The 230,686-nt window shown below is 50.8% G+C and carries 200 protein-coding genes, 13 tRNA genes, 6 rRNA genes, 19 pseudogenes, 4 riboswitches and 1 other annotated feature (3 of these 243 running past the window's edge); of the genes and pseudogenes, 200 read left to right on the plus strand and 38 right to left on the minus strand.

Annotation, left to right across the window (positions count from 1 at the left end; translation table 11 throughout):
* Positions 1-173 carry the end of a diacylglycerol/lipid kinase family protein gene (locus D5E69_RS01470; protein WP_159129116.1) on the plus strand. It extends 697 nt beyond the left edge of the window, so only the last 173 of its 870 coding nucleotides appear in the window; its start codon lies off the left edge, out of view; it ends in the stop codon at positions 171-173.
* 49 nt (positions 174-222) lie between these two features.
* Here the strand turns inward: D5E69_RS01470 and D5E69_RS01475 are convergent, their stop codons facing one another.
* The 4 genes from D5E69_RS01475 to D5E69_RS01490 form a co-directional block, all read right to left on the minus strand.
* Positions 223-807, minus strand: coding sequence for a YqaA family protein (locus tag D5E69_RS01475; RefSeq protein ID WP_048007253.1), 585 nt, complete (start codon positions 805-807; stop codon positions 223-225).
* A gap of 228 nt (positions 808-1,035) precedes the next feature.
* Positions 1,036-2,724, minus strand: coding sequence for an arginine--tRNA ligase (gene argS / locus D5E69_RS01480; protein ID WP_048007252.1), 1,689 nt, complete (start codon positions 2,722-2,724; stop codon positions 1,036-1,038).
* Positions 2,725-3,016: 292 nt separating this feature from the next.
* Entirely contained in the window at positions 3,017-4,189 is a 1,173-nt protein-coding gene (locus D5E69_RS01485; RefSeq protein ID WP_048007251.1) for an FtsW/RodA/SpoVE family cell cycle protein, read from the minus strand.
* A gap of 197 nt (positions 4,190-4,386) precedes the next feature.
* Positions 4,387-5,742, minus strand: a complete 1,356-nt coding sequence (locus tag D5E69_RS01490; RefSeq protein WP_048007250.1) for a hemolysin family protein — start codon at positions 5,740-5,742, stop codon at positions 4,387-4,389.
* A gap of 360 nt (positions 5,743-6,102) precedes the next feature.
* Between D5E69_RS01490 and D5E69_RS01495 the strand changes: the two genes are divergently transcribed.
* Entirely contained in the window at positions 6,103-6,876 is a 774-nt protein-coding gene (locus D5E69_RS01495; protein ID WP_048007249.1) for a hypothetical protein, read from the plus strand.
* Positions 6,877-6,890: 14 nt separating this feature from the next.
* Positions 6,891-7,607 carry a DNA/RNA nuclease SfsA gene (gene sfsA, locus D5E69_RS01500; protein ID WP_053072093.1) on the plus strand — a complete coding sequence of 239 codons (717 nt, stop codon included), beginning with the start codon at positions 6,891-6,893 and terminating at the stop codon, positions 7,605-7,607.
* Positions 7,608-7,643: 36 nt separating this feature from the next.
* On the opposite strand, the gene D5E69_RS01505 is transcribed toward sfsA, so the two are convergent.
* Complete coding sequence (locus tag D5E69_RS01505) at positions 7,644-8,096, minus strand: BsuPI-related putative proteinase inhibitor (RefSeq protein ID WP_048007247.1); 453 nt, start codon at positions 8,094-8,096, stop codon at positions 7,644-7,646.
* A 149-nt stretch (positions 8,097-8,245) separates the two neighbouring features.
* Between D5E69_RS01505 and D5E69_RS01510 the strand changes: the two genes are divergently transcribed.
* The 7 genes from D5E69_RS01510 to D5E69_RS01540 all read left to right on the plus strand — a co-directional run bounded on the left by D5E69_RS01510 (position 8,246) and on the right by D5E69_RS01540 (position 14,734).
* Positions 8,246-9,448 (plus strand): ABC transporter substrate-binding protein, encoded by a 1,203-nt coding sequence (locus D5E69_RS01510; protein ID WP_048007246.1) that lies wholly within the window; start codon positions 8,246-8,248, stop codon positions 9,446-9,448.
* Positions 9,426-10,217, plus strand: a complete 792-nt coding sequence (locus D5E69_RS01515; protein WP_159129117.1) for an ABC transporter permease — start codon at positions 9,426-9,428, stop codon at positions 10,215-10,217. Before D5E69_RS01510 ends, D5E69_RS01515 begins: the two co-directional genes overlap by 23 nt.
* Before the next feature lie 67 nt (positions 10,218-10,284).
* Positions 10,285-11,097 (plus strand): ABC transporter permease, encoded by an 813-nt coding sequence (locus D5E69_RS01520; RefSeq protein ID WP_159129118.1) that lies wholly within the window; start codon positions 10,285-10,287, stop codon positions 11,095-11,097.
* The gene (locus D5E69_RS01525) at positions 11,088-12,029 is read left to right on the plus strand and encodes an ABC transporter ATP-binding protein (RefSeq protein WP_053072095.1); all 942 of its coding nucleotides are present in this window, start codon (positions 11,088-11,090) and stop codon (positions 12,027-12,029) included. The genes D5E69_RS01520 and D5E69_RS01525 overlap by 10 nt, the downstream gene beginning before the upstream one ends.
* A gap of 20 nt (positions 12,030-12,049) precedes the next feature.
* Positions 12,050-12,703 carry a TVP38/TMEM64 family protein gene (locus tag D5E69_RS01530; RefSeq protein WP_159129119.1) on the plus strand — a complete coding sequence of 218 codons (654 nt, stop codon included), beginning with the start codon at positions 12,050-12,052 and terminating at the stop codon, positions 12,701-12,703.
* A gap of 11 nt (positions 12,704-12,714) precedes the next feature.
* On the plus strand, positions 12,715-13,296 hold the full coding sequence (locus D5E69_RS01535) for a CDP-alcohol phosphatidyltransferase family protein (RefSeq protein ID WP_048007243.1): 582 nt from the start codon (positions 12,715-12,717) through the stop codon (positions 13,294-13,296).
* A gap of 13 nt (positions 13,297-13,309) precedes the next feature.
* Positions 13,310-14,734 (plus strand): dihydrolipoyl dehydrogenase family protein, encoded by a 1,425-nt coding sequence (locus D5E69_RS01540; protein ID WP_159129120.1) that lies wholly within the window; start codon positions 13,310-13,312, stop codon positions 14,732-14,734.
* Positions 14,735-14,987: 253 nt separating this feature from the next.
* On the opposite strand, the gene D5E69_RS01545 is transcribed toward D5E69_RS01540, so the two are convergent.
* From D5E69_RS01545 to D5E69_RS01555, 3 genes are all read right to left on the minus strand, one after another.
* A complete protein-coding gene (locus tag D5E69_RS01545; protein ID WP_159129121.1) occupies positions 14,988-15,890 on the minus strand; it encodes an NAD(P)/FAD-dependent oxidoreductase in 903 nt (300 codons plus the stop codon).
* On the minus strand, positions 15,887-16,453 hold the full coding sequence (locus tag D5E69_RS01550; RefSeq protein WP_048007336.1) for a GNAT family N-acetyltransferase: 567 nt from the start codon (positions 16,451-16,453) through the stop codon (positions 15,887-15,889). Before D5E69_RS01550 ends, D5E69_RS01545 begins: the two co-directional genes overlap by 4 nt.
* Before the next feature lie 75 nt (positions 16,454-16,528).
* Complete coding sequence (locus D5E69_RS01555; protein WP_048007240.1) at positions 16,529-17,698, minus strand: dicarboxylate/amino acid:cation symporter; 1,170 nt, start codon at positions 17,696-17,698, stop codon at positions 16,529-16,531.
* Between the two features lie 275 nt (positions 17,699-17,973).
* On the opposite strand from D5E69_RS01555, the gene D5E69_RS01560 reads away from it, so the two are divergent.
* The 7 genes from D5E69_RS01560 (at position 17,974) to D5E69_RS01590 (ending at position 26,382) form a co-directional block, all read left to right on the plus strand.
* Positions 17,974-19,038, plus strand: coding sequence for a D-alanine--D-alanine ligase (locus D5E69_RS01560; protein ID WP_048007239.1), 1,065 nt, complete (start codon positions 17,974-17,976; stop codon positions 19,036-19,038).
* An 89-nt stretch (positions 19,039-19,127) separates the two neighbouring features.
* Entirely contained in the window at positions 19,128-20,501 is a 1,374-nt protein-coding gene (locus D5E69_RS01565; protein WP_048015222.1) for a UDP-N-acetylmuramoyl-tripeptide--D-alanyl-D-alanine ligase, read from the plus strand.
* 46 nt (positions 20,502-20,547) lie between these two features.
* Positions 20,548-21,237, plus strand: a complete 690-nt coding sequence (locus D5E69_RS01570; protein ID WP_048007335.1) for an alpha/beta hydrolase — start codon at positions 20,548-20,550, stop codon at positions 21,235-21,237.
* 259 nt (positions 21,238-21,496) lie between these two features.
* On the plus strand, positions 21,497-23,011 hold the full coding sequence (gene cshA, locus D5E69_RS01575) for a degradosome RNA helicase CshA (protein WP_048007237.1): 1,515 nt from the start codon (positions 21,497-21,499) through the stop codon (positions 23,009-23,011).
* A 412-nt stretch (positions 23,012-23,423) separates the two neighbouring features.
* Positions 23,424-24,386 carry a UV DNA damage repair endonuclease UvsE gene (uvsE, locus tag D5E69_RS01580; RefSeq protein ID WP_159129122.1) on the plus strand — a complete coding sequence of 321 codons (963 nt, stop codon included), beginning with the start codon at positions 23,424-23,426 and terminating at the stop codon, positions 24,384-24,386.
* 72 nt (positions 24,387-24,458) lie between these two features.
* Complete coding sequence (locus tag D5E69_RS01585; RefSeq protein WP_159129123.1) at positions 24,459-24,938, plus strand: PH domain-containing protein; 480 nt, start codon at positions 24,459-24,461, stop codon at positions 24,936-24,938.
* Positions 24,928-26,382 (plus strand): PH domain-containing protein, encoded by a 1,455-nt coding sequence (locus tag D5E69_RS01590; protein WP_159129124.1) that lies wholly within the window; start codon positions 24,928-24,930, stop codon positions 26,380-26,382. The genes D5E69_RS01585 and D5E69_RS01590 overlap by 11 nt, the downstream gene beginning before the upstream one ends.
* 27 nt (positions 26,383-26,409) lie before the next feature.
* On the opposite strand, the gene D5E69_RS01595 is transcribed toward D5E69_RS01590, so the two are convergent.
* Entirely contained in the window at positions 26,410-26,994 is a 585-nt protein-coding gene (locus D5E69_RS01595; protein WP_048007234.1) for a rhomboid family intramembrane serine protease, read from the minus strand.
* 118 nt (positions 26,995-27,112) lie between these two features.
* Between D5E69_RS01595 and acpS the strand changes: the two genes are divergently transcribed.
* The 14 genes and pseudogenes from acpS (at position 27,113) to D5E69_RS01665 (ending at position 38,236) form a co-directional block, all read left to right on the plus strand.
* Entirely contained in the window at positions 27,113-27,463 is a 351-nt protein-coding gene (gene acpS, locus D5E69_RS01600; RefSeq protein WP_048007233.1) for a holo-ACP synthase, read from the plus strand.
* Positions 27,464-27,659: 196 nt separating this feature from the next.
* A pseudogene (locus tag D5E69_RS01605) lies at positions 27,660-28,672 on the plus strand (LolA family protein).
* A 192-nt stretch (positions 28,673-28,864) separates the two neighbouring features.
* Positions 28,865-29,936 (plus strand): annotated as a pseudogene (gene alr, locus D5E69_RS24005) (alanine racemase).
* 169 nt (positions 29,937-30,105) lie between these two features.
* Positions 30,106-30,386 (plus strand): annotated as a pseudogene (locus tag D5E69_RS01615) (CopG family ribbon-helix-helix protein).
* 4 nt (positions 30,387-30,390) lie between these two features.
* On the plus strand, positions 30,391-30,741 hold the full coding sequence (locus D5E69_RS01620) for a type II toxin-antitoxin system PemK/MazF family toxin (RefSeq protein ID WP_048007230.1): 351 nt from the start codon (positions 30,391-30,393) through the stop codon (positions 30,739-30,741).
* Between the two features lie 394 nt (positions 30,742-31,135).
* Positions 31,136-31,964 (plus strand): annotated as a pseudogene (locus tag D5E69_RS01625) (RsbT co-antagonist protein RsbRA).
* A pseudogene (locus tag D5E69_RS01630) lies at positions 31,961-32,315 on the plus strand (STAS domain-containing protein). Before D5E69_RS01625 ends, D5E69_RS01630 begins: the two co-directional pseudogenes overlap by 4 nt.
* Positions 32,316-32,317: 2 nt before the next feature.
* Positions 32,318-32,718: pseudogene (locus D5E69_RS01635) on the plus strand (anti-sigma regulatory factor).
* A 9-nt stretch (positions 32,719-32,727) separates the two neighbouring features.
* Positions 32,728-33,737: pseudogene (locus D5E69_RS01640) on the plus strand (SpoIIE family protein phosphatase).
* A 74-nt stretch (positions 33,738-33,811) separates the two neighbouring features.
* Positions 33,812-34,143, plus strand: a pseudogene (locus D5E69_RS01645) (anti-sigma factor antagonist).
* Positions 34,140-34,610 (plus strand): annotated as a pseudogene (gene rsbW / locus D5E69_RS01650) (anti-sigma B factor RsbW). The pseudogenes D5E69_RS01645 and rsbW overlap by 4 nt, the downstream one beginning before the upstream one ends.
* The gene (gene sigB, locus D5E69_RS01655; RefSeq protein ID WP_048007223.1) at positions 34,588-35,385 is read left to right on the plus strand and encodes an RNA polymerase sigma factor SigB; all 798 of its coding nucleotides are present in this window, start codon (positions 34,588-34,590) and stop codon (positions 35,383-35,385) included. The pseudogene rsbW and the gene sigB overlap by 23 nt, the downstream one beginning before the upstream one ends.
* Positions 35,385-35,981, plus strand: coding sequence for a PP2C family serine/threonine-protein phosphatase (locus D5E69_RS01660; RefSeq protein WP_048007222.1), 597 nt, complete (start codon positions 35,385-35,387; stop codon positions 35,979-35,981). Before sigB ends, D5E69_RS01660 begins: the two co-directional genes overlap by 1 nt.
* A gap of 86 nt (positions 35,982-36,067) precedes the next feature.
* Complete coding sequence (locus D5E69_RS01665) at positions 36,068-38,236, plus strand: Tex family protein (protein WP_148796095.1); 2,169 nt, start codon at positions 36,068-36,070, stop codon at positions 38,234-38,236.
* A 31-nt stretch (positions 38,237-38,267) separates the two neighbouring features.
* Here D5E69_RS01665 and cmpA read toward each other — a convergent pair whose 3' ends face one another.
* Complete coding sequence (cmpA, locus tag D5E69_RS01670) at positions 38,268-38,387, minus strand: cortex morphogenetic protein CmpA (protein WP_148796093.1); 120 nt, start codon at positions 38,385-38,387, stop codon at positions 38,268-38,270.
* Positions 38,388-38,500: 113 nt separating this feature from the next.
* Between cmpA and D5E69_RS01675 the strand changes: the two genes are divergently transcribed.
* The 21 genes from D5E69_RS01675 (at position 38,501) to tsaD (ending at position 48,528) form a co-directional block, all read left to right on the plus strand.
* Complete coding sequence (locus D5E69_RS01675) at positions 38,501-38,971, plus strand: SprT family protein (protein WP_063191084.1); 471 nt, start codon at positions 38,501-38,503, stop codon at positions 38,969-38,971.
* Between the two features lie 67 nt (positions 38,972-39,038).
* Positions 39,039-39,113, plus strand: a tRNA-Asn gene (locus tag D5E69_RS01680).
* Positions 39,114-39,117: 4 nt separating this feature from the next.
* A tRNA-Ser gene (locus D5E69_RS01685) sits at positions 39,118-39,208 on the plus strand.
* Positions 39,209-39,217: 9 nt separating this feature from the next.
* Positions 39,218-39,289, plus strand: a tRNA-Glu gene (locus D5E69_RS01690).
* 182 nt (positions 39,290-39,471) lie between these two features.
* Positions 39,472-39,548: transfer RNA gene (locus tag D5E69_RS01695), tRNA-Asp, on the plus strand.
* Positions 39,549-39,623: 75 nt separating this feature from the next.
* Positions 39,624-39,698 (plus strand) — tRNA-Gln (locus tag D5E69_RS01700).
* Between the two features lie 5 nt (positions 39,699-39,703).
* A tRNA-Lys gene (locus D5E69_RS01705) sits at positions 39,704-39,779 on the plus strand.
* A gap of 36 nt (positions 39,780-39,815) precedes the next feature.
* A tRNA-Leu gene (locus D5E69_RS01710) sits at positions 39,816-39,897 on the plus strand.
* A gap of 73 nt (positions 39,898-39,970) precedes the next feature.
* Positions 39,971-40,057 (plus strand) — tRNA-Leu (locus D5E69_RS01715).
* A 16-nt stretch (positions 40,058-40,073) separates the two neighbouring features.
* Positions 40,074-40,150, plus strand: a tRNA-Arg gene (locus tag D5E69_RS01720).
* A 35-nt stretch (positions 40,151-40,185) separates the two neighbouring features.
* Positions 40,186-40,262: transfer RNA gene (locus tag D5E69_RS01725), tRNA-Pro, on the plus strand.
* A 12-nt stretch (positions 40,263-40,274) separates the two neighbouring features.
* Positions 40,275-40,348: transfer RNA gene (locus D5E69_RS01730), tRNA-Gly, on the plus strand.
* Positions 40,349-40,435: 87 nt separating this feature from the next.
* Positions 40,436-41,986 (plus strand): 16S ribosomal RNA (locus tag D5E69_RS01735).
* A gap of 191 nt (positions 41,987-42,177) precedes the next feature.
* Positions 42,178-45,111, plus strand: a 23S ribosomal RNA gene (locus tag D5E69_RS01740).
* 109 nt (positions 45,112-45,220) lie between these two features.
* Positions 45,221-45,337 (plus strand): 5S ribosomal RNA (rrf, locus tag D5E69_RS01745).
* Together the 16S, 23S and 5S rRNA genes with 13 tRNA genes alongside form the textbook arrangement of a ribosomal RNA operon.
* Before the next feature lie 53 nt (positions 45,338-45,390).
* Positions 45,391-45,464, plus strand: a tRNA-Met gene (locus D5E69_RS01750).
* A 129-nt stretch (positions 45,465-45,593) separates the two neighbouring features.
* A tRNA-Asp gene (locus tag D5E69_RS01755) sits at positions 45,594-45,670 on the plus strand.
* Between the two features lie 241 nt (positions 45,671-45,911).
* Entirely contained in the window at positions 45,912-46,367 is a 456-nt protein-coding gene (gene tsaE / locus D5E69_RS01760) for a tRNA (adenosine(37)-N6)-threonylcarbamoyltransferase complex ATPase subunit type 1 TsaE (protein WP_048015732.1), read from the plus strand.
* Entirely contained in the window at positions 46,364-47,065 is a 702-nt protein-coding gene (gene tsaB, locus D5E69_RS01765; RefSeq protein WP_048007694.1) for a tRNA (adenosine(37)-N6)-threonylcarbamoyltransferase complex dimerization subunit type 1 TsaB, read from the plus strand. Before tsaE ends, tsaB begins: the two co-directional genes overlap by 4 nt.
* A 27-nt stretch (positions 47,066-47,092) precedes the next feature.
* The gene (gene rimI, locus D5E69_RS01770) at positions 47,093-47,515 is read left to right on the plus strand and encodes a ribosomal protein S18-alanine N-acetyltransferase (protein WP_231579155.1); all 423 of its coding nucleotides are present in this window, start codon (positions 47,093-47,095) and stop codon (positions 47,513-47,515) included.
* A complete protein-coding gene (gene tsaD, locus D5E69_RS01775; protein WP_048007692.1) occupies positions 47,512-48,528 on the plus strand; it encodes a tRNA (adenosine(37)-N6)-threonylcarbamoyltransferase complex transferase subunit TsaD in 1,017 nt (338 codons plus the stop codon). The genes rimI and tsaD overlap by 4 nt, the downstream gene beginning before the upstream one ends.
* Before the next feature lie 364 nt (positions 48,529-48,892).
* On the opposite strand, the gene D5E69_RS01780 is transcribed toward tsaD, so the two are convergent.
* Complete coding sequence (locus D5E69_RS01780; protein WP_159129125.1) at positions 48,893-50,824, minus strand: ABC-F family ATP-binding cassette domain-containing protein; 1,932 nt, start codon at positions 50,822-50,824, stop codon at positions 48,893-48,895.
* 208 nt (positions 50,825-51,032) lie between these two features.
* On the opposite strand from D5E69_RS01780, the gene D5E69_RS01785 reads away from it, so the two are divergent.
* Genes D5E69_RS01785 through tatC form a run of 3 tightly spaced genes read left to right on the plus strand, consistent with a single transcriptional unit; the run spans position 51,033 to position 52,733 of the window.
* Positions 51,033-51,710 (plus strand): redox-sensing transcriptional repressor Rex, encoded by a 678-nt coding sequence (locus D5E69_RS01785; protein WP_048007690.1) that lies wholly within the window; start codon positions 51,033-51,035, stop codon positions 51,708-51,710.
* A gap of 54 nt (positions 51,711-51,764) precedes the next feature.
* Positions 51,765-51,935, plus strand: a complete 171-nt coding sequence (locus tag D5E69_RS01790) for a twin-arginine translocase TatA/TatE family subunit (protein WP_200843174.1) — start codon at positions 51,765-51,767, stop codon at positions 51,933-51,935.
* A 15-nt stretch (positions 51,936-51,950) separates the two neighbouring features.
* On the plus strand, positions 51,951-52,733 hold the full coding sequence (gene tatC, locus D5E69_RS01795; protein WP_048007688.1) for a twin-arginine translocase subunit TatC: 783 nt from the start codon (positions 51,951-51,953) through the stop codon (positions 52,731-52,733).
* Between the two features lie 75 nt (positions 52,734-52,808).
* Here the strand turns inward: tatC and D5E69_RS01800 are convergent, their stop codons facing one another.
* Together D5E69_RS01800 and D5E69_RS01805 are read right to left on the minus strand one after the other, a co-directional pair.
* Complete coding sequence (locus tag D5E69_RS01800; RefSeq protein ID WP_048007687.1) at positions 52,809-53,015, minus strand: YdiK family protein; 207 nt, start codon at positions 53,013-53,015, stop codon at positions 52,809-52,811.
* Positions 53,015-53,758: a CPBP family intramembrane glutamic endopeptidase gene (locus tag D5E69_RS01805; protein WP_048007686.1), complete on the minus strand. Its 744-nt coding sequence runs from the start codon at positions 53,756-53,758 to the stop codon at positions 53,015-53,017. Before D5E69_RS01805 ends, D5E69_RS01800 begins: the two co-directional genes overlap by 1 nt.
* 285 nt (positions 53,759-54,043) lie before the next feature.
* On the opposite strand from D5E69_RS01805, the gene groES reads away from it, so the two are divergent.
* The 19 genes from groES to D5E69_RS01900 all read left to right on the plus strand — a co-directional run bounded on the left by groES (position 54,044) and on the right by D5E69_RS01900 (position 70,668).
* Positions 54,044-54,331, plus strand: coding sequence for a co-chaperone GroES (gene groES, locus D5E69_RS01810; RefSeq protein ID WP_048007685.1), 288 nt, complete (start codon positions 54,044-54,046; stop codon positions 54,329-54,331).
* A 61-nt stretch (positions 54,332-54,392) separates the two neighbouring features.
* Complete coding sequence (gene groL, locus D5E69_RS01815) at positions 54,393-56,027, plus strand: chaperonin GroEL (RefSeq protein ID WP_048013535.1); 1,635 nt, start codon at positions 54,393-54,395, stop codon at positions 56,025-56,027.
* A gap of 433 nt (positions 56,028-56,460) precedes the next feature.
* Positions 56,461-57,420 carry an ROK family glucokinase gene (locus tag D5E69_RS01820; RefSeq protein WP_048013534.1) on the plus strand — a complete coding sequence of 320 codons (960 nt, stop codon included), beginning with the start codon at positions 56,461-56,463 and terminating at the stop codon, positions 57,418-57,420.
* Positions 57,421-57,699: 279 nt separating this feature from the next.
* The gene (locus tag D5E69_RS01825; protein ID WP_063191351.1) at positions 57,700-59,190 is read left to right on the plus strand and encodes a BglG family transcription antiterminator; all 1,491 of its coding nucleotides are present in this window, start codon (positions 57,700-57,702) and stop codon (positions 59,188-59,190) included.
* A complete protein-coding gene (locus D5E69_RS01830; RefSeq protein WP_063191350.1) occupies positions 59,180-59,626 on the plus strand; it encodes a PTS sugar transporter subunit IIA in 447 nt (148 codons plus the stop codon). The genes D5E69_RS01825 and D5E69_RS01830 overlap by 11 nt, the downstream gene beginning before the upstream one ends.
* Positions 59,623-59,958, plus strand: coding sequence for a PTS fructose transporter subunit IIB (locus D5E69_RS01835; protein WP_063191349.1), 336 nt, complete (start codon positions 59,623-59,625; stop codon positions 59,956-59,958). The genes D5E69_RS01830 and D5E69_RS01835 overlap by 4 nt, the downstream gene beginning before the upstream one ends.
* The gene (locus D5E69_RS01840; protein WP_231593228.1) at positions 59,955-60,410 is read left to right on the plus strand and encodes a fructose PTS transporter subunit IIA; all 456 of its coding nucleotides are present in this window, start codon (positions 59,955-59,957) and stop codon (positions 60,408-60,410) included. Before D5E69_RS01835 ends, D5E69_RS01840 begins: the two co-directional genes overlap by 4 nt.
* Before the next feature lie 98 nt (positions 60,411-60,508).
* Positions 60,509-61,600, plus strand: coding sequence for a PTS fructose transporter subunit IIC (locus D5E69_RS01845; protein ID WP_048013532.1), 1,092 nt, complete (start codon positions 60,509-60,511; stop codon positions 61,598-61,600).
* A 26-nt stretch (positions 61,601-61,626) separates the two neighbouring features.
* Positions 61,627-62,316: a D-allulose 6-phosphate 3-epimerase gene (gene alsE / locus D5E69_RS01850; RefSeq protein ID WP_048007676.1), complete on the plus strand. Its 690-nt coding sequence runs from the start codon at positions 61,627-61,629 to the stop codon at positions 62,314-62,316.
* Between the two features lie 67 nt (positions 62,317-62,383).
* Complete coding sequence (tkt, locus tag D5E69_RS01855) at positions 62,384-64,387, plus strand: transketolase (protein WP_159129127.1); 2,004 nt, start codon at positions 62,384-62,386, stop codon at positions 64,385-64,387.
* A gap of 150 nt (positions 64,388-64,537) precedes the next feature.
* Positions 64,538-64,870, plus strand: a complete 333-nt coding sequence (locus D5E69_RS01860) for a hypothetical protein (protein ID WP_048013530.1) — start codon at positions 64,538-64,540, stop codon at positions 64,868-64,870.
* Between the two features lie 87 nt (positions 64,871-64,957).
* A complete protein-coding gene (locus tag D5E69_RS01865; RefSeq protein WP_159129128.1) occupies positions 64,958-65,200 on the plus strand; it encodes a hypothetical protein in 243 nt (80 codons plus the stop codon).
* Positions 65,201-65,217: 17 nt separating this feature from the next.
* Positions 65,218-65,817, plus strand: a complete 600-nt coding sequence (locus tag D5E69_RS01870) for an ABC transporter permease subunit (RefSeq protein WP_159129129.1) — start codon at positions 65,218-65,220, stop codon at positions 65,815-65,817.
* On the plus strand, positions 65,814-66,740 hold the full coding sequence (locus D5E69_RS01875; protein ID WP_053073048.1) for an ABC transporter permease: 927 nt from the start codon (positions 65,814-65,816) through the stop codon (positions 66,738-66,740). Before D5E69_RS01870 ends, D5E69_RS01875 begins: the two co-directional genes overlap by 4 nt.
* A 31-nt stretch (positions 66,741-66,771) precedes the next feature.
* The gene (gene rpiA, locus D5E69_RS01880; RefSeq protein WP_200843175.1) at positions 66,772-67,443 is read left to right on the plus strand and encodes a ribose 5-phosphate isomerase A; all 672 of its coding nucleotides are present in this window, start codon (positions 66,772-66,774) and stop codon (positions 67,441-67,443) included.
* Between the two features lie 135 nt (positions 67,444-67,578).
* Positions 67,579-68,019, plus strand: a complete 441-nt coding sequence (locus D5E69_RS01885; protein ID WP_048007667.1) for a cell wall hydrolase — start codon at positions 67,579-67,581, stop codon at positions 68,017-68,019.
* Between the two features lie 156 nt (positions 68,020-68,175).
* Positions 68,176-69,048 (plus strand): YitT family protein, encoded by an 873-nt coding sequence (locus D5E69_RS01890; RefSeq protein ID WP_048007666.1) that lies wholly within the window; start codon positions 68,176-68,178, stop codon positions 69,046-69,048.
* 106 nt (positions 69,049-69,154) lie between these two features.
* Complete coding sequence (locus D5E69_RS01895) at positions 69,155-70,126, plus strand: Gfo/Idh/MocA family protein (protein ID WP_048007665.1); 972 nt, start codon at positions 69,155-69,157, stop codon at positions 70,124-70,126.
* On the plus strand, positions 70,123-70,668 hold the full coding sequence (locus D5E69_RS01900) for a GNAT family N-acetyltransferase (protein WP_231578942.1): 546 nt from the start codon (positions 70,123-70,125) through the stop codon (positions 70,666-70,668). Before D5E69_RS01895 ends, D5E69_RS01900 begins: the two co-directional genes overlap by 4 nt.
* Before the next feature lie 118 nt (positions 70,669-70,786).
* Here the strand turns inward: D5E69_RS01900 and D5E69_RS01905 are convergent, their stop codons facing one another.
* Entirely contained in the window at positions 70,787-71,761 is a 975-nt protein-coding gene (locus D5E69_RS01905; protein WP_048007698.1) for a Gfo/Idh/MocA family protein, read from the minus strand.
* Between the two features lie 158 nt (positions 71,762-71,919).
* On the opposite strand from D5E69_RS01905, the gene D5E69_RS01910 reads away from it, so the two are divergent.
* From D5E69_RS01910 to nadE, 9 genes and pseudogenes are all read left to right on the plus strand, one after another.
* The gene (locus D5E69_RS01910; RefSeq protein WP_048013542.1) at positions 71,920-72,681 is read left to right on the plus strand and encodes a methyltransferase domain-containing protein; all 762 of its coding nucleotides are present in this window, start codon (positions 71,920-71,922) and stop codon (positions 72,679-72,681) included.
* Positions 72,682-72,847: 166 nt separating this feature from the next.
* The gene (locus D5E69_RS01915; protein ID WP_048007664.1) at positions 72,848-75,187 is read left to right on the plus strand and encodes a bifunctional diguanylate cyclase/phosphodiesterase; all 2,340 of its coding nucleotides are present in this window, start codon (positions 72,848-72,850) and stop codon (positions 75,185-75,187) included.
* 74 nt (positions 75,188-75,261) lie between these two features.
* Positions 75,262-75,576, plus strand: a pseudogene (locus tag D5E69_RS24010) (PAS domain-containing protein); the annotation flags it as partial.
* 117 nt (positions 75,577-75,693) lie between these two features.
* The gene (locus tag D5E69_RS24015; protein WP_392398068.1) at positions 75,694-76,110 is read left to right on the plus strand and encodes a methyl-accepting chemotaxis protein; all 417 of its coding nucleotides are present in this window, start codon (positions 75,694-75,696) and stop codon (positions 76,108-76,110) included.
* 125 nt (positions 76,111-76,235) lie between these two features.
* The gene (locus D5E69_RS01925) at positions 76,236-76,385 is read left to right on the plus strand and encodes a hypothetical protein (RefSeq protein WP_159129132.1); all 150 of its coding nucleotides are present in this window, start codon (positions 76,236-76,238) and stop codon (positions 76,383-76,385) included.
* A gap of 54 nt (positions 76,386-76,439) precedes the next feature.
* Complete coding sequence (locus D5E69_RS01930) at positions 76,440-77,633, plus strand: alanyl-tRNA editing protein (RefSeq protein WP_159129133.1); 1,194 nt, start codon at positions 76,440-76,442, stop codon at positions 77,631-77,633.
* A gap of 398 nt (positions 77,634-78,031) precedes the next feature.
* A complete protein-coding gene (locus D5E69_RS01935; RefSeq protein ID WP_213085572.1) occupies positions 78,032-78,796 on the plus strand; it encodes a Yip1 family protein in 765 nt (254 codons plus the stop codon).
* 276 nt (positions 78,797-79,072) lie between these two features.
* Positions 79,073-80,545 carry a nicotinate phosphoribosyltransferase gene (locus D5E69_RS01940; protein ID WP_048013523.1) on the plus strand — a complete coding sequence of 491 codons (1,473 nt, stop codon included), beginning with the start codon at positions 79,073-79,075 and terminating at the stop codon, positions 80,543-80,545.
* 71 nt (positions 80,546-80,616) lie between these two features.
* Positions 80,617-81,444 carry an NAD(+) synthase gene (gene nadE / locus D5E69_RS01945; protein WP_048016156.1) on the plus strand — a complete coding sequence of 276 codons (828 nt, stop codon included), beginning with the start codon at positions 80,617-80,619 and terminating at the stop codon, positions 81,442-81,444.
* A gap of 37 nt (positions 81,445-81,481) precedes the next feature.
* Here the strand turns inward: nadE and D5E69_RS01950 are convergent, their stop codons facing one another.
* Complete coding sequence (locus D5E69_RS01950) at positions 81,482-82,444, minus strand: quinone oxidoreductase family protein (RefSeq protein WP_159129135.1); 963 nt, start codon at positions 82,442-82,444, stop codon at positions 81,482-81,484.
* A gap of 343 nt (positions 82,445-82,787) precedes the next feature.
* On the opposite strand from D5E69_RS01950, the gene D5E69_RS01955 reads away from it, so the two are divergent.
* The 25 genes and pseudogenes from D5E69_RS01955 (at position 82,788) to purD (ending at position 114,017) form a co-directional block, all read left to right on the plus strand.
* Positions 82,788-83,744 carry an AAA family ATPase gene (locus D5E69_RS01955; protein WP_048013520.1) on the plus strand — a complete coding sequence of 319 codons (957 nt, stop codon included), beginning with the start codon at positions 82,788-82,790 and terminating at the stop codon, positions 83,742-83,744.
* A gap of 6 nt (positions 83,745-83,750) precedes the next feature.
* On the plus strand, positions 83,751-84,956 hold the full coding sequence (locus tag D5E69_RS01960) for a DUF58 domain-containing protein (protein ID WP_249931546.1): 1,206 nt from the start codon (positions 83,751-83,753) through the stop codon (positions 84,954-84,956).
* Positions 84,953-85,279 (plus strand): hypothetical protein, encoded by a 327-nt coding sequence (locus D5E69_RS01965; protein WP_159129137.1) that lies wholly within the window; start codon positions 84,953-84,955, stop codon positions 85,277-85,279. The genes D5E69_RS01960 and D5E69_RS01965 overlap by 4 nt, the downstream gene beginning before the upstream one ends.
* On the plus strand, positions 85,267-87,153 hold the full coding sequence (locus D5E69_RS01970) for a DUF4129 domain-containing transglutaminase family protein (RefSeq protein WP_213085573.1): 1,887 nt from the start codon (positions 85,267-85,269) through the stop codon (positions 87,151-87,153). Before D5E69_RS01965 ends, D5E69_RS01970 begins: the two co-directional genes overlap by 13 nt.
* Positions 87,154-87,192: 39 nt before the next feature.
* A riboswitch (purine riboswitch) is annotated at positions 87,193-87,294 on the plus strand.
* Between the two features lie 143 nt (positions 87,295-87,437).
* The gene (gene guaA / locus D5E69_RS01975) at positions 87,438-88,991 is read left to right on the plus strand and encodes a glutamine-hydrolyzing GMP synthase (protein WP_048013518.1); all 1,554 of its coding nucleotides are present in this window, start codon (positions 87,438-87,440) and stop codon (positions 88,989-88,991) included.
* A gap of 134 nt (positions 88,992-89,125) precedes the next feature.
* A riboswitch (purine riboswitch) is annotated at positions 89,126-89,227 on the plus strand.
* 106 nt (positions 89,228-89,333) lie between these two features.
* On the plus strand, positions 89,334-90,668 hold the full coding sequence (locus D5E69_RS01980; RefSeq protein ID WP_048013517.1) for an NCS2 family permease: 1,335 nt from the start codon (positions 89,334-89,336) through the stop codon (positions 90,666-90,668).
* A 181-nt stretch (positions 90,669-90,849) separates the two neighbouring features.
* On the plus strand, positions 90,850-91,692 hold the full coding sequence (glcT, locus tag D5E69_RS01985) for a glucose PTS transporter transcription antiterminator GlcT (RefSeq protein ID WP_048007652.1): 843 nt from the start codon (positions 90,850-90,852) through the stop codon (positions 91,690-91,692).
* A gap of 174 nt (positions 91,693-91,866) precedes the next feature.
* A pseudogene (gene ptsG / locus D5E69_RS01990) lies at positions 91,867-93,938 on the plus strand (glucose-specific PTS transporter subunit IIBC).
* 359 nt (positions 93,939-94,297) lie between these two features.
* Positions 94,298-95,848, plus strand: a 16S ribosomal RNA gene (locus tag D5E69_RS01995).
* Positions 95,849-96,039: 191 nt separating this feature from the next.
* Positions 96,040-98,973 (plus strand): 23S ribosomal RNA (locus tag D5E69_RS02000).
* 109 nt (positions 98,974-99,082) lie between these two features.
* Positions 99,083-99,199: ribosomal RNA gene (rrf, locus tag D5E69_RS02005) — 5S ribosomal RNA — on the plus strand.
* Between the two features lie 923 nt (positions 99,200-100,122).
* On the plus strand, positions 100,123-100,674 hold the full coding sequence (locus tag D5E69_RS02010; protein WP_048007502.1) for a DUF2179 domain-containing protein: 552 nt from the start codon (positions 100,123-100,125) through the stop codon (positions 100,672-100,674).
* Positions 100,671-100,859, plus strand: coding sequence for an NETI motif-containing protein (locus D5E69_RS02015; protein WP_048014864.1), 189 nt, complete (start codon positions 100,671-100,673; stop codon positions 100,857-100,859). The genes D5E69_RS02010 and D5E69_RS02015 overlap by 4 nt, the downstream gene beginning before the upstream one ends.
* Before the next feature lie 87 nt (positions 100,860-100,946).
* Positions 100,947-101,048, plus strand: a riboswitch (purine riboswitch).
* Between the two features lie 127 nt (positions 101,049-101,175).
* Positions 101,176-101,655, plus strand: a complete 480-nt coding sequence (gene purE, locus D5E69_RS02020; protein WP_063190571.1) for a 5-(carboxyamino)imidazole ribonucleotide mutase — start codon at positions 101,176-101,178, stop codon at positions 101,653-101,655.
* Entirely contained in the window at positions 101,642-102,802 is a 1,161-nt protein-coding gene (gene purK / locus D5E69_RS02025) for a 5-(carboxyamino)imidazole ribonucleotide synthase (RefSeq protein WP_197089432.1), read from the plus strand. Before purE ends, purK begins: the two co-directional genes overlap by 14 nt.
* A complete protein-coding gene (gene purB / locus D5E69_RS02030) occupies positions 102,799-104,097 on the plus strand; it encodes an adenylosuccinate lyase (RefSeq protein WP_048007505.1) in 1,299 nt (432 codons plus the stop codon). Before purK ends, purB begins: the two co-directional genes overlap by 4 nt.
* Positions 104,098-104,202: 105 nt before the next feature.
* Positions 104,203-104,922: a phosphoribosylaminoimidazolesuccinocarboxamide synthase gene (gene purC, locus D5E69_RS02035; protein ID WP_048014866.1), complete on the plus strand. Its 720-nt coding sequence runs from the start codon at positions 104,203-104,205 to the stop codon at positions 104,920-104,922.
* Positions 104,915-105,169: a phosphoribosylformylglycinamidine synthase subunit PurS gene (gene purS, locus D5E69_RS02040; RefSeq protein WP_048007507.1), complete on the plus strand. Its 255-nt coding sequence runs from the start codon at positions 104,915-104,917 to the stop codon at positions 105,167-105,169. The genes purC and purS overlap by 8 nt, the downstream gene beginning before the upstream one ends.
* Positions 105,166-105,852, plus strand: a complete 687-nt coding sequence (gene purQ, locus D5E69_RS02045) for a phosphoribosylformylglycinamidine synthase subunit PurQ (RefSeq protein WP_048007508.1) — start codon at positions 105,166-105,168, stop codon at positions 105,850-105,852. Before purS ends, purQ begins: the two co-directional genes overlap by 4 nt.
* Complete coding sequence (gene purL, locus D5E69_RS02050) at positions 105,836-108,070, plus strand: phosphoribosylformylglycinamidine synthase subunit PurL (protein ID WP_048012137.1); 2,235 nt, start codon at positions 105,836-105,838, stop codon at positions 108,068-108,070. The genes purQ and purL overlap by 17 nt, the downstream gene beginning before the upstream one ends.
* Positions 108,046-109,467, plus strand: a complete 1,422-nt coding sequence (gene purF / locus D5E69_RS02055; protein ID WP_048007551.1) for an amidophosphoribosyltransferase — start codon at positions 108,046-108,048, stop codon at positions 109,465-109,467. Before purL ends, purF begins: the two co-directional genes overlap by 25 nt.
* A gap of 11 nt (positions 109,468-109,478) precedes the next feature.
* Complete coding sequence (purM, locus tag D5E69_RS02060) at positions 109,479-110,528, plus strand: phosphoribosylformylglycinamidine cyclo-ligase (RefSeq protein WP_063190569.1); 1,050 nt, start codon at positions 109,479-109,481, stop codon at positions 110,526-110,528.
* Positions 110,525-111,112, plus strand: coding sequence for a phosphoribosylglycinamide formyltransferase (gene purN, locus D5E69_RS02065; RefSeq protein WP_063190568.1), 588 nt, complete (start codon positions 110,525-110,527; stop codon positions 111,110-111,112). The genes purM and purN overlap by 4 nt, the downstream gene beginning before the upstream one ends.
* A 52-nt stretch (positions 111,113-111,164) precedes the next feature.
* Complete coding sequence (gene purH / locus D5E69_RS02070; protein ID WP_048007512.1) at positions 111,165-112,700, plus strand: bifunctional phosphoribosylaminoimidazolecarboxamide formyltransferase/IMP cyclohydrolase; 1,536 nt, start codon at positions 111,165-111,167, stop codon at positions 112,698-112,700.
* A gap of 57 nt (positions 112,701-112,757) precedes the next feature.
* The gene (gene purD / locus D5E69_RS02075) at positions 112,758-114,017 is read left to right on the plus strand and encodes a phosphoribosylamine--glycine ligase (RefSeq protein ID WP_048012141.1); all 1,260 of its coding nucleotides are present in this window, start codon (positions 112,758-112,760) and stop codon (positions 114,015-114,017) included.
* On the opposite strand, the gene D5E69_RS23950 is transcribed toward purD, so the two are convergent.
* Together D5E69_RS23950 and D5E69_RS02080 are read right to left on the minus strand one after the other, a co-directional pair.
* Positions 113,995-114,105 carry an EYxxD motif small membrane protein gene (locus D5E69_RS23950; RefSeq protein ID WP_323856363.1) on the minus strand — a complete coding sequence of 37 codons (111 nt, stop codon included), beginning with the start codon at positions 114,103-114,105 and terminating at the stop codon, positions 113,995-113,997. The two genes, purD and D5E69_RS23950, sit on opposite strands and share 23 nt — an antisense overlap.
* Before the next feature lie 64 nt (positions 114,106-114,169).
* A complete protein-coding gene (locus D5E69_RS02080) occupies positions 114,170-114,595 on the minus strand; it encodes a YgaP family membrane protein (RefSeq protein ID WP_082139425.1) in 426 nt (141 codons plus the stop codon).
* A gap of 68 nt (positions 114,596-114,663) precedes the next feature.
* Here D5E69_RS02080 and D5E69_RS02085 point away from each other — a divergent pair, with 68 nt between their 5' ends.
* From D5E69_RS02085 to D5E69_RS02165, 17 genes and pseudogenes are all read left to right on the plus strand, one after another.
* Positions 114,664-116,454 (plus strand): adenine deaminase C-terminal domain-containing protein, encoded by a 1,791-nt coding sequence (locus D5E69_RS02085; protein WP_048007514.1) that lies wholly within the window; start codon positions 114,664-114,666, stop codon positions 116,452-116,454.
* 43 nt (positions 116,455-116,497) lie between these two features.
* Positions 116,498-117,508: a DUF3048 domain-containing protein gene (locus tag D5E69_RS02090; protein ID WP_048014870.1), complete on the plus strand. Its 1,011-nt coding sequence runs from the start codon at positions 116,498-116,500 to the stop codon at positions 117,506-117,508.
* A gap of 65 nt (positions 117,509-117,573) precedes the next feature.
* Positions 117,574-117,888, plus strand: coding sequence for a YerC/YecD family TrpR-related protein (locus tag D5E69_RS02095; protein WP_048007516.1), 315 nt, complete (start codon positions 117,574-117,576; stop codon positions 117,886-117,888).
* A 130-nt stretch (positions 117,889-118,018) separates the two neighbouring features.
* The gene (pcrB, locus tag D5E69_RS02100; RefSeq protein ID WP_048007517.1) at positions 118,019-118,705 is read left to right on the plus strand and encodes a heptaprenylglyceryl phosphate synthase; all 687 of its coding nucleotides are present in this window, start codon (positions 118,019-118,021) and stop codon (positions 118,703-118,705) included.
* Positions 118,706-118,778: 73 nt separating this feature from the next.
* Positions 118,779-120,992, plus strand: coding sequence for a DNA helicase PcrA (gene pcrA / locus D5E69_RS02105; protein ID WP_048014871.1), 2,214 nt, complete (start codon positions 118,779-118,781; stop codon positions 120,990-120,992).
* A 35-nt stretch (positions 120,993-121,027) separates the two neighbouring features.
* Positions 121,028-123,032: pseudogene (gene ligA, locus D5E69_RS02110) on the plus strand (NAD-dependent DNA ligase LigA).
* Between the two features lie 15 nt (positions 123,033-123,047).
* The gene (locus tag D5E69_RS02115) at positions 123,048-124,202 is read left to right on the plus strand and encodes a CamS family sex pheromone protein (RefSeq protein WP_048012146.1); all 1,155 of its coding nucleotides are present in this window, start codon (positions 123,048-123,050) and stop codon (positions 124,200-124,202) included.
* A gap of 167 nt (positions 124,203-124,369) precedes the next feature.
* Positions 124,370-125,947 carry a malate synthase A gene (gene aceB / locus D5E69_RS02120; RefSeq protein ID WP_048014872.1) on the plus strand — a complete coding sequence of 526 codons (1,578 nt, stop codon included), beginning with the start codon at positions 124,370-124,372 and terminating at the stop codon, positions 125,945-125,947.
* Between the two features lie 41 nt (positions 125,948-125,988).
* Positions 125,989-127,293, plus strand: coding sequence for an isocitrate lyase (gene aceA, locus D5E69_RS02125; protein WP_231578690.1), 1,305 nt, complete (start codon positions 125,989-125,991; stop codon positions 127,291-127,293).
* A 256-nt stretch (positions 127,294-127,549) separates the two neighbouring features.
* A complete protein-coding gene (argC, locus tag D5E69_RS02130; protein ID WP_048007522.1) occupies positions 127,550-128,584 on the plus strand; it encodes an N-acetyl-gamma-glutamyl-phosphate reductase in 1,035 nt (344 codons plus the stop codon).
* Positions 128,585-128,598: 14 nt separating this feature from the next.
* Positions 128,599-129,828: a bifunctional ornithine acetyltransferase/N-acetylglutamate synthase gene (gene argJ / locus D5E69_RS02135; RefSeq protein ID WP_048007523.1), complete on the plus strand. Its 1,230-nt coding sequence runs from the start codon at positions 128,599-128,601 to the stop codon at positions 129,826-129,828.
* Entirely contained in the window at positions 129,809-130,600 is a 792-nt protein-coding gene (argB, locus tag D5E69_RS02140; protein ID WP_048014875.1) for an acetylglutamate kinase, read from the plus strand. Before argJ ends, argB begins: the two co-directional genes overlap by 20 nt.
* Positions 130,597-131,745 carry an acetylornithine transaminase gene (argD, locus tag D5E69_RS02145; protein ID WP_048012150.1) on the plus strand — a complete coding sequence of 383 codons (1,149 nt, stop codon included), beginning with the start codon at positions 130,597-130,599 and terminating at the stop codon, positions 131,743-131,745. The genes argB and argD overlap by 4 nt, the downstream gene beginning before the upstream one ends.
* 135 nt (positions 131,746-131,880) lie before the next feature.
* A complete protein-coding gene (locus D5E69_RS02150; RefSeq protein WP_048007526.1) occupies positions 131,881-132,945 on the plus strand; it encodes a carbamoyl phosphate synthase small subunit in 1,065 nt (354 codons plus the stop codon).
* The gene (gene carB / locus D5E69_RS02155) at positions 132,938-136,009 is read left to right on the plus strand and encodes a carbamoyl-phosphate synthase (glutamine-hydrolyzing) large subunit (RefSeq protein WP_048014877.1); all 3,072 of its coding nucleotides are present in this window, start codon (positions 132,938-132,940) and stop codon (positions 136,007-136,009) included. The genes D5E69_RS02150 and carB overlap by 8 nt, the downstream gene beginning before the upstream one ends.
* The gene (gene argF / locus D5E69_RS02160; protein ID WP_048012153.1) at positions 136,006-136,953 is read left to right on the plus strand and encodes an ornithine carbamoyltransferase; all 948 of its coding nucleotides are present in this window, start codon (positions 136,006-136,008) and stop codon (positions 136,951-136,953) included. Before carB ends, argF begins: the two co-directional genes overlap by 4 nt.
* Before the next feature lie 223 nt (positions 136,954-137,176).
* Positions 137,177-137,617 (plus strand): YueI family protein, encoded by a 441-nt coding sequence (locus D5E69_RS02165; protein WP_231578691.1) that lies wholly within the window; start codon positions 137,177-137,179, stop codon positions 137,615-137,617.
* Here the strand turns inward: D5E69_RS02165 and D5E69_RS02170 are convergent.
* Positions 137,598-138,671 (minus strand): AbrB family transcriptional regulator, encoded by a 1,074-nt coding sequence (locus D5E69_RS02170; RefSeq protein ID WP_048007530.1) that lies wholly within the window; start codon positions 138,669-138,671, stop codon positions 137,598-137,600. The genes D5E69_RS02165 and D5E69_RS02170 overlap by 20 nt on opposite strands.
* Before the next feature lie 32 nt (positions 138,672-138,703).
* Complete coding sequence (locus D5E69_RS02175) at positions 138,704-139,060, minus strand: cupin domain-containing protein (protein WP_048007531.1); 357 nt, start codon at positions 139,058-139,060, stop codon at positions 138,704-138,706.
* A gap of 215 nt (positions 139,061-139,275) precedes the next feature.
* Between D5E69_RS02175 and gatC the strand changes: the two genes are divergently transcribed.
* From gatC to gatB, 3 genes are read left to right on the plus strand one after another with little or no spacing between them, the layout of a single operon-like run.
* Positions 139,276-139,566: an Asp-tRNA(Asn)/Glu-tRNA(Gln) amidotransferase subunit GatC gene (gatC, locus tag D5E69_RS02180; RefSeq protein ID WP_048007532.1), complete on the plus strand. Its 291-nt coding sequence runs from the start codon at positions 139,276-139,278 to the stop codon at positions 139,564-139,566.
* Between the two features lie 12 nt (positions 139,567-139,578).
* Positions 139,579-141,039, plus strand: a complete 1,461-nt coding sequence (gatA, locus tag D5E69_RS02185) for an Asp-tRNA(Asn)/Glu-tRNA(Gln) amidotransferase subunit GatA (RefSeq protein WP_048014878.1) — start codon at positions 139,579-139,581, stop codon at positions 141,037-141,039.
* A gap of 14 nt (positions 141,040-141,053) precedes the next feature.
* Positions 141,054-142,484: an Asp-tRNA(Asn)/Glu-tRNA(Gln) amidotransferase subunit GatB gene (gene gatB, locus D5E69_RS02190; RefSeq protein ID WP_048007534.1), complete on the plus strand. Its 1,431-nt coding sequence runs from the start codon at positions 141,054-141,056 to the stop codon at positions 142,482-142,484.
* Positions 142,485-143,538: 1,054 nt separating this feature from the next.
* Here the strand turns inward: gatB and D5E69_RS02195 are convergent.
* Entirely contained in the window at positions 143,539-143,694 is a 156-nt protein-coding gene (locus tag D5E69_RS02195) for a hypothetical protein (protein ID WP_156183310.1), read from the minus strand.
* 131 nt (positions 143,695-143,825) lie between these two features.
* On the opposite strand from D5E69_RS02195, the gene D5E69_RS02200 reads away from it, so the two are divergent.
* The 6 genes from D5E69_RS02200 to D5E69_RS02220 all read left to right on the plus strand — a co-directional run bounded on the left by D5E69_RS02200 (position 143,826) and on the right by D5E69_RS02220 (position 147,902).
* Positions 143,826-144,224 (plus strand): DUF4257 domain-containing protein, encoded by a 399-nt coding sequence (locus tag D5E69_RS02200; RefSeq protein ID WP_160140957.1) that lies wholly within the window; start codon positions 143,826-143,828, stop codon positions 144,222-144,224.
* Positions 144,196-144,354, plus strand: a complete 159-nt coding sequence (locus D5E69_RS23460; RefSeq protein WP_156450566.1) for a hypothetical protein — start codon at positions 144,196-144,198, stop codon at positions 144,352-144,354. The genes D5E69_RS02200 and D5E69_RS23460 overlap by 29 nt, the downstream gene beginning before the upstream one ends.
* Before the next feature lie 420 nt (positions 144,355-144,774).
* Complete coding sequence (locus D5E69_RS02205; RefSeq protein WP_048007536.1) at positions 144,775-145,341, plus strand: thioredoxin family protein; 567 nt, start codon at positions 144,775-144,777, stop codon at positions 145,339-145,341.
* 185 nt (positions 145,342-145,526) lie between these two features.
* Positions 145,527-145,880, plus strand: coding sequence for a helix-turn-helix domain-containing protein (locus tag D5E69_RS02210; protein ID WP_262370594.1), 354 nt, complete (start codon positions 145,527-145,529; stop codon positions 145,878-145,880).
* A 142-nt stretch (positions 145,881-146,022) separates the two neighbouring features.
* Complete coding sequence (locus D5E69_RS02215; protein WP_048012155.1) at positions 146,023-146,820, plus strand: arylamine N-acetyltransferase; 798 nt, start codon at positions 146,023-146,025, stop codon at positions 146,818-146,820.
* 167 nt (positions 146,821-146,987) lie between these two features.
* Positions 146,988-147,902: a diacylglycerol kinase gene (locus D5E69_RS02220; protein ID WP_048007539.1), complete on the plus strand. Its 915-nt coding sequence runs from the start codon at positions 146,988-146,990 to the stop codon at positions 147,900-147,902.
* A gap of 83 nt (positions 147,903-147,985) precedes the next feature.
* Here D5E69_RS02220 and D5E69_RS02225 read toward each other — a convergent pair whose 3' ends face one another.
* Positions 147,986-148,333 (minus strand): hypothetical protein, encoded by a 348-nt coding sequence (locus tag D5E69_RS02225; protein WP_048012156.1) that lies wholly within the window; start codon positions 148,331-148,333, stop codon positions 147,986-147,988.
* 247 nt (positions 148,334-148,580) lie between these two features.
* On the opposite strand from D5E69_RS02225, the gene D5E69_RS02230 reads away from it, so the two are divergent.
* From D5E69_RS02230 to D5E69_RS02250, 5 genes are all read left to right on the plus strand, one after another.
* Positions 148,581-148,886 carry an antibiotic biosynthesis monooxygenase family protein gene (locus tag D5E69_RS02230; protein ID WP_048012157.1) on the plus strand — a complete coding sequence of 102 codons (306 nt, stop codon included), beginning with the start codon at positions 148,581-148,583 and terminating at the stop codon, positions 148,884-148,886.
* Positions 148,886-149,242 carry a hypothetical protein gene (locus D5E69_RS02235; protein ID WP_048007542.1) on the plus strand — a complete coding sequence of 119 codons (357 nt, stop codon included), beginning with the start codon at positions 148,886-148,888 and terminating at the stop codon, positions 149,240-149,242. Before D5E69_RS02230 ends, D5E69_RS02235 begins: the two co-directional genes overlap by 1 nt.
* Before the next feature lie 62 nt (positions 149,243-149,304).
* Positions 149,305-150,702 (plus strand): 23S rRNA (uracil(1939)-C(5))-methyltransferase RlmD, encoded by a 1,398-nt coding sequence (gene rlmD / locus D5E69_RS02240; RefSeq protein ID WP_048007543.1) that lies wholly within the window; start codon positions 149,305-149,307, stop codon positions 150,700-150,702.
* The gene (locus D5E69_RS02245; RefSeq protein ID WP_048007544.1) at positions 150,686-150,916 is read left to right on the plus strand and encodes an excisionase family DNA-binding protein; all 231 of its coding nucleotides are present in this window, start codon (positions 150,686-150,688) and stop codon (positions 150,914-150,916) included. Before rlmD ends, D5E69_RS02245 begins: the two co-directional genes overlap by 17 nt.
* Before the next feature lie 26 nt (positions 150,917-150,942).
* The gene (locus tag D5E69_RS02250; protein WP_048007545.1) at positions 150,943-151,140 is read left to right on the plus strand and encodes a YwbE family protein; all 198 of its coding nucleotides are present in this window, start codon (positions 150,943-150,945) and stop codon (positions 151,138-151,140) included.
* Positions 151,141-151,180: 40 nt separating this feature from the next.
* Here the strand turns inward: D5E69_RS02250 and D5E69_RS02255 are convergent, their stop codons facing one another.
* Both D5E69_RS02255 and pxpB read right to left on the minus strand, forming a co-directional pair.
* Positions 151,181-152,161: a 5-oxoprolinase subunit C family protein gene (locus tag D5E69_RS02255; RefSeq protein WP_159129139.1), complete on the minus strand. Its 981-nt coding sequence runs from the start codon at positions 152,159-152,161 to the stop codon at positions 151,181-151,183.
* A complete protein-coding gene (gene pxpB, locus D5E69_RS02260; protein ID WP_159129140.1) occupies positions 152,158-152,859 on the minus strand; it encodes a 5-oxoprolinase subunit PxpB in 702 nt (233 codons plus the stop codon). The genes D5E69_RS02255 and pxpB overlap by 4 nt, the downstream gene beginning before the upstream one ends.
* A gap of 298 nt (positions 152,860-153,157) precedes the next feature.
* Between pxpB and D5E69_RS02265 the strand changes: the two genes are divergently transcribed.
* The 3 genes and pseudogenes from D5E69_RS02265 to D5E69_RS02275 all read left to right on the plus strand — a co-directional run bounded on the left by D5E69_RS02265 (position 153,158) and on the right by D5E69_RS02275 (position 158,928).
* Positions 153,158-154,348, plus strand: coding sequence for an MFS transporter (locus D5E69_RS02265; RefSeq protein ID WP_048012162.1), 1,191 nt, complete (start codon positions 153,158-153,160; stop codon positions 154,346-154,348).
* A gap of 238 nt (positions 154,349-154,586) precedes the next feature.
* Positions 154,587-157,325 (plus strand): GTP-binding protein, encoded by a 2,739-nt coding sequence (locus D5E69_RS02270; RefSeq protein WP_159129141.1) that lies wholly within the window; start codon positions 154,587-154,589, stop codon positions 157,323-157,325.
* A gap of 230 nt (positions 157,326-157,555) precedes the next feature.
* Positions 157,556-158,928 (plus strand): annotated as a pseudogene (locus tag D5E69_RS02275) (IS3 family transposase).
* 147 nt (positions 158,929-159,075) lie between these two features.
* Here D5E69_RS02275 and D5E69_RS02280 read toward each other — a convergent pair.
* Positions 159,076-159,918 carry an STAS domain-containing protein gene (locus D5E69_RS02280; protein ID WP_048005777.1) on the minus strand — a complete coding sequence of 281 codons (843 nt, stop codon included), beginning with the start codon at positions 159,916-159,918 and terminating at the stop codon, positions 159,076-159,078.
* 138 nt (positions 159,919-160,056) lie between these two features.
* Between D5E69_RS02280 and D5E69_RS02285 the strand changes: the two genes are divergently transcribed.
* The 9 genes from D5E69_RS02285 (at position 160,057) to D5E69_RS02320 (ending at position 166,794) form a co-directional block, all read left to right on the plus strand.
* The gene (locus D5E69_RS02285) at positions 160,057-160,842 is read left to right on the plus strand and encodes an ABC transporter ATP-binding protein (protein WP_148797200.1); all 786 of its coding nucleotides are present in this window, start codon (positions 160,057-160,059) and stop codon (positions 160,840-160,842) included.
* Positions 160,843-160,844: 2 nt separating this feature from the next.
* Positions 160,845-162,476, plus strand: a complete 1,632-nt coding sequence (locus D5E69_RS02290; protein WP_048012165.1) for a hypothetical protein — start codon at positions 160,845-160,847, stop codon at positions 162,474-162,476.
* 192 nt (positions 162,477-162,668) lie between these two features.
* On the plus strand, positions 162,669-163,427 hold the full coding sequence (locus tag D5E69_RS02295) for a ZIP family metal transporter (protein WP_048005783.1): 759 nt from the start codon (positions 162,669-162,671) through the stop codon (positions 163,425-163,427).
* Positions 163,428-163,597: 170 nt separating this feature from the next.
* The gene (locus D5E69_RS02300) at positions 163,598-163,927 is read left to right on the plus strand and encodes a hypothetical protein (protein WP_048012166.1); all 330 of its coding nucleotides are present in this window, start codon (positions 163,598-163,600) and stop codon (positions 163,925-163,927) included.
* A 54-nt stretch (positions 163,928-163,981) separates the two neighbouring features.
* Positions 163,982-164,086: riboswitch (TPP riboswitch) on the plus strand.
* Positions 164,087-164,147: 61 nt separating this feature from the next.
* On the plus strand, positions 164,148-164,489 hold the full coding sequence (gene thiT, locus D5E69_RS24020; protein WP_430757489.1) for an energy-coupled thiamine transporter ThiT: 342 nt from the start codon (positions 164,148-164,150) through the stop codon (positions 164,487-164,489).
* A gap of 5 nt (positions 164,490-164,494) precedes the next feature.
* Positions 164,495-164,740, plus strand: coding sequence for an energy-coupled thiamine transporter ThiT (locus tag D5E69_RS24025; RefSeq protein WP_430757490.1), 246 nt, complete (start codon positions 164,495-164,497; stop codon positions 164,738-164,740).
* 109 nt (positions 164,741-164,849) lie between these two features.
* Positions 164,850-165,503, plus strand: coding sequence for a DedA family protein (locus D5E69_RS02310; protein WP_159129142.1), 654 nt, complete (start codon positions 164,850-164,852; stop codon positions 165,501-165,503).
* Positions 165,504-165,556: 53 nt separating this feature from the next.
* The gene (locus D5E69_RS02315) at positions 165,557-166,318 is read left to right on the plus strand and encodes a threonine/serine exporter family protein (RefSeq protein WP_048005771.1); all 762 of its coding nucleotides are present in this window, start codon (positions 165,557-165,559) and stop codon (positions 166,316-166,318) included.
* Between the two features lie 20 nt (positions 166,319-166,338).
* Positions 166,339-166,794: a threonine/serine exporter family protein gene (locus D5E69_RS02320; RefSeq protein WP_048005770.1), complete on the plus strand. Its 456-nt coding sequence runs from the start codon at positions 166,339-166,341 to the stop codon at positions 166,792-166,794.
* Between the two features lie 49 nt (positions 166,795-166,843).
* On the opposite strand, the gene D5E69_RS02325 is transcribed toward D5E69_RS02320, so the two are convergent.
* Entirely contained in the window at positions 166,844-167,206 is a 363-nt protein-coding gene (locus tag D5E69_RS02325; RefSeq protein WP_048005769.1) for a DUF2500 domain-containing protein, read from the minus strand.
* 228 nt (positions 167,207-167,434) lie between these two features.
* On the opposite strand from D5E69_RS02325, the pseudogene D5E69_RS02330 reads away from it, so the two are divergent.
* Positions 167,435-169,161: pseudogene (locus D5E69_RS02330) on the plus strand (ABC transporter ATP-binding protein).
* Positions 169,145-170,920: an ABC transporter ATP-binding protein gene (locus D5E69_RS02335; RefSeq protein ID WP_048012170.1), complete on the plus strand. Its 1,776-nt coding sequence runs from the start codon at positions 169,145-169,147 to the stop codon at positions 170,918-170,920. Before D5E69_RS02330 ends, D5E69_RS02335 begins: the two are co-directional and overlap by 17 nt.
* 386 nt (positions 170,921-171,306) lie before the next feature.
* On the opposite strand, the gene D5E69_RS02340 is transcribed toward D5E69_RS02335, so the two are convergent.
* Positions 171,307-171,729 carry a pyridoxamine 5'-phosphate oxidase family protein gene (locus tag D5E69_RS02340; protein WP_048012171.1) on the minus strand — a complete coding sequence of 141 codons (423 nt, stop codon included), beginning with the start codon at positions 171,727-171,729 and terminating at the stop codon, positions 171,307-171,309.
* A 125-nt stretch (positions 171,730-171,854) separates the two neighbouring features.
* Between D5E69_RS02340 and D5E69_RS02345 the strand changes: the two genes are divergently transcribed.
* Positions 171,855-172,508, plus strand: coding sequence for a uracil-DNA glycosylase (locus D5E69_RS02345; protein WP_048005765.1), 654 nt, complete (start codon positions 171,855-171,857; stop codon positions 172,506-172,508).
* Here D5E69_RS02345 and D5E69_RS02350 read toward each other — a convergent pair.
* Positions 172,505-172,753 (minus strand): alpha/beta-type small acid-soluble spore protein, encoded by a 249-nt coding sequence (locus D5E69_RS02350; protein ID WP_048014892.1) that lies wholly within the window; start codon positions 172,751-172,753, stop codon positions 172,505-172,507. The genes D5E69_RS02345 and D5E69_RS02350 overlap by 4 nt on opposite strands.
* 181 nt (positions 172,754-172,934) lie before the next feature.
* Here D5E69_RS02350 and D5E69_RS02355 point away from each other — a divergent pair.
* Both D5E69_RS02355 and D5E69_RS02360 read left to right on the plus strand, forming a co-directional pair.
* Positions 172,935-174,394, plus strand: a pseudogene (locus tag D5E69_RS02355) (alanine/glycine:cation symporter family protein).
* 140 nt (positions 174,395-174,534) lie between these two features.
* A pseudogene (locus tag D5E69_RS02360) lies at positions 174,535-175,703 on the plus strand (acyl-CoA dehydrogenase family protein).
* Positions 175,704-175,737: 34 nt separating this feature from the next.
* Here the strand turns inward: D5E69_RS02360 and D5E69_RS02365 are convergent.
* Both D5E69_RS02365 and D5E69_RS02370 read right to left on the minus strand, forming a co-directional pair.
* Entirely contained in the window at positions 175,738-176,799 is a 1,062-nt protein-coding gene (locus D5E69_RS02365; RefSeq protein WP_048005761.1) for an aromatic acid exporter family protein, read from the minus strand.
* A gap of 140 nt (positions 176,800-176,939) precedes the next feature.
* Complete coding sequence (locus D5E69_RS02370; RefSeq protein ID WP_048005760.1) at positions 176,940-177,266, minus strand: cyclic-phosphate processing receiver domain-containing protein; 327 nt, start codon at positions 177,264-177,266, stop codon at positions 176,940-176,942.
* 241 nt (positions 177,267-177,507) lie between these two features.
* Here D5E69_RS02370 and D5E69_RS02375 point away from each other — a divergent pair, with 241 nt between their 5' ends.
* Positions 177,508-178,797: an ATP-binding protein gene (locus tag D5E69_RS02375; RefSeq protein ID WP_048012175.1), complete on the plus strand. Its 1,290-nt coding sequence runs from the start codon at positions 177,508-177,510 to the stop codon at positions 178,795-178,797.
* A gap of 26 nt (positions 178,798-178,823) precedes the next feature.
* Here the strand turns inward: D5E69_RS02375 and D5E69_RS02380 are convergent, their stop codons facing one another.
* Positions 178,824-179,456, minus strand: coding sequence for a YczE/YyaS/YitT family protein (locus D5E69_RS02380; RefSeq protein ID WP_331457947.1), 633 nt, complete (start codon positions 179,454-179,456; stop codon positions 178,824-178,826).
* Between D5E69_RS02380 and D5E69_RS02385 the strand changes: the two genes are divergently transcribed.
* Entirely contained in the window at positions 179,439-181,754 is a 2,316-nt protein-coding gene (locus D5E69_RS02385; RefSeq protein ID WP_249931547.1) for a helicase C-terminal domain-containing protein, read from the plus strand. The genes D5E69_RS02380 and D5E69_RS02385 overlap by 18 nt on opposite strands.
* A 49-nt stretch (positions 181,755-181,803) precedes the next feature.
* Here D5E69_RS02385 and D5E69_RS02390 read toward each other — a convergent pair whose 3' ends face one another.
* Complete coding sequence (locus D5E69_RS02390) at positions 181,804-182,241, minus strand: ferritin-like domain-containing protein (protein ID WP_048005757.1); 438 nt, start codon at positions 182,239-182,241, stop codon at positions 181,804-181,806.
* 989 nt (positions 182,242-183,230) lie between these two features.
* Here D5E69_RS02390 and D5E69_RS02395 point away from each other — a divergent pair.
* Together D5E69_RS02395 and D5E69_RS23780 are read left to right on the plus strand one after the other, a co-directional pair.
* Positions 183,231-183,476, plus strand: a complete 246-nt coding sequence (locus D5E69_RS02395) for a YkuS family protein (RefSeq protein WP_048005756.1) — start codon at positions 183,231-183,233, stop codon at positions 183,474-183,476.
* A gap of 102 nt (positions 183,477-183,578) precedes the next feature.
* Positions 183,579-184,679 carry a kinase gene (locus D5E69_RS23780; RefSeq protein WP_159129143.1) on the plus strand — a complete coding sequence of 367 codons (1,101 nt, stop codon included), beginning with the start codon at positions 183,579-183,581 and terminating at the stop codon, positions 184,677-184,679.
* A 36-nt stretch (positions 184,680-184,715) separates the two neighbouring features.
* On the opposite strand, the gene D5E69_RS02405 is transcribed toward D5E69_RS23780, so the two are convergent.
* Positions 184,716-185,678, minus strand: a complete 963-nt coding sequence (locus D5E69_RS02405) for a S8 family peptidase (RefSeq protein WP_048005755.1) — start codon at positions 185,676-185,678, stop codon at positions 184,716-184,718.
* Between the two features lie 268 nt (positions 185,679-185,946).
* On the opposite strand from D5E69_RS02405, the gene D5E69_RS02410 reads away from it, so the two are divergent.
* Positions 185,947-186,441, plus strand: a complete 495-nt coding sequence (locus D5E69_RS02410; RefSeq protein WP_048005754.1) for a superoxide dismutase family protein — start codon at positions 185,947-185,949, stop codon at positions 186,439-186,441.
* A 47-nt stretch (positions 186,442-186,488) separates the two neighbouring features.
* Here D5E69_RS02410 and D5E69_RS02415 read toward each other — a convergent pair whose 3' ends face one another.
* Positions 186,489-187,832 carry a sodium-dependent transporter gene (locus tag D5E69_RS02415; RefSeq protein WP_159129144.1) on the minus strand — a complete coding sequence of 448 codons (1,344 nt, stop codon included), beginning with the start codon at positions 187,830-187,832 and terminating at the stop codon, positions 186,489-186,491.
* A 64-nt stretch (positions 187,833-187,896) separates the two neighbouring features.
* Positions 187,897-188,103: a binding site (T-box leader), on the minus strand.
* 142 nt (positions 188,104-188,245) lie between these two features.
* On the opposite strand from D5E69_RS02415, the gene D5E69_RS02420 reads away from it, so the two are divergent.
* From D5E69_RS02420 to rbsB, 8 genes are all read left to right on the plus strand, one after another.
* On the plus strand, positions 188,246-189,355 hold the full coding sequence (locus tag D5E69_RS02420) for an NAD(P)/FAD-dependent oxidoreductase (RefSeq protein WP_048005752.1): 1,110 nt from the start codon (positions 188,246-188,248) through the stop codon (positions 189,353-189,355).
* Between the two features lie 81 nt (positions 189,356-189,436).
* Entirely contained in the window at positions 189,437-190,993 is a 1,557-nt protein-coding gene (locus D5E69_RS02425) for an ABC-F family ATP-binding cassette domain-containing protein (protein ID WP_048005751.1), read from the plus strand.
* Positions 190,994-191,139: 146 nt separating this feature from the next.
* On the plus strand, positions 191,140-192,117 hold the full coding sequence (locus D5E69_RS02430; RefSeq protein WP_159129145.1) for a LacI family DNA-binding transcriptional regulator: 978 nt from the start codon (positions 191,140-191,142) through the stop codon (positions 192,115-192,117).
* Between the two features lie 5 nt (positions 192,118-192,122).
* A complete protein-coding gene (gene rbsK, locus D5E69_RS02435) occupies positions 192,123-193,013 on the plus strand; it encodes a ribokinase (RefSeq protein ID WP_048012383.1) in 891 nt (296 codons plus the stop codon).
* The gene (gene rbsD / locus D5E69_RS02440) at positions 193,010-193,396 is read left to right on the plus strand and encodes a D-ribose pyranase (protein WP_048005749.1); all 387 of its coding nucleotides are present in this window, start codon (positions 193,010-193,012) and stop codon (positions 193,394-193,396) included. Before rbsK ends, rbsD begins: the two co-directional genes overlap by 4 nt.
* 14 nt (positions 193,397-193,410) lie before the next feature.
* Positions 193,411-194,901 carry a sugar ABC transporter ATP-binding protein gene (locus tag D5E69_RS02445; RefSeq protein ID WP_048012179.1) on the plus strand — a complete coding sequence of 497 codons (1,491 nt, stop codon included), beginning with the start codon at positions 193,411-193,413 and terminating at the stop codon, positions 194,899-194,901.
* Complete coding sequence (gene rbsC, locus D5E69_RS02450) at positions 194,894-195,850, plus strand: ribose ABC transporter permease RbsC (RefSeq protein ID WP_048005747.1); 957 nt, start codon at positions 194,894-194,896, stop codon at positions 195,848-195,850. Before D5E69_RS02445 ends, rbsC begins: the two co-directional genes overlap by 8 nt.
* A 10-nt stretch (positions 195,851-195,860) precedes the next feature.
* Positions 195,861-196,784: a ribose ABC transporter substrate-binding protein RbsB gene (gene rbsB / locus D5E69_RS02455; protein ID WP_159129146.1), complete on the plus strand. Its 924-nt coding sequence runs from the start codon at positions 195,861-195,863 to the stop codon at positions 196,782-196,784.
* Positions 196,785-196,838: 54 nt separating this feature from the next.
* Here rbsB and D5E69_RS02460 read toward each other — a convergent pair whose 3' ends face one another.
* Entirely contained in the window at positions 196,839-197,375 is a 537-nt protein-coding gene (locus tag D5E69_RS02460) for an MEDS domain-containing protein (protein WP_048005745.1), read from the minus strand.
* A gap of 1,212 nt (positions 197,376-198,587) precedes the next feature.
* Positions 198,588-199,430 carry a YitT family protein gene (locus tag D5E69_RS02465; RefSeq protein ID WP_048005744.1) on the minus strand — a complete coding sequence of 281 codons (843 nt, stop codon included), beginning with the start codon at positions 199,428-199,430 and terminating at the stop codon, positions 198,588-198,590.
* Positions 199,431-199,653: 223 nt separating this feature from the next.
* On the opposite strand from D5E69_RS02465, the gene D5E69_RS02470 reads away from it, so the two are divergent.
* The 13 genes and pseudogenes from D5E69_RS02470 (at position 199,654) to D5E69_RS02530 (ending at position 211,433) form a co-directional block, all read left to right on the plus strand.
* Positions 199,654-200,142 carry a MarR family winged helix-turn-helix transcriptional regulator gene (locus D5E69_RS02470; protein WP_159129147.1) on the plus strand — a complete coding sequence of 163 codons (489 nt, stop codon included), beginning with the start codon at positions 199,654-199,656 and terminating at the stop codon, positions 200,140-200,142.
* Positions 200,108-201,712 carry an MDR family MFS transporter gene (locus tag D5E69_RS02475; protein ID WP_048005742.1) on the plus strand — a complete coding sequence of 535 codons (1,605 nt, stop codon included), beginning with the start codon at positions 200,108-200,110 and terminating at the stop codon, positions 201,710-201,712. The genes D5E69_RS02470 and D5E69_RS02475 overlap by 35 nt, the downstream gene beginning before the upstream one ends.
* Positions 201,713-201,898: 186 nt before the next feature.
* A pseudogene (locus D5E69_RS02480) lies at positions 201,899-203,226 on the plus strand (phenylacetate--CoA ligase family protein).
* Positions 203,227-203,262: 36 nt separating this feature from the next.
* Positions 203,263-204,201 (plus strand): 1,2-phenylacetyl-CoA epoxidase subunit PaaA, encoded by a 939-nt coding sequence (gene paaA, locus D5E69_RS02485; RefSeq protein ID WP_048005740.1) that lies wholly within the window; start codon positions 203,263-203,265, stop codon positions 204,199-204,201.
* Positions 204,202-204,217: 16 nt separating this feature from the next.
* Positions 204,218-204,571 (plus strand): 1,2-phenylacetyl-CoA epoxidase subunit PaaB, encoded by a 354-nt coding sequence (paaB, locus tag D5E69_RS02490; RefSeq protein ID WP_048005739.1) that lies wholly within the window; start codon positions 204,218-204,220, stop codon positions 204,569-204,571.
* Entirely contained in the window at positions 204,568-205,386 is an 819-nt protein-coding gene (gene paaC / locus D5E69_RS02495) for a 1,2-phenylacetyl-CoA epoxidase subunit PaaC (RefSeq protein WP_048005738.1), read from the plus strand. Before paaB ends, paaC begins: the two co-directional genes overlap by 4 nt.
* A gap of 12 nt (positions 205,387-205,398) precedes the next feature.
* A complete protein-coding gene (gene paaD, locus D5E69_RS02500; RefSeq protein ID WP_048005737.1) occupies positions 205,399-205,878 on the plus strand; it encodes a 1,2-phenylacetyl-CoA epoxidase subunit PaaD in 480 nt (159 codons plus the stop codon).
* Between the two features lie 21 nt (positions 205,879-205,899).
* Positions 205,900-206,214 carry an EthD family reductase gene (locus tag D5E69_RS02505; protein ID WP_048005736.1) on the plus strand — a complete coding sequence of 105 codons (315 nt, stop codon included), beginning with the start codon at positions 205,900-205,902 and terminating at the stop codon, positions 206,212-206,214.
* Positions 206,201-206,980 carry an enoyl-CoA hydratase/isomerase family protein gene (locus tag D5E69_RS02510; RefSeq protein ID WP_048005735.1) on the plus strand — a complete coding sequence of 260 codons (780 nt, stop codon included), beginning with the start codon at positions 206,201-206,203 and terminating at the stop codon, positions 206,978-206,980. Before D5E69_RS02505 ends, D5E69_RS02510 begins: the two co-directional genes overlap by 14 nt.
* A 3-nt stretch (positions 206,981-206,983) precedes the next feature.
* A complete protein-coding gene (locus D5E69_RS02515) occupies positions 206,984-207,757 on the plus strand; it encodes an enoyl-CoA hydratase-related protein (protein WP_048014899.1) in 774 nt (257 codons plus the stop codon).
* A gap of 19 nt (positions 207,758-207,776) precedes the next feature.
* On the plus strand, positions 207,777-209,294 hold the full coding sequence (locus D5E69_RS02520) for an aldehyde dehydrogenase family protein (RefSeq protein ID WP_048005733.1): 1,518 nt from the start codon (positions 207,777-207,779) through the stop codon (positions 209,292-209,294).
* Positions 209,295-209,355: 61 nt separating this feature from the next.
* Positions 209,356-210,231, plus strand: coding sequence for a 3-hydroxyacyl-CoA dehydrogenase (locus D5E69_RS02525; RefSeq protein WP_200843183.1), 876 nt, complete (start codon positions 209,356-209,358; stop codon positions 210,229-210,231).
* Complete coding sequence (locus D5E69_RS02530) at positions 210,228-211,433, plus strand: acetyl-CoA C-acyltransferase (RefSeq protein WP_159129149.1); 1,206 nt, start codon at positions 210,228-210,230, stop codon at positions 211,431-211,433. The genes D5E69_RS02525 and D5E69_RS02530 overlap by 4 nt, the downstream gene beginning before the upstream one ends.
* A 23-nt stretch (positions 211,434-211,456) precedes the next feature.
* On the opposite strand, the gene D5E69_RS02535 is transcribed toward D5E69_RS02530, so the two are convergent.
* On the minus strand, positions 211,457-212,134 hold the full coding sequence (locus D5E69_RS02535) for a hypothetical protein (protein ID WP_048005731.1): 678 nt from the start codon (positions 212,132-212,134) through the stop codon (positions 211,457-211,459).
* A 172-nt stretch (positions 212,135-212,306) separates the two neighbouring features.
* Here D5E69_RS02535 and paaX point away from each other — a divergent pair, with 172 nt between their 5' ends.
* The gene (gene paaX, locus D5E69_RS02540; RefSeq protein WP_048005730.1) at positions 212,307-213,182 is read left to right on the plus strand and encodes a phenylacetic acid degradation operon negative regulatory protein PaaX; all 876 of its coding nucleotides are present in this window, start codon (positions 212,307-212,309) and stop codon (positions 213,180-213,182) included.
* Here paaX and D5E69_RS02545 read toward each other — a convergent pair.
* Together D5E69_RS02545 and D5E69_RS02550 are read right to left on the minus strand one after the other, a co-directional pair.
* On the minus strand, positions 213,179-213,853 hold the full coding sequence (locus D5E69_RS02545) for a DUF1129 family protein (protein ID WP_159129150.1): 675 nt from the start codon (positions 213,851-213,853) through the stop codon (positions 213,179-213,181). The genes paaX and D5E69_RS02545 overlap by 4 nt on opposite strands.
* A gap of 5 nt (positions 213,854-213,858) precedes the next feature.
* A complete protein-coding gene (locus D5E69_RS02550) occupies positions 213,859-214,182 on the minus strand; it encodes a PadR family transcriptional regulator (RefSeq protein ID WP_048005728.1) in 324 nt (107 codons plus the stop codon).
* A 152-nt stretch (positions 214,183-214,334) separates the two neighbouring features.
* Here D5E69_RS02550 and D5E69_RS02555 point away from each other — a divergent pair, with 152 nt between their 5' ends.
* The gene (locus D5E69_RS02555; protein ID WP_048005727.1) at positions 214,335-215,291 is read left to right on the plus strand and encodes an NAD(P)H-dependent flavin oxidoreductase; all 957 of its coding nucleotides are present in this window, start codon (positions 214,335-214,337) and stop codon (positions 215,289-215,291) included.
* 300 nt (positions 215,292-215,591) lie between these two features.
* Complete coding sequence (locus D5E69_RS02560; protein WP_148797297.1) at positions 215,592-216,545, plus strand: ABC transporter substrate-binding protein; 954 nt, start codon at positions 215,592-215,594, stop codon at positions 216,543-216,545.
* A gap of 18 nt (positions 216,546-216,563) precedes the next feature.
* On the plus strand, positions 216,564-217,583 hold the full coding sequence (locus D5E69_RS02565; RefSeq protein ID WP_048005725.1) for an ABC transporter permease: 1,020 nt from the start codon (positions 216,564-216,566) through the stop codon (positions 217,581-217,583).
* Positions 217,567-218,361, plus strand: a complete 795-nt coding sequence (locus tag D5E69_RS02570) for an ABC transporter ATP-binding protein (RefSeq protein WP_048005724.1) — start codon at positions 217,567-217,569, stop codon at positions 218,359-218,361. Before D5E69_RS02565 ends, D5E69_RS02570 begins: the two co-directional genes overlap by 17 nt.
* 145 nt (positions 218,362-218,506) lie before the next feature.
* On the plus strand, positions 218,507-219,289 hold the full coding sequence (locus tag D5E69_RS02575; protein ID WP_048012188.1) for an SDR family oxidoreductase: 783 nt from the start codon (positions 218,507-218,509) through the stop codon (positions 219,287-219,289).
* Positions 219,290-219,977: 688 nt separating this feature from the next.
* Positions 219,978-220,373, plus strand: a complete 396-nt coding sequence (locus D5E69_RS02580) for a thioesterase family protein (protein ID WP_048005722.1) — start codon at positions 219,978-219,980, stop codon at positions 220,371-220,373.
* Between the two features lie 78 nt (positions 220,374-220,451).
* The gene (locus D5E69_RS02585; protein WP_148797295.1) at positions 220,452-221,558 is read left to right on the plus strand and encodes a Glu/Leu/Phe/Val dehydrogenase dimerization domain-containing protein; all 1,107 of its coding nucleotides are present in this window, start codon (positions 220,452-220,454) and stop codon (positions 221,556-221,558) included.
* A gap of 391 nt (positions 221,559-221,949) precedes the next feature.
* The gene (gene pdhA / locus D5E69_RS02590; protein ID WP_159129151.1) at positions 221,950-223,014 is read left to right on the plus strand and encodes a pyruvate dehydrogenase (acetyl-transferring) E1 component subunit alpha; all 1,065 of its coding nucleotides are present in this window, start codon (positions 221,950-221,952) and stop codon (positions 223,012-223,014) included.
* Positions 223,011-224,005, plus strand: a pseudogene (locus tag D5E69_RS02595) (alpha-ketoacid dehydrogenase subunit beta). The gene pdhA and the pseudogene D5E69_RS02595 overlap by 4 nt, the downstream one beginning before the upstream one ends.
* A gap of 13 nt (positions 224,006-224,018) precedes the next feature.
* Complete coding sequence (locus D5E69_RS02600) at positions 224,019-225,143, plus strand: dihydrolipoamide acetyltransferase family protein (protein ID WP_048005719.1); 1,125 nt, start codon at positions 224,019-224,021, stop codon at positions 225,141-225,143.
* Between the two features lie 15 nt (positions 225,144-225,158).
* Complete coding sequence (locus tag D5E69_RS02605) at positions 225,159-226,562, plus strand: FAD-dependent oxidoreductase (RefSeq protein ID WP_213085574.1); 1,404 nt, start codon at positions 225,159-225,161, stop codon at positions 226,560-226,562.
* Between the two features lie 111 nt (positions 226,563-226,673).
* A complete protein-coding gene (hppD, locus tag D5E69_RS02610; protein ID WP_048005717.1) occupies positions 226,674-227,786 on the plus strand; it encodes a 4-hydroxyphenylpyruvate dioxygenase in 1,113 nt (370 codons plus the stop codon).
* Between the two features lie 240 nt (positions 227,787-228,026).
* Positions 228,027-229,145, plus strand: a complete 1,119-nt coding sequence (gene hisC, locus D5E69_RS02615) for a histidinol-phosphate transaminase (RefSeq protein WP_048005716.1) — start codon at positions 228,027-228,029, stop codon at positions 229,143-229,145.
* Positions 229,129-229,590 (plus strand): flavin reductase family protein, encoded by a 462-nt coding sequence (locus D5E69_RS02620; RefSeq protein WP_347566729.1) that lies wholly within the window; start codon positions 229,129-229,131, stop codon positions 229,588-229,590. Before hisC ends, D5E69_RS02620 begins: the two co-directional genes overlap by 17 nt.
* On the plus strand, positions 229,587-229,739 hold the full coding sequence (locus D5E69_RS23955; protein ID WP_347566730.1) for a hypothetical protein: 153 nt from the start codon (positions 229,587-229,589) through the stop codon (positions 229,737-229,739). Before D5E69_RS02620 ends, D5E69_RS23955 begins: the two co-directional genes overlap by 4 nt.
* A 7-nt stretch (positions 229,740-229,746) precedes the next feature.
* Positions 229,747-230,686 (plus strand): annotated as a pseudogene (locus D5E69_RS02625) (fumarylacetoacetate hydrolase family protein); it runs 37 nt beyond the window's last position.
* On the plus strand, positions 230,662-230,686 hold the start of the coding sequence (locus D5E69_RS02630) for a homogentisate 1,2-dioxygenase (protein WP_048012198.1). 1,121 nt of this gene lie beyond the right edge of the window; the window shows 25 of its 1,146 coding nt (coding positions 1-25); the start codon lies at positions 230,662-230,664; its stop codon lies off the right edge, out of view. Before D5E69_RS02625 ends, D5E69_RS02630 begins: the two are co-directional and overlap by 62 nt.

A 230,686-nucleotide genomic window follows, 5' to 3' on the forward strand; every position in this document is an offset into this window, starting at 1 on the left:
GCGATGTGAGCCACACGTTCGAAGATATCCGGCATATCCGTACATCGAGTTTGGAGGTCGAGCTCTCCGATGAAGAGAAGTTCGATATGGACGGGGAATTGTATGACGGTAAGCGTCAGACGATGAAGGTGCTTCAAGGTCATATGGATTTTATCGTAGGCGTTGAAAGATAAAAGGAAAGAGGCCGTACCCTGGGGTGCCCAGGATACGGCCTCTTTATTTTCATTGTACGGACGTTCTTCTTTTTTTGATCAAGACGTATCCGACATACAGGATGACGAGAACGGCCCCTACAACGAAACTGAGCATGGCGAAGTTTTGTTCAATAAATGGCTTTGCCTTCTCACCGAGTGTTATGATGATGATCGCTTCGAGGAAGAAACGGAATCCGCGACCGATGATGGACCAGATGACCAACACGCGGATCCGGATGCCGGAAACTCCTGCGAAGATGGTGAAAATCTTATAAGGAACGGGAGTGAGTCCTGCAATAAGGATGGCCATCGGGCCGAATTTATTGAAGTAGTCCTCCACTTTTTGTATGCGTTCTTCTTTGAATAAATAGACCAGTACCGGTCGACCGAGCTTCTTTCCGATCCACCATCCGAAAAGGGCTCCGATAACGGAAGCGACTGTCGTATAAAGGGCATATAACAATGCGCTATCCGGGTTGGCAATCGACATGGGGATAAGAAGGACATCAGGGGGAATCGGGAAGAAGGATGAGTCTGCGAAAGACACCAGGATCAATCCCCATACACCATAATCCATTAACCACGTTTCAAACATATGTATCCATTCAGACATATTCAATGAGTCTCCTTGTTCAATAAGTGTCGGCTCACGCACTGGCAAGCAGCAATGCAGGTCGACCGAATATTCTTTCAATCGACACAGTGTACATGCCCTGCAGGATAGGACTTCTGAAAGTATACCATGATTACAGGGAAGAGTCATCGGACCCTTCGTTACAGTTTCGTGAAATCAATCGATTCCTGTCGCTATTTCCCGAGAAATATCCGACAGGAATCGATATTACATTTCTGATGGTGCTGATATGCCCAAGATGCGCAGTCCTTCCGTCAGGACGATGGATACCGCAGCTACGAGGCTCACGCGTGATGCCTGATCTCCATCGCCGGAAAGAATCTTTGATTTCCCATAGTAGCGGTTGAAGTGCTGAGCCGTTTCAATCAAGTATTTCGCCAGGATCGACGGGGAATAGTGAGTCCAGGCACGGGCGATCACGTCTGGGAACAACCGCAGCTGCTTGATGACTTCCCAGCTTTCTTCATCAGCAAGGCCTGTGAACTCTCCAGCCTTCACATCGGATTTTCTCAGGATTGAGTGGGCCCTTGCGTTGGTATATTGGATATACGGTCCGGTCTCGCCTTCGAATGTGAGCATATGCTGGAGCGAAAATTCTATGTCATTCATTCGGTCATTCTTCAGGTCATGGAAGATGACGGCCCCGACACCGACTGCATTGGCCACCCGTTTTGCATCCGGCAGATGGGGGTTCTTGCTTTCAATGTTTTGTTGGGACAGGGCGATTGCCTCTTTCAGTACTTCCTCGAGGAGGATGACCCGGCCTTTCCTCGTGGACATTTTCTTCCCATCCTTCAGGTAGAGGCCGAAGGGGATATGTTTCATATGGTCGGCCCATTCGTAGCCCATCTGTGCCAGTACGTTTTTCACCTGCTTAAAGTGGACGGTCTGTTCCTGCCCCACGATATAGAGGGCCTCATCGAATCCATACTCCCGCTGGCGGTATAGGGCGGCAGCGAGATCACGGGTGGCATATAAGGTAGCGCCATCCGACTTTTTAATCAGGCAGGGTGGAAGGCTTGTGTCATCGGTCATCCAGACCACCTGGGCACCATCGGATTCAGTCAGTAATCCTTTTTCGGACAGGAGTTCGACCACTTCATCCATCTTGTCGTTGAAGAAGGCTTCCCCGTTATACGAATCGAACTCCACTCCAAGAAGGGTATAGATCTCCTTGAACGCATCCAGTGATTCATCCTTGAACCATCTCCAAAGAGAAACCATTTCCGTATCGCCGTCTTCAAGGAGTTTGAAAGCTTTCCTGCCTTCCTCGTCCAAGGAAGGATCGTTTTCTGCTTCTTCATGGAATCGCTTATAGAGGGTGAAGAGCTCCGCAATAGGGTTCTGTTTCACTTTTTCCTCGCTTCCCCATTTTTTGTACGCAACCATCAGCTTACCGAACTGGGTGCCCCAATCCCCGACATAGTTAATTTTGACCGTATCAAATCCGCATTTTTCACCGATGCCGGCAATGGCGTTTCCGATAACTGTGGAACGGAGATGCCCCATGGAGAAAGGCTTGGCGATATTGGGGGAAGAAAGATCCAGGACGACGGTGCGATCATTCCCGAACGACTGGGTTCCGTATTCCTGCTGTTGATCAAGGATGGTGGAGACAATCTGCTTGCCGGCTTTGACCGGGTCGAATTTGACATTCACATAAGGACCTGCTGCTTCGACCGAAGCGAAATAAGGGGATCCGATCTTTCCAGCAAACTCAGCAGCTATTGCCTGCGGCGCCTTCTTCAGTTCCTTGGCAAGGCCAAAGCAGGGGAAGGCTGCGTCGCCCATATGAGAGAACTTTGGCGTCTCGATCAAGGTATAAAGCTCTTCTTTGTTCCAATGCGGTACAACCTGTTCATGCAGTGCGTCTGCGAAAATCATCTTTAAATCCATCTTCATCCACCTCCAGATAAAATAAAAAAACCCGCCTCTATAGAACATAGAGACGAGTTTGAACTCGCGGTACCACTCTGATTCCCTCCAACAAGGGCTCTCATTGCATAACGGGGGGATTCCCCGGCCGTAAAACGGCATCTCAAAAGTGCGGTTCATCCCGTGCTTCCCACCAGGCTCCCACCATCCCCGGCTCGCTTTGTTCCACAATGGGATTACTCTCTTCATCATCGACGGTTTGTCATATAATTAACTATATTTTACACATTTTGATGGAGAATGCAACTCCTGATCAGGAATTATCCGATGAAAACATATACGATCGGTGATGGAACTTCATGCTGAATATGAGGCCGAGTGCAAGCATATTCCCCATGAGCGAGCTTCCTCCATACGAGATCAACGGAAGCGGGATCCCGGTGATCGGAAGGAGCTGGATCGTCATTCCGATATTCTGGAATACGTGGAAGGTGATCATGCTGATGACACCTGCACACACATACGCATTATATGGCTCTTTCGTATCAAGGGCGGTCTTGGTCAAGTGGTAGATCAGGATGAAGAAGAGACTGATCACGACGCTTGCCCCGACAAAGCCGAAACGCTCGGCGATCCCGCTGAAGATGAAGTCGGTGTGGGCTTCCGGGATATAGACTTCACTGCCGTTGAATCCCTTCCCGTAAATCTGACCCGATCCGACCGCGTTCAGGGATTTGATCAAGTGGAATCCTTCTTCCCTTGTGTAGTTATACGGATCGAGCCACGAATAGATCCGTCCGAATTGGTACTTGTCCACACCGAGATATTTTTCAAGGAAATCCGGTGCATAGAGAACAAGGGAGAAGATGGTCCCGCCGATGACGGCAATGCTGCCGTAGATCGGCACGATGATCTTCCACGTTATTCCCGAAACGAGGATGATCCCGGTGACGATGGCAATGAACACGAGAGCGGTCCCGAGGTCATCGGTGATGATGAGGGCCAGTGGCCCAAGGGCCGTCAATCCAATTTTCGCAAGAAGCATGAAGTCGGACTGTACGGTCTTTACCTGGTTTTGCTCATGGTGGTTCGTGATCACCCGTGCAAGGGCGAGGATCAGGAAGGTTTTGACGAACTCTGAAGGCTGGATCAGGATCGATTCCGAGATTTTATACCAGCTGTGTGCACCGTTCCGGTAAGGGACGATGCTTTCAGGCATGACCCTGAGACCGAGAAGGAGCACGATCCCGATTCCATATGCGTACCAGGCGAGTCGCTTGTACTGGTCCGAGTCGAAGAAAAGGGCTCCTGTAATGATCACGCCCCCCACCACATACCAGAAAGCCTGGCGGATGACGAAGTTCTGGGTATACTGTCCTGAAGTTTGGGCGCTGCTTATACTGATGGCACTGACAATAAAAAATAACATGAGGATGAAAAGCAATCCCCAATCGATTCGATCAGCGAGACGCTGGCGGTTTTCCATAATCATTTCACCTGTACTTCTAAAGATTTCACATATCTTAGTCTAATAGAAAGAGAGGAAAATTTCTACTCTCTATCTACGGCTTTCCGTTTGCGATGGATGGGAGAAGGGGGAGGCTGTAAGCGATTGGTAAAGAAAAAGCCGTCAGTGGAAGGGTTCCACGGATCGGCTTTTACGTTTCTATACCATTTATTACATTATTGTGAAAGAGCTTTGTCTGTCTGCACGAGTGGTGCAGGCTCCCCGGTCGTTTCCGTGATCGAGTGGAGCTTCGTCACTTCGACGGATTTGATCTGGTGGTCTTCCATCGTCTGGATGTAGAACTCAAAGTCGGCGTACGAGATGCTGTCTCCTTGTTGTGCGTCGTAATTATGCGTCAGGATCCAGCCGCCGAGGGTATCGACATCATCTTCGGTCACGTCGATGCCGAGGATATCCTTCAGTTCGCTGACAAGGACCTTTCCATCGAGGATGAAATGGTTGTCCTTGATTTTCCGAATCTGTGGTGTCTCATCCATATCGAATTCATCCCGGATCTCCCCGACGATCTCTTCGACGATGTCCTCGATGGTGACAAGTCCGGATGTCCCGCCGTATTCATCGAGAAGGATGGCAACGTAGGTCTGTTCCTTCTGCATCCTGAGGAGCAGGACGTGGATCGGAATCGTCTCGAGGACTTGTATGATCGGTCTTACGTACGATCCGAGCGGTCTGAGCTCCGTATCCTTGTGGAGGAGGTCGGTGAAGACTTCCTTCACATTGATGAATCCGGTGATATGGTCCTTATCGCCGTCAGTGATGGGATAACGGGTGAACTTCTCCTCCTGCACAAGCTCGAGGAGTGTATCGATGGGATCATCAGCGGATAAGGTCACGATTTCGGTGCGCGGGACCATGATTTCTTTCGCTGAGCGTTCGTTGAATTCGAAGATGTTGTTCACATATTTGAATTCGGACTGATTGATTTCTCCGCTTTTATAGCTTTCCGATACAATCAGGCGAAGTTCTTCTTCCGAGTGGGCCCCGTCATGCTCGGATGCGGCCTTCAGGCCGAACATCCTCGTCACGACCCGGGCAGAGCCGTTCAATACCCAGATGAAAGGGTACAAAATCCTGTAGAAGGTGATAAGTGGACGGGCGAATAACAAGGCCAGTGATTCCGCTTTTTGAATGGCAACGGTCTTCGGGGCCAGCTCTCCGACGACGACGTGCAGGAACGTCATGAGAGTGAAGGCGATCCCGACGGATATTCCGTGGGAAAGGGCCTCGGACGCAGCTATTTTCGATAGTAAAGGTTCCAAAATACCAGCGATGGCAGGTTCTCCGATCCAACCGAGCCCCAGAGCGGTCACGGTTATACCGAGCTGGCATGCGGAGAGGTACTCATCCAGATTTGTAATGATTTTCTTAGCAGCTATGGCATTTCGATTACCTTCCTCGACCAGTTGCTCGATTTGTGATTTTCTTACCTTCACGATCGCAAACTCCGAAGCTACGAAAAAAGCTGTTAAACCGATCAAAATCGCGACAAGCACCAAACTGTATATGTCCAAATAATTTTCCTTATCCCGTCAGACGGGTAAGGAGTCACCTCCTGTTGGTTATCAGTGATAACCGGATAAGTTTAAGTTAAAATCATTATAAGAATAACTACTTTCAGCGTCAAATTCTAAATAGGAAGAGATTTAATAATAAACTATGTCAAAAGCTAACCAATATGATGGTTATTTTCCGATTTTCGCACGTTCGCTTTCCTTCCGATGTAGCCTTTCCTATTATATTACTATATTCGACAATTCTATACTGCTTTTGTCATCATTTTGAAATGAAATAGAAAAGAGCAAGAGGGGAAAAAATTTGATAAAATAGGAAGTATTAATCATGCATCGTGTCACCACTTGGAGGGAACGTTTTTGAAGGCTAATAATGTAGTGAAAGATATCATCTATGTCCATCAAAATGCGGATCAGCAATTCGTTGTGTCTTATGGGATCCATTTCAATGAATTTGTCATGAACGCTCATCATCCGTTACAGAACCTGCTCCTGATCAAGCATCAGTATGAGCATGGAGGGTTCAACATACATACCCATATGGAATATGTGGAGCAGGGTGATATGAAGAAGCTCATGAATGATCATGTACAGACGTACGGTGATTTCTGCTGGATCGATTTCGAGGAGGAAGTCGGGGTCGATGAGCTGAACGGCCAGGAGATCGCGGAGCTGCTCTATATGGGACATATCAAGCAACCTCTCAATCTTCCTTTCTACTCCAAGCTGAACAACCGCTTTGCGTACCTTACTCACGATGACGGCTGGTTCAATAAAGTATTTTACAGGGATTTCGAAGACTTTTACCATCTTCTTGGGGAAACGATCACGTCGAAGTTGAAAACCTCCAAAGCCGGGAAGGGTCTCTTCGGCATGAAGAAGGAAAAAGACTTTCCCGCCATCGGGAAGGATGTCATCCGTTCACTCCGTGACAAGCTCAAAGAAGGAGTCGTCATCTCCCTTGAAAAGGCCATCCTCGCCAGGGGCAAGATCGAGATCCCGTTCTGGGTGATGGGGGACTATTTCGATATGGATGAGATGGGGGAAGACTACAAGCAGATCAGAAAGGCGCCGGCCAACGGCCTTCTTTCCTTCGACCGGAAAACGAAGAGCTGGAGCGCGCTCCTGAAATGAGGGAGGAGCCGGGCATGACGTCACTGAAGATCGGGGAAGGGCTCGTTGAAGCCACTTTCCGTTCCCGACCGAACCGGTTCATCCTCCACTGCGAGCTGCCAGGGGGCTCGGTGGAAAAGGTTCATCTGCCTGACCCGGGAAGACTGACGGGGATCCTTGTCCCAGGGCGCAGCATTTGGCTCCTGCCGGCAAAGGATCCTGCGCGGAAGACGAAATGGTCGGCCGTCATGGTCCGCGATCCCGACAGCGGTGCCTATATCTCCCTGAATACACAGCTTCCCAACACATTGATCCGGGAGGCCTTCATGAACGGTGCCCTGGATGAATTCTCTGATTGGGCATTCGAACGGGCTGAATACCGCATCGGTCATTCCCGCTATGACTTCCTTCTTCGACACAAGAAGGAGGACGCTTCCCTTTTGGTCGAGGTGAAAAGCGTCACCATGGCAGATGGACGTGCAGGTAGATTCCCCGATGCGGTGACGGCCAGGGGGGCGAGACACGTAGAAGGGCTCGCGGCTCTGCAGGGAGAGTACGAGACCGCCGTTTTGTTCGTCGCCCAGCGGGGGGACATCGATTCGATCACCTCGGCGCCTGAGATCGATCCGTATTTCGCCAAGGTCATGGAGGAAGCGGCACAGAAAGGCGTCCGTTTTTATGGACGCGTATGTGAAGTGACTCCGACCCATTTGACACTGGGAAGGAAGATTCCAGTGGATACCACGATATAAAAAGGATTCCCCGCCACCGGCGGAGAATCCTTTTTTCTATGGAAGCTCGATTTCTTCCGTTACTTTATACTCGTCCGCCCCTTTGGCTGTCAGCCAGGCGCTCAGTGTGTACGTGCCTGCTGGAAGATCCGGAAGCTTGATTTCCTGTGCGAGTGCATCACCGGGAGCGATGGTTTTTTCCCGGATGGCCTGGGTGTACATCTTGTTCTCGGAATCCTTGTAAACGACCTTGCCGTCGGCGTCCTTCAGTTCGAAATCAATCGTCTGCCCCGAGGTGAAGGTGAAGGTCATTTCTTTGTCGGTCTCGTTTTTGACACTGTATTCATACGTCGAATCTTTCTTCGTTATGGCGGCTTTCATTGCCCCGTCCTCCATTCCATTGTGTTCAACATGATTTCCGTTCTCTTGATCTCCATCTTTCACTTCGTCCGTACCGCAGCCTGCCAGGACCACCCCTGTCAGTATGAATGGGATGAGTTTCTTCATCATTTGACACCTCTCTCAGGTAGAAGTGGCGTTTACGCCCGCATGGTCACCTCCCCGCCCTGAAATACGCAGGGAAAGGTTTCCGAAACCAGATTATAGGGGATTGATTTACATACATAATAACACGCAATTCCGGTAAAGGGAGGAACAAGATGAAAAGATATGCATTTGTGATTATGGTCTCATTGATCCTGGCGTCGTGCGGGACCAAAACAGGTGAAACAAAGCTCCCCGACGATTGGAATGAAATCGTCAGTCAGGCGGAAGGCTCCAAGGTCAACCTCTTTATGTGGGGAGGGGATGAGGCCGTCAATCACTACATCGATGACGTGGTGGCTCCCGGATTGAAGAAGGAATACGGCATCTCATTGAAACGTGTCCCGATGGACACCCCGGAAATCCTGCAGAAGCTTCAAACGGAAAAACGGGCGGGAAAAAAGGACGGGTCCATGGACATCGTGTGGATGAACGGGGAGAACTTCAAGAATGCGAAGGAAAATGATCTTCTGTCCGGACCGATCACGGACCGTCTTCCGAATTTGACTTCATACTATAACGAAAAGGATTTCGAAAATGACTTCGGAACGCCTACGGAAGGATATGAGGCACCGTGGGGGAAGGTTCAGTTCGTCTTCTTCTACAATTCTGACAAGATAGACAGCCCGCCGCGGACGGTGGACGAGCTGAAATCGTTCGTGAAGGAGCACCCAGGGAAATTCACCTACCCTGATCCGACGGACTTCACGGGGAATGCCTTCATCCGTCATCTCCTCAACGCGAACTCGGACCAACCCATCGAAAAGGCCGGGGAAGATATAGAAGAAGCAGGAGGGAAGGTCTGGGATGACCTGAATGAAATGAAAGGTGATCTGTGGAGGGATGGGAAGACATACCCGAAGGAGCTGACGGATCTCGATCGTCTATTCGGCCAGGAGGAGGTATGGATATCCATGGGATACAACGAAGCAAGGGCGGAATCACTTGTGAAGAAGGGAATCTATCCTGAAGGGACCAAACCGTTCCTCCTTGAAGATGCGGGCTCGATCGGGAATACACATTTCCTTTCAGTGCCGTTCAATTCCCCGAATCAGGCGGGAGCCCTCGTCGCCATCGACTATATGCTTTCCCCCGAAATGCAGCTGGAAAAGATGCAGCCGGACGGGTGGGGTGACAGCACCCCGATCTCCATGGATAAGCTTGAAGACGGGATGAGGAAGAAGTTCGAAGAGCTCGACAGGGGCGATACGGTTCCCGATCCTGCTCTATTGGAGGAGGCCTATATAGGGGAGATGGACGCCTCCTATGTGGAATGGGTAAAGGAGCACTGGGTTCGTGAAGTGGCGGAAACGGACTGAGGGGCTGTTCCTTGTGCCAAGCATCCTTTTCCTGATGATCTTCGGACTGGGCATGCTCATGGCATTCATGGAGAGCCTCATGGATGACGGGACGGCGACGATGGGCTATTATATGGAATTATTCAGGAAGGAACGCTTCATGCGTTCCGTCCTATACAGCGTCTGGATCACGGCCGTGTCCACGGTCCTTTCCCTCGTCATCGGCCTCCTCTTCGTCCGGGTGTTCAAGGAAAAGCTGAAGGGCGGAACAGGGCGCCTCCTTGTATGGATCCCCATGCTGTTCCCCCATTTCGTATGGGCCTATCTTGTGTTCCTGCTTTTGAATCAAAGCGGATTCCTGTCCAACCTCTTGGGTGTCAGTGGTCTGATGGCCGAACGGACGGATTTTCCCGTCCTCGTGCAGGATCCGGGCGGGATCGGGATCATTGTCACATATGTTTGGAAAGAGGTGCCGTTCGTCATCTTGATGCTTCTGCCGGTCTATGCCTCTCTTTCTAAAGGGTACAGGGAAGCGGCTACCCTTCTTGGTGCCAACCCCGTTCGCATGTTCACCACGGCAGAGTGGCCCTTCATCAAGCCGGCCCTTATCGAGACGGGTGCCATCCTGTTTGCGTTTATCTTCACAGCGTTCGAGGTCCCTCAGCTCCTTGGGGTCACGTCGCCACAAATGATCGCTGTCCTTACATACGAATGGTTCTACAGCGGAGCGTGGACGGATCGTCCCTTTGCATTCGCCGCCCTGCTCCTGGCGGGGGCGCTGTCGGGATGAGCATGTGGCTCCTGACCCACTCCATGAATAAAGAGAGGCTCAGGATCGCCAGTGGAGGGAGGGGCGGATGAAACAAATCGGATTCTATTCGGCCACCCTCCTGTTCTTCTTGTTTCCCGTCTGCTTTTTCATCTATAAAAGTTTCTTCGGGATCTGGAGATGGGGAGAGGCATTCCCTGTAGATCCCGACGCGAGGGCGTGGAAGGTAATCGCTGGGGAAGGAGAGCTCCTTTCGGCCGTGGTGGTGTCCGTCGGGATCGCCGTAATGGTACTCATACTGAACCTCTTGATCGGGTTGACCGCAGGGAAAGCGTTCGCCCTCCATCGGTTCAGGGGGAAGGTCATCCTGGAAAGCATGCTGATGATGCCTCTGTTCCTTCCGGCATTAGTCGTCGCCGCCGGTCTCCAGCTCGTCTTCATCCGTCTTGGACTTGCCGATACGTGGCTTGGTGTCGCCGTTGTGCATTTGATCCCCACGGTCCCTTATAGCATCAAACTCTTCAAATCCGCCTATGAGGGGATCGGGACGGAATTGATCGAGCAGTCCATGCTCCTCGGGGGAGGCGCTATGGACAGGTTCCGACATATCGAACTGCCCCAGCTCATCCCTGCCATGAACAGTGTCCTGTTCCTGACCGTCGTGATCAGCCTTGGCCAATACGTGCTTACGGCCATCATCGGCGGGGGCAGCGTCGTCACGCTGGCCATGATCTATTACCCGTTCACCCGCACGGCGGATGAGTCGGTCATGTCGGCCTTCTCCCTTATGTTCATGATGATCCCCTTGATCACATACCTCATCTCGGTGATGGTGTTGAAGCTCTTCATCCCTTACCGTCCGTCAAAGAAAAGGAGGGGGAATGAAACCCCATGGAACTGAAGGAATTGCACAAGAAGTATAAAAAGCGATCGATCCTTTCGGGGGTCTCACTCCGTATGGAAGAGGGAGAAATCGTCTCCCTTGTCGGTTTATCAGGGTCGGGGAAATCCACTCTCCTCCGCATCATATCCGGGCTGGAGTCACCCGATGCCGGTTCGATCCATCTGGCGGGAAAAGACGTCACATCCATGAAACCGAAAGACCGGCCAGTCGGTATGGTCTTCCAAAAACCACTCCTATTCCCGCATATGACGGTTCTTGAAAATGTCCTGTATGGGCTCAAAATGAAAGGATACAGGAAGAGCGAGGCGAAGAAGGAAGCGGATGGATTCATCGAAATGGCGGGCCTTTCAGAGGTGCTGGATCATTATCCGTCCGAGCTGTCGGGAGGTCAGATGCAGCGCGTATCACTTATCCGATCCCTGATCCTCCGCCCGAAGCTCCTCCTGCTGGACGAACCGTTCGCCAGTCTGGATCATACCCGGAGGATGGAAATCCGTGCGTGGGTCAAAGACGTGATCAAGGAAGTGGGCACCACGGCGCTATTCGTGACACATGACCGGGATGAAGCGAGCGAAATGGGCGACCGGATCGCCGTCCTTGAATCGGGGCGCATCTCCCAGATCGGAACGCCGGAGCATGTTTATCACCATCCTGCCACTCCGTTCATCGCCGGTCTCATGAGTGACGGTATCCACCTCGGGAATGAGCGGTTCGTCCACCGGGAACACTTATCGACAGAGAGACACCATCCGGATGATTTACAATGGGTGGGATTGATACGGGAGAAAAAGTATAGGATGGGACATCATATGTATTCCATCCATATTGAAGAGCTTCAGCAGTCGGTCGTCCTGGAGGTGGCTGACGGTGATCAGGGTGGGCCGGTCACGATCACGGCTTCAGAAAAAAACATTCAAACGTTTGATTGAGAGGGAAGGGAGGGAAAAGGATGAAGAAGAAGGAATGGTTGAAGATCGCCCTTGTGCTCGCAGTCATCCTGTTTTTGATCTGGTTCAGCCGTCATGTGTTCAGTGTGAACCCGATCGCCATCAGGGATTGGATCACCTCCTTCGGGATCTGGGCACCCCTGGTGTTCATTGTGGCCTATACCATAAGGCCTCTCATCCTCTTCCCGGCATCGATCCTGTCGTTCGGGGCCGGTCTTGCATTCGGTCCCCTGGAAGGTTTCGTGTACATCGTGGCCGGTGCAATCGGAGGGGCGACCGTAGCGTTCTTTGCCGCCACCCTGCTCGGGGACCGGATCCTGAAGAATCCCTCTGAACGCATGAGGAGGATTCGCGGGCGGATGGAGGAGAACGGATTCATCTACATCCTTGTGATGCGCCTCGTCCCGTTCCTGAACTTCGATTTGGTCAGTTATCTGGCCGGCATGGCGAAGGTGAGGTATGGTCCGTTCATCCTGGCGACGGCCATCGGGATCCTGCCGGGCACATTCGGATATGTCTATCTGGGTTCGAGTCTTGTCCAGGACGATAAAAGTCATATTTACATAGCCATCTTCGTGTTTGTCCTTGTGGCGGCGGTACCTTTCCTTTTCAGGAAGAAGCTCAAGAACTGGCTCGGGTTATCTAAAAGGCGGTAGGAGGAAGGAACATGCTGGATACACATGCGAGAAAATGGGTGCAGCCGGGCATCGAGACGACCGCCCGTTCATTTTTGAAGGCCGGGTTCACTCCAAATGGGGTGACGGTAGCGGCGTTCATCATCGGAGGAGGGACGGGAATCGTTTATTATACCGGATTCCCCATCCTGGCTGTCCTGCTTCTGTGGGTATCGGGATTTTTGGATGCAGTCGACGGCTCCATGGCAAGGCTCACAAAGCCTTCACCGTTCGGGACCGTCATGGATGTCACATTCGATCGCATCGTCGAGATTTCCGTGATCCTTGGCGTTGCCGCGGTACATCCCGAAGCCGTCTGGCCACTCCTCCTTCTCAGTGTTTCGATCATCATTTCGATGACGATCTTCCTGACCGTCGGTGCCGTCTCTGAGAAAGAAGGAGGGAAATCGTTTTATTACCAGGCGGGTCTGGCTGAAAGGACAGAAGGTTTCATCCTCTTCAGCCTGATGATGCTGTTCCCGTCGATTGTCGTTTGGACGACCCTTCTATTTGTTGCAGTGGAATTGTACACGGGCTTTCAGCGGTTTGCAGAAGCAAAGCGACTACTTTCATAATGGAGTGATAGAGATGGAGAAGTATGATGTGATGGTGATCGGTGGAGGATCAGCGGGATTGACGGTCGCGTCGGGCGCGGCGTCACTTGGTGCGCGTGTCGCCCTCATCGAACAGAGCGGGCGCCTCGGAGGTGACTGCCTCCACTTCGGATGCGTCCCGTCCAAGGCGTTCATCCAGGCGGCTAAGGAAGTCTCCATAGCACGGAAGGCCGCTTCGTTCGGATTTGACGTGAGCGGAGCAGTCGATATGTCGGCGGTGAAGAAACGTGTCGAAGAAGCAGTGGCGAGCATCCAACAGCATGATGATCCTGAGCGGTTCACAGAGCTGGGGGTGGACATCTATTTCGGGCGTGCAGAATTCGTCACCCCGAACGCCCTCCTGATAGAAGGGGAGGATTACGTCTACGGAAAAAGCATTGTCATCGCTACGGGATCGAGTCCTCTCATCCCGGACATCCCCGGCTTGGAAGATGTGAGCTATCACACGAATGAATCGGTGTTGGATCTTGAGCAACTTCCGGAAAAAGCCATCTTCATAGGGGGAGGACCGATCAGCCTCGAGATCGCCCAGGCTTTCAGCCGTCTCGGTTCTGACGTGACGGTGGTCGAAAAGGCCTCATCCATCCTTTCCAAAGAAGATCGGGATATTCAGGAAGTTGCCATTGAAGTCCTACAGGAAGATGTGAGGATCGTGACGGACGCCGACATCCAGAAGGTGACCAAAGACGGGAACGGACTTTCACTCCACTGTACGGTTGACGGGAAGGATCTCCACATCAACGGCGACATGCTCTTCGTCGGGACGGGGAGGAAGCCCAATTCTGAAGCCCTCAATGTGGACAAAGCAGGTGTGGAGACGGATCAGAAGGGCTTCATTCCTGCCGGTGACGATCTGAGGACGAATGTGTCCCACATCTTCTCCATCGGTGATGCGAACGGTCGCTATTTCTTCACGCATGCGGCAGGGATGGAAGGGAAGCAGGTGGTGCAGAATGCCGTCTTCGGCCTGAAGGGGAAGGTAAACTACGATCAGCTACCTTGGGTGACGTACACTTCACCCGAGATCTTCCATGCGGGAATGACGGAGGAAGAAGCAAAGGAATCGGGTATCAAATACAAGGTGTACCAAACGACCCTTGATGAAGTCGACCGTTTCGTGGCAGATCATCAAACCCGCGGCCTCGTGAAGATTCTTACGGATTGGAAAGGGAAGATCCTCGGGGCGCATGCCGTCGGGGAAGGAGCGGGGGATTGGATGCAGCCAGTCCTATACGCCATGGCGAAGAACAATGGTATCGGCTCCCTTTCGAATATGACCTATCCATATCCGAATCATGCAGCAGCCGTACAGCAGACAGCGGATCTATTCTGGCGGGAGAAACTTTTTGACGGACCGGTTCCGGCCGTGACGAAGAAGCTGATCGAGTATAAAAGATAAAGCCATTAAAAAAACAGGACGACCAGGCATGGAAAGTAGACCCTTTCCCTGGGCGTCCTGTTTTATTTTTCATGGAAGGTGTATTTCTCCATGAATGACCGGTCCAATCTCTCCTTGAGTTTCCTTGTCCATCTGCCCTGGACCGCGAATGATCCGTAAAGGAGGAACCCGTGTCCATTACCCGTCGACAGGATCGACAGATATCGGCTTCGCGGTTGAAAGGCATGGAGTTTCCTGCCTGTTAGAAACCGGTTCAGATTATCCCACAGGACGGGTCCCTGGCGGACAGCCGTGACCCGTTTTTGGGGAGTTCGGGGAAATTTTCCAGTGTTCCGCAGTCGCCGACAGCGAAGAGATCCGGAAATGAGATGGACTGAAGATGGGCGTTCGTCAGCATGAATCCCTTCTCATCCGTAGGGATCAGACTGCTGACAAACAGGCCTTGTGCCGCCGCTCCGCCGAGGAACATCACTTCGTCAAAGGGGATGTGACGGCCCCGGTCGGTCACGATGGTCCCTTCCTGAAGCTGTTCGGCTTTTCCTCTCACGGTGGAAATACCCCGGCGAGCGAGAAGCGATGCCATACTCCTGGATGCAAGGACTCCGGTCCCGTGGAGCAATGGGGATGAATGAACGACTGTGATGGAATCACCGGGATCCCCGTTTTTTTCTTTCCAGGCGCGTAAGGAGAGCGCGAGTTCGCATGCCGCCGCTCCGCCTCCGATGAAGACCGTGTTCCTGCTGCGGTACAGTCTTTCGACCTGGGAAGGGAAGTGGTGATTCGGTTTGATTTTAAGATTGACTCCCGATAGACCGGGAATGTCCGGATCCTCATTCCGGGAGCCGATATCAAAGGAAGCTGCGTCATAGGAATACAGATCCCCCGTATCTGTCAGCAGCTGCTTTTGGATGGGATCGACGGAGAGTACGGAAGCTTCGACGAAATCGCATTGTGCTTTCCGGCACAGGACCTCAAGGTCGACCCGGATTTCCTCCTCGCTATATATGCCTTCTACGAATCCCGAAAACATCCCGCTGTAATACTGGTGGCGCGAAGGAGAGATGAGGATCCATCGGTCGGCCGTTTTTTCCTTGGACCGTTCCAGGAGGCAATGGAGGTGACTGTGACCGCCTCCTGCTAGAATGACGGTCTTCATTTCCGATCCTCCCATTCTTCCCTGGTGATGCCCATTCGGATCGAGTCGTAATACACGCCTTCATGATAGCGGCATTTCCTCATCCTGCCCTCGAGGATCATGCCGATTTTCTCGGCGGTACGCATCATGCGTTCATTACCCGACCAGGTGGTGATGCCCACCCTGCCGATGTCTTTGGTGGCAAAAAGGTGCTCCACCCACTGGGCGAGTGCGTCCGTACCATACCCGCCGTTCCAGTAGCGCGGATCGTAAATGCCGATTCCGGCCTCCAGCCACCTTGTCGGTTCATATTCCCAGTAAAAGCTCACTGTCCCGATGATGACCCCGTCACATTCAATGATGCGCTGATGCTCGAGGAATCGGTCCGGATCTGCAACATAGGAAGCTTCGTACTCGTCCAATGACATGTTGACATGAGGGAAATAGGGAGCGTCCCATTTTTTCCACTCGGGGGAGGGGTCGCGGTATAACAGGTTCCATAAGGCGGGTAGATCTTCTTTTTCAATCGGGCGAAGCTGTGTTTTCACATCGTTTCCTCCAGTCTCTTTCTTGATGACTTCCATTATACCGAAGTTCCGGAAGATGGGGTGAAGATAAAAAACAGGATGGCCCGGCTTGGCCATCCTGTGTCTTCCAATCTATGAAACGGGTTGTTTTTTACCTGTAAGACGATCTGCGATGGACGCAATCGCCCCGTCGCCTGTAACGTTACAAGCTGTACCGAAGCTGTCCTGTGCCAGGTAGAGGGCGATCATCAGGGATGTCATGGTCGGGCTGAAGCCGAGCATGGTCTCGAGCAGTCCGAGGGAAGCCATGACGGCTCCGCCGGGCACTCCGGGTGCAGCGATCATCGTAATCCCGAGCATGAGGATGAACGGGAAGATCTGTGTGAACTCCAGTGCTTGTCCCTGGATGAACATCACGGCCATGGAACAACTCACAAGGGTGATGGTGCTCCCTGAGAGATGGATCGTGGCAAGGAGAGGGATCGAGAAGTCCGCGATTCCTCCCCGCGTACCGTTCAGCTTCGTCCTCTCAAGCGTCACAGGGATGGTGGAGGCAGAAGACTGGGTGCCGAGGGCCGTGAAATAGGCGGGCATCATCGTCTTGATCATGGAAAACGGATTCTTTTTCCGGAGGGTTCCGGCTGCTGTGTACTGTACCAGAAGAAAGAATAAATGCAGGATGATGATCATGATGAAGACTTTGGCAAAAACAGAGATAATCGATGTCACCTGACCGCCCTGGGTCATATTGGCAAAGATCCCGAGGATATGGATCGGGAGGAGCGGGATGATGATTTTTTCGATGAGCTTCTCGATAATGTTCTTGAACTCTTCCAAGCCTTTTTGAAGCACATCCCCTTTGATGGCCGCCATTCCGACTCCAAGTGTGAAGGCGATAAGGAGAGCGGTCATCACGCCCATGACAGGCGGCATTTCCACGGTGAAGAATCCTTTGAGCAGCGCTTCTTCGGGGTTTTCAAACGATTTGGAGCTTTGATTGACAAGCAGGGATGGGTACAGGGATTTCGCCGCAATGAACGCCACCAGGCCAGCCAGGATGGTAGAACCGTATGCGAGGGCCGTTGTCAGGCCAAGGAGTTTGCCCGCCCCTTTCCCCATGGAACCGATTCCCGGTGCGATGAATCCGATGATGATGAGCGGGATGGCAAATCCAAGAAAGTTCCCGAATAGTTCATTGAATGTAACGAAAATCTTGATGAACCAATGAGGGGCGAACATCCCGACAATGATTCCTAGTACGATCCCCAGAATGATACGTGGTAACAATCCAAGTCTTTTCATCTTCCTGTCCTCCTTGAGTGTACAAATGTTTATGTTAGATGGATTATACAATGACGGGATCGATTGTTTAATAGGTTTTATAATAGGCGGAATGTTAAGTGTATTCTGATAACGTCGCGAATGTTTAGTCGCAGGACTAGTTTGACATGGCATACATATAACAAAGGAGCGCAGGCGGAAGATAAATTGCATTTTCCATATGAATCATTCTTTCTCTTTCCTTTGAACATGATAAAATAGAAATATCTATTGTTATATTGGAGGTCACTCAAAAAATGAAAACCAAGCTTTGTTTATTATACGGCGGAAAATCCGCGGAACATCAGGTCTCACTGCAAACGGCCAAGGCAGTCATCGGTGCCCTGGATTTAAATAAATTCGATATTCACCCGATCTTCATCTCGACAGACGGCGCGTGGATCAAAGGATCACAGCTTGAAGGACCGGTCGATGATGTGAAAGAACTTCAATTCTCCGAAGGGGAAGCCATTGCCCCGAACGCCCTCACGACGTCGGTCGAAGGATCGGACGGATACGATATGATCTTCCCTCTCCTTCACGGACCGAACGGTGAAGACGGGACCGTACAAGGGATGCTTGAATTATTGAATCTTCCGTATGTAGGGAACGGCGTGCTTGCGTCTTCCGCAGGTATGGATAAAGTCATCATGAAGAATCTGTTTGCCCAGGCCGGTATCCCGCAGGTAGGCTACACCTGGTTCATCAGAAGCTCATGGGAAAGCGACCGCGAGGCAGCCTACAAACAAGTGGAGGAAGAAATCGGCTATCCATGCTTCGTAAAACCGGCCAACCTCGGTTCTTCCGTAGGGATCAGCAAATGTACGTCACGTGATGAACTTGAAGCGGCTTTCGAAGAAGCCTTCCAATTTGATCGTAAAATCATCATTGAAGAAGGAGTCGTTGCCAGAGAGATTGAACTAGGCGTACTGGGGAACGATCATCCTGAGTGCTCGGTAGCGGGAGAGATCGTCCCTAAGAAGGATTTCTACGACTACAAAGCGAAATATGAGGATGGCGATACCGCACTCATCATCCCTGCAGAGGTCGACGAGGAGCTTTATGCACGACTCAAGGACATTGCGATCCGGTCATTCAAGGCGCTTGATTGTTCAGGGCTTGTCCGTGCCGACTTCTTCGTGACGAAGGACGGAAGGATCTTCATGAACGAAGTGAACACCATGCCTGGATTCACCCCGTTCAGTATGTTCCCGCTTCTTTGGAAACATACGGGCATCGACTACCCGTCACTCATCGCGAAGCTGGTTGAACTCGGGGCGGAGCGACACAAAGAAAAGCAATCAATCAAGTATACGATGTAGTCACCATGGGACCGGCAGCGGACGAAATGAAAGTTCGGGCGGTCCCATCTCTGTTGCACATGGATGAACGAGTAAAGGAGTATAGGATCATGTTCGAAAAAACGATTAACGATATACGCACGATGCTCGATGTGAAGAATGATCTATCTTCATTCAGCGACATCGTGGTAAAAGGTGTATCCATCAACACACGTACGATGGAAAAAGGGAATCTATTCATCCCGTTCAAAGGGGAGAACGTGGACGGTCACCGATTCGTCCGTTCTGCCATAGAAGAAGGTGCGTCGGCTGCACTATGGGATGTAAGCGTCCCGAATCCGCCGGAAGATCTTCCGGTTCTAGTGGTGGACGATCCTCTTGAGGCGCTTCAGTCCCTTGCCAATCAATACCGTCACGAACTGGATCTTAAAGTCGTGGGGATCACAGGAAGCAACGGGAAGACAACCACGAAGGATATCGTCGCGAATATCCTGGCGCAGAAGTACAAGGTCCATAAAACCCAGGGGAACTATAATAATCACATCGGTTTGCCGCTTACCCTCCTGGCTCTGCCTCAGGATGCGGAAGTTGCCGTGCTGGAAATGGGGATGAGCGGATTCGGAGAAATTGAACTCCTATCCGATATCGCACAGCCGGATGCAGCGGTCATCACCAACATCGGTGAGTCCCACCTGCAGGATCTCGGTTCCCGGGAAGGCATCGCCAAAGCGAAGCTTGAGATCATCCACGGTCTGAAGGAAGACGGCCTGTTCATTTATTACGGGAATGAGCCCCTCCTGAACGAACAAGTGAAAGAACTCGGATTGAAAAGAGTGGAAACGTTCGGGAAGACGGCTGATAACACCATTTCCCCGACGAAAACGGAGATGAACAATACGGGCAGTTATTTCGAAACTTCCATGGCGGAAGGGGAAACCTTCCACTTGCCGGTGCTCGGGCAGCATAACATCCATAATGCGCTCGCAGGCATCCTGATCGGGAAGGAATTCGGTCTAACAATAGAGGAGATGAAACAAGGCTTAAAGTCCCTTGAGCTGACGAAGATGAGAATGGAAATGATTGAAGGTAAAAAAGGAGAGCGCATCATCAATGATGCGTACAATGCCAGTCCCACTTCTGTAAAAGCGGCAATCCAGCTGATTTCCGAGCTGGAAGGTTTTGATACTAAGATCCTGGTACTCGGGGACATGCTCGAGCTTGGGGAGCATGAAAAGGAATACCATGAGGAAATCGGTCAGTTGATCGACCCTGAACGCATCCGTCACGTGTTTACTTTTGGTCAATTGGGTGAATATATGGCTAAAGGGGCAAAAGTGAATTTCCCCGAAGAGCGCGTACACGCATTCCTTGATAAAGAGGCCCTGCTGGAAGAATTGAATGCACTCATCACCGGCAAGGAACTGATTCTCTTCAAAGCATCGAGGGGAATGAAGCTTGAAGAGATCATTGACGGGCTGAAGTAAGCAAGGAGCTTGTCCGTGCGCCACACTAATGGGAAAAGGTGAGAGCATGATCGGATGTTTAGTGCTCCACGGGTTCACAGGGGGACCATACGAAGTGGAACCCCTTGCTGAATACCTGAGGAAGCAGACGGATTGGAAGATTGTCGTCCCGACCCTGCCTGGTCACGGAGAAACACTATCCCTAAGGGGAATCAAGCATGTGCAATGGATCGAACATGCGGAAGATTGTCTCAAATCACTGCTTGAGACATGCGACAAAGTCTATGTCGCTGGCTTTTCCATGGGTGGTCTCATTGCATCCTATCTTGCAGTCCATTATAATGTTAGTAAGCTTGTGCTGTTGAGCGCTGCCGCCAGATATATCCATATCAAGCAGCTCTTCAGAGACATCGGGGGTTTGATCAGAGAGGGATGGCAAGGAAATCTCCTCGAGAACGAACTGTATAATCGATATAAGGTAAAAATGACCAATACCCCGCTTCTATCCACCTATGAATTCAGGAAGGTCGTCACCATTGCCCGACCGCTGCTGAAAAAAGTCACCATCCCCACATTCATTGCCCAGGGGGAAGTGGATGGAATCGTCCCTCCCGCCAGTGCAGCTTACATCTATGAAACCATTTCGTCCCGACAAAAAAATATTTATTATGCCTCAAGATCCAAACATCTCATCTGTCATAGCGAAGATAAGGCTGAACTTTTTGATCATATTTACCATTTTCTCGAAGATGAATAGAGTGACTATTTGACATGTCATTGAAATTCATTTCTAGAAGTGGTAACATTACTACAACATAGTTCTATTTGTTGGACGTGCCAGCTCTTCGATTTTGAAGAGTGTATTTTTTTGTACACAACATAAACTAAACATCTCATATAGACGGTTTTAGATTAGATACCGAAGTCGGCATGTAAGATTTGGATCCGATTTAAACATATAATCAGCTCCATCGATTAGTTATAAAAGATGTATACCAAAAGGAGAATGAATAGCATTGACAAAGTTTGCAGATTTAAACTTAAGCGCAGCTACGTTGAAATCCATTAAACGTATGGGCTTTGAAGAAGCAACTCCCATCCAGGCCAGCACGATCCCGGTAAGTCTTGAAGGAAAAGACATCATCGGTCAAGCACAAACAGGTACAGGTAAGACGACGGCATTCGGTATTCCGATGATCGAGAAGATCGATGTAAAGAACCCGGCAGTCCAAGGTCTTATCATCGCCCCGACACGTGAACTTGCGATCCAGGTTTCAGAAGAACTATACCGCATCAGTGCAGATAAGCGCGCACGCGTCCTTTCTGTATACGGCGGTCAGGATATCCAGCGCCAGATCCGTGCGATGAAAAAGAACCCGCACATCATCGTTGGAACGCCAGGACGTCTTCTTGACCACATCAAGCGTAAAACATTGAACCTTACAAATGTTCATACCCTTGTATTGGATGAAGCGGACGAAATGCTCAACATGGGCTTCATCGATGACATCGAGAGCATCCTTGAAACCGTTCCTCCGACTCGTCAAACCCTTCTATTCTCAGCAACCATGCCGGATCCGATCCGTCGCATCGCTGAGCGTTTCATGACTGAACCTGAAGTCATCAAAGTGAAATCGAAAGAAGTGACTGTATCCAACATCGAGCAGTTCTTCACAAAAGTGACCGAGAAAGAGAAATTCGACGTTCTTTCACGCTTGATCGACGTTCAGTCTCCTGAACTTGCCATCGTATTCGGACGTACGAAACGCCGTGTAGATGAGCTTTCCCGTGCATTGAGCATTCGTGGTTACCTTGCAGAAGGAATCCATGGTGACCTTTCACAGGCTCGCCGTATGACGGTCCTTAAAAAGTTCAAAGAAGGACGCATCGACGTTCTTGTTGCTACTGACGTAGCGGCTCGTGGACTTGATATCTCTGGTGTAACGCATGTATACAACTTCGATATCCCACAAGATCCTGAAAGCTACGTTCACCGTATCGGACGTACGGGCCGTGCAGGTAAGAAAGGGATGTCCATCACATTCGTCACTCCACGTGAAATGGGCTACCTTAAAGTAGTAGAACAAACAACCAAGAAGAAAATGACGGCTCTTAAGCCACCTAGTCATAACGAAGCTCTTGAAGGTCAGCAGCGCCTGGCTCTTGAAAAGCTTACAGAAGCAACGAAAGAATCTGATCTTAAAGATTACTATGCGTTGGCTGAAGAATTCCTTGCGAATCATGAATCCATCGAAGCGGTGGCAGCGGCCATCCGCGTTCTGACAAAAGAACCGGATACCACTCCAGTCGAAATCACCGAAGAACGCCCACTTCCATCAAGAGGCGGCGGTCGCGGTAATTCCCGAGGCGGCGGATACAAAGGTGGTTCACGCTCTGGTAAAGGCGGAAGCGGCGGAAGCCGTTCAGGCGGTTACAACCGTGGCGGCGGTTCATCCCGCGGCGGAGATCGCAACCGTTCAGGCGGAAGCAGACCACAATCTTCTTCTAAGCGTAAATCATATAATTCTTAATGAATGGAGAACACGACGGCAGAGATGCCGTCGTGTTTTTTTTGTTGAGTAGATTCCGGGGAGCGGGAAGTTGAAAGTAAAGTGTTCAAAGTTGAAGGTGAATCGTGAAAGTTGAAAGTAATCGGTCCGAGTTGAAAGTGAGATTTGGAAAGTTGAAAGTAAAACGTTCAGAGTTGAAAGTAAATCGCGAAAAGTTGAAAGTAAAATGTTCAAAGTTGAAAATTAATCGCGAAAAGTAGAAAGTGAAAGATTCAAATTTGAAACTAAATCCCAAAAGTCGAACGTAAACACTTAGAACTCATAAACCATCCACCATCGAAAAACGACTGATCCTGCAATAAACCAATGCAATCCCGTCCATACTACACCTAACATCACCCAGGCCCTGTGCCTGCCAAAGGAGTATCCCTACATGACCATCATCCGATTCGGCTACGTAGCCATGAGCATGAATCTGCAGCACGCTTCCCCTTCTCAGACCATGACCCACAAACAGTTTTCCGGCTTAAAGGATGAAGAGGCGGCGATCAGGAAGCTGGAGCGGATTGCTGTGTCCAATATCGAGAATTGCCTGCGGCTCCTGAAGCATAATGCCCTTCATGACATTCATTTTTTCCGTTTCAGTTCGAAGCTCATTCCTCTTGCCAATCACCCCGATCTTGCGGGATGGGACTTTTTGACGCCGCTCCTGCCTGCTCTGGACGGGATCCGATCTTATCTGCAGGAGCATCCCATGAGGGTCGATTTCCATCCTGATCATTTTGTCCTCCTGAATTCAACCGATCCGCAGGTGATGAAGAATTCATTGAAGACCCTGCGTCTTCATGAGGGGCTTCTGAACGGGATGGGCATCGATCCCTTGCACCGCTGCGTCCTCCATGTCGGCGGTGCTCATGGCGATAAGGAGAAAGCGATGGAGCAGTTCATCCACAACTGGGGACTGACACCGGAGAGCATCCAAAGGATGATCATGCTGGAGAATGACGATACCGTATTCTCGGCATTCGATGTCCTTTACCTTTGTGAAAAACTCGGGATCCCCCTTGTATTCGACCTTCACCACCATATGGCGAATGGGGAACGCGACTGGACGCTTGATTGGGATCGTGTCGTCGCTACGTGGAAGAGATCTCCGCTTCCCCTGAAGATGCACATCTCCAGTCCGCGGTCCGTTGATGATTTCAAAGCTCACGCAGATTACATCGATCCTCATGATTTCCTCGGATTTCTTCACCAAGTGAAGGGAAGTGTAGATCGCATAGATTGCATGATCGAGGCGAAGCAGAAAGATAATGCCCTGTTCCAGCTGATGGACGCCCTGGTGCAAGAAGAAGGGATCCGCCGAGTGGACGGGTCTACGATCGAAATCGTTTAAATGAAACCATCCCCTACTCAAATGCGTATCTATACTGTAAGATTTAGACATAGAAGGAAATGGGGGATGGATATGAAGGAAGGACCACGCAACAGGGTTTCACCGAAGGCTCTCAATGTATGGCGGATCTATGGTGGGATCGAGACCTTGATCGCACTCGTCGTCGCAGGTGGGATCATTACATTAACCGTTCTATTCGACTGGCCGGCTTGGATTTCCATCGTGGCGGGAATCGCTGGCGTCATTCTTGCATACATACAGATCAAAGTTGTTCCTGATGTCAGGTGGAAGCGCTGGCGCTATGAAGTAAGGGAGCAGGAAATCGAGCTTCAACGAGGCATTTTTATTGTCAAAAGGACGCTTGTCCCGATGGTACGGGTCCAGCATGTGGATACGGTGCAGGGGCCGATCTTGAAGAAATACGGCCTATCGACAATCACGATCTCCACAGCTGCAACGGTTCATGAGATCCCTGCCCTCGACACAGAGGAAGCGGACGGACTGAGGGATTCCATATCCCAACTGGCAAGGGTGGCGGAAGATGATGTCTGAGTATAAGCGGCTGCACCCCATCTCGGCCATCGTCAACTTCATGAAACAAGTGAAGGAAATGATCATCCCGATCGTCGTCCTCTTGTTCGTGAACGGTTCGGGAAGCGGCGGGGGTTTCTGGAGATACATGCCCGTCATTTCCATGGTAACGGTCCTCGTCCTTGTCCTTGGTGCCGGGATCATCAAGTGGATGCGGTTCACCTATCGCCTGGAAGACGGGGAACTGCGGATCGAACACGGTTTATTTGTGAAAAAGAAGCGGTATATCCCCTATGACCGGATCCAGAGCCTGAACTTCTCGGAAGGGATCCTTCACCGCCCGTTCGGACTAGTGAAGGTAAAGGTGGAGACCGCCGGTTCTTCATCTGATAAAAAATCGGAGGCGGAACTGACGGCGATCCTCAAGGAAGAAGCTATTCAGATCGAGAAGACGATCTTTAAAGAAAAAGAACGCCTATCCGAATCCCCGGAAGCCGTCGTCGAAGAGAAGCCTGACCGTCAGGAGGAAATCTTCAAGATGTCCGGGAAGGATCTGCTGATGCTCGGTTTGACGTCTGGCGGAGTCTGGGTCATCTTGTCGGGTGTCGGAGCTTTCCTTTCACAGTTTGATGACTTCATTCCGTTTGAAGAGATTTACGAAGGAGCTTCAGGCTACATCAGGGGAGGGGTCCTCATCATCGGGATCCTGGCATTCGTCGGCCTGTTCATTGCCTGGCTGCTTTCACTCGTGTGGACCTTCGTTGTGTACGGGGACTTCCGGATCCGGATCACCGATGAAAACATCATCATCAATCGGGGGCTGTTGGAAAAGAAGCAAGTGACGGTACCGTTCAAGCGTGTGCAGGGAATCCGTATCATCGAGAACCCCGTGCGTCAGCTCCTTGGTTACTGTTCCGTCCAGATTGAAAATGCCGGGGGCTCCGCCCTTGAAAAGGACAGCTCGAGTATCAAGCTGTTTCCTATCGTAAGGAAAAGGGAAGTGGAGAACCTTCTTGCCGAGATTTTCCCGGATTACTCCGTAGAGACCGAATTCAATCGGCTTCCTGTCCGTTCAATCAGGAAATATATGATCCGTGCGGCCGCGGTCGGTGTCATCCCGACGGTCGTGGTATCGATCTTCCTCTGGCCCTATGGGATGTGGGGGCTGATCCTTGTGGCGCTCCTTGCGTTCCTTGGATACCGGCAGCACCGGTCCGGCGGATGGAAGCTCAGCGAAGGCCAGTTGTCCTTGCAATATCGGACCTTTTCAAAAAGCACGGTCTTTTTGAAAAAGAACCGTATCCAGTCGCTTGACCGGCAGGAAACGTGGTTTCAATCACGCATGGACTTAAGTACATTGCGGACGACCGTGAAGTCGGGTGATGCCGGGTACAAGAGCACGCTGAGAGATCTTGAGGAAAAGGATATGAAGCAGATCGAAATGTGGTATTCCTATGAAGAATAAAAAAAGTGACCTGCTGAGGTCACTTTTCTACTTTCTCCCGGCAATGAAGCCGATGAGGAACCCGGCGATGAGGCCGAATAGGTGAGCGGTGATGTTGATCCCGGACTGGGTGAAGGTCATGATCAACCCGATGATGACGATCGGCAGGATCACCTGTTTGCTCTCGCGGGTGATGAAGGGGTTCTTCGTCGCGATCATGGCCAGATAATAGCCGAATAATCCAAATATCGCCCCGGAAGCACCCACATGGCTGTATGTGAGGGGCTGACTGACGTAGGTGATGATGTTGGCAAAGATGCCGCTCACAAGATACAGGGCCATGAATTTCCATTTTCCAAGATGCTCTTCAAGTGCCGGACCGAAGAGGACGAGTGAAAATGAATTGAACAAGACGTGGGAGAATCCCATATGGACGAATATCGGCGTGATCAGGCGCCACCATTCGCCGTCCCGTATGAGCAAGTTGATGCCTGCGAGTTGTTCGTACACCCACATTTGAGGGAAAATGGGGAGGGAACTGATCAAATACAGGATCAGGTGGATGGATACAATAACAGAAATGACCGGATATTTCTTCAGGAACTGAGAGAAGCTTTCCGTCCTAACAAACATGGATCGTCCTCCTCCAAAAGGATGGTAGTACTGATATTGTCGCTTATGTGAGCCTGCTAGACAAGGTGTTTCCTTATACGGATATGCCGGACAGGACTTGAGTAGAAGGAGAATGATAATGATCAAAGGAATCGGATTGGATATTGTCGAGCTGAAACGTATCAAGGACATGATAGACCGTCAGCCCAGATTCCCCGGGCGCATTTTAACAGAAAGGGAAAGGGATTCATTCGATTCCCTCTCAGATAGAAGGAAGGTGGAATTCCTTTCCGGGCGCTTTGCGGCAAAGGAGGCATTTGCCAAGGCCGTGGGCACGGGTATCGGAAAGGAACTGTCTTTCCAGGATATCGAGATCGAGAAGGATGAAAGGGGGAAACCCCATATCGTAAAGCCTGCTGGACTGAGGGTCCACCTCTCCATCACCCACAGCCGGGACTTTGCGGCGGCACAGGTCGTATTGGAAGATTGATGCTTGTCAGTTCTTTTGCATATTCCCCATGGTTGTCTCATATATTCAGTAGTGCAATAGGAGAGACAAGACCGGTGAGGTGAAAATCGCGGTTCATCCGTAGAACGCGAGGGGGATTCTGCATGAGTCGTCCATTTCCACCCTCCGGTCCACCCCTCTCTGATACGTATATCCTGAGACAAAAGGGGCTGTAGAAATGAACAAGAAACTGGTGGTGCTCGTGCTGGCCGTACTGACCGTATTGATGCTGGCCGCATGTGGGGAAAAGTCCAAAGAGGATGTAACCAAGGATCTCAAGTCGAAAGTGGAAGACCTGAAAGGCTATAAGGCAGATGCCAAGATGACCCTTCAAGTCGGGGAAGATCCACAGACGTATGAAGTGGAAGTTTGGCATAATGATCCGAACTATTACAGGGTATCCCTGAAGAATGAGGCCAAAGACCAAAGCCAGATGATCCTGCGGAATGAAGAGGGTGTCTTCGTCCTGACGCCTGCATTGAACAAGAGCTTCCGCTTCCAGAGCGACTGGCCGTCCAACAGCAGTCAGGCCTATCTATATGAATCACTTGTGAAGGACGTCCTGGAAGACAAAAATGCTACATTCAAAGAGACGAAAAATCATTACGTCTTCAATACAAAGACACGCTATCAGAACAATCAAATGCTTCCTACACAGGAAATCACCTTCAATAAAAAAGATCTTACCCCGGTATCGGTGAACGTCATGGATTCCGATAAGAACTCCTTGGTGAAGGTCGAGTTCTCCAAGATGGATGTGAAGGCTGCGTTTGACAAAAAAGACTTCGACATGAAAAAGAACATGACGGGGCACAGCTTGAGATTCCGGTGAGCGGGAATGTGGAAGAGAAAGAATTCTCCGTCCTCTACCCTATAGATGGAATCAGTGGTGCAGAGCTTGTGGATGAGGAAGAAGTCGCAACGAAAGACGGCAAGCGGGTCGTCCTGACATACGATGGCGAAAAATCCTTTACCATCATCCAGGAACAAACCACGTCGGTTCCGACCATGACGGTTTCGACATCCCTTCAGGGAGAAGTAGTGGACCTCGGCTTCACGGTAGGGGCCATGACGGATCAGTCCATCACCTGGACCCATGACGGAGTGGATTATATGCTTGCATCGAAGAGCCTCTCGCAGGATGAGATGGTGACCATCGCCCGGTCCGTGCAAGGTTCAATGGTGAAATAAAGAACACTGAGGCAGCCTGAGGGCTGTCTTTCTTCATGTGCGGACTGCCTGAAAGAAAAGAATGAATCTCGATGGAAGGAATGGTATTCTTGTAAGGAATGAAATCGTTTAGGAAGTGAATGGACATTGGATACACTTTTCTTCAGAGATACATGGGCCGAAATCAACCTGGACCATGTAAGTGAAAACGTCATGAACTTTAAAAAACATATACCGGACAACGTGAAAATGCTTGCCGTCGTGAAGGCGAACGCTTACGGGCACGGGTACGAACAGATTGCAAGGGCCGCACTCGAGGCGGGGGCGGACGGACTTGCCGTCGCTTTCCTTGACGAAGCGCTACTCCTTCGAAAAGCGGGCATCAATACCCCGATACTCGTCCTTGGTGCTTCAAGACCGGAGGATGCCGGAACGGCAGCTGAACAGGGGGTCTCCCTCACTGTCTATACGAAGGAATGGCTTGAAGAGGCAACCCGTCACGTGGGGCAACGCCTGAACCTCCATGTGAAATGCGATACGGGCATGGGGAGGATCGGCGTGAGGAACGCACAAGAGCTGCTCGAAATCACAGATGCCATCAACGCCCATGAACATTTTCATTTCGAAGGGGTGTTCACCCACTTCGCGACGGCCGATGAGCTGGATGATACGTATGCCGACACCCAGCTTGAAACCTTCAATTCGATGATCAGTCAGCTTCCACAGCTGCCCGAGTACGTACACTCTTCCAACAGTGCAGCTACACTCCGGCGGAAGGACGCCCTTTTCAACACCGTCAGGATCGGGATCAGCCTCTACGGCCTGACACCTTCACGGGAGATGCAGCCTCATCTTCCTTTTGAGCTGAAGGAAGTCCTGTCCCTCCGGACGAAACTCATCCATGTGAAAGAAATGGATGAAGGGAAAAAGTCAGCTACGGCGCCACCTATGAAACAGGGAACAGGGAGTGGATCGGCACCATTCCCATCGGATACGCCGACGGATGGATCAGGAAGTTCAGGGGCAGAGGTCCTGATAAGCGGACGTCGCGCGCCCATCGTGGGCAGGATTTGCATGGACCAGTGCATGGTCAGGCTCCCGGTCCGGTGGAGACGGGGAACCCGTCACGCTCATCGGCCGCCAAGGGATGAGCATATTCCCGCAGATGAATCGCAGATAAGCTGGACACCATTAACTACGAGGTGACCTGCATGATCGCCGCTCGTGTCCCGAGGGTCTACACGAGAGCGGCGCCGTTGTCGAAGTATCCAATCACCTTCTGTAAGCAGGACGGAAAAGACCGCCTATTTCAAGAAATCGCATGAATAATCCATGTAACATATGGTGGATAATAGAAGAGATTAATAAATTGACTTTTCATTCCCATTGTTTGATGGTATGATTAACATGTTATAAAATGAAACGGTATGTAGTGATTGGTGGAGGTGTAGTTTGTGTCTGAATCCAGCGCAACAACGGAAATTTTGATTCGTCTTCCGCAACAGCTCGTCACAGAACTGGACGGCTTTGCAGATCAGGAAAATGTGAATCGCAATGAGTTTATTTATCGTGCTACTAAAATGTATTTAAGAGAGCGTAAGAAACGACATCTGCGTGAATCCATGAGACGAGGCTATATGGAAATGGCTAAGATCAATCTCGCCATCGCTTCGGAAGCAATCCAGGCAGAATATGAGCAGAACATACAGTCGAACGCTTAGTAAGCGGAGGTTAATCCTTTGATTGTAAAGCGTGGTGACGTATATTTTGCAGACCTTTCTCCTGTTGTTGGGTCGGAACAAGGAGGCGTCCGGCCGGTCCTTGTCATTCAAAACGATATAGGGAACAGGTTCAGTCCCACTGTTATTGTCGCTGCTATCACTGCTCAGATCCAAAAAGCGAAGTTGCCTACCCATGTCGAAATCGATTCCAAACGGTACGGCTTTGAACGTGATTCCGTAATCTTGCTCGAACAGATCAGGACCATCGATAAACAGCGTCTTACCGATAAGATCACACACCTGGACGACGAAATGATGGAGAAAGTCGATGACGCCCTCCAGATCAGTGTGGGTCTCATACAATTTTAATCAGAAACGCCATGCAAATAAATATTGGGAATACAACAGCAAGCACCTGCTGATCAGTCAAATGATCGGCAGGCTTTTTTTATGCTCCTGTGATCCTTTCGGCTGAACATCGGTAAGGGTGGCATAATCCGCACTGATTCATGAAAATCGTGTAATCATTTGTCGATGTGTGGTAAATGCACCCAATCGTATGACAAAGTTTTGTAAACCATTTATAATGGGAAAGTATATGGGGAGGAATTCCCGGTGGAGTTAGTACATGCTTGTTTATTTTTGTCTTTTTTTGATAGTATTAATTCAAATGCGATAGCCATGTAAACTTTATTAGAGTTCAATGACATTGGTCATGGAGAACGTCGTCATAAATTTCACATGATAGAATGGAGAGAACGGGATGTTTAGTGAAGTCACGGAATACATTGAAACGAATAAGGCCGAGTTGACAAGTGTCTGGATGGAAAAAATGAAGGAAGAAGCGGATGATAAATTCCTTCAAGTCATCTCGGATCAGGTGTTCACAAAGACAAGCCATGAATTTGTCGAAATGATTGCTTCACGCCTGCGGGATTCCAAAGAGTTCAACAATAGACTGGAAGAGTTTGCCGAGAAAGTGGTAAGACTCGGTTGGCCGTTGACGTTTGTGACTTCTGCCCTTAATGTGTTCGGCAAAGTGGTTTATCAAGGCATGGAGAGTGCCGGGTTTATTACGGAAGAAAATTATCAGCAGCAGATCGATAAATTCGATCGCTGGCTTTCCCCGATGACGAATAAAGTCATCCAGGCATACACGGAATCATGGAGAAGACGGTTTCCCTTCAAAAGATCGCCCTTCAAGAGCTGTCTGCCCGTTGATCCCGGTATTCGAAAAGATTTCTGTCATGCCGCTGGTAGGGACGATCGATACGGAGCGCGCGAGACAGATCATGGAGAACCTTTTGCATGGTGTCGTGAAGCATAGGGCAGAAGTCGTCTTGATCGACATAACCGGTGTACCCGTCGTCGATACGATGGTCGCCCATCATATCATACAGGCAGCTGACGCGGTCCGCCTCGTTGGTGCAAAGTGTATGCTTGTCGGGATCAGACCGGAAATTGCTCAAACGATTGTGAATCTAGGGATCGACCTTACCCAATTCATGACAAACAGCACACTGCGTAAAGGAATTGAAAAGGCTTTGGAAATGACCAGCCGAAAAATTGTTTCTGCGGAGGGATTGGAATGAGAATACCTATACTGAAGCTCGAAGACTGCTATTGATCTCGATCCAGTGGGAACTTGATGACCAAACGGCCTTCAATTTCAAGAGGATCTTCTACACAAGATCCACGAAACGAGTGCACGGGGCGTTGTCATCGATATCACGTCAATCGATTTCATCGATTCATTCATCGCCAAGGTTCTTGGTGATGTCATCAACATGTCCAGATTGATGGGGGCCAAAGTTGTCATAACTGGAATTCAGCCAGCGGTCGCCATAACACTGATCGAATTGGGGATCCGTCTGGACGATGTCCTCACAGCTTTAGACCTTGAAAAAGGCCTGGAGAAATTAAAATTGGAACTGGGGGACTAGGTATGGATAGCCAATCCTGCGTGAAGATCACGAATGAATGGGACATCGTTGCTGCCCGCCAGTTAGGGAGAAATGTAGCGAAAGAGCTCGGATTTGGCACCGTTGACCAAGCTCGTATTACTACGGCGATCAGTGAGTTGGCCCGTAATATATACTTATATGCAGGTACCGGACAGATCTGTATCGAGAAACTGCTTGATGCGGGAAAAAGGGTGTCAGGATCATTGCCCTTGATGAAGGACCGGGCATAACAGATATCAGAAAAGTAATGGAAGATGGATATTCTACATCAGGTGGATTAGGAGCCGGTTTGCCAGGGGTTAAACGGCTGATGGACGAATTCAATGTCGACTCGGTCCCGGGAGAGGGAACCGATATCAGGGCAACCAAGTGGCTCCGCTAGGGGAGTTAGATGAAGTTCAGAGAATTGATGGATACAAAATACAAAGAGATCCTCGAGCACTATTTGAACGAGCAGGATGAAAAGGCTCTTTACCTTGGCAAAAGTTCAGCCGGAAATCGATTGAACACAACGTGTCTCCGGAAGAAATCATTTCCCTTCATAAGAGTGTCATCCTAGAAATGGAACCGGACCTTCCTCATCACGTTTTGCACTCTTTCGATATATTACTTGAAGTGATGATCGGCTACGGGTTCGCCTACAGGGAACATCAGAGCCTGCGTACGAAGCAACAGGAATTGAATAATGAGATCGACGTAGCCGCCAATATGCAGCAGACCCTCCTCGGTACCCGCATACCTGAAGTGGACGGGCTCGAGGTCGGTGCGGTGAGCGTACCTGCCAAGAAGATGAACGGTGATTATTATCACTTCGTGGAAGATGAAAATGAAAATGTGAGCGTCGCGATCGCCGATGTCATCGGAAAGGGGGTCCCAGCGGCCCTGTGCATGTCCATGATCAAGTATGCCATGGACAGCCTTCCTGAATATCGACATAAGCCGAGCCTCGTCCTTGAGAGCCTCAATCGCGTCGTCGAACAGAATGTGGATGCAAGCATGTTCATCACGATGTTCTATGGTGTATATGACTCCAAAAGCCATGTCTTCTCCTATTCATCAGCCGGTCATGAACCCGGGTTCTATTACAACGCGATCAACGGCGAATTCGAGGATCTGGACGCCAAGGGCCTTCTCCTCGGGGTGGATAAGAAAGCGAAGTATCGCGAATACGAAAGAGGAGTCGAAGAGGGTGATATGATCATCCTTCTGTCTGACGGTGTGACAGAATGCCGCTCGGAGGAAGGGTTCATCGAGCGGGAAGACCTGGTGGAACTCATCAGGAAGTACAACCACCTGCCTCCTCAGGAAATCGTCAACAGCGTCTATAAGGAGCTTGAGAAGCTGCAGCACTTTGAACTTAGGGATGACTTCACACTGATCATCATTAAAAGAAATCAATAATGTGGTTTATCCTGTAAATAATAGGGGTAAACGATTAAGAGTATTTTAATACATGCCTAAAAGGTGGTCTTTTCATGAACTTATCAATAGATATGAAAGAAATGGATAACGATATAAACGTAAAAGTTTCAGGTGAAATTGATGCATATACAGCTCCAAAGTTAAAAGAAAGCCTTCAGCCAGCTGCTGAAAAAGAAAACAGCCAGCTAACCGTCGATCTTTCCGACGTTTCCTATATGGACAGTACCGGCCTTGGGGTATTCGTTGGCCTATTTAAAACCGTAAAGGCAGGCGGGGAGAACTGCACCTTGTCGGTCTATCGGATAGACTGCAACGCCTGTTCGATATCACTGGCCTGGGAGATATCATGAATATTGATTCCAAAGTAAAAGGTGGAGTGGAATGATGCAGGAATATGATTACATCGAGATGAAGATTCCCGCGAAGCCGGAATATGTGGGGGTCATCCGTCTTACCCTGTCCGGGATTGCCAGCAGGATGGGCTTTGATTACGATGCCCTTGAAGACTTGAAGATCGCCACCAGTGAGGCTATCACCAATGCGGTTCAGCATGCCTACAAGGATGACGATGGAGAAGTCGTTGTCGGATTTGGTCTATACGAGGACCGCCTTGAAGTCATGGTCGCCGATCACGGAGAAAGCTTTAACTTCACCGAGATCAAAAAGGAAGTCGGCCCTTAGCATGCGGATCACTCCGTGGAATTCCTCAGAGAAGGTGGGTTGGGACTTTATCTTATAGAGAGCCTTATGGATGAAGTAAAGGTGCATCATCAAGAGGGAGTGACGGTCTTTATGACGAAATTCCTATCAGGGGAGCAGGTGGAGAGGGATGAAAAAACTATCTCAACCTAACCACCAGGCCAATAAAGATAAAGTGATGCAGTGGATCAAAGATTATCAGGAAAACAAGGATGAAGACGCTCAAAGCCAATTGATCCTTCATTACCAGAATCTTGTCGAGTCCATTGCTCGGAAATATTCCAAAGGACGATCATTTCACGAAGATATCATACAGGTCGGTATGATCGGACTCTTGGGCGCCATCAGGCGTTATGATGAGTCTTTTGGTCGTTCATTCGAAGCGTTTGCCATCCCGACCATCATCGGGGAAATCAAACGATTCCTTCGTGATAAGACATGGAGCGTTCACGTTCCGAGACGGATCAAAGAGCTTGGACCCAAAATCAAAACAACAGTCGAAGAGCTGACCAATACGCTGGAACGCTCTCCTCAGGTTCACGAAATCGCCGATTACCTTGAAGTGACCGAAGAGGAAGTGTTGGAAGCGATGGAGATGGGTCGCAGCTATCAGGCCCTCTCTGTGGATCATTCCATCGAAGCGGACTCCGAAGGAAGCACGGTTACGATCCTCGACATCGTGGGGAACCCCGACGAAGGATATGAGAAAGTCAATCAGCGTCTTGTGCTTGAAAAGGTCCTCCACGTACTTTCCGAACGCGAAAAGGCCATTATCCAATTCACGTACCTGGATAATCTTAGTCAAAAAGAAGCGGGCGAGCAATTGGGGATCTCGCAAATGCACGTATCCCGACTTCAACGAAGGGCCATCAAAAAACTCCGCGACGCCATACAGGAAGAGATGCAAGACGGGGAGCATGACTATTGATGCCATACCTTCAACAAAATGATGTAGAAGTCTATGCGGGTCAGGTTTCTAAAAACGGCAATCGTTTTTGTGGAGATAGCTATTTTTACACCTCGACGGATGATTATTTCATCTGTGTTCTGGCTGATGGTTTGGGCAGCGGAGTCTATGCCTTTGAATCTTCACATGCCGTCGTGGAAATCGTGGAAGAGAACCACCACGAAGATGTGGACACCTTGATGGACATGTGCAATGAAGCGCTCCAAAAAAAACGGGGGGCAGCTGTTGCCATTGTAAAGGTGTACTACCACTCAAAAGAGTTTGTGTACAGCTGTGTGGGGAATATACGTTTTTATATGTATGCACCTGAAGGGAAGATGACCTATCCACTGCCGGTCACGGGATACCTTTCAGGGAGACCGCAGAAATACAAAACTCAACGCTTTTCCTACCATTCGAATTCAAGATTCCTCATCCATTCGGATGGACTGAATATCCCAGGAGTCAAAAGTTTAATGCAAAAGTATCCGACCCTCCATGGAACGCTGAACGAGATTGAAGCGAAGGTGGACCAGAAGGCGGATGATACAACCTATATTATTGGAAGCTTACTCTGATTGGGGTAAGCTTTTTCATTGCGAAGAATTCCCGCTGAGTATGTGATAAACTTAAAGTGAAATTGTGAATAACTGGAGGTTATACCGTGACGTCTACGTTAACGAATGAAGCTATTTTGATCAATAAAATTGGCAAAGACTTATCCATCTCCACTAAGAACGTAAAAAATGTGATCGATCTATTAGAAGGTGGGAATACGGTTCCCTTCATAGCGAGGTACAGGAAAGAACAAACCGGAGCACTCGATGAAGTGCAGATCCGCGATATCATGACCAACTGGGAGTATCTACAGAACCTGAAGAATCGAAAAGAAGAAGTGCTGCGTCTAATAGAGGAACAGGGCAAACTGACCCCGGAACTATCAGCAGCCATTTCTTCGGCAGAGAAGTTGCAGCAGGTAGAGGACTTATATCGCCCATATAAACAGAAGAGAAGGACAAAAGCGACGGTAGCGAAAGAAAAGGGGCTCGAACCGCTCGCTGACTTCCTCCTCTCCTTTCCGCTGAATGCTGATATCAATAGAGAAGCCGCAAAGTACGTGTCGGATGAACAGGGAGTAGGAAGCACCGAGGAAGCTTTATCCGGCGCGAAGGACATCATCGCAGAATTTATATCGGATGACGCTGCGCATCGTGAGTACATACGGACTCAGATTTTCCGGAAGGGCCTCATTGAGTCCAAAGTGAAAAAAGAGGAAGAAGACGAGAAGAATGTGTACGAAATGTATTATGCCTACCAGGAGCCGATTCACAAGGTCGTTCCCCATCGTGTTCTTGCCATGAATAGGGGAGAGAAGGAGGGGATCCTGAGAGTAGGGGTACAGGCCGATGCAGAGTCGATCCTCCGCTATTTGAATAAGCAGGTGATCAAGGATACACGCTCGCAGGCGGCGTCCATCGTCCAGGAAGCGATCGAAGATGGATACAAGCGACTGATCCTGCCGTCTGTTGAAAGGGAGATCCGCGGGGAGCTGACCGACAAAGCGGAAGATCAGGCTATCCATATCTTCTCGGAGAATCTGAGGAAGTTATTATTGCAGCCACCGATGAAGGGAAGGACCGTCCTCGGCGTCGATCCGGCATTCAGGACGGGATGCAAGCTTGCCATCATCGATGAAACTGGAAAAGTCCTCTCGATCGATGTGATCTACCCCCATCCGCCACGCTCGCAGAAGGCAAAAGCGGAAGAACAGGTGAAGGCGATCCTTTCGCGCTATCCGATCGAGGTCATCGCCATCGGGAACGGAACCGCTTCAAGGGAGACCGAACAATTCATCGTGGACGTATTGAAGGAAGTGGGGGGAGACATCTCCTATCTGATCGTCAATGAAGCAGGGGCAAGTGTGTACTCCGCCTCAGACATTGCGCGCGAAGAATTCCCTGACTTCCAAGTAGAGGAGAGGAGTGCCGTATCCATCGCAAGGAGACTCCAGGATCCACTGGCGGAACTGGTAAAGATCGACCCTAAGTCTGTAGGGGTGGGACAGTACCAGCATGATGTATCCCAGAAGAAACTGAACGACTCCCTTACATTCGTAGTGGAGACGGCGGTCAACCAAGTCGGGGTGAATGTCAATACTGCTTCGTCCTCCCTCCTTCAATATGTAGCCGGGCTTTCGAAGACGGTGGCAACGAATATCGTCAAGAAGAGAGAAGAGGAAGGGAAGTTCTCCTCAAGGGCACAGCTCAAGAAGATCCCGAGGCTTGGAGCGAAAACCTACGAGCAGTGCATCGGGTTCCTCCGTATCATGGATGGAAAAGAGATGCTTGACCGCACGCCGATCCACCCCGAAAACTATAGTGAGGTGAAGCGTCTTCTCTCCATGACGGGGTATAAGGAAGAACATATCGGTACAGAGGAGCTGAAGCAGGCCCTGCATGCACTTGATGTCCATCAAACGTCGGAAGAGCTCGGTATAGGGAAGCTGACCCTGAAGGATATCATCGATGCGTTGATCCGTCCCGGGCGTGATCCACGTGATCAATTCCCTAAGCCGCTGCTGAAGAAAGATGTGCTGAAGCTTGAGGATCTCAGTCAGGGAATGGAGCTGCAGGGTACGGTACGAAACGTCGTCGACTTTGGGGCTTTTGTGGATATAGGGGTGAAACAGGATGGACTCGTCCATATCTCCAAGCTCAAAAACGGCTATGTCAAACATCCGCTGGACGTGGTATCCGTCGGTGATGTAGTCACGGTTTGGGTCGAAGGGGTGGACGTCCGAAAAGGCCGCGTTTCACTTACGATGGTTCAGTAATAGATGAAAGAGGAGCTGAAGGTCCATTCCTTCAGCTCTTTTTTTCATTACGCTTGCGGTAAAAATTCCAGCATTGGTTCAACAGTTTGATCTGATAGCGGTCTTTCTCCAGATAGGCCCTTCTCATTTGATTGACCAGCCAGCTCGGCACAGGCGCACCTCCCTTAGGAATTTACCCGATGAGTGTGATACTTAATGTATGCTATAATGGATTGTCCCGTTCGTTAAGAAGGGGAAATCCAGGGGAAGAGGGGGCTGGACACCGTGACAAATGAGGAGCTGCAGCAGCTGGTATCAACCTTATCCAAACGTTTGTTTAAACGGCCGTTCCGTCATCAGGCCTACTTCAACCCGCGCCTGCGTACGACAGGCGGCCGCTATATGCTGAAGTCCCATCATATCGATGTGAATCCGAAGTATCTCCAGCAGTTCGGGATGGATGAACTGATCGGCATCATCAAGCATGAGCTTTGTCACTACCATCTTCATCTTGAAGGAAAGGGATATAAGCATGGGGACAGGGATTTCAAAGAACTGCTTGCAGAGGTAGGGGGCCCGCGTCATTGTTCATCTCTGCCTACCCAAAAGAAAAGAGGGAGGCGGCTGACATACAGGTGTACGGATTGCTCCATGGAGTTCATCAGAAAGAGACGGGTGGACACCGATCGCTTCGTGTGCGGACGGTGTAAAGGAAAGCTGATCCTTGAAAAAGTAGAAGAGTTTCAGGGTTCCTAAAAAAAGGCCGGAAAGTTATTGACAACCAACGGTGCAGTCATTATAATCATAAGAGTCGATAAGACGTTCCGCAGTAGCTCAGTGGTAGAGCTATCGGCTGTTAACCGATCGGTCGCAAGTTCGAATCTTGCCTGCGGAGCCAATATGGGGAAGTACTCAAGTGGCTGAAGAGGCGCCCCTGCTAAGGGTGTAGGTCGGGCAACCGGCGCGAGGGTTCAAATCCCTCCTTCTCCGCCATATTATTGTGGCCCGTTGGTCAAGCGGTTAAGACACCGCCCTTTCACGGCGGTAACACGGGTTCGAATCCCGTACGGGTCATTTTCTCTTTTGAGAGAAAAGATACATATGTTCAGTTATTTCGTGGAAGTTGACTTCTGGTTGCGGAAGCGGATCTGGATGGTAGTGATTGATAGCTATTTTGCTATCGCGAAGCAATGATGTTCTTTGTTTTCGCTAACGCGAAACATTAATGATAGCTATTTTGCTATCGCAAAAGCTTTGGTCCGGTAGTTCAGTTGGTTAGAATGCCTGCCTGTCACGCAGGAGGTCGCGGGTTCGAGTCCCGTCCGGACCGCCATTTATCTTCCGAAAAAAGTTGTTGACTTCGAAAGATAGACGTGGTATGATAAATTCCTCGTCAAAAAATGATTATTGGGCTATAGCCAAGCGGTAAGGCATCGCACTTTGACTGCGACATGCGTTGGTTCGAATCCAGCTAGCCCAGCCATTTACGAGCCATTAGCTCAGTTGGTAGAGCATCTGACTTTTAATCAGAGGGTCGAAGGTTCGAATCCTTCATGGCTCACCATTTGATTTCTTGTCTTGGACAAGAGGTCCATCATATGCGGGTGTGGCGGAATTGGCAGACGCACCAGACTTAGGATCTGGCGCCGCAAGGCGTGGGGGTTCAAGTCCCTTCACCCGCACTTTTATCCCTTGAAAAAAGTTGTTGACAAGCGAAATTATCGTGATATAATAGTTAATGTCGCTTCAATAAATGCGGTCGTGGCGGAATGGCAGACGCGCTAGGTTGAGGGCCTAGTGGGTGAATAACCCGTGGAGGTTCAAGTCCTCTCGGCCGCACCAAAAACTTTCAATATTAGCGCCCGTAGCTCAATTGGATAGAGCGTTTGACTACGGATCAAAAGGTTAGGGGTTCGACTCCTCTCGGGCGCGCCATATTTGCTTCTACTGGCTTATACATAATTTTCTTACGGGAAGTAGCTCAGCTTGGTAGAGCACTTGGTTTGGGACCAAGGGGTCGCAGGTTCGAATCCTGTCTTCCCGACCATCACAATTTCATGCGGGTGTAGTTTAATGGTAAAACCTCAGCCTTCCAAGCTGATGTCGTGGGTTCGATTCCCATCACCCGCTCCACTATTTATTTGAACCTTGAAAACTGAACAAAACAAGACAAACACGTCAACGTTAATTCTAGATTTATTTAAAGAGCTATTCAAACTTTTTATGGAGAGTTTGATCCTGGCTCAGGACGAACGCTGGCGGCGTGCCTAATACATGCAAGTCGAGCGGATCGATGGGAGCTTGCTCCCTGAGATCAGCGGCGGACGGGTGAGTAACACGTGGGTAACCTGCCTGTAAGACTGGGATAACTCCGGGAAACCGGGGCTAATACCGGATAACACCTACCCCCGCATGGGGGAAGGTTGAAAGGTGGCTTCGGCTATCACTTACAGATGGACCCGCGGCGCATTAGCTAGTTGGTGAGGTAACGGCTCACCAAGGCGACGATGCGTAGCCGACCTGAGAGGGTGATCGGCCACACTGGGACTGAGACACGGCCCAGACTCCTACGGGAGGCAGCAGTAGGGAATCTTCCGCAATGGACGAAAGTCTGACGGAGCAACGCCGCGTGAGTGAAGAAGGTTTTCGGATCGTAAAACTCTGTTGTTAGGGAAGAACAAGTGCCGTTCAAATAGGGCGGCACCTTGACGGTACCTAACCAGAAAGCCACGGCTAACTACGTGCCAGCAGCCGCGGTAATACGTAGGTGGCAAGCGTTGTCCGGAATTATTGGGCGTAAAGCGCGCGCAGGTGGTTTCTTAAGTCTGATGTGAAAGCCCACGGCTCAACCGTGGAGGGTCATTGGAAACTGGGGAACTTGAGTGCAGAAGAGGAAAGTGGAATTCCAAGTGTAGCGGTGAAATGCGTAGATATTTGGAGGAACACCAGTGGCGAAGGCGACTTTCTGGTCTGTAACTGACACTGAGGCGCGAAAGCGTGGGGAGCAAACAGGATTAGATACCCTGGTAGTCCACGCCGTAAACGATGAGTGCTAAGTGTTAGAGGGTTTCCGCCCTTTAGTGCTGCAGCTAACGCATTAAGCACTCCGCCTGGGGAGTACGGTCGCAAGACTGAAACTCAAAGGAATTGACGGGGGCCCGCACAAGCGGTGGAGCATGTGGTTTAATTCGAAGCAACGCGAAGAACCTTACCAGGTCTTGACATCCTCTGACAACTCTAGAGATAGGGCTTTCCCCTTCGGGGGACAGAGTGACAGGTGGTGCATGGTTGTCGTCAGCTCGTGTCGTGAGATGTTGGGTTAAGTCCCGCAACGAGCGCAACCCTTGATCTTAGTTGCCAGCATTCAGTTGGGCACTCTAAGATGACTGCCGGTGACAAACCGGAGGAAGGTGGGGATGACGTCAAATCATCATGCCCCTTATGACCTGGGCTACACACGTGCTACAATGGACGGTACAAAGGGCTGCAAGACCGCGAGGTTTAGCCAATCCCATAAAACCGTTCTCAGTTCGGATTGTAGGCTGCAACTCGCCTACATGAAGCTGGAATCGCTAGTAATCGCGGATCAGCATGCCGCGGTGAATACGTTCCCGGGCCTTGTACACACCGCCCGTCACACCACGAGAGTTTGTAACACCCGAAGTCGGTGAGGTAACCTTTTGGAGCCAGCCGCCTAAGGTGGGACAGATGATTGGGGTGAAGTCGTAACAAGGTAGCCGTATCGGAAGGTGCGGCTGGATCACCTCCTTTCTAAGGAAGATTTACTAAAACGTTTGACGACGTCGAAGTTTTGTTCAGTTTTGATGGTTTAAGTTTTTTACGAAGCGCAAGCGGAGTAAAATAAACATCCATCTTCTAAATTGTTCTTTGAAAACTAGATAAAGTTTTATTGATAGTCAAGAAATTACCGAGTATCGCCATTTTAGGTTTTTAACCAATTCGGTTAAGTTAATAAGGGCGCACGGTGGATGCCTTGGCACTAGGAGCCGATGAAGGACGGGACTAACACCGATATGCTTCGGGGAGCTGTAAGTGAGCTGATCCGAAGATTTCCGAATGGGGGAACCCACTGTTCGTAATGGAACAGTATCCTTGCTTGAATACATAGAGCTTGGAAGGCAGACCCAGGGAACTGAAACATCTAAGTACCTGGAGGAAGAGAAAGCAAATGCGATTCCCTGAGTAGCGGCGAGCGAAACGGGATTAGCCCAAACCAAGAGGCTTGCCTCTTGGGGTTGTAGGACACTCTATACGGAGTTACAAAGGAACGGGGTAGACGAAGAAGTCTGGAAAGGCTCGTCAAAGAAGGTAACAACCCTGTAGTCGAAACTTCGTTCCCTCTTGAGTGGATCCTGAGTACGGCGGGACACGTGAAATCCCGTCGGAAGCTGGGAGGACCATCTCCCAAGGCTAAATACTCCCTAGTGACCGATAGTGAACCAGTACCGTGAGGGAAAGGTGAAAAGCACCCCGGAAGGGGAGTGAAATAGAACCTGAAACCGTGTGCCTACAAGTAGTCAGAGCCCGTTAACGGGTGATGGCGTGCCTTTTGTAGAATGAACCGGCGAGTTACGATCCCATGCAAGGTTAAGTCGAGAAGACGGAGCCGCAGCGAAAGCGAGTCTGAATAGGGCGAATGAGTATGTGGTCGTAGACCCGAAACCAGGTGATCTACCCATGTCCAGGATGAAGTCCAGGTAACACTGGATGGAGGTCCGAACCCACGCACGTTGAAAAGTGCGGGGATGAGGTGTGGGTAGCGGAGAAATTCCAATCGAACCTGGAGATAGCTGGTTCTCTCCGAAATAGCTTTAGGGCTAGCCTCATGTTGTAAGAGTCTTGGAGGTAGAGCACTGTTTGGACTAGGGGCCCTCATCGGGTTACCGAATTCAGACAAACTCCGAATGCCAAAGACTTATCCATGGGAGTCAGACTGCGAGTGATAAGATCCGTAGTCGAAAGGGAAACAGCCCAGACCACCAGCTAAGGTCCCAAAGTATACGTTAAGTGGAAAAGGATGTGGAGTTGCTTAGACAACCAGGATGTTGGCTTAGAAGCAGCCACCATTTAAAGAGTGCGTAATAGCTCACTGGTCGAGTGACTCTGCGCCGAAAATGTACCGGGGCTAAACGTATCACCGAAGCTGTGGATTGACACCGTTTGGTGTCAGTGGTAGGAGAGCGTTCTAAGGACTGCGAAGCTAGACCGTAAGGACTGGTGGAGTGCTTAGAAGTGAGAATGCCGGTATGAGTAGCGAAAGATGGGTGAGAATCCCATCCACCGAATGCCTAAGGTTTCCTGAGGAAGGCTCGTCCGCTCAGGGTTAGTCGGGACCTAAGTCGAGGCCGATAGGCGTAGACGATGGACAACAGGTTGATATTCCTGTACCACCTTTCTTCCATTTGAGCAATGGGGGGACGCAGGAGGATAGGGTAAGCGCACTGCTGGATATGTGCGTCTAAGCAGTTAGGCTGATGATGAGGCAAATCCCATCATCGTGAAGGCTGAGCTGTGATAGCGAGCGAATTATAGTAGCGAAGTTCCTGATTCCACACTGCCAAGAAAAGCCTCTAGCGAGGAAGATGGTGCCCGTACCGCAAACCGACACAGGTAGGCGAGGAGAGAATCCTAAGGTGAGCGAGAGAACTCTCGTTAAGGAACTCGGCAAAATGACCCCGTAACTTCGGGAGAAGGGGTGCTCTGGTAGGGTGCAAGCCCGAGAGAGCCGCAGTGAATAGGCCCAGGCGACTGTTTAGCAAAAACACAGGTCTCTGCGAAGCCGTAAGGCGAAGTATAGGGGCTGACGCCTGCCCGGTGCTGGAAGGTTAAGAGGAGTGCTTAGCGCAAGCGAAGGTGCGAATCGAAGCCCCAGTAAACGGCGGCCGTAACTATAACGGTCCTAAGGTAGCGAAATTCCTTGTCGGGTAAGTTCCGACCCGCACGAAAGGCGTAACGATCTGGGCACTGTCTCAACGAGAGACTCGGTGAAATTATAGTACCTGTGAAGATGCAGGTTACCCGCGACAGGACGGAAAGACCCCGTGGAGCTTTACTGTAGCCTGATATTGAATTTTGGCACAGCTTGTACAGGATAGGTAGGAGCCTTGGAAGCCGGAGCGCTAGCTTCGGTGGAGGCGTCGGTGGGATACTACCCTGGCTGTGTTGACATTCTAACCCGCGCCCCTTATCGGGGTGGGAGACAGTGTCAGGTGGGCAGTTTGACTGGGGCGGTCGCCTCCTAAAGAGTAACGGAGGCGCCCAAAGGTTCCCTCAGAATGGTTGGAAATCATTCGCAGAGTGTAAAGGCACAAGGGAGCTTGACTGCGAGACCTACAAGTCGAGCAGGGACGAAAGTCGGGCTTAGTGATCCGGTGGTTCCGCATGGAAGGGCCATCGCTCAACGGATAAAAGCTACCCCGGGGATAACAGGCTTATCTCCCCCAAGAGTCCACATCGACGGGGAGGTTTGGCACCTCGATGTCGGCTCATCGCATCCTGGGGCTGTAGTCGGTCCCAAGGGTTGGGCTGTTCGCCCATTAAAGCGGTACGCGAGCTGGGTTCAGAACGTCGTGAGACAGTTCGGTCCCTATCCGTCGTGGGCGCAGGAAATTTGAGAGGAGCTGTCCTTAGTACGAGAGGACCGGGATGGACGCACCGCTGGTGTACCAGTTGTCTTGCCAAAGGCATCGCTGGGTAGCTATGTGCGGAAGGGATAAGTGCTGAAAGCATCTAAGCATGAAGCCCCCCTCGAGATGAGATTTCCCATCACTTTATGTGAGTAAGATCCCTGAAAGATGATCAGGTAGATAGGTCAGAGGTGGAAGTGTGGCGACACATGGAGCTGACTGATACTAATCGATCGAGGACTTAACCAAACGTAATGCAGGCGCGTTGCGCCTGCCAGACTGGCCGATACGCCGGTAATGATTGACTATCAACCCTTTATCTAGTTTTGAAAGAACAATTCTTTCAATGGAATACCTGTCTGGTGACATTGGCGAAGAGGTCACACCCGTTCCCATGCCGAACACGGAAGTTAAGCTCTTCAGCGCCGATGGTAGTTGGGGGATCTCCCCCTGTGAGAGTAGGACGTCGCCAGGCAGTTATTTTTATGCATAACCTTTAAGTAGACTGCATATACTTATTATTATCGTCGCGGGGTGGAGCAGTTCGGTAGCTCGTCGGGCTCATAACCCGAAGGTCGCAGGTTCAAATCCTGTCCCCGCAATACCATTTTGATTCGTGAGGATCGGGATGTAGTGACACTGATAGCTAGTTTGCTATCGCAGTAAATAGATTTTTATTTTCGCTAACGCGAAATATTAATGATAGCTATTTTGCTATCGCAAAAAGCTTTGGTCCGGTAGTTCAGTTGGTTAGAATGCCTGCCTGTCACGCAGGAGGTCGCGGGTTCGAGTCCCGTCCGGACCGCCATTTTGTTTTTTAAAACGAATGCAGATTCGTTTTTTTATTTTGAATCCTTCTAAGTAGACCGCAGTTGCATAGCTGCGGTTTTTGTATTTTATCGGGACAACCAGGTAGAAATATGAGGGAACTCAGCGCGTTGGCTTTACTCGATGCGCCCAAAAAGGGTACACTACATATAGAAGATATCCCTTAGGTATTGTAGATCCTAAGGTTTTTTTATACTTATACAGATGGTAAGGAGATCATTATGAGTGAGTTTGAATATATCAGCAGCAGTCCTGATGAAACGGGCGCTTTTGCCAAGAGGCTTGCGGGTCTGTTGGCTCCCGGGGATGTCCTGACCCTTGAGGGGGACCTTGGAGCCGGGAAGACGACGTTTACAAAGGGTTTGGCCCTTGGTCTTGGGATCAAGCGGACGGTCAACAGCCCTACTTTCACGATCATCAAGGAATACAAGGGGGATCTGCCCCTTTATCATATGGATGTGTATCGATTGGATGATTCGTTTGAGGATCTTGGATTTGACGAGTATTTTGAAGGTGAAGGGGTCACGGTCGTAGAATGGGCTCATCTGATAGAAGATCAGCTTCCGGGAGAGCGGTTGGCCATAGGCATTTATCGTACCGGCGATACGGAAAGAAGAATTGTGCTGGAGCCGGTGGGAGATCGGTACCGCAAGCTTTGTGAGGAGATAATGGCATGAAGATATTAGCGATAGATACATCAAACTTCCCGTTGGGGGTCGCACTGATCGATGAGAATAAGGTGATCGGTGAATACATGACCAATGTGAAGCGGAATCATTCCCTGAAGGCGATGCCTGCCGTGGAACAGCTGTTGAAGGACTGTGATACGGACGTCAGGGAATTGACGAAGATCGTCGTGGCGAATGGACCCGGGTCTTATACGGGTGTCAGGATCGGTGTCACGCTTGCAAAGACGCTTGCCTGGTCTCTTGATATTCCCCTTGTACCGGTATCGAGTCTGGCCGTACTGGCTTCATCAGGACGGTACTTCAATGGTTATCTTTCCCCGATCTTTGATGCGAGGCGTGGACAGGTTTATACGGGTCTGTACCGTTTCCGGGATGGGAAGCTGGAGAATGTCCTCGAGGACCGGAATGTGATGCTGACGGATTGGGTGGATGAACTCCGGAACTATGAGGGAGAGATCCTGTTCGTCGGGAATGATACGGGTATCCATGAAGAAGCGATAAAAGGAGCCCTTGGGGAAAAGGCGGTGTTAGCACCGTTTGTGAGCCATAACCCGAGACCGTCTGAGCTCGCCTATATCGGAATGGGTATGGAAGAATCGACGGCCCATGAGGTGCTGCCGAACTATATCCGTATGGCGGAAGCCGAAGTGAAATGGCTCGAAGCCCAGAAATCTAACGAAGAATAGGACTTGTGCATAATGGAGATACGATTTATGACAGTCGATGACGTGGATGCCGTCATGGAAATCGAAGAACAATCCTTTACTGTTCCGTGGAGCCGGGAAGCGTTCATAAGTGAAATGGAAGAGAACCATCTGTCCATGTACATCGTCATTGAAGACGAGGGACAGATTGCGGGCTACTGTGGCGTGTGGATCGTCGTGGATGAAGCACATATCACGAATGTGGCCGTTCTTCCATCCCACCGTGGGAAGGGATACGGGGAGCTTCTGATGCGCAAGATCATGGAGATGGCCATTGAATCGGGTGCCAGGGTCATGACGCTCGAGGCCCGGGTGAGCAATGTGCCGGCCCAGAGTCTGTATAGGAAGCTCGGATTCCAAGATGGCGGGATCCGGAAACGATATTATTCTGATAATCAAGAGGATGCTTTAGTTATGTGGGTGAATTTATGATAAAAGATACGTTCGTATTAGGAATTGAAACCAGCTGTGATGAAACGGCTGTGTCCATCGTGAAAAACGGGACGGAGATCGTCAGCAATGTCGTCTCATCACAGATCGAAAGCCATAAGCGCTTTGGCGGTGTCGTACCGGAGATTGCGTCACGGCATCATGTGGAGCAGGTGACGTTTGTCCTCCAGGAAGCGCTCGATCAAGCGGAGATGACGATGGAGGAGATCGACTGCATCGCTGTGACGGAAGGACCGGGTCTGGTAGGCGCACTCCTGATCGGGGTCAATGCAGCCAAGGCACTTGCATTCGCTCATAACAAACCGTTGGTCGGTGTCCATCATATTGCCGGGCATATCTATGCCAACCGGTTAATCCATGAAATGACGTTCCCCCTCCTGTCCTTGGTTGTATCGGGAGGACATACGGAGCTTGTTCTCATGAAGGGTCACGGGGAATTTGAAGTGATCGGGGAGACGCGTGATGACGCAGCCGGGGAGGCTTATGATAAAGTTGCCCGTACGCTGAGCCTTCCGTATCCAGGGGGTCCCCATATAGACCGACTGGCCCATGAAGGGGAGCCGGTCATCGACCTTCCAAGGGCGTGGCTCGAGGAAGGATCCTATGACTTCAGCTTCAGCGGCTTGAAGTCGGCCGTGATCAATACTCTCCATAATGCGAAGCAGAAGGGGAAAGAGATCAAGCCGGAGGATCTTGCAGCAAGCTTCCAGGCAAGCGTCATCGATGTACTTGTGACGAAGGCGAAAAGGGCTGTGGAAGAATACGGTGTCGAACAGCTCCTTCTGGCAGGTGGAGTTGCGGCCAATAAAGGACTGAGACATGCTTTGGAGACAACGTTTGAAAGCCATGCATGTGAGCTCATCGTCCCGCCCCTATCCTTGTGTACGGATAATGCGGCCATGATTGCCGCTGCAGGAACCATCCTGTTTGAACAAGGGAAGCGTGGCGGACTGGATATGAATGCAAATCCCGGATTGGATCTGGAACAGTTTTAATAAGATTACACCTCGAATGGAATCGTCCGTTCGAGGTTTTTTTATTGGGAACGTACGTTTTATCAACAGTCTGTGGATAATTTGGGGATAAGTAGTGCGTAAGATGTGAATGGCTTGTGAAGAACAGATGGGGATATGTAGAATTTGGAATGTGGATAATGTGTATAAGTTGAGCGGTAATTGTGGATAGTGTGGAAAAGGTTTGTGGATATAGAATTGACGAGGTTGGAAATGTGGATAATCTTGTGGATGAATAGTGGAGTGTTTTTTCTGAAAGAAGCTCTTCCTTTCCTTTACCCGTTTAGACCATCCCACTAACCAAAGAAGCGGTTCAAGGTCTTTTCAACCTTGAACCGCTTCAGTCTTACTCTTCCACTAATTCTTCCAGCTCCGTCCATTCTTCCAGAAGGGCATCCAGTTCCTCTTTAGCCAGGGTCAGTTCGTCATTCAGAGTCTGAACACGTTCGTGATCTTGGAAGATATCCGGATCGCACAGGAGGGTTTCTTTTTCTTCAATGGAACCTTCGAGTACGGTCATCTTCTCTTCAATCTCTTCGATGCGCCGTCTTCGTTGACGCTCAAGCTTTTTGGCTTCTTTATCGATCTTGTGCGACTGCTTCTGCTGTGTACCTTTTACCGGTTCTGCCTTGGTCCGTTCCAGGGCGGCGAGCTCTTCCTGCTCCTGTAGCTTATGAAGGTAGTAGTCATAATCCCCGAGGTATTCGGTGGATCCGCCTGTGGACAGCTCGATCACCTTGGTGGCGATCCGGTTGATGAAGTAGCGGTCATGGGATACGAACAGGATCGTGCCCGGATAGTCGATCAGGGCGTTTTCGAGGACCTCTTTGCTGTCCAGGTCGAGATGGTTCGTCGGCTCATCGAGGATGAGGACATTCCCTTTTTCCATCATCATCTTGGAGAGGGCGAGGCGGGCCTTTTCCCCTCCGCTCAGGGTGTTGACGGGCTTCAGGACGTCTTCACCCGTGAAGAGGAAGTTCCCGAGGACGGTCCTGATCTCTTTTTCGTTCCTCATCGGGTATTCATCCCATAGTTCATTGAGGACCGTCTTGTTGGAAGAAAGGTCCGCTTGCTGCTGATCATAGTAGGAGATGAATACATTGGATCCGAATTTGAAGTCCCCACTCAATGCCTGCAGTTTGTTGACCAGGGTCTTGAGGAGCGTGGACTTCCCGATCCCATTCGGTCCGACAAGGGCGATGCTGTCACCTTTCTTGATGGAGAAGTCGATATGGGAGGCGATGGCTTCCCCGTCCCCGTACCCGATGGTGAGGTCATTGACGTGAAGGACATCATTCCCGCTCGGGCGATCGATCTGGAAGGCGAAGGAAGCGGATTTTTCGTCACCCTGCGGCCTGTCCATGAGATCCATGCGCTCAAGTTTTTTCCGCCTGCTCTGGGCCATCTTTGTGGTGGAGGCACGGGCGATGTTGCGCTGGATGAAGTCTTCGAGCTTTGCGACCTCCTGCTGCTGGCGCTCATAGAGCTTAAGGTCCTTCTCGTAATCCAGCGCCTTCTGCTCGAGGTACTTGCTATAGTTCCCCACGAACTTCTTGCTCCGGTTGCGGGAAATCTCATACACCTGGTTCACGACGCTATCCAGGAAGTAGCGGTCATGGGATACGATGAGCACGGCACCCGGATAGCCTTGAAGATATCCTTCTAGCCAGGAAAGCGTCTCGATGTCCAGATGGTTCGTCGGCTCATCGAGGATCAGGATATCGGGCTTGGTCAGGAGGAGCTTCGCAAGGGCGAGACGGGTCTTCTGTCCACCGGAAAGGGTGGAGATTTTCGTCCCATGGTCGAAGGAAGCGAAATTCAAGCCGTGGAGGACGGAACGGATATCGGCTTCATACTGATAGCCACCGGACTCCTTGAAGGTGACTTGAAGCTCGTCATACTCCTTCAATACCCGCTGATAGCGGTCTTCATCTTCATAGACGGACGGATCCGCCATCTCTGCTTCCAATCTTCTAAGCTGCTTTTCCTGTTGGAGGAGGTGTTCGAATACCGTCAGCATCTCGTCCCAGATGGAAAGCTCCGACTCGAGACCGGTATTCTGGGCCAGGTAGCCGATGCTCACACCCTTGGGCTTTGTGATTTCTCCGGAGTCATGGGATAGCTGTCCGGCAATGATCTTCAGGAGGGTCGATTTGCCGGCACCGTTCCGTCCGACGAGGGCGACCCGGTCCTTGGTTTGGATCTCCAATTTGATATTGGTCAATATATTATCTGCACCAAAATTTTTGGTCAGCTGATTCACTTGCAGTAGAATCATGTCGGTTCACCTCTGTTTCATTAGTGCTAGTGTACCGTATTTCCCAGGTGGACGGCAATAAAAGGGGAGGAACTATGACTATTAATCTGGATACAAATAGGATAGAATAGAGTGTATGATGGAAAATAGATAAAAGATATACCTTCTTTTTGGAAGCGCTGACAGACCAAAAGGAAGAGGGTTTATAAGATGTGGGGGAATACAAGAGATGAATCAGGAAACAACGAAAATTCCACAGGCAACGGCCAAGCGCCTTCCGCTATACTACCGTTTCATCAAGAATCTGTATGCTTCAGGGAAGCAGCGGGTATCGTCGAAGGAGTTAAGCGAAGCCGTGAAAGTGGATTCCGCGACCATCCGGAGGGATTTCTCCTATTTTGGGGCGTTAGGGAAGAAGGGCTATGGGTATAATGTGAATTATCTCTTATCCTTTTTCAGGGAAACGCTTGACCAGGATGAACTGACGAAGGTCGTATTGATCGGCGTGGGGAATCTCGGAACGGCTTTTCTTCATTACAATTTCATAAAGAATAACAATACAAAGATCGAAATGGCCTTCGAGGTGGATGAAGCGAAGGTGGGGACGGAAATCAGCGATGTGCCCGTCCACCATATGGATGAGCTTGAGGAGAAGCTGAAGGGGATGGATATCGAAGTCGCGATCCTGACCGTGCCGGCCTCATCTGCTCAAAATATCACAGATCGCCTTGTGTCTTCGAAGATCAAGGGGATCCTGAACTTCACACCGGCACGCCTGACGGTTCCTGATCATATCAGGGTCCATCATATCGATCTGGCAGTGGAACTTCAGTCACTCGTCTATTTCCTCAAGCATTACTCAGGGGAAGACACGGAAATGTCACAAGATGGAATCGTAACGGAATAGAAAATTCTGACCATTTGCGTTATGATAGAAGAATATAAGGGGAGGTGTCTCATTATGGTAGGTCCTGGAAGTATGATGCTGATTGCAGTGGTCGCCCTTTTGATTTTCGGCCCGAAAAAATTACCGGAGCTTGGGAAAGCAGCCGGCAATACACTACGTGAATTCAAAAACGCAACCAAAGGCTTAGCGGATGATGAAGACGATAAGAACAAAAGTGCCAAGTAAAGTAGGATGAACGCCATGAGTCAAACCCAAAAGGATATGACAGTCTTTGAGCATATAGGAGAATTGCAGAAACGACTCATGTTTGTAGTCGTTTTCTTCTTGTTAGCCGTTGTGGCAAGCTTCTTCCTTGCCGAACCGCTCATCAAGTATCTGCAGCATGCGGACGAAGCGAAAGAAATGACGATGAATGCCTTCCGTGTGACGGATCCCCTGAAGATCTACATGGAGATGATCATGTTCATCGCGGTCATCATGACGTCACCAGTCATCCTTTATCAGGTGTGGTCCTTTGTGTCGCCCGGTCTTTATGACAAGGAGCGGAAGGTGACCCTGAGCTACATACCGGTATCGGTCCTCCTGTTCCTCGGTGGACTGGCATTCTCATACTTCATCCTGTTCCCGTATGTTGTATCGTTCATGATGAGGCTATCAGGCGATCTCGATATCCAGCAGGTGATCGGGATCAATGAGTACTTCCAATTCCTCTTCCAGATTACGATCCCATTCGGCCTGCTATTCCAGCTGCCCGTGGTGATGCTGTTTCTGACGAGGCTCGGGATCATCACGCCGATGATGATGGCGAAGGCGAGGAAAGCGGCTTACTTCGTGCTGTTGGTGATTGCCGCCTTCATCACGCCTCCGGACATCGTCTCCCATATGATGGTGACCCTCCCGCTGTTGATCCTCTATGAGATCAGCATAGGGATCTCACGAATCGGATATAGGAAGTACCTACAGGCGGAACAGCAGATGGAAATTGAACGCGTGGAAGAAGAACTCAATCAACACAAAGGCTGATTCAGCCAAAAAAACCGGATCCACCGATCTTCATGGAACGAAGTCGGATGGATCCGGTTTTTGTTTTAACTAAGCTTACTTCTTCTGGTTCAGCTGCTGCTTGATCCTGAAGTGGAGAAGGACCATGCGTATGCCGGAACCGAAGTCCAGGGTGGCAAGGAAGATCAGCATATAGGTGAAAAATCCCCAGCCTGTGTCCCGGACCGTGTGGATGGCAAAATAGGTGAACAGCACCCCAAGAAGAATGTAAATCACGCCGGAGAACAGGGGTGATCGTCTCATTATAGGAAACCTCCAATAAATCCTTGTATTTTTTCAGCTTCATTCATGATCTTTTCAATTTCATCCCGGTAGACGGTCTGCATGATGACCACCATCGTATTCATGGCCACGTGGGCGCAGATCGGTACGAGGATCCGTTTCGTTCTTACATATAGGAAGGCGAACGTAAAGCCCATGGCAGAGTACAGGATCACATGCACCGGCTCGAAGTGGGCAAGGGCGAAGATCACGGAACTGATCAATGCGGCGAAGAAAAAGTTCATTCGCTGATAGAGTGCCCCAAAAATGATCTTCCTGAACACGATTTCTTCCAGGATCGGCCCGATGATGGCGACGACGATCATGGCAAGGGGAACATTGTCCACGATGCCCATGATGTTCTGGGTGTTTTCAGAACCGGCCTGGATGCCGAGAAGGGTCTCGATCTGGATGGCGATGGCTTGTGCGAAGAACGCCATGAAGATCCCGACAACGGCCCAGACGACGGAAATCCCGGCGCCTGCAGGGGCAGAGCGTTCGAGCTTGAGTTTCGATGGTGCGCTTTTTCGCAGGATGAGCAGGACGATGATCAGGGTCGCGGCGAAGCTGAAGATCAGCCAGGAACCGACGGCCACCTGCTGCATGTATTCTTTAGTCTGTCCAAACACTTCTGTGCCGGCCTTATAAAACAGGAGCGGTCCAACCGCACCGGCGAGCTGCATGACAACATAGGCGATCAAAATGTATCCATAATGTTTATTCAACGTTTTATCTCCTTTTAAGCAAGCCTTAGGCCTGACAGGACAGACCCTTGTACAATTCTACTAATAAATGCGGAACTGTTCAAATCTCACGGTCATGGGAATATTGCTGGGAATCGCCACATAGGATAGTGAGGTGTGAAAAAAGGGGGAAAATGACGAAAAAATTTTTAAGCAGGACTCTTGCAAAATGAAAACGAATTATTTAATATAATAACTGTGTTAGCACTCATGATAAGCGAGTGCTAATAAAACCTAATCTACATATTTTCAAGGAGGTTGTTTCACTTGTTAAAACCACTAGGTGATCGCGTCGTAATCGAGCTAGTCGAAACAGAAGAAAAGACAGCAAGCGGTATCGTACTCCCGGATTCTGCTAAGGAAAAACCGCAAGAAGGTAAGATTGTCGCTGTAGGTACAGGTCGCGTTCTTGACAACGGTGAGCGCGTCGCTCTTGAAGTGTCTGTAGGCGATCGAATCATCTTCAGTAAATACTCTGGTACAGAAGTGAAATACCAAGGCACAGAATATCTCATCCTTCGTGACAACGATATCCTTGCCATCGTAGGCGAATAATTAATCGAACCAACACATATACGCACCAACCATGAACTGATATTAAAGGAGGACGTTTGAAATGGCTAAAGAAATTAAATTCAGCGAAGAAGCACGCCGTTCCATGCTTCGCGGGGTAGACCAATTAGCAAACGCAGTAAAAGTAACACTTGGACCAAAAGGTCGCAATGTTGTGCTTGAGAAGAAATTCGGTTCTCCACTCATCACCAATGATGGTGTAACCATTGCGAAAGAAATCGAGCTTGAAGATGCATTCGAAAACATGGGTGCGAAGCTTGTAGCGGAAGTCGCAAGCAAAACAAACGAAATCGCCGGTGACGGTACAACGACTGCAACGGTCCTAGCGCAAGCGATGATTCGTGAAGGGCTAAAAAACGTAACAGCAGGAGCAAACCCTGTCGGCGTACGTAAAGGAATTGAGAAGGCTGTCCAAGCGGCTGTCGAAGAGCTGAAAGCCATCTCTAAACCAATCGAAGGCAAAGATTCCATCGCACAGGTTGCAGCGATTTCTGCAGCGGACGAAGAAGTCGGCCAATTGATTGCTGAAGCCATGGAGCGCGTAGGTAACGACGGTGTCATCACGATCGAAGAATCCAAAGGATTCACAACTGAGCTTGACGTTGTGGAAGGTATGCAGTTCGACCGTGGATATGCATCTCCATACATGGTGACAGACTCAGACAAAATGGAAGCGGTCCTTGATAATCCGTACATCCTGATCACGGACAAAAAGATCGGCAACATCCAGGAAGTCCTTCCTGTCCTTGAGCAAGTCGTACAACAAGGCAAACCACTATTGATGGTAGCGGAAGATGTTGAAGGCGAAGCCCTTGCAACACTTGTTGTGAACAAACTTCGCGGTACATTCAATGCAGTGGCTGTCAAAGCACCTGGATTCGGTGACCGTCGTAAAGCCATGCTTGAAGACCTTGCTGTATTAACTGGTGGAGAAGTGATCACGGAAGACCTTGGTCTTGACCTGAAATCTGCCAACATCACACAGCTCGGACGTGCAGCGAAAGTCGTTGTCACAAAAGAAAACACAACGGTTGTCGAAGGTTCTGGAGATCCAGAAAAAATCGCAGCCCGCGTAAACCAAATCCGTGCTCAATTAGAAGAATCTACTTCTGAATTCGATAAAGAAAAACTACAAGAACGCCTAGCGAAGCTTGCTGGTGGAGTAGCCGTCGTGAAAGTCGGAGCTGCTACTGAAACCGAGCTTAAAGAGCGCAAACTACGCATCGAAGACGCATTGAACTCTACACGTGCGGCAGTCGAAGAAGGAATCGTATCCGGTGGTGGTACGGCTCTAGTGAACGTCTACAACAAAGTCGCTTCCATCGAAGCAGACAGCGATGTAGCCACTGGAATCAACATCGTCCTTCGCGCGCTTGAAGAACCAATCCGTCAAATCGCACACAACGCCGGCCTTGAAGGCTCCATCATCGTGGAACGCCTCAAGAAAGAAGAAGTGGGCGTAGGCTTCAACGCCGCATCAGGCGAATGGGTCAACATGATCGAACAAGGAATCGTCGACCCAACCAAAGTAACACGTTCTGCCCTCCAAAACGCAGCATCTGTAGCAGCTATGTTCTTGACTACAGAAGCCGTAGTGGCCGACATCCCAGAAGAAGGCGGCGGAATGCCGGATATGTCTGGAATGGGCGGTATGGGTGGAATGGGCGGCATGATGTAATCTGCCCCCTCAAACCACTGATTTGTCATGGGGAACCGCTCTGCTTAGATAACGGTCCTCATATTTCAAGAAGCCTCCCGCAAGTTGCATAAACTTGTGGGAGGCTTCTTTATCTTAAATAGATCATTAATTAACATACCGCTTCTCTTTTATAAGTATCTTCAGAGTTGAGTTAAAAAAAGGTAGATAAGAATCGAATAAGAATTTCAAAAAAAAAGTCCATCCCACAACCAAATGTTTCAAATAGTTGATACCGAACCCCAAACAAAATATACTTAACTAAGAGCTATCTTGTCTCATAATATGAAAGCATTTTCATAAACGAGCATACGCGTTTATACTACTAAAAAGAACGGAATTGTCTTCAAGGATCCCCGTCATTCGACGAGATTGAATCCATTCGTTCAAATGTTCACAAAAGGAAGGGAAAAAGATGAAAAAACTATTGGGAATCGATTTAGGTGGAACCACCGTTAAATTTGCTATTATGACTGAAGATGGTGAGATTCAACAGAAGTGGAGCATCGGGACGGATATCCGGAACGATGGGAAGCAGATTGTGCCACAGATCATTGAGTCGATTAATCACCATTTGGAATTATACGGGTTGAGCGCTGATACATTCTTGGGGATCGGCATGGGCTCTCCTGGGACGGTTGATCGGGAAAATGGGACGGTCATCGGAGCGTATAATTTGAATTGGAGCACCCTGATACCGGTTAGACAAATGATCGAAGCGGGTACAGGAATCCCTCTTTATATCGACAATGATGCGAACGTTGCTGCATTGGGTGAAGGTTGGAAAGGTGCCGGTGAAAACGGCAAGGATGTTGTGTTCGTGACCCTCGGTACTGGTGTAGGCGGTGGCATCATTGCAGAAGAGAACCTTCTTCACGGAAACGTGGGGGCTGCAGGTGAGATCGGTCATATGATCGTCGAGCCTGAAGGGTACCTTTGTACGTGTGGGAATCATGGCTGCCTGGAAACCGTGGCAAGTGCGACAGGTGTCGTCCGTCTGGCCAGGGATCTTTCCGAGGAATACGCTGGTGATTCCGAACTGAAAGGATTGATTGATGACGGGCAGGAATTGACGGCCAAGACCATTTTTGATCAGGCAAAAGCCGGCGATCCCCTCGCAGTCATCGTAGCGGATAAATTCTTCTTCTATCTTGGCCTTGCATGTGCGAACATCGGGAATCTCCTCAACCCTGAGACCATTGTCATCGGCGGCGGAGTTTCGGCAGCGGGAGACATGCTCTTGGAAGGGGTAGAGAAATACTTCCAGCAGTTCGCCTTCCCGTCCATCCGGACAAGCACGAAGTTGAAACTGGCTCAGCTTGGAAATGACGCAGGTGTGATTGGTGCAGGTTCATTGGTGACTCGGCAAAAATAACATCATCCGTACAAGCTGAAGTCCGGTAAGATCGGACGAAGAAGCATAAAACATGGAACCTCTTCGCTCGTTGAGCGAAGAGGTTTTTTCTATACGTTCCTTTATCCAGGGCAGTTGGCAATGGGGGAGTCTCCCCGCTCGCTCACGGGTGGGGAGTCTTTTTACGACTGAATTCATAAATTGAAAGTTCTTATCTAAAAAAGTGACCGTTGCAACGGTCATTTTTCAGAGAATCAATGAACGTTGTATGCGTTACCATAAAAACAAGGAGGTAAGGAGATGAGTTCAAAAGTCAGTTATGAACAAGATCTATTACGCTATCTTTCAAAAAAGCAGGAGTATGTAACATCGAAGGATCTCCTTGAAGTACTGAATGTTTCACAGAAGACCGTTTATCGGTTGATTAATAAAATCAATGCGGAATGCGATGGGGAACCACTGATCGTGTCTGAGCGGGGAAGGGGCTACCGGCTGGATTACGAGAAGTTCATCGCGTATCAGAAGCACCTGGCGAACCCGAAGCAAGGACAGCTCACTCCGCAAGAGAGACGAAAACGGATCATGGGAGAGTTATTATTATCGTCGCCCACCCCGATCAATGTGTATCACTTGTTCAGTCATTACTATGTAGGCGAATCGGTTACATTCCATGATGAGCAGATGATGAGCGAAGAGCTGAAGAAGTATCATCTGGTCCTGGAGCGGAAGAGGCGGACATTGGCGATCCTGGGAGAAGAGGTCAATATCCGGAAGGCCCTTAAAGACACCATTGAGATCTTCAACACCATCGACCTGGATGATCTGAAGAGGAACCAGGAGCTTCAATTCAATCAGTATGACGTGTTATTCATATTGGATCAGCTGAGGAAGATTGAAGAGGACCTGGAGATCACGATCCCTTATCCCTATAACGTGAACATTTTCTCTCACTTGTATATCTTACTGAGCCGCTCACGCAAGGTTTCAACCCGGATGTTCTCCGGAACCATTTCAAAAGAAGAAATGGATACGATGATGAACGATTTATTGTATCCGGTTGCAAAAAAGACGATCGAGCACATCGAGAAGTACTTGCATACGCCTTTGCCGGACAGTGAAATCTACTTCCTCTATCAGTATCTGGTGTCATCCCGCATGCAGGGCTCGCTATCCATCACATCCACGTTTTCACCAGAGGTAATGGACGTGACGAATGCCTATATTGATCATATGAGCTGCATAGTGGGCATCGAGTTTGATCACAAGGCCATGTTCATCGATCTTGCCAATCATATCAAGCCCATGCTGAATCGCCTGGCGCATAAAATCCGGGTGCAGAACAATCTATTGAGTCAGATCGAGAGCACGTATGAAGATGTCTTCACCGGAGTGAAAAAAGTGTCCTGCATGGTGAGTGAAACGTTTAAGCTGCCGGTCATCAACGACGATGAGATCGGGTTCATCACCCTGTATTTTGCCAAGGCCCTTGAAACCGGTCAGCATCATCGACCGCTGAAAACCTTGATCATGTGCACGACGGGGATCGGGACATCCGAGCTGTTGAAGGCGAAGGTGGCGAAGAAGTTCCCTGAACTCGAGATCGTGGATGTGATCGCATCACGCAATATCCGGATGATTCAGGAGAACTATGCCGATGCCGATCTGATCTTGAGTACGGTTCAGATCACCGAAGAAGTGCCGATCCCGTCCTTACTGGTCAGCGCCATGTTTACAGCCGATGATCAGAAGCGACTGCAGGCGAAGATCGAGGTGATCCAGCGTGGCCACTAACTCACTCTATCAGGTTCATTTCCGTTCTGCGTTGGCATCACGAGAATCAGTCTACTCCTTTTGTGCCGATCACGCATCAAACGATTCGTCCACCCGGCATCATCTGCTCCAGGCATTCCATGACCGGGAGAAGGTGGGCAGTACCCAGATTGCAGAGCACGTCGTCATGCCCCATATCGAGAGCGACCAACTGGACCAGAGTCAGATTATTGTCATCCGTCCGGCTGAACAGATCCGATGGGAAGCGGGAATTGAAAAAATCCAGTTAGTGATCGTGCTTTTATTGAAACGAAATGAAAGCGCTGCGATAAAAAGAGAGCTCATCGGTTTCACACGCACTTTGGCAGATGAAGACCATATCAACGAACTTCTTGAGACGGAAGAAGAAGCAGCATTCATTAATAAAATCATACCGAATAGGGAGGAATCACAATGAAAATCGTAGGAGTAGCAGCATGCACAGTCGGAATTGCACACACATATATCGCACAGGAAAAGCTGGAGAACGCAGGGAAGAAAGCCGGTCATGAGATCCAAATCGAAACGCAGGGGACCATCGGGATCGAAAATGCCCTGACTCAAAATCAGGTCGATGAAGCGGACATCGTCATCTTGGCATCCGATGTAAAAATTGCCGGACGCGAGCGTTTTGAAGGGAAACGCATCATCCAGGTGACGACGGAAATCGCCGTGAAGTCACCGAATAAACTCATCCAAAAAGCGGCAGAGGTAGTCAGCCAACAGAAACAAACAGGGGGGCGAACATGATGGAAGTAAAAGACATTGTCGATTTGAATACGATTCACACAAACATCAGAGCCACGAATAAGGAAGAGGCCATTCAAGAACTGGCGGAAACGTTGCTGGCTAACGGATACATCACCGATATGGAAGATTTCCTAAAGGATATCTATGCAAGGGAAGCGATGGGGCAGACAGGCATCGGGAATTATATCGCAATCCCTCATGGGAAGAGTGACTCGGTCAAGAAGATCGGGGTGGCAATCGGAATCACCCAAGATGAAATTGAGTGGGAGACCCTCGATGGGAAAGGCGTCAAAGGAATCATTCTCTTCGCTGTCGGCAATGACAACGACGGGGCACAAAATCACCTGAAACTGTTATCGCTGTTTGCGAGGAAACTCGGGAATGACGAGGTCATTGAAAAGATGCTGCAGTCTGAAAATGCCGAGGACGTAAAAGAGGCGCTGTGCGGCTAGAGAGGCGATACATCTGAAGTTTTACTGATAGGTTGGCTGTTTTTTAGTTGCTGAGATTGAATGTCAAAATCGACGATTTGATCGTAGGAGGAAGAAAGATGAGTAAACTAAAACAATTAAATCTGAAGGGTCACCTGTTGACGGCGATTTCCTATCTGATTCCGATCGTGTGTGGAGCGGGCTTCCTGATTGCGATCGGTATGGGATTCGGGGGCACGGCACAGGGGTCCCTCGTACAAGGTGAATTCTCTATCTGGGACGCGCTTGCGACCATGGGTGGCGCAGGACTTGGCCTCCTTCCCGTCGTCATTGCCACGGGGATCTCGTATTCGATTGCCGGTAAGCCGGGGATCGCACCGGGTTTCATCATCGGATTGACGGCTAATGCCATCGGCGCAGGCTTTATCGGAGGAATTCTTGGAGGCTTCTTATCCGGATTTTTAGCAGTAGCACTGATCAAACATATCAATGTTCCAAAGTGGGCGAAAGGGCTCATGCCTACGTTGATCGTTCCGTTCTTCACATCCATCATCGGCGGACTGATCATGGTATATGTGATCGGAATACCGATTGCTGCGTTCACGTCGCTCCTCACCACCGCCCTTAACAGTCTCGGCACTTCTTCATTATTGGTATTCGGGGGTGTGGTTGGACTCTTGAGCGGTGTTGATTTCGGCGGACCGATCAATAAGACCGTCTTTGCCTTTGTACTTACGATGCAGGCAGAGGGGATTAACGGACCGATCACGGCGCTTCAACTGGTCAATACGGCTACGCCGATCGGATTTGGACTTTCCTTCTTCATTGCGAAATTGTTCGGCAAGAACATCTACACCCGTTCAGAAGTGGAAACGTTGAAATCGGCTGTGCCCATGGGTGTCATCAACATTGTCGAAGGTGTCATCCCGATCGTCATGAACGACATCGTCCGCTGTGTGACGGCTGTCGCCATCGGGGGTGCTGCCGGAGGAGCGGTCACCATGGTCCTCGGGGCCGATGCAACGGTACCGTTCGGCGGTGTACTGATGCTTCCGACCATGTCCCAGCCTTGGACAGGAGCGGTGGCCATTCTCGTCAACGTATTGGTAACGGGTGTTGCCTTGGCACTGCTTAAGAAAAATGTAAAAGAAGATGAACAGATCGAAGTGGAGGAAGAAGACATCGATCTCGACGATATTAAAATCATTTGATTCATAGAGAAGTGGAGGAAATATAAATGAAAAAAGTAGAATTTTCCCCATCGCTCATGACGATGGACCTGGATCAATTTAAAGAGCAGATCACATTCCTCAATGACCACGTGGGCTCGTATCACATCGACATCATGGACGGGCACTATGTTCCAAATATCACGTTATCACCGTGGTTCATCCAGGAGGTGCGCAAGATCAGCAATCTTCCATTGTCAGCGCATCTCATGGTGACCAATCCAAGTTTTTGGGTGCAGCAGCTGGTCGATCTGAAATGCGAGTGGATCTGCATGCACGCAGAAGTTCTCGATGGTCTTGCCTTCCGTCTGATTGACCAGATCCAGGATGCGGGACTGAAAGCAGGCGTCGTCCTGAATCCGGAGACGCCGATCGACACGATCTTCCCTTATATCGATCTTGTGGATAAGATCACCATCATGACCGTCGATCCCGGTTTCGCGGGTCAGCGTTTCATCGACAGCACCCTCGATAAGATCGTGGCATTAAGGGAGCTAAGGGAAGAAAAGGGTTATCGATATGTGATCGAAATGGACGGTTCTTCAAGCAGGAAGACCTTCAAGAAGATCGATGCGGCCGGTCCGGATATTTACATTGTCGGACGGAGCGGATTATTCGGACTGAGCGAAGATATCGAAACATCATGGAAAACGATGTGCCAGGATTATGAAGATATGACGCAGAAGGTCCTATCATAATGTGTGGGGGTTGGGATCATTCTCAACCCTTTCATTATGCGAAAAAGACATAAAGGAGCGAACGAATATGACACTTCAAACGAAGCAGACAATTGATACATTGACGATCAATACAATCAGGACATTAGCCATCGACGCCATCGAGCAGGCGAACTCCGGACATCCTGGAATCGCCATGGGGGCAGCCCCGATGGCTTACACGCTCTGGGCGAAGGAGATGGAAATGAATCCTGCCAATCCCGATTGGATCAACCGGGACCGTTTCATTTTATCGGCAGGACACGGATCGGCCCTTCTGTATAGCATGCTCCACCTATTCGGCTACGGGCTGACCATGGATGAGCTGAAGAACTTCCGTCAGTGGGGGAGCAAGACACCGGGTCATCCCGAATTCGGTCATACCGTGGGGGTGGAAGCGACCACCGGCCCACTTGGACAGGGAATCGCCATGGCCGTCGGGATGGCGATGGCAGAGAGGCATCTCGCCGACACGTATAATCGGGAAGACTACGACGTGATCAATCATTATACCTACAGCATATGCGGCGATGGGGACCTGATGGAGGGCGTATCGGCTGAAGCCGCTTCCCTGGCTGGTCACCTGAAGCTTGGCCGGCTCGTCGTCCTGTACGACTCCAATGACATCTCGCTGGACGGCGACCTGAATCTATCATTCTCCGAAAGTGTAGAAGATCGATTCAAGTCATATGGATGGCATGTGGTGCGGGTGGAAGATGGCAATGACGTAGACGCCATCCAGGCAGCCATCCAAGAGGCAAAGGCGGATACGGACCGTCCTACTTTAATCGAGGTGAAAACGACCATCGGCTTCGGATCCCCGAATAAAGCCGGATCCTCTGCGAGTCACGGGGCGCCCCTCGGGGAAGAAGAAGTGAAGCAAACGAAGGCAAATTATCAATGGGATGCAGACGCACCATTCTTTGTTCCGGAAGAAGTGGAGAAGCATTTCGCCGGGATGATGGAAGCAGGCAAAGCAAAAGAGGCCGCATGGAACGAGCGGTTTGAAGCGTACAAGGCAGCCTATCCCGAGCTTGCCTCTCAGTTGGAGCGTGCGGTGAAAGGCGAACTGCCTGACGATTGGAAGGCATCGCTCCCTCCTTTTGATGCCGGTTCGAAGATGGCTACCCGTTCCTCTTCAGGGGCCATCTTGAATGCAGCGGCGTCCTCCATTCCTGAGCTCATCGGGGGATCTGCCGACCTGGCCGGTTCGAATAAGACCCTAATCTCATCAGAGAAGAATTTCGCCCTGGACGGGTATGCGGCCCGGAACATCTGGTTCGGCGTACGGGAATTTGCCATGGGGGCAGCTCTGAACGGGATGGCCCTCCACGGAGGCGTGAAGGTCTTCGGGGCCACATTCTTCGTCTTCTCCGATTACCTGCGTCCGGCCATCCGCTTGGCCGCGCTCATGAAGCTGCCGGTGACGTACGTGTTCACGCATGACAGTATTGCTGTCGGTGAGGACGGTCCCACCCACCAGCCCGTCGAGCAACTGGCGGCCTTGCGCGCCATGCCGGGGATCTCGGTCATCAGACCGGCCGATGCGAAGGAAACCGCAGCGGCGTGGTGCCTGGCACTCGAAAGCCAGGATCACCCGACGGCACTCGTGCTGACCCGTCAGGATCTCCCGACTCTTGATCTTGATCAGGAACAAGTGGATGAAGGGGTGAGTAAGGGGGCCTATATCGTCTCGCCAGCTCAAGACGAAGCGGTAGGACTGCTGCTCGCAACCGGATCGGAAGTATCATTGGCCATCAAAGCACAGCATGCATTGGCAGACGAGGGCATCCACGTCTCCGTCGTCAGCATGCCGAGCTGGGATCTATTTGAGCGTCAGTCCGCAGCGTATAGGGAGAGCGTGCTACCAAGCCATCTGACAGCACGCCTTGGAATCGAGCTCGGCTCTTCCTTCGGCTGGCGGGAGTACACCGGTCAAAAGGGGAAGACGGTAACCGTTGATGGATTCGGTGCATCGGGCCCTGCGGAACGTCTGCTTGAGGAATATGGGTTTACGGTTGAGAATATTGTAGAGACATTCAAGGGACTTTAAAAATCGTATAGTAAGTGCAACCCACCTGGAACTCCAGGTGGGTTTTCATCTATTTAAACGTTTCATTAAACAAATATTGGGTATGATGTGAAACAGCTACTAGAATATGAGAAAATAACCCCAAACCCATTCAAGAAAGGACGATGCCCAATGACTGAACCAGTCTATATCCGAGAAGGCTTCGCAAATATGTTGAAAGGCAAGGAAGGGGTGGGAGGCAAGCTTTACCTCGATGAGAACATGCTCCATCACAAGCCCCACGCCATCAATATTCAAAAAGAAGAGACAGCGGTACTTTTAAAGGAAGTTGCATCGGTGGAGCGCGTGCGCAATAGACTGCTTGGCATCCCTTTGCTGAACAACGGTTTGAAGGTGACGCTGCAGAGCGGTCTTGAGGTACAGTATGTCGTGAACAAGGCAGGTCAGTGGGTAGAAGATGTGGAGCGGGCGGTTGCCGATGCGAAGAAGTCGGGCGTGGTATAACGCCCGGCTTTTTTCTGTTTACAAGAGTTTTGTTCTTTATGATAGAATAGAAAACAAGAAAAATATGGAATAACCCAAGGGGTGCCTATGGTTAAACACCTATCATCTAAACTATTCAATCTCCTACTCTCCCTTTTCGGCATCATCCTCCTGGGATCAATCCCGGCCCTGTTCAATCAGATGAACCTCTCTTTTTCAGGATACATACGGTCCATTAAAGAGGTGATCCTGGTGCTTGTCGGATTGAAGCCTGCAGTCTATGGAGGGATGGCTGGTCTGGAAAAGCCGATCTTCCCCAAGTTTTTATTCATATGGGGGAATCGGGCTTGATTTTGTTGCTTTCTCTTTTGGCAGCGCTCGCGGTGGCTTTGTTCATCGTGTTCGTTTATTTTTTGCTTCCTGGGTGGAGCAGGAAAGGGATTGCGTTCGGCCTTCGGGTGCTGGACGGGATTCCGGATATCCTGTTCATGATCGGGACGCAGCTTCTGGTGATCTACGTGTTCAAGGAGACGGGGCTTAACGTAGCAAATGTAGCGACGGTCCAGGGGGAGCGGGCGGTCCTGTTGCCGGTGGTCAGCCTGGCAATCCCCACGATGCTTATGTTCCTGAAACTGCTGATCCTTCGATTCGGTCAGGAGATAGAAAAGGATTATGTGGTACTGGCAAGGGCGAAGGGAATCTCTCCTCCTGCGATCCTGAACCACCATGTGCTCAGGAATGTGGTGGTAAGCACAGTGTATTACATAAGGCATCATCTTTGGTTCATCCTTTCAAACTTGTATCTGGTGGAAGTGCTGTTCAACGTTCCGGGCATTTCCTGGTTCATCAAGGATTATCCCACGACGGAGGTTTTCACAGTGGCACTGCTACTGATTTACGTGCCCATCTATCTTTTATTTCACCTATTTGAATGGGCGGTTCCGGGAGAATGGAGGCGTGGAGGATGATGTGGAAGAGGTGGAGAAGGGACGGAGGTGCCATCCTGTCGGGGCTATTCCTCTTGTTGCTTGTTTTCGCGAGTCTCGGCAATACCTTTTGGAACGATGGAGACGTAAGCCAAACCGTCTTGCTGAAGGGGGAGGACGGAACCATTTCGGCTCCTCCATTCCCTCCGTCGAAGGAGTTTTTATTAGGGACGGATGAGAAGGGGTATGACCTTCTCGGACGGGCCATAGAGGGAGCCAAGTGGAGCATCGGGATCACGATATTGATTGCATTCTTGAGGACATTCTTCGCCTTTTGGATCGGCATGGTCATGACGTATGTTCCGAGGTGGCTTTATGCGAAGCTTGAGGCGTTATTCGATAGTTTTTCCATCCTGCCCCTCACGATGGTGGCATTTGTGATTTTGGAATCCGTTCTCTTGATATCGAGTGGTACGACCCCTGTCCCTTTTTATGTGCGGGCCGGTTTTGAGGTGCTGATCCTGGTCATCCTCGTCCTGCCGCCCCTCTCCTTTTATATGGCGAAAGAGACGAAACGGATCAAGGAGAGGGAGTTCATGGACGCGGTCAGGGTACTGGGGGGATCGGAGGGGCATCAGATGTGGCGTCATATCATACCGCATCTCCTGCCTATATCAGGGGTGATGTTCATCCAGCAGTTCGTCCAGACGCTGATCATCTTCCTTCATCTGGGGGTGCTTGGCCTCTTCTTTGGAGGTACCATGGTATTCATGGGTCCGAATGGTCCCGAGATTGAATCGATCAGCCAGGAGTGGTCGGGGTTGATTGGAGCGAACTTCCGGTATATCGTGTCCCATCCGTGGATTCCGCTTGTGCCCATAGGATTTTACACGGCGACGATCATTGCCGCTCAAACCCTGCTGAAACGGATCAATAGCAAGACGGGAACGCGGTCTTCGCTATAGAATAGAAACGAAACGGAAAGGAATGGACATCATGGACATCAAAATGAAATGCGCCAAAGCAGCACTGAAATACATAGGAAACGGCACAGTGATCGGACTGGGCGGGGGCAGCACCATCGCTCACCTCATCCGCTTCATCCAAGAAGAACAGCTCGATATCAAGGTGGTCACGCCTTCATGGGAAACGAAGCGGAAATGCGAGGGAGTGGGCTTGGCGGTCATTCCGCTGTCGGAAGCTTCTGCAGTGGATGTAGCCTTCGATGGATGCGATCAGGTGGACGCTCATCTCCATGCCCTGAAGAGCGGCGGAGGCATCCATACCGATGAAAAATTGGTGGCAAGTATGGCCAACGAGTACATCCTTCTTGTTGACGAATCAAAAGTGGTGAAGGAACTGACGTATGAGCATCCCGTCGTCCTTGAGGTGATCCCGCAGGCACTGGGTTTTGTGATGCACCAGCTCTCGGATGCAGAGAAGGTCGAGATCCGCATGAGCAGCGATAAAGATGGTCCCGTCATGACAGATCGCGGGAATCTGCTTTTGGATGTGTACGTGAAGGGAAGTCAGGATAGTGTAAGACTGGAAGAACGGTTGAAAGGACTGGCCGGAGTGCTCGATGTCTCCCTGTTCACATCCGTCGTGACAAAGGCAGTGGTGGCGAGTGAGTCCGGTATTCGCGAAATGACAAAGCATGGAGTCTGAAGGGGCTGGGAAACTTATGGGATCAATGGGTTCTGCAGGCATAGCGGCAGTCCTCCCCGCAAAAGCCCACATCATTCTTCATTCATAGTGACAACAACCCATGTTTCTTTCATACACTATCCTGAGGTGAAGAATATGCCAAGAGTAAAGTATAAGGATTCAGATGTGGCCCTCATGGCGAGGATGATGCGGGCGGAAGCCGAAGGGGAAGGGAAGCAGGGCATGCTGTACGTGGGGAATGTCATCGTGAACCGGGCTGTGGCAGAGTGTCTTGATTTCAAGGATGTACGGACGATTCAACAAGTCATTTTCCAGGTGCAGGGCAATAACTATTCGTTCGAGGCCGTACAGAAGGGGAATCTGTTTTACAACCGGGCAAGATCGGTGGAAAAACGGCTCGCGAAGCAGAATCTTGATTACTGGCGGCAGCATCCCGGGAAGTATGCCCTCTGGTATTTCAACCCGTATGCCCCATGTCCCCCGACGTGGTATGATCAGCCTTTGGCCGGACAGTATAAGAACCATTGTTACTATGAACCGAAAGCCAATACGTGCGCCAGCGTGTATCGAGGATGACAAATAGAGGACTTCCTGAACGGCAGGAGGTTCTTTTTTTTGTATAAATCATCTGCCGATTCGCCTAAACTGAAGAGGAAGACCTATCCTTATTAATACATAGCAAAAGTATGTTAAACTTTAGGAAGTAAATTTTTTAGAATGAGGTATTTCAGCATGAATAAAGTGAAAAAGAAGAACCGCAGCAAGTTGTTTTTACTGATCAGGGGGCTGATGGTGGTCCTCGGCGGATTCATCGCGGCCTATGGACTTGAGACCGTTTTGATTCCGAATAACGTGTCCGATGGGGGCGTTACGGGGATCAGCATCGTCCTTTCCCAGCTCGGCAATATGCCGCTTGGGATTCTGATCGCGATCATCAACATCCCGTTTGTCTGGTTGGGCTATAAGCAGATCGGGAAGAGTTTTGCCATTTTCTCCATTATCGGGATTGCATCGCTTGCGATTGGGACAAGCCTCATGCACCACATTCCGGCAATCATCGACGGGGACACACTGCTCGTCACGGTCGTCGGGGGGATCATCCTCGGTTTCGGGATGGGGCTTGCGCTCCGTAACGGTGGAGCCCTGGATGGGATCGACATGCTTGCCGTCCTCCTGTCGCGCAAGCTGCCGTTCGGTACGAGTGATTTCATCCTGTTCTTGAATCTATTCGTCTTCATCTTCGTCTCAACCGTCTTCGGTCTGCAGGGAGCGATCCTGTCGGCGATTGCCTACTTCATCGCATCAAAAGTGATCCATATCGTCGAAGAGGGGCTCAGCGGCTCCAAGACGTTCAAGATCATTTCGTCGGAACCGAAGCTCATGGTCGAAACCATCCGTGACCGGCTCGGGCGAAGTGCTACGTATAAGGAAGCGTACGGTGGCTACTCTCATGAAAAATTCATGGAAATCACCTGCGTGATCAACCGTCTGGAAGAAAGTAAACTGAAGGAGATCATCTCCGATATCGATCCTTCTGCGTTCGTGACCATCTATGATGTCGCGGAAGTGAAGGGCGGTAACTTCAGGAAGAACGATATCCATTGATCCAAAGGCCCCTCCCGGTTTTGTCCTGGGAGGGGCCTTTTCGTATTCTTCGACTGTTACGGGGGAAAGGGGTATACTGATAGGAAAAAGAAAGGGGTTTCCACATATGACAAAACCGAATTGGGGTATCCTTGGTCCTGGAGGCATTGCATCGAGCTTCGCCAAAGCGATCCGGGAAGTGAACGGGAACATCGCCGGCGTATGGGCGAGAAAAGTGGAAAAGGCGAAAGCATTTGCAGAGGAGCAAGGCGTTGAGAACGTGTATGAAAACGTGGAGAGCATGCTTGCGGATGACGGCATCGACATCGTGTACGTCGCCACACCGCACAGTGTTCACTATACATATATCATGAACGCCCTGAAGCACGGGAAGCATGTGCTCTGTGAAAAAGCGATCACCATGAATGGCAGGCAGCTGAAGGAGATCACAGACCTTGCCGCTGAGAAAGGACTGGTGGTGGCGGAGGCCATGACGATCTATCATATGCCGCTGTACAAAAAGCTGCGTGAAATCGTCGATGCCGGGAAGATCGGCAAAGTGAATATGGTCAACGTCACATTCGGCAGCTGCAAAGAAAATGACCCGACCAACCGCTTCTTCAATCCGGATCTTGCCGGGGGAGGCATGCTCGATATCGGCACCTATGCCCTCTCCTTCACCCGTTTCTTCTTATCCAGTCAGCCGACAGAGGTGCTGACGACGGTGAAGAAGCATGAGACCGGTGTAGATGAGCAGTCGGGTATCGTGTTGAAGAATGAAGACGATGAGATGGCTGTCGTGAGCCTGGCCATGCGGGCTAAAATGCCGAAGCGCGGCATTGTCGCAGGTGATCTTGGATATATCACCGTGGACGAATTCCCGAGAGCGGATCGTGCGACCATCACCTATACAAAGGATGGGTCAGTCGAGACGATTGAAGCGGGAGTGGAAGGCAAGGCGCTTCAGTATGAAGTCGAAGCGATGAATGAACTCGTCGTGACCAAAGGTGAGAACTGGACGCTGCCATTGTCTGAACAGGTCATGGAGCTGATGGATGAGGCCCGCAGGCAGTGGGGGCTCACCTACGACTTTGAGTGAGCGCTCAGCGCGGTATCGTCATCAGGACACCTGAGCCAACGGATCGTGCGGCCCTTCACGGGTTCTTCCGTCTGCTCATCGAGGACACCTATCGAAAAGAAGGCATCAATCACCTGGTGGACGATCTGGAAGAGGAGATCCGATACAAGAAGTCCCTCCTCCAAAGGCAGGGGAAGGAGCGTTTTTTCCTACTCGTGGAAAGGGACACCCAGATCATCGGTACCATTGAATACGGACCGGCAAGTGAGCTGATCATGGAATTGACCAACGGTGCCTATAGGGGTATCCCTGAAGTCGGGACGGTGTTCGTGCACCCGGACCATCAAGGAAGGGGTGTCGGTTCCCTGGTGGTGAATGCCATGCTTCTGATTCTTCTTGGAAGGGGTTTTGAGACATTTTGTCTCGATAGTGGGTATGCGCGTGCGCAGGCAGTATGGAAGAAACGGTTCGGTGACCCCGATCATCGATTTACCGATTACTGGGGTGAAGGCATGGATCATTTGATCTGGAAGCGGTCCGTTCGAGATCAAATAGTATTTTAAGAGACTGAGAGAACTCTCATGGTTTGAGTTTAGTATTATAGACATTCAGGCATAATATCAATGAGAAGGATGAAATAAGGACGGTCCGGCTTCCACAATGGAAACCGGACCGTCTTTTTTAATCCGCGGCAAAAACAATGCCGGCGGATTTTCGTGCTTGTTCTACGATATCCAGGACCGTGCAGCTGTAATCAAGGAGTTTGTAGCAGCGATCAAAGTCTTCATTCTCGTAGATGTCACGGAACGTCTTCAACTCGTAATAGAGTTTATTCGGGTTCGTCTGGTCGTTCAGGACCACTTCTTCATCATCCGTCTTGACGGTTATGGCCTCGCAGCTCGTTCCGTTCTCCACCTCGATATAGCCTTTCTCACCCTGGATGAGGCAGAAGTTCGGACTTTCTGTATCCTTGGCCCCGACGGCTTCTCCGATAAAGCCGGGGTACTTCATCAGGACGACGCCTGACGTGTCGATGCCATTTGCATGGGTGTTGGCCATATAGTGGACGGCATCGGGTTTCCCGAACAGGTTCATGATGAAGTGGATATTGTAGACATTGATGTCCACAAGGGCACCACCCGAGAATGCCGGATTGAAGATATTCGGTGTTTCACCTGCCAGGAATCGATCGTACCGGCTTGAATATTGGCTGTAATTCGCTTGAATGAACCGGATCGGTCCGATCTTCCCGATATTCTGGCGAATCAATTCGTAGTTCGGCAGGTGGATGGTGGTGATGGCTTCAAAGAGCATGAGACGTTTTTCTTTTGCCAGTGCCCTCAGTTTTTCGAGCTCCCTGGCCGTCGATGTGAACGGCTTTTCGCAGATGACGTGTTTTCCTTTATGTAAGGCCTTCCTCACATGCTCGAAATGGAGGCTGTTAGGGGAAGCCACGTAAATGAAGTCTGCGTCGGCTTCTTCGAGCATACGATCAAGATCTGTATAAATGGATGGGCCGCCGAATTTTTCTGCAAGGGGGCGTGCACTCGATTCTGCGCGGGAATACATGGCGGTGCATAGGGCACCCTCCACGTCATCGACGGCAGAGAGGAACCTTTCGACGATGAATCCTGTTCCGATTGTAGCAATCTTCATATCGCTCACCTCATCTTTCTTATTTGTCCTCCCCATTATAATGGACTCCTCTTGGGATGTCATACGATCAAGGCCTCCAGAAGAAATATTCCAACGTGGCAGGAGCCGGGAGAAATTCGTCGAAATCTGTCTATAAAGAACGGGAGGATGATGACGATATGAGTGGTAACAAGTGGAATGCAACGCATTATGATGACAAAATCGGGTTTGTTTCCCTATATGGAAAGGGCCTGATCGATATACTTGAACCGAAGGAAGGCGAGGAGATCCTTGACCTCGGGTGCGGAACCGGTGATTTGACGCAAGAGATTGAGACATCCGGGTCCGTCGTAAGGGGAATCGACTATTCGGAGGACATGATCCTGCGCGCTAGGGAGAAGTATCCGTCCATCTCCTTTGAAGTGGGGGATGCCGCAAACTTCCATACTCCACAACCGGTTGATGCCGTATTCTCCAATGCCGCCCTTCACTGGGTACGGGATGCAGATGGGGTGGCGTCTTCTGTTGCACGTGCTTTACGTCCCGGAGGGCGATTCGTCGCTGAATTCGGAGGGAGCCGAAACGTCGGGGCGATCATTGCAGGGGTGGAAGAGGAGCTGAAGTTTCGTGGAATCGATGCCACATCGCGGAACCCCTGGTACTTCCCGACCGTCGGTGAATACAGCTCACTCCTCGAGCGTCATGGTTTCAGGGTATCGTTCATTCATCACTATGAGAGGCCGACCCCATTGCCTGATGGAGAGAAAGGTCTCGATCACTGGCTCGACGGCTTTGCAGATGATTTCTTTCCAGAGTTTGATGGGGAGGAAAAGGAAAGGGTGTATAAAGGGGTCAAGGAGAGGGTGCGGGCTGCCCTTTTCAAGAACGGGGAATGGGTGGCCGATTATTGGCGGATCCGTGTTGTCGCCGTGAAAGAGTGATCGGCCGGGGTGGTGAGTGAGGCTCACCGCCCTTTCCTGATGGCGAAATTTATTGATTCATCGTCGGTAATTTCAAGCTATACAGGAAAGGACCATCCCCGTATAATAGAGTGACTATAGTCCTAAATTTCCAGTAAAGGAAAAAGTGACTAAAACGAGGTGCACTGTGGAATTTGTTGTACATATCACAACTAACTATGATTTATTTCTTGTCTTTTTGTCCTATATCATCGCGTTGATCGCGGCGTTTGCTTCTATAGAATTATCGAATCGTGTAAGGCAGACAAAGGGAAGGGCGAAGCTAATCTGGCTTATGACGGCCGGTGGCGTCCTCGGGCTCGGGATCTGGTCCATGCACTTCATCGGGATGCTCGCCTTCCATCTGTCGAGTACGATGTATTACGATGTCAGTCTTGTCTTCCTGTCCATTGTCGCTTCTGTCGCAGGATGTTCAGCTGGGTTCTGGACGGTGTCATCCGCTGCCCCGAAGAAAAGGCATCTGGTCTATGGGGCTGTCCTCATGGGGACGGGGATCGCATCCATGCACTATATCGGCATGGCGGCCATCCGTCCGATGATGATCAGTTATGATTCACTGTTGGTGACCCTCTCACTGGTGATTGCGTATTCGTCAGCGTTTGCCGCCCTGTGGCTCGGGTTCTATTCATCATTTGCCAAGGAAGGAATGGGCTTCAGAGTAAAGCTTGCCTTCTCCTTGTTCATGGGCGTCGCCATCACGGGTCTTCACTACACGGGTATGACGGCTGCACACTTCCATCAGCATGAGGGGCATGAAGGGGTAGGCACGGTGGACGTGACCTTCCTGACGTGGGGAGTCTTCATCAGTACCCTTTTGATTTTTATCTTCACTTTCTCCTCCATCGCCATCGACCGCTTTGTCAGGAAGAAATCCATTCTTCAGACGATGATGTTCGATTCGGCGGAGGACGGGATCGCCATCTCTGATAAGTCAGGCAGGATCTATCATGCCAATGCGGCGCTTCTTTCCATGTTTCCTGAGGCAAACGGTCAGACCGTTCCCGATGTGTTCGTGGAAGGAACGATGGAGGATAATCGCCTCACCCTCCCGGTAAACACCAAACAAGGTGAGCGTATCCTGGAGGTGTCGAAGCACCGCATCCGGGGCGAAGGACTTGAGCACTCCATCTGGTTCACGAGGGATATCACGGAGAAGCGCAAGTCAGAAGATATCATCCAGTTCATGGCCTATCATGATCCCCTGACAGAACTCCCGAACCGCTACAAGCTTGAGAAGCTCCTCGATGAGTGGATAGCGGATGGTGAAGGCGTGTGCTGCATCTTCATCGATCTTGACCGTTTGAAGTTCACCAACGATACCCTCGGCCATCAGGCTGGCGATGTGCTGTTGAAAGAGGTGACGAAAAGGCTTAAGGACGCACTTCCGGAGGATTGTGTCCTCACTCGACAGGGTGGCGATGAGTTCGTAGTCGTTTCGACCTGTGCCGATAGGGGTAGAGTGAAGAACCTGGCCAACGAGTGTGTCCGTGCCATGAACGAGCCGTTCTCGATCAATGGATCCAATGTGCGGGTGACCATCAGCGCAGGAATCGCCCATTATCCCGAAGATGCGCGTAACGGGTCGGAGCTTCTGAGCTATGCGGATCTTGCCATGTACGAGTCCAAGAAGAACGGAAAGAACTGTGTCACGGAATTCAATGAAGAAATCAGACAAAAGCTTGAAAGGACGATGGTCCTCGAACAGGGATTCGAGCATGCATTCGAGCAGGAAGAATTCTACGTCCTCTATCAGCCCAAAGTGAATGTGAAGTCCGGCAGTCTTGAAGGGGTGGAGGCGCTCATGCGCTGGACCCATCCAAGTGTCGGTCCCGTCTCCCCTGTGGAGTTCATCCCGATCATGGAAGAAAAGGGGATGATCCATTCCGTTGGCAGATGGGTGCTGAAGGAAGCGTGCAAGCAGTGGGTGAAATGGATAGCGGAAGGGAAGGAGCCCATCGTGATGGGCGTCAACATTTCCCCGCTCCAGTTCTCGAGGGAGGACTTCATTCCGTCCGTTCAGGAAGTACTCGATGAAACGGGGATGGATCCCAACTATCTGGAGCTTGAGCTGACCGAATCCTCTGCCATGAAATGCGAAGCGGATGTCATCGTCATCCTTGATCGACTCAGGGGAATGGGGATCAAGATCTCCCTGGACGATTTCGGGACAGGCTATTCATCGTTCCGGTATCTGAAGGCACTACCCGTAGAGATTCTGAAGATTGACCGTTCCTTCCTGGAAGACTTTGAAGGGAACGAAGAACAGGAAGCCATCGTCCGGTCCATGATCACCCTCGGCCACAACCTGAATATGAAGGTACTGGTGGAGGGTGTGGAGGATGCCTATCAGATGGACTGGCTCAAGCGGGAAGGCTGCGACTTGATCCAGGGGTTTTATTTAAGCAGACCGGATACGGCCGAGGCGATTTCCGCGCGCTGGATGAACATGGCGGCCGTATCAAACTAAAGGGGAAATGAAAGATGACCATACAGATGGATCGAATATCAAATGACTTGATCGTACAATCAATGAAAGAAAATATGGCCCTGATCCAATTCGGGATCGACCGGAGAGTCACATATGTCAATGACCTGTTTGCCGGAAGCGTCGGGTATCGCACGGATGATATGGTGGGGATGCACCATAAGGAGCTCTGCTTCCCGTCATTCGCCAACAGCGGCGGATATGAAACCTTTTGGAAGAGGCTCCTGTCGGGGCGCAGCTTCCAGGACAAGATTGAACGGAAGGATGCCATGGGCAATGCAATCTGGCTCGAGGCGACCTATATGCCTATCTTTGATGAGGACTCCCGCAGGGTCATCGGCATCTTGAAGGTGGCGACCAACATCACCGACCGCCAAATGGCGATTACTTCCTTGACGGATGATTTGAAGGGTCTGGCAGAAGACCTTCACGATCAGGCGAAAGGGGGCATCGACCGCGGAAATGAGCTCATGGGGATCATTGACCGGATGACCAGGGTATCGGAAGAAAATGCCGAAACTCTCCAAGGGCTCCAGAAGCAGGCCGATGATATCAAAGGCATTGTCCAGACCGTGAGGGAAATCGCCGCCCAGACGAATCTTCTTGCCCTGAACGCCGCCATCGAAGCTGCAAGGGCAGGCGAGCATGGCAGGGGCTTCGACGTCGTGGCGAAAGAAGTGCGGAAACTATCGGAGCGGGTGGAGAAATCCATCGTCGAAATCCGTGATAACATCGAAGGCATAACCGTCGAAGTGAAGAAGATCACCTCGGGTACCGATACCGCCCAGCATGATATCAAGGAAAGCCAGATGATGATCAAACACACTGTCCATGATTTCTCCGGCCTGACGACGGCCTCCACCAAGCTAGAAGAGCATGCAAAGAGATTCCAGGACATCATATAAGTTCCATAGCCATCCTCGGGGATGGTTTTTTTGTGGGCACCTGGAAATGAGAGAGTTCCTACGTTTATCCCAGTCTCGAATAGGTAATAAGTAATGTACAAATCAAACAGCGAGCAGGTGAGCGCATGGATTATCAGAAGCTGCCCTTACGAGAGCTGGTGGAGCGGATCATAGCGGGGTATCAACGGGCGGTGCAGGAATTCGAGAGAAGATGGGAGATTCCGTGGGATCAGTTGGGCAGCGTCCCGATCCACCTCAAAAATCCTCGGAAGTGATGCCTCCTCTGTGGTAAAGTAGACAGATAAAAACACAGAGGAAGAGGGAATATCATGACCGTCAAACGCTATTACGAAGATGCGTACCGCAGCACATTCACCACTACGATCAACGAACTAGCTCAGGATGAAAAAGGACGCTGGTACGCCATCCTTGAAGAAACGTGCTTCTATCCGACAGGCGGAGGTCAGCCTCACGATACGGGGATGCTCGGGGGACGCAGGGTCCTGGAAGTGGAAAATGTGAACGGAGAGATCCGTCACTACGTGGATGGGCAACTTGAGGAAGGCGTCAGCATCAACGGGAATATCGACTGGGAAAGACGCTTCGATCATATGCAGCAGCACGCGGGGCAGCATATCCTGTCTGCCAGTTTCATAGAATCTTTCGGCTATGAAACCATCAGTTTTCATCTAGGTCAGGAGACGCTCACTATCGATCTCGAGATCCCCGATTTGACCAGGGAACAGGCAAATCGTGCGGAAATCCTCGCCAATCAGGTGATCAGGGAAGCAAGACCCATTGAGACAAAGTGGGTAACAGAAGGCGAGCTGGGAGATTATCCACTCAGGAAGCAACCCGACGTGGATGGACCGATCCGTCTCGTCATCATCCCGGACTTCGATTATAACGGATGCGGCGGGACCCACCCTTCATCCACAAGCGAAGTGGGAGGGATCAAGATTCTCGATTGGGAAAAGCACAAATCCCACATCCGCCTCCGTTTCATCTGTGGAGACAGGATCCGTACCCATCTCCAAGTGAAGCACGATCTCCTGAAAGACCTGACCGGAATCATCCAGGCGCCGGAAGATGGCATGAAAGATGCCGTGCTTCGGATGATCGACAGGCAAAAGGATATCGAGAAAGAACTTGAGGGTGTGAAAGCCGAGTACCTGAAGCTTGAGGCAGACGTACTGGTCAATGACATACAGGAGGTAGCGGGACATCGCCTGCTCTCCCGGGTGTATGACGAGCGTCCGGTCAAGGAGCTGCAGGGCCTCGCCCAACAGATCACAGCCCGGAATGATGATGTGGTCGTCCTGTTTGCTGTGAAGAACGGATCTAAACTCCAGCTTGTCGGAGCAAGAGGAAAGGCATCGACCGCCGGACTAAGGGAATCGGTCCGACCGGTATTCGGCCTGATCAACGGAAAAGGCGGAGGGAAGGATGCATTCGTTCAAGGCGGTGGTGAAGCGATCATCAGCAAGGAAGAGCTTATGGAAGAGTGGATCCGACAGCTATAAAGCGAGCCTGCAGGTGTGTCCTGCAGGCTTTTTGTTATAAATGGTCCCAACGGCCTACAAGAAAGTTTAACGTCACTATTTCACTGGAAGTATTCTGACAAATTCCTGTTTGTGGAGGGGGACAATCTTGGTCTAGTTCTATTGAATCTGATCTAAGGACCTATTTTGGGGTAGAGGGTAGACGGATTGGTAGTTCTATACTTACAGACAAAATTCGACAAGCTTCTGCGAGGAATTGACGGAGGTGCATCTTGATGGTAAGGATAATAAAGGGAAAAATGGTTATATGCTGACGGATATAAGTACCTTCATCCCCTTTATTTTTTCTTTTCAATTGTAAGATGATTGAAGAAATAGAAAAACGGGTAAATGGAAATCTGTTGAGATAATGACAGGATATGGATATTTACATGGATGAAGTTCCGACAGTGCGATTGATGGAATGGGTTCATTATTTCCGAAGTCCTAAGCATTTTCCACATCAAAAACCCAATATAGAAAGGAAACAAACGATGCAAACTGCAGCAGACCCACAACAACCAATGCAAGAAACAAAACCAGTGAATCCATGGCTCACCATCTGGGTGAAGCCAAGAACGACCATCCGCTATATTCTTAATCATAAGTTTCTCGGTTTCGCCTTTTTACTCTCTATCCTGGCTGGAATCGGCAATACGCTCGATCAAGCATCGTCTAGAGATGTCCTTGATAATATGGATCTTGGTTTACCTTTATTCCTTCTTGGGGCGGTGATTTTCGGAGCCATCACTGGTATTATTGGCTGGTTCCTGACCTCCCTGGTTGCGTGGGGGGTAGGAAAGATTTTCAAAGGGACGGCCACCTACAAGGAAATGCTCCTGGCGACAGCATGGGCGAACATTCCGATAATCATCGCGCTTGTTCTTTGGGTGCCGGACCTGATGGTCATGGGCGAAGGCGCATTTCAATCTGATTATGTGGTCGGTTCTTTCATAGGAGCGGTATACATCTTTTTCTCGGTATTCGTTCAAATTGTCCTTGCGGGCTGGTACTTCTTTATCTTAATTAAAGCTGTTTCTGAAGCTCACCGGTTCTCATCATGGCTTGGCCTCTGCACGCTCTTGATTCCGGGTGCCTTGCTGACTATTTTATTTATTCCAATTCTCTTGTTGGCTATGTTTTAAGAGATTTATCAACACCCCGACTCCTGCTGCAGGAGAGGGGTGTTTTTAGATTGAAAATACCTAGGAAAGTTAGCCTTCTTAGCCTTGGTTACCCTTTCTTGGGGAAATACAGCGGGTGGGTGGAGGCTTTGTCATCATCGCCTTGGTACCCTATCAGAAGGGTTTCATCCAGCTTCAGAAAGGGAAATATGAGGAAAATGAGTTTTTCTATTCGGCTTTTGTCGAGTTTTTGGTTAAAATAGAAAGGATGGCAACAACTCAAAGGAGAGAAATTTCATGACGATGCAGTATGCAGATGACAGTTTGGCTTTACATACAGACTTGTATCAAATCAATATGACGAAAGCTTATTGGGACGATAATTTTCATAATCGAAAGGCTGTTTTTGAAGTATTCTTTCGAAAGCTGCCTTTTGGCAATGGATATGCGGTCTTCGCGGGACTTGAGAGAATCATTGAGTTCGTGAAGAAATTCCGGTTTTCGGACAGCGATATCGACTATTTGAGGGAGCTTGGTTATGAAGAGGAGTTCCTTCAGTACTTGAAGGAGATGCGATTCACCGGGACGATCCGCTCCATGGAGGAAGGGGAGCTTTCCTTTGGAAACGTGCCGCTCCTTCGCGTGGAGGCACCGCTTGGTCAGGCGCAGCTTTTGGAAACCGCGCTTCTTAATATCGTGAACTATCAGACCTTGATCGCCACGAAGGCAAACCGGATCAAGCAGGTGGTACAGGATGAGGTGGTCATGGAGTTCGGTACACGTCGTGCCCATGAACTCGATGCCGCCATCTGGGGGACACGTGCCGCCTACATCGGTGGATTCGATGCGACGAGCAATGTGCGGGCCGGGAAGATCTTCGGCATGCCGGTATCGGGTACACACGCCCATGCCATGGTACAGGCTTACCGCGATGAGTATACGGCTTTCCACAAATATGCAGAGAGTCATAAGGACTGCGTATTCCTTGTGGATACGTACGATACCCTCCGTTCCGGTGTTCCGACGGCCATCAAGGTGGCAAAGGAGCTCGGTGACAAGATTAACTTCAAAGGGATTCGCCTCGACAGCGGAGACATGGCGTACCAGTCCAAGAAGGCACGCAAGATGCTCGATGATGCCGGATTCCCGGACACGAAGATCATTGCGTCGAACGATCTTGATGAGTATACCATCATGAACTTGAAGGCTCAGGGTGCTCTGATTGACGTATGGGGGATCGGGACAAAGCTCATCACGGCTTATGATCAGCCTGCCCTTGGTGCAGTCTACAAGCTCGTGTCCATCGAAGGGGAAGACGGCCACATGCAGGATACGATCAAGATCTCCAGCAATGCGGAGAAGGTATCGACGCCTGGTAAGAAACGCGTGTACCGCATCATCAACTCGATCAATCACAAGTCTGAAGGGGAGTACATCGCCCTTGAGCATGAGAAGCCTCAGGAAGAAGAACGCCTGAAGATGTTCCACCCAGTGCATACGTACATCAGCAAGTTCGTCACGAACTTCGAGGCGCGGGAGCTGCATGTGGATGTATTCAAGGATGGGGAGCTGGTTTATGAAACACCATCCCTCGACAGGATCCGTACCTTTGTGAACGAAAATCTTGAACTGCTGTGGGATGAATATAAGCGGGCCATGAATCCGGAAGGGTATCCGGTCGATCTCAGCGATGAATGCTGGTCGAACAAGATGGAACTCATCCATGAAGTCAAAGCGTCGGTCAAAGAAAAATCAGTTGATATCAAGTAAGTTTCGTTGTTTGCGGGCATCATAAAAAGGTATACTTGTGATGTAATAAAACCTAACATGGAGTGTGAATGATGGATTCTCTTCAAAAACAAATCGTAGAAGAAATGATGGTTTCTCCCGAGATTGATCCCAAGGAAGAAATTCGCCGTAGTGTCGATTTCATGAAATCGTATCTTAAGAAGAACTCGTTCCTCAAGAGCCTCGTTCTTGGCATTTCGGGAGGTCAGGATTCCACCCTCCTCGGGAAGCTCGCTTCGATTGCCATCACGGAACTGAACGAAGAAGCCGGTTCGAAGGAATATGCGTTCTATGCCATCCGCCTGCCATATGGTGAGCAAGGCGACGCCCAGGATGCCATTGATGCCGTGAAGTTCATCGACCCGACGGATCCGTTGACCGTCAATATTAAAGCGGCCGTGGACGCGAGTGTCCAGACCCTGAAGGAAAGCGGCATCGAGATGTCGGATTTCGTGAAAGGGAATGAAAAGGCCCGTGAGCGTATGAAGGTTCAATTCGCTGTCGCTGCCGTGAAGAAAGGTGTTGTCCTCGGGACAGATCATTCTGCCGAAGCTGTGACCGGATTCTATACGAAGTTCGGGGACGGGGCAGCAGATCTCGTGCCGCTATTCCGCCTGAATAAACGTCAGGGGCGCAAGCTTCTTGAAGAGCTCGGATGTCCGGAACACCTCTACACGAAGAAGCCGACCGCGGATCTCGAGGAAGATCGCCCGGCTCTTGCTGATGAAGAAGCGCTTGGTGTCACCTATGAACAGCTGGATGACTATCTTGAAGGGAAAGAAGTTCCGGCTGACGCAAAGAAGGTTATTGAGTCTCACTACTTGAAGACCCAACACAAACGCCATCTGCCGATCACTGTATTCGATGATTTTTGGAAATAAGAAAAAAGCCGGTCCAGACGAATCTGGATCGGCTTTTTTATGGTAACAGCAGGATTTTCCCTGTGCTTTTGCGGCTTTCAAGGTATTCATGGGCTTTCCTGCCTTCACTCAAGTGGAAGGTCGTCGGTTCGGACAGGGTGATGGAGCCGTCTGAGATCCATTGGAATAGTTCAGCGGAACGCTCCACCCTTTCTTCGTGTGAGGTGAGGACATTCCACAGGTCACCGCCCGTCAATGTTTTGGACGTATCCATGAGCATCCGGGGATCGACCGGCTCCGGGTCGCCGCCTGCCATGCCGAAGAATACGACTGTCCCCCCTGTGCGTGTGGCCTGGAAGCTGTCGTTCAGTGTGGACCCGACGGATTCATAGACTACATCGACACCTGCAGGATAGACCTCCTTGACCTTTTCCGTCCAATCCTCATCGTAGAGGAAGACGTGATCAGCGCCGATTGATTTGGCCACTTCTGCCTTATCTTTGGTTGATGTCAGGCCGATCACATTTCCGCCAAGGGACTTGATGATCTGCACGAGCAATTGTCCGACACCACCTGAGGCTGCGTGAACCAGGGCATGATCACCGCTTTTGATGGGGTAGCTGTCCTTGGTCAAATAGTGTGCGGTCAGACCCTGTAGAAGGAGGGAAGCGGCCGTTTCAAAAGATATAGATTCTGGAACGGGGATGACCTTATCATGTGGAACGGCTACAAGTTCGGCGTTTGCATAGGGAACGTCGGCAAAAGCGATCCGATCCCCGACGGCCACTCCCTTTACGTCCTCCCCGATCTTCTCGACGATGCCTGCCCCTTCATAGCCCAGGATGTAAGGGGGATTCCCTGATAGATGATAGTTTCCCTTTCTCCGGTACACATCCGCGAAGTTGAGGCCGACAGCCTTCATCCTCACGAGTACCTCATTGCTTGATAGAATAGGTGCCGGAATATCTTGATACGACAGGACTTCCGGACCTCCGAATCGTTCGAATACAAGTGCTTTCATAGGAATGACCTCATTTTTTAAGGATTGGCGCCGGAAGCGGCGCCGGTTTCATCATTATAATCCTTTTCCCTCTCATGACAAAATCGTAAAATCAGGAACAAAATTTTAGTAGAATCTGCTTTCTGCTTCCCCAGAAATAAACAATTAATGGTAATATGGATGGATAGTGAGAGCTGGACGCGCCCTCGTAAACGGGAAACGTCCAGAAGGGTTTTCTGGATTTTAATCGAAATTAAGAAGGAAGAAGCTAAACAAACGTTTGAACAAGACAGGAGCCTGGTGATAAGAGAGCCTAAACTTCAGGCTGCGTGTATTGAAATATGAAAGGGAAGGGGATAGTCAGATGGCAGAACAATCATTGAATCCCAAAGTGGAAGGGATTATAACAAATATTGAGAAGGTCATGATCGGGAAACGGGAAGTGGCAGAGCTGAGCGTGGTGTCCCTACTTGCCGGGGGGCATGTGCTACTCGAAGATGTACCGGGTGTGGGGAAGACGATGATGGTGAAGGCGCTGGCCAAGTCGGTCGGGGCGGATTTCAAGCGGATCCAGTTCACCCCGGATCTTTTGCCTTCGGATGTAATCGGGGTGTCGATCTACAATCCGAGAGAAATGGAGTTTACATTCAGACCGGGTCCGATCATGGGGAATATTATTTTGGCAGACGAAATCAACCGCACATCACCTAAAACCCAATCGGCACTCCTCGAGGGGATGGAAGAGAGCAGTGTGACAATCGATGGGATGACAAGGAAGCTGGACAAACCGTTTTTTGTCATGGCGACGCAGAACCCCATCGAATATGAAGGAACGTATCCGCTGCCGGAAGCCCAGCTGGACCGATTCCTTCTGAAAATGAAAATGGGCTATCCGGAACCTGAAGAAGAGATGGAGGTGCTCAACCGGGCGCAAAAGAACCCTCCCATCGAAGACCTGGTCCCGGCCATCACCCTTGCGGAACTGATTCAACTCCAAGAAGAAGTGAAAGATATATTCGTTGACGATACGATCAAGAAATACATTGTCGATATCGCCCACCGGACGAGGATCCATGCCAACGTCTATCTCGGGGCAAGTCCCCGTGGGTCCATCGCCCTCATGAAAGCCTGTCAGGCATATGCCTTCCTTAGGGGGCGGAGTTATGTGGTGCCGGATGATGTTCAGTTTTTGGCACCGTTCGTCTTCTCGCATCGGATCATCATGAAGTCCGAGGCGAAGTATGAAGGGGTCACCCCGGAAGACGTAGTGGAAAGGGTCATCGCCAGGATGCCTGTCCCTGTTCAAAGGCTTGTGAGGTAGATGAGGATGAAGCAACTGTTTCACACACTGTGGAAAATTGTTTTACTCCTGCTCTTCCTGGCAGCATCTTTTTCTTTTGCCATGTTTCAGGGGGGATTCGTCAGCTGGTTCCTTTTCTACAGCTTTCTCCCTTTTGCGGCCTATTCCATCATCGTATTCTTTTATCCCCTCCGTCTATTCAGTGTGGAGCGCGCGTTTGAATCCAATGAGCTGAAGGCAGGGGATGAACTGAAGGTCACAATGACCATCAGGAGGTCGGTGCCGTTTCCGCTCTATTATGTGGTGATGGAGGACCAGGGCTCTGAGCTGCTGGCTTCCCCTCTCGGCTGGAAGCGGAAGACCGTTGTCCACCCGGGCTGGAGGCGTTCAGTCTCCTACACCTATACAATCGACCATCTTCCAAGGGGGGAGCATACCTTCTCCGCCCTGAGGGTGAAAACCGGGGATTTTTTCGGCATTTTCGAAAAGGAAGCGCTCATTCCTTGTGAAGATACGCTCCTCGTTTATCCCGGAGTGGTTGACGTCCCTTATCGGTCCCTTGAGAACCGGTACGATCAGGGGATGACGAGCTCCAATGTGAAAATCCAGAAGGATACGACGATGGCGACGGGTGTGAGGGGATATCAGCCGGGCGACCGCTTTTCCTGGATCCACTGGAAATCATTTGCCCGTACGAATGAGCTGATGACGAAGGAGTTCGAGGAGCGTCAATCCCATGATGTCCTCGTTGTCCTCGATCGGGAGGACTCGGCGGCCTTTGAACCGATGGTGACTTTCACCGCCTCCATCCTTTACTCCATTTCCCGCAAAGGGGCACAAGTCGGTCTGTTATCCCACGGTGTGGAGCGCGCATTCTTTCCCATCAGGGGTGGGGAGGGACCGCAAAGTCAGATGCAGCATCATTTAGCGAAGGTCATGCCCGACAGTCCCGAGCGGCTGGAACGCATGCTGAAGGGCGACCGTCTTCATAATGCCCAATCGGCTGCGGTCATCTTCGTCACGTCCACCATTTCAAAAGAAAAGATCCTGGCGATCAATGAGTATGTGAAGCAAAGCGGATCGATCCTGCTCTTCCTGATCAAAAGGGAAGGGGAGCCCGTGTCCCAGGAAGACAGGGCGCTCACTGCCTTTGCTTCGTCACGGGGCGTGTCCATGAGGATCTTATATGAACCGGAGTTTTCTTCGGCCTTTGCGGAGGTGAAGAGAGCATGAAGAATCAAGCGCATCACCTGATCAATATCATCATCTACGGGTTGGGATTCCTTCTTCTATGGGAATGGTTGCGACCGGTAGGGGCCATTACCGATACAGGGAGTGTCACGGCTTTCGTCCTCTTCATCGCCATGGCATTTATTCTGTCGTACTTCCGGATCCACTTTTTAATCTCGGGCGCAGTGAAACTGCTTTATATGGTCGTTGCCTTGAAGATCTGGTACTTTCCCGGATCCCTGCTCGATCTGAGCTGGGTGCAGGAGATGCTCGGGGAGATCGGTTATAACACGGGCATGATGTTCGGTCGGGAATGGGGAGCCTGACCTATATGTATCAAAGCCTGCTGTTTTTCATCCTTCTCTGGCTTATGACCTACCTGCTTCACTATTGGCTCATGGTAAGAAGGAGCATCCTGTTGTTTTACTTCATGACCATCACCTACATCTGCGTCATCGATACCTATACAGAGTATGACGGGAAAATGTCGATCCTACGGGCGGTGATCATCGGCTTCGTCCTTATGGGGATGCTCGCCCTTGAACGTCTCGTGAAGCGGGAGGGGCTCGCCTTATTCCGGATCAACCGCAGGAAATGGATGGTGCCTCTCGTCATCCTACTTGGATTCAGTTCCGTCCTTGCACTCGCCGCACCGAAGGCCGCTCCGATCTGGCCGGATCCGATCCCGTATCTGCAGTCTTTCTCTGCAAACGGCCCGGGCACCGGCGGCGGGGGCAACAGCAAGGCAGGGTATGATCCCGACGACAGTCGACTGGGTGGTCCGTTTGAAGCAGATCCGTCTGTCGTCTTCACGGCAGAGGTGACAGATGAACACTATTGGAAGATCGAAACGAAGGACTTCTACACGGGGAAGGGGTGGGAGCAGTCCCGCCCTGAGGATGAAGGGGAAGAAATGAACTTCCAGGCGGATGAACTTGTCCCGATCTCGGATGATGCAAACCGCGACAAGAAAGAAGATCCTCAAACCGAGAGGGTCATGATGGCTTCCACCTATTCGCACATCCTCTATCCTTATGGGCTTGAGAAGATCATTCTGGACTGGAACGGCTACTTTTCATTAAATCCCGTTAGTGAAAAGATTACCAGTCGGGAGGAAAATGGCTCTGACATTGAACTTAATCAGTACCAGGTATCATACCATCCGGCCTCTTATTCCCTAAAGAAGATGAAGGGGACAGTGGATGGAGACATTGATTCCGAAGGCTTCCTCGATCGGTATACGCAGCTCCCGGAAAATCTGCCGGAACGGGTATCCCTGCTCGCTGAGGAGATCACCAAGGACAAAGACAACTGGTACGATAAAGTGAAAGCGATCGAGCGGTACTTCGGGCAGAATGGTTTTGTCTATGATCAACAGGATGTGGCGGTCCCCGGGGCGGAACAGGACTACGTCGATCAATTCCTTTTTGAAACCCAGAAGGGATATTGTGATAATTTCTCCACCTCCATGGTGACTATGACCCGCTCCCTCGGGATCCCCGCCAGGTGGGTAAAGGGATACACAGAAGGCACATTCAGCAAGCAGGTCGATAAGGACTATCAGCTGTATGAGGTCACCAATGACAATGCCCATTCCTGGGTGGAAGTGTTTTTCCCTGATGTGGGATGGGTCCCATTCGAGCCTACGGTCGGCTTCAGCAACAATGTCCGCTACGCCTATGATCTCGAGCTCGATGACTCTGATGGGGAAGAAACTCCTGAAGAGGATAAAGAAGAAACGTCTGCACCCGAGAGCCAGCAACAACAGCCGCCGCCGGACTTGGCGAATGAAGATTCCAGCGGGGTGGACGGGGCCCAGTCCTTTCTTCAGGAGCATGTGGGCAAATTTCTCTTCGGATTGATTGCGATCGTCCTTCTGATCGGAGTTGCGTTCTACTTGAGAAGAAGATGGATTCCGTATGTCTATATCCTGTACTACAGGACCCAGAAATCCGAGTCGGCTTTCCCGAGAGCCTATCTCGCCCTGGTGAAACAGCTGGGCAGGCATGGGGTAAAAATGGAGGATGGTCAAACCCTCAGAAGCTACTCCCACTATGTGGATACTCATTTCGGCACCTATGAAATGACGAGCCTGACCAATAATTATGAGCGGCTGCTCTATGGGCGGGACCTCTCCACGGAAGAGTGGGTCAAGCTAAGGGAATTGTGGGAAAATTTAATTAAAAAGACAACCGGTTGACCGTCTTGCAAACAAAGTATAAAATGATGACAAAATCATAATAAGTTCGTTAGCATCCTTCGTATATCCTCGATAATACGGTTCGAAAGTATCTACCCGGTCACCTTAAATGACTGGACTATGAAGGCAGAGTTCTATTTTGGATATTTTTGCACCCAAAAACTAGAATCCTGCCTTTTTTTAAAGGCGGAGTCTAGTTTTTTTGCTTTCATGGAACGCTAACGGATGACGGAGGAGCATGCCTCATCCGGGCTCGATCGATAACTACTAATGAGGTGAACTGAATGCTTGGTAAAGAAGAATTGCACAATCAGGAAATGATCGTCGTACTCGACTTTGGAAGTCAGTACAACCAGTTGATTACAAGAAGGATCCGTGAGTTCGGTGTGTATAGTGAACTCCATCCCCATACAATCACAGTGGAAGAAATCAAGGAAATCAATCCGACGGGAATCATCTTCTCCGGCGGACCGAACAGCGTTTACGGTGATGGTGCCCTTCGTTGTGACGAGCGTATCTTTGACCTTGATATCCCGATCCTCGGCATCTGCTACGGCATGCAGCTCATGACGATGCACTTCGGCGGGAAAGTGGAAAGGGCCAAGCACCGTGAGTATGGGAAAGCAGCCATCCAGATCGAACAACCATCCAAGCTGTTTGCCGACCTTGAGGACGAACAGGTTGTATGGATGAGTCACGGCGACCTTGTTGTCGAAGCGCCGGAAGGGTTCGTGGTCAATGCCATCAACCCATCCTGCCCGATTGCTTCCATCAGCAATGAAGAGAAGAATCTTTATGCCGTTCAATTCCACCCGGAAGTAAGACACTCCGTGCACGGAAATGAAATGCTCAAGAACTTCGTCTTCGGTGTATGTGGATGCAAAGGCGACTGGTCCATGGAAAACTTCATCGATATGGAGATCGAGAAGATCCGTCAGACGGTAGGGGACAAAAAAGTCCTTTGTGCACTCAGCGGAGGGGTTGATTCATCCGTTGTAGCCGTACTTATCCATAAGGCGATTGGCGATCAATTGACATGTATCTTCGTTGACCACGGTCTCCTTCGTAAAGGGGAAGCAGACAGCGTCATGAAGACATTCGCTGATGGGTTCGATATGAACGTCATCAAAGTGGATGCGCAGGATCGTTTCCTGAATAAGCTGAAAGGCGTGTCCGATCCGGAACAAAAACGTAAAATCATCGGGAACGAATTCATCTATGTATTCGACGATGAGGCGACGAAACTCGAAGGAATTGAATTCCTTGCGCAAGGAACGCTGTACACAGACATTATTGAAAGTGGGACGGCCACTGCGCAAACGATCAAATCCCATCACAATGTCGGTGGACTTCCGGAAGATATGCAGTTCACGCTGATCGAGCCTATGAACACACTCTTTAAAGATGAAGTGCGTGCCCTTGGAACGGAGCTGGGTATTCCTGATGAAATCGTATGGCGTCAGCCGTTCCCGGGACCGGGTCTTGGAATCCGCGTCCTAGGTGAAATCTCCGAGCAAAAGCTTGAAATCGTCCGCGAATCAGACTATATCCTACGCGATGAAGTAAAGAAAGCCGGACTCGAACGCGACATCTGGCAGTACTTCACGGTCCTTCCTGATATCCGCAGCGTCGGTGTCATGGGGGATGCAAGAACCTATGATTACACGATCGGAATCCGTGCCGTGACTTCCATCGACGGCATGACTTCGGACTGGGCGAGGATCCCTTGGGACGTGTTGGAGAAAATCTCCACGCGAATCGTCAATGAGGTCGATCACATCAACCGCGTCGTGTATGACATCACGAGCAAGCCACCAGCCACGATCGAGTGGGAATAACGAATAATAAAACCCCTGCCTAGGCAGGGGTTTTATTATGATGGCGAACATTATTAAAATATTTGTCGTTAATGTTCGTATTTTTCGTTGACGCATGGCAGTTCAATTGGTACAATAGTACTGTAATCATCATTATATTAAAAAAACTATTACGTCGTATAATTTCGGGAATAAGGCCCGAGCGTTTCTACCAAGCTACCGTAAATGGCTTGACTACGAGGTGATTGATGGGACCTTTCTGTCGGACCCATCCGTTATCTATATAGTCAAAAGCCCTGAATCGGTCGATTCAGGGCTTTTGATGTCGAAATGGCATACGACGGCTCTATAGGAGGAGTCTGAGTGAAGAATTATTTCCAGTTTGACCAGTTAGGAACGAATTATAAGAGGGAGTTCATCGGCGGGCTGACCACCTTCCTGTCCATGGCCTATATCCTCATCGTCAATCCATTGACGTTGACGCTTCAATCAGTGCCCGATCTTCCGGATGCACTGCGTATGGACCAAGGTGCGGTCTTCGTTGCGACGGCTCTTGCCGCTGCAGTCGGTTCCCTCGTCATGGGACTCCTGGCCAAGTATCCCATAGCCCTTGCCCCGGGTATGGGGTTGAATGCTTTCTTTGCCTATAGTGTTGTGTTGACCATGGGGATCCCTTGGGAAACGGCCCTTACAGGCGTTCTATTCTCCGGATTGATCTTCATGGTACTGACATTATCGGGTATCCGCGAAACGATCATCAACTCCATTCCCGCCGAGCTGAAGCTTGCAGTAGGAGCGGGGATCGGCTTGTTCATCACCTTCGTCGGGTTCCAAAATTCCGGGATCATCGTTAAGGACGATGCGGTTCTTGTAGGACTTGGTAATCTGGCGAGCGGTCCGACACTTCTTGCAGTATTCGGTATCATCATAACAGTTATCCTTATGACCAGAGGTGTAAACGGAGCAATATTCATCGGGATGGTCGTGACAGCGATCGTCGGGATGATCGTCGGCTTGATTGATAAACCTGACGCGATCGTGAGTGCTGCCCCGAGCCTGGAGCCGACATTCGGTGCGGCTCTCGGTCCGATCTTCAATGACCCTGGTACGTTATTCACGCTTCAAATGCTCACCGTCATCCTGACCTTCCTGTTCGTTGATTTCTTCGATACAGCCGGAACCCTTCTGGCTGTAGCCAATCAGGCTGGACTGACAAAAGACAATAAACTCCCGCGTGCGGGTAAAGCATTGTTCGCAGACTCATGTGCAACCGTCTTTGGAGCGATTCTCGGAACATCCACAACTACTTCTTATATCGAGTCTTCTGCAGGGGTAGCGGCAGGAGCGAGAACAGGGTTCGCGTCGGTTGTCACAGGTCTCCTGTTCGTTCTCTCGATCTTCTTCTTCCCGCTTCTCGGCGTCATCACCGCGCCTGTGACGGCACCGGCCCTTATCATTGTGGGAGTGCTCATGGTATCTGCCATCGGGGATATCGACTGGAAGAAGTTCGAAATTGCTGTACCGGCATTCCTGACGATCATCGCCATGCCGCTGACTTACAGTATTGCTACAGGGATCGCCATCGGCTTCGTCTTCTATCCGATCACCATGATCGTGAAAGGTCGTGCGAGGGAGATTCACCCGATTATGTACCTCCTGTTCCTCGTCTTCATCCTGTACTTCATTTTCTTGGCATAAGGCCCAACACCGACCCTAAAAAGGTCGGTGTTTTTATGATCATGAATGAATGCGCATCCATGAAAGGGCGGGTTTCCCACTGTTGGGAGAAAAAGTTGCAGACAGGGTAATTGAAAAAACTAGCAGGTTTCGTTAGAATCAGGGAACGAGCAACAGGCGGAAATAATGGGGAGAAATGACGATGTCGATCTTGAACGTGAAGAAAGTACTGAATAATAATGTATTGATCGCCGAGCATACCGCGTACGGGGAAGTGGTCCTGATCGGCAAAGGGATCGGATTCAACCGGAAGAAGGGGGATCCCATACAGAATGATATTGCCGAGAAGATGTTCGTTCTGAAGGGGGAAAAGGAGCAGGAGCAATATAAGAATCTCCTCCCTTTCCTGAATGATGACATGTCGAGTATCATCATTTCGGCCATTGAACTGATACGGGAGAGGACCAATTCCTTCTTGAATGAGCATATCCATATTGCTCTCACCGACCATATCCTTTTTGCCATCAACCGCCTTATGAGGGGTATGGAGATCCGCAATCCGTTCCTCGTGGAGACGAGGACGCTGTACCCATTCGAATATGAAGTCGCCAGGGAAGTGGTTGAACTGATCAATGATCACACGGAAGTCAACTTGCCTGAAGGGGAGATCGGCTTCATCGCCCTTCATATACACAGCGCGATGATGAATAAAGATCTGTCAGAAATCAACCAGCATTCTCAGCTGATTGCACGGTTGACCGGCATGATCGAACAGCAGCTCGAAGTGAATATCGATAGGGACAGCATCGATTACGTGAGGCTCGTCCGCCATATCCGGTATACAATTGAAAGGGTTTTACGGGGTGAGCGAGTAGAAGAACCAGAAAAGATTGCAAACCTATTGAAAGAAGAATATCCACTCTGCTATAATCTATCTTGGAAGCTGATCAAGATGATGCAGCAAACATTGAAGAAACCAGTATATGATGCAGAAGCGGTCTATCTGACGATGCACCTGCAGCGTATTCAAAGTAAAGTGAAATAGTCATTTATCTTACGTGTAACTGATTCGATCAGGCATGAGTGAAGAAGATGATTGAAACGCCTATTTTGGGGTAGTCTATCCCTATGCGTTTCAGTGTCCTCTTTCCTCATGCCTTTTTTGTTTGCATCCATCATCTCGTTCATTCTAAAAACTAACTAAATGGAGGAACCTTTTATGTTTAAAAAGGCTTTCGGGGTTTTACAAAAAGTCGGTAAAGCATTGATGCTTCCGGTCGCAATCCTGCCGGCTGCAGGTCTCTTGCTTGCTTTTGGTAACGCTCTCCAAAACCCGACACTTTTAGATATCGCGCCATTCTTGAGTAATGGCGGAGTTGAAACCGTTGCCGGCGTCATGGAAAAAGCAGGGGGAATCATCTTTGATAACCTGCCGCTTCTATTCGCTGTCGGTGTCGCCATAGGACTCGCGGGAGGGGACGGGGTAGCAGGTCTTGCCGCTATTGTCGGATTCCTGATCATGAACGCGACCATGGGAACAGTAGAAGGACTTGAAATCAAAGACGTGACCGGAGACAATGTCGATCCGGCCAATGCCTTGGTTCTTGGAATCCCTACGTTGCAAACCGGGGTCTTCGGGGGATCATCGTCGGGATCATAGCTGCCACGATGTACAATCGATTCTTTAAAATCGAGCTCCCTTCCTATCTCGGATTCTTCGCAGGTAAACGTTTCGTTCCGATCGCCACTGCAGTATCATCCGTCATCCTTGGATTGATCATGTTGGTAGTGTGGCCGCCGGTACAAGATGGACTCAATGCATTCTCGAACTTCATGCTTGGTGAAAACCGCGCATTCGCCGCTTTCATATTCGGTGTGATCGAGCGTGCACTCATTCCATTCGGCCTTCACCATATCTTCTATTCACCATTCTGGTTCGAATTCGGATCTTACACTTCTGCAGCAGGAGATGTGGTCCGCGGGGATCAGGCCATCTTCATGAAGCAGATTCAGGATGGCGTGCAGGATCTTACTGCCGGTACCTTCATGACAGGTAAATTCCCGTTCATGATGTTCGGTCTTCCGGCTGCAGCCCTTGCCATCTATCATGAAGCGCGCCCAGAGCGTAAAGCAGTAGTGGCAGGAATCATGGGTTCTGCTGCCCTGACATCTTTCTTGACAGGGATCACAGAACCACTTGAATTCTCATTCTTATTCGTAGCACCTGTCCTGTTCGGTATCCATACGATCTTTGCCGGACTTTCCTTCCTGACCATGCATTTGTTGAATGTAAAAGTCGGGATGACATTCTCGGGTGGATTGATCGATTATGTTCTATTCGGTCTTCTTAACCCGCAAACCAACGCATGGATCATCATTCCGGTCGGATTGGTCTTCGCGCTGATCTACTACTTCGGTTTCCGATTTGCCATCAGGAAGTTCAATCTCATGACTCCAGGTCGTGAAGAAGTAACAGATGAAGACGATGCGCCTGCAGGGACAGCCGACGAACTTCCGTTCAACATCCTGGAAGCAATGGGTGGGCAAGAGAACATCTCTCACCTTGACGCATGTATCACACGTCTTCGCGTACAAGTTAATGATGTGAAGCAAGTCGACAAGAACAGATTGAAAAAACTCGGTGCATCAGGTGTGCTTGAGGTAGGGAACAACATCCAGGCGATCTATGGACCGAAATCAGACGGCATCAAATCCCAGATGCAAGATATCATCAGTGGGAAAACGCCGCGTAAAGTCAAAATCGATACAGATAAAGAAGTGGAACAGCAGGTGGAAGAAGTGAACCCTGAGGCGCTCCGCACGTCTGATGAACAGCGTGCCGAACGATTCGTTGCACCAATCACGGGTGAACTGAAGGACATCACTGAAGTTCCGGATCAGGTATTCTCAGGTAAGATGATGGGTGACGGATTTGCGATCCTTCCGGAAGAAGGAATGATCGTATCACCAGTGGACGGGAAAATCGTCAACGTCTTCCCGACAAAGCACGCCCTTGGAATTGAATCAAAAGGTGGCCGCGAAATCCTCATTCACGTTGGGATCGATACGGTTAAACTTCAAGGGGAAGGATTCGAATCCCTCGTGAAAGAAGGGGACCAGGTAGAAGCCGGTCAGCCACTGTTGAAAGTGGACCTCGATTTCATCAAGGCGAACGCACCTTCCATCATCACACCGATTGTCTTCACCAATCTGAAGGAAGGTCAGCAGGTGACCTTGAAATCCCCAGGTAAAGTGAATCGCAATGATGAGGACATCATCGAAATCGATTGATCTATCTATAGAAGGAAAGGCCTTCCCTTGCACACGGGGAAGGCCTTTTTATATGGATGAAACAAGGGAATCTAGCAATGAAATGATAGAAATGAAATTAATTCTATTAAAAGTATTGACGGGTGCCGATAACCTTGATATACTTTAAAAACCGTCGCAGGAAGACAGCGAATAAACACACTCGAGCGTAACGTTCGAAAAAACAATTCGAAAAAAGTGTTGACAAACACTTAGTCAACCTGGTATGATGGTTAAGTTGCTCCGAACGAGCGGCGAACATTTGAACCTTGAAAACTGAACAAAACAAGACAAACACGTCAACGTTAATTCTAGATTTATTTTAAGAGCTATTCAAACTTTTTATGGAGAGTTTGATCCTGGCTCAGGACGAACGCTGGCGGCGTGCCTAATACATGCAAGTCGAGCGGATCGATGGGAGCTTGCTCCCTGAGATCAGCGGCGGACGGGTGAGTAACACGTGGGTAACCTGCCTGTAAGACTGGGATAACTCCGGGAAACCGGGGCTAATACCGGATAACACCTACCCCCGCATGGGGGAAGGTTGAAAGGTGGCTTCGGCTATCACTTACAGATGGACCCGCGGCGCATTAGCTAGTTGGTGAGGTAACGGCTCACCAAGGCGACGATGCGTAGCCGACCTGAGAGGGTGATCGGCCACACTGGGACTGAGACACGGCCCAGACTCCTACGGGAGGCAGCAGTAGGGAATCTTCCGCAATGGACGAAAGTCTGACGGAGCAACGCCGCGTGAGTGAAGAAGGTTTTCGGATCGTAAAACTCTGTTGTTAGGGAAGAACAAGTGCCGTTCGAATAGGGCGGCACCTTGACGGTACCTAACCAGAAAGCCACGGCTAACTACGTGCCAGCAGCCGCGGTAATACGTAGGTGGCAAGCGTTGTCCGGAATTATTGGGCGTAAAGCGCGCGCAGGTGGTTTCTTAAGTCTGATGTGAAAGCCCACGGCTCAACCGTGGAGGGTCATTGGAAACTGGGGAACTTGAGTGCAGAAGAGGAAAGTGGAATTCCAAGTGTAGCGGTGAAATGCGTAGATATTTGGAGGAACACCAGTGGCGAAGGCGACTTTCTGGTCTGTAACTGACACTGAGGCGCGAAAGCGTGGGGAGCAAACAGGATTAGATACCCTGGTAGTCCACGCCGTAAACGATGAGTGCTAAGTGTTAGAGGGTTTCCGCCCTTTAGTGCTGCAGCTAACGCATTAAGCACTCCGCCTGGGGAGTACGGTCGCAAGACTGAAACTCAAAGGAATTGACGGGGGCCCGCACAAGCGGTGGAGCATGTGGTTTAATTCGAAGCAACGCGAAGAACCTTACCAGGTCTTGACATCCTCTGACAACCCTAGAGATAGGGCTTTCCCCTTCGGGGGACAGAGTGACAGGTGGTGCATGGTTGTCGTCAGCTCGTGTCGTGAGATGTTGGGTTAAGTCCCGCAACGAGCGCAACCCTTGATCTTAGTTGCCAGCATTCAGTTGGGCACTCTAAGATGACTGCCGGTGACAAACCGGAGGAAGGTGGGGATGACGTCAAATCATCATGCCCCTTATGACCTGGGCTACACACGTGCTACAATGGACGGTACAAAGGGCTGCAAGACCGCGAGGTTTAGCCAATCCCATAAAACCGTTCTCAGTTCGGATTGTAGGCTGCAACTCGCCTACATGAAGCTGGAATCGCTAGTAATCGCGGATCAGCATGCCGCGGTGAATACGTTCCCGGGCCTTGTACACACCGCCCGTCACACCACGAGAGTTTGTAACACCCGAAGTCGGTGAGGTAACCTTTTGGAGCCAGCCGCCTAAGGTGGGACAGATGATTGGGGTGAAGTCGTAACAAGGTAGCCGTATCGGAAGGTGCGGCTGGATCACCTCCTTTCTAAGGAAGATTTACTAAAACGTTTGACGACGTCGAAGTTTTGTTCAGTTTTGATGGTTTAAGTTTTTTACGAAGCGCAAGCGGAGTAAAATAAACTTCCATCTTCTATATTGTTCTTTGAAAACTAGATAAAGTTTTATTGATAGTCAAGAAATTACCGAGTATCGCCATTTTAGGTTTTTAACCAATTCGGTTAAGTTAATAAGGGCGCACGGTGGATGCCTTGGCACTAGGAGCCGATGAAGGACGGGACTAACACCGATATGCTTCGGGGAGCTGTAAGTGAGCTGATCCGAAGATTTCCGAATGGGGGAACCCACTGTTCGTAATGGAACAGTATCCTTGCTTGAATACATAGAGCTTGGAAGGCAGACCCAGGGAACTGAAACATCTAAGTACCTGGAGGAAGAGAAAGCAAATGCGATTCCCTGAGTAGCGGCGAGCGAAACGGGATTAGCCCAAACCAAGAGGCTTGCCTCTTGGGGTTGTAGGACACTCTATACGGAGTTACAAAGGAACGGGGTAGACGAAGAAGTCTGGAAAGGCTCGTCAAAGAAGGTAACAACCCTGTAGTCGAAACTTCGTTCCCTCTTGAGTGGATCCTGAGTACGGCGGGACACGTGAAATCCCGTCGGAAGCTGGGAGGACCATCTCCCAAGGCTAAATACTCCCTAGTGACCGATAGTGAACCAGTACCGTGAGGGAAAGGTGAAAAGCACCCCGGAAGGGGAGTGAAATAGAACCTGAAACCGTGTGCCTACAAGTAGTCAGAGCCCGTTAACGGGTGATGGCGTGCCTTTTGTAGAATGAACCGGCGAGTTACGATCCCATGCAAGGTTAAGTCGAGAAGACGGAGCCGCAGCGAAAGCGAGTCTGAATAGGGCGAATGAGTATGTGGTCGTAGACCCGAAACCAGGTGATCTACCCATGTCCAGGATGAAGTCCAGGTAACACTGGATGGAGGTCCGAACCCACGCACGTTGAAAAGTGCGGGGATGAGGTGTGGGTAGCGGAGAAATTCCAATCGAACCTGGAGATAGCTGGTTCTCTCCGAAATAGCTTTAGGGCTAGCCTCATGTTGTAAGAGTCTTGGAGGTAGAGCACTGTTTGGACTAGGGGCCCTCATCGGGTTACCGAATTCAGACAAACTCCGAATGCCAAAGACTTATCCATGGGAGTCAGACTGCGAGTGATAAGATCCGTAGTCGAAAGGGAAACAGCCCAGACCACCAGCTAAGGTCCCAAAGTATACGTTAAGTGGAAAAGGATGTGGAGTTGCTTAGACAACCAGGATGTTGGCTTAGAAGCAGCCACCATTTAAAGAGTGCGTAATAGCTCACTGGTCGAGTGACTCTGCGCCGAAAATGTACCGGGGCTAAACGTATCACCGAAGCTGTGGATTGACACCGTTTGGTGTCAGTGGTAGGAGAGCGTTCTAAGGACTGCGAAGCTAGACCGTAAGGACTGGTGGAGTGCTTAGAAGTGAGAATGCCGGTATGAGTAGCGAAAGATGGGTGAGAATCCCATCCACCGAATGCCTAAGGTTTCCTGAGGAAGGCTCGTCCGCTCAGGGTTAGTCGGGACCTAAGTCGAGGCCGATAGGCGTAGACGATGGACAACAGGTTGATATTCCTGTACCACCTTTCTTCCATTTGAGCAATGGGGGGACGCAGGAGGATAGGGTAAGCGCACTGCTGGATATGTGCGTCTAAGCAGTTAGGCTGATGATGAGGCAAATCCCATCATCGTGAAGGTTGAGCTGTGATAGCGAGCGAATTATAGTAGCGAAGTTCCTGATTCCACACTGCCAAGAAAAGCCTCTAGCGAGGAAGATGGTGCCCGTACCGCAAACCGACACAGGTAGGCGAGGAGAGAATCCTAAGGTGAGCGAGAGAACTCTCGTTAAGGAACTCGGCAAAATGACCCCGTAACTTCGGGAGAAGGGGTGCTCTGGTAGGGTGCAAGCCCGAGAGAGCCGCAGTGAATAGGCCCAGGCGACTGTTTAGCAAAAACACAGGTCTCTGCGAAGCCGTAAGGCGAAGTATAGGGGCTGACGCCTGCCCGGTGCTGGAAGGTTAAGAGGAGTGCTTAGCGCAAGCGAAGGTGCGAATCGAAGCCCCAGTAAACGGCGGCCGTAACTATAACGGTCCTAAGGTAGCGAAATTCCTTGTCGGGTAAGTTCCGACCCGCACGAAAGGCGTAACGATCTGGGCACTGTCTCAACGAGAGACTCGGTGAAATTATAGTACCTGTGAAGATGCAGGTTACCCGCGACAGGACGGAAAGACCCCGTGGAGCTTTACTGTAGCCTGATATTGAATTTTGGCACAGCTTGTACAGGATAGGTAGGAGCCTTGGAAGCCGGAGCGCTAGCTTCGGTGGAGGCGTCGGTGGGATACTACCCTGGCTGTGTTGACATTCTAACCCGCGCCCCTTATCGGGGTGGGAGACAGTGTCAGGTGGGCAGTTTGACTGGGGCGGTCGCCTCCTAAAGAGTAACGGAGGCGCCCAAAGGTTCCCTCAGAATGGTTGGAAATCATTCGCAGAGTGTAAAGGCACAAGGGAGCTTGACTGCGAGACCTACAAGTCGAGCAGGGACGAAAGTCGGGCTTAGTGATCCGGTGGTTCCGCATGGAAGGGCCATCGCTCAACGGATAAAAGCTACCCCGGGGATAACAGGCTTATCTCCCCCAAGAGTCCACATCGACGGGGAGGTTTGGCACCTCGATGTCGGCTCATCGCATCCTGGGGCTGTAGTCGGTCCCAAGGGTTGGGCTGTTCGCCCATTAAAGCGGTACGCGAGCTGGGTTCAGAACGTCGTGAGACAGTTCGGTCCCTATCCGTCGTGGGCGCAGGAAATTTGAGAGGAGCTGTCCTTAGTACGAGAGGACCGGGATGGACGCACCGCTGGTGTACCAGTTGTCTTGCCAAAGGCATCGCTGGGTAGCTATGTGCGGAAGGGATAAGTGCTGAAAGCATCTAAGCATGAAGCCCCCCTCGAGATGAGATTTCCCATCACTTTATGTGAGTAAGATCCCTGAAAGATGATCAGGTAGATAGGTCAGAGGTGGAAGTGTGGCGACACATGAAGCTGACTGATACTAATCGATCGAGGACTTAACCAAACGTAATGCAGGCGCGTTGCGCCTGCCAGACTGGCCGATACGCCGGTAATGATTGACTATCAACCCTTTATCTAGTTTTGAAAGAATAATTCTTTCAATGGAATACCTGTCTGGTGACATTGGCGAAGAGGTCACACCCGTTCCCATGCCGAACACGGAAGTTAAGCTCTTCAGCGCCGATGGTAGTTGGGGGATCTCCCCCTGTGAGAGTAGGACGTCGCCAGGCAATGTAGAGAAAAGCAGCTCATTTGATGGGTTGCTTTTTTTGTTGTGTTTTTCGTTGGCGGGGAATGTTGTTGGTAGTGATGTTGGCCATTAGAAAGATGTTGGTTAGGAGAGCGAAATCACGGTTAGAGTATGGGATGATATCGGTGAGCAAGGGCGAAGAGACAGACTTTTAGAGCTTTAATGACCTGTGGGAGTATGGGATCAGCCAAGTGGGATGGACAGAGGCGTTATCTGGAGATGAGGCTATGGGGGGAGTCGCGCTTATTTGCGACTTTTTTTCATTTCTTGCGAAGGGGGCGTGATACCTGCGGATAGGATGCTTTTATCAGTGATATTTTTCCAAATAAAGTATTCACTTATGTACCTGACACCATTCAACATTCCTCGTAACTTCTATTGCCCATTTTGAGCAATTTTTTACTTATTACTTCCCTCTTGGAGCAGGAATACCAGCGGAATTCACCGATTTACTTGCGAGATTTTCAAATTTATTTGCGATAATCAAGTTTTCATTTGCGAAACTCCAGATCGACATTCATTCTATTTGTGAACTTCGCTCGTTCGTATCAGTTCGGATGTCTTACTTGCAAACAACCTCAGTCATCTAGCACTTGCATGACAATATTTGCGAACAGGAACAGGAACAGAAACAGAAACAAAAACAAAACAGCAATGAAACCCGATGCTTCACCACCACCCCATCCATCCCTTCATAAAACACCATCCACTCCATACAATTCCCTTCAAACCCGCACTCCTCCCCCGTTTACCAACCCCAAAAAAGGGAACATAAACACCATAGTCGAACGTTGCCAAAAATTGTACGGAACGATTTGATTTCTGTGCTTTCTTCCGCAGACTTTTTCTAGTAAAATAGATTTCAATTTGGCCCCTTCATAAAGGGGATAGGAGGATTAGGTTTTGTTGCAGAATAGTTATATCATGGTCGCCATCATCCTTGTCATCAATATTGTGTATGTATCGTTTTTCACAACGAGGATGATCCTGACGTTGAAGGGGTATCGGTACATTGCCGCGTTTGTGAGCATGTTTGAGATTGTTATATATGTTGTCGGGCTTGGACTCGTCTTGGATAACCTCAATCAGATCCAGAATGTCATTGCCTATGCAGTGGGGTACGGGATCGGAGTCATCGTGGGGATGAAGATCGAGGAGAAGCTGGCTCTTGGATATATTACGGTGAATGTCATCACGAAGGAGTACGACAAGGCCCTTCCCGGTCAGCTTCGTGAACGGGGATACGGTGTGACGAACTGGGAGGCGAACGGACTTGAGGGGAATCGCATGGCGCTTCAGATCCTGACGCCGCGGAAGTATGAAATGAGGCTTTATGATACCATTAAGGAGCTCGACCCGAAGGCGTTCATCATTGCTTATGAGCCGAAGACCATCCACGGTGGATTCTGGGTGAAGCAGGTTCGGAGCATCCGAAAGGGGAAAATCAAGAAATGAGTAAGAAGTTGTTGTTTGAAGTGAAAGACGGTGAGTCGATCGGTGACTGCCTGGATCGCATGAAGGATCAAGGGTATATGCCGGTCAGGCGCATGGAGAAGCCGGTCTTTGAAGAACAGGGGAAAGAAACATATGTCCCTGTAAAACAGACAATTGTATTTGAAGGAAAGAAGATAGAGGAGTAAGGACTCCTAAATACGAACATTAATTTTCAGACTTTTATTATCGTTCGATTATTCGTTGACATCCCCCTGTTATCACGTTATGATGAAGACAAATAAACCGAATACCCTCATATAATAATGGGAATATGGCCCATGAGTCTCTACCTGACTACCGTAAATGGTCGGACTATGAGGAAAGTAGCTGTCTGGATCGAAGCTTGATTTGTGGACCCATTTTGGTGTCCATGAATGATACCCGGATCGATTGCTTTCTCTCATAATGGAGAACAATCGATCCGGGTATTTTTGTTTTTTAACCACTGGAGGTGCCTTGTTCATGATAGGTGTGATTATGGGAAGTACATCGGATTGGGAAACGATGAAGCATGCATGCGACGTATTGGATGAATTGGATGTTCCTTATGAAAAATGCGTTGTATCAGCACACAGGACGCCTGACTATATGTTCACATATGCAGAGGAAGCGCGACGACGCGGGGTCAAGGTCATCATTGCAGGTGCAGGGGGAGCAGCCCACCTGCCGGGCATGGTGGCGGCAAAGACCACGATTCCGGTAATCGGGGTGCCGGTGCAGTCGAAGGCATTGAACGGACTTGATTCCCTCCTCTCCATCGTCCAGATGCCAGGAGGGGTGCCTGTGGCGACAGTGGCGATTGGAAAGGCAGGGGCGACGAATGCCGGACTTCTGGCGGCCCAGATCCTCTCGGTTGAAGACAGCCGGATCGAAGAAGCTCTCGAGGCGAGAAGGGACAACTTGAGACAAAACGTAATGGAAAGCAGTGATGACCTTGACTAAGAAAACGATCTTACCAGGACAGACGATTGGGATCATCGGAGGGGGCCAGCTTGGCAGGATGATGGCCCTTGCAGCCAAACACAATGGCTTCAGGGTGGCGGTTCTTGATCCTGCGAGGAATGCTCCTTGCGCCCAGGTGGCCGATCTGGTCATCGCGGCTCCATATGATCAATACGATGCCCTCTACCGGTTGGCGGAAGAGTGTGATGTCATCACCTATGAATTCGAGAACATCGATTATGAAGCGTTGAAGTGGCTGAATGAAAGGGCATATGTTCCCCAGGGCGCGGAGCTGATCCGCATCACCCAGGACCGGATCATGGAGAAGGAAGCCCTTGTCCATGCCGGTGTCGAGGTCGCTCCTTACGCGGTCATTCACCAAGAACAGGATATCTATGATACTATAGAAAAGCTTGGCTATCCTTCAGTATTGAAAACGGCAAGAGGCGGATACGACGGGAAAGGGCAGTTTGTGATCCGGGAACGGGAAGCCATTCCAGAAGCGGCCGAACTGTTGAAGAACGGTGCGTGTGTCCTTGAAAAATGGCTCTCATTCGAAAAGGAGATCTCGGTGATTGTTTCTCGCAATCCCGATGGACAGCAGACGCATTTTCCAGTCGTTGAAAACATCCACGTGGACAATATCCTCCACGAAACCATTGCTCCTGCAAGGGTGACGGAAGAGGTGGCGGATTTGGCGGTGGAAATGGCGACGAGGATCAGTGAGACCCTTGATCTCGTCGGGACGCTCGCCATCGAGATGTTCCTGACGGAAGATGGCAGGATCTTCATCAATGAGCTGGCACCACGCCCTCACAACTCTGGTCACTTCTCTATCGAAGCATGTGATGTGTCTCAGTTTGCACAGCATATCAAGGCTGTCTGCAATTGGCCGCTGCGCCAACCCGTTTTATTAAAAGATGCTGTGATGGTCAACCTATTAGGAGAACATATAGAGCCTATCATGAAGGCCATTCCAGAAAAGCCCGATTGGTTCATTCATCTGTACGGAAAGGACGTCCCGAAGGAAAAGCGGAAGATGGGACATGTGACGATCCTGACCGATGATATGGCCAGCACGTTGGATTCTGTGAACAGTGCAGGGATCTGGAAGGTTCAAGAAAAGATCGGAGGACGACAAGGATGATAGAACGTTATACGCGCCCGGAGATGGGAGCCATTTGGACGGAAGAAAATCGCTTCCAATCTTGGTTGGAAGTAGAAATCCTGGCATGCGAAGCCTGGGCTGAGATCGGGGATATCCCGAAGGAAGACGTAGCCAAGATCCGTGAAAATGCAGGATTCAATGTAGACCGCATCAAAGAGATCGAAGAAGAGACGCGCCATGATGTGGTAGCCTTCACACGTGCGGTATCCGAGACGCTCGGAGAAGAACGGAAATGGGTCCATTACGGACTGACGTCGACGGACGTAGTGGATACGGCCCTTTCGTATCAGCTGAAGCAGGCCAACGCCATCATCCTGAAGGATCTGGAACGTTTTGTAGAGATTCTGAAGAACAAAGCCATCGAACATAAGCATACGGTCATGATGGGGCGTACGCACGGGGTGCACGCTGAGCCGACCACGTTCGGATTGAAGCTTGCCCTCTGGTATGAAGAGATGAAGCGTAATGTCGATCGCTTCAAGGACGCTGCGGCCGGTGTTGAATTCGGTAAGATTTCCGGTGCTGTCGGAACATATGCCAACATTGATCCATTCGTTGAAGCGTATGTATGCGAAAAGCTCGGAATCACACCGGCACCTGTTTCCACCCAGACGCTTCAGCGTGACCGTCACGCACATTACATGGGGACACTTGCACTGATTGCAACATCCGTCGAGAAGTTTGCAGTCGAAGTGCGCGGACTCCAAAAAAGTGAGACGCGTGAAGTCGAAGAGTTCTTCGCCAAGGGGCAAAAAGGCTCTTCTGCCATGCCTCATAAACGCAATCCGATCGGTTCCGAGAATATGACCGGGATGGCTCGTGTGATCAGGGGTTATATGCTCACGGCCTATGAAAATGTACCTCTCTGGCATGAGCGCGACATCTCACACTCTTCTGCTGAGCGCGTGATCCTTCCGGATGCTACGATCGCCCTCAACTACATGTTGAACCGCTTTGCCAACATCGTGAAGAACTTGACGGTGTTCCCGGAGAACATGAAGCGCAATATGGACCGTACACTCGGCCTCATCTATTCACAGCGCGTCCTCCTTGCCCTCATCGATAAGGGGATGGCTCGTGAGGAAGCCTACGATACCGTGCAGCCGAAGGCCATGGAAGCATGGGAGAAACAGGTGCACTTCCGCACTCTCGTAGAAGAAGAGGAAGCCATCACATCAAAATTGTCGCCTGCTGAGATCGATGACTGTTTTGATTACAATTACCATTTGAAGCATGTAGATACGATTTTTGAGCGCTGCGGCCTCGTAGACTGACGCTCTGACAATCGCATAGGGACGGGTTTATATTCAGACCCCTCCCTTTTTTTATGGAAATATAGACTGAAGATTGGCAATGTTTCGAATATGGAGGGACTCAACATGGAAAAAGGCTCGCTGTTATACGAAGGAAAAGCCAAACGGATTTACGCAACGGATGACCCTGATGTCGTATGGATCCATTATAAAAATTCCGCCACGGCCTTCAATGGGGAAAAGAAGGCGGATATCGCTGGGAAGGGCGTCCTGAATAACAAGATTTCCAGTCTGTTATTTTCAAAGCTTGCCGAACGCGGCATCCAGAGTCATTTCATCAAACAGCTGTCGGATGAAGAGCAGCTTGTGAAAAAGGTGGATATCATTCCACTCGAAGTCGTGGTCCGCAATGTGATCGCAGGCAGCCTGTCGAAGCGTCTGGGCAGGGAGGAAGGCGAGGAGATGCCTTCACCGATCATCGAGTTTTACTACAAGGATGATGCGCTGGGGGATCCACTCATCAATGATGACCACATCGATTACCTTGGGGTTGCGACCAGTGAAGAGCGCCGGGAGATCAGGGATATGGCCCTTCAGGTCAACCGCGTCCTGCAAACGATCTTCAATGAGGCTGGTGTGATCCTCGTCGATTTCAAGCTTGAGTTCGGAAAGGACCGGGAAGGACAGATACTCCTCGGGGATGAAGTATCGCCGGATACATGCCGATTATGGGATGCCGAGACGCGCCAGAAGCTCGACAAAGATGTGTTCAGAAGAGGAATCGGTAGTTTGACAGAAGTATATGCCATCATACTAGAGCGATTGGGAGGAACTGCACATGTATAAAGTCAAAGTATATATCACCCTGAGAGAAAGCGTATTGGACCCACAAGGAAGCGTCGTGAAGAATGCCCTGCATTCCATGGAGTTCACGGAAGTGGAAGAGGTTCGTGTCGGGAAATATATGGAGCTGAGCCTCCCGTCATCTGTAAAAAACGTTGAGGCGGCCGTTGAAGAGATGTGCCACCGCCTGCTTGCCAATCCGGTCATCGAAGACTACCGATATGAAATCGAGGAGAGTGTCGCTCAATGAAGTTCGCGGTCATCGTATTTCCAGGATCCAACTGTGATGTAGACATGTATCATGCGATCAAGGATGAAATCGGCGAGGAAGTCGAGTATGTATGGCATGAGGAAGCGAGCCTTGAAGGCTTCGATGCCATCCTGCTGCCCGGCGGATTCTCGTATGGCGACTATCTCCGTTCAGGTGCCATCGCCCGTTTCTCCAACGTCATGAAGGAAGTGATCAAGGCTGCGGGAGAAGGAAAGCCCGTACTTGGTGTATGCAATGGATTCCAGGTACTGCTTGAATCCGGACTTCTGCCAGGTGCCATGAGACGGAACGATCATCTGAAGTTCATCTGCAAGACCGTACCGTTGAAGGTCGAAACCAATGAAACGATGTTCACGAACAGCTATGAAAAGGGTGACGAGATCCAGATCCCGATTGCCCATGGAGAAGGCAATTATTTCTGTGACGAAGAGACGCTCAAGGAACTGAAGGCCAACAATCAGATCGTGTTCACCTACGGCGGGGATAATCCGAACGGAAGCGTAGCGGATATTGCCGGGATCACGAATCACGCAGGCAACGTCCTTGGTATGATGCCTCACCCTGAGAGGGCCATGGAACCTTTACTAGGTAGTGAAGACGGGAAGAAATTATTTCAATCGATTGTGAAGCACTGGAGGGAACAACATGTCGTTAATGCTTGAACCGACTTCAAAGACAGTTAAAGAGGAAAAGCTTTACCGGGATATGGGGTTGACCGATGAAGAATTCACGATGGTGGAAGAGATCCTCGGAAGGACACCGAACTATACGGAAACCGGCCTTTTCTCGGTCATGTGGTCCGAGCACTGCAGCTACAAGAACTCTAAGCCGGTCCTCCGCAAGTTCCCGGTCACGGGCGAACGCGTCCTGCAGGGTCCTGGGGAAGGCGCGGGAATCGTCGATATCGGCGACGACCAGGCCGTGGTCTTCAAGATCGAGAGCCATAACCACCCATCAGCCATCGAACCCTACCAGGGGGCGGCGACGGGTGTCGGAGGCATCATCCGTGATGTATTCTCCATGGGGGCTCGCCCTATCGCACTCCTCAACTCTCTTCGCTTTGGAGAGTTGGATTCTCCTCGTGTTCAGTATCTATTTAAAGAAGTAGTGGCAGGGATCGCCGGCTACGGGAACTGCATCGGCATCCCGACGGTCGGGGGTGAAGTGCAATTCGACGCTTCCTATGAGGGGAATCCCCTCGTCAATGCCATGTGTGTCGGATTGATCGACCATAAAGACATCAAGAAGGGCCAGGCCCACGGAGTCGGCAACACCGTCATGTACGTCGGCGCGAAGACAGGACGCGACGGGATCCACGGGGCGACATTTGCGTCGGAGGAGCTCAACGAAGGATCGGACGAGAAGCGTCCAGCCGTTCAGGTAGGCGACCCGTTCATGGAGAAATTGCTCCTTGAAGCGTGCCTTGAGCTCATCCATAACGATGCACTTGTCGGGATCCAGGATATGGGGGCTGCAGGACTGACAAGCTCCTCGGCTGAAATGGCTTCAAAAGCCGGATCCGGTATTGAGATGAACCTTGACCTGATCCCGCAGCGTGAAACGGGGATGACGGCGTATGAAATGATGCTGTCTGAGTCCCAGGAACGCATGCTCATCGTCGTCAAGAAAGGACGCGAGCAGGAAATCGTCGATCTCTTCTCCAAATATGATCTTGAAGCGGTATCCGTCGGGCATGTAACGGATGACCAGCGTCTCCGCCTCACCCATAAAGGCGAAGTCGTAGCCGATGTGCCGGTCGATGCACTGGCTGAAGAAGCACCGGTCTACCATAAACCATCCAAAGAAGCGGCGTACTACAAGGAATTCCAGGCGATGGAGACCCCGGTGCCGACTGTGGACGATTATAAAGAAACCCTTCTCTCCCTCCTTCAGCAGCCGACGATTTCAAGCAAGGAATGGGTCTATGATCAATATGACCATCAGGTGAGGACGAGTACGGTTGTCAGCCCGGGCTCCGATGCGGCTGTCGTCCGCGTGCGCGGGACAAGGAAGGCCCTTGCCATGACAACGGACTGTAATTCTCGCTATCTGTATCTCGATCCGGAAGTAGGCGGGAAGATTGCTGTTGCAGAAGCAGCCCGTAACATCGTCTGCTCAGGAGCGATCCCCCTTGCCATCACAGACTGCCTGAACTTCGGTAATCCCGAGAAGCCGGAGATTTTCTGGCAGATCGAGAAATCGGTCGATGGGATGAGTGAAGCCTGCCGGGAGCTGAGCACACCGGTCATCGGAGGGAATGTATCCCTTTATAATGAATCAATGGGAACAGCGATCTACCCGACACCGGTTGTCGGTATGGTCGGCTTGATCGAAGACATCGACCACATCACCACCCAAAGCTTCAAAGCGGAAGGGGACCTCATCTATCTGCTGGGTGAAACGCTCGAAGAGTTCGGAGGCAGCGAGCTTCAGAAGATGACGGAAGGGAAGATCTTCGGCCATGCACCGGCGATCGATCTGAAAGTGGAGCTTCGTCGTCAGATGCAGCTTCTCGAAGCCATCCAGGAAGGCCTTGTCGCCTCTGCCCATGATCTTGCAGAAGGCGGTCTGTCTGTCGCCCTTGCTGAATCGGCTTTCGGAACGGAAGGCCTTGGAGCGGAAGTGACGCTGGCAGGATCAAACCCTGTAGCGGATCTGTTCAGTGAAACTCAATCCCGCTTCCTCATCACCGTCAAGCCGGAACATCAGGAAGCATTTGAACGGCTAGTATCTGAAACGACCCTCATCGGTCGCGTAACGGATGATGCGGCCATATCCATCAATTCCGAGGGTGAAGGCGGCCTCATCAATGCATCGGTCCAAGAGCTGGAAGCAGCTTGGAAAGGAGCCATCCCATGCTTACTGAAATCAAAGGCTTAAACGAAGAGTGCGGTGTGTTCGGCATCTGGGGTCATCCCAATGCCGCACAGATCACTTATTATGGACTCCACAGCCTGCAGCACAGGGGACAGGAGGGGACGGGAATCGTCGTATCTGACGGGGAACGCCTCCGCTGCCTGAAGGGAGAAGGCCTCGTCACAGAGGTTTTCCATGAAGGGACAATCGAGAAGCTGGAAGGAACGGGAGCCATCGGCCATGTCCGCTATGCTACGGCTGGAGGCGGCGGGTATGAAAACGTACAGCCCCTCCTCTTCAACTCCCAGACCGGCGGCCTTGCCCTCGCCCATAACGGGAACCTGGTGAATGCCAACGGACTCAAGCATCAGCTTGAAGGACAGGGGAGCATCTTCCAGACGACCTCGGATACAGAGGTCCTGGCCCATCTGATCAAACGAAGCGGATTTTCCAGCCTGAAGAACCGCGTCCGCAATGCCCTTTCCATGGTCAAGGGAGCGTATGCCTTCGTCATCATGACCGAAGATGAGCTCATGGTCGCCCTCGATCCCCATGGACTGCGCCCTCTTTCACTCGGGAAGATCGGGGATGCGTACTGTGTGGCATCTGAAACATGTGCGTTTGATATCGTCGGGGCGGAATTCATCCGGGACGTCGAGCCTGGTGAACTTCTTGTCATCAATGATGAAGGTGTGACATCCGAGAAATTCAGTTTCTCCAGCGGCAACGCCATGTGCACGATGGAATATGTGTATTTCTCCAGACCGGACAGCAATATCCAAGGTGTGAACGTCCACTCCGCACGGAAGCGGATGGGGATGGAGCTTGCGAAGGAAGCACCGATCGAAGCGGACGTCGTGACGGGGGTGCCGGACTCCAGTATCTCGAGTGCCATCGGATATGCAGAGGCTTCGGGCATCCCGTATGAGCTCGGGCTCATCAAGAACCGTTACGTCGGCAGGACGTTCATCCAGCCGTCCCAATCGCTGCGTGAGCAAGGCGTGAAGATGAAACTCTCCCCGGTGCGCGGCGTCGTGGAAGGGAAGCGGGTCGTGATGGTCGATGACTCCATCGTACGCGGAACGACAAGCAGGCGGATCGTCAGCATGCTGAAAGAAGCGGGGGCGAAGGAAGTTCACGTGTGCATCAGCTCGCCGCCGATCAAGAATCCGTGCTTCTACGGCATCGATACGTCCACACATGAAGAGTTGATCGCAGCGAACAACTCCGTGGAAGAGATGAGGCAGATCATCGGAGCTGATTCCCTCACGTTTTTGTCAACGGAAGGGGTCATGAAGGCGATCGACCGGAACGACAATTCCGACAATCGCGGGCAGTGTCTGGCATGCTTCACAGGGAAGTATCCGACTGAGATCTATCCGGATACCCTTCATCCACACGAAAAAGAGCTAGTGAAATAGGAGGAAGATTGATGGCTAATGCATATCGGCAAGCAGGAGTTGACATAGAAGCAGGATACGAATCCGTCGATCGGATCAAGAAGCACGTCAAGCGGACGGCCCGGGAAGGCGTCCTTGGTCAGTTGGGGAGCTTCGGCGGCATGTTCGACCTCTCGGCATTGAACTTGAAGGAGCCGGTCCTCGTCTCCGGGACGGACGGAGTCGGGACGAAGCTGAAGCTCGCCTTCCAGGCGGATCGCCATGACACCATCGGCATCGACTGCGTCGCCATGTGTGTGAATGACATCGTGGTCCAGGGAGCGGAACCCCTATATTTCCTTGATTATATTGCCACCGGCAAAGCCGTCCCTGAAAAGATCGAAGCGATCGTCAAAGGGATTGCCGACGGCTGCGAGCAGGCAGGCTGTGCCTTGATCGGCGGAGAAACCGCGGAGATGCCGGGGATGTATGCAGATGATGAGTATGATATTGCCGGATTTTCCGTCGGCGCCTGCGAGAAGAAGGCGATTGTGACGGGAGAAGAGATCCGCGAAGGTGACGTCCTCATCGGCCTCGCGTCCAGCGGTATCCACAGTAACGGCTATTCCCTCGTGAGGAAGGTCTTCTTCGATGATCATGATTTCAGGCTTGAAGATGCGCTTCCCGGATGGGACGCCCCTCTTGGTGAAGTCCTCCTGACACCGACGAAGATTTACGTGAAGCCGGTATTGGAGACGCTGAAGGCATTCTCCATCAAGGGAATGAGCCATGTGACGGGCGGTGGATTCATCGAGAACATCCCGCGTATGCTCCCGGATGGACTGAAAGCCCATATCACCGAAGGGGCGTGGGACATCCCTCCGATCTTCGGAGCCCTTGAAGAATACGGCCGCATCCCGAGGGAAGAGATGTACAACATCTTCAATATGGGGATCGGATTCGTTATGGCCGTCGAGAAGGGAGTGGCTGAAGAGGTCCTTGCCTTCTTGAATGGCATCGGCGGGGAAGCGGCCATCATCGGGCATGTCGCCGAAGGGAACGGCGTGACGATTTCTCCTGCCTCAGGAAGCGGACGATCATGAAGAAGATTGCCGTGTTTGCATCGGGGAGCGGAAGCAACTTTCAATCGATCGTGGATGAAATCGACAGCGGTACGCTTGAAGCCGATGTCCGCCTGCTCGTATGCGATCGCCCCGGTGCCAGGGCGACGGAGCGTGCGGAAGCGGCAGGGATCCCAGTCTTCTCCTTCCGGGCGAAAGAGTATGAAAGCAAGGAAGCCTTCGAACGTGAGATCATCCGCGAACTGGAAGCGGCAGGGGTGGAGTTCATCGTCCTTGCCGGTTACATGAGGCTGATCGGGCCGACACTGCTGGAGGCGTTCGGCGGAAGGATCGTCAATATCCATCCTTCCATCCTGCCGGCATTTCCGGGCAAGGATGCCATCGGACAGGCGTTCGATGGCGGGGTGAAGGTGACCGGGGTCACGATTCATTATGTGGACGCCGGAATGGATACGGGTGAGATCATCGCCCAGGAAGCCGTGACCGTGGAGGAAGATGAAACAAGAGAGTCCCTTCAGCGCAAGATCCAGGCAGTCGAGCACCGTTTGTACCCGGCAACATTACGCGACCTGTTCAGAAAAAAAGTGATGGGTCGATCGCTTTAATATGGTAGAGTGGTAACGTAGGAAGTAACTAACACCCTGAGGAGGATTCACATTGAAAAAAAGAGCATTGATCAGTGTTTCGGATAAAAGCGGAGTGATCGAATTTGCAAGCGAGCTCCGGGCATTGGGTTTTGAGATCATTTCAACAGGAGGTACGAAGCGTCTTCTTCGTGACAGCGGAGTAGAAGTCATCGGAGTAGAAGACGTGACTGGGTTCCCTGAGATCCTTGAAGGGCGCGTCAAGACCCTTCATCCGTTCATTCATGGCGGTCTTCTGGCTAAGCGCGGCGAGGAAAGCCATCTTGAGCAGATGAAAGAGCAGGGCATCGAAGGAATCGATCTTGTCTGTGTCAACCTGTATCCATTCCAACAAACGATCTCCAAACCGAATGTCGAAGCGGATGAGGCCATCGAGAACATCGATATCGGTGGACCGACGATGCTTCGTGCCGCAGCAAAGAATCATCAATATGTCACTGTCGTCGTCGATCACCTTGATTACGAAGACGTGCTGGCCGAGCTCAAAGTCAATGGAGTCGTTCCTCATGAGAAACGCAGGAAGCTAGCGGCCAAAGTGTTCCGCCATACAGCCGCGTATGATGCCTATATCGCAGAATATATGACCGAACTTGCAGGCGAAGAAAACCCTGAGCGCCTGACCCGCACGTTCGAGCTGAAGCAGGCGCTGCGATACGGTGAAAATCCACACCAGGAGGCATCCTTCTATCGTTCAGCCCTTGGGTCGGATTTCTCCATTGCCATGGCGAGACAGCTTCACGGGAAGGAGCTTTCCTATAACAACATCAGCGATGCCAATGCAGCCCTTCAGATCGTAAAGGAATTCGACGGTCCGGCAGCGGTCGCCGTCAAGCATATGAACCCTTGCGGAGTCGGTGTCGGGGAAACGATTCTCGAAGCGTACGAAAAGGCGTATGAAGCGGACTCCACGTCCATTTTCGGCGGCATCGTCGCCTTGAACCGCCAGGTAGATGAAGCGACAGCCAGAATGCTTCATGAGATTTTCCTTGAGATCGTCATCGCTCCTGCATTCAGCGACGAAGCATTCGAGATCCTTTCAGGCAAGAAGAATATCAGGCTCATGACCGTACCGTTCGATTCCGTGAAGAAATCGGAGCGCCGATTGACATCGGTTGAGGGCGGCCTGCTTGTACAGGCAGACGATACGCACACCCTCGAGCAGGCAGATGTCCGCGTCGTGACGAAACGTCAACCGACAGAAGAAGAATGGGATGCACTGAAGCTCGGATGGAAGGTCGTCAAACACGTGAAATCCAACGCCATCGTCGTGACGGACGATCAGATGACCCTCGGTGTCGGTGCAGGTCAGATGAACCGTGTCGGCGCCGCCAAGATCGCCCTTGAACAGGCGGGTGAACGAGCGAAGGGTGCGTCCCTCGCTTCCGATGCCTTCTTCCCGATGGGAGATACTGTCGAGACGGCAGCGGCAGCCGGCATCACGGCCATCATCCAACCGGGCGGGTCGATCCGGGACGAGGAATCGATCAAGATGGCGGATGAGCATGGAATCGCCATGGTCTTCACGGGCGTGCGCCATTTCAAACATTAAGATCATGCTGCCCCTCCTGAATGTGAGGGGCTTCCCTATCAAAAGGAGGTTCTACTGATGAACGTGTTAGTGATTGGACGTGGCGGCCGTGAGCATGCCATCTGCAAAAAGCTTGCCGAAAGTGACAGTGTGTCAAAGGTGTATTGTGCTCCCGGGAATGCGGGCATCTCCGAGGTGGCGCAGCTTGTGCCGATCCAGGAGACGAATATCCGGGCCCTTGTGGAGTTTGCCAGGGCGGAAAAGCTTGATTTCACATTCGTCGGTCCGGAAAATCCCCTTCTGGAAGGGATCGTCGATGTGTTCAGGGAGGAGTCGCTCCCGATCTTCGGTCCGACCAAGGATGCGGCGATCATTGAAGGGAGCAAATCGTTCTCCAAACAGCTCATGAAGGATTATGGGATCCCGACAGCGGACTATGAAGTATTCACCCATGCAGCGGATGCCATTGAGTATGTAAAGGGGAAAGGTGCACCCATCGTCATCAAAGCCGATGGTCTTGCAGCCGGTAAAGGGGTCGTTGTAGCCGGTACGGTGGAGGAAGCGGTCGGGGCGCTGGAGGACATGCTCGTGAATGCCCGTTTCGGCGATGCTTCCCAGAAGGTTGTGGTGGAAGAGTGTCTGTTCGGTGAAGAATTCTCCCTCATGGCCTTTGTGGACGGTACGACCGTCCACCCCATGGTGATTGCACAGGATCACAAGCGTGCACATGATGGGGATGAAGGGCCGAATACAGGCGGGATGGGGGCATACTCCCCGGTTCCCCACATTCCTGATGCGGTGGTGCAGGATGCCGTGAAGACCGTCCTCGAACCGACGGCTCGTGCCATGGTCGAAGAAGGTCGCCCGTTCACGGGGATCCTTTATGCAGGTCTGATGCTCACGAGTGATGGCCCGAAAGTCATTGAATTCAATGCCCGCTTCGGTGATCCTGAAACCCAGGTGGTACTGCCTCGGCTGACATCCGACTTCGGCCTTGTTGTGAAGCACTTGATCGAAGGGAAGGACGTATCCCTGGAGTGGAGCGGGGAAGCGGTGGTCGGTGTCGTCCTCGCTGCCGAAGGTTATCCGGGGTCCTACAGGAAGGGCGTGCCGATCCCGGATCTGAGCGCGTTTGAACTTGTGTACCATGCAGGGACGGAGGCGGGTGCAGCAGGACTAGTCTCCAATGGGGGAAGGGTCCTCCTCACAGCGGCAAAGGGACCATCGGTTGAACAGGCCATGGAAGCAGTCTATGAAAAGCTGGGACCGCTGGAAACGCCGGGTCTCTTTTATCGAACGGATATCGGGGCGAAGGCTATCGGACGCGTTTCTTCCTGACACGTTTCACGTAGACGAAGAGAAATGCCACGATCCCTCCGATGATGGACAGCAGGACATAAGACATATCCGTGATGTATTCAAGCATGTTTCAACACTCCTTTTCATACGAATGAGAGTGCCGGGATCCCCGGCACTCTTTTCTTTGTGTCTTAGTTCTTTGTGAAGCCGGAATCAGGAATCCCGCCTTTTAACGCTTTGGCTACCTCATCATTGGAGAATTGCTCCGGGTTGAACTCGCTTTTCTTTTCTTGATGCGGTTCCGGGTGCACAGGTGCATGCTTCGCCGGTTCATGTTGATTGTGGTGCTCGTGACCCCCATGCTCGTCCTTCTTATTCCAAGAGAACATATCTTTCATGTTCATGCCTTTGTCAGAGTCCCTTCCCATAAGGTCTGTGACAGGACAGTACTTCAGGAATCCTTCCCCGATTTTCATGGCTGCGACGGCTGCGACGAGCAGATAGGACTTCCTCCACGGGCGTTTGACAAGCTTTGCAGTGGTCCAGGCGAGGAGGGTGAAACCGATGGTGATCCTCACGAGGGCGTTGATGATTCCGATGTTTGATGATACCTTCATTTCCTTCATCTCCTTAGGTGTAAAATTCACATAATTGTTTAAACCTTTACTGCGTTAAATAGTAAAATATGTTAGCATGGGAACTATACTATTATCATTCCACTAGAGGAGTGTTCACATTGGAACAACGCTACAGATGGAAGAACAAAGAGCTAAGAGAACATGTACAGGTGCTGGATGGACAGCGCTCCCCTAGCATGCTCCTGAAGAATGCCACATACCTACATTCGACTCTCAAGAAATGGGTTGAGGGACATATCTGGATCGACCGCGACCGCATCGTATATGCCGGGGACCGCCTGCCGGAACATACATCGGACTGCGAGATCATCGATTGCCGCTCCCACTATCTTGTTCCGGGCTACATCGAACCGCATGTTCACCCGTTTCAGCTTTATAATCCCCAGACTTTCACCAAGTATGCATCTCAGACCGGTACAACGACATTTATCAACGACAATCTGATGATGTTTTTATTATCTGGAAAAAAGAAAGCGTTTACTTTATTGAAGGAGCTCAATAAACTGCCGGTGACCATGTACTGGTGGACGCGCTTCGATTCACAGACGGAGATGATACAGGAAGAAACGGCGTTCTCGAATCGGGAAGTGAAATCCTGGCTGGCGCATGACGCTGTCATCCAGGGTGGCGAACTGACGGCATGGCCACGTCTTCTGGAGGGGGATGATCTCATCCTCCACTGGATGCAAGAAGCGAAACGGATGGGCAAGGTCGTGGAAGGCCACTTGCCGGGTGCTTCGGATAAGACGATCGCGAAGCTCCGTCTTCTTGGAATTGACGGGGATCATGAATCCATGACCGGTGAAGACGTGTATAAGCGACTCCTCCAAGGGCTGACCGTCACCCTGAGGCATTCTTCCATCCGACCGGATCTCCCGGTTTTGTTGGAAGGGCTGAAGGAGCAGGGGATCGACACGTATGATTCCCTCTTGTTCACAACAGACGGGTCGACTCCCGCCTTTTATGAAGAAGGTGTGATGAACGGCTTGATCAATATGGCCATCGAGAGCGGCATCCCGGAAGTAGAAGCGTTCAATATGGCGAGCTATAATGCAGCCCGACATTACGGGATCGGGCATCTTCACGGGATGATTGCGACGGGCCGCGTGGCCAACATAAACTTCTTGAAGAAGAAGGACGATGCGACGCCCGTTTCGGTGCTGGCGAAAGGGAAGTGGGTGCTGAAGGACGGGGAACCAGTGAAAGAGGATACCGTCATCCCTTGGTCGGCCAATGGTTTCAAGCCCCTCGATCTCCACTGGGAGGCAGGCTATGATGATATGCAGTTCTCCATGCCGTTCGGGATTGAAATGGTCAATGACGTCATCACGAAACCGTATTCCATCACGATCAACCCATCCCAGGATGTTCTCTCTACGGAGCACGATGAATCCTTCCTCCTCATGCTCGACCGCGGAGGGAAGTGGAGGATCTCGACGATGATCAAAGGATTCGCACACTCTGTAATGGGGTTTGCGTCGTCTTACTCCAATACGGGGGACATCATCGTGATCGGGAAGAGCAAGCCAGATATGATTGCGGCATTCAACCGCATGAAGGAGCTGGGCGGAGGGATCGTCCTGACGGAAAACGGAGAAGTCATCCAGGAAATCCCCCTGCCGTTGAGCGGGATCCTTTCCGACAAGGAGATGCCCGAATTGATCGGGGAAGAAAAGGCACTGAAAGAGGCGCTGATCGAGAGGGGCTATACGTTTGCCGATCCGATCTATACCTTGCTCTTCCTCCAGTCGACGCATCTTCCTTATATCCGGGTCACACCGAAAGGAATCTATGATGTCATGAATAAAACGGTACTCTTTCCGACGATAATGCGTTAAAATATGAAAGTAAGTTCATTTTAATAAAATAGGGGTGTTCAGCATGCTTGTTCGATTCATGGCCATTGCCATAAGCGTGCTCACACTTGTCGCATGCAGCTCAAATCAGCCAACGAATCCGACTGACAATGAAGATGCCGTCCCAGTATCAGAAGATAAGACAGGTGCTGAGTCCCACTCTCCTCTAACAGGGGAAGTCCAGGATGAAGGAGATGGCAGGTCCATCGCCGTCATGATCAATAATCATCCGAAGGCAAGACCGCAATCAGGCTTATCCAAGGCGGATATCGTCTATGAAATCCTCGCTGAAGGGAACATTACGCGTTTTCTGGCCATTTTTCAGAGCGAAAGGCCTGAGAATGTCGGTCCTGTAAGGAGTGCAAGGGATTATTACATCAGTCTCGCAAAGGGGTATGACAGTCTGTTCATCGCACATGGTTATTCTCCTGATGCGAAAAAGATCCTTCAGGGCGGCTCTGTTGATAACCTGAATGGAATCAGCTATGATGGTACATTGTTCAAACGGGCAAGCTCACGTAAGGCACCCCATAATTCCTATATCACGTTCGAGAACATCAAGAAGGGTGCCGATGATCTGGGGTATGACCTTTCCGCCCCACCCAAGAATCTCGCTTTCTCGGATGATCCGGCAAAAGGGAAGGCTGCAGGCTCCATCATGGTGTCCTATCAGGATCCTTCGTTCGATTCCACTTTCATCTATAACAGTGATGAAGGCAAATATGAACGGTATTCAGCAGGCGACCAAACCGTGGAAGACGGAACAAAGAACCCCGTCTTCATCGAGAATCTGCTGATCATCCAAGCGCGTCATGAGGTCGTCGACACCTCGGGCAGGCGGATGATCGACTTTGAAAGCGGAGGGAAGGCTTACCTGATTCAGGATGGCATCCTCCGGGACGTCAACTGGAAGAACGAAGGAGGGCGCATCCTTCCTTATCAGGACGGAAAACCGATTCCTTTCCACCCGGGCCACACGTGGATCTCTGTGATCCCCGATTCCCCGGGACTGTCGGAAGCCGTATCCTATGAGTAAGGAAGATGATCTTCTTCTCTGCGCGTTACGGCACTAATTTTTAGCAAATAAAGGAGTATACCACTATGCAAATCAATAAACTTCGGGGCAAAGAGCTCGATCAGCTCTTCAATGCCGTCCTTTCACTTCAGGATCTGGAAGAGTGCTATCGTTTCTTCGATGACCTCTGTACCATCAATGAAATTCAATCACTGGCCCAGCGCCTTGAGGTGGCACGCATGCTTCAGGACGGGAATACCTATCATAAAATCGAAACGGAGACCGGTGCCAGTACTGCCACCATCTCACGTGTTAAGCGCTGCTTGAACTATGGGAACGATACGTATCAACTTGTGCTCGACCGCGTTCATAAAAAAGACGATAACGAGGAAGACAGCTGATTGCAGCCGTCTTTCTTTTTTTGTCCGGCGACGGATTTCTTCAACTTTTTTACAGCCGACGATGGTATGCGATGCCTGTCCGTAAATGATATAATACGTTAGATGGAAGAATGAATGGAGGAACGACAGTATGTATGATGTCCGGCAGTGGAGCCATGTGTTTAAATTAGATCCGAACAAAACCATAGAAGATGGAGAGCTTGAAGCCATCTGTGAATCCGGGACCGATGCCATCCTGGTAGGGGGAACGGACGGTGTGACCCTTGAGAATGTCCTGGATTTAATGGCTCGTGTGCGGCGCTATACGGTTCCCTGTATCCTTGAAGTTTCAAATATGGAATCCCTGACACCGGGCTTCGACTTGTATTTCATCCCGATGGTATTGAATAGTTCCGACACCGATTGGGTAACGGGACTGCATCATCAAGCCGTGAAGGAATACGGAGAGATCATGAACTGGGAGGAGATCCTTGTGGAAGGTTACTGCATCATGAACCCCGACTGCAAGGCGGCACAGCTGACCGGCGCAACGGGCGCCCTTGATGCTGAGGATGCAGCTGCCTATGCCCGCATGGCCGAAGAGATGTTCCACCTGCCGATCTTCTACCTGGAGTACAGCGGGAAGTATGGGGATATCGAAACCGTCAAAGAAGTGAGCGGTGCCCTGAATGAGACGACGTTCTTTTACGGCGGGGGCATCTCGAATGCCCGACAGGCAAAGGAGATGGCAGACATTGCCGATGTGATCGTGGTCGGGAATGCCGTGTATGATAATCTGAAAGAAGCGCTCAAAACCGTAAAAGCTGTAAAAGGATAAAAGTAGCCATTGGCCTTAGCATAAAGTATAATGATAAAAAACAGAACGTATGTTCGTTATGGTGGTGAAGAGAATGCAATTTTTGACTGATCGATTATTGAACGGGATGAATCCGCAGCAGGCAGAAGCCGTGAAGGCGACCGACGGGCCGCTGTTGATCATGGCAGGTGCAGGCTCCGGGAAGACGCGGGTGTTGACCCACCGGATTGCCTATCTGATGGTGGAAAAAGGAGTCAATCCTTATAATATACTGGCCATCACGTTCACCAATAAAGCGGCAAGGGAGATGAAGGACCGGATCACGAATATCCTCGGGGGCGCATCCGAGAGTATCTGGATCTCGACCTTCCACAGCATGTGTGTACGGATCCTCAGAAGGGATATCGACCGGATCGGCATCAACCGGAACTTCACGATCCTCGATACGACGGATCAGCAGTCCGTCATCAAGTCGATCCTGAAGGACCGCAACATCGATCCGAAGAAATTCGATCCACGATCGATCCTCGGCTCGATCAGCTCAGCGAAGAATGAACTGATCCCTACTGAAGAATTCGCGAAGAATGCAGGGAGCTACTACGATCAGGTCGTATCCGATGTTTATACGGAATACCAGAGGCGCCTAAGGAAGAATCAGGCACTCGACTTCGATGATCTGATCATGACGACGATCCAGCTGTTCCAAAGGGTGCCGGAAGTGCTTGAATTCTATCAGCGCAAATTCCAATATATCCACGTGGATGAGTATCAGGATACGAACAGGGCCCAGTACATGCTCGTCAAACTCATGGCGTCACGCTTCCAGAACCTCTGTGTCGTCGGTGACTCCGATCAGTCCATTTATAAATGGCGGGGTGCCGATATCGCCAACATCCTATCCTTCGAGAAGGATTATCCGAGGGCCAAAGTGATCCTCCTCGAGCAGAATTACCGCTCGACGAAGCGGATCCTCCAGGCGGCGAACGAAGTCATCCAGAAGAACTCGAATCGTAAGCCGAAGAACCTGTGGACGGAAAATCATGACGGCGAGAAAATTTCCTATTTCAGAGCGGATACGGAGCAGTCCGAAGCGCAGTTCGTAACGGGGAAAATCAAAGAGATGGTGGATTCCGGAAAGCGGAAATACTCCGACTTTGCCATCCTGTACCGGACGAATGCCCAGTCCCGTGTCATGGAGGAAGTTCTCCTCAAGTCGAATATCGAATATGCCATCGTCGGCGGAATCAAGTTCTACGATCGTAAAGAGATCAAGGACATCTTGGCCTATCTGCGCCTCATCTCCAATCCCGATGATGATATCAGCCTTCAAAGGGTGATCAACGTACCGAAGCGGGGAGTGGGGGCGACGTCCCTCGATAAGATTGCCCGCTATGCCCAGGACCATGATATTTCCATGTTCACGGCCCTTGAAGAAGCTGATTTTATCGGCTTGAGCCCGAAAATCACAAAAGCCGTGGTTGAATTCAAGGAAATGATCAAAGGCTATACAGGGATGCAGGAATACTTGTCCGTCACCGAACTCGTGGAAGAGATACTCGATAAGTCGGGATACAATGACATGCTGAAGGCAGAGAAATCCATCGAATCCCAGAGCCGTCTCGAGAACTTGGACGAGTTCCTCTCGGTCACGAAGGAATTCGAAAAGTCGAATGAAGACAAGAGCCTGGTGGCCTTCCTGACCGACCTCGCCCTTGTAGCCGATATCGACAAGCTGGATGAAGACGATAAGCCGAAGGATGCCGTCATCCTGATGACGCTCCATGCGGCGAAGGGGCTTGAGTTCCCTGTTGTCTTCCTGATGGGGATGGAAGAAGGGGTATTCCCTCACAGTCGATCCCTTATGGAAGAAGACGAGATGGAGGAAGAGCGCAGGCTTGCGTATGTCGGCATCACCCGTGCCGAGGAAGAACTGTATCTTTCAAATGCCCAGATGCGCACGCTCTTCGGGCAGACAAAGATGAATCCTGTATCGCGCTTCATCAATGAAATCCCTGCAGACCTGCTGGATAATGTGATGACCGAGAAGAAAAGCGCGATCTCCTTCCAGTCATCCCGCCCGGCAGCGCGCCCGGCGCCGAGAAAACCGGTTTCACGTCCGGCACCGGCATCAGGAGGAGCTGCTGCAAGCTGGCAGGTCGGTGACAAAGCGCAGCATAAGAAATGGGGGACAGGCACCGTGGTCAGCGTGAAAGGATCCGGTGACGGCGTCGAACTCGACATCGCCTTCCCAAGTCCAACCGGGATCAAGCGTCTGCTGGCGAAATTCGCCCCGATTGAAAAAGTGTGATCAACCTACAAATCGTCTGAAAGGGCTGTGTGGAAATGGAACGACAATCAGCTGAAAAGCGCGTGCAGGAGCTGCACGAAACCTTGAATCAGTATAACTACGAATATCATGTACTCGATAAGCCGTCGGTTCCGGATTCAGAATATGATCAGCGTCTGAGGGAGCTCATCGAACTTGAGGACCAATTTCCGGACCTGAAGTCACCGGATTCCCCTACGCAACGGGTCGGGGGGCAATCCTTGATTTCTTTGAAAAAGTCGAGCACAGGACGCCCATGCTCAGTCTCGGGAATGCCTTCAACGAGCAGGATCTACGGGATTTCGACAGACGTGTCCGCCAGGCAGTCGGCGACGATTTTTCCTACGTATGCGAACTGAAGATCGATGGTCTGGCCGTTTCCCTCCGCTATGAGGATGGCCGCTTCGTTCAGGGTGCTACCCGGGAGATGGTTCTATCGGAGAAGACATCACTTCCAACCTGAAGACGATCCGCTCGATTCCCCTGAAAGTGAAAGAAACGGCCGCATTTGAAGTGAGGGGCGAGGCGTTCATGCCGAAGCGGTCGTTTGAAGCATTGAATGCAGCGAAAGAGGAGCGGGGAGAAGAACCGTTTGCCAATCCGCGTAATGCGGCGGCTGGCTCCCTTCGTCAGCTTGATCCGAAAATCGCCGCTTCACGGAATCTGGATATCTTCCTCTATGCCTTGGCGGAAATCGGGGATATGGGAATCGAGTCGCACAGCGAGGGGCTCGACCGGCTGGATGAGCTTGGATTCAAGACAAATCCGGAGCGCAAACGGTGTGCCACGATTGAGGAAGTGCTGGAATACGTGGAGAAATGGACGCAGGGCCGCCCTGATCTCTCATATGACATCGACGGGATCGTCATCAAAGTGGATGCCCTCGATCAACAGAGTGAGCTCGGGACGACGGCGAAGAGTCCAAGATGGGCCATTGCTTTCAAGTTTCCTGCAGAAGAAGTCGTTACGATCCTGAAGGACATTGAGCTGAGCGTCGGGCGTACAGGCGTGGTGACACCTACTGCAATCCTCGAACCTGTAAGGGTTGCAGGGACGACCGTTCAGCGTGCCTCATTACATAATGAGGACCTCATCAGGGAGAAAGACATCAAGATCGGCGACCACGTCGTAATCAAAAAGGCAGGGGACATCATCCCTGAAGTGGTGAACGTACTCGAAGAAAAGCGTACCGGCGAAGAACAGGAATTCTCCATGCCGACCCACTGTCCGGAATGTGAAAGCGAACTGGTGCGATTGGAAGGAGAGGTTGCTCTCCGGTGCATCAATCCGAAATGTCCTGCTCAGATCAGGGAAGGACTCATCCATTTCGTTTCACGGAATGCCATGAACATCGACGGGCTGGGAGAGAAAGTCATCAGCCAGTTGTTCAGGGAACAGCTCATTGAAGATGTAGCCGACTTGTATCGACTGGAACGCGATCAGCTCCTGGCCCTTGAACGGATGGGGGAGAAATCCGTTGATAATCTCCTTGCTGCCATCGAAGCGTCGAAGAAGAATTCACTCGAGAAGCTGCTGTTCGGCCTGGGGATCCGTCACGTCGGTGCCAAAGCTGCAAAGACCCTCTCCCAGGAATTCGGGACGATGGACAAGCTTTCCGCGGCATCTGCCGAAGAACTGACAGCCATCAATGAAATCGGCGGGAAGATGGCAGAAGCTGTGGTTGCCTATTTCGAAAACGAAGAAGTGCAGGAGCTGATCCTCGAACTGAAGGATGCCGGAGTGAACATGGACTATAAAGGCCCGAAACCGGTTGCTGCAAGCGACGTGGATTCCTATTTCGCAGGAAAGACCATCGTTCTTACAGGAAAGATCGAACAGCTCAGCCGGAATGAAGCGAAAGAACGGATCGAAGCCCTAGGAGGCAAAGTGACAGGAAGCGTGAGCAAGAAGACCGATCTCGTCATTGCCGGAGAAGAGGCAGGCTCCAAGCTGACGAAGGCCAATGAGCTGGAGATCGAGGTTTGGGATGAGGATAAGCTGATGGAAGAACTAAACCGATAAGAGGTGTAGCAACGAATGAAAAAAGGAATCGTGGCCGCTCTCTCCGTACTGTTCCTACTGGGAGGATGTGCACCGACGTTTGAGAAGCAGGATCAGGTCGTTCAAGAGAACAAAGCCGATGAAGGAGAGAAAGCGATTATACCGAGCTTTCAAATTTCAGAAGACTATTACAAGACGATGCTGCCTTATGAGACCAGTGAAACCCGTGGCGTTGTCGTAAACGACCTCGGATCACGATATGATATCAATGAAATCGAGACAGGGCTTATGCGGGTTGCCCAGAATCAATTCCCTACAGACCAGTATTTTTTCAAAGAAGGGAAATACCTCGATAAGGAAACCGTAGACAGCTGGCTGCAGCGTGAGTATACGAGCAAGCAGCTGAAGGATAAGAAGATGAAGGAGTCAGAGAATGTCGGGCTGAATCCTGTCCAGGAGGACGGCGACACAGAACCGATCTACCTCGCCCATCTTGTAGAACATAACTATCTCAAGAAGACCGATGATGGGAAAAGTGTTCAGCTTGGAGGGGTTGTAATCGCCCTCTCCCTGAACTCGGTCCAGTATGAAACGAATATGTCCAGCGGTGCCAGGACCGTCAAGAATATCAGCAATGACGAGCTGAAGCAGCAAGGAATGAAGATGGCTGAAGAGGTCGTGAAACGCCTTCGTCAGAAAGACGGACTCAAAAACGCCCCGATCATGATTGCCCTTTACAAGCAGGCGCCGAAAGATGAACGCGTACCCGGTCATTTCTTTGCCTACTCGACAGCAGGGAACGGAGAAGACACAATCCAGAAATGGAATGATGTCAACGAAAGCCATTATCTCTTCCCTTCACCGGAAGCGGCCGATGCCCATCCGAATGATTACAAAGTGTTCAAGACTTTGAAAGATGATGTGGAGGATTACTTCCCCGTGTATACGGGTTTGACCGGCCAAGCACTATATGAAGATGATAAACTGGCAAAAATGAATTTTGAAGTCGCCCTCACCTTTGAAGGGAAGACCGAAACCATTGGATTTGCCCAGCATCTTTCCTCTATGATCACGAAACATGTGCCTGAAAGCTGGGACATGGAATTGACCATTTCCTCTTCTGACGGGCCCGAAGCCCTCATCGTGAAGAAAAAAGGAAGCAAGGAAACCTACGTCCATATCTATGAATAAGCATGAACCCCGTCCTTGAAAGGACGGGGTTTTTTGCTGTTCTGCGAGATTTGTCGAACGATATGCGATAAAAAGGTGTTCCATAACAGATTTATCTGTTATACAATACAAACATGTTAAATAAACTGTATTATAACAATGCAGAGTGGAAGGTGTGATGAGTAAGGATGGACACCAAAGTGGATGGCATGAGAATAAAGGGTGAAGAATCATACAAAGAGATTCTCACCGATGAAGCACTGGGATTCTTGGAACAGCTGGAAAGGCGTTTCGGTCAAAGGCGGAAGGAACTGCTCGAAGCAAGGGAGAATCGTCAGAAACGCTTTGATGAAGGGGAATCCCCAGATTTTTTGAACGAGACGGAGCATATCCGCAAGCTTGCCTGGAAGGTGGATGAACTGCCGGAAGCCCTTAAGGATCGCCGGGTGGAAATCACCGGTCCGGTCGACCGCAAGATGATGATCAATGCGTTGAACTCCGGGGCCAAATGCTTCATGGCGTGCCTGGAGGATGCGACATCTCCGACTTGGCAGAATGTCATGGAAGGGCAAATCAATCTGCGGGATGCCGTAGACGGTTCGATCCGCTACAGCCAGCCCGGCGGGAAAGAATACCGGCTCAACGGGCAAGGGGCCGTACTCATCGTCAGACCGAGGGGGATGCACCTGGAGGAGAAGCATATTGAGCTGGACGGTGAACCTCTCTCCGCTGGACTGGTTGATTTCGGACTGCATCTCTTCCACAGTGGGCGGAAGCTCGCCGGGACGGGGAGGGGGCCATTTTTCTACCTTCCCAAACTTGAAAGTCACCAGGAAGCCCGCTTCTGGAATGATGTGTTCGTCTTTTCCCAGGAGGCGGTAGGACTGCCGAAGGGGACGATCAAGGCAACGGTGCTGATCGAGACCATCACCGCTGCGTTTGAGATGGATGAAATCCTCTATGAACTGAAAGAGCACTCGGCTGGCCTGAACTGTGGCCGTTGGGATTATATCTTCAGCTATATCAAAAAATTCCGCACGAAGGGAGTCCTTCCCGATCGCTCCACCGTCACCATGACAGCACCGTTCATGCGGGCCTACTCACTGCTTACGATAAAGACCTGTCACCGGAGAGGGGCACCGGCGATAGGGGGAATGGCGGCGCAGATTCCCATTAAAGGCGACCCCGCAAAGAACGAGGAAGCTTTCCGGAAGGTACGACAGGATAAGGAACGGGAAGCAAGGGACGGACATGACGGCACATGGGTCGCTCATCCCGGGCTGGTACAGGTCGCAAAAGACGTGTTTGACGGGGAGATGCCCGGGGATAATCAGATTGCGGATAAACGTCTGACCGGTCTTCAGATCACAGCGGAGGATCTCCTCCAGCTGCCGGATGGAGGGATCACGGAAGAAGGAGTTCGCCTTAATATCAACGTGGGGATCCGCTATGTATCTGCCTGGCTGAAGGGGCAGGGGGCCGTACCGATTAACCACCTGATGGAGGATGCAGCAACCGCCGAGATATCCAGGGCGCAGCTATGGCAGTGGATCAGGCATCCGGATGGCGTCCTTGCAGATGGACGGAAGCTGACAATGGAACTCTATGAAGCCATCAAGCAGGAAGAGCTTACGAGAATCAAAGAAGAATTTGGCACCGCGTATGAAGAGAAACGCATCCCGGAAGCGGTGGAACTGTTCGATGAATTGATCAGGAATGACAGGTTCGAAGAGTTTTTGACGCTGAAAGGCTATGAGATTCTCTAAGGAAAACGGGAAGAACGAAATTCATATAACCATCCTAAGGGATGAAACAAAAAGGAGTGTTGGAAATGGTGAAGTCGATGAATGAGCGGGTAATGGAGCTTCAAGAAGGATGGGAGAGAGAAGAGCGGTGGAAAGGAGTCACGAGGCCCTACTCGGCTCAAGACGTGATCCGTTTGAAGGGGAGTATGGATATCGAGCATACGATCGCGAAGAAAGGGTCGGAGAAGCTTTGGAGGCTCCTTCATGAGGAATCCTATGTCCACGCCCTCGGGGCACTGACGGGCAATCAGGCTGTCCAGCAGGTGAGGGCGGGTCTGAAAGCCATTTATCTGAGCGGCTGGCAAGTGGCAGCAGATGCGAATCTATCAGGGCAGATGTATCCGGATCAAAGCCTCTACCCCGCCAATTCCGTTCCGTCGGTGGTCAAGCGGATCAACCAGGCCCTGCAGCGTGCCGATCAGATCCACTATGTAGAAGGAGATGAATCCATCGATTGGTTCGTACCGATTGTAGCGGATGCCGAAGCCGGATTCGGGGGGCAGCTGAACGTATTCGAACTGATGAAGGGCATGATCGAGTCGGGGGCTTCAGCCGTTCATTTCGAGGATCAGCTGTCATCTGAGAAGAAATGCGGCCATCTTGGCGGGAAGGTCCTTCTTCCGACCCAGACGTCTGTGAAGAATCTGATTTCTGCCAGGCTTGCCGCCGATGTATCAGGAGTCCCGACCATCATCATCGCGCGGACGGATGCCAATGCCGCCGATTTGATCACCAGTGATGTCGATCCGTATGATGCCCCGTTCATCACGGGTGAAAGGACGCCGGAAGGTTTCTTCAGGACCCGGTCGGGACTGGACCAGGCCATCAGCAGGGGACTCGCTTATGCCCCATTTGCCGATCTGATCTGGTGTGAAACGTCCGAACCGAACCTGGAAGAAGCAAGACGGTTTGCAGAAGCCATCCATGAGCAATACCCGGGAAAACTTTTGGCCTACAACTGTTCCCCGTCCTTCAACTGGAAGAAGAAGCTGGACGATGAGACCATCGCCAAGTTCCAGAGGGAGCTCGGCGCCATGGGCTACAAATTCCAGTTCGTGACCCTCGCCGGCTTCCATGCGCTGAATCACAGCATGTTCGAGCTTGCCAGGGGATACAGGGATCGCGGGATGGCAGCCTACTCTGAACTCCAGGAAGCCGAATTCGGCAGCGAGGTGCATGGGTACTCAGCCACAAGGCATCAGAGGGAAGTCGGGACCGGGTACTTCGATGAAGTGTCCATGGTCATCACAGGCGGGAATTCTTCCACCACCGCCCTCAAAGGCTCCACTGAAGCAGCACAATTCTGATTCGACGGGAATCCGTCCGCACGCAGCGGACGGATTTTTTATGCATCGGGATGAATGATTATTCCATCTGGTCATGTAAGGACGCATTGTGCAGATCAGGGGTAACGGACCAACGTCACCTATATTCAGGTAAAAAACGGGGACCAATTACCAAACTATTTAAATAAAATAATTATTTATAAATATACTATTGATTTTATTAATATACATACCTATAATTATACCTAATTTAAAAAATATGTGAGTGGTGAATGCAATGAAAGTTGGAATTGTCGGGAGCACGGGATATGGGGGCGTCGAGTTGTACCGGCTGCTGTCCAACCATCCGGAAGTCAGGGAGTCTGTCCTGTACTCGTCCTCCCTTGACGGAACACCTTATACGGACCAATATCCCCATCTTTATGGGATCAGTGAACAACGTGTCCATCCGATCGATGAAGATGAAATGAAGGGCCTCGACGTGGTCTTCTTGGCGACGCCTTCCGGAATTTCAAAGAAGATGACACCCGGACTACTTGGTGGCCAGGCGAAGGTGATCGACCTTTCGGGAGATTTGCGGCTGAAAGGACACGGAGCCTATGAAGACTGGTACCACGGCGAAGCAGCACCCGCTGACATCCTTGAAAGGGCTGTGTATGGCCTGGCTGAGTGCAACGGCCGTGTGATCAGGGATGCCGAGTTGATTGCCAATCCCGGCTGCTTCCCGACCGCTGTACTCCTTGGCCTGTACCCACTGGCTGCTGCCGGGAAGATCAAACCGGGCAGTGTCATCATCGATGCTAAGACGGGACTCTCCGGTGCAGGGCGCAAAGCCTCTCTCTCTAGTCATTTCGCGGAAACCCATGAGAACTTCCGTATCTATAAAGTACATGAGCACCAGCATACACCGGAAATCGAACAGCAGCTTCACGAATGGGATCCCGATACGGGGCCGATCACTTTTTCCACCCATCTCGTGCCCATGACGAGGGGCATCATGGCGACGATCTATGTGGAGCTGAAGGATCCTTCTTCCACTGAAGAGCTCCTCGCTTCCTACCGTGACGCTTACGATGACCATTCCTTTGTCCGGGTACGACCCAAAGGAGGGTTCCCAGGGACAAAAGAGGTGTTCGGGACCAACTATTGCGACATCGGCTTGTCCATGGACGAGCGGACGGGCCGCGTCACGATTGTATCTGTCATCGACAACCTGATGAAAGGTGCAGCCGGTCAGGCGGTCCAGAATATGAACATGATGTTCGGCTGGCATGAAACGACAGGGCTGCATCACTATCCAATTTATCCTTAAGAGGAGGAGAAACCATGAAAGTCAAAGAGAAAGAGGAGATTGTGAAGGTACAGGGAGGAACGATCCTTTCTCCCAAAGGCTATCAGGCCGGAGGACTTCATATCGGACTCCGTTATGCAAAAAAAGATTTCGGGGTCATTTACAGCGAAGTACCGGCGAACTGCGGGGCGGTCTATACCCAGAGTCACTTCCAGGCTCCTCCTCTCAAAGTCACCCAGGAAAGCATCGGGAAAAAAGGGCTTCTGCAAGCCATTGTCGTCAACAGCGCAATTGCCAATGCATGCACCGGCGAGCAGGGTTTGAAGGACGCCTATCAGACAAGGGAGTGGATGGCGGAGCGATTGCAGCTTCCTGAAGAATACATCGCTGTCGCATCCACCGGTGTAATCGGGGAATGGCTTCAGATGGATAAGATGGAGCGGGGGTGCAAGGAGGTCGAACTGACGGATTCACAGGAAGGAGCCGCTGCATTCCAGCAGGCGATCCTCACGACGGACACCATCGAAAAGACGTCATGCTACAGGGTGAAAGTCGGTGAAGAGACCATCACCATCGGGGGCTCTGCAAAAGGTTCAGGGATGATCCATCCGAATATGGCAACGATGCTCGGATTCGTCACAACGGACGCCTCCATCTCGACTCCTGCCCTGCAAGCCGCCCTGAAGACCTCCATCGACGGATCGTTCAATCAGATCACCGTAGACGGGGAGACGTCGACGAATGATATGGTGGTCGTGATGGCCAATGGACTGGCCGGGAATGAAGAACTTCACGAGCAGCACCCTGATTGGTCCTCTTTCCAAGAGGCGCTGACCCTTGTGTGTGAAGACCTTGCCAAACAGATCGCGCGCGATGGAGAGGGTGCCACGAAGCTGATCGAAGTGTCCGTCAAAGGGGCCCATACCGACGGTGAAGCCAATGTCGTAGCCAAAAAGGTCGTCGGTTCCAGCCTGGTGAAGACGGCTCTTTTCGGAGGGGATCCAAATTGGGGACGCATCGTAGGAGCCATGGGCCACAGCGACATCAAGATTCAGCCTGAGCTTTGCGATATCTTCATCGGCGAGACGCTCGTCTTCACCTCTGGAACACCCCAGGCATTCGATGAAGCACTGGTGAGCGAGTATATGAAAAATGAAAAAGTGTGCATCTCCATCATCCTTCAGGAAGGTAGCGGTGTAGGGAAGGCTTGGGGGTGTGATCTGACTTATGACTACGTCAAGATCAATGCAAGCTACCGGACATAAGGAAACGGTCGTCGTCAAAGTGGGGGGGAGCATCATGTCTCAGCTTCCATCATCCTTTATCGACAGCATCGCTACCATGGCTGAAGACTATCATGTGGTCATCGTCCATGGAGGCGGACCGGAAATCAACGGGATGCTCGAAAAGCTCGGCATCCGCTCCACCTTCATCAACGGTCAACGGAAGACGACGGATGAAGTGTTCGAGGTGGCAGAGCAGATGCTGAAAGGAAAAGTGAATGGTGATCTGACCCACCGCTTCAATCACTCCGGCGTAAAAGCCGTGGGTGTGTGCGGCTACGACAGCCGTCTCCTTCTTGCCGAATTCCTGAATGAGGGGGTCCTCGGACGGGTGGGGAAAGTGGTGAAGGTGCAGGCCGACCTTCTTGAGGATCTCCTTTCCCTTGGATACGTTCCCGTTGTCACCCCCTTGGCCGTCACATCCGACGGTGTGAAGGTGAACGTCAATGCCGATCTCGGCGCTTCGGCGATCGCAGCAGGTCTCGGGGCTGAACGGCTATTATTGGTCACGGACGTCCCGGGCATCCTGAAGGACGGCGATCTTATACGTGAAACCACAGTGGAGGGCATCCACTCCCTTGTGGAGGAAGGAACCATTTACGGCGGGATGATCCCGAAGGTCGAAGCGGCTGTTTCCACCCTTGATTCAGGCATGAAGGAAGTCATGATTGTCGGAGGGAAAGGGAGCCTCTACGAAGAAGGGAAGATTGTCGGGACGAAAATCATACAAGCAGGAGGAGTCAATCGATTATGAGTCATTTATTCCCCACGTATAATCGCTGGGAACTTGAACTGGTTTCAGGTAAAGGGACGGTCGTGAAGGACGGGGAAGGGCGCTCGTATCTCGACTTCATATCAGGCATAGCCGTATGCAATCTCGGGCACTCTCCCGAAGTGGTGAAAGAGGCGGTGAAGGAGCAGCTGGAGAAGGTGTGGCATGTATCCAATCTGTTCCCCATCACGGCCCAGGAAGAGGTCGGAGCCCTTCTGACGGAAAACACGGATCTTGACGCCGTATTCTTCTGCAACAGCGGTGCCGAAGCGAATGAAGCCGCCATCAAGCTGGCCAAGAAGCACACGGGTAGAACGAAGATCCTGACGTTCAAACAATCCTTCCATGGTCGGACGTTTGCCACGATGAGCGCCACCGGTCAGGAAAAGGTGCACAGCGGCTTTGGCCCCCTGGCACCTTCCTTTGACTATTTACCATATAACGACGAATCGGCCCTTGAAGGCATCAAGGGTGACGAGATAGCCGCCATCATGGTGGAAATCATCCAGGGCGAGGGGGGCGTGATTCCGGGTACATCCTCTTTTCTAAAAGCAGTCCAAGCGAAGTGCAGTGAATGGGGAGCGCTCCTCATCGTCGATGAAGTCCAAACCGGTATCGGCCGTACGGGTGCACCATTTGCATACCAGCATCATGATCTGGATCCTGACATCGTCACGGCGGCGAAGGGGCTTGGTAGCGGTTTTCCTGTCGGCGCCATGATCGGGAAGAAGGCCCTCACTGCTTCATTCTCACCTGGCACACACGGCTCCACGTTCGGTGGGAATCCCCTTGCAATGGCTGCAGCCAAAGCAACACTTGAGACGATCTTCGTCCCTTCTTTCTTACAGGAAGTGAAGGATAAGGGAGTTTACTTCATGAAGGAACTGAACGATAAGCTGTCCAATCATAACGTCTCCATCAGGGGGAACGGACTCATGATCGGGATCGGGCTTGAGTCGGAAGCAGGGGGCATCATCGCGGATCTCAGGGAGAACGGACTTCTGACGCTCCCGGCTGGTCCGAAGGTGATCCGACTCCTGCCGCCATTGACCGTCAGCCGGGATGAGATCGACCAAGCGGTAACAAAAGTAGAAGAAGCACTCGGCAAGGCAACGGCCGTGGTGTAAGGAGGGAGAGCCAGGTGACCGGCCGTACAGTCGGTCATCAGGCAGACCACCTTTGATTCTCGTTCTTTTTTTGATTATAAATGTATAAAAATACTTATTTATTAATATTAATTCATACACCAAGGAGGAAGTCCCATGCCGGGTTATCTATGTTTGGAAAATGGCCTCACCTTTCAGGGGGAGGTTCACATGAGCGGGAAGGGTCCCGCATTGGGAGAAATCGTATTTTTCACTGGAATGACAGGCTACCAGGAAGTATTGACCGATCCGTCGTATAAAGATCAGATTGTCGTCTTTACTTATCCCCTGATCGGCCAGTACGGGATCAACGATGATGATTCCGAAAGCATGAAGCCCCAGGTGAAGGGTGTGATCATGCTACAGACGCCGGATGTGTATTCCCATTATCACGCCAACTCTTCCTTGAAGGAGTACCTCTTGAAGTGGGAAATCCCACATATGACGGGAGTCGATACCCGTCAGGTAGTCAAATCGATCCGGCAGGGAGGCAGTCAGAATGCCTGTATATCCCATACACCTGTTATGCCATCGAAACAACATTTGACCGGTCAGATCGGACGGGTGGCCGCTCAGTCCCTGCAGCGCCAAGGAAGCGGGAATCCCCATATTGCCGTCATCGATTTCGGCGTAAAGAAGTCCATCGTCAACAGTTTACTTCAGTTGGACTGTTCCGTGACGGTGGTCCCTTTCCACCAGATCCATCAGCTTGATCATCTTGAGTACGACGGATTGGTCCTCTCCAACGGACCCGGGGATCCAAAGGAAATGACGGGGCTTTTGCCCGTGCTGAAGGAGAAGATCCTCGAGGTGCCGACCTTGGGCATTTGTCTCGGTCACCAGCTTATCGCCCTTGCCCTCGGCGGGAATACAGAGAAGCTCTTGTTCGGCCATCGGGGAGCGAATCACCCCGTGATCGATGGAGAGACGGGTAAAGTGTTCATCACTTCCCAGAATCATAACTATGTTGTTGAGCCGGCGAGCCTTGCCGGCACGGAGCTGTATCCGCGCTTCCGGAATGTGAATGATGGCTCCCTTGAGGGGCTTCAGCACAGGACCAAGCCGATCGTGAGCGTCCAGTTCCATCCGGAAGCCCGTCCAGGCCCGGAAGATGCAGCTTGGATATTCGAACAGTTCCATCAATCCATTACAAAGTCAGGGAGAGAGAAAATCTATGCCTAAAGAGCCAACACTAAAGAAGATCCTCATCATCGGTTCAGGCCCCATCATTATCGGCCAAGCGGCGGAATTCGATTATTCCGGGACGCAGGGGTGCCTGGCCCTGAAAGAAGAAGGCTATGAAGTCGTCCTTGTGAACCATAACCCTGCAACGATCATGACGGATACGACGTATGCAGATAAGGTGTACTGTGAGCCGCTCACGGTCCCGTCCCTTACGAAGATCATCGAACTCGAGAAGCCTGACGGGATCCTTGCGAACCTTGGAGGGCAGACGGCATTGAACCTGGCTGTCCAGCTCCATGAACAAGGCATTCTCGATGGTCATGGCGTCAAGCTGCTTGGTACATCGGTTCCTTCGATCCAAAAAGGGGAAGACCGTGAGAAATTCCGTGATCTGATGAATGAACTGGCGCACCCCGTTGCGGAAAGTGCCATCGTCGAAGATCTGGAAGGGGCCCTTGCATTCGCAGAGACCGTTTCCTATCCGGTCATCGTCCGTCCGGCGTATACACTCGGGGGACGCGGTGGCGGTATTGCAGCGACCGAGGAAGAATACCGAAAGCTTGTCGGGACGGGATTGAAGGCGAGCCCGATCCATCAACTCCTCGTGGAGAAGAGCATTGCAGGCTTCAAGGAAATCGAGTATGAGGTCATGAGAGATTCGAAAGGAAACTGTATATCGGTGTGCAATATGGAAAACTTCGATCCAGTGGGTGTCCATACGGGGGATTCCATCGTGGTGGCCCCGTCGCAGACCTTGACCGATCAGGAATTCCATATGCTGAGGACGGCAGCCCTCGATATCGTCGATGCACTCGAAGTGATCGGTGGGTGCAATATACAGTTTGCTTTAGACCCTTACAGCAGCCAATACTATGTGATCGAAGTGAACCCGCGGGTAAGCAGGTCTTCGGCCCTCGCATCAAAAGCGACCGGGTACCCGATTGCAAAGATCGCCGTGAAGCTTGCCGTAGGCTATACGCTTAATGAAATCATCAATCCCCTCACCCGGACGACCTTCGCAAGTTTCGAACCGGCCCTCGACTACGTGGTGGTGAAGTTCCCGAGGTGGCCGTTCGATAAATTCCCGGAAGCCAACCGCGTCCTGGGGACGAAGATGAAGGCGACGGGGGAAGTGATGGCAATCGAGCGCTCCATGGAGGCGGCCTTCCATAAGGCTGTACAATCCCTGGATATATCTTCTCAAGGGCTTGAATTCAAAGGAGAGGTGACGGACGGAGAGTTGCTCCAGAGGATCGGCGTGGCGACGGATCTCCGATTCTTCGAACTACTTGAGCTGATGAGGAGAGGGTATTCCGTGTCGGAGCTGCATGAGAAGACGGAGATTGATTCCCTTTTCCTTGGCGTACTTCAGCATCTGGTGGAAACCGAAAGCAGCCTGAAGAACGGCAATTTGGACGAACACCTTTATAAGCAGGCCAAAGAGCAGCGGTTTGAAGATGATAAAATCTTGGCCTTGTCGGGGAAAAGTCCCGAATTGGTTGCATCATGGAAGGAAGTTCTCAAACCGGTCTTCAAGATGGTGGATACATGTGCCGGTGAATTCGAAGCTGTCACGAACTACGTGTACTCGACCTACTATGGTGAAAATGAAATCGAACCCCTGGAAGGGGAGAAAAAGGTGTTGATCATCGGAGCCGGACCGATCAGGATCGGGCAAGGCGTTGAATTTGATTACAGCGCCGTCAAGGCCATACAGCGCCTGAAGGAACACGGATATACGACCATCACGGTCAATAACAATCCGGAAACGGTCAGTACGGACTATGAAACGGCTGATCGCCTGTACTTTGAGCCGATCACGAAGGAATCCATCCTGGCCATCATTGCCCATGAGTCCATCGATGCCGTCATCGTCCAGTTCGGGGGCCAGACTGCATTGAATCTTGCACGGGATCTTGAAGAACACGGAGTGGAGCTTCTCGGCACATCGTTTGATACCATCGATCATCTTGAAGACCGCGAACGCTTCTACGATCTACTCGACCAACTGGATATCCCTCATGTGAAGGGCGATATCTGCCATAGCAGAAGTGAAGCCATCCAAGTGGCGAAGACCCTCACGTATCCGCTCCTGTGCCGCCCTTCTTATGTAATAGGCGGAAAAGGGATGGTCAAAGTGGAGACAGCAGGGGAACTGAAGGAACTGTTGGAAGAAGCGGAGGCATCCTACTTCCCGATCCTGATCGATGAGTTTAAAGCAGGTGGGGAAGTCGAGGTGGACCTGGTAGCGGACGGAAAAAAAGCCTACATACCAGGCGTCATGGAGCATATTGAACGGGCAGGGGTCCATTCCGGCGACAGCATGTCCATCTTCCCTTCAGAGTCGGTCCCGGAGCACATCGTGGCAAGGATCGGCGAATACGCCGATAGCCTCATCTCGGCCCTTGGTTATAAAGGACTCATGAATATCCAGTTCCTTCTGAAAGATGACGAGCTCCTCATGCTCGAGGTGAACCCGCGGGCGAGCCGGACGATCCCGATCGTAAGCAAGGTCATCGGCTATCCACTCGTCGACATGGCCATTGATCTCCTTGCCGATCCGTCAGCGGAGCTGGAGGCATTCGATGTACCAACCGTTCAGGATGTAAACGTCAAAGGGGTGAAGTATCCTGTCTTCTCTTCCCATGCACTACCCGAACTGGATCAGACTCTGGGAGCCAATATGAAGTCGACTGGAGAAGGGCTTTGCATCGGGCGTACGGTTGAGGAGGCACTGCATAAAGTGTTCGTCACCCTTCATGATGAAATGGAGGCAGGGGGGACGATCTTTGTAGATGCGAAGGACAGTGATCTTGTGAAGCATGGGACCTCTGGAACAACCGGATTTGAAAGCTGGGTGAAGTCCGACGGGGCAGCCCTTTACTATAATGACGAACGCTCAGAAGAAGGCAAGGCGAAAAGGATTGAAGCTCTGGAGGCCGGGATCACCGTGATCACGGAGCCAGCCACCCTCCTCGCGTTCATCAGGAGTCAGGGGGCAGGCGGGACACCGATCCGTTTGACCGAATACAAAATCAAGCAGGGAGTGAACGGAGTATGAAATCAAGTACAGCATTAAAAAGTGTGGGAAATGCGTTCAAGGGGCGTGATGTGGTAACCTGGCTCGATTACTCGACGGATGAAATCCTCGAGCTGCTGGATCTTGCCCAAAGCCTGAAGAAACAGCCCCATTCCAAGAAGCTGGAAGGGAAGACCCTCGCCATGATCTTCGAGAAATCGTCAACCCGCACAAGGGTCTCGTTCGAAGCCGGCATGCTCCAAATGGGAGGGCACGCCATCTACTTGAACTCGAAAGATATCCAGCTTGGAAGGGGGGAGACCATTGCCGATACGGCAAAGGTGTTATCCTCCTATGTAGACGGGATCATGATCAGGACCTTCCACACCGAAACGGTCACCGAGCTTGCAAAGCATGCTACCGTCCCTGTCATCAACGGTCTGTGTGACACCTATCATCCATGCCAGGCCTTGGCAGACGTCCTGACGATCCTTGAATTGAAAGGAAGCTTCAAGGGGGTCAAGGCTGTGTTCATCGGGGATGGCAACAATGTCGCCCACTCGTTCATGATCCTTGCGGCAAAGCTTGGGATGGACGTCGTCGTCTCCTGTCCGGAAGGGTATGAGCCTGTAAAGGAAATCCAGGAGCAGACGCTGCAGCTGGCCAAGCTGAACGGGGGGAGCTATACGCTGCATTATGACCCCATGGAGGCCGTATCCGGTGCGGACATCGTCTATACGGATGTATGGGCGAGCATGGGGCAGGAAGAGGAGACGGAAACCCGCATGGAAGCATTTGCGCCGTATCAAGTGAATGCCGGTCTCATGAGCCAGGCAGCACCAGATGCCAGCTTCCTTCATTGCCTGCCGGCCCATCGTGAGGAAGAGGTCACCGCAGAGGTCATTGATGGACCGCAATCGGCTGTCTTCCAGCAGGCTGAAAACCGCCTCCATGTCCAGAAGGCCATCCTCCAATCCGTCCTATAACGGTGCGGGTTGAAGCGACTTTCAAAAAGTGTAAAAAACGTATTGAAAAACAGTACTTTATCGGATAAAATGAATCGTCGTGATAGGAAAAGGTTCGCTCCCTAAAAGGAAGCGGGCCTTTTCCTTTGAACAAAAAGGAAGCAATCAAGGATTATCATGCATACACATGGGAACATAGAGTGTAGGAAAGCCTATGATTGATTACGTTTGGAGGTGCCTGGTTTTGAGTAAACCGACAATGGATGATTATTTAGAAAATGGAATATATGGGCAGAAGCAGACGAAGCCCGATGAAAGAAGGAAGTTTTTAGGGTCGCTGCGCGAGCGTGTTGTCGTGGCTCTTACGCAGAGTCAGGTAAGGGAAAAGGGCGTCTATAAGGAAGTGCAGGAAGCCCTTAAGGAGAACCCTGAGGCCAGGCTCCTTCTGAACGGTTCAATGAGCTATACCTTCCTCTCAAAATACATCAAACTTGCCGATACATTCAACATCTCCTTCTCCATGGTGACGAATATGGAGACCGAGACGGATGTTGGGCTTGTATTGGCCTACAATGAAGCCATCGACAAAGAAGAGATATTTGTACAGGAAAAGTCATTGAAGAAGAAGGAAGAAGTCAAAAAGAAGAAGAGCATCCTCTCTTCGATCAAGAAGATGCTCTTCTAGGGTTGTCAGGTTCCTTGAAATATGGAAGCTTGAAGATCGCCTTCAGCACGGGCGGCATGAGGAACAGGATGAACAGGATCCTGAACAGATGGTAACCGGTGATGATGGATAGATCGGCTCCGACTGCGTGACCCAGCAGGGCCATCTCTGCCATGCCCCCCGGTGAAAGGCTGATGAAGGCCGTCATGAAGGAGATATGATGCCAGCTGCTGAGCAGGAAGCTGAGCCCGATGGAAAAGGCGAGCAGACCGATCGAGGTGACGACCGACCAAAGGATGAAGGCCGTCAACTGCCTTGAAGGAGAGATATCCAGCATGAAGCTGAAGTAGATCCCAAGGGAAAGCTGGGCCAGGATGATGAACACTCCGGGCATATCCGGCACCCCCGCTCCTCCGATCATGCACCCTCCGATCACCAGGATCGGGCCGAGGAGGAAGGGAGTAGGAAAGCGGATCTTCTTCGCAAAAAGCCCCGTGATGACAGCCACTGCGAAAAAGAGCAACAGTTCCCAACGGAACGACGCCGGATCTGTCGGCGGGACCCCTGACGTATTCGCTGCCTCGCCTCCGAGCAAGGGGCTGAATACGAGAAAGGGGACGATACATACGACACTGAGGACCCTTACAACCTGAAGGATCGTCACCACCGTCAGGTTCACATTTTTCATTTCCTCCCCGAGGACCACCATTTGAGACAACCCTCCCGGCACACTCCCCGTTATGGTGGAGGCCAGGTTGATTCCCGTCGTCTTGGTGATGATGAATGCGAGACCCATGCTGAACACGATGATGAAGATGGTCATCAACAGCATGGTGGGGAGCTGCGTGAAGATCTCCACCACGGTCCGTTTACTGAAGGAATGACCGATGGAATATCCGACGATGACGAGGGCCAGATTCCTCAGCAGAGGTGGCCATTTCAGGTCGAACCTTCCCCATTTTTTCACGATGAACATGGAAACCATGGCCCCGAGCATCCACGATAACGGGATATGGAGAAGAGTGAATAAGCCGCCGCCAAGGAAGCCGACGATCAGTGATGCAAGTATTCGCATAAAGCAGGATCCTTTCTTGATTAATCCCCCGGTTAAAAGGAAGACAGGAAGCGCTGAGGGTCCAAGTCCGAACCTTCCGCGACGATGGCGGTCATGCCCGTTTCAGACCCTGATTCATGCTCTTCGCCTTTGCTCCAATACACAGCCATTCCGGCCTTTACCGGAAGCTTTTCCCCGTCCTTCACCCTTACCCATCCATTGCCGGACGTGATCATAAGCACTTGGTCGCACATGGCCGGATGCATTCCGATGACGCTTTTTTCCTCAAGGTAAAAATATCCGATCTGGAAAGGTGAATCGGGCTTCAAAAGGGGGTGGATCGTCACCCCGCTGCTGTTGAACCGGGTTATGGTTTTACCGGATTCTTTATTGAACTCATATATTTTCATAGCATACACCTCCTCCACTATTTCGTCCAATCGCCGATGGAATCCTCTTTTCTTCGACAGGATGGATCGTTGAGGTTTTTTTGTAACCGAGGAAATGCTTGGTTAAACAGCTGTCTAAGCGTTATCAAGCCTAGACTTGTAGTTGCTTTCACAAAGTGAACTTTGGTATTATCAATAGTATTGCAAGTGTTCGAAATTACCCGGAGGTGAACAGAATGTCCAGAATTTCCGAAGAGCAGGTGAAGCACGTTGCCCACCTGGCACGACTGGCCATCACAGAAGATGAAGTAAAACGATTCACAGGTCAACTTGACGCCATCATCGGCTTCGCTGAGCAGTTGAACGAGCTGGATACGTCCAGTGTCGACGCGACAAGCCATGTACTGGATATGAAGAATGTCATGCGCGAGGACAAGCCGGTCGACGGTCTGCCACGCGAAGACGTATTGAAGAATGCACCGGATCACAAAGACGGACAGGTACGCGTACCATCGATATTGGATTAAGGAGGGATACACATGTCATTATTCGACCATAAATTATCAGAACTTCACGAACTTCTTCATAAGAAGGAAGTATCGGTAACGGATCTCGTAAGCGAATCTTACAAGCGTATCGGCGATGTAGAAGATAAAGTAAAGGCATTCCTCACATTGGATGAAGAGAATGCACGGAATAAAGCAAAAGCCCTTGATGAAAAGCTCGGCACAGATGAAAGCAAAGGCCTTCTATTCGGTATGCCGATCGGAATCAAGGATAACATCGTCACGAAAGGCCTTCGTACGACATCGGGAAGTAAGATCCTTGAGAACTTCGATCCAATCTATGATGCGACTGTCATCAATAAACTACATACAGCCGAAACCATCACGATCGGGAAACTGAATATGGATGAGTTCGCCATGGGTTCTTCCACTGAAAACTCAGGCTACCAAAAGACAAGCAACCCTTGGAATCTTGACACGGTACCAGGCGGTTCTTCAGGTGGATCCGCTGCGTCTGTTGCTGCAGGCGAAGTGCCATTCTCCCTTGGTTCCGACACAGGTGGATCGATCCGCCAGCCGGCAGCTTTCACAGGTACAGTCGGGTTGAAACCGACATATGGCCGCGTGTCCCGTTTCGGACTGATCGCGTTCGCTTCATCCCTTGACCAGATCGGACCGATCACAAGGAACGTAGAAGACAATGCGTATCTCCTTCAGGCGATCGCGGGCGTGGATGCCAATGACTCTACATCTGCAAACGTCGAAGTACCTAATTATGCAGCTGCCCTCACAGGGGACGTGAAAGGCCTGAAGATCGCCGTTCCGAAAGAATACCTCGGAGAAGGCGTTGGCGAAGAAGCGCGTCAGGCGGTCCTTGCTTCCTTGAAGGTCCTTGAAGGACTTGGTGCAACGTGGGAAGAAGTATCCCTTCCACATTCCAAGTATGGTGTGGCGACCTACTATCTCCTTGCATCGTCTGAAGCATCTGCAAACCTTGCCCGCTTCGACGGCGTGCGCTACGGTTACCGCTCACCGAATGCAGACAATCTTCTCGACCTTTATAAGAAAACCCGTGCTGAAGGCTTCGGGGACGAAGTGAAGAGAAGGATCATGCTCGGAACATTCGCCCTAAGCTCAGGCTACTATGATGCATATTACAAAAAAGCACAGCAGGCACGCACGCTGATCAAAAAGGATTTCGAAGATGTATTCGAGAAGTTCGACGTCATCCTCGGGCCAACGACGCCGACACCTGCATTCAAAATCGGTGAAAAGATCGACGATCCACTCACCATGTATGCCAACGATATCCTGACGATTCCGGTCAACCTTGCAGGAGTGCCGGGGATTTCTGTCCCATGCGGCTTCTCTTCCACAGGTCTTCCGCTCGGTCTTCAGATCATCGGAAAGCATTTCGACGAAAGCACTATTTATCGCGTTGCCCATGCATTCGAACAGGCAACGGACTTCCATAAAAAAAGACCACAACTGTAAGGGGGGAATAGAAGATGAACTTTGAAACGATAATCGGACTTGAAGTCCACGTAGAATTGAAGACGGACAGTAAAATGTTCTCTCCGGCTCCGAACCATTTCGGTGCCGATCCGAATACGAATACGAATGTCATCGACCTTGGCTACCCGGGTGTCCTTCCCGTGGTCAATAAGCGCGCAATCGAATTCGGCATGAAGGCCGCCATGGCCCTCAACTGTGAAATCGCCACGGATACGAAGTTCGACCGAAAGAACTACTTCTATCCTGATAATCCGAAAGCCTACCAGATCTCCCAGTTTGACAAGCCGATCGGTGAAAACGGCTGGATCGAAATCGAAGTGAACGGCGAGAAGAAGCGCATCGGTATCACCCGACTTCACCTTGAAGAAGATGCCGGTAAACTGACGCACTCAGGAGACGGGTATTCACTTGTCGACTACAACCGTCAGGGTACGCCCCTTATCGAGATCGTATCAGAGCCGGATATCCGTACACCGGAAGAGGCCTATGCCTATCTTGAAAAGCTGAAATCCATCATCCAATACACCGGTGTTTCCGACTGTAAGATGGAAGAAGGATCCCTCCGCTGCGATGCGAACATCTCCCTCCGTCCGATCGGTCAGGAGAAATTCGGTACAAAAGCAGAGCTTAAGAACCTGAACTCATTCAACTTCGTCAAGAAGGGTCTTGAGCATGAAGTAGTTCGCCAGGAGAAAGTCCTTCTTTCAGGAGGCATCATCGAGCAGGAGACGCGCCGATTCGATGAATCGACGGGTAAAACCCTCCTCATGCGTGTCAAGGAAGGATCGGATGACTATCGTTACTTCCCGGAACCGGATCTATTGAACCTTCATATCGACCAAGAGTGGATGGACCGCATCCGCGCCGAGATCCCTGAGCTTCCAGACGCACGTAAGAAGCGCTACGTGGAAGACATGGGACTGCCGGCATACGATGCCATGGTGTTGACGCTCACGAAGGAAATGTCCGACTTCTTCGAAGCGACTGTCGCCAAGGGTGCAGACTCGAAGCAGGCGTCCAACTGGCTCATGGGTGAGGTTTCTGCTTACCTGAATGCCCAGCAAAAAGAGCTCAGCGATATCGCTTTGACACCTGAAGGTCTTGCTGGAATGATCAGCTTGATCGAGAAGGGGACGATTTCTTCCAAGATCGCGAAGAAAGTGTTCAAGGAGCTTGTGGAAAACGGTGGAGATCCAGAAGTGATCGTGAAGGAGAAGGGACTTGTCCAAATCTCCGATGAGGGTGCCCTCCTCAAGATCGTGACGGAAACACTGGATGCGAATCCACAGTCCATCGAGGACTTCAAGAACGGTAAGGATCGTGCGATTGGATTCCTTGTCGGCCAGATCATGAAGGCGACAAAGGGTCAGGCGAATCCGCCGATGGTCAATAAGCTTCTCTTGCAGGAGATCAAGAAACGCTAAGTGATCCATATGCTAAAAGATATTTCCGAACGACTGTCTATCCTCTTATTGGGGATGGTGGTCGTTCGGTTTTTTTTGTGGAAGCCGTTGTATGGGGTCCGTTCCTTTCGCTGCAATGCACTCTTTGGTTCTAGTTTTGGGATAGAAAGGTAAACAAATCTAATCCAGCTGTTTGTTTAGAGGAGATGGTTAGGGCTTTTCAATTCTTTATGAGGAAGCAGTGGGATGGGTCCGTTCCTTTCCGCTGCAGGCGCTTGCTTTCCAGCGGGGAGGGCGTCGAGCCTCCTCGTGCCTGCGGGGTCTCGCCACTCCTCCTATTCCGCAGGAGTCAAGCGCCTTCCGCTGCAATGCACTCTTTGGTTCTGATTTTGGATTGAAAAGTGACAGATCGCATACCGACATCCTGCTGGTTGTATAGAGGAGATGGTGCTTCTTTTCCAATTCTGATGAGGAAGCAGTGGGATGGGTCCGTTCCTTTCCGCTGCAGTCGCTTGCTTTCCGCGGGGAGGAGATCGAGCCTCCTCGTGCCTGCGGGGTCTCGCCAGTCCTCCTTTCCCGCAGGAGTCAAGCCTTTCGCTGCAATGCACTCTTTGGTTCTGACTTTGGGATTGAAAGGTAATCGGAGCTTGGTGTTTTGGTTTTAGGGAAGGGTGGTGCTTCCTGGTCCTTACTGACAAGGAGGGCAGTGGAGCGGGGGCCGTTCAGTGTACTCTTGGGTTTTGAGGAGCGAATAGGTAAGAATGGTTGTCGGGTGGCTTAGTTAAGAGGGGGACCGGGTGATTCCTGTTCTTCATGAGCAGTTTTTGAGTTTGAGCACAAAAAAGACCCTGTGGCAGGGGGAAAGCGGTGGTTCCGCAAGGCTTCTGCGATTGAGCCATGGAGAGGTTATATGGGGGTGAATGAACATCAGTCCTATTCCCTTTGGGCCGGTTCCCGGGAGGAAAAAGCATTCGGTCATAAGACAAGATCGGATCGAATAGGATAGTTCAGAGTGCAGGTGACGCATCAAGTTATGGAGCTCCGGGTCAGAGCGCGATAAATTCATGCGTCAGCATCACTTGTTGTTTCGTTTGGCCTTTTCGAGGATCTGCTTGGCGAGACGGTAATACGTATCGGCTTCGATCTTGGATTCTGCCCGTTTTAAGTGCATCATATAGTTTTGGAATCGAAGTTTGTCGACAGACGAGACTTTCATCACGATTTTCCTCATTTTCCTGCTCCTTTGATGGACAAAATTGCGTCCAATTGCTTATTCTGAATTTTCTGTAAATAAAATATAATAATAGTAAATGATTCCAGAGGGTGGATAGAATGTCCATAATCGAAGTGATTCTGTTACCAATGTTGATGGGTGGTATTGGGGGCTTGGGACATATCCTGGTATTCAAGAATGGTCATTTCACTTTCCCACGGAAATTCATCGATGACCAGGGTGAGAAACACTATGTGTTTGGTTCGGTCAAGGACATCATCATCGGGGTATTGGCCGGATTCATATCCGTGCTGCCAGTTGTTGATACAGTCCCGGTCTGGTATATCATCTATATCAGTTTATTATCGGGAATCGGGGGAAGTTCCGTCATCACGCGAAAAATCGAACAAAATCTTGCAGAGACGAAGGCGTCTTATATTCAAGAGCTATCTCATTATCAGCTCGAACTGACCTCTAAGGGAGGATCTTCAAATCATAATGAGGTGAAACCTGTTGACGATGTGGAAGAACAAAAGAATCAAGGTTGAACTGCCACCTGAGCAGTATGCCAAAGCCCAGCAGTATCTAGAACGGCTGAAGGAGGCAGATAACCTGGTCGAGCTGAACTACTACTACAAAAAAGTTGCACAAATATTAGGTAAGTCACAAAATGTGTGAGAATCAACCACTGACGATGAGTCAGCTTTTTTTCTGTAAAGGAAAGATGTACCGGGGATACTTCTCTTCTTGACCCATTCACCCTCTGGAGTACCGAAATTCCGGATAGCCTCGCGCTATTCTTTTTTTTTTCTCCCGGGGTGGACGAACAGATATCGACAAAAATAAATGTAGTGGATGGTCATTGTTATGTCAAGGTGTTTTTACCGTTATTTGGTATAGTGAGAGGTGGAAAGGGTGAGAATGATTTTCCATGACCCCTAGAAAACGGGCACTCTACACGAATACTGTCTACATGTGAACAAAAGTGAACCGGACGATAATAAATCTACCCTTATCTCACGTTTTCTTATATTATATGCTTATAGGCATAATGAGACAATTCATTTCTCACTATGCCGATTGAAGGAGGAACCTTTTATGGACTTGATGCAGTGGTATCAAAAGGCGATGTCATCTGACGCCTATTTAGAATATATGAAGGAAAACAAAGAACGGACGGCTTCGATCCTGGAAAAATTCTCGATTCCTGAAGAGGACCGTGAGTTGCTGGAGCGGATCGGGGAGCATTCCCTGAAGGTGATTGCCATCACAGAAGATTGGTGCGGAGATGCCATGGTCAATATCCCCATTCTGTTGAAGCTTGCCGAAGCGGCTGGTATCGAGGTGAAGATGATTCTGAGGGATGAAAATCTTGAACTCATGGATCAGTATCTGACCAACGGGACGTCGCGTTCGATCCCGATCTTCATCTTTATCGATGGAGAAGGAAAGGAACGCATGGTCTGGGGACCGAGGGCCCCTATGGTGAAGAAAGTGGTAGATGATGAGAACGCCAAGCTGCCACCTAAGGATCATGAGGATTTCCCACTGAAGAAAAAGGAAATGATTCAACGACTCGGGAATTTATATTCTACGGACAAGACAATTTGGCAGGAAGTCTATGACAGCCTGAAAACAAGCCTCGTTCAGAGCATCCTGATGTAACGGGAGATGACAAAAGGTATGGGAAAACCGTACCTTTTTGTTTTGGATGCGAATACATGGGGTAATGGTAATTAGTACCTCATATATTGGTAGTTTTTTCCGGTTCACGAACACTGACATTCACGGTAAGATGTTTATGAATGAGGAGTTGAAGCAATGTGATCCACCAGAAGACAAATTCAATCGTGATTGAATCACTGAATAAATTTCCCCATAAAATTCACATAAAATTAGGAGATATCCTAAAAGAAAGAGGATTGACGCAGGGGGACCTTCATCGCTTGACCGGGTTGCGTGTGGCAACGATCAATGAGTTGGTGAACTTTAAGAAAAAGTCACTCACCGTCGCCCATCTTGTATCCATCATGATCGCCCTCAGGATCACGGACCTGCGTGATCTCATCGAGATTGAATTCGATGACGAAGTCAAAGCCTACTTCCAACAAGAGAATGAACGAATGAAGAATGGATTCACCCCCGACCTGAACAAGACCGTTGATCGAAATGTGAGACAGATGTCGGAAGGGACAAAGAATTAAAGAGCGGCCGTATGGCCGCTTTTTTGCTATCATGAACCTACTGAAACAATTTCGTAACGGGAATCCCTGGGCAAAATCCTTTATCATGAAGAGAAGGGGTCTGCAGCCCTGAAGGAAATGATTATGCAGAAAGAGTGATAGCATGCATGCAGTAGCGAACTATGTGGAATTTTTACATATGAAAATAGAAAAGCCGACGCTCAATTATCTCCAGCGCCTCATTGGCCAGCATCTTCTGAAGATCCCCTATGAGACATTCAGCAAATTCCATTACTTTAATTCAGGCGAGACGTATGTGCCGTCCCTTGATACCTTTGTGGACAATCTCCATTCAAGGGGGTGGGGCGGGACGTGTTTCACATTGAACATCAACTTTGGCAGGCTTCTGACGCGTCTCGGGTTTGAATGCCACTTTGTACGTGTCAAGCCCGGTCATCTCGGTCTGATGGTCACCATCGACGGCAGGAAACTATATGTCGATGTAGGGTATGGATCCCCCATCATGAAGCCGATCGAGCTTGAGTCCAGACAAAAGCACATCCTCCATGGATTCGGTGAAGAGATCATCTTCTCGAAGAAGGACCATGTCGAGTTCGAAATCGACAGGCGCTCCAATGGGAAATCGTTCGTAAAAAAAGTGATCGAATGGGTGCCCCTTAATGAGGAAGAGCTTGTACCGGATATCGAAGCTTCCTATGCCGATACGGACGAAAATGTCACGATGAGGAGGATCACTGCGGTCCGCTTCCAAGGCAATCAATGCTACTTCCTCAGGAACCGGTCCCTGAAGGTCATGACCTACCGGAATATCCGCGAATATCAAATGAAGGACTTTGAAAAATGGAAGGAAATCATCCAGGAAGTGTATCAATTCGATTCCTTGGCTCTCCGTGATTCAATCCGCTTCCTTGAAGACAGGAAGATCGATCTTTTTCCGTGACAATCCTCCACACATTGACAATTCATTAGATTTTTCTTTTGAAAAGAGGTATGATATTGTGCGTCGGGTCAGATGCCCAAATGAATATTTCGGACGTATATGTGTATGATGGTACTAGTGGAAACGAACAGACTTATGGAATTCAAATAAGATTAGGATGATGATGGATGAAACGAGCAAGAATTATATATAATCCTACTTCCGGGAGGGAGCTCTTCAAGAAGCATCTTGCCGAAGTACTGATCAAGCTGGAACAGGCAGGTTACGAAACCTCTGTCCATGCAACGATCTGTGAAGGGGATGCAACAAAGGCTGCTCAGATCGCCGTGGAGCGGCGTTATGATATCGTGGTGGCTGCAGGCGGGGACGGCACGCTCAATGAAGTCGTGAACGGTCTTGCCGAACAGGACTACCGTCCCAAGCTTGGGATCGTCCCTATGGGAACGACGAATGACTTTGCCAGGGCCCTCCATATTCCGAGGGATATCAGTTCTGCCATCGATATCATCACGAAGGGCGAGTCGATACCGGTCGATATCGGACGTATGAATGATCGCTACTTCATCAATATCGCAGGTGGCGGAAGGATCACGGAACTTACATATGAAGTGCCGAGCAAGCTGAAGACGATGATCGGACAGCTCGCCTATTACTTGAAAGGCATCGAAATGCTCCCTTCCATCAAGCCGACCGATGTATCGATCGAGTATGACGGGAAACTGTTCGAAGGGGAAGCGATGCTGTTTTTGATCGGTCTGACAAACTCTGTCGGCGGCTTTGAGAAGCTTGCCCCGGATGCGTCGATCAATGATGGATTATTCTCTTTGTTGATACTGAAAAAGACCAACCTGGCAGAATTCATCCGGATTGCGTCCATGGCCCTAAGAGGGGATCATGTCAAGGATCCGCACGTCATTTATACGCAGGCCAACCGCATCAAGATCAAGGCGAAGGAAAAAGTGCAGCTGAACGTAGACGGCGAGCTCGGTGGTGTCCTTCCAGCCGAATTCGAGAATCTTTACCGCCATCTCCAGGTGTTTGTCCCGTTAGATAAGATCCGACCGGAAGACAAGGCACTGTGATGAAGAATTAAAAAACCGGATGACCATTGCGATTTCAATCGAAATGCATGGAATCCGGTTTTTTGTCGTGATCCGTTATTCTTCTACATGAGGACGACCAGATAAAAGACGACCGGGAAGCCGATCAGGAAAATCCATCCGATCTGCTGCTTATGACGAAAAGGGACCTTCCGGACGACCCATGAAAGGATGTGGGCGGCCATGACGTAGAAGAAAACCCAGATAAGCTGGCTGACTACGAAAACGAAAAGGTAGGCGAGTATGGTTTCCGATTTCAACAGGAGCGAAACGCCGAATCCGAATGTCAGGACGAGGAATGTCAGGCCTATCAGTATGTATGGGAGCCACCAGCTGCGGGTCTTCAGGGTGAGGAATACCCCTATCAGGACGTTCATGAGCAAGATCATATTTACAAGAAATTCTTCATTCATAGTATCTACCTACTTTGTTCCGGCACGATGCTGGTTTCTACCTACCACCATTCCCCTTGAGCGGTGAAGGTAAACGAGTCAGGAATTGACAGACTTTCCACTGAAAAGCCCTAGGGGATGGGGTTCATCGCCCTCATATTCTCGTAAATCCGGCTTCCGGTCAATAGGAATTGTTTCCTGACTAATACCTCGTGTGGTACAGTGTATGAAACAAGTACGACCAATGAGCCATGAAAGGGTGAGGGCCATGTATATCGTTCATTCAACATTCAATGTTCCGCCGGAAAAAGCCGATGAAGTCATCTCCATCTACCAAAATCGTTCCGGACTGGTGGATCAGGCGGAAGGATTTCAGCGCTTCCTGCTTTTGCAAAATGAGAAGAAGTCTGGGGAAATAACAGTACATATGGAATGGGATACAAAGAAACATTTCCTGACTTGGGTTCAGGGGGAAGATTTCAAGAGGATTCATGAGCTTGAGAAGAAATACCCGGATCAGGGGCTTGCTGCCATCGTGCCATCCATCGATAAGTTCAAGGTGGTGGCATACTGATGCAGGACCAACTCTTGATTGATGATGTCGTGGAAAAGCTATATAAGCGTTATCCGGAACTTCAGGATCGTTTCGGTGAAGAAGGGCGGAGAAAGTGCCGGGAGGACAATGTCCACCATTTCAACTATCTACAATCGGCTGCGGATGTGGGGGAAGAGAAGGTTTTCGTCGACTACGCCGTTTGGTTGAACAGCGTCCTGGTGAGCAGAGGCATGAAACCAGACCATCTGATCGATAATTTTGTCTGCATCCAGGAAGCGATCGAAGAAGGGGAGGGCGACGAGCGTTTCATCTCCTATCTGCAGGCGGCCATCCGGTCCATCCGTCCGGGGATGAAGGCTGAAACCCCTTCCTAATTTCGTCCCGCGGACGTGTTTATGGTACAATCATGAGATGAAATCTGAAAAGGAAGATCGACATGAAAAGAATAGTACCCATTACAAAAAATGAATATATAGAAGATGCACGATTCGAGGATTTGACCCATGATGGAAATGGCGTGACAAAAGTGGAGGGGTTCCCGATTTTCGTGCCGGACGCCCTTCCTGGGGAAACCGGTCGCGTCAAAGTTGTGAAGGTCGGAAAAGGCTTCGGATTCGGGCGCCTGGTGGAAAGGCACAGTGACAGTCCCTTCAGGCAGGAGCCTCCCTGTCCGATCTATTCGGAATGTGGCGGGTGCCAAATCCAGCATATGACGTATGACGGGCAGCTTCAGGCAAAAGAAAAGAACGTCCGCGATGTCCTCGAGAGAATCGGGAAGCTTCGCGATCTCCCTGTCCATCCTGTCCTTGGTATGGAAGATCCGTGGCGTTACCGTAACAAGGCACAGGTACCCGTCGGGCTTCAAGATGGCAGGTTGGTGGCCGGATTCTATCAGAAGCGAAGCCATGAAATCATTGATATGGATCACTGCATCATCCAGTACGAGAAGAATGATGAAGTGATCCAGAAGGTGAAGGATCTATGCGCAGACCTCGGGATCCAGCCTTATAATGAACAGTCTCATAAGGGTGTCCTCCGTCATATCATGACGAGGACCGCATTCACCACGGGTGAAGTCATGGTGGTCATTGTCACGCGGACCAAAGATCTTCCTCATAAAGAGACCTTGATCAAGGGGCTCACCGAATCGTTCAGCGGTTTGAAATCCATCGTCCACAATGTTAACGGCAAACGGACGAATGTGATTATGGGGGACGACACCCGGGTGCTCTGGGGAGAAGAAGTCATCCATGACAGCATCGGGGATGTGAAGTTCGCCATCTCGGCACGGTCATTCTATCAGGTGAATCCCGAGCAGACCAAGGTCCTTTATGATCAGGCTTTGGCATTTGCCGACCTGCAGGGAGAAGAAACAGTCATCGATGCCTACTGCGGAATCGGTACCATTTCATTATTCCTTGCGCAGAAGGCGAAGAAAGTGTATGGAGTGGAAATTGTCCCTCAGGCCATCGAGGATGCGCGGAAGAATGCGGCGTTGAACGGGATGGATAATGTAGAATTCGAGGCAGGTCCCGCCGAAGTCGTCATTCCTTCCTGGTATGAGAAGGGCATCAAAGCCGATGTCCTAGTCGTCGACCCTCCACGTAAAGGCTGCGATGAAGCACTCTTGAACACCATCCTTTCCATGAAGCCGAAGAAGGTGGTCTACGTGTCCTGCAACCCCGCCACCCTGGCAAGGGATCTGAAGATCCTTGAAGCAGGTGGCTACCGGACGAAAGAGGTACAGCCTGTGGATATGTTCCCGCAAACGATGCATTGCGAAGCCGTCGCGCGTATTGAATGGGAAGGGGACCCCCATGTATCTGACGATTGAAGAAACAGCAGAGTATCTTTCCCTCCCTGTCGCCTATATCGAAAGCCTCATCCTTGAACGGAAGGTCCGGGCTGTACACGATGGAGAGCGGTATTTGATCTATAAAGAGCAATTCACCCATCATCTTGAACAGATGGAGAAGATGAAGCGTCAGCTTGCCGAGTATTGGAATGAGCCGATACCGGAAGACCCTGATGTGAAAGACGAGGACTGACAGGTCCTAAGATAGGAGCAGTGAACATGAACGGACAACAGCGTGTGAATATCAAACCGGGTATCGAAGTGGATATCGTCCTGAAGAAAGATCAGCGCTCCGGTGCGTTGACCAGGGGGATCGTCAAAGATATCCTGACCAATTCGCCTCAGCATCCGCACGGCATCAAGGTCCGCCTGCAAGACGGACAAGTGGGTCGCGTGAAACAGATCATAACGGAATAAACAAAAGCGTCCTTCGTTTTGAAGGGCGCTTTTGCTGTCTTCACACGTATTTCAGGGAGATTCCCTGTCTGAGTTCTCTCAGCTGCCTTTCACGCCGTAGATACAGCCTCTGGGCTTCCTCATGGGTGATGGGGGCAAATCTCAATTCATCGCCAGGCTTCGCCTGGGCGACCCGCGGCAAATCGATGGAAGCGACCTCGGCGATCCTTGGGTATCCCCCTGTGGTCTGCCTATCGGCAAGGAGCACGATGGGCTGGCCGTCAGGAGGTACTTGGATGGTCCCGGTTGTGACGGCTTCAGAAATCATATCCCGGTGAGTTTCGGTCTGAAGGGCGGGTCCCGATAAGCGGCAGCCCATCCGGTCCGACCGGGGAGACACAGTGTAGGATTGATTGAAAAGTGCCTCCCGACTTTCCTTCTGGAAGTGGCCATGCTCATTTCCCGGCATGATGCGGATCGCCCGCGAACGGGCGTGACCGATGAGCTCATATGGGATCGACCAGTCCGTTTGGGGGTTCATGGAGAGCTCATTGCTCATTTCCTTGGCAAGGCATGAGGGGGTGCCGACAGTAAGCCTGTCACCCTTTTGTAACGCCCTGCCCCTATACCCCCCGATCCCTGTCCGGAGGTAGGTGCTATGGCTACCCATCACTTCAGGTACTTCGATCCCGCCGGCAACGGCCAGATAAGCACGGCATCCTTCTTTCGGGGTGCCGAACCGGAGGATGTCCCCCTCATCCACTCTAAGGGGCTTCCAGAGCGGCTGTGGAACCCCGTTGATGGTCGGGGAGAAATCGGCTCCGCAAATGGAGAGGAGGGTCTGCCCGTGGAAACGCAGGTGAGGTCCTGTAAGGGTGATTTCGATCAAGGCTGCACCGCTCTCGTTACCCGCTAATAAATTCGCCACTTTATGGGCAAGGTGATCGATGCTGCCGCTTACGGAGACTCCGTACTGCTGGAACCCCGTCCTTCCCAAATCCTGTATGGTCGTCAGTAATCCGGGTTTTAAGACTTCAATCATCGGCTGGCCTCCATTTCTTTATATTCTTGAGGGGTAATGGGTTTGAATCGGAGGCGGTCGCCTGCCTGTAATATGCCGGGAGGACAAGCCTGAGTGTCGAACAGAGCGACAGGTGTCCGGCCGATCAGCTGCCAGCCACCCGGGCTTTCCAGGGGATAGATGCCTGTCTGGCTTCCGGCGATGCCGACGGAGCCACGTGGAACCCGGAGACGCGGCTCCTTTCTTCGCGGAGTAGCGATTTCTTCAGGCATGCCGCCGAGATACGGAAATCCGGGGGAAAAACCAATCATATGAACCAGGTAAGGAGAACCGGAGTGCAACTCTATCACCTTTTCGGGAGTCAGGTCATTCCATTCTGCCACAGACTCCAAGTCCGGTCCGAAGTCGCCCCCATAGCAGACCGGTATCTCGATTGTCCTTGGCTCTTCCTCGGCTCCGGGAGGGATGGAAGAAAGGATCGTATGTATTCTATTCATTACCGTTTCGTAAGGGAGGCGGTCCGGGTGTTCGAGCTTCATAGGATCGTAGTGAAGTGTGACCGTGGTGAAAGCTGGTACGATATCGGTGATCCAGGCTGGATCGGCTTCTTCGATGGCAGAACAGATGCTCCTGACTTTCACATGGGTAGCGTGATCGATGGAGGAACCTGCCTCGATGACGAGGGCATGATCTCCTAAGGGACGTAAGGAATAATCCACATGTCATCCTCCATTCTGTTTGAATTTTTCCACTTGTCTGACTCTCATTATAGTGGAATACCCAGTCATTTCAACGGTGAAGGTCCAAGGGTTCCTTGAAATAGTGGAAAAATCCGGACTTTCCTTATAAAAGCGCCATCTTCCTACAACTTTGTGTTATTATTTAGTAATTCGAAATAGTCGTATCGCAGGGGAGGGAGGATGTATCCCAGTCGGGTAAGGGAAGCCGGAGGTGGTTACGGCTCCGGCAAAAACCTGCCTCCCCAGCGGAACGAAGTCAGAAGAGAGGAGGGTTTCTATGATTCATGCAAAAGATCCCTTGTGGACACGGTCTTTTGTGATGTTGATGGTAGGGAACCTGTTTGTATTCATGTCATTCCAGATGCTCATCCCGACGCTTCCGCCCTATATCAAATCGATTGGGGCATCGGGTTTTGAAATCGGACTGGTCACAACATTATTTTCCCTCGGTGCGGTCCTCAGCCGTCCGTTCATCGGTTTCATGCTTGAGTATAAAGAAAGGAAGCCCCTCGTCTTGGGGGGAGCGGCCATGCTCCTCGCCATCACGATCATCTATCCTCTATCCAGCGTCGTCCTGATCTTCCTGTTGTTCAGGTTCGTTCACGGTCTGGTGTGGGGATGGTCCACGACGGTCAACGGCACTGCGGCCGTTGATGTGGTCCCGAAATCAAGGCTTGGTGAGGGGATGGGCTATTACGGGTTGTCGATCACGATCGGCATGATCATCGCTCCGAGTCTCGGAATCTACCTTTACCAGGTCACGACCTTCACGAATCTGATCATCACCTCTGGTATATTGGGACTCATTGCGGTGCTACTGCTGGCGGTTGTGCGCTATCAGACCCCGAAGGTCGTCAAGGAGACGAAAAAAGAGAACCTGACCTTTTCCTATCGGGACTCCCTTATTGAAAAGTCAAGTTGGTTCCCGGCTTTCATCACGATCGTCATCACCTTCGGCTACGGCACGATCGTGACATTCATCGTGATATTCGGAGACGAACGGGGCATCGACCATATCTTCCTCTTCTACCTCTTCAATGCGATCTTGGCGTCGCTCTCAAGGCCGATTGCGGGGAAATGGTTCGATCAGAAGGGGCCGAAGGGGCTCGTCCTGTTCTGCATTGCCGTGACGTTCATCGGAATGTGGGTGCTCTCGTATGCCCATTCGGATGTCATGATCTCCATTGCAGGAGTTTTATTCGGAATAGGTTTCGGTTCCCTGATTCCGACGCTTCAATCCTGGACCTTGTCGTTGACACCGGAGCACAGACGCGGAGTCGCAAATGGAATGTTCTTCTCATCCATCGATCTCGGAATCGGGCTGAGCGGGCTCGTATTCGGTGTACTGGCACAGTATATCGAGATCGGGATCTTGTTCCAGATCTCAAGTGTTTTCCTGCTGGCTGCCTTTTTTATCGCGATTTTCCACGGGAGGAAGAAGAAATTGGTGCATCAGGCTGCCTCGTAGTTTACGAGTCGCGCGACAGTGGTATGATGATAGGACTATCCCTTTTCAATGCGGTTATGCCGCCATTGGAAGTGGATAGTCCTTTGTTCTGTAATGAATGAAGGTCTATGCGACCATGGTATAAAGGACCATTCGCAAAATGAAAAGGAAATGACATTTTATCACGGTGAAATTCTGTTAGAATGATAGAAATAGATCAGTCTGCGGATCGTTGGTTCCGCATTTAACGGAGGATATTATGACAGAAGAAAAACTGCTAATGGAAAAAACATTCCATGAAACATTCACAGGGGACACCGGAAGGAATCTCCATCCCATCGAGGTCCTGGGTGCTGCATTCGTCGAAGAACAGAAGAATGAGCCTTATGACCTGACTGATATCCGCTTTGCGCAAGGGGAAGTCTACTTCCACTGCAAGGATTATGAAGCGGCCATCTTCAAGTGGGAGAGCATACAGAACGAGCGTGAGCCATGGGCGAAGAAGAATATCGCAGATGCTTATTACGAGCTCGGGATGCTATCTTCCGCCGAAGATGTATATACGGCCATCCAAACCGACGGAGTCGTACTGACGATGGAGGTATCCCTGCAATTATTCTCCCTTTACATTGAACGTGAGAAGATTCAGGAAGCATACCGTGTCATCGAGAAGGCGCTCGGCATCGACCCGGACTATCCAAATGTTTCATCGATCGCCCGTGCGTTCTACGAGGGCCAGCAGGATTGGAATAATGCCATCGAGCTTGCAGTGAGGGAAGCGCTCCGCACGAAGGACGGCAAATGGTTTTCCGTTCTTGAGGAGTACGCGGTCAAAGGGTATATCACATCGTTTGCCCCTGCGTACTTCCACGACCTCCTCATTGCTTCCTACGAGAGCGATTCAAGACAATTCCGCGGACTTGTCTCGGCGTTCTGGAACAGCTATAAGGTGGAACCTGCCCTGCATATCGAGTGGATGCAGACGATCAACACCATTTTTGAATACGTCCAGGTCGAGACCCATGAATCGTGGGATGATATCCTTTCCCTTTATAAGGAATCCTTCAACGGCTTCATGGAAAGTGGTCATCTTATCCATGATCTGCAGCCCTTCATGCCTGGTCTTGTGACAAACTGGCTCAAAGTGAGCCGTGCCGGATCTTCCCTGCTTGCGGCTTCTGCCGTGCTTGCATGGAACGATGTGTTCTCGTATTCCCTTGAGCCCGGGGTTGCGGAAGAAGCCGAGGCGCTGCTCATCGAGTCGGCAGAAGATGCCCGCTTTGAGGATGTCCTCCTCTTCCTTAACCGGATCATGGCCTGGTCTGAATCGAACCGCGTACCTGTAGGCTACAAGACAAAATGGATGTCCGAGCAGCTGATGGATTACAGCAGGAACCATATTGTCGTCGCAGGAAGCGTTTCAAGTGGAAAGTCTTCCTTCGTGCAGTCTGTCCTTGGTGAGAGTATCGGGGAATCAGAAGGCTCCACTGTGGTCTACACCTATCACGACCAGCCTGTCGAAGTAAGTGAAATCCATGGGGAAGGCGTCCGCCGGGTGGAGAGCATCGCTGATTTCGAAGAAGTGATGCACAGGGAAGCGTTCGTTGAGTACAAGATCCCTTCAGACTTCCTGAAGAAAAACAGTGCCGTACTTATCGATGTCCAGGTCGGTCAAAGGCATCAGGATGATCTTGCTTCGTTCTATCCGGTGGCAGACGGTCTGCTGTACGTGCTGAACGCCGAGGCTCCGTTCAATGCCGAGGACCGTCAAGTGCTCCGCAGGCTGCAGGAAATCGATCAGCCCGTCAAGATCAACTTCCTGCTGAACAAAATGGATAAGGTGGAGGTACATCCCGATGATGTGATCGAGTCCGTGGAACGAAAGGCGAAGGAGTGGTTCCCTGAAGCGGAAGTGCTGCCGTATTCGTCCCTTGAGGCCGTTTCCATCCAGCGTACAGGTGTAGAAGCATTCATGACCCGCCATTATGATATGAGTCCCGCGTATATCAAAGCAGAGAGAGGGACGAAGCTCTTCTACCTCGTGCGTAAAACCTTGAAGGATCTGTATTCGATCCGCAAGAATAAAGAAATCGCCTTGAAAGAAAGCATTGCAAAAAATGAAGACATCCTGTCACGACTGAATGGATTCCACAATCATCTCGGTGATATGCAGGGAGAGAAAATCGCTCTGATCAAAGATTCCTTCCACGAGCGCAAAGAAGCGGTCAAAAAGGAAATCAGGACGGAAATCCCGAATATCCTGCATAAGTGCTCTGAACTGATTAACGAGGAAAGTGACTATAAAAATATCCATACCGAGCTCAATGAAGCGATGAATACGCGGATACAGGAATATCTCCAGAACGATCTCATGCCGAGATACCTCGATTCCCTTCAGGAATGGATGGCAGCTTCGAAGCATGAACTGCAGGAAAGCCAGGAGTATCTCTACGAGATGAGTTCGACTTTTAATGGACTGTTCGGGGAAGAACGCGTCGTCCTTCAATGTGATGATCAGGTGCTCGATGACTGGAGACGGGATGTAAGCCGCATGGGAACGAGGGCTCAGATCGATAAGGAGAATATCCTTCTCCGCTTCAAGCCTGCCCAGTTCCTATTGAAGAGCGCCGGGAAGCTCTTGGGCGTACTGCCTCAGAACAAGACGCTCCTCTACAATCAGTACAAACGGTACTTGGAGAATGAGGACTACGGGGATATCACAGAATCCGTTGTGACGAAATTCTTCCTTCAGTTCGATCTTTTCGAAAAATCATTGGAACAGGATATCCGCTCCTTCTATGCAGAACCTTTCCATCAGCTGTCTTTGACCATCAAAGGCACGGAAGGGGAAATCAAGGAGGACAAGGAACTTCTGAGCGAGATGAAGGCGGATCCCGAAAGATATTTCGACCCGATCACCTTATTCGAAGTGAAACTCCTGCAATATGAATATATGATGAAGGCAAGCTACCAGCCTTCCCAAAAGTATACCCGATGAAAAAGCTGTGACGAAAGTGTTTTAGTCATAGTAAAACCCGAATTCACTTGCTTGCAATAAGGCAAATGAATTCGGGTTTTTAAGTTATTTTACTATTTCATTGTTTCCAGCGGTTGATTGGAGTGCAAGACGAAGACTCCTGCGGGAAGTGTAGCTGATGTGAGACCCCGCAGGCATGTGTGCTGCCCCCTTATTACTAGACACCCCAATCCTAAAAGGAGGGGTTATAAATGAACAAGCACACCCGTACGTTTAAACTTCAACTGGCCAAACGTTACTTGGAGGATGAAACGGTTAGTTTTCGAGATTTAGCTTCACAAGAAGGCGTGGATGCTGCTGCGCTGGGCTATTGGGTCAAGTTGGTTCGCCATCATGGTGATCAAGCCTTTTCTTTTCCCTATACAACGTATTCTCCTGCCTTTAAACTAAAGGTACTTCACTATATTACGGACAAGAATTACTCCATTCGAGAGGCATCTGCCTATTTCCACCTTCCCGATCCCTGTATTGTGCGCAGGTGGTTGAGAAAGTGGGAGAAAAGGGGACGAGATGCCTTCGATTCAAAGGAAATGAGGGCCTTGACGATGACTCCTAAACCACCCAATCAACATAAGAAATTAGAAGACATGACTCCCGAAGAGCTACGAGCACACGCCGCCTATTTAGAGATGGAGAATGCTTATTTAAAAAAGCTGAGAGCCTTAGTTCAGGAGGAATCATCACCAAACAGATCAAAGCGAAAGTAGTATTTGAACTAAGGAATGCGTTCCCGGTGATTCAGCTCATCAAAGTAGCGAACCTCCCTAGAAGCACCTATTACTTCATCAAAAAACAGTGGGACCAACCCGATCCTGATCGGAAGTGGAAAAGAAGAATTACCTTGATCTTCCGCCGTCATTCAGGCCGTTATGGTTACCGTCGGATTACGGATGTACTCCAGGCAAAAGGGTATGACATCAATAAAAAGAAAGTCCTTCGCATTATGAAAGCCCTAGGGCTCCAGTGCCTGGTAAGAAAGAAGAAATACCGGTCTTATGAAGGGGAAGTTGGAAAAGCGGCGCCCAACACCCTCGACCGAAAATTCATGGCATCGAAACCGAACCAAAAATGGGTAACCGATGTGACGGAATTCAAGATTGCCGGACAGAAACTGTACTTGTCCGCGATGTTAGACCTGTTTAATCGAGAAATCATTACGTACACGCTTCACACGAAACCTAGCTTTGATTTAGTAGAAACGATGTTACTTCAAGGAGTCGAACGTCTACGTGAAGGCGATGACCTTCTTCTTCACTCTGATCAGGGCTGGCACTATCGCATGCCTAAGTACCGAAGGATACTCAAGGACCATCACATCACTCAGAGTATGTCTCGGAAGGGAAACTGTTATGACAACGCCGTGATGGAGAATTTCTTCGGCATCATGAAATCAGAGTTTCTCTACAGAGAAACTTTTCGGAACCTCAAGGAGTTCAACCGAAAATTAGAAGAATACATGGATTACTACAACCACTTGCGAATTAAGTCTACGCTCGGTAAAAAGAGCCCGGTAGAATACCGACTGTACACACAACGAATGAATCAAAAAGTGGGTGTCCAATAATTTGGGTCCAGTGCACATGCCGAGGAGGCTCACGGGCTACCCGCGGAAAGCGAAGTCTTGCACGGAAATCATTAGCGGTATTAAGAACCTACACTGCTATTGTTCGTCATTGTATGATCCCTTTTTTGTTTTGTCCTACCCTCTTTTTTATATGGCAAAGATAGACGTCATGATCCGTTTCAGTGAATTCTCCGTGCGCACTTCCGAGAAGTCCAGTCCTAGATGAATCGCTGTCTGGGCCACTTCGGGGCGGATCCCGGTCAAGATCGATTTCACGCCGAGAAGGTTAAGGGCATCCACGAGATGGAACAGCTGCTGCGCGACCATCGTGTCGATGAGAAGGACACCGGAAAGGTCGATGATCAGGGTGGAGAGCTGTGAGTCGGAGCTCTGCTGAAGCGTTCCTTCCAGTATGCTCCTTGCCCTTGCTGTGTCGATCTCACCGATGAGGGGGAGGAGACCGATCTCATCCGTAAGGGAGATGACGGGCGAGCTCAATTCATTAATCAGATCGGACTGGGCTTGAAGTCTATCCATGATGTATGTCAAATAATGGGAAGTGAAGCGTTCGAGTACGTAGTCGAGGGAGCTGTTCAACTGTTCTTCCCAAAGGAAGATTTCCTCTACACCGATTTCAAGATCGGATTCGTTGACGAATTTTTTGACGAAGTTCCAATAGACCCTCCTGAAGACAGCGGAATTCCGTACCACTTCATCAAGGGTGGTGGTGGAGCGGCTTCGATCGGCAGCTGTTTTCTTCGTCCACTCATCAATCGCTTCTTTCATCTCTTCTTCGGGACGGATGAGGCATTTTGCCAGGAGCCTGGCATAGGTGGCGTTCTGCTCCTTCACCCTCTCCTGCACATCCCGCGGTGCATCAGAGGAGTAATGGGATCCGTACTTTACACGTTGACGGTTGGCCCATTCCTCTGTGAAATGATAGGCATTTTCGTTCAGATACTCATATAGTGCTAGTGAATGTGTCGTCATAGGGCTCTCCTTCGCAAATCTACTGTACTCATTGTCTATCGAATGCCAGTCTTTGTCAATGAATGGCGCAGAAGGAAAAGAAATGGATATGAATTTATGTTACCATTGGAAGATACTGTTTTAGCAAAGGAGTATAGCATGGAAACGAATCAACCAATTCTCTCACTGCATCAACTGAAGAAAACCTACAATGGAAAGGAAGTATTAAAAGGAGTAGACCTTGACGTGTTCCCGGGGCAGATCATCGGGTACATCGGTCGAAACGGGGCCGGTAAGAGCACGACGGTGAAAATCATCCTCGGCCTTGAAGAAAGTGATTCCGGCTCGGTGAGGCTGTTCGGTGAAGAAATCACCTCTACCTCTGTTGAATACAAAAAAAGGATAGGGTATGTGCCTGAGCTTGCCGACCTTTATGATAATCTCACGGGCCAGGAGTATCTGACCTTCAGTGGGGAGCTTTATGGGATGGACCCGGTTGAGGCTGATGCGAAAGCGGAAAAGCTGATGAGCCTCTTTGGTTTGTCCGACGTGTATCATTCCAGGATCGCATCCTACTCAAAGGGGATGAAACAGAAAACCCTCATCATCGCGAGTCTTCTTCATGATCCTGATATCCTGTTCCTTGATGAACCGATCAATGGTCTCGACGCCAATTCTGTGATGATCTTCAAAGAACTCCTGGCACTGCTTGCTGCGGAAGGCAAGACGATTTTTTACTCCTCCCACATCATGGATGTAGTCGAAAAGATCAGCAGTCGCATCATCCTCCTTCATCAGGGGGCGGTCGCTGCGGATGGGAGTTTTGAAGAGTTGAAGAATCAGAATTTAGAAGGTTCCCTCGAAGAGATCTTCAATCAGCTGACAGGCTTCACAGAGCATAAGGAGACGGCGTCTGAGATTGTTTCTGTCGTAAGGGGAGTGTAATCATGAGGACATTTCCAACGTTGAAGGTCCTTGATGCATTCAAGGGGCTGTTCGCGATTTTCGGCTTTGATTATCCTGTGATCCGCAAGATCCTCCACATGAAGTGGACCATGGACGGTAGGAGGGTCCCTACCATCTTCCAGCAAGGGAAGGTGAAAAATGAAAAGGACGGGAACCGGTTCATCAAATCGCTTTGGGTGTATGCCTTATATGGATTGCTCCTGCTTCCGATCCTGTTCTTCGGGGATATGTATCTGTTTCAAATGACGCTGATTTTCTCCGTCATCTTCTTCATGACCAGCACCTCGATGATTTCGGATTTTTCCGTGGTGATCCTGGATGTGCGTGATTCCACGATCCTTTTCACCAAACCGGTCCAGCGGAAGGATATCTCGATGGCGAAGGCGCTCCATGTATTCTTTTACCTGTTCTTCCTGACCGGAGCATTGACGATCATCCCACTTGTGGTTTCGTTCTTCTTAAATGGGTTTGTCTTTTTCCTTTTATTCCTGGTGGGAATCGTGCTTCTCGATCTTCTCATCCTGGCCATGACGGCCCTGATGTACTATTATGTTTTGAAGTTTTTTGATGGTGAGAAGCTGAAGGATATGATCAACTATGTCCAGATCGGTCTCTCCGTCGGGATTGCCATAGCCTATCAGCTGGCAGCGAGGGCGTTTGACCTCGTGGATGTGAATATGTCCTTTTCACCGGAGTGGTGGACGGTGTTGATCCCGCCCCTTTGGTTCGGTGCGCCGTTTGAATATGTCCTCAATGGGAATCACTCCAGCGTGGTACTCATCATGTCGATTCTTTTTGTGCTGGTACCTCTCGCTGCACTGTTCATCTACATCAAGGCACTTCCACAGTTCGAGCGCAATCTTCATAAGCTCTCGGCACAAGCCGGCGGAAGGAAGCGGAGGGTGAAAAGCAATCGATTCCTTAAGGTGCTTTGCCGGAATCAGGAGGAACGTGCGTTTTACCGATTTGCCCAAAAAATGATGAGGACGGAGAGGGACTTCAAGCTCAAAGTCTATCCTTCATTGGGCTTTGCCTTGATCCTTCCGTTTCTTTTCATTTTTACGAGGCCTGGCCTTTCCATCTGGGATCTTCATGGAAGTAAATCTTATCTGGCCGTCTATGTCAGTCTCATCGTTGCCCCGTCGGTCGTCATGATGCTGAATTATTCCGGAAGGCATAAAGGGTCCTGGATCTACAGGGTGGCTCCCGTGACCCGGGTGGAATCGGTCTATAAAGGGACTTTGAAAGCCTTCCTTGTGAAGCTGTTCCTTCCGGTGTACATGGTCCTTGCCCTTGCATGTATTTTCCTTTATGGACCGGTGATCATCCCGGATCTCATTGTCATCTTCATGATCATGTGTATCATTACGGTCATCTGCAGTGTGTGGATGAATCAGGTTCTTCCATTTTCAGAGAGTTTCGAGGGGATGGCCCAGAGCGAAACCCTCAAAATCATCCCCTTCTTCTTCCTAGCTGGAGCATTGGCAGGTCTGCACTACTTGGTACTCAAGATTCCTTTTGGCATCTACGGGTATGGGTTGTTAGTGGCTGCGGTGAACCTTGGCTGCTGGAAATGGTTGATCAAGGGCCGGAATGAGCCGGAACGCCTTTAGGCGCATCCGGCTTTTTTTGGCCTGCCTGGAAATCCACTCGGATAACACCATTTGCAGATATAGGCATATACATAGGGGAGAATGGGTAACGTCGTAAAGTGGAATGATGATAGAGGACGAAAGGGAGGGCTTAATGTGTTCCTTGATTGGTTAGGTGGACTTAATCCTGCTCTTCAGGCTCTTTTTGGCGGAATGGTGACCTGGGGGCTTACGGCATTGGGGGCCTCTGCGGTCTTCTTCTTCAGAAAGATCGAGAAACATACATTGAATATGATGTTAGGCTTTGCTGCGGGGGTCATGATTGCGGCTTCCTTCTGGTCCCTTCTCGCTCCTTCCATAGAGTTCAGCGAGCAGAACGGGCAGATTCCGTGGCTTGCACCGGCAGTCGGCTTCCTTCTTGGAGGACTTTTCATCCGGCTCCTGGATTTTGTCGTTCCCCATCTGCATCTCGGGAACGCATCGGAAAAGGCGGAGGGACCACCGACGAAGTTCAAGAAATCCACGCTCTTATTCCTTGCCATCACGCTTCATAATATTCCAGAGGGTCTTGCAATCGGGGTGGCATTCGGGGCTGCGGCACTCGGTCTTGGCGATGCGACCCTGATCGGGGCCATAGGTCTTGCCATCGGAATCGGGATTCAGAATATGCCGGAAGGGGCCGCGTTATCCATCCCTCTGAGAGGGGAGGGGATGTCTCGGAGGCGCGCCTTCAACTACGGTCAGATGTCTGCTATCGTAGAGCCCATCGCGGCAGTCATCGGAGCAGCGGCCGTACTGATGATCCAGCCGCTCCTCCCATATGCCCTGGCATTCGCGGCAGGCGCCATGATATTTGTCGTTGTCGAGGAATTGATACCGGAATCCCAATCTTCAGGAAGTACGGATCTTGCCACCCTGGGTCTGATGGCGGGGTTTGTCGTGATGATGATCTTGGACGTATCGTTGGGTTAAGAGAGAGCATCCTGAACTTTCAGGGTGCTTTTTACGTGCTTGTCAGGGGCGTTTTACCCCGAAGGATGTCGTAATATCTGGAAAAAGAGTCGAAAGACCTATTATCGGTGAATCTTTTTGTCATATCATTCAGATTCTTTTATACTATAATAAAAAGGGATTCATTTAGTATGAAAGAACTGGTTGGAGGGGATGGAATGAAGCTGATCGCCGAGTCGAAGAAGACACTGAGCATCCTTTTGGTTGCAATCCTTTTCGTGACAGCAAACCAGATTCCTGGAGTACAGCACGTCACGGCCCGCATCGCGACCAACGTGTATATCAACTTTAAATATGAGCATTTGAAATTATCGTATGATTCTGTGGAATTTTCCCCGCAGCTCGGTGACTACTCCGTTGCGTATAAAGATGGGGAAGGGAAACGCTATGGCTTCATGGTCACACCGAAAGCCATGCCGATCTTCATCCGCCACGATCCGTTGGAGCCTGCGCCGGAATGATTTTGCCCTTTTCCCGCTCTTCCGTTATAATGGACAGGTAATCAATTTCATAAACGTAACCACAAGGGGAGCTGTTTTGCTGAGAGTGAACGGTCGATCCGTTCTGACCCTTTGAACCTGTTAGTTAGCACTAGCGTAGGGATGTGGAAGGCAGTTTTTTGCCTTGTAGTACATGCATTCTCCCTAATGGTTTCGTTCATAGAAAAGGGGGATTTTTTTTATGAAGAATATGAAGCTCATCGTCTTGATCGAAGTGGCGATCATGGCTGCCCTTGCCGTCGTGGTCGATCTGATTCCATCCATCAAGCTTACACCGTCGATTTCATTTAATGTGGCCATGGTGCCGATCTTCCTGCTGGCATTCAGAAGGGGCTTCAAGGCGGCCACGCTGGCCGGTTTCATCTGGGGATTGTTACAGGTCGCCCTCGGGGAAGCCTGGGTCGTTCATCCGGTACAGGTCTTCCTTGAGTATTTCGTGGCTTTCGCCTTTATCGGTGGGGCCGGACTATTCAGCAGCCGGATCCAGAGCGCTGTGCGCGATGGGGGAAGAAAGGTCTGCTGAGTTGGATGCTTCTCGCGATTTTGGTCGGAAGCGTGGCCCGTTATTTCTGGCATTTCATCGCGGGTGTGTTCTTCTTCGGGTATTTGGCGCCGGATAACCTGTCGCCGGTTCTGTTTTCATTTGCTGCCAACGGAGCTTCGATGCTCGGTTCGGCGATCCTTTGCGCCATTGTTTTATGCGCGTTGGTGGCTACAGCACCCCGACTTGTCAAAGTGGAGGATGGACGTTCCATGAATCGTAAAGCTGCGTGAGTGTGAAGATCGGCTGAGGCCGGTCTTTTTCTATTGTGCTGGCGGGGGTTTCACTTGGGGAGAGCAGGGGTAAATGAACAGGAATAGGACTATGGAAGGAGGGGTGATCATGACGGAATATATGCTGGAGGCTGCCCAGGATTGGGGAGTGTGGGGGATCCTCCTCTCCCTGTTCATCGAAGGGAGTGCCTTCCCATTTGTAGGTACGTTATTCATCGTGACCGTCGGGTTCTTGTTGGAGCTATCGTGGCTTGAGCTCTTTTTCGTCTCCGTTGCAGGAAGCGCCCTCTATGTCTTAGGGAGCTATATCCCTTACTTCCTTAGTTATAAGCTCGGTGAAAGGGTGGAGGCACGCCTCAGCCCTGAACGCAGGCAAAAGCTTCGGGCTGCACAGGATCAGTTCACGAAGTATGGCATTTGGAGCGTGGCGATTGCGAGTCCTCTGCATCTGGGGAATGTCGTCCCTTTTGTTGCCGGGATGTCCAAGATGGATGTGAAACTCTATTCCTTCCTCACCATGCTCGGGATCACACCCTCCACCTTCATTCTCCTGAGCTTCGGGAAATTCTATGGAGGAGATCCTGAAACCGTCATGCGTACAATCGATCATTATCAAAACCTTGTAATCGGCGCTGTTGTCGCTGCCACAAGCGTCTATATCCTCTATAAATGGAAGTGGAAACCCCTCAGGAAAAAAAGATCCGTCACAGACGGCGGACCCTCTTCGATAAAGAACGATGATGAGTCCTCATTGCGAACATAATTCCTTTCCTTTAAACTAAACCTATTCTTAAATCAATCGTGTGGAGAGATTCTATGGAAGCAAAAATGATGCGAAGATACGATATCATGGAGGTATGTCTCCTTGCAGGTAAAATCATGCTGCAAAGCGGCGCGGAAACGTACAGGGTGGAAGATACCATGATGCGGATCGCAGCCTCCTACGGGATCAAGGAATCCCACAGTTATGTGACGCCCACGGGTATCATCTTTTCAATTGAAACAGAAGAGCCGACCAAGACCAAATTGATCAGGATCAACGAGCGCTCCACTGACCTTGAGAAAGTGACGCTCGTCAACAGCCTCTCCAGGCAGATCAGCAAAGGGCATCTGTCTGTGGAAGAGGCCTTTCATGCGCTTGAGAAGCTGGATGAATCGGATCTTTCTTACCCGTTCAAACTTCAGCTCTTGGCAGCCACCATCGCAAGCGGTTGTTTCCTTATCATGTTCCTTGGATCCTGGAATGACTTTATTCCGGCTGCCATCACGGGCGGTGTCGGATATATCTGCCTGATCTATTTCCAACGGGTCGTGCCGATCAAGTTCTTCTCCGAGTTCTTGTCCAGTTTGATCATCGGCATGCTGGCCTTCGGATTCGTCCAATCAGGCATCGGGCACCAGCTTGATAAAATCGTCATCGGCTCCGTCATGCCACTGGTACCAGGGCTCTTGATCACCAACGCTGTCAGGGATCTGATGGCAGGTCATCTTGTATCTGGCTTGAGCAAGGGTGCAGAAGCATTTCTGACGGCGTTTGCCATCGGAGGCGGGGTTGCAGTTGTTTTCACATTGTTGTAACGGAAGGGGAATAAAGAGTGATGTTTGTTGTTGAACATATGGTGACGAGCTTCATTTCGGCTGCCGCTTTCGGGATCATCTTCAATGCCCCGAAACAATCGCTGTTCAAATGCGGTATCGTCGGGATGCTCGGATGGATGATCTATATCGTCCTGTTCACCGTAGAAATCGATACCGTCATTGCGACGCTTGCGGCTTCATTCGTCGTGGCGGTGGTATCGCAGATATTTGCCAAGATGTACAAAACCCCGGTGATCATATTCAGTGTTGCCGGGATCATCCCCCTTGTTCCGGGCGGGATTGCCTATGATGCCATGAGGAACTTTGTCCAGAATGACTACAATATGGCCATGAATCTGGCGGCTAAGGCGTTCATGATCTCCGGGTCAATTGCGATCGGCCTCGTCTTCTCCGAGGTCATCAATCAGGTGATCCGGAACGCAAAGCTCAGTTCCTCTGCGCGCAGGATGAGATGAAACAATATAGAAAAGAAGAGGGTGCCGGTGGCGGCATCCTCTTTTCAACTTATTGCCCATCCCTTTCGAAGCCGAGATAGCGTGTGCCCTGGAAGGTGAGGAGTCCCTCATCGCCTTCTGCAAGCATGCCGTATTCTGGGCCCTTGACGTGCATCTCCATCCGATCGCCGTTTTCTACTTGAAATGTCATGTAATAGCTGGTGTGTGCCCGCGTATCTCCGCCGCCGCCGTGAACCTCTGTCCGCTTCGACACGACTTCGGCCCTGGATGACAGGCGCGGAGACTGATTGTTACTATTCCATTCGCTCACACCTTTAAAAGATTGAAACAAAAAGATGCCTATTACAACGGTGATGCCCAGCCCCACTATGACAGGCATAATGTTGAACATGATGTCCCCTGTTTCACCCATATTTTCTCCCCCTTTATCGGTTGATCCGTAACATAGTATACGGAAACAGGGCTGAAAAAGTTTCATTCGTAGTCATTGGATCTTTGGGGGCGCAGGTGGTGAGAAAAGGACTTCGGGCAAATCTTTCGGCTTCCGTACAATCAAGAAACGCGCTATGATGAAAGGAACGATATATCGGTATTGCCGGCGGTTCCTCCACATATGATCGCCGGAATGAAGGGAGTACATATGAAGGTCATACATTTTCTGAAACCTTATCGCATGGCCATGGCTGTAGCGTGGCTGTTCATGCTCACAGAACTTGCAGTAGAGCTTTTCAACCCGTTATTCATGGCGAAGATCATTGATGACGGCGTCATGACCGGGGATCTGGATCTCGTGCTGAAATGGGGCGCCATCATGGTGGCCATGTCCCTGTTCGCCTTCCTCTCCGGCATCGCCAACTCTTTTTTCGCAGCCCATACCTCTCAGGGCTTCGGATATGATTTGCGAGGGGCCCTGTACGAAAAGGTCCAGTCATTCTCCAAATCGAGCTTTCAAAACCTTCCCGCGTCTTCCCTCATCACGAGGATGACCAATGATGTCAGGCAGATTCAAAATACCATTTTCATGAGTCTCCGGATCATGCTCAGGGCGCCGCTCCTGGTCATCGGTTCCACCATCATGGCCCTTCTGGTCAATGCCCGGCTTACCATGATCCTGATTCTGGTCATCCCTGTGCTTTGGCTGTTCCTTGTATGGGTCCTCAAAAAGGGGTGGGGCTTGTTCGGGAAGGTCCAGATCCGTCTTGACCGGGTGAATGAAGTGATGAAAGAGAACCTCTCGGGCATGAGACTGATCAAGGCGTATACGAGGGGACAATATGAAGAATCCCGCTTTGGTGAAGCCAATGATTCACTGAAGGATCGAACGATGAAAGCCCTCCGCTTCATGGAAATCATCATGCCTTTACTCATGCTCGTCATGAATATGGTCCTCCTGTATATCCTTTGGCATGGAAGTGAGCGGGTGGCAACCGGAGGGGTACAGGTAGGGGAAGTAGTTGCCATTGTCACCTATGTAACCCGAATTTCGTCGGTGTTCTCCATCTTCTCCTTTATCATCACGAGCTTTTCGCGGGCGAAGGCATCGTCAGGCCGAGTGGGAGAAGTGTTGAACACCACTGTGGATATTACGGATCTTGAAGGGACGGCAGGTCAGGTGGTAAAGGGGAAGGTCGAATTCAAGGATGTTTCCTTTCGATACCCGGGCACGGAAGAATATGCCCTTGAGGATATCACATTCACCCTTCAGCCTGGTGAGACGATGGCAGTACTCGGGGCGACTGGTGCGGGCAAGACGTCCATGTTCCAGCTGATCCCCAGGCTGTATGACCCTCAATCTGGCGAGATTGAAATCGATGGCCAGCCCCACGGCAGGATTCCACTCGATTCACTCCGGACGTCCATCGGCTACGTCCCGCAGGAAGCTGTCTTATTCTCGGGATCCATTGCCGAAAATCTCCTCTGGGGAAAGAGGGGGCATCTCAAGAAGAGATGGAACAGGCGGCAAAGGATGCGCAGATCCACGACACCATCCGAGAGCTTCCCCGAGGATATGAAACGGTTCTCGGTCAAAAGGGAGTGAATCTTTCCGGTGGTCAAAAGCAGCGTCTTTCCATTGCGCGTGCATTGATCAGGAAACCGACGATCCTCATGCTCGACGATAGTACGAGTGCCCTGGATATGAAGACCGAGGCGAAGCTCATCGAGGCGTTAAAAGGGTATGAATGTACAACGTTGATCATTACCCAAAAAGTAGGGACCGCCATGGGGGCTGATATCATCCTTCTCCTTGAAGACGGAAAGCTGATCGCCCAGGGGAATCATCAATCACTTTTGACCGACTCCCCGTTATACCAGGACATTTACAGATCGCAATTCGGAGAGGAGGAACGGCATGTCGAGACACGCTAGAAAGACACTCGGTAAAAATGATAAAGCGAAGGACATGAAAGGTACACTCCACAGGATATGGGATTACCTTTCACGCCAGCGGGTCCTTCTCTATATGGTCATTGTCATGGTGGTCATCAGTTCTGCCGCGTCCCTCCTAGGTCCGTTCCTCGTAGGGAAGGCAATTGATGACTATGTCGTCACGCGTGAAATCACCGGTCTCGGACGTTTGCTCATTGCGTTGATCCTGATTTATATTCTTCATTCCATCTCTGTATGGTTCCAAAATTATTGGATGATCGGAATTGCTCAGGAAACGGTACACCGGATGAGGAAAGATTTGTTCCATCAACTGCATCAGCTTTCGATCCCATTCTTCGATAAGCGGAAGCACGGGGAGCTGATGAGCCGTGTGACGAATGATATCGACAACGTGAGTGCTACGCTGAATAGTTCGTTCATTCAGATCATTTCAAGTTTCCTGACCCTCCTCGGTACCATTTCGGTCATGCTCTGGTTGAGTCCGCTGTTGACGTTGATCACCCTGACGGTCGTACCCCTCATGGTGTTCGGGATGAAGTGGATTACGAAGAGGACGGGTCCCCTTTTCAAGGAATACCAAGGAAACATCGGTGAACTGAACGGGTATATCGAGGAGACGATTTCCGGTCACAGCATCATCAAAACCTTTTCCCGGGAAGAGACCGCCATACAGGAATTCAAGGAAAAGAATGAAAAGCTGAGGAAGGCTGGCTTTTGGGCAGACACGTATTCGGGGTTCATCCCTAAGCTCATGAATGTATTGAACAACTTGAGTTTTGCTGTCATTGCCGGGATCGGAGGGCTCTTTGCCATAAGGGGTTACATCACGATCGGGGTCATTGTGATTTTTGCAGAGTATGCAAGGCAATTCACCAGGCCGCTGAATGAACTGGCCAATCAGTATAATACGCTCCTCTCGGCCATAGCCGGTGCTGAAAGGGTGTTCCAGATTATTGATGAGGAACCTGAGGCAGTCGATGAGGGAGACGCGATGGAACTGTCCAGAGTGACGGGGGAAGTGGTCTTCGATCATGTGTCCTTTGGATACAGCGAAGACGAAATGATCCTCGATGATGTTTCATTTGTGATTTCTCCCGGTGAAACCGTAGCGCTTGTCGGCCCGACTGGAGCGGGCAAGACGACCATCACAAATCTGATCTCCAGGTTTTACGAACGCAATGCAGGTGACATCCTCATAGATGGAGTGGATCTGTCTTCGGTTAAGCGGAAGAGCCTCCGTTCCCATATGGGGTTCGTCCTGCAGGATAGTTTCCTGTTCCAGGGCTCGATCATGGAAAACATCCGCTATGGCCGCCTTGATGCGACAGACGAAGAAGTGAAAGAAGCGGCAAAACTCGCTAATGCCCATTCCTTTATCCGGAAGCTTCCAGGAGGTTATCATACGGTGTTGACCGAGGGGAGCATCAGTCAGGGGCAGAAGCAGCTGCTGTCCATTGCGAGGGCAATCCTTTCCGAGCCTTCCATCCTTGTTTTGGATGAAGCTACGAGCAGCATCGACACGATCACAGAAATGAAAATCCAGGAAGCACTTAAACGATTGATGGAAGGGCGTACCAGTGTGGTGGTGGCACACAGGCTGAACACGATCCGTCAGGCAGATCAGATCCTTGTTCTGGACGGCGGGAAGATCATTGAACGCGGTTCACACGAACACCTGATCAAGATGGGTGGATTCTATGCGGGCCTCTATCAGAGTCAGCTGAAGGAAAGCATATAAAAAAGAACCCGAAGCGGGATCCCGCTTCGGGTTCTTTTACATCGGAGGAGGCGGTCATCCCGACCGGCCTTCTCCCACGCTCTCTATTATGGAGAGGAGCGTGCATGTAACTTGCAACATCACAAGTGAATATGGTTGATTTCTTTACGTTTAAGATAATTTAAACAGCCGCGGGCAATTCTTCTTAGTCGCTTGATCTACCTAAACGACGTAAGCCCTACCTCTCTTACATCCTAACGGCTCCGAAGCCGATCCAGTGTGAATAAGTTGTTTATGTCAAACAACTGGAGAATTACAGATTATCTTCTCTATCGTTTGAAAGTATGTTACAAGTCTACAATCACTAATAATAACATGCGCTCCATACTCTGTCAATAGCCTGCTGTTTAAAGATCCAAAGTCTGTGGAGAATCTTCTTCGTTATTCATGAGTCTGATCCCCACGGGTTCAATCTTAAGGACGACAAGATTCGGATCTTCCGGTCCATCAAACCAGTTCTTCATGTGATCATTCCATATCTTTTTCTTGTATCCTTCCGATTGTTCAACTGAAGCTTTTCCTTCGATTTCCACGAATGTATCACCGTATCCTTCACCGTCGTAGCCGAGCAGGATATGAACGTTGGGGTTTTCTTCGATTTCATCGGTCTTATCGGTCTTCTTGCTTGTTGGTGTGTACAGGACCAGATCCTCGTGATAGTAGGTCATATAGCGGGAATAAGGTTTGTTATCCTTAACGGTAGCGAGTGTCCCCACCTTGCTTTCATCCAACACCTTCAATACTTGCTCTTTCACTTTTTTCTGTGACACGATCCCATCTCCTTTTCGATTCAACATCTTATGTCCTTACTATTCCTTTTTTACAGGAGGATTAAACATGCGTGATCGGCTGGAGGATGGGGAATAGTGTAAAAAAGCATATAGGAGGAATCGAGATGACAGTCGTACCGGAAGAAATATCGACCATCTGCAGGAAAAGAATGGAGCCTTTTGACTGTGAGGGATTCGTGAATGGACGTGGACCGTTGGATCCGATCCTGATGATTGTCGGGGAAGCGCCGGGTGAAACGGAAATACATAATGGGATCCCATTCAGCGGCAGGGCCGGGAAGGTACTGGATGAATGGTTTCGTTACGTTGGGGTTGGCAGGGAAGATATATATTTCACCTCTGCGGTGCGGAGCAGACCATTTAAGCGTGTGGATAAGAAGAGGAAGGACGGAAGGGTGGAGAGGAAATGGGTCAATCGGGCCCCGAACATGAAAGAACAGTTCGCCCATGCGGCCATCTTGGATTATGAGCTGGCCCATGTAAGGCCAAAACAAGTTGTCACCCTTGGGAATATCGGTCTCCAGAGGTTGGTTGGAAGGAAATATAGCATCTCTTCTGTCCATGGAACCTCCATCCGGACAAAATTGAAGTGCCTGAAGGATTATGAACGCAGGGAGTGGGGAGAAACGGAGGGAGAGTACTCTCTCTTTCCTACGTTCCATCCCGCCTCGATTTTTTATAATCGTTCCCTGGAAAAAGACATCTACCGGGACCTGGACAAGCTCAGGCAGATCCTCTCGGATAAAGGGGTCTTTTAGTTGCGGTCCATCTCTTCCTTGGCTATCTTGATGAGTTCCTGGACCATCTTGCCGCCAAGTTGTCCCCCGACTCTCCCGTTTTCAGCAGCCGACAGGTGACCGTTGTAGCCTTTTTGGAGGGGAACCCCTACTTCTCTTGCAGCTTCGAACTTTGCATCTGACGGACGATCGGCACCGGAAATCCTCGCCTTCATTTCATTGAGGGCGTCCCGGGAACCTGGGACTAAAAGTTTGCGTTTCGACATGTTTTCACCCCCTTCATCCTATTTTCCCCAAAAAAATTAATGGCATGTGAGGTATTGTTACACAAGGGTTTTCAGCAGTTCAGTATAAGGGTGGAAATAAAAAAAGATTGTCTATATTGTGTCAGATAAAATATAATTCATAATAGTTAGATAAATCAAAAAGATAACAGGGGGACAAAGAATGGCGGAATTTGTAGGAAGCATTGTCGACGTATTATGGTCACCGGTCATGATTTACTTTTGTTTAGGTGTGGGACTATTATTTTCGATCTTAACAAAATTCGTACAGGTCCGATTCTTGAAGGACATGGTCAAACTGATGTTTGAAGGAGGCAGCTCCAAGGAGGGGGTATCGTCCTTCCAGGCCCTTGCCCTGTCGCTCTCGGGACGTGTAGGTACCGGGAATATTGCCGGTACGGCGACGGCCATCGGATTCGGTGGACCGGGTGCTGTGTTCTGGATGTGGGCCATCGCGTTCATCGGGTCGGCCAGTGCCTTTATCGAATCCACCCTTGCGCAGATCTATAAAGAAAAGCGCGACGGTGAATACAGGGGAGGACCGGCTTACTATATCGAAAAGGGGATCGGCTGGAAATGGTACGCTGTCCTGTTCTCCATTGCCACGCTGATCGCCATGAGTATCCTGATGCCGGGGATTCAATCCAACTCCATCGCCTTAGGGCTTGAGAACGCATTCGGACTGAGTACGACCGTAACGGGTATCGGTCTTGTCGTGCTCCTTGGCGTAATCATTCTCGGAGGGGTGAAAAGGATCGCGGGGGTGGCTTCCTATGTGGTGCCGTTCATGGCCATTGGATATATCCTCCTTTCCCTTGTGATTGTCGGGGTGAATTTTCAAGCGATTCCAGATGTCTTCTCTTTGATCTTCAGCAGTGCCTTCGGTGCGAACTCCATTTTTGGAGGGATCCTTGGTTCAGCCATTTCATGGGGGTAAAACGCGGTATCTACTCCAATGAAGCCGGTCAGGGTACTGGACCCCATGCTGCGGCTGCGGCTGAAGTGTCCCACCCTGCCAAACAGGGCCTCGTGCAAGCAGCATCGGTTTATATCGATACGCTTCTCGTTTGTACAGCGACAGCCTTCATGATCCTGTTTACGGGATCTTATAATACGGTTGCGCCTGATGAGTCCACGATCGTCTCCAACCTTGAAGGGGTGGAAGCGGGACCAGCTTACACGCAAGCTGCCATTGAAACGGTCATTCCTGGATTCGGTGCCGGATTCGTAGCGATTGCATTGTTCTTCTTCGCTTTCACGACTATCATGGCATACTATTACATGGCTGAGACCAATATCGCCTACTTGATGAAAGGAAGAAGCGCCAAAGTAGGGATGATGGTCCTCAAAGTCGTCATTCTTGCTGCAACCTTCTATGGAGCCGTAAAAGAAGCAGCCCTTGCATGGGCGTTGGGGGATATCGGACTCGGGATCATGGTGTGGCTGAATCTGATTGCCATCCTGATCCTTGCCAAGCCTGCGTTGAATGCCCTCAAGGATTATGAACAGCAGAAGAAGCAGGGACTCGATCCAGTGTATAACTCCAAGAAGATGGGCGTTAAAAATGCCGAGTTCTGGGAAGGTGACTACAAGTACGATAAGAATAAAGAGAACGCATCTTGATGCAGAAGCATAAAACCCGTGACGGGTTTTATGCTTTTTTTATAGGATATAAAGTATCCTTACTGGAATACTAGGCAATATCTTTTGAGGAAAAGGCTCTTTTTGATTATGATGAGTAGAGAGCATATTTTTCAGGAGGTGTGGGGCAATTGGATTTATATGAATCGTACATTCAGAACGACAGACAGCGGGAACTGCTTGCCCTGGCAGGCGAACTTGCCGATGCATTCGCGGAGAGGGCGGAAGAGCATGATCGGGAAGGTTCCTTCCCTTTTGAGAACTTCAACGACTTGAAGAAGAAAGGCTACGGGAAACTCACGGTGCCGAAAGAATATGGGGGAGAAGGAATCAGCCTGTATGAAATGGTGATGCTTCAAGAACGCCTGGCGACGGGAGACGCTGCCACTGCACTATCGATCGGGTGGCATCTTGGTGGCCTAATGGAGCTGAGCGAGAGCAGGCTGTGGGATGAAGCGCAGTTCCAGGCGCTATGCGAAGCGGTCGTCACAGAGCATGCCCTCGTCAACAGGGCGGCCTCCGAACCTGCTACGGGAAGTCCGACGAGGGGGGGCTTCCAGAGACAAAGGCGACCGAAACGGATAATGGGTTTGAACTAACAGGAAGGAAAAGCTTCACCTCCATGGCGAAGGTATTGGATTATTCATTGGTGCTGGCAAGGATCGGTGATACCGGGAAAAAGGGATTCTTCCTGGTTGATCATGCACTGGATGGCGTGAGTATCGAAGACACCTGGGATGTCATAGCCATGAAGGGGACCGGGAGCGAGGATCTGGTTCTCGATCACGTCAGCCTCCCCCCATCGGCAATGGTGGAAGGAGATGAGAGGGGAGGAGACATCCCCAAGGCGTGGCTTCTTCATATCCCAGCCTGCTATCTCGGTGTGGCTGTGGCTGCGAGGAACTATGCCATTGAGTTCGCACGGAATTATTCACCGAATAGCCTGCCGGGACCGATCAAAGAGGTACCGGAAGTGCAGAGGAAAATCGGCGAGATGGAGCTTGAACTGTTCCAGGCAAGACAGATCCTCTATTCCGTTGCGGATAAATGGGTGAAGGAACCGGATAAACGGAAAGGGATGGGTCCGGAGCTTTCAGCTGTCAAACATATCGTAACCAATGGGGCCGCGCGCATCGTGGATATCGCCATGCGCATCGTAGGGGCCAGGAGCCTGTATCGTTCGAACCCGATGCAGCGGTATTACAGGGATGTCAGAGCGGGGCTGCACAATCCGCCAATGGATGACATGGTCATCTCCCTGCTGTCAAAGCGTGCTCTTGATGGAAAGTAGCGAAAAAAGCCAAGGATCCTGATCCTTGGCTTTTTTACGTCTGCAGTTTTTTCTCCAGTACGGAGGAATGGTGGATTTCCAGGGTCTGAATCCCCTTTAGCTCTTCAAGCAGGTCATGGATCGATAACAATTCATACAAGAGGACGGATTCACATGAAAAATGTTTCACTTGTTTCCCTCTGAGAAATTCGTGATCATCCCAGAATTCTTCCAATAGATCCTTCATCAGGATGAAATGCTGCTCGGGAATCTCGAAAGCTGGATGGTGCAGGATCCCCTTCAGGGACTGGATGGCCGAGATGATCCGCTCTTTTTCATCGGGACTGTACGAATAGCGATTCATCGGGAGGTAGATCAAATTCCCGATATGATAAAGGATCTGCCTCAACAGATTGAGCTTCTTGTACTCGTAGTGGAAGAATCGAAGTTCTTTACGACTTGAACGGTGCAGCTTCCACTCTTCCTTTTGATATTTGCAAAGGGTATCCGTGGCTTCGACTTCCTGGAGGATATCGGCGAAAATGAGGCGCGTGTCCCGGTGAAGGGAATGCTGCTGGAGCAGCTCCGAACCCCTTCGCTCTAGGAGATTGCCGGTTTTGAAATATAAATTATGGATGCTTGCCGTGATCTTATCGGAATATTTAGGAGGCAGGACCCAAATGTTGACTACGGTCGAAACGATCAGTCCGATCGTCGTGGTTCCGAGCCTGATGAAAAAGGTGGCCACATAATGGTCGTGGATCGTCGGAATCATGGCGATCCCTGTCAAGGTGGCGACCAGGATACCGGGGGCAAGCTTCAGCTTATGACAGGTGATGATCGTGAGCAGCGCGACGAATGCGTAGGTGATGGGGCGATCGCCGAAAAAAGAAGAGAGGGCGACCGCATAAAGGGCCCCGATCGCCGACGCGGGAAATCGGATGAACGCCTTCTTGATTGAATTGGTGGCCGTCGGCTCAATGGTCACGATGGCCGTGATAACCGCAAATGTTGCGGGCCAGTTGAATAGTTCACAAATGAGTGCAGTCAAAAAAACGGCAATGCCTGTCTTTGCAACGCGGCCGCCGACTAATCGAAAATGTTTGAGAAATTGCATATAGGACCCTCTTTATGATGAAAGATTACGTACCTATCATTATAACGCTTTTCGCAGAATCTGTGTTTACTTTGAGTCCCGAAATAAAATTTTAGTAATGAAAAGGCCTGTCCGTTTTGGACAGGCCGTATATGAGAAACTCATCTGAGAGGCAAAGGCCTTAAAACAATCTTGATCGAATGAGGCATCTGGTCGTTGTCTTGTGCCGCTTTGAGATAGCGGAACATATTCTTTCCACCTACGGAATTAGCAGAGTGGATCGTGATGCGTTCTGCAAACAATTGATGCTCAACCATGGCATGAACCAGCATCAAACCATTTCGGGTCTTGCTCTCAAGATCGTGATCGAGGGAGAGATGACCGATGGAATGATCATACAGGAGCTGCAGGCACTCATCGATGTCTTTTGCAAGAATGTAACCTTGGGGACAGTGGCGATAATCGTCGAGAAACACATTTACTGTCATATACATTCTACTTTCGTCATTTGACTTATGATAAGCCTAACAGACATATACCTATACTTATATAGGTAATTAGGAGTGTATTACAAATATATTTGTGGTTGGAAAGTTAGGCTTTTAAGACTTCGAACTTAAAATTCTGTCATTTTTACCAAAATAGTTTGAAATGCAGAGAATAATAGAAGGAATATTCTCATTTCTTGTCGTATGAAGTAAAGACCATACTGCGTTGGGAGAGTTTCAAGTGATAATTGAAAAATTACTTTTTCATACGTTCATCATCCTTGCTCCGGTGCTGATCCAAACCTCCCTGCTCGAACATCATAAATGGAGTAAATCGCCCATCTTTACAGGTGTACTGAATGGTTTCGCCACTCTTGCTTGCCTTACATTCACGTATGAGTTCGCCGGCTTATACTGGGATTTCCGCTACGTCCCCCTTATCATTGCCATGGTTTACGGTGGAAGAAAAGCTGGTCTCATCGTTCTTGGTTTCATGCTCATGGGGCGGACGATCATGGGCGGGGATATCCTTTTGCATGGCCTTGCCAGTGCGCTGCTGGCCTCAGTGGTGCCCTATTACTTTTCTAAAGGGTTTTGGAAGCTGTCTCCTGTCAAACGGGTGCTTGCCGCTCAGTTAATCGGTCTCTGGCCGATTGCTGTCATTTTTCTCATGCTCTTTGTCTTCCATCTTCCATCGCAATTTTTGAGTGAACTCCACTCCATTACATTCATCCTCCAGTTCGGCTTTGTTCAGATCATTGGAATCGGGATCGCCGCCCGCTTGAATGAATGGATGGTCGAGAAGAAAGTGATGAGGGAAGAAATCATCAAATCGGAGAAATTGAATACGCTGGGCGAATTGGCTGCCAGCATCGCCCATGAAGTACGAAATCCCCTGACGGTCGTAAAGGGATTCCTTCAGCTCATGAAACGTCAGTCGAAGGGGGAAGAGGATGAATATCTGGCCATCATCTTAAGTGAGCTTGGCAGGGCTGAGGAAATCATCAATGACTATTTGAATTTTGCAAAGCCGCAATTCGAGAAGGTGGAGCAGGTTCATATAAAGGAGATCCTATCGGAGGTGTCAATCCTGTTGAACGCTTATGCCGTGAAGGAAAATGTGTTCTTGGAGAGTCATCTGGATGATGACGGGATCCTCCTCACCGATCGAAATAAAATGAAGCAGGCACTCATCAACTTCGTAAAAAATGCGATTGAAGCGACTCCGCCGAAAGGGTATGTGTCGATCGGTCTCCGGGTGTCAGATGAACATGCCGTCATTACCGTGAAGGATACAGGAAAAGGAATGTCGAAAGAAGAGATTGCGAGGATCGGTACGATGTTCTATACCACAAAGAACCAGGGAACAGGACTAGGGACGTCGGTATCCCTTAAAATCATCGAAACAATCGGTGGTCATGTAAGTTATTCGAGTGAAGTGAAGAAAGGGACGACCGTCGAGATCACCCTTCCCCTCCGGAATGAAAAATTGAAAAAGGAACATGTCCTATCCCATCACTTAGATGCTTAAGATCTAAGTGTTTTTTCATTCCGGTGTCACGTTAATTTACCGTACATACGTTCTATGATAGGATAAAAGAAATGAATGACGGAACCTAACGTACAGGCGACGATAAGGGTGCCGATCCCGATGGAGCCGCCAGCCGCGATGGCCAGGGTGATGGCGATGGCCTCGTTCAGGAGACGGGCGTGGTTTAGGTTCAACCCAAAGCGGTGATGAAGGGCCATCATGAGTGTATCCATCGGACTCGAAGGCAGCCCGGCCTGAAGATAGATGGAAATCCCAAGTCCGATCAGCGTTGTACCGATGACGACAAAGAGGATCTGTGACGTCAGATCAGATGGCACCAAGACGGTCACGGTCACCCTCAGCCAGAAATCAACGAGCTGGCCGATGAGGAAGATTGACAAGGCGGCGAGCCATCTCGGTCGCTCTTTCAATAGAAACGCATTGACGCCGATCAGGATGCATCCGTTCAAAAAGATGCATGTCCCGATTGTAAGATGGAACAACCGTGATTCACCAACCGCAAGGGCATCCCACGGACCTGCCCCCATATTGGCATGGATCACAAATGAAACGCCGAGTGATAAGCACAATAAACCGATACTATAAAAAAGGAATCGAATCATGTCTACCTCCGTTAACCGATGCTTGTCTCTATACATATGCCGGCAGGGGACATATTAGAAGAAGAAAGCGAGGTGGATGCCATGGATGCCGATATCACATTATCCGTCAGGGAGCTCGTCGAATTTGTCCTGAAGGAAGGGAGTATCGACTCACGATTTCAGCCAAGGTCTTCCATGCTCACAGGGACAAGGCTCCATCAAAAACTTCAGCGGCGCTATGAAGACCCCGATGAAAAAGAGGTCCACCTCAAAGGGGAGAAAGTCGTGGATGGGATCTTCTACCAGGTGGAGGGGAGATGCGATGGAATCATACACCGTGAGGGAAAGATCCTGGTGGAAGAAATCAAATCAACTGCGAGGAGCCTCGATGAATTGGAGGAAGGGAAGCGGGTCCACTGGGCCCAGGCGGAGTGTTATGCCTGCCTCCTGACGGAAGAGCGGGACTGGGATGCCATACATGTGAGGCTTACCTATATCCATACGGGGACCGAGGAAACAAAATCTTTCACACGGGAATATGATCGTGAGGAACTTCAGGGAATCATGATCGGCCTCTTGCAGCTCTATACACCGTTTGCGGAACTGAGATTGAGAAACAAAGAGAACCTGGAGGCGAGCCTTCCCCGTCTTACTTTTCCCTTCGAGACGTTCAGGAAGGGTCAGCGTCAACTTGTGGGAGCCGTCTATAAAACCGTCGCAGAAGGAAAGACTCTTTTTGCCAACGCCCCCACGGGGACAGGGAAGACGATTTCAACGTTATTCCCCGTCGTGAAAGAAGGCGGCAGGTGGTTTTACGCCACGGCCAAAACCATCTCGAGGACGGTCGCAGAAGACGCCGTCAAGCTGATGGAAGAAGGAGGCCTTTCCACCAAGGCATTGACCATCACGGCAAAAGACAAGATCTGCTTTAAAGATCAAACCATCTGCCAGCCCGAACATTGCGAATTCGCCTGTGGACACTATGATCGTGTGAACGGCGCCATCCTGGATATCCTTCAGAAAGAGACCCTCATGACCAGACCGGTGATCGAGGAGTACGCAAAAGCTCATCGCGTATGTCCGTTTGAGTTCTCCATCGATCTATCGTATCTCGTTGAAGGGGTCATCGGTGATTATAATTATCTATTCGATCCAAGAACGTCGTTAAAGCGATTCAGCGACTCTTCGAAAAAGCAAACAACACTCCTCATCGACGAAGCACATAATCTCGTGCCCCGTGGGAGGGACATGCACTCTGCTTCCCTGACGTCCACTGGCTTCACATCGCTGGCGGCACATGTAAAGGGAAATGGGGAACTGAGTGCTGCGATCCGTTCTCTCACGGGTGCCTTGGAGGGTGTAAGACCCGGAACATATGAAGAAGTCGATACCGGTGTCACTGATGGAGTTAGGGCATTTGTCGATGCTGCCGAAAAGGAACTTCCCCACGTGGAAGGAGAAAGCCCGCTTCTGGAGGCGTACTTTGAATCGACCCAATTCCTGCGCATCCTTCAGCTCTATTCAAAGGAACACCGGACATTGGTCACTCGGCATGGGGGCGGAATGACCGTCAAGCTCGTCTGCCTGGATCCGGCAGCTTTTTTGCACCAGGTGACGGCAGGGTATAAGTCGGCGGTCTTCTTTTCGGCGACCTTGCACCCATTTTCGTATTACTTCCACCAGCTTGGAGGAGAAGCGGAAGATTATCGATTTGTCATCCCGACCCCCTTCGATCATAGCCAGTGGCAAGTGGAAATCCAGCCCCTTTCCATCCGGTTAAGGGACCGTGATCGCCATTTTCCCCATCTTATGGAGTCGATCGTCAACCTCTTTAAGCGGGTAAATGGAAATGGCCTGGTGTTCTTTCCTTCCTACGCCTTCATGAGGAAAGCCTTTGATGCCTTGGAAGGGTATGGGTTACCTGCGAAGTTGATCATGCAGGAGCCGATGATGTCAGAAAGAGAAAGAGAAGAGTTCCTGGCTGAGTTCAAAGCTGGACGCAAGGAGCCGGTATTGGGTCTTGCCGTCCTGGGAGGCATTTTTTCGGAAGGCATCGATCTGAAGGGTGAACGCCTGAAGCAGGTAGTGGTTGTAGGAGTCGGCCTCCCACAGCCAGATGAAGAAAGGGAGTTGATGAAATCCTACTTCAACTCACTGGGAGTGAATGGATTTGCCTATGCCTACACATACCCCGGATTGAACAAAGTCTTCCAGTCAGGTGGACGGTTGATCCGGACTGAAGAAGACCGCGGGGTCCTCAGGCTCATTGATGATCGCTATCTGACACGGGAATATCAGGAGCTACTGCTCGAGGAATGGCGACACTTCACCGTGGTGGGAGGTTCATGGACGTAATGGGCATAAAAAAAGACCGCTACGGGAGCGGTCTTTTTTGACATTACAATCAGTTGAAAGAAGGGTCTTTAAGAAGACGATCGAATTCTTCCAAGTGGTGCGTTTCATCGGCAATCATATCATCCAGCTTGATTCCGAGTTCTACAAGGCCAAGCTCTTCAGCCTGCTCTTTGCGTTTCTTGTAGCGTTCGATCGTATCTGCTTCTGCTTTGCGTCCTTCAAGGAGCATTTCCTTCACATCGTCCGTTTGTTTCACCTTTGCAGGAGTTGTTGTCGGGCTGCCTCCAAGGGTCTTGATTTTTTCTGCAAGGTAAAGAGCATGTCCTTGCTCATCTGGGATTTCTTCTTCGAAGAAAGGTTTCAATACCTGTCTATATAAGCCGCTTACTACTGCTGCGTAGTTCGTGTAGAGGATAACTGCGGCATATTCATTTGCTAAATCTTCGTTCAGTCCATCAATTAGTTCGTCTAGTTTTGCTTGATCCATTTGTAATTACCACCCTTTGTGTATGTTGTATGGTTATAATGTACCCGTTTCGCATGGAGATAAACCCCTTTTTTGCTGTGTGGGGATGGGGGCGGGGCTTGTCTGAGTTGCTTATCCGTTTCATCTCTTTTGGTAAGGGGTCGTTCCGTTCCGCTGCGGGTGGCCGCTTTCCGGCGGGGAGGGAGTTGAGCCGCTTCGGCTGCGCCTGCAGGGCCTCACCCTGCCCGCTATTCCCATAGGAGTCGTGAGGCCTTTGCTGCACTGCACTCTGAGTGGAGGAGAGGGGATGTGCGGTTTCGAAACATGCTATCGGCATCCTGTTTTTGCAATTCGTTTTGGGTGGTAACGAGATTGTTCTGTCCTTGCATTTGGTGGTGCGTTGGAAGAGGAGTTTGCTAATTTGAAACAGGGCATCCCATTCTTGTTTTTTAGAATGACTTTCTAACTTATTAACAAACGATCACCTCACCAAGTCCAATACCACAAAGTGGATTGGAGCGTAAGGGATTTGACTCCTGCGGAAAAGGGGGATGATCGAGACCCCGCAGGCACGAGGAGGCTCGACATGCTCCCCGCGGAAAGCAAATCCCTGCAGCGCAAAGGAACGGACTACCTTTCCACCACAGCCTTCACTAAGAACTACGAGGCCATTAATTCTAATTGCACTTGGGTGATTTAAATCCGAAGGCAACGGCAGACCCGACATGCTCCCCGCGGAAAGCAAATCCCTGCAACGCAAAGGAACGGACTAGTTTTCCATTTCACCCTTCACTTAGGACGATATTGTCTTCAACTATCATCATAACCAAGATGATTATTATTATTTCCCCACAGAAATCAAATCTCTAGAAGCGGAAAGGAACGTCCCATTCCTTCTTGAGCATTCACAGTTACACTAACAAAGACAAATATAGAAGAACTGCCACCTCCATGAATATCTTTTACCCAGGTTGAAAATCCTAACGATAAGAAACAGGAGGTGTTAAGCCATGACAAAACGTGTAGGTGTTGAACAATCCCTTTCAAATGTAGTGCAAGCTTTGCGTGAAAAAGGGTATGACGTCGTTGAACTCAAGAACGAACAAGATGTGAACGGCTGTGATTGCTGTGTCACGACAGGCTTGGATACAAACGTAATGGGAATGCAAAATACAACATTCAAAGGATCTGTCATTGAAGCGGACGGTCTGACGGCCGATCAAGTATGTGAACAGGTCGACAGCAGAATGATGTAAGAGGAAGGGAGGCCACAGCCTTCCTTTTTTTATTGAATCAAAAGTCTGCCTTCCCCCGATATGGTAAAATGAATGATATTCCATATTGAGGGAGGGTTCAGCATGTGGCAGGCTCTATTCATAGATCGTGACGGTACACTGGGCGGCAGCAATGAAATTGAATACCCGGGAGTGTTTGAGGTGTATCCCCGGAGTACAATCGCTTTAAAGAGGATAAAAGAAAAAGGAATCCCCATCCTATCCTTCACCAATCAGCCTGGGATCTCTGCAAGACCCGGGCTGATGGAAGAATTCGAACGGGAGTTGAACGGGTTCGGGTTTGATGGTGTGTACATCTGTCCCCATGAAGAAGGGGAGGGCTGCGGATGTCGGAAGCCTGAGATCGGCATGCTGAAGCAAGCAGCAGCGGATCGGGGGCTTGATCTCACCAAATGTGCCGTGATCGGGGACAGGTGGAAGGATATGCTCGCCGGCAAAAAGGCAGGGTGTAAGACGGTGCTTGTCAGGACGGGAGCGGGTGAGAGTGAATGGCAGAAAAACAGAATGAACCTTGAAGGCACCGTGGACTACGTGGCTGACGACCTTCAGGAAGCGACCCGCTGGCTGTTGGATTCCCCTCAACGTGTGCTGGAAGAGATCTTGGACGGGGCAAACGCAGAAGCACGTTTCGTCCTCGGGATAGACGGGTTGAGCCGGTCGGGTAAGTCGACCATGGTGTCAGAGATAGAGGAATGGCTGAAGGGTAAGGGGGTCACCCATCAGATCGTTCATATCGATGACCACATTGTCGAGCGGGAAGCGCGGTATGACACCGGTCATGAGGAGTGGTTTGAATATTATAGTCTGCAGTGGGACCGGAAACGGTTGAGGGAAGGGTTCTTTATGAAACTGAAAGAGGGCTGCGTGGATGTGAGGTTGCCTTTTTACGATGGGGAGCTGGATACCGTGACGGAAAGGCAGGTGCAGCTTTCGGATAAGGGGCTCATCATTGTAGAGGGGGTGTTCCTTCAGAGGGAGGAATGGAGGGAAGCCTTCGATGGCATCCTATTCCTTGATTGTCCGAGAGAGCGACGGTTGCTCCGTGAATCGGAGGAGACGCAGCTGAAGCTTGAAAAGTTCAGGAATCGGTATTGGAAGGCAGAAGAGTATTACCTCGATACGGTTCAGCCGATGAAACGTGCAGACTGGGTCATCCCTACATAATGAAAACGGCCGGGAGACCCCCCGGCCGTTTCTTTTTTATCCTATATGGGCAAGAGGCTGGGACCGGAGATGTTCCCTTAATAGATCCGGAGCTGTGAGATAGAGCAATCCGTTTCCTTCGAGGGATTTCGGGTATCCGAGAGGGATGGTCCGTTTCACGAGCTGTGCATAGATTTCCGGTTCGCTCAGTTCCCGTTTGAATGCTGCTTCCTCAAACTCTTTAATCAAGGCCAGCGCTCCTGCTACATGAGGAGCCGACATGGACGTCCCGCTGAGCTTGGCGTATTTATCCCCTGGGATCGTCGAGAGGATCTGCTCTCCAGGGGCTACAAGGTCGATTTCATTATTGGAATTGGTGAAGTAGGATGATTTTCTCTGGAGGTCGATGGCTCCTACGGCGATGACTTCCTTATAGCTTGCCGGGTAGGAGAATTCATCTGTATCGCTGTTCCCGTCGCCTTCATTCCCGGCTGCAGAAACCACCAGGATACCAGCTGCCACGGCTTTTTTGATTGCGTCATGAAGCGGTTTATAATCAGTTGGGCCGCCAAGGGACATGGAGATGATATCGACTCCCTGTTCCGTTGCATACTCGATTCCCTTCACGATCCAATCGTATTGTCCTCTCCCGGAACTTCCGGCGAGTACTTTGATGATCATGAGGTCTGCAAGCGGGGCGACTCCGATCACTCCATCTCCATCCTCATTGGCGGCGATGGTTCCGGAGACATGGGTGCCATGTCCACTGTAGTCTGTCACATTATCGTCTGCCCCTGCATCGTCATCGGTGAAGTTCTTGACGCCCTTCACCCGTCCGGCAAGGTCAGGATGATGGATGTCACAGCCTGTATCGAGTACGGCGATGGTCGTGCCCTTTCCTTTGCATCCTTCTTTCCATAGTATGGGGGACTGAATCATTTCAATGCCTTTCGGAACCTCATTTACATCTCCAATCATTTCGTTCATGAAATACGGAATCAGCTTCATTTCGGTTGCCATGGTCATCCCTCCAAAATATTATTCTCGTGATGTCTATTAGTCTGAAGTTTCTGAAAATATACCATTTTTCTGGACAATTGTACAGGGTATATGGTAATAGGTGGAATTTACCTACTTATGATTCAATGGGGAAAGGTCCTTTTTAAACAAACGTTTGATCAAGACGGTCCCTTCCTTGCGCCTCAAGGAATCTACGTTTAAACGATCGTATGTCATGCAAAAGGACTGGAAGGCATAGATTGATGAAGATGAGAAGGAGGGAAAAAAGATGAATGGAATGGATACGGGGAACATTGCGTACGCAGTGATCAAGGGAGGTCCGCTTGCACCGGATCTCAATGGGAACGTCTTTTTTCACGAAGTGAAGGGAGGAGTGGAAGTCATGGTAGAGGTGAGGGGGCTTCCACCTTATAAAGAAGGGAAGAATGGAGAGAAACCAATCGGTCCCCATGGTTTCCACCTTCATGAGAAGGGGATATGCGAAATTGGAGACCCTGCTGACCCTTTTACATCTGCGGGCGGTCATTGGAATCCAGGAGCCCAGCCGCATGGCAATCACGCAGGGGATTTTCCCGTCCTGTTTTCAAATGAGGGGTATGCCCGGATGTCTTTCTTCACCAATAAATTCAGTGTGAAGGATGTGGTGGGAAAGGGCGTGATCATCCACCAGAGTCCAGATGATTTCCGGTCACAGCCTTCAGGTGATGCGGGTAAACGCCTAGCCTGCGGAGTCATCGTTCCCTATACCAAATCGCCAATATAATAGAAAAAATCGTACAGAACACGCGCTGTACGATTTTTTTCTTCTATTTAATAAAAGCCGAGCATATTGAGCATGATCACAATGATGAAAAGTGGTGCAACGAAGCGGATCAGGAAGAACCAAACTTCGAAAATACCTTTCTTCAAGCTGCTCCCGCTTTTCAGCTCTTCATAGAGAGCCGTCTTCTTCATCTTCAGAGGGACAAAGATGGATATCAGCAGGCACCCGAGCGGTAATAATACGTTGCTTACGGCAAAATCGGCAAGATCAAAGATGATCTTATCGAATAGAGTAATGTCGCTGAGTACCCCATAAGAGAGAGCGGATGGGATTCCGAAAATGAAGATGGCAATCCCGATGATCCATGCCCACTTTGTCCTCTTTGTTGGATCATTCTTCGCGATGACCGATACGATGATTTCAAGCATGGAGAATGCTGAAGTCAAGGCTGCGAACAGGAAGAGGATCAGGAACGCAATGAAGAACAGCATTCCGAATGGCAGCTGGTTGAAGATCGTCGGCAGCACGTTGAACAGGAGAACAGGTCCTGCGTTAGGCTCGAGTCCGAATGCGAAGACCGCCGGAAAGATGGCAAGGCCAGCAAGGAGCACGATGAAGATATTCATGATGACGATGGACACAGCCGAACGCGGCAGGCTCTGGTTTTTCGGAAGATAGGAGCTATACGTCAGCATGACCGATACCCCGACGCTCAGGGTGAAGAACGATTGTCCCATGGCTTCCAGGATCGTGCGCGGGGTGACCTTGGAGAAATCCGGCAGAAGAAGGAATCGGACACCTTCTCCCGCTCCGTCAAGGGTCACAGCACGAAGGACCAGCACAATGAAAAGGACGAACAGGGCAGGCATCATGATCTTGCTGGCACGCTCGATTCCCTGCTGAACGCCTTTGGCTACGACGACGATGGTCATCAGGATGAAGATGAGCTGTACGATGACACTCACCCACGGATCAGCAATGGTGGATCCGAATACCTCACCGTACTGATCCGAGGTCAATCCGTTCAGTTGTCCGGTGATGGCCTTGAACAGATAGATGACGATCCATCCGCCTACGACACTGTAGAAGGATAGCAGGATGAAGGATGCGACCATCCCGAGGACTCCGATCCAGTGCCACTGGGTTCCCGGGGCAATCTTTTTATACGAATCGATCGCATTGCTTTGGGCGGTCCTTCCGATGGAGAATTCCGCCAGCAACAGGGGGAGGCCAAGGAATAAAGTGAAAAGGATGAAGATCAGGAAGAATGCGCCGCCTCCGTTCTGCCCTGCAATATACGGGAATTTCCAGATTGCGCCTAAACCGATGGCCGATCCTGCAGCAGCAAGGATGAAGCCGAGTTTGGATGACCATTGTTCACGTTGACTCATGGGTTGATCTCCTTTCTGTTTATGGTTGTCGCCCGAAGACAATAAAAAAATCGCCCCTACATATCGTAGGGACGATTGGATATCGCGGTACCACCCTAGTTATGGGACAAGCCCATCACTCTTCGGAAATAACGGCATACACCGTCTTTTGATCTCGTCAAAAGAAGCTCGGGAATCGAAATTCACTTACCGCATGTGTACCGATTTGCACCAACCATCGGCTCTCTTGAACAGGGAAGGGTTTGCTACTTGGTTCCTTCAAAGCTTTTCGTTATTTAGGTTATACAATTTTTATCATGGATTGAAGTACATTGTCAATGTCTTTTCTGAAATTGACCGTGATGTGCTCAGATTGAGTTCAGGGACAATCTCAAGTAAGATAAGAGAAAAACGAATGGAAAGTGTGTTTATACATGAAATCGACGATCGTCATCGGTGCCGGGATCCTCGGGGCCTCGACCGCTTATCATCTCGCAAGGAAAGGGGCGGATGTCCTGGTCGTGGACAGGGGGGACACGGGGCAGGCAACCGCGGCTGCAGCAGGTATCGTCTGTCCCTGGTTGTCTCAGCGCCGCAACAAAATATGGTACAAGCTTGCTAAGGGAGGAGCGGCCTACTATCCGGAACTCATCAAGATGCTGGAGGAGGATGGCGAGCATGACACGGGGTATGCACGTGTAGGGGCTCTCAGTCTCCATACGGATGAGAAGAAACTGGATGGAATGATGGAGAGGGCCTTGAAAAGGCGGGAGGACGCTCCGGAAATCGGAGAACTGACAAAATTGACGGCAGAAGAAACCCGGGCCCTTTTCCCGCTTCTATCCGATGAATACAGAGCCGTCCATGTATCAGGGGCGGCTCGGGTGGACGGACGTGCTATCTGCAAAGCACTCTTGGCAGCTGCGGAGAAACGCGGTGCGATCCTCAGGCAAGGGAATGCCCGGCTCCTGAAAGAGGGAAGGGGGATCATGCTCGATAACGAAAAGATTGAAGCAGATCGTGTGATTGTCACGGCCGGCGTGTGGGCGAAGGAATTGTTTGCTCCACTCGGAATCGACATGGATGTCACATCGCAGAAAGCCCAAATCATCCATCTCAATGAAACGGGAGCTGATACGGATGAGTGGCCCGTCGTCATGCCGCCCAATGATCAATACCTGCTTGCTTTTCCTGAAGGAAGGATCGTCGCAGGGGCCACCCACGAAAATGATGCCGTCAACGGACGGGTCACCGCAGGAGGTATGCTTGAGATCCTTTCAAAAGCGATGGCCATCGCACCTGGTCTACATGAGAGTGAAGTGGTTGAAACACGAGTCGGCTATCGCCCATTTACCCCAGGGTTCCTGCCTGTGTTCGGATACATGCCAGGCCTCGACGGGATCCTCTTTGCCAACGGCCTCGGGGCGTCGGGTCTGACGGCTGGCCCGTTCCTTGGATCTCAGCTCGCGAAGCTGGCACTTGGAGAAGAGACCGATCTGGATCCTGCAGACTATGATATAAACGGAGCGGTCCGTAACCCGTAATTCCCACTATTTTTTACAAGTCATCCCCTTTATAATAGAGGGAGTGAACTGAGAATTTATAGAAAAAGGTGTTAAATCGATATGAGTCTATTAACAGTCAAAAACCTGACCCACGGCTTCGGTGACCGTGCGATCTTCAATGATGTGTCCTTCCGTCTGTTGAAAGGGGAACACATTGGCCTGATCGGGGCGAACGGGGAAGGTAAATCGACATTCATGAATATCATTACAGGCAAGCTTGAACCAGACGAAGGAAAGGTGGAATGGGCGAAACGGATCCGGATCGGATACTTGGATCAGCATGCCCAATTGAAGCAGGGGATGACAATCCGCGACGTCCTGAAGACGGCCTTCCAATATCTCTTCGATATGGAAACCGAGATGAATGAGCTTTTCGGCAAGATGGGGGACGCATCCCCTGAAGAGTTGGAGGACCTTCTTGAAGAGACAGGTACCCTGCAAGAAGCACTGACGAATAATGATTTTTACGTCATCGATGCCAAGGTGGAAGAAATCGGACGTGGACTGGGGCTTGATGATATCGGCCTTGATAAAGATGTCCACGACCTGAGCGGCGGACAGCGGACGAAGGTCCTTCTTGCCAAACTCCTTCTTGAAAAGCCCGATATCCTGCTTCTCGATGAGCCGACCAACTATCTGGATGAGCAGCACATCGAGTGGCTGAAGCGATATCTTCAAGAGTATGAGAATGCCTTTATCCTTATCTCCCATGATATCCCGTTCCTCAACAGCGTCATCAACCTGATCTACCATATGGAAAATCAGGAGCTGAACCGCTACGCAGGAGACTATCATGAATTCAAGAAAGTCCACGAAATGAAGCGTCAGCAGCTCGAGTCTGCCTATAAGAAACAGCAGCAGGAGATCTCGAATCTCAAAGACTTCGTGGCCCGTAACAAAGCGAGGGTTTCGACCCGGAATATGGCCATGTCCCGTCAGAAAAAGCTCGATAAGATGGAAGTCATCGAGCTTGCATCCGAAAAGCCGAAGCCTGAATTCAACTTCAAGCTTGCGAGGACGGCCGGCCGTGTCATCTTCGAAACGAAGGATCTTGTCATCGGATATGATGAGCCATTATCAAGACCCCTTAACCTGAAAATGGAACGGGGTCAGAAGATCGCCCTCTCAGGAGCCAACGGAATCGGAAAAACGACCCTCCTCAGAAGCATACTGGGCGAGATCAAGCCGATCTCCGGCAGCGTAGAGCTTGGTGAGTATCTTCATATCGGATACTTCGAGCAGGAGATCAAAACCGAAAACCGCAATACCTGCATTGAAGAGGTGTGGAATGAATTCCCTTCCCTCAATCAGGCGGAAGTGCGTGCCGCCCTGGCCAAATGCGGACTTACGACGAAGCATATCGAGAGCAAGGTGGAAGTGCTGAGCGGTGGGGAAAAAGCGAAGGTGCGCCTGTGCAAACTCATGAACAACGAATCCAATGTCCTTGTGTTCGATGAACCAACGAATCACTTGGATGTGGAAGCGAAGGAAGAGTTGAAGCGCGCTTTGAAGGAATACAAGGGAAGCGTCCTCCTCATCAGTCATGAACCTGATTTCTATCAGGATGTGGCTACCGAAGTTTGGAACTGTGAATCATGGACAACGAAACTATTCTAATAGGCTAGGCTTGAATATAAGGACGCGGGCGCTGTGCCCGTGTCTTTTTTATCACGAGAGACGATCAGGAAATTTATTCTATTGCTTTTCCTGGAACGTCTATGATATTTTATATGTAACCGGTTACACGAAAGAAGTGAAAGCACATGGTCACAATCAGAGATGTAGCAAAGAAAGCAGGGGTTTCCGTTGCCACGGTTTCCCGGGTGCTCAATGATAATGGATACGTCGGGGCCGATACACGAAAAAAAGTGATGAAGGCCATCGAAGAGCTGAACTACAGCCCGAATGAAGTGGCCCGCTCCTTATATAAGCGGGAATCGAGACTGATCGGTCTGCTTCTTCCCGATATCACGAATCCGTTCTTCCCGCAGCTGGCCCGTGGAGTAGAGGATGAACTGAGTGAATCCGGGTTCAGGCTCCTTCTGGGAAACAGTGATGAGCATGTGCAAAAAGAAATGGATTACATCCAGACGTTCATCCAGAACAATGTAGTTGGAATCATATCGGCGACCAACCACGTCGATTACCATATATACGATGAAGTGAAAGCACCGCTGGTCCTCCTGGATCGCACCACAGACCACCACCCGGCCGTCTATGCCGATGGACGGGAAGGAGGGAAGCTTGCGGCAAGGACCCTGATCGAAAAGGGTTCCCGCAAGATCACCATCCTGAAAGGTCCTGCCCATATCAAACCGGCGCGTGACCGGTTCCAAGGCGCCATTGAAGAACTGAGTCAGGAGGAAGTCGACTTCTCGGTTCTCTCCACCACCTCTTATTCCTTCGAAGAAGCCTTGGTGTGGGCAAAGGAATTGTTCGAGCAGTTCCCTGATACCGACGGAGTGATTGCAAGCAATGACATCGTGGGGATTGCCGCGATTCACGAGGCACTGAAGAGGGGGAAACGCATCCCTGAAGACGTGCAGATCATCGGGTATGATGACATCCCACAGAGCAGGCTGTCCTATCCGACGCTGACGACGATCCGACAGCCTGCCTATGAAATGGGAAGGGAAGCGGCAAGGCTGCTCATTACCATGATACGAAAAGAACCCATCACTCAATCCACCATCCAGATGCCGGTGGAACTCATAGAAAGAAACACGACAAGAAAGGGATGACCATGATGAAACCACCAAAAATCGCCGTGATCGGCAGCTCCTCCATGGACCTGGTTGTAACGGCCGACAGACGCCCGGGAGCAGGGGAAACCATCCTCGGAGAAGCATTCAGTACCGTACCAGGAGGAAAAGGCGCAAACCAGGCAGTAGCAGCTGCGAGACTCGGGGCCGACGTTCATATGATCGGCAGGGTCGGAGATGACGCATATGGCCAGGAGATTGTGGCGAACCTGAAGGCAAACGGCGTCATGACAGACTATGTGGAACCGGTTACAGATGTGAGCAGCGGGACGGCTCACATCGTATTGGCCGAAGGAGACAATAGCATCATCGTCGTCAAAGGAGCCAACGATCATGTAACCCCATCATACGTAAAAAAAGCTCTTCCCCTTTTAAAAGAGTGCGATTTGGTCATGATCCAGCAGGAAGTTCCGGAAGAAACGGTAATCGAGACGGCGGGGCTGTGCAGGGCGATCGGAGTGCCACTGCTGCTGAACCCGGCGCCGGCAAGGGAAATCCCCGCTACAGTGATTGAACAGGTGGCCTATCTGACACCGAATGAACATGAGGCAGGGCTTCTCTTCCCCGGTGCAAACCTATCGGAAGTCCTCAGAAAATATCCGAACAAGCTCTTCATTACAGAAGGCTCTGCAGGTGTGCGCTATTCTGACGGTGCAGAAGAGAAACTCGTACCCTCCTTCAAGGTGGAAGCAGTGGACACGACGGGAGCAGGAGATACGTTCAATGCTGCCCTTGGAGTGGCAGTGGCCGAAGGGAAACCCCTTGAAGAGTGCCTTCGTTTTGCCAATCGGGCAGCATCCATTTCCGTGACAGGCTTCGGTGCCCAAGGTGGAATGCCGACCCGGGAAGAAGTCGAGAGGGGGCTGGAAGAATGAAACGAAATGGAATCCTCAATAGTGAAATCGCCAAAGTACTGGCCGACCTGGGACATACCGATACAGTCGTCATTGCAGATGCAGGGCTCCCCATACCGCCTCATGTGAAGAAGATCGATCTGGCATTAAAAGGAGGGGTTCCATCTTTCCTTGATGTGGTGGATATTCTCCTGAATGAGATGGTGGTGGAGCGAATGACAGCAGCCGGCGAACTGGAACAGAATCCCCATGTTCATCAGGGACTGCAACAGCGCTTTGAACAGATCGAATACATTTCTCATGAAGAGCTGAAGCATCAGCTCCAATCAGCAAGGACCGTCATACGGACAGGTGAAATCACCCCGTATGCCAACTGCATCCTGCATGCCGGTGTAACGTTTTAAAAGGAGGGAATCTCATGGAAATCCGCATGGATCACATTCATAAAGCCTTCGGTCAAAATAAGGTCCTTGAAGGTGTGGACATCCATATCCGTGGAGGAGAAATCCACGCATTGATGGGTGAGAACGGAGCAGGGAAGTCCACCCTCATGAACATTTTGACGGGTCTTCACAAAAAAGATCAGGGTACCATCACCATCGACGGTGTGGAAAGAACCTTTGATAACCCAAAAGAGGCAGAAGAGTTCGGCATAGCCTTCATCCACCAGGAGTTGAACATCTGGCCTGAGATGACGGTGCTGGAAAACCTCTTCATCAACAAAGAGCCGATCACGTCATTCGGGCTCATTCAGACCAATAAAATGAAAGCGGTTGCCAAAAGGCAGTTCGACCGCCTGGCCATCTCCATCCCGCTTCATAAGGAAGCAGGGAAGTGCTCGGTCGGGGAGCAGCAGATGATTGAGATTGCCAAGGCCCTGATGACCGATGCGAAAGTGATCATCATGGATGAGCCGACTGCAGCCCTAACCGACAGGGAAATCGAGAAGCTATTTGATGTGATCCGCTCCTTGAAAAAGTCGGGCGTCTCGATTGTTTATATTTCTCATCGGATGGAAGAAATCTTCACCATCTGCGACACCATCACCGTCATGCGTGATGGACGGACGGTAGACACGACACCGATTCCTGAAACGAACTTCAACGACGTGGTGAGGAAGATGGTCGGGAGGGAATTGACCGATCGCTTCCCAGAGAGAACCAGCAACCCCGGGGAAATCATCCTTGAAGTCAAAGGGCTGACGCGAAAAGGTGTGTTCGAAAATGTGAGTTTCCAAGTAAGAGAGGGGGAAATCGTCGGGGTATCGGGACTGATGGGAGCAGGTCGCACTGAGATCATGCGCACCATATTCGGTCTTGATGGCAGATATGAAGGGGACATCCTGGTGGCCGGTAAGAACGTTACCGTCAAAAACCCGAATCAAGCGGTGGAACTCGGACTTGGTTTCATCACGGAGGATCGGAAAGAAGAAGGGCTCATCCTCGATTTCTCCATCAAAGACAACATCGTCCTCCCGAGTCTCTTCAGTTTTACCAAGAACGGTTTGATCAAGGACAAGCAGGAGGAAGAATTTGTCGAACTCCTAATCAAGCGCCTGACAATCAAAACAGAATCGGCCATGACCTCCGCGAAGAATCTCTCCGGTGGAAATCAGCAGAAGGTCGTCATTGCCAAGTGGATCGGGATCGGTCCGAAAGTCCTCATCCTCGACGAACCGACACGGGGAGTCGATGTGGGAGCGAAGCGGGAAATCTACCAGCTGATGAATGAACTGACGGACCGCGGAGTCGCCATCATCATGGTCTCATCCGAACTTCCCGAAGTACTGGGAATGAGTGACCGGGTGATCGTTATCCATGAGGGCAAGGTTTCGGGTGAATTACCAGGCAAAGAAGCAACGCAGGAAAAAATTATGACGCTGGCAACAGGAGGTCAGATCAATGAATAACGCACTCAATCGAACCAATCACGTAGGAAGTTTCATGCAGAAACTCGGACCATTCTTGGGACTGCTCGTCCTGATCGTGACCGTTTCCATCATCAATCCCAGTTTCCTCGAACCATTGAACTTATTGAATCTTTTACGTCAAGTAGCCATCAACGCCTTGATCGCATATGGCATGACCTTCGTCATCCTGACGGGAGGAATCGACCTCTCCGTCGGGTCCATACTCGCACTCTCAAGCGCCCTGATGGCAGGGATGATGGTGTCGGGTCTCGATCCGATCCTGGCCGTCCTCATCGGATGTATCCTTGGGGCCATCATGGGAGCAGTCAACGGTCTCCTCATCACGAAAGGGAAAATGGCACCGTTCATCGCCACCCTGGCAACGATGACCATGTTCCGCGGATTGACCCTGGTGTACACCGACGGGAATCCGATCACGGGTCTTGGAGACAACTATGCCTTCCAACTATTCGGAAGAGGCTATTTCCTTGGGATCCCGGTACCGGCCATCACCATGTTGCTTGCTTTCGCCATCCTCTGGGTGATCCTTCATAAAACGCCGTTCGGACGTAAAACATATGCCATCGGAGGCAATGAAAAAGCAGCGCTCATTTCAGGTATCAAAGTATCAAGAATGAAAATCATGATCTATTCACTCGCAGGCTTGCTTGCCGCACTTGCAGGCGCCATCCTCACGTCACGATTGAACTCCGCCCAGCCGACAGCAGGTACATCTTATGAGCTCGACGCCATTGCGGCCGTCGTACTTGGTGGAACATCCCTTTCCGGTGGACGCGGCTTGATTGTCGGAACACTGATCGGTGCCCTGATCATCGGGACTCTGAACAACGGATTAAACTTACTCGGCGTATCGTCCTTCTTCCAAATGGTCGTGAAGGGGATCGTCATCATCATCGCCGTATTAATCGATCGAAAGAAAGCAGCATAGGAGGTTCCACATGAAAAAACTGATTGTACTTATGATGAGTATCTCCCTCGTATTCCTGGCAGCTTGCTCCCTTCAGCCCCCTGAATGGGCGAAGCCCAGCGGGAAGAAGGATCCGAAAGATCTGAAGATCGGTCTCTCCGTCTCGACCCTGAATAACCCGTTCTTCGTCTCCATCAAAGAAGGGGTGCAGAAAGAAGCAAAGGCGCAGGGCATGAAAGTCATCGTCGTCGATGCCCAGAATGATGCGGCGAAGCAGATCAATGACGTGGAAGATTTGATCCAACAAGGCGTCGATCTTCTTCTCATTAACCCGACAGATTCATCGGCTATCTCTACAGCTGTACAGTCGGCCAACAGCATCGGGATTCCAGTCTTCACCCTTGATCGTTCGGCGGATAAAGGCGACGTGGCCACCCTCGTCAGTTCTGATAATGAAAAGGGCGGGGAAATGGCCGCCGACTATCTCATCAAAGAATTGGGTGAAGGGACGAAAGTGGCCGAGCTTGAAGGGGTACCTGGAGCATCTGCAACACGTGAACGGGGAGCAGGCTTCCACAACCTTGCTGACGACAAGCTTGACGTAGCGGCGAAGCAAACCGCCAACTTCGACCGGACGCAAGGACTCAATACGATGGAAAACATCCTTCAGGGTAATCCTGATATCAAGGCCGTCTTCGCCCATAACGATGAAATGGCCTTGGGTGCCCAACAGGCCATCCAGAGCTCAGGACGGGATGTACTGGTCGTTGGATTTGATGGGAACGAAGATGCCCTGAAGAGCATTGAAGAAGGGAATCTGTCCGCAACCGTCGCCCAACAACCGGAAGAAATCGGCAAGCTTGCCGTGCAGGCAGGGGCCGATGTGCTGAATGGGGAAAAGGTCGAGAAAATGATCCCTGTACCATTGAAATTAGTCACAAAAGAAAATGAGTGAATGAGCAGAAACTGCCCCGACGGTCGTCCCGTCGGGGCAGTTTTTTTGAGTGGGTCAATCTTTATCATGTAGATGGATAGGGTGGCTTGCAAGGAGGCGCTGCCTGAAATCCCCGCTGACGAGTCTGGAATCATATGCGCACACAGAAAGGAGATTCTCTTGTTCGACGATGAAATCGGCTTGTTGTTCTGAATGAAGGAGCTTACTCACTTCGCTTTCATCCCTCCATTCAATATGTGCCCATGTCCTGTACCCCATATCGGGATCGAATTCCCCTTTGAACAGGGTGGGGAGAAGATCGGGGATCGAGTTGATCCGGAAGTCTCCATGTGCATAGTAAAATTCATAATTATTGAGAAACCTGACCTGGTCGAGTTCAGGTGCTGTAAGCAGTTGTGCCAATTTAAGAACGATCATAGGAGCCATCCGGTCGCTTTCGACGATGATGGTGCATTCGTCCTGACGGAGTCCGGCGATGACATAATCCACAACGTTGGAAACGTATTTTTCCTGATCGGTGAAGAAGTAGGCGACATGTCCTTTGGAAAGGCTGCGGAGGTTTGTGACCTCTTGTACTTCGATTTGCTTCAAATTTGCACCCCATTTGATTAGTGAGACGTATTCCATTGATAGTGTGGCGGACCGTTTACTTAAGTGTAACACAAAATATATTTGGAAAATAGATTTGTGGAAATAATAAAAAAATAAGTTTGGTTTATACTAATCCGGTTTACTGGATAGTTGGAAAAGGGGTGTAGTGGTAGTGGTTCGTTCCGTTCCGCTGCGGATGGCCGCTTTCCACGGGGCTTGCGGTGAGCCTCCTCATTCTTGCGGGGTCTCACCCTGCGCGCTATTCCCGTAGGAGTCGTCCACCCTCCGCTGCACTGCACTATGCGGTGAAGAGTGGTGAGGTAAAAACGTGATCTGCCCCAGCATAAGGATGGTGCCAAATCCGTTCCCACTCTTTTATTTGGAGGGGGATAGCGGTGGTAGTGGTTCGTTCCGTTCCGCTGCGGATGGCCGCTTTCCGCGGGTCGAGCGATGAGCCTCCTCGTGCCTGCGGGGTCTCATCCGTCCGCCTTTTGCGCAGGAGTCGGCCACCCTCCGCTACACTACACTATGTGGAGATAATGGGGGTACGGTGGGCTTTTTAAATAGATGAAGTAGTAACTTCAGAAACCATGTTAGTTATGAAGTCTCCTTTCATGAGAACATTACAGTGAATGGTTAAGTGATAATTCCGAGTGGTATAAGGTCCACCATCTTAAAAAGAGGTGCAGTGAGCGAATCACCATTAGAAAACACGGAAGACAAGTAGAAAATCACAGAGTGGATTGAAGCGGAAGGCGCTTGACTCCAGCGGAAAAGGAGGAGTGGCGAGACCCCGCAGGAACGAGGAGGCTCGACGCCCTCCCCGCAGGAAAGCAAGCGTCTGCAGCGTAAAGGAACGATCCCCATCGCATTCATCACTCCTAAAATTAAATCTCCACTCAGAAAGGAACCAGATAAGAGATGAGTCTCACTTATAAATAAATGGCTATTACATCAAAAAAATTGTCACCCTACCTATTTAAAAATCACAGAGTGCATTGAAGCGGAAGGCGCTTGACTCCAGCGGAAAAGGAGGAGTGGCGAGACCCCGCAGGAACGAGGAGGCTCGACGCCCTCCCCGCAGGAAAGCAAGCGCCTGCAGCGTAAAGGAACGGATCCCCATCACATTCCCCATTTCTCCAGAATTAAATCTCCATACAAAAAGGCTGATCCACCACTGTAAACCAGTGTGGATCAGCCTTTTTATACGCATCATGCAAAGGATCGGAAATTCCGTCCCCAAATTTCATGCATGGAGTGGACCGTGATAAATGCTTCTTTATCGGTTGCCTGGATGTAGGTCTTGAGTTTAGAAAAGTCCTTGCGCTCCAGGATCGTGGTGATGACTTCCTTATCATCTTCCGAAAATCCGCCTTTTGCTGAATGGACCGTGGCCCCTTTATGGAGTTCGTGAATGATGAATCCGCGGATGTCTTCACTCTTCTCGCTGATGATGACCACTTCTTTCCGCTCATTGAAGAACTGGATGCTTTTATCGACCAGCACTCCTTTCAGGATCAATCCGAAGAATGCGTACAACCCCGTCTGCAGTCCGAACAAGAAAGCCGAGGCGAGGACGATGAGTACATCGGACAGAAGGACGGCGGTGCCGAGTTCAACATTGATGTACCTGTGAAGAACCTGGGCTAATACCCCTGTTCCTCCTGCGGATGCTTCCTGATAGAAGATCATGGCGACTCCCACGGCACCGAGCAAGGTTCCGATCACAACCTGTACAAGGACATCGGGACTGATCGGCTGGTGGACGGGGAAGAATGATTCCATTCCCCACACGAAACCGTTAAGGATCAGGGTGGCAATCACAGATCTGATCCCGAAGGCCGGACCGATTAAAATCAGGCCGAGGAGGAAGAGAGAGGCGTCCAAGGCGAGCATCAAGGCTCCGACAGGGAGGTTGATGACTTCCGCAAGGACGATCGCCGCTCCGCTTGTGCCTCCTAGGGCAAGGTTATTTGGCGTTAGGAAAAAATGTATATTCAGGGCCATAAGGAAGGCACCTATGACGATAATAAGATATGTTTTGAATAATTTCATATGGTGGAGCAAGCTCCTTTCCTAAAAAGGTTCCATCCCGATTATAAAGAGCTTACGGAGTGAAGTAAACGGAGAAAAGCGATGTAAGCATTTACTTATAAAAGTTTATATAGTGGGTTTTTTCAGACTATATTTTCCGTCGGATCTGTATTGACATTTATTGATCACGACATTAATATTTAAACAGGTTAAATATTATAGTGTGTAAGAAAGGGGGCAGGCCATGAAGAAGAATGATGTCCCGCCTGGCTATATTGAAAGGCTCTTTAAAGCATTTTATATAACCAACAGGCAAATACAGCAGGATATGGCGCAGGCATTCAAAGAACTTCATCTCACGGGACCACAATTCTACATCTTGTATCTCCTATGCCAAGAAGGTGGTGCGAAGCCGACCGAGTTGGCTGATAAACTTGAGGTGAATCCGAGTGCGATTACGGTGATGGTCGACCGGCTGATCAAGGCGGGTCTAGTCCGGAGGGAGAGGGATGAGGACGATCGCAGGATCGTCAAATTGGATAGTACGGAGGAAGGAAGGGCAATCTTTGAGAAAGCGAAGGTTGTTCGGAAAGAGATTTTTACCCGGTATTTATCCTATTTAGAAGAAGCGGATATCGAGCAGCTGGTGATGACATATGAAAGACTCGCTGCCATTATAGAACATACAAAAGGAGAGAATGAACGTGTCAGAACAACAAACAGGAATCAATAGGCGCCTGGTCTTGACCGGTCTGATCATCGGGATGTTCTTCAGTGCCCTTGAGCAGACCGTGGTGGGAACAGCGATGCCGACCATCATTGCGGAACTGAATGGATTTTCCATCTTCGCCTGGGTGACGACCGCCTACTTGATCACATCCACGGTCGTCACACCCATTGTCGGGAAGCTGTCGGATCTATATGGAAGAAGGCTGCTTTATTTGATTGGTGTCATTATCTTTATCATAGGATCAGGCTTGTGTGCCACAGCCGGTACGATGGAACAGCTCGTGTTCTACCGCGGCCTTCAGGGGATCGGGGGAGGCATGATCATGCCGCTGTCCCAGACGATTATCGGTGATATCTTCTCTGCTGAACAGCGTGCGAAGTGGCAGGGGGTATTTGGTGCGTTATTCGGCCTCAGCTCTGTCATCGGCCCCTTCATTGGCGGTGTCATCGTTGACAGCATCAGCTGGCACTGGATCTTCCTGATCAATGTACCGTTTGGGTTCCTTTCGGCCATCCTTCTTTATATCGGGCTGAAAAATGAAAACCTTGGGCGCAAAATAGAGAAGGTCAGTATTGACTACCTTGGCATCATCACATTGGTACCGGGACTCGTGATGCTTCTGCTTGTACTGAACTTCGGCGGTGACAAATTCGCCTGGACGTCCGGAACGAGCCTCCTCCTATTCGGTGGAGCTATTCTTTTCTTAGTTATATTCGGCTTAGTCGAGAAGAAGGCGAAGGAGCCGATCCTGGATCTGAGTTTATTCAAGAATCGCGTCTTCGCCACAACGAACGCCCTCGGGTTCCTTCTCGGACTCGGCATGTTCGGCGCCATCATGTTTGTACCGATGTTCATGCAGGGGATTTTGGGCGTGACGCCTACCCAGGCAGGATCCACGATGACGCCGATGATGATCGCATTGATCGTCGCGAGCATCATCGGGGGAAGGCTTCTGTTGAAGCTGAAGTTCCGTACGGTCCTGACGACCGGCATGCTCATCACGGTTCTCGGCTTCCTGCTCATGAGCACCATGGGACCTGAATCGAAGGAATTCACTGCTTATCTCTATATGGTGGTGATGGGCTTCGGGATGGGCCTTGTGATGCCGACCTTGATGATTGCCATCCAAAATGAATTTCCGAAGTCCCGTCTGGGTGCTGTCACATCGGCTTCGACCTTCTTCCGTTCGATCGGAGGAACGATCGGTATCACCGTATTAAACGCGGTTATGAATCAGTCCCTTCAAGGGAATATGAAGGATGTCGCATCCAGCGAATCAAATCCGGCAGTTGCACAAGTCCTCAAGGCATTGAGCGATAAGACAGACAGCTTGTTCGGAGTCCTTGTGACCCCTGATGTTCTCCAACTGCCACAGGAAATCGGGAAAGCCGTCATTGCTGCTGTCGAAATGGCATGGTCGGATGCGTTCACGACCGTTTTCCTGACAGGTCTCATCTTCATCAGTGTCGGTGTATTCGTCGCGTTGTCAGTAGGTAATGGCAGGATCAAACGGGACCATGAAATTGAAAATGAGCAAAAAGAAGCATCCATGGACCCAGCCTACACGGAATAAGCCAGTTCTCACCTGATTCCATCACGGAGTCAGGTGTTTTTTTCTTCCTATAAGATTTAATTTTCAGAAAATATATTGACATGGGAGGGGAAAAGGCGGTATGTTTTGAATAGCTATATATAACACGTTTTTAATGAATCGGTATTTTAACGTTATATAAAAAATAGTAGGAAGGTGGAGGTGCGGGTGATCCTGCATGAAGTGGAAACGTTGGACCGTGAAGCAATGGAAACCCTGCAGTGGAGCAGGCTGAAGCAAACGCTGGCCGCGGTCTATGATCATGTACCCCTTTACCGGAAAAAGTTTGATGAGCATCAGGTCCATCCTGCCGATCTGCATTCTTTGTCAGATATAAAAATGTTACCGCTTACAAATAAAGCCGACCTGCGATCGCAGTACCCCTTCGGTATGTTTGCCGTACCGAAGGAGAGCATGGTCAGGATCCATGCTTCGTCTGGAACGAGCGGGAAGCCGACTGTTGTCGGGTACACCAGGGGGACATCGAAATGTGGAGTGACATCGTCGCACGGGCCATTGCGACAGGCGGCGGGAAACCTGGCAGCACCCTTCATAATGCCTATGGGTACGGTTTGTTCACGGGAGGACTTGGGCTCCATTATGGAAGTGAACGCTTGGGGATGACGACGGTGCCGGTATCTGGCGGCAACGCGGCAAGACAGATCACCCTTCTCGAAGATTTTCGTCCATCCGTCATCTGCGGGACGCCTTCCTACATTCTGACGATAGCCGAAACGATGGAGTCTCAAGGGAAGGATCCCGCAGGACTTTCCTTGGAGTATGGGATATTCGGTGCTGAGCCATGGTCAGAGACGATGCGGATGACACTTGAGAAGAAGCTTGGAATCAAGGCGTGCGATATCTACGGACTGAGTGAGGTCGTCGGACCGGGTGTCGCCATGGAATGCCATGAAGCGCAGGATGGTCTTCATATCGCAGACGATCATTTCCTTGTGGAGGTCGTTGATCCCGTTACACTCGAGACACTGGATGAAGGGCAATTCGGTGAGCTCGTGTTCACGAGTTTGACGAAGGAAGCATCTCCGATTATCCGGTACCGGACCGGTGACATTGCCTCCATCACGAAGGGGAAATGCCGATGCGGCCGCACAACGACGAGGATGTCAAGAGTGAAGGGAAGGGTGGATGACATGATGATCATCCGTGGCGTCAATGTGTTCCCTTCGGAAATCGAGCACAATCTCCTGCAGATCGAGGAGCTTTCCCCTCATTATCAGGTGTATCTGCGAAAGGAAGGAGCCTTGGATGCGGTAGAGCTCAGGGTCGAGATCAGCGGTTCATTTTCTGAAAAGATTTCACATGAACTTTCACATGAGAAGACAATCCTGCTTGCTTCAAAGGTGAAGGAGATGATGAAGGATCGTTGCTACGTCTCCATGGACGTCACGCTTGTAGGCAAGAACGAAATTCCGCGATCGGAAGGGAAAGCCGTCAGGGTAATCGATTTGAGGAATGAAGGGTTGATAAGTCACTAAAGGAGCAGCGGTCGCTGCCAGAAGGAGGCTGAAAACATGATCAGTCAGGAAAGGACAGACGAGGAACTCATGACAGGATTTTTGGAAAAGATCGAGGCAGACAGGAAGATCGAAGCGGATGATTGGATGCCTGATGACTATCGGAACGCACTGATCAAGCTGATTTCCATGCACGGGATCAGTGAAATCATGGGGGCCCTGCCGGAAAAGGAATGGGTCCCGAAAGCGCCGACCCTGCGCAGGAAGCTCGGAATCATGGCGAAGGTACAGGACGAGATGGGACACGGTCAACTCCTTCTGCGTGTAGCCGAGGATTTAATGAAACCGTATGGGAAAACAAGGGAGGACATTATGCGCGACCTCTTTTCAGGTGACCTGAAGTTCCATAATGTCTTCCACATGGAAGCACCGACATGGGGGGATGCGGGGCTGATCGGATGGCTGGTGGATGGGGCTGCGATCATCACCCAGACCAATATGTTGAATGCCTCCTATGGGCCGTACGCTCGAGCGCTCAAGCGGATTTGTGCAGAGGAAGTCTTCCATGCACAGCACGGCGAAGCTATCATCATGGCCCTTGCAGAGGGTACGCCGAATCAGCGTGCGATGGTACAGGATGCCGTCGACCGCTGGTGGGATTCACTGCTCATGTTCTTCGGTCCTGGAGATGTCAAAACGACGGGGTCGTCCAAGCAGGACATCACGATTAAGTACAAGATCAGGACGAAGACAAATGAACAGCTCAGGCAGGATTTCTTCACTAAATATGTCCCGAGGATCCTGTCGCTCGGTCTTACGTTACCGGACCCGTCGATGGCGTTCGATGAAGCGACGGGGGAATGGACATACAGGCAGCCTGACTGGCAGGAGTTCAAACAGATCATCAAAAACAACGGTCCAAAGTCAAGGGAGCGCCTGCGCCTCAGGGAGTTGTCCTATGAAAACAATGCCTGGGTCCGGGAAGCACTGAGTTAAAGGGGAGAGTGAGAAGATGTCAGGGGATAAGCAGTTTTACCAGGAATTCGAAGTCTTCAGCAAGCGGACGGACGGAGCGGTCATGCAGCATCAATTCAGCCTTCTCGCTCCGAATCACGAGCTTGCCATGATCATGGCCCAGGAGAATTTCATGAGGCGTGAACCGGTCTCGGACATCTGGGTAGTCAAACGCTCCGATGTGCGCATGATGACCCCGGATGAAAGGGGAACGCTGCAGCGGCTCGATAATAAGGATTACCGCAATGCGAAAGGCTACGGTTATCTGAAGAAAAAGTGGCGTCAATACGAGCAGGAGATGCTCGATGAAAAAGAAATCATGTCCTGGGGAGAGTTGGTGAAGAAGAAATGAATCAGTACGAGTTGAACACGATCCCGGATGAAGGATATAAGCAGGCGCTCTCCTCTCTCCTCTACCTGCTGGCAGATGATGATTTCATCCTTGCCTACAGAGGGTCCGAATGGCTGGGCCTGGCACCACACATCGAAGAGGATGTGGCTTTCTCCTCGATCAATCAGGATACGATGGGGCACGCCTCCATGATCTACGAGCTGTTGGAAGGCCTCGGTGAAGGAACCGAAGACGAGCTCGCCCATGGCCGTCCCCCGGAAGAACGAAGGAATGCCATCATCTTGGAGGAAGTCAATGGACCGGGTGATTACCTGATCGAGCCACGGTATGACTGGGCGTTTGCTGTCGTGAGACATTATTTCTATACGGTGGCGAAGAAGGTTCGCATGGATTCCCTCAAGCAGTCAAGTTATGGTCCGCTTGCAGAGGCTGCTGTCAAGATCAACACGGAGCTGTACTATCATCTTCTTCACTGGCAGACGTGGTTCACGCAGCTTATGAATGCAGGCGGGGAGGCGAGGAAACGGATGGAAGACGCCGTCTCGCGGATATGTGACGACTTTCTGGGGGTCCTGACCCTCGGACCGGACGGGGAAAACATGGCCCGATATGGACTCATTGAAGAGGAAGCCATTCTCGCCTCCCGATGGACAGAAGCGCTGAAGAAACCATTCGATTCGACAGGAGTCCAGCATCCACCGGTCATCCGGAGCTTAAGGGGAGATGGGCGTAAGGGAGAACATACCGGTGATCTGACTGATGCCCTTCATACACTCAGTGAAGTGTATAGACTGGAGGCATCCGCAACCTGGTAAAGGAGGGAAGGCATGGAACAGACGGTCATGAAAATGCTTGAAACGGTTAAGGACCCGGAAATCGACTCCATCTCGATTGTCGATCTCGGAATGGTCCATTCAATCGAGATGAGGCGGGAGGGCTGTACCATCAAGCTCCTACCCACCTTTGCCGGATGTCCGGCTCTGGATATCATCAAAGGAAATGTCAAAAAGGCGTGCATGTTGCAACCGGGAATAAAAGAAGTCGAAGTACGCTTCGTCTATACACCACCTTGGACATCGGACCGCCTCACACAAAATGGAAGGGAGAAGCTGAAAGAATTCGGCATCGCCCCGCCTCCCGAGACATTTACGAGCCTGGAAGAGTGGGAGATCCATTGTCCATATTGCGATTCCCATTACACGTCAATGGAGAATCTATTCGGACCGACAGCGTGCAGAAGCATCCTGTACTGCAAGGAGTGCCGGAACCCATTTGAAGCGATGAAGCCGATTTCCACAACCATGTAAAAAAGAAAAGGAGAGATGGATATGGTTAAGTTGATTGCACTGTATAAGCACCCGGAGGATAAGGAAGCGTTTGATGAGCATTATTTCAATACCCACGGACCGATCACGGCAAAGATCCCCGGTCTGAAGAAGATGGTGGTGACGAAGATCACAGGATCTCCGATGGGCGGGGAGGGCGACTATTATCTGATGTGCGAGATGTACTACGACAGCCATGAATCAATGAAAGCAGGTATGAAATCGCCTGAAGGAAAGGCATCGGGCAAGGATCTCATGGGATTTGCCGGAGACCTCGTCACCCTTATGATCGGGGAAGAGACCGATGGGTCAGCGTGATGAATTCATCACGGTGAAGGTGGAGGATGCAATCGGGATCGTTGAATTGAATCGTCCCGATGTGCTGAACGCCCTGAATCGCCAGATGGTCTCTGAAGTGGTCGGAGCGTTCGAGCGGCTCGATCGTGACGGAAGCGTGAAGGTCATTCTTCTGATGGGAAGGGGACGCGCTTTTGCGGCGGGTGCCGATATCAAGGAAATGGCAGATGCCGGTCCAGTCGATTTTGAGCTTCTGGATCCCTTCGCACCTTGGGACCGGATGACCCTCATCAAAAAGCCTATTATAGGAGCCGTGCATGGATTTGCCCTCGGCGGGGGATTTGAGCTTGCCCTCAGCTGTGATCTGTTGTTTGCGGCGGAGGATGTCCGTTTCGGGTTTCCCGAGGTGAATCTCGGCGTCATGCCCGGTGCCGGGGGAACCCAGCGGCTCACGAAGCTGCTTGGGAAGACTAGGGCAATGGAATGGCTCCTGTCAGGTGATACGTTCTCAGCCGAAGAGGCCTTACAGTGGGGCATCGTCAACCGGACGATCCCGCAGTCTTTATTAATAGAAGAAACAAAGCGTTTTGCCCGAAAGCTGGCCGACAAGCCTCCGCTTTCGCTGCGTCTGATAAAAGAATCGGTACACATGGCGGTGGATGCCACGGTATCGGAAGGGATGAAGCAAGAACGGAAGAACTTCTATCTGTTGTTTGCCTCTGAAGATCAAAAAGAAGGAATGAAGGCGTTTGTGGAGAAACGGACAGCCGAATTCAAGGGGAGGTAAGCCATGTTTGAAACCATCCGTTATGAAGTGAAGGACTCAGCAGCCTGGATCACCCTGAATCGGCCGGACCGCCTCAATGCCTTCATCCTCCAGCTTAATCGGGAAATCCAAAAGGCGGTCAAGACGGCAGAACGGGATGAAGGGGTGAGGGTGATCGTCATCACCGGGGAAGGCAGGGCCTTTTGCTCCGGCCAGGATCTCAGTGAGGTGGATGAGAACATGGATCACGGTGAAGTGTTACGTCGCCAATATGGGCCGATGGTGAAGGCGATGGAGGATTGTCCGAAACCGATCATTGCCGCCGTCAACGGGGTCGCCGCCGGTGCCGGCTTCAGCCTCGCCCTCGCCTGCGACTTCCGCCTGGTCTCCGAGAAAGCAAGCTTCATCCAATCATTTGTCCATGTCGGGCTCGTACCGGATTCCGGCAATCTCTATTACTTAAGCAATCTGGTAGGCTATGCAAAGGCGATGGAACTGGCTGTACTCGGTGAAAAGGTCAGTCCTCGGGAAGCAGAAGATCTCGGGCTTGCCACCAAAGTGATCCCGGCTGATTCATGGGAAGAGGAGACTGCGAGATTCGTAGGACGGATCGCCTCCCTTCCGACGAAGGCGATCGGTTCGATGAAGCGGCTATTGAAGGATGCGCCGAAGCGGACATTTGACGAGTATTTGGAGAAAGAAGCCTACGCCCAGCGGATGGCCGGCATGACCGCGGATCACCGGGAAGGTGTCGAAGCATTTATGGCAAAGAAGAAACCTGTTTTCGAAGGACGATAATCCCAAAGGAGATGAAGAGATGTCGACAGTGAAAGAACAGACGTTTGACGTGTTGGAAATGAAGAGGGAACATTATTCCTTAATTATCGGAGGACAGCGAACGGAAAGTGAATCCGGCGAAACCTTCACCACCTATAATCCGGCTACAGGGGAGCTACTTGCCACCGTGTCGCTTGCAGGCATAGAGGATGCAGAGAAAGCCGTACAGGCTGCCCGCAATGCCTTTGATTTCGGCAAATGGAAAAAGGCTCCTGTCAATAAACGTTCACGTACTCTTAATAAAATCGCAGGGATCATGCGGTCAAGATTCAATGAGCTGGTGGAGCTAGAAATAATGGACAGCGGAAAGGCCCTGTCGGCTGCACAGGGTCAGGTCATGCAGGCGATCGAGGACTTTGAGTTCTATGCAGGCGCCATCGTCGGTCACAGGGGCACGGTGAATCCGGTCCCGGGTCAATTCACCAATGTAGCAGAGAAGGAGCCGGTCGGAGTCTGTGCGCAGATCATTCCGTGGAATTATCCATTGATGATGGCCGCATGGAAGATTGCACCCGCCCTTGCCGCCGGATGCTCCGTGATCGTGAAGCCTGCGACCCTGACCCCTCTTACAGCAATCGTCCTGGGTGAGATCTGTATTGAAGCCGGCGTACCGGAAGGAGTCATCAATATCATTCCAGGCTCGGGTTCAACGGTGGGGAATTATTTAGTGGAGCACAAGAACGTGGATAAAGTCGCGTTCACAGGCTCGACGCCTGTAGGGAAGAACATCATGGAAAGGGCGTCACAGACATTGAAGCGCGTCACCCTGGAGCTCGGCGGGAAATCCCCGAATATCGTCTTCCCGGACGCCAACCTGGATGCAGCGGTCGACGGGTCTCTCTTCGGAATCTTCTATAATACCGGTCAATCCTGTGAAGCGCGGTCCAGACTGTATGTACATGAAGATATCTATGATGCGTTCATGGAGAAATTCGTCGAGAAGACGAAGAAGCTCACCCTCGGTGATCCTCACGACAAAGGAACACATATCGGGGCCGTCATCGATCAGAAGCAGGTGGATACAATCCATGAGTATGTGACATCGGCAAAAGAAGATGGTGCAACGATCCTGACCGGAGGAAAGCAAGCAAAGGTGGAAGGCTTTGAAAAGGGAAGCTGGTATGAGCCGACGATCATCACCAATGTCAGCCATGACATGAAAGCCGTAAAAGAAGAGATCTTCGGACCAGTAGTGGTTGTGATGACGTTCAAGGATGAGAAAGAAGCGATCCGCATGGCCAATGACAGCGAATATGGTCTCGGATCTGCGATCTGGACGGAGAATCATGGGCGTGCAACACGGGTGGCCAAAGCGATCCAGGCCGGAATCGTCATGGTGAACTGCCCATTCTCCGCGTTCCCTGGCACCCCGTTCGGCGGATACAAGCAATCCGGGTTCGGTCGGGAGCTTTGCGTCGAGACGCTGGACCTGTATACCGAGACGAAGAGCATCATTTCCTATTTCGGCAATCGTCCACTGAATCCATTCGGTGTGTAATGAAACAGACAGGGGTTGTCCTTTCCGGAGGTCAACCCCTTATTTCAAGAGAGGAGAGGGTATCATGCGGAATCTCGTTGTAGTCGGTTCAGGGGTCATGGGTAGAGGGATTGCCTACGTAAGTGCGGTAGGTGGATATCGGACCACCCTTGTGGATATTAAGGAAGAACAGCTGCTCCATGCAGAAAGGGAGATTGCAGGATACCTGCAAAAAGGGATAGAGCGCCAAAAGCTTACGGCGGATCAATACGAAGAAGCAAGAGGGAACCTTCATTATTCTACCAATCTGTCGATTGCCGTATCGGATGCTGATTTTGTCATCGAGGCTGTACCGGAAGACCGGGAGCTGAAGCGCTCCGTATTCCAGGTGCTTGACGCCCATGCTCCTGAATCATGCTGTTTTGCCACCAACACGTCCACGATGAGCCCGACGGAAATCGGTTCATACACGAAAAGGCCCCAAAAGGTCATCGCCATGCACTTCTTTAATCCCGTACATAAAATGCCCCTGATCGAAATCATCAAGGGCTTGGAGACGGATGAAGAAACGGTGGAGGCCGTCCGCAAAGCGGCACGCACCATGGGGAAAGAGACTGTCATCATCAATGAATTTCCCGGATTTGTTACAAGCAGGATCTCGGCTCTCGTCGGGAATGAAGCATTCTTCATGCTCCAAGAGGGGCTCGGGACACCGGAAGACATTGATAAAGCCATCAAGCTTGGGTTGAACTATCCCATGGGACCGTTTGAGCTCGGCGATCTGGTCGGATTGGATACGCGCCTCAATAACTTGAAGTACCTCCATGAAAAACTCGGCGATAAATACCGTCCGGCCCCCCTGTTGGAGCAGTATGTGAAGGCGGGAAGGCTGGGGCGTAAGACGGGCAGGGGCGTGTATGAGTACTCTGTGGAGAAAGAAAAGGAGAAGTCGACATGAACGAGGTTGTGATCATTGATGCCGTGAGAACCCCGATTGGGAGATACAAAGGAAGCCTCAAAGGGGTGAGACCTGATGATCTGGGGGCGGTCGCCATCAAGGCCCTGATCACTCGGAATCCCGATGTGCCTCTGGAAGCCATTGAAGAAGTGGTGTTCGGAAATGCAAACGGAGCCGGAGAGGACAATCGGAATGTGGCCAGGATGTCGGCCCTGTTGGCAGGACTTCCCGTCGAAGTGGGGGGTACCACGATCAACCGGCTGTGCGGATCTGGACTGGATGCGGTGAATTATGCGGCCCGTGCCATCCTGGCAGGTGAGGGGGAGATCTTCATCGCAGGAGGAACGGAGAGCATGACCCGTGCCCCCCTGGTGATGAGAAAGCCTGAAGGGGAGTTTCCCCGGGGGAACATGGAGCTGTTTGATACGACCATCGGGTGGCGGTTTGTGAATCCGAAGATGAAGGACATGTACGGAACCGATTCCATGCCGGAAACAGCCGAGAACGTGGCGAAGAAATTCAATATCTCCCGTGAAGAACAGGATCGTTTTGCCCTGGTAAGCCAGATCAAGGCCAGAGAAGCGCAGCTACACGGACGCTTGGCGGATGAGATGGTGCCGATCGATGTGTTCCACAAACGGAACGGGACCATGCGCGTTACCCAAGATGAGCATCCGAGACCGGAAACCGATCTCGCAAAGCTTGCAGGATTAAAGCCGCTGTTCAAGGGCGGGACCGTCACGGCAGGCAATGCTTCAGGGGTGAACGATGGGGCTGCTGCCCTGCTCCTGATGAGCAGGGGCAAAGCGGAGAAGCTGGGATTGACGCCTCTCGCCCGGTATGTGACGTCCGCTGTGGCTGGCGTGGAACCATCCGTCATGGGCATCGGCCCCATCCATGCCACCAAAAAGGCATTGTCTAGGGCCAATCTCACCATGGAGCAAGTCGGACTGGTGGAGTTGAATGAAGCATTTGCCGCCCAGTCCCTCGCCTGCATCAGGGAGCTTGGGATCGATGAGGCAATCGTGAATGTCAATGGGGGGGCAATTGCATACGGACATCCCCTCGGGGCGAGCGGCGCGAGAATCCTGACGACACTCCTGCATGAGATGAAGAGGCGGGATGTCCGATATGGCCTTGCTACCATGTGCATCGGGGTCGGGCAGGGAATCGCTACCGTGGTGGAAAGGCTGAAGGGGTAAAGACACAGGCAAACCCGCGACCATCATGCCGCGGGTTCGATGTGTTGTTTTGTATGAGAGGCTTGAAAGGCAGCCGTACCGACAAGAGAGGCGATCAAGGCAAGCTCGAACAGGTTTGTCACGGCCCCGCTGTCCACTGGGATGCTGACGGCACTGCCGATCGTCATGATCAGGGAACCGAGGAAGAACCAGATCCATCCTTGTACCTTCCAGACGGCAATCGATGCCGCAAGAAGGACGATGGCCACGACGAGGACCATGATCGGCGGGCCGGAAGAGGATTCGGCATTTCCATATGACAGCACGCCGTACGACCATTCCGGTTTCACTTTCAGGCCGATGACCTCTGTAAGGAGTTCCACAGTGATCAGTCCGATGGTGATAAGGAAAGCACAAGAGCGGAATGCCGTCGTCCGTGCGGCCCTGATTCCTCCTTGTTCAAGGGACTTCCAGGCGAACAGGACCAGGAGCGGAGTGAAGAAGGCATGCATGTAATACCGGACAAGACTCAGTTCCTTCAGGAGCCGTCCTTCCCCTATGTATTTCCCCGAGGCGATGATGCCGTTATCGTAAATGAGACCTGCGATGACGGGAAGGAGGAACGCGATGCTGAGAGCATGCCGTCTCCTGAGGATCCGGATCGACATGATGATGAGGACGATATAGGCGATGGTAAAGGCAGAGAATAATAGAGTATCCATATAATAGTCCTTTCTGCTGTTTTTTTAATCCCTTCCCTTAATGGACCATGTTGAAACAGGTGATGTAAACGCTTCTTCTTTCAGATAATTATGATATTATAATAGTTATACGTTAAGAACACGTCACGCGATAGCGGCACATCATAGATCGGGCGTAAAAGGAGAGGCTTGCATGAATACAAGATCAATGATCTTCACTTTGTATGGGGATTACATCAGCCATTACGGAAATAAAATCTGGATCGGGAGCCTGATCCGGCTTCTGAATGAGTTCGGCCACAATGACCAGGCAGTGAGGGCGGCCATTTCGCGAATGAACAAACAGGGCTGGGTCCAGGCAGAGAAACAAGGGAATAAAAGTTATTACACATTGACCGAGCGCGGTGTCGACCGGATGGAAGAAGCTGCGAACAGGATCTTCAAGCTGAAGCCTGAGGAGTGGGACGGGAAGTGGAGGATCTTCATGTATTCCATTCCGGAAGAAATCCGAAGTATTCGGGATGAACTCAGGAAAGAACTGGTTTGGAGCGGATTCGGCACGATGTCCGCCAGTACTTGGATTTCCCCCAATGACCTGGAGAAGCAGGTCCGGCAGCTGATCCGGAAATACGAGATCGAAGAGTATGTCGACTTCTTCATTGCCGACCATAAAGGGCCGAGTGAAAGCAGAAGACTCGTAGAGAAGAACTGGGATCTGGAAGAAATCAATGCCAAGTATGAGGAGTTCATCGCGGAGTACAGCCGCATGTATATGATCGATAAAAGCAAGATCGCCAAGGGGCAGATGACCGATGCGGAGTGTTTTGTGGGGCGGGCAAAGCTTGTCCATGAATACCGGAAGTTCCTTTTCGTGGATCCGGGACTGCCCGATGAACTGCTGCCGGATAAATGGCTCGGCGGTCATGCCGCCACGCTATTCGGGGAGTATTATAAGGAGCTTGCCGAGCCCGCCTCCCGCTTCTTCGAGAGTGTATTCGAAGATGGGAACGAGCTCACAAATAAAGATACATCCTATGACGTGATGAACCATCCGCTCCTGATGGATTAGAATCTTTTTCTGGAAATCAACTTGTACAGGCCGATCATGATCAATCCCGCGATTAGGGACGCCCACCAGCTGAAAGGAAAAGAAGGGCCAAGGTCGGGTAGGAAAAACAAGGCAAGGAAGAATGGCAAACTGATTGCCGCAGCGCCCAATCCGCCGATCAGCGCCATCTTGCCGGCTGAATCTTTTTCTTGAAATAGTGAACGCTTGATGATGGAAAAGAACATTTTGAGTTCTGCCATTGTGGTGAGGAGCAAGATCACGGCCAGAATGGCTGCCGAGCCGATGAACACATCATTTTCCACTTCTTTGAAGAAAGAAGTGATCAGCAGGCCTGCTCCGCGGATGGCCAGGAAAATACCGAACAGGTTCAAGGCCATTAGGGAAATGAACCCGGCTACGCTCCGTTTGCTCTCGGGAGGAAGTTGTTCGATAAGCTCGTCTGCATATGCTTTCGGATCGGATCCGAAGATCATCATAGCCGTTTTTCCTTCTCCCTGCCCTTCCAGGAGATGCTCGAGGATCTCCATGAGGATTTCCTCTGTCTGCTGTTCAGACAGGGTGAGCTGGAGGCGGAGGTACAATAAGATATCGGAATAATATTTCTCGTTCTCTTCTGTCAGTTTTTCTCTCTTTTGGTTATTCAATTCGATCAGTTCTTTTGCTGCGAGCAATGGTGTTACCCCCTTTTCAGTAGTTGGTTGACCGGGACGGACAGATGCTCCCACTCCTGGGTGATCTCTACTAGCGCGGCTGTGCCGTCTTCGGTCAGTGAATAATATTTTCGGTTCGGGCCTGACTCGGACGGCCGCATTTCGCCTGTGATCCATTTATTCTTCTGCAGGCGGAGAAGGACGGGATAGATCGTTCCTTCACTTACATCCTGCAGGCCGGATGCCTGAAGTTTCCTGGATAATTCATAGCCATAAACGGGCTCCTTTTCAATGACGGCCAGAATGCAACCATCAAGAATCCCTTTAAGCAATTGGCTTCGGATCGACATGATGATTCTCCTTTAGGTATATTGTAAAACAAGATACTGGGATGAAAGTTCAGCTACCTTGTTACACAAAGTAGCTATGAATAGCATAAATGCTGGAAGAGGTTTTGTAAACCTCTTTTTTAAATCGTGAATAGAGTGGAGGAGGAATCGATATGAATAGACTCACGAAGTGCCTTGGGATCCGGTTCCCCATTATCCAGGGAGGCATGGGGAACATCAGCAATGCCCGCCTGGCTGCCGCCGTGTCGGAGGCGGGTGCCCTGGGGACAATCGGAACGGGGACCATGGATGTGGAGGAAGTGGGGGGAATCGTCCGGGATCTGAAGATGCTGACGACCCGGCCTTTTGCCATGAATATCCCGATCACGATGACGCCTGAACTGAAAGGCATGATCGGGATCGCCATCACGGAAGAGGTTCCCGTAGTTTCCCTATCGGCAGGAAATCCGGGACCGCTCATTCCTGTCCTTCACGACCACGGAATCAAAGTGATCTGCGTGGTGGCGTCCCGCAAGCAGGCAAGGAAAGCGGCGGATGCAGGGGCAGACGTCCTGGTGGCAGAAGGGTATGAAGCGGCGGGCATCAACTCCCATCTCGAGACAACGACCCTGGCCCTTATCCCGCAGATCGTGGATGAAGTAGACGTTCCCGTCGTGGCAGCCGGGGGAATTGCGGATGGACGCGGGCTTGCCGCCATGCTCGCCTTGGGCGCAAGCGGAGTCCAGATGGGAACCCGATTCATCGCGACCAAGGAAGCTCCTTTTCATGAGCGTTATAAAGAAACCCTCCTTGCGGCGAATGATCATGGAACGGTCATCGTGGGGCGGAGTGTAGGGAGGGTACGGCGCGTTTTGAGGTCGCCCTACGCGGAAAGGGTATTGGATCTGGAAAAACGGGGAATGACCCTGGAACAGTATTCGGAACTGACCTCTGAGGACAACCACCGTAAAGGTGCCCTCGAAGGAAGACTTGATGAAGGATTCATCAATGGCGGACAGGTGGCAGGACTGATTGGGGATGTACCGACCGTCAAAGAAATGGTGGACGGGATGATGACCGATGCCTCAATGGTCCTGAGGACCCTTTCTGGCACTATGAAGGTTGAATAAGAGACAAAAAGCAGCTGGTGAGGAAGACGCCGGCTGCTTTTTTCGTTTAAACCGCTAAAATCTTCTGGAAATCCTGATTCAAAACAACTATACTGAGAGTAATTTTTAAATTTTCCGAATATTATTGACTATTTTGTGACGGCAGTGATACTATAACGTTGTAATAACGGTCGGTATCATTTTTATCACAGAAAGGATTCGGTAGTCTTATGGACTATTAATCATATAACTTGTGATCAAAGGGGGATTTCTGTGAAAAAGAAAGGTTGGTTACTGGGTGCATCGTCCCTGCTCCTCGGGATGATGATTTTATCGGGGTGCGGTTCGTCTGAGAAAAGCGGTAGTGGTGGAAAAAAGGAATATGTGATCGGGGTGAGTCAGATCGTCGAGCATCCATCGCTGGATGCAGCTTACAAAGGGTTTAAGAAGGCACTGGAAGAGAACGGATTCAAAGAGGGCGACAATGTGAAATACGATGTGCAGAATGCCCAGGGTGATCCGAATAATTCCCAGACCATCGCCAAAAATCTCGTCGGGGACGGGGTGGACCTCATTTTCGCCAATTCAACACCGAGTGCACAGCATGCCCTGAATGCGACAAAGAAGATCCCCATCGTGTTTACATCGGTGACGGATCCCGTCGGAGCTGAGCTGGTGAAATCGTTCGAGGAGCCGGGGGAGAATATCACGGGTACATCGGACAACCATCCCGAAGCCACCTCCAAGACGATCTTTTTTATCACAGATGAACTGAAAGCAAAGAATATCGGGGTGATCTACAACTCTGGTGAACAGAACTCCGTCGTGCAGGCCAAAGAAGTGAAGAAGCTCGCTGAAGAAAAGGGAGCGAAGGTCGTGGAAGCGTCTGTATCCACTTCAGCGGAAGTGAAGCAGGCTACTGAATCGCTTGTAGGTCGTGTCGATGCCATCTATGTCCCGACAGACAATACGGTGGTCTCAGCACTAGATGCCGTCATCGGCGTTGCCAATGATAAAGATATCCCGCTCTTCGTCGGAGAACTTGATTCCATGAAAAAGGGTGCGGTAGCTGCCAGTGGATTCAGCTATGAAGATCTCGGATATGAAACGGGCCTCATGGCTGTGAAGATCCTTAAGGGTGAGAAGAAACCGTCTGAGATCAGCGTGGAGTATCCGAAAGATTTCAAGCTTATGATCAACAAGAAAGCGGCCGAAGAACAGGGTGTCGAAGTGAAGGATGCCTGGAGTGAACTCGGAGAATTTTACGAAGAGTGATAGAAAGGATGATTCAAGATGCCAACGGCCATATTTGCCTCCTTTGAGTCCGGGATCATTTACGCCATCATGGCCCTCGGAGTCTACCTGTCCTTCAGGATATTGGATTTCCCTGATCTGACAGTGGACGGGAGCTTCGTGACGGGGGCAGCCGTTGCAGCGACGATGATTGTGGGCGGAGTGAACCCCGTCGTTGCCACGGTCACTGCCATGGTGATCGGCTTCGTCGCAGGATGTGTAACAGGGCTCCTCCACACATTCGGAAAAATCAATGCGCTCCTGTCAGGAATCCTCATGATGATTGCCCTCTACTCCATCAATTTGAGGATCATGGGGACATCCAATGTGTCCCTTTTAAATGAAGATACGGCTTTTACGGGAATCACAGGCCTGATTGGATCCCTTGGGATCGACCAGGCACTAAATGGTGTCTGGAATGCAGTCGGATTAGGCGAGCCACTGCCTGATACGTGGGCGGTCCTCCTGTTCATGACGATCGTGACGCTGGTGATCAAGTTTTTGACGGATGCGTTCCTCAAGACAGAAGTGGGTCTTGCCCTAAGGGCGACTGGCGATAATCAACGGATGATCCGGAGCTTTTCTGCCAATACGAACCTCATGATCATCCTTGGCCTTGGGATTTCCAATGCGTTGGTGGCCCTGTCCGGGGCACTGATTGCTCAGTACAGCCGCTTCGCCGATGTCGGGATGGGGATCGGTATGATCATCATCGGTCTTGCATCCGTCATCATCGGTGAAGCCCTTTTCGGTACCAAATCCATTGCAAGGACGACACTTGCCGTCATCGGAGGTGCCATCATCTATCGTCTGGTTGTCTCCATGGCCCTTCGCGTAGACTTTCTTGAAACGGGTGACATGAAGCTGATCACAGCGACGATCGTCATCCTCGCACTCGTCATGCCGAAAGTCATGGAGAGGTATAAGGACAGGAAGCGCAAGGCAAAGCGCATGGCCGAAAGGATGAAGGCCGTTCCGGTCTCGGAAGGAGAGGGTGGCAGCAGTGTTACGATTAAATAGGATCCACAAAGTCTTCAACGAAGGAACACCGGATGAAAAAATCGCCCTTGATGATATCCAGCTTTCCCTGGAACCGGGCGACTTCGTCACGGTGATCGGAAGCAACGGGGCCGGAAAATCAACGCTCATGAATATCGTCTCGGGGGTCATGATACCAGATGTCGGAACCGTCCACATCCAGGATCAGGATGTTTCGAAAGTTTCGGAGTATCGAAGATCCAAGCTCATCGGACGCGTTTTCCAAGATCCGATGGCAGGCACGGCCCCTTCCATGACCATCGAAGAGAATCTTGCCATGGCGTACTCGCGGAATCGCACGAGGGGCTTCAGGCTCGGTGTCACGAAGAAGAGGAAGGCGTACTTCAAAGAAGTGCTGGAGAGCCTTCATCTAGGGCTGGAAAATCGGCTCAATGCAAAAGTCGGGCTGCTATCAGGAGGGGAACGTCAGGCGCTGTCACTGCTCATGGCCACCTTCACGGAGCCCTCAATCCTCCTTCTGGATGAACACACGGCAGCACTTGATCCAGCACGCGCTGATCTGATCACGAAGTTGACCCGGCAAATTGTGGATCAATACGCCCTGACCACCCTCATGGTCACCCACAATATGCAGCAGGCCATCGATTTAGGGAATAGGCTGATCATGATGGATAAAGGACAGATCATCCTTGAAGTGAATGAACAAGAGAAGAAGGGCTTGACCGTTGAAGGACTCCTTCATGAGTTTCAGCGGATCCGCGGCAGCAAGCTTGCCAGTGACCGGGCCCTTCTCTCGTAAAGAAAGCCGGCCCCTGAAGGCCGGCTTTTCGGTGCGAGTCGAGTTGATTGCCCTTCGAATGGAATAGGCGTAATCTACTAGTAAGGACAGGAAATTCATCCCTGCCCGGTTCTGGTAAACCATCAAGAATAGGAGAGATTTCAAAATGAAACGTTTTGAAGGCAAAGTAATCTTGATCACTGGGGCTGCGTCCGGACTTGGACATGCTGCGGCCATGCAAATTGCTTCAGAAGGAGCAAAACTGTCACTCGTGGACCTTAACCAAGGCGGATTGGAAGAAGTGAAGCAGTCGATTCTATCATCTTACAGTGAAGCGGAAGTGCTGTTGATCGAAGCGGATTGCTCCGACGAAAGCGCCGTTAAGAAATACGTTGATGAAACGGTGGGGCACTTCGGTCAAATCGACGGCTTCTTCAACAACGCAGGAATTGAAGGGAAACAGAATCTCACAGAGGACTATGGCACGGATGAATTTGAACGTGTAGTGAACATCAACTTGAACGGTGTCTTTTATGGCATGAAATATGTACTCAAAGTCATGAGGGAGCAGGGCTACGGTTCCATCGTCAATACGGCATCCGTCGGAGGGATCCGAGGCGTCGGGAATCAATCCGGTTATGCGGCAAGCAAGCACGGCGTAGTCGGCATGACCCGCAATTCCGGTGTGGAATATGGCCAGTACGGAATCAGCATCAAAGCCATCGCACCAGGTGCCATCATGACACCGATGGTCGAAGGCTCCCTTCGCCAAATCGGAGGCGATGACTGGGAAGCGGCAGGCAAGGAATTCGTCAGCGTCAATCCGATGAAACGCTTCGGAAAACCCGAAGAAGTCGGGTACCTCGTAGCCTTCCTGCTATCCTCCCAAGCAGACTTCATCAACGGAGCCGTCATCCCGATCGACGGCGGACAATCTTATAAATACTGATCAACAAATAGAATACCAGCAGTAAAAAACAAGAATGAGGCCAAGCCCACATTCTTGTTTTTTTTATGTTTTAGAGAACTATTAGGAAGTAGATTGAGAAATATAGTTGAAGGGACTCTTCAAGCTGGTGGATCGCATGATTAGTATTCCGTGAGTTTTTCAAACACGCAGATGTAGACTAAGGATGAATACCTACCAAAAAATGCTTCATCAAAAAACAATTCTTAAATCATAAGAATCCAGAGTGGATTGAAGCGGAAGGCGCCTGACTCCAGCGGAAAAGGAGCATGATCGAGACCCCGCAGGCACGAGGCTCGGCATGCTCCCCGCAGGAAAGCAGGCGCCTGCAACGAAAAGGAACGGTCTACTGTTCAATTTAGCCCCATAAAGAATGCTTACCCTGGATTCATTAATTAATGAATCTAAGAACATTACATATAAAGGGAATTCATTCAGCTCATCCCCTACAAGAATCCCAGAGTGTATTGAAGCGGAAGGCGCCTGACTCCAGCGGAAAGGAACGGTCTCCTCTTCATTACTCCCCCATAGAAACGCCCATTCCCTTTAAAAACTATAAGAATTTTTAATTTTAACAATTTATTGACTATTTATAAAACAAAATGTTATTATATCGTTGAATTAACGTTATATTAATATCCATAATGCAATCGTTTAAAGGAGGAAAGCGATGAAGTCCGGATTGACTGTTGGGCACACGCTTGAAATCATCATTGATGTGACACCCGATATGCACGCAAGCTTTGAAGGGGAAGTGGTCCACCCGGTCTATTCCACCGTCCAAATGGTCTATCACATGGAATGGGCATCCCGTCAAATCATCCTTCCTTTCCTGGAAGAAGAGGAAGAAGGGATGGGTGCCGAAGTAAAGGTGATGCATCGTTCACCAGCACGGACGGGAACCCGGTTGAGCATCACGGCCACCGTGACCCGAATGAATGAAAGAGGCATTTGGACGGAGATCATGATCCGACGGAAGGAAACGGACTCCATTGTAGGAGAAGGGGAAGTAAGGCAGGTTGTGCTTCCGAAACAAACAATCGCTGAACGTATCGGGACTGATTGAAGACGATAAGGGGGAACTCGCATGGCAAGCCTATCCGATAAAATGAAAACGTTTACAAAAGAGACGGAGGTCAGGGGGATGGACATGTTCGATCAGATCAAGAATCATGAGCAGGTCCTGTTCTGCAACGATGAAGAGACCGGTTTGAAAGCAATCATCGCCATACATAATACCACTCTCGGACCTGCACTCGGCGGGTGCCGGATGATGCCGTATGCTTCGGTGGATGCGGCATTGAACGACGTACTCAGATTGTCTAGGGGCATGACATACAAATGCGCGGCAGCAGACGTGGACTTTGGCGGGGGTAAGGCGGTCATCATCGGTGACCCGACCAAAGATAAACATCCCGAGCTGTTCAGGGCATTCGGGCAATTCGTTGAATCACTTCAAGGAAGGTTCTACACAGGGACTGATATGGGCACGTCACCGGATGATTTTGTCCACGCCCTGAAGGAAACCAACTGCATCGTAGGGGTCGACGAAGTATATGGCGGAAGCGGTGACTCTTCGATTCCGACAGCCATGGGCGTCATATACGGACTTGAAGCTACAAACGAAACCATCTGGGGATCAAGGGATCTTCATGGGAAGCGCTATGCGATCCAGGGGCTTGGGAAAGTCGGTTTCAAAGTCGCCGAGCGTCTCCTCGAAGAAGGGGCCGATTTGATTGTGACCGATATCAGTCATTACTCTGTTGAAAAACTGCAGCTGAAAGCTAAAGCCCTCGGAACGGCAGTGAAGGCCGTCAGCGGAGACGAAATCTACTCAGTGGATGCCGATGTATTCATCCCTTGTGCCATAGGGGGGATCCTGAATGATGAGACCATCGGACGGTTAAAGGTGAAAGCCGTAGCCGGTTCTGCCAATAATCAGCTCCTCGAGCACAGACACGGGATGTCCCTTCACCAAAAAGGGATCCTGTATGCCCCTGACTATATCGTCAACGCAGGGGGGTTGATCCAGGTAGCCGATGAACTCTATGAACCTAACAAAGAACGCGTCCTCCAGAAAACGGGAGCCATCTATAACAGCCTCCTCAACATCTACACCCAATCAGAAAACGAACACATCACCACCGTCCAGGCAGCAGACCGCTTCTGCGAAAACCGCATCCAGACCAGAACCAAACGAAATAGCTTCTTCACCCACACCAAACGCCCAAAATGGAGCGTAAGGAAGTAAGAAAAGCGGAGGCGGCTTGCCCTGGGGCGACAAGCATAAGGCAGAATCGGCGGAAGGGCATGGTCTTGGCCCTTTTGACGATTATGACTTATGACCTCGAGCCCCAAGCCGCCGTAGCTAGACAGAAAGAAAAGCGGAGGCGGCTTGCCCTGGGGCGACAAGCATAAGGCAGAATCGGCGGAAGGGCATGGTCTTGGCCCTTTTGACGATTATGACTTATGACCTCGAGCCCCAAGCCGCCGCAGCTGGACAAAAAGAAAAGCGGAGGCGGCTCGCCGCCCTAAGCAAAAATGAATAATAAAAAGGAAACCTATCAACCTGACATCCTTGCAATCATCAATACACCCAAAATAAAACAATGGGGAACCATCCCCATGAGAGAGGTGAGGGAATGATCGAACAGTTTCCGATCGTTCAAGTGCTGAATCCGCATGGGGAGTTGAGCCCCGATAGAGAGAAAGAGGTGTCCGAAGGGGTGGCGAGGACGTTCCTGCGCCATCTCATCCGTATCCGGACGTTCGATCGCAAGGCAGTGAGTCTTCAACGGCAGGGGCGCATCGGGACCTATGCCCCTTTTGAGGGCCAGGAGGCGTCCCAGGTAGGGAGCGCCATGGCACTGCATGAAAAAGACTGGCTATTTCCAACGTACCGGGATCATGGGGCAACAATGACCTTTGGGCACCCGCTGCTTCAGATTCTGCTGTTTTGGAAAGGGCGGAACGAGGGTTGTGTCCCGCCTGAAGGAAAGAATATCTTTACCCCGGGCATTCCGATCGCGACCCAGCTCCCACATGCCGTGGGGGCGGCTTATGCCGAAAAGAGGAAAGGGTCGGAGGCTGCCGCCATCGCGTATTTCGGTGATGGAGCGACGTCCGAAGGAGATTTCCATGAGGGCCTTAACCTGGCGAGCGTATGGGGGGCCCCTGTTGTCTTCTTCAACCAGAACAACCGCTATGCGATTTCGGTGCCGATCCACAAGCAGATGAAGACGAAGACGATTGCCCAAAAGGCCCTTGCATATGACATCCCGAGCGTCAGGATCGACGGGAATGATGTGTTCGCCGTCTATTTTGAAACGAAGGAAGCATTGGAGCGGGCGAGGAGAGGGGAAGGACCTACGCTGATTGAAGCTGTGACGTGGAGATACGGTGCACATACGACGGCCGATGATCCAACGAAATACAGGGATCAGGGAGAGAGCGATGTGAAAAGAAGGGAAGATCCGATAGACAGGTTGCAGCGCTATATGGAGCAAAAAGGCTGGTGTGACGAAGAGTGGTTAGAGTCCATCAGGCTGGAGTGTGCCAAGGAGGTCGATGCGGCTGTCGCCGATCTGGAGCAGTATCCGAACCCGGACCCGTCCTTGATCTTTGATCATGTATTCGAAACACCGACTTGGAACGTCCTTCAGCAGAAAGAAAGACTGCTTTCACATCTGAAGGGGGGATCAAGATGAGCATCATGACAACAACCAAAACGATGACGATGGTCCAGGCGATTACCGACGGTCTTCGGGTCATGCTGAACGAACGGAGTGATACCCTGCTCCTTGGGGAGGATATCGGGACGAACGGAGGGGTGTTCCGTGCCACGGATGGCCTCCAGGCAGAATTCGGTGAAGATCGGGTGCTCGACACGCCGCTGAGTGAGGCCGGATTCATTGGTGCTGCGATAGGAATGGCGGTAAATGGATTCCGTCCTGTGGCAGAGGTCCAGTTCCTCGGATTCATCTATCCTGCTTATGAGCAGATCATGACCCACGCAAGCCGCCTGCGCTCAAGAACGCTCGGGCACTATACATGTCCCATGGTCATACGGGCCCCGTACGGAGCTGGTGTCCGGGCGCCTGAGATCCATTCCGATAGTACGGAGGCACTGTTCACTCATATGCCGGGCATCAAGGTCGTGTGCCCTTCTACTCCACGTGAGGCAAAGGGGTTGTTGATTGCGGCCATTGAAGACCCGGACCCCGTCTTATTCCTTGAGCCCATGCAGTGCTATCGGTCGACAAGGGAGGAAGTACCTGAGGGGAAGTATACAGTTGAAATCGGAAAAGGAAGGACCGTCCTTGAAGGAGACGATGTCACGGTCATTGCATGGGGAGCAATGGTGAAGGTGGCTGAGGAGGCGGCGGAGAAAGCAGGTGAAAAGGGGATATCATGCGAGGTACTCGATATGAGGACGTTGTCTCCCCTGGATAAGGATCTTATCACCGAATCTGTCCAGCGAACCGGTAGGACCGTCATTGTCCATGAAGCCCACGCCACGGGGGAGTGGGCAACGATATCCTTGCCATCATCAATGACTTTTCTTTCCTCTATCAGAAGGCTCCTGTCGAGAGGGTGACTGGATTCGACACCCCTGTCCCCTATTTTGGATATGAAGACTATTATCTTCCGGATACAGGCCGCGTCCTCGAAGCAATCGAGAGAGCGGCAGCATATTGAAAGGAGGGAGCCGATGGAGGTCAAGCTGCATGATATAGGGGAAGGAATGACCGAAGCGACGATCAACGCCTTTTTGGTGGGGGTCGGTGAACAGGTGCGTGCGGATCAGCCGCTGGTGGAAGTTCAGACGGATAAGATGACAGCGGAAATCCCGGCACCTGCCAATGGGATCATCAAAGGGTTCAGTGTGAAGGAAGGAGATACGATACGTGTCGGTGAGACGGTATTGATCATGGGTGCCGGCAAGGAGTCGGTAGCGCCCAAACGTACATCCTCGGCCACGGCACAATCGACCAGGATCTTGGCATCTCCATACACTAGAAAGTTGGCGAGGGATGCAGGAATCCCCCTTGAAAAGGTACGGGGATCCGGTCCAGCGGGAAGGATCTTGGATGAAGATATCCAGTCTCACCTCCTGGTGGAACCACTTCCTAAGGAAACGCCTGAGCGGACTGAGGCAGACAGCATCCCTTTCAGGGGAAGGCGGAAGCAGATTGCTTCAAAGATGGTCCGGTCAGTCAGGACCATCCCTCACTGTACCCATTTTGAAGAGATTGATGTCACGGAACTCCTCGCGTGGAAAAGGGATGTGACGGACGTTTCCATGGGTGCATTCTTCATCAAAGCGCTGTCTGTCTGCCTGAAAGAATTCCCGATTTTCAACGGACGGCTGGATGAAGAACAGGAGTGCGTCCACCTTCAGCATGCCCACCATATAGGAGTAGCGGTCGATACGGAGGAAGGGTTGATCGTACCGGTGATCCGTCATGTGGAAGAGAAGACGCTGAAGGGCATCCAGAAAGAACTCAAGGCACTGACAAACAAAGCGCTGGATCATACGCTTACCGCCAAGGAGGCAACAGGGGGGACATTCACGGTGAGCAATGTCGGTCCGCTTGGAGGTTCGATCGGTGCGACGCCGATCATCAATGAACCGGAAGTGGCCCTCGTATCCTTCCATAAAACGAAGAAGAGGCCAATGGTCAATGAGGCGGATGAAATCGTGATCCGGTCCATAATGAATGTATCCATGTCCTTTGATCACCGGGTGGCAGATGGCGGAACAGCCGTAAGATTCACCAATCGACTGCGGGATTTCATTGAAAAACCGGGTATCCTGCTGATGGAGATGATTTAGATGGTCGTGGGGGAAATGGTTGAAAAACGTGATCTGATGGTCATCGGTGGAGGACCTGGGGGCTATCATGCCGCGCTTCGTGCCGCCCAGCTGGGGCAACAGGTCACCTTGATCGAGCAGGGGGAGATCGGGGGAGCCTGCCTGAATGAAGGGTGCATCCCATCGAAGATCCTGACCCATTTTGCAAGCGAGTTCCGAAAGCAGGGGCATCTGCAGAAAATGGGCATGGTCATGGGGGAAACGTCCATCGATCTTGCCAGGCTGAAGTCCTATAGAGAAGAGAAGATCCAGGGCCTGCGGGCAGGGGTGGAAGGACTGCTTCGTTCAGGAGGAGTCGAGGTGATGAAAGGGGCCGCTTCATTTTTATCCGAGAACCGGATCGGGATTGAAAATGGTCATCAGTTCTCCCTTTTTGAATTCAAGCAGGCCATTGTCGCCATTGGTGGGAAGATGGAGTATCCGTCCCGTATCAGTATGAAATCCCCATTTGTCCTGACGGAGCGGGAGGCACTGACCATGACCGAGATACCGGAGGAATTGATTGTATCCGGTCATGACTATGTGGCCATTGAAATAGCTGCGGCATACGCGGCCCTTGGGAGCGCAGTCACCCTCCTGATGGAAGGGAGACTGCCATTTGATCAGGCCATTGAGCGTGAGATGAAGAGGCTTCTGAAAAAACAGAAGGTCTCTGTCACCACCGAAGTGACGATTCTGAGCGTTTCGGACGATGGAGGGGTGGAAGTGGATTATGAAAGTCCTACCGGGACCAGGCAGGTGAATGGGACTCATTTAGTCGTATGTGGGAAGTCGGGTGCAGACCTGACCTGTGCAGGACTGGACCGGCTACAGCTTGAGTGCGAGGAAGGTAAAATCAAGGTCGACGGGGAGGGACGCACGTCCATTCCCGGCGTGTGGGCCATAGGGGATGTGACCCCGGGACCGGGGCTTGCCATCAAAGCGATCAAGGAAGGAAAGGTGGCAGCGGAAGCCATTGCAGGGAAGACGGGGGAAATGGACCTGGAGTGGCTTCCTGCCATCGTCCATATGGATCCGCCGGTCGCCTGTGCGGGCTGGACTGAGGAAGAAGCGAAGGACCGTGGATATGACGTTGTCTGCAGTGAGTATCCTTTCAGAGCGAATGGCTTTGCAGCGCTGAAGGAAGAAACGGACGGCATGATTAAAATCGTATCGGAGAAAGGGACATCTCTGATCCTTGGCATCCATATGATCGGGCCGGGAGCTGTCGAACTGATTTCCACCGGAGTGCTCGGACTTGAAATGGCAGCAAGGGCGGAAGATTTCACCTTCCCGCTCTATCCGCATCCGAGCAGCAACGAAGCCCTGATGGAAGCCTTGGAGGAGCTCACCGGGCATGCTGTACATCTTCAGAGGAGGAAGAAGAAGGCAGTCCGATAAGTCAGTTGCTTTACTGCAGAAAAGCGTTCATGCTTCACATGCCGCTCTTGAGAAGAAAAGAAAAACAGCATACGATAATAATCAGAAAAATACGAAATCGGAGGGATCGTTATGGAAAAGATGGATAAGAAGTCAATGAAGACCGAAGAAATCTTCCCGGTAAGGGATGTCGATTATCTCGAATATTTCACAGGGAACGCCAAGCAGGCTGCCCATTTCTTTTGCACAGCGTTCGGATTCAAGACCGTCGCGTATTCCGGACTTGAAACAGGTAACCGTGATACCGTCTCCTATGTCCTTCAGCAGAATAAAGTTAGACTTGTTGTGACGGGGAGCCTTCACGAAGGAAGCCGTGTAGCGGAATTCGTCAGGAAGCATGGGGATGGGATCAAGGATATCGCCCTTATGGTGGATGATGTTGAAAAGGCTTTCAAAGGTGCGGTAGAGCGAGGGGCCATTGAAATCATGCCTCCAGAAACATTGGAAGATGCAGATGGGAAGCTGAAAAAAGCGGTGATTGGTACATACGGCGACACGATCCATACTTTGATTGAACGGAAGGATTATAACGGGATCTTCATGCCAGGGTATGAAAAAGCGGACTCTTCCAGAACAGAGCGTGATGCGGCCATCATCGCCGTCGACCACGTTGTCGGAAATGTCGAGCGCATGGAAGAGTGGGTGGAGTACTACGAGAAGGTGATGGGCTTCAAGGAGATGCGCCATTTCTCCGATGAGGATATCACGACAGAATACTCCGCCCTCATGTCCAAAGTGATGCACAACGGTGGCAGGATCAAGTTCCCGATCAACGAGCCTGCTGAAGGCAAGCGCAAATCCCAGATCCAGGAGTACCTTGAGTACTACGGCGGTCCAGGGGTACAGCATATCGCCGTTCTGACAGAGGACATCGTGAAGACCGTCGGCATCCTGAAGGAGAACGGTGTGGAATTCCTGAGCACCCCGGATTCCTATTACGATATGCTGTCTGAGCGTGTGGGAGAAATCGATGAGGAAATTTCTCAAATCAAGGCGTTGAACATTCTGGTGGATCGAGATGATGAAGGGTATCTCCTCCAGATCTTTACAAAGCCAATTGTTGATCGCCCGACTCTCTTCATTGAGGTCATCCAGCGCAAAGGGGCAAGGGGATTCGGAGAAGGGAACTTCAAAGCGTTGTTCGAATCGATAGAAAGAGAGCAGGAGCGACGCGGAAATCTTTAAATAATGAGTCCGACATTCAAATCGACGGTATCAGATAAAGAGAGATAAGATCCAAAAAAGAGATAGATATATAAAGGGAATCATGAGGGATCGAGAATAATAGGGGATCAACAAACAGAAAACGGGCTGGCCCATGAGCTTTTCGAAGAGATCCGGACACCTCCTGCATCCGTGCAGGAATCGGTCGGGATCCCGTTCTGAAACTCGGGGTCAGCCCTATTATAAGGAGGGGGCAGGCTGATGGTGCTGAAGTTCAAGACGAGGGAAGTCCTTACAAAAATTGATCCGTATGTTCTTGGGAAATCGACTGTCGAGTTACAAAAAGAGCATGGTCTCGGGTCTATTTGCAAGCTATCGGAAAATGAAAATATCCACGGCTGCTCCCCGGAGGTCGTCAGCTGGTTGAAGGAAGGCAATGGGGAACTCTTCCTTTACCCGGACGGGGCGGCCACTGAACTTCGCAGGGAAGTGTCTGAATTCCTTGGGGTGCGCGAAGGGAAGCTTGTATTCGGGAATGGGTCGGATGAAGTGATCAGGCTTCTCTCCAGGGCCTACATCAGTGAAGGAGACGAAGCCATCATGGCGGATGTCACCTTCCCCCGCTATCATACGAATGTCTTCCTCGAAGGCGGGAGATCGGTGAAGGTCCCCCTGGTGAACGGGGTCCATGACCTGGCCGGGATGAAAAGCGCCATTACGGATCGGACGAAGCTCATCTTCATCTGCAATCCGAATAACCCAACAGGTACCATCGTCGGGACTGAGGAACTCCTGTCCTTCATTTCAGCCGTCCCCCCACACGTCCTCCTGGTTTTGGACGAAGCGTACGTGGAATACGTGTCAGACAGGAATCACCTCGACACGCTCCCGCTTTTGGAGCGCTTCGATAACCTGGTGATCCTGAGGACTTTTTCAAAGATCTACGGCTTGGCGGGACTCAGGGTCGGATTCGGGGTCATGAATGAGGAAGTAGCCGGACAGCTCCTTAAAGTGAAGGATGTCTTCAATGTGAATGCGCTGGCCCAGGGAGCAGCCGTCACGGCCCTCCATGACCAGGAGTTCATCGGGAAGTGTGCTTCGTTGAATGAAGCGGGCCGTTCCTATCTCGAAGGGGAGTTTCATAGACTTGGGCTCGCGTACTTCCCTTCCCAGGCGAATTTTATCATGGTGGATACGGGGAAGGACGGGAATGTCATTGCAGGTGAATTGGCGAAGAGAGGATTCCTTGTCAGGTCCGGGGTCCTTCTGGGCTATCCCGAGACCATCCGCGTGACGATCGGAGCCGATCAGGACAATCGGGCTTTCGTCAAGGCCCTTGAATATGTGCTGGGGAGGAATGCAAGTGGATATCAAGCCTGATCAGCTCCCTTGGCAGGAAGCATATAAACTGGTCATCGGCTCCATCCTCCCGAGACCGATTGCATTTGTTTCCACCGTGGATGAGGCGGGCCATGCGAACCTTGCCCCGTTCAGCTTTTTTACGGCCATCAGCGCCGATCCCATGCTGGTATGTTTTTCGCCGATGCGAAGAGGTACGGACGGTGGGAAGAAGGATACGCTGTTGAATATTGAAGCGACGAAGGAATTTGTGATTAATATAGTCAGTGAAACGTTTGTAGAGCAAATGAACGACTGTTCGAAGGAATTTGCCCCGGAAGTGGATGAGTTCGAGGCAGTCGGCCTAGGTAAGAAGCCATCGGTTACCATCGCTCCCCGGCTGTTTCAGAAAGCCGGGTCCAGTTGGAATGCATCCTGCAGGACGTCCTGCATTTCGGCGATCATCCAGGGGCAGGGAGCCTGGTGATTGGAAAAGTGCTGTGCGTGCGAATGGATGATGAGCTGTATGACGCCGGAAGAATCGACTCATCCACGCTTGAGCCTGTCGGGAGGATGGCAGGCCAGATGTACACGAAGCCCCTCGCCGATACATTCGAATTGACCCGGAAGAGGTGAGAGAGAAATGAAGTTAGTGAGTTTTCTAGTGGGAGATGAGGTAAGGGCAGGCCTCGTAAGCGGAGACAGGGTGATTGATCTCCATCAGGCGAGCGGCGGCCGCTTACCGAAAGAGATGAAGCGACTGATCGAATTGGGGGATGAAGGCATATCGCTCATGCGCGAACTCTCTTCCCTTACCGGGGAATATGCCCTCGTGGATCTTCCCCTCGTGGCCCCCCTGCCTGATCCAGTGAGCATCCGCGACTTTTATGCGTTTGAGGATCATGTGAGGAACGCCCGGCAGAGAAGGGGCCTTTCGGTCGTACCGGAATGGTATGAGATGCCGGTCTTCTATTTCACCAATCATATGAGTGTGACCGGACCAGATGCGCCGATCACGGTTCCCGATGGGAGCGAATGTCTGGATTACGAGCTTGAAATTGCCTGCGTCATCGGGCGCAGAGGCAAAGACATCCAGGTTGAGCATGCAGAAGACCATATCTACGGCTATATGATCATGAACGACTGGAGTGCTAGGGACCTTCAGCGTGAAGAGATGAAGGTGGGCCTCGGGCCGGCGAAAGGGAAAGACTTTGCCACCACGTTCGGCCCGTATCTTGTGACGAGGGATGAGCTGGAATCCTACCGGGAAGGGGACCGTCTCGACCTGGAGATGACTGCCTCAGTGAACGGAGTCCCGTTGTCAAAGGGGAATTATAAAGATATCCATTATCCGTTTCCCGCCATGATTGCCAGGGCATCTGAAAATGTCATGCTCATACCGGGGAAGTGATCGGGTCGGGGACCGTCGGCACGGGCTGCCTGCTCGAGCTTGGTGAAGAAATCCACCCCTGGCTTGAACCCGGTGATATCGTGGAACTTGGCATCACAGGTCTCGGAATCTTAAAGAATACAATCAGTGCAAGGGAGGAGAGGGATCATGTTTTATCGCCGGATGGGGACGA

It is taken from the genome of Rossellomorea marisflavi (assembly GCF_009806575.1).
Taxonomy (GTDB): Bacteria; Bacillota; Bacilli; order Bacillales; family Bacillaceae_B; genus Rossellomorea; species Rossellomorea marisflavi_A.

What these genes read in the sequence shown, in the direction of transcription:
- D5E69_RS01475 (WP_048007253.1), bottom strand. Translation starts at nt 807, where the DNA reads ATGTCTGAATGGATACATATGTTTGAAACGTGGTTAATGGATTATGGT.
- argS (WP_048007252.1), bottom strand. Translation starts at nt 2,724, where the DNA reads ATGGATTTAAAGATGATTTTCGCAGACGCACTGCATGAACAGGTTGTA.
- D5E69_RS01485 (WP_048007251.1), bottom strand. Translation starts at nt 4,189, where the DNA reads ATGGAAAACCGCCAGCGTCTCGCTGATCGAATCGATTGGGGATTGCTT.
- sfsA (WP_053072093.1), top strand. Translation starts at nt 6,891, where the DNA reads ATGACGTCACTGAAGATCGGGGAAGGGCTCGTTGAAGCCACTTTCCGT.
- D5E69_RS01505 (WP_048007247.1), bottom strand. Translation starts at nt 8,096, where the DNA reads ATGATGAAGAAACTCATCCCATTCATACTGACAGGGGTGGTCCTGGCA.
- D5E69_RS01510 (WP_048007246.1), top strand. Translation starts at nt 8,246, where the DNA reads ATGAAAAGATATGCATTTGTGATTATGGTCTCATTGATCCTGGCGTCG.
- D5E69_RS01520 (WP_159129118.1), top strand. Translation starts at nt 10,285, where the DNA reads ATGAAACAAATCGGATTCTATTCGGCCACCCTCCTGTTCTTCTTGTTT.
- D5E69_RS01525 (WP_053072095.1), top strand. Translation starts at nt 11,088, where the DNA reads ATGGAACTGAAGGAATTGCACAAGAAGTATAAAAAGCGATCGATCCTT.
- D5E69_RS01530 (WP_159129119.1), top strand. Translation starts at nt 12,050, where the DNA reads ATGAAGAAGAAGGAATGGTTGAAGATCGCCCTTGTGCTCGCAGTCATC.
- D5E69_RS01535 (WP_048007243.1), top strand. Translation starts at nt 12,715, where the DNA reads ATGCTGGATACACATGCGAGAAAATGGGTGCAGCCGGGCATCGAGACG.
- D5E69_RS01540 (WP_159129120.1), top strand. Translation starts at nt 13,310, where the DNA reads ATGGAGAAGTATGATGTGATGGTGATCGGTGGAGGATCAGCGGGATTG.
- D5E69_RS01545 (WP_159129121.1), bottom strand. Translation starts at nt 15,890, where the DNA reads ATGAAGACCGTCATTCTAGCAGGAGGCGGTCACAGTCACCTCCATTGC.
- D5E69_RS01550 (WP_048007336.1), bottom strand. Translation starts at nt 16,453, where the DNA reads ATGGAAGTCATCAAGAAAGAGACTGGAGGAAACGATGTGAAAACACAG.
- D5E69_RS01555 (WP_048007240.1), bottom strand. Translation starts at nt 17,698, where the DNA reads ATGAAAAGACTTGGATTGTTACCACGTATCATTCTGGGGATCGTACTA.
- D5E69_RS01560 (WP_048007239.1), top strand. Translation starts at nt 17,974, where the DNA reads ATGAAAACCAAGCTTTGTTTATTATACGGCGGAAAATCCGCGGAACAT.
- D5E69_RS01565 (WP_048015222.1), top strand. Translation starts at nt 19,128, where the DNA reads ATGTTCGAAAAAACGATTAACGATATACGCACGATGCTCGATGTGAAG.
- D5E69_RS01570 (WP_048007335.1), top strand. Translation starts at nt 20,548, where the DNA reads ATGATCGGATGTTTAGTGCTCCACGGGTTCACAGGGGGACCATACGAA.
- uvsE (WP_159129122.1), top strand. Translation starts at nt 23,424, where the DNA reads ATGACCATCATCCGATTCGGCTACGTAGCCATGAGCATGAATCTGCAG.
- D5E69_RS01585 (WP_159129123.1), top strand. Translation starts at nt 24,459, where the DNA reads ATGAAGGAAGGACCACGCAACAGGGTTTCACCGAAGGCTCTCAATGTA.
- D5E69_RS01590 (WP_159129124.1), top strand. Translation starts at nt 24,928, where the DNA reads ATGATGTCTGAGTATAAGCGGCTGCACCCCATCTCGGCCATCGTCAAC.
- D5E69_RS01595 (WP_048007234.1), bottom strand. Translation starts at nt 26,994, where the DNA reads ATGTTTGTTAGGACGGAAAGCTTCTCTCAGTTCCTGAAGAAATATCCG.
- acpS (WP_048007233.1), top strand. Translation starts at nt 27,113, where the DNA reads ATGATCAAAGGAATCGGATTGGATATTGTCGAGCTGAAACGTATCAAG.
- sigB (WP_048007223.1), top strand. Translation starts at nt 34,588, where the DNA reads ATGAAAAAACTATCTCAACCTAACCACCAGGCCAATAAAGATAAAGTG.
- D5E69_RS01660 (WP_048007222.1), top strand. Translation starts at nt 35,385, where the DNA reads ATGCCATACCTTCAACAAAATGATGTAGAAGTCTATGCGGGTCAGGTT.
- tsaE (WP_048015732.1), top strand. Translation starts at nt 45,912, where the DNA reads ATGAGTGAGTTTGAATATATCAGCAGCAGTCCTGATGAAACGGGCGCT.
- tsaB (WP_048007694.1), top strand. Translation starts at nt 46,364, where the DNA reads ATGAAGATATTAGCGATAGATACATCAAACTTCCCGTTGGGGGTCGCA.
- rimI (WP_231579155.1), top strand. Translation starts at nt 47,093, where the DNA reads ATGACAGTCGATGACGTGGATGCCGTCATGGAAATCGAAGAACAATCC.
- tsaD (WP_048007692.1), top strand. Translation starts at nt 47,512, where the DNA reads ATGATAAAAGATACGTTCGTATTAGGAATTGAAACCAGCTGTGATGAA.
- D5E69_RS01780 (WP_159129125.1), bottom strand. Translation starts at nt 50,824, where the DNA reads ATGATTCTACTGCAAGTGAATCAGCTGACCAAAAATTTTGGTGCAGAT.
- D5E69_RS01785 (WP_048007690.1), top strand. Translation starts at nt 51,033, where the DNA reads ATGAATCAGGAAACAACGAAAATTCCACAGGCAACGGCCAAGCGCCTT.
- D5E69_RS01790 (WP_200843174.1), top strand. Translation starts at nt 51,765, where the DNA reads ATGGTAGGTCCTGGAAGTATGATGCTGATTGCAGTGGTCGCCCTTTTG.
- tatC (WP_048007688.1), top strand. Translation starts at nt 51,951, where the DNA reads ATGAGTCAAACCCAAAAGGATATGACAGTCTTTGAGCATATAGGAGAA.
- D5E69_RS01800 (WP_048007687.1), bottom strand. Translation starts at nt 53,015, where the DNA reads ATGAGACGATCACCCCTGTTCTCCGGCGTGATTTACATTCTTCTTGGG.
- groL (WP_048013535.1), top strand. Translation starts at nt 54,393, where the DNA reads ATGGCTAAAGAAATTAAATTCAGCGAAGAAGCACGCCGTTCCATGCTT.
- D5E69_RS01820 (WP_048013534.1), top strand. Translation starts at nt 56,461, where the DNA reads ATGAAAAAACTATTGGGAATCGATTTAGGTGGAACCACCGTTAAATTT.
- D5E69_RS01825 (WP_063191351.1), top strand. Translation starts at nt 57,700, where the DNA reads ATGAGTTCAAAAGTCAGTTATGAACAAGATCTATTACGCTATCTTTCA.
- D5E69_RS01835 (WP_063191349.1), top strand. Translation starts at nt 59,623, where the DNA reads ATGAAAATCGTAGGAGTAGCAGCATGCACAGTCGGAATTGCACACACA.
- D5E69_RS01840 (WP_231593228.1), top strand. Translation starts at nt 59,955, where the DNA reads ATGATGGAAGTAAAAGACATTGTCGATTTGAATACGATTCACACAAAC.
- D5E69_RS01845 (WP_048013532.1), top strand. Translation starts at nt 60,509, where the DNA reads ATGAGTAAACTAAAACAATTAAATCTGAAGGGTCACCTGTTGACGGCG.
- alsE (WP_048007676.1), top strand. Translation starts at nt 61,627, where the DNA reads ATGAAAAAAGTAGAATTTTCCCCATCGCTCATGACGATGGACCTGGAT.
- tkt (WP_159129127.1), top strand. Translation starts at nt 62,384, where the DNA reads ATGACACTTCAAACGAAGCAGACAATTGATACATTGACGATCAATACA.
- D5E69_RS01860 (WP_048013530.1), top strand. Translation starts at nt 64,538, where the DNA reads ATGACTGAACCAGTCTATATCCGAGAAGGCTTCGCAAATATGTTGAAA.
- D5E69_RS01865 (WP_159129128.1), top strand. Translation starts at nt 64,958, where the DNA reads ATGGTTAAACACCTATCATCTAAACTATTCAATCTCCTACTCTCCCTT.
- D5E69_RS01875 (WP_053073048.1), top strand. Translation starts at nt 65,814, where the DNA reads ATGATGTGGAAGAGGTGGAGAAGGGACGGAGGTGCCATCCTGTCGGGG.
- rpiA (WP_200843175.1), top strand. Translation starts at nt 66,772, where the DNA reads ATGGACATCAAAATGAAATGCGCCAAAGCAGCACTGAAATACATAGGA.
- D5E69_RS01885 (WP_048007667.1), top strand. Translation starts at nt 67,579, where the DNA reads ATGCCAAGAGTAAAGTATAAGGATTCAGATGTGGCCCTCATGGCGAGG.
- D5E69_RS01890 (WP_048007666.1), top strand. Translation starts at nt 68,176, where the DNA reads ATGAATAAAGTGAAAAAGAAGAACCGCAGCAAGTTGTTTTTACTGATC.
- D5E69_RS01895 (WP_048007665.1), top strand. Translation starts at nt 69,155, where the DNA reads ATGACAAAACCGAATTGGGGTATCCTTGGTCCTGGAGGCATTGCATCG.
- D5E69_RS01905 (WP_048007698.1), bottom strand. Translation starts at nt 71,761, where the DNA reads ATGAAGATTGCTACAATCGGAACAGGATTCATCGTCGAAAGGTTCCTC.
- D5E69_RS01910 (WP_048013542.1), top strand. Translation starts at nt 71,920, where the DNA reads ATGAGTGGTAACAAGTGGAATGCAACGCATTATGATGACAAAATCGGG.
- D5E69_RS24015 (WP_392398068.1), top strand. Translation starts at nt 75,694, where the DNA reads ATGACCAGGGTATCGGAAGAAAATGCCGAAACTCTCCAAGGGCTCCAG.
- D5E69_RS01925 (WP_159129132.1), top strand. Translation starts at nt 76,236, where the DNA reads ATGGATTATCAGAAGCTGCCCTTACGAGAGCTGGTGGAGCGGATCATA.
- D5E69_RS01930 (WP_159129133.1), top strand. Translation starts at nt 76,440, where the DNA reads ATGACCGTCAAACGCTATTACGAAGATGCGTACCGCAGCACATTCACC.
- D5E69_RS01935 (WP_213085572.1), top strand. Translation starts at nt 78,032, where the DNA reads ATGGATATTTACATGGATGAAGTTCCGACAGTGCGATTGATGGAATGG.
- D5E69_RS01940 (WP_048013523.1), top strand. Translation starts at nt 79,073, where the DNA reads ATGACGATGCAGTATGCAGATGACAGTTTGGCTTTACATACAGACTTG.
- nadE (WP_048016156.1), top strand. Translation starts at nt 80,617, where the DNA reads ATGGATTCTCTTCAAAAACAAATCGTAGAAGAAATGATGGTTTCTCCC.
- D5E69_RS01950 (WP_159129135.1), bottom strand. Translation starts at nt 82,444, where the DNA reads ATGAAAGCACTTGTATTCGAACGATTCGGAGGTCCGGAAGTCCTGTCG.
- D5E69_RS01955 (WP_048013520.1), top strand. Translation starts at nt 82,788, where the DNA reads ATGGCAGAACAATCATTGAATCCCAAAGTGGAAGGGATTATAACAAAT.
- D5E69_RS01960 (WP_249931546.1), top strand. Translation starts at nt 83,751, where the DNA reads ATGAAGCAACTGTTTCACACACTGTGGAAAATTGTTTTACTCCTGCTC.
- D5E69_RS01965 (WP_159129137.1), top strand. Translation starts at nt 84,953, where the DNA reads ATGAAGAATCAAGCGCATCACCTGATCAATATCATCATCTACGGGTTG.
- D5E69_RS01970 (WP_213085573.1), top strand. Translation starts at nt 85,267, where the DNA reads ATGGGGAGCCTGACCTATATGTATCAAAGCCTGCTGTTTTTCATCCTT.
- guaA (WP_048013518.1), top strand. Translation starts at nt 87,438, where the DNA reads ATGCTTGGTAAAGAAGAATTGCACAATCAGGAAATGATCGTCGTACTC.
- glcT (WP_048007652.1), top strand. Translation starts at nt 90,850, where the DNA reads ATGTCGATCTTGAACGTGAAGAAAGTACTGAATAATAATGTATTGATC.
- D5E69_RS02015 (WP_048014864.1), top strand. Translation starts at nt 100,671, where the DNA reads ATGAGTAAGAAGTTGTTGTTTGAAGTGAAAGACGGTGAGTCGATCGGT.
- purE (WP_063190571.1), top strand. Translation starts at nt 101,176, where the DNA reads ATGATAGGTGTGATTATGGGAAGTACATCGGATTGGGAAACGATGAAG.
- purK (WP_197089432.1), top strand. Translation starts at nt 101,642, where the DNA reads ATGACCTTGACTAAGAAAACGATCTTACCAGGACAGACGATTGGGATC.
- purB (WP_048007505.1), top strand. Translation starts at nt 102,799, where the DNA reads ATGATAGAACGTTATACGCGCCCGGAGATGGGAGCCATTTGGACGGAA.
- purC (WP_048014866.1), top strand. Translation starts at nt 104,203, where the DNA reads ATGGAAAAAGGCTCGCTGTTATACGAAGGAAAAGCCAAACGGATTTAC.
- purS (WP_048007507.1), top strand. Translation starts at nt 104,915, where the DNA reads ATGTATAAAGTCAAAGTATATATCACCCTGAGAGAAAGCGTATTGGAC.
- purQ (WP_048007508.1), top strand. Translation starts at nt 105,166, where the DNA reads ATGAAGTTCGCGGTCATCGTATTTCCAGGATCCAACTGTGATGTAGAC.
- purL (WP_048012137.1), top strand. Translation starts at nt 105,836, where the DNA reads ATGTCGTTAATGCTTGAACCGACTTCAAAGACAGTTAAAGAGGAAAAG.
- purF (WP_048007551.1), top strand. Translation starts at nt 108,046, where the DNA reads ATGCTTACTGAAATCAAAGGCTTAAACGAAGAGTGCGGTGTGTTCGGC.
- purM (WP_063190569.1), top strand. Translation starts at nt 109,479, where the DNA reads ATGGCTAATGCATATCGGCAAGCAGGAGTTGACATAGAAGCAGGATAC.
- purN (WP_063190568.1), top strand. Translation starts at nt 110,525, where the DNA reads ATGAAGAAGATTGCCGTGTTTGCATCGGGGAGCGGAAGCAACTTTCAA.
- purD (WP_048012141.1), top strand. Translation starts at nt 112,758, where the DNA reads ATGAACGTGTTAGTGATTGGACGTGGCGGCCGTGAGCATGCCATCTGC.
- D5E69_RS23950 (WP_323856363.1), bottom strand. Translation starts at nt 114,105, where the DNA reads ATGCTTGAATACATCACGGATATGTCTTATGTCCTGCTGTCCATCATC.
- D5E69_RS02080 (WP_082139425.1), bottom strand. Translation starts at nt 114,595, where the DNA reads ATGAAGGTATCATCAAACATCGGAATCATCAACGCCCTCGTGAGGATC.
- D5E69_RS02085 (WP_048007514.1), top strand. Translation starts at nt 114,664, where the DNA reads ATGTTAGCATGGGAACTATACTATTATCATTCCACTAGAGGAGTGTTC.
- D5E69_RS02090 (WP_048014870.1), top strand. Translation starts at nt 116,498, where the DNA reads ATGCTTGTTCGATTCATGGCCATTGCCATAAGCGTGCTCACACTTGTC.
- D5E69_RS02095 (WP_048007516.1), top strand. Translation starts at nt 117,574, where the DNA reads ATGCAAATCAATAAACTTCGGGGCAAAGAGCTCGATCAGCTCTTCAAT.
- pcrB (WP_048007517.1), top strand. Translation starts at nt 118,019, where the DNA reads ATGTATGATGTCCGGCAGTGGAGCCATGTGTTTAAATTAGATCCGAAC.
- pcrA (WP_048014871.1), top strand. Translation starts at nt 118,779, where the DNA reads ATGCAATTTTTGACTGATCGATTATTGAACGGGATGAATCCGCAGCAG.
- D5E69_RS02115 (WP_048012146.1), top strand. Translation starts at nt 123,048, where the DNA reads ATGAAAAAAGGAATCGTGGCCGCTCTCTCCGTACTGTTCCTACTGGGA.
- aceB (WP_048014872.1), top strand. Translation starts at nt 124,370, where the DNA reads ATGGACACCAAAGTGGATGGCATGAGAATAAAGGGTGAAGAATCATAC.
- aceA (WP_231578690.1), top strand. Translation starts at nt 125,989, where the DNA reads ATGAAACAAAAAGGAGTGTTGGAAATGGTGAAGTCGATGAATGAGCGG.
- argC (WP_048007522.1), top strand. Translation starts at nt 127,550, where the DNA reads ATGAAAGTTGGAATTGTCGGGAGCACGGGATATGGGGGCGTCGAGTTG.
- argJ (WP_048007523.1), top strand. Translation starts at nt 128,599, where the DNA reads ATGAAAGTCAAAGAGAAAGAGGAGATTGTGAAGGTACAGGGAGGAACG.
- argB (WP_048014875.1), top strand. Translation starts at nt 129,809, where the DNA reads ATGCAAGCTACCGGACATAAGGAAACGGTCGTCGTCAAAGTGGGGGGG.
- argD (WP_048012150.1), top strand. Translation starts at nt 130,597, where the DNA reads ATGAGTCATTTATTCCCCACGTATAATCGCTGGGAACTTGAACTGGTT.
- D5E69_RS02150 (WP_048007526.1), top strand. Translation starts at nt 131,881, where the DNA reads ATGCCGGGTTATCTATGTTTGGAAAATGGCCTCACCTTTCAGGGGGAG.
- carB (WP_048014877.1), top strand. Translation starts at nt 132,938, where the DNA reads ATGCCTAAAGAGCCAACACTAAAGAAGATCCTCATCATCGGTTCAGGC.
- argF (WP_048012153.1), top strand. Translation starts at nt 136,006, where the DNA reads ATGAAATCAAGTACAGCATTAAAAAGTGTGGGAAATGCGTTCAAGGGG.
- D5E69_RS02170 (WP_048007530.1), bottom strand. Translation starts at nt 138,671, where the DNA reads ATGCGAATACTTGCATCACTGATCGTCGGCTTCCTTGGCGGCGGCTTA.
- D5E69_RS02175 (WP_048007531.1), bottom strand. Translation starts at nt 139,060, where the DNA reads ATGAAAATATATGAGTTCAATAAAGAATCCGGTAAAACCATAACCCGG.
- gatC (WP_048007532.1), top strand. Translation starts at nt 139,276, where the DNA reads ATGTCCAGAATTTCCGAAGAGCAGGTGAAGCACGTTGCCCACCTGGCA.
- gatA (WP_048014878.1), top strand. Translation starts at nt 139,579, where the DNA reads ATGTCATTATTCGACCATAAATTATCAGAACTTCACGAACTTCTTCAT.
- gatB (WP_048007534.1), top strand. Translation starts at nt 141,054, where the DNA reads ATGAACTTTGAAACGATAATCGGACTTGAAGTCCACGTAGAATTGAAG.
- D5E69_RS02195 (WP_156183310.1), bottom strand. Translation starts at nt 143,694, where the DNA reads ATGAGGAAAATCGTGATGAAAGTCTCGTCTGTCGACAAACTTCGATTC.
- D5E69_RS02200 (WP_160140957.1), top strand. Translation starts at nt 143,826, where the DNA reads ATGTTGATGGGTGGTATTGGGGGCTTGGGACATATCCTGGTATTCAAG.
- D5E69_RS23460 (WP_156450566.1), top strand. Translation starts at nt 144,196, where the DNA reads ATGTGGAAGAACAAAAGAATCAAGGTTGAACTGCCACCTGAGCAGTAT.
- D5E69_RS02205 (WP_048007536.1), top strand. Translation starts at nt 144,775, where the DNA reads ATGGACTTGATGCAGTGGTATCAAAAGGCGATGTCATCTGACGCCTAT.
- D5E69_RS02215 (WP_048012155.1), top strand. Translation starts at nt 146,023, where the DNA reads ATGCATGCAGTAGCGAACTATGTGGAATTTTTACATATGAAAATAGAA.
- D5E69_RS02220 (WP_048007539.1), top strand. Translation starts at nt 146,988, where the DNA reads ATGAAACGAGCAAGAATTATATATAATCCTACTTCCGGGAGGGAGCTC.
- D5E69_RS02225 (WP_048012156.1), bottom strand. Translation starts at nt 148,333, where the DNA reads ATGAATGAAGAATTTCTTGTAAATATGATCTTGCTCATGAACGTCCTG.
- D5E69_RS02230 (WP_048012157.1), top strand. Translation starts at nt 148,581, where the DNA reads ATGTATATCGTTCATTCAACATTCAATGTTCCGCCGGAAAAAGCCGAT.
- D5E69_RS02235 (WP_048007542.1), top strand. Translation starts at nt 148,886, where the DNA reads ATGCAGGACCAACTCTTGATTGATGATGTCGTGGAAAAGCTATATAAG.
- rlmD (WP_048007543.1), top strand. Translation starts at nt 149,305, where the DNA reads ATGAAAAGAATAGTACCCATTACAAAAAATGAATATATAGAAGATGCA.
- D5E69_RS02245 (WP_048007544.1), top strand. Translation starts at nt 150,686, where the DNA reads ATGTATCTGACGATTGAAGAAACAGCAGAGTATCTTTCCCTCCCTGTC.
- D5E69_RS02250 (WP_048007545.1), top strand. Translation starts at nt 150,943, where the DNA reads ATGAACGGACAACAGCGTGTGAATATCAAACCGGGTATCGAAGTGGAT.
- D5E69_RS02255 (WP_159129139.1), bottom strand. Translation starts at nt 152,161, where the DNA reads ATGATTGAAGTCTTAAAACCCGGATTACTGACGACCATACAGGATTTG.
- D5E69_RS02265 (WP_048012162.1), top strand. Translation starts at nt 153,158, where the DNA reads ATGATTCATGCAAAAGATCCCTTGTGGACACGGTCTTTTGTGATGTTG.
- D5E69_RS02270 (WP_159129141.1), top strand. Translation starts at nt 154,587, where the DNA reads ATGACAGAAGAAAAACTGCTAATGGAAAAAACATTCCATGAAACATTC.
- D5E69_RS02280 (WP_048005777.1), bottom strand. Translation starts at nt 159,918, where the DNA reads ATGACGACACATTCACTAGCACTATATGAGTATCTGAACGAAAATGCC.
- D5E69_RS02285 (WP_148797200.1), top strand. Translation starts at nt 160,057, where the DNA reads ATGGAAACGAATCAACCAATTCTCTCACTGCATCAACTGAAGAAAACC.
- D5E69_RS02290 (WP_048012165.1), top strand. Translation starts at nt 160,845, where the DNA reads ATGAGGACATTTCCAACGTTGAAGGTCCTTGATGCATTCAAGGGGCTG.
- D5E69_RS02295 (WP_048005783.1), top strand. Translation starts at nt 162,669, where the DNA reads ATGGTGACCTGGGGGCTTACGGCATTGGGGGCCTCTGCGGTCTTCTTC.
- D5E69_RS02300 (WP_048012166.1), top strand. Translation starts at nt 163,598, where the DNA reads ATGAAAGAACTGGTTGGAGGGGATGGAATGAAGCTGATCGCCGAGTCG.
- thiT (WP_430757489.1), top strand. Translation starts at nt 164,148, where the DNA reads ATGAAGAATATGAAGCTCATCGTCTTGATCGAAGTGGCGATCATGGCT.
- D5E69_RS24025 (WP_430757490.1), top strand. Translation starts at nt 164,495, where the DNA reads ATGCTTCTCGCGATTTTGGTCGGAAGCGTGGCCCGTTATTTCTGGCAT.
- D5E69_RS02310 (WP_159129142.1), top strand. Translation starts at nt 164,850, where the DNA reads ATGACGGAATATATGCTGGAGGCTGCCCAGGATTGGGGAGTGTGGGGG.
- D5E69_RS02315 (WP_048005771.1), top strand. Translation starts at nt 165,557, where the DNA reads ATGGAAGCAAAAATGATGCGAAGATACGATATCATGGAGGTATGTCTC.
- D5E69_RS02320 (WP_048005770.1), top strand. Translation starts at nt 166,339, where the DNA reads ATGTTTGTTGTTGAACATATGGTGACGAGCTTCATTTCGGCTGCCGCT.
- D5E69_RS02325 (WP_048005769.1), bottom strand. Translation starts at nt 167,206, where the DNA reads ATGGGTGAAACAGGGGACATCATGTTCAACATTATGCCTGTCATAGTG.
- D5E69_RS02335 (WP_048012170.1), top strand. Translation starts at nt 169,145, where the DNA reads ATGTCGAGACACGCTAGAAAGACACTCGGTAAAAATGATAAAGCGAAG.
- D5E69_RS02345 (WP_048005765.1), top strand. Translation starts at nt 171,855, where the DNA reads ATGACAGTCGTACCGGAAGAAATATCGACCATCTGCAGGAAAAGAATG.
- D5E69_RS02350 (WP_048014892.1), bottom strand. Translation starts at nt 172,753, where the DNA reads ATGTCGAAACGCAAACTTTTAGTCCCAGGTTCCCGGGACGCCCTCAAT.
- D5E69_RS02365 (WP_048005761.1), bottom strand. Translation starts at nt 176,799, where the DNA reads ATGCAATTTCTCAAACATTTTCGATTAGTCGGCGGCCGCGTTGCAAAG.
- D5E69_RS02370 (WP_048005760.1), bottom strand. Translation starts at nt 177,266, where the DNA reads ATGACAGTAAATGTGTTTCTCGACGATTATCGCCACTGTCCCCAAGGT.
- D5E69_RS02385 (WP_249931547.1), top strand. Translation starts at nt 179,439, where the DNA reads ATGCTTGTCTCTATACATATGCCGGCAGGGGACATATTAGAAGAAGAA.
- D5E69_RS02380 (WP_331457947.1), bottom strand. Translation starts at nt 179,456, where the DNA reads ATGTATAGAGACAAGCATCGGTTAACGGAGGTAGACATGATTCGATTC.
- D5E69_RS02390 (WP_048005757.1), bottom strand. Translation starts at nt 182,241, where the DNA reads ATGGATCAAGCAAAACTAGACGAACTAATTGATGGACTGAACGAAGAT.
- D5E69_RS02395 (WP_048005756.1), top strand. Translation starts at nt 183,231, where the DNA reads ATGACAAAACGTGTAGGTGTTGAACAATCCCTTTCAAATGTAGTGCAA.
- D5E69_RS23780 (WP_159129143.1), top strand. Translation starts at nt 183,579, where the DNA reads ATGTGGCAGGCTCTATTCATAGATCGTGACGGTACACTGGGCGGCAGC.
- D5E69_RS02405 (WP_048005755.1), bottom strand. Translation starts at nt 185,678, where the DNA reads ATGGCAACCGAAATGAAGCTGATTCCGTATTTCATGAACGAAATGATT.
- D5E69_RS02410 (WP_048005754.1), top strand. Translation starts at nt 185,947, where the DNA reads ATGAATGGAATGGATACGGGGAACATTGCGTACGCAGTGATCAAGGGA.
- D5E69_RS02415 (WP_159129144.1), bottom strand. Translation starts at nt 187,832, where the DNA reads ATGAGTCAACGTGAACAATGGTCATCCAAACTCGGCTTCATCCTTGCT.
- D5E69_RS02420 (WP_048005752.1), top strand. Translation starts at nt 188,246, where the DNA reads ATGAAATCGACGATCGTCATCGGTGCCGGGATCCTCGGGGCCTCGACC.
- D5E69_RS02425 (WP_048005751.1), top strand. Translation starts at nt 189,437, where the DNA reads ATGAGTCTATTAACAGTCAAAAACCTGACCCACGGCTTCGGTGACCGT.
- D5E69_RS02430 (WP_159129145.1), top strand. Translation starts at nt 191,140, where the DNA reads ATGGTCACAATCAGAGATGTAGCAAAGAAAGCAGGGGTTTCCGTTGCC.
- rbsK (WP_048012383.1), top strand. Translation starts at nt 192,123, where the DNA reads ATGAAACCACCAAAAATCGCCGTGATCGGCAGCTCCTCCATGGACCTG.
- rbsD (WP_048005749.1), top strand. Translation starts at nt 193,010, where the DNA reads ATGAAACGAAATGGAATCCTCAATAGTGAAATCGCCAAAGTACTGGCC.
- D5E69_RS02445 (WP_048012179.1), top strand. Translation starts at nt 193,411, where the DNA reads ATGGAAATCCGCATGGATCACATTCATAAAGCCTTCGGTCAAAATAAG.
- rbsC (WP_048005747.1), top strand. Translation starts at nt 194,894, where the DNA reads ATGAATAACGCACTCAATCGAACCAATCACGTAGGAAGTTTCATGCAG.
- rbsB (WP_159129146.1), top strand. Translation starts at nt 195,861, where the DNA reads ATGAAAAAACTGATTGTACTTATGATGAGTATCTCCCTCGTATTCCTG.
- D5E69_RS02465 (WP_048005744.1), bottom strand. Translation starts at nt 199,430, where the DNA reads ATGAAATTATTCAAAACATATCTTATTATCGTCATAGGTGCCTTCCTT.
- D5E69_RS02470 (WP_159129147.1), top strand. Translation starts at nt 199,654, where the DNA reads ATGAAGAAGAATGATGTCCCGCCTGGCTATATTGAAAGGCTCTTTAAA.
- D5E69_RS02475 (WP_048005742.1), top strand. Translation starts at nt 200,108, where the DNA reads ATGAACGTGTCAGAACAACAAACAGGAATCAATAGGCGCCTGGTCTTG.
- paaA (WP_048005740.1), top strand. Translation starts at nt 203,263, where the DNA reads ATGATCAGTCAGGAAAGGACAGACGAGGAACTCATGACAGGATTTTTG.
- paaB (WP_048005739.1), top strand. Translation starts at nt 204,218, where the DNA reads ATGTCAGGGGATAAGCAGTTTTACCAGGAATTCGAAGTCTTCAGCAAG.
- paaC (WP_048005738.1), top strand. Translation starts at nt 204,568, where the DNA reads ATGAATCAGTACGAGTTGAACACGATCCCGGATGAAGGATATAAGCAG.
- paaD (WP_048005737.1), top strand. Translation starts at nt 205,399, where the DNA reads ATGGAACAGACGGTCATGAAAATGCTTGAAACGGTTAAGGACCCGGAA.
- D5E69_RS02505 (WP_048005736.1), top strand. Translation starts at nt 205,900, where the DNA reads ATGGTTAAGTTGATTGCACTGTATAAGCACCCGGAGGATAAGGAAGCG.
- D5E69_RS02510 (WP_048005735.1), top strand. Translation starts at nt 206,201, where the DNA reads ATGGGTCAGCGTGATGAATTCATCACGGTGAAGGTGGAGGATGCAATC.
- D5E69_RS02515 (WP_048014899.1), top strand. Translation starts at nt 206,984, where the DNA reads ATGTTTGAAACCATCCGTTATGAAGTGAAGGACTCAGCAGCCTGGATC.
- D5E69_RS02520 (WP_048005733.1), top strand. Translation starts at nt 207,777, where the DNA reads ATGTCGACAGTGAAAGAACAGACGTTTGACGTGTTGGAAATGAAGAGG.
- D5E69_RS02530 (WP_159129149.1), top strand. Translation starts at nt 210,228, where the DNA reads ATGAACGAGGTTGTGATCATTGATGCCGTGAGAACCCCGATTGGGAGA.
- D5E69_RS02535 (WP_048005731.1), bottom strand. Translation starts at nt 212,134, where the DNA reads ATGGATACTCTATTATTCTCTGCCTTTACCATCGCCTATATCGTCCTC.
- paaX (WP_048005730.1), top strand. Translation starts at nt 212,307, where the DNA reads ATGAATACAAGATCAATGATCTTCACTTTGTATGGGGATTACATCAGC.
- D5E69_RS02550 (WP_048005728.1), bottom strand. Translation starts at nt 214,182, where the DNA reads ATGTCGATCCGAAGCCAATTGCTTAAAGGGATTCTTGATGGTTGCATT.
- D5E69_RS02555 (WP_048005727.1), top strand. Translation starts at nt 214,335, where the DNA reads ATGAATAGACTCACGAAGTGCCTTGGGATCCGGTTCCCCATTATCCAG.
- D5E69_RS02560 (WP_148797297.1), top strand. Translation starts at nt 215,592, where the DNA reads ATGATGATTTTATCGGGGTGCGGTTCGTCTGAGAAAAGCGGTAGTGGT.
- D5E69_RS02565 (WP_048005725.1), top strand. Translation starts at nt 216,564, where the DNA reads ATGCCAACGGCCATATTTGCCTCCTTTGAGTCCGGGATCATTTACGCC.
- D5E69_RS02575 (WP_048012188.1), top strand. Translation starts at nt 218,507, where the DNA reads ATGAAACGTTTTGAAGGCAAAGTAATCTTGATCACTGGGGCTGCGTCC.
- D5E69_RS02580 (WP_048005722.1), top strand. Translation starts at nt 219,978, where the DNA reads ATGAAGTCCGGATTGACTGTTGGGCACACGCTTGAAATCATCATTGAT.
- D5E69_RS02585 (WP_148797295.1), top strand. Translation starts at nt 220,452, where the DNA reads ATGGACATGTTCGATCAGATCAAGAATCATGAGCAGGTCCTGTTCTGC.
- pdhA (WP_159129151.1), top strand. Translation starts at nt 221,950, where the DNA reads ATGATCGAACAGTTTCCGATCGTTCAAGTGCTGAATCCGCATGGGGAG.
- D5E69_RS02600 (WP_048005719.1), top strand. Translation starts at nt 224,019, where the DNA reads ATGGAGGTCAAGCTGCATGATATAGGGGAAGGAATGACCGAAGCGACG.
- D5E69_RS02605 (WP_213085574.1), top strand. Translation starts at nt 225,159, where the DNA reads ATGGTTGAAAAACGTGATCTGATGGTCATCGGTGGAGGACCTGGGGGC.
- hppD (WP_048005717.1), top strand. Translation starts at nt 226,674, where the DNA reads ATGGAAAAGATGGATAAGAAGTCAATGAAGACCGAAGAAATCTTCCCG.
- hisC (WP_048005716.1), top strand. Translation starts at nt 228,027, where the DNA reads ATGGTGCTGAAGTTCAAGACGAGGGAAGTCCTTACAAAAATTGATCCG.